At 67.0% G+C, this 230,686-nt stretch carries 184 protein-coding genes, 6 tRNA genes and 4 pseudogenes (2 of these 194 running past the window's edge); 108 read left to right on the top strand and 86 right to left on the bottom strand.

The features are described from left to right. From F0U60_RS34235 to F0U60_RS34220, 4 genes are all read left to right on the top strand, one after another. On the top strand, positions 1–1,035 hold the 3' portion of the coding sequence (locus F0U60_RS34235; protein ID WP_395806258.1) for a DUF6178 family protein. 639 nt of this gene lie to the left of the window's left edge; only the last 1,035 of its 1,674 coding nucleotides appear in the window; its start codon lies beyond the left edge, outside the window; the stop codon is at positions 1,033–1,035. A gap of 184 nt (positions 1,036–1,219) precedes the next feature. After that, positions 1,220–2,506 (top strand): O-antigen ligase family protein, encoded by a 1,287-nt coding sequence (locus tag F0U60_RS34230; protein ID WP_395806257.1) that lies wholly within the window; start codon positions 1,220–1,222, stop codon positions 2,504–2,506. After that, positions 2,496–3,644 (top strand): glycosyltransferase, encoded by a 1,149-nt coding sequence (locus tag F0U60_RS34225; RefSeq protein WP_395806256.1) that lies wholly within the window; start codon positions 2,496–2,498, stop codon positions 3,642–3,644. Before F0U60_RS34230 ends, F0U60_RS34225 begins: the two co-directional genes overlap by 11 nt. Before the next feature lie 63 nt (positions 3,645–3,707). Then, entirely contained in the window at positions 3,708–4,397 is a 690-nt protein-coding gene (locus F0U60_RS34220) for a DUF4097 family beta strand repeat-containing protein (RefSeq protein ID WP_395806255.1), read from the top strand. Positions 4,398–4,468: 71 nt separating this feature from the next. Here F0U60_RS34220 and F0U60_RS34215 read toward each other — a convergent pair whose 3' ends face one another. From F0U60_RS34215 to F0U60_RS34190, 6 genes are all read right to left on the bottom strand, one after another. Further along, entirely contained in the window at positions 4,469–5,599 is a 1,131-nt protein-coding gene (locus tag F0U60_RS34215) for a quinone-dependent dihydroorotate dehydrogenase (protein WP_395806254.1), read from the bottom strand. Positions 5,600–5,604: 5 nt separating this feature from the next. Next, a complete protein-coding gene (locus F0U60_RS34210) occupies positions 5,605–6,600 on the bottom strand; it encodes an adenosine deaminase (protein WP_395806253.1) in 996 nt (331 codons plus the stop codon). Between the two features lie 36 nt (positions 6,601–6,636). Next, on the bottom strand, positions 6,637–7,317 hold the full coding sequence (locus tag F0U60_RS34205) for a Smr/MutS family protein (RefSeq protein ID WP_395806252.1): 681 nt from the start codon (positions 7,315–7,317) through the stop codon (positions 6,637–6,639). 58 nt (positions 7,318–7,375) lie between these two features. Beyond that, positions 7,376–8,203 carry a hypothetical protein gene (locus tag F0U60_RS34200; RefSeq protein WP_395806251.1) on the bottom strand — a complete coding sequence of 276 codons (828 nt, stop codon included), beginning with the start codon at positions 8,201–8,203 and terminating at the stop codon, positions 7,376–7,378. Positions 8,204–8,207: 4 nt separating this feature from the next. After that, positions 8,208–9,749: an ATP-binding protein gene (locus tag F0U60_RS34195; protein WP_395806250.1), complete on the bottom strand. Its 1,542-nt coding sequence runs from the start codon at positions 9,747–9,749 to the stop codon at positions 8,208–8,210. A 65-nt stretch (positions 9,750–9,814) separates the two neighbouring features. Further along, complete coding sequence (locus tag F0U60_RS34190) at positions 9,815–10,591, bottom strand: TerB family tellurite resistance protein (RefSeq protein WP_395806249.1); 777 nt, start codon at positions 10,589–10,591, stop codon at positions 9,815–9,817. 52 nt (positions 10,592–10,643) lie between these two features. On the opposite strand from F0U60_RS34190, the gene folD reads away from it, so the two are divergent. Further along, complete coding sequence (gene folD, locus F0U60_RS34185) at positions 10,644–11,489, top strand: bifunctional methylenetetrahydrofolate dehydrogenase/methenyltetrahydrofolate cyclohydrolase FolD (protein WP_395806248.1); 846 nt, start codon at positions 10,644–10,646, stop codon at positions 11,487–11,489. Positions 11,490–11,528: 39 nt separating this feature from the next. On the opposite strand, the gene F0U60_RS34180 is transcribed toward folD, so the two are convergent. Then, positions 11,529–12,992 carry a VWA domain-containing protein gene (locus F0U60_RS34180; RefSeq protein WP_395806247.1) on the bottom strand — a complete coding sequence of 488 codons (1,464 nt, stop codon included), beginning with the start codon at positions 12,990–12,992 and terminating at the stop codon, positions 11,529–11,531. A gap of 189 nt (positions 12,993–13,181) precedes the next feature. Between F0U60_RS34180 and F0U60_RS34175 the strand changes: the two are divergent. After that, positions 13,182–13,430, top strand: a pseudogene (locus tag F0U60_RS34175) (ADP-ribosylglycohydrolase family protein); the annotation flags it as partial. A gap of 146 nt (positions 13,431–13,576) precedes the next feature. Here F0U60_RS34175 and F0U60_RS34170 read toward each other — a convergent pair. From F0U60_RS34170 to metF, 3 genes are all read right to left on the bottom strand, one after another. Beyond that, on the bottom strand, positions 13,577–14,470 hold the full coding sequence (locus F0U60_RS34170; protein ID WP_395806246.1) for an alpha/beta fold hydrolase: 894 nt from the start codon (positions 14,468–14,470) through the stop codon (positions 13,577–13,579). Between the two features lie 170 nt (positions 14,471–14,640). Continuing rightward, positions 14,641–15,054, bottom strand: a complete 414-nt coding sequence (locus F0U60_RS34165; RefSeq protein ID WP_395806245.1) for a hypothetical protein — start codon at positions 15,052–15,054, stop codon at positions 14,641–14,643. Then, the gene (metF, locus tag F0U60_RS34160) at positions 15,051–15,923 is read right to left on the bottom strand and encodes a methylenetetrahydrofolate reductase [NAD(P)H] (protein ID WP_395806244.1); all 873 of its coding nucleotides are present in this window, start codon (positions 15,921–15,923) and stop codon (positions 15,051–15,053) included. Before metF ends, F0U60_RS34165 begins: the two co-directional genes overlap by 4 nt. A 107-nt stretch (positions 15,924–16,030) precedes the next feature. Here metF and gcvT point away from each other — a divergent pair, with 107 nt between their 5' ends. From gcvT to F0U60_RS34140, 4 genes are all read left to right on the top strand, one after another. Beyond that, positions 16,031–17,116 (top strand): glycine cleavage system aminomethyltransferase GcvT, encoded by a 1,086-nt coding sequence (gene gcvT, locus F0U60_RS34155; RefSeq protein WP_395806243.1) that lies wholly within the window; start codon positions 16,031–16,033, stop codon positions 17,114–17,116. 46 nt (positions 17,117–17,162) lie between these two features. Continuing rightward, positions 17,163–17,552 (top strand): glycine cleavage system protein GcvH, encoded by a 390-nt coding sequence (gene gcvH, locus F0U60_RS34150; RefSeq protein WP_395806242.1) that lies wholly within the window; start codon positions 17,163–17,165, stop codon positions 17,550–17,552. A 78-nt stretch (positions 17,553–17,630) separates the two neighbouring features. Beyond that, a complete protein-coding gene (gene gcvP / locus F0U60_RS34145) occupies positions 17,631–20,528 on the top strand; it encodes an aminomethyl-transferring glycine dehydrogenase (protein ID WP_395806241.1) in 2,898 nt (965 codons plus the stop codon). A gap of 93 nt (positions 20,529–20,621) precedes the next feature. Then, positions 20,622–23,732, top strand: a complete 3,111-nt coding sequence (locus F0U60_RS34140; RefSeq protein ID WP_395806240.1) for a tetratricopeptide repeat protein — start codon at positions 20,622–20,624, stop codon at positions 23,730–23,732. A 65-nt stretch (positions 23,733–23,797) separates the two neighbouring features. Here the strand turns inward: F0U60_RS34140 and F0U60_RS34135 are convergent, their stop codons facing one another. Together F0U60_RS34135 and F0U60_RS34130 are read right to left on the bottom strand one after the other, a co-directional pair. Beyond that, on the bottom strand, positions 23,798–26,035 hold the full coding sequence (locus tag F0U60_RS34135) for an RCC1 domain-containing protein (protein WP_395806239.1): 2,238 nt from the start codon (positions 26,033–26,035) through the stop codon (positions 23,798–23,800). Between the two features lie 274 nt (positions 26,036–26,309). Next, entirely contained in the window at positions 26,310–27,473 is a 1,164-nt protein-coding gene (locus F0U60_RS34130) for an RCC1-like domain-containing protein (protein WP_395825580.1), read from the bottom strand. 106 nt (positions 27,474–27,579) lie between these two features. Here F0U60_RS34130 and tnpC point away from each other — a divergent pair, with 106 nt between their 5' ends. Then, the gene (tnpC, locus tag F0U60_RS34125; protein WP_395806238.1) at positions 27,580–29,040 is read left to right on the top strand and encodes an IS66 family transposase; all 1,461 of its coding nucleotides are present in this window, start codon (positions 27,580–27,582) and stop codon (positions 29,038–29,040) included. A gap of 5 nt (positions 29,041–29,045) precedes the next feature. Here the strand turns inward: tnpC and F0U60_RS34120 are convergent. After that, positions 29,046–30,134 (bottom strand): annotated as a pseudogene (locus tag F0U60_RS34120) (RCC1 domain-containing protein); the annotation flags it as partial. A 152-nt stretch (positions 30,135–30,286) separates the two neighbouring features. Further along, positions 30,287–30,409 carry a hypothetical protein gene (locus tag F0U60_RS34115; RefSeq protein WP_395806237.1) on the bottom strand — a complete coding sequence of 41 codons (123 nt, stop codon included), beginning with the start codon at positions 30,407–30,409 and terminating at the stop codon, positions 30,287–30,289. 1,093 nt (positions 30,410–31,502) lie between these two features. Here F0U60_RS34115 and F0U60_RS34110 point away from each other — a divergent pair. Beyond that, on the top strand, positions 31,503–32,261 hold the full coding sequence (locus F0U60_RS34110; RefSeq protein ID WP_395806236.1) for a hypothetical protein: 759 nt from the start codon (positions 31,503–31,505) through the stop codon (positions 32,259–32,261). 348 nt (positions 32,262–32,609) lie between these two features. On the opposite strand, the gene istB is transcribed toward F0U60_RS34110, so the two are convergent. The 3 genes and pseudogenes from istB to F0U60_RS34095 all read right to left on the bottom strand — a co-directional run bounded on the left by istB (position 32,610) and on the right by F0U60_RS34095 (position 36,644). Further along, the gene (gene istB / locus F0U60_RS34105) at positions 32,610–33,368 is read right to left on the bottom strand and encodes an IS21-like element helper ATPase IstB (protein WP_395806235.1); all 759 of its coding nucleotides are present in this window, start codon (positions 33,366–33,368) and stop codon (positions 32,610–32,612) included. A gap of 145 nt (positions 33,369–33,513) precedes the next feature. After that, the gene (gene istA / locus F0U60_RS34100; RefSeq protein WP_395825442.1) at positions 33,514–35,034 is read right to left on the bottom strand and encodes an IS21 family transposase; all 1,521 of its coding nucleotides are present in this window, start codon (positions 35,032–35,034) and stop codon (positions 33,514–33,516) included. A gap of 236 nt (positions 35,035–35,270) precedes the next feature. Continuing rightward, positions 35,271–36,644, bottom strand: a pseudogene (locus F0U60_RS34095) (cytochrome P450). 148 nt (positions 36,645–36,792) lie between these two features. On the opposite strand from F0U60_RS34095, the gene F0U60_RS34090 reads away from it, so the two are divergent. Next, positions 36,793–40,305: an RICIN domain-containing protein gene (locus F0U60_RS34090; protein WP_395806234.1), complete on the top strand. Its 3,513-nt coding sequence runs from the start codon at positions 36,793–36,795 to the stop codon at positions 40,303–40,305. Between the two features lie 26 nt (positions 40,306–40,331). Continuing rightward, the gene (locus tag F0U60_RS34085; protein ID WP_395806233.1) at positions 40,332–41,240 is read left to right on the top strand and encodes an alpha/beta fold hydrolase; all 909 of its coding nucleotides are present in this window, start codon (positions 40,332–40,334) and stop codon (positions 41,238–41,240) included. A 72-nt stretch (positions 41,241–41,312) separates the two neighbouring features. On the opposite strand, the gene F0U60_RS34080 is transcribed toward F0U60_RS34085, so the two are convergent. Continuing rightward, positions 41,313–41,801 carry a RidA family protein gene (locus tag F0U60_RS34080; RefSeq protein ID WP_395806232.1) on the bottom strand — a complete coding sequence of 163 codons (489 nt, stop codon included), beginning with the start codon at positions 41,799–41,801 and terminating at the stop codon, positions 41,313–41,315. A gap of 303 nt (positions 41,802–42,104) precedes the next feature. Between F0U60_RS34080 and F0U60_RS34075 the strand changes: the two genes are divergently transcribed. Continuing rightward, a complete protein-coding gene (locus F0U60_RS34075; protein ID WP_395806231.1) occupies positions 42,105–42,692 on the top strand; it encodes a TetR/AcrR family transcriptional regulator in 588 nt (195 codons plus the stop codon). Between the two features lie 42 nt (positions 42,693–42,734). Here the strand turns inward: F0U60_RS34075 and F0U60_RS34070 are convergent, their stop codons facing one another. Further along, positions 42,735–42,962 (bottom strand): hypothetical protein, encoded by a 228-nt coding sequence (locus F0U60_RS34070; RefSeq protein ID WP_395806230.1) that lies wholly within the window; start codon positions 42,960–42,962, stop codon positions 42,735–42,737. A 92-nt stretch (positions 42,963–43,054) separates the two neighbouring features. Continuing rightward, the gene (locus tag F0U60_RS34065; protein ID WP_395806229.1) at positions 43,055–43,336 is read right to left on the bottom strand and encodes a DUF417 family protein; all 282 of its coding nucleotides are present in this window, start codon (positions 43,334–43,336) and stop codon (positions 43,055–43,057) included. Positions 43,337–43,510: 174 nt separating this feature from the next. Here F0U60_RS34065 and F0U60_RS34060 point away from each other — a divergent pair, with 174 nt between their 5' ends. Continuing rightward, a complete protein-coding gene (locus tag F0U60_RS34060; RefSeq protein ID WP_395806228.1) occupies positions 43,511–44,923 on the top strand; it encodes a chondroitinase-B domain-containing protein in 1,413 nt (470 codons plus the stop codon). A 151-nt stretch (positions 44,924–45,074) separates the two neighbouring features. Here the strand turns inward: F0U60_RS34060 and F0U60_RS34055 are convergent, their stop codons facing one another. The 4 genes from F0U60_RS34055 to F0U60_RS34040 are packed head-to-tail and all read right to left on the bottom strand — an operon-like array spanning position 45,075 to position 51,042. Further along, positions 45,075–46,436, bottom strand: a complete 1,362-nt coding sequence (locus tag F0U60_RS34055; RefSeq protein ID WP_395806227.1) for a phosphomannomutase/phosphoglucomutase — start codon at positions 46,434–46,436, stop codon at positions 45,075–45,077. Further along, complete coding sequence (locus F0U60_RS34050) at positions 46,433–47,728, bottom strand: glycosyltransferase (RefSeq protein WP_395806226.1); 1,296 nt, start codon at positions 47,726–47,728, stop codon at positions 46,433–46,435. Before F0U60_RS34050 ends, F0U60_RS34055 begins: the two co-directional genes overlap by 4 nt. A gap of 12 nt (positions 47,729–47,740) precedes the next feature. Beyond that, entirely contained in the window at positions 47,741–49,810 is a 2,070-nt protein-coding gene (locus tag F0U60_RS34045; RefSeq protein ID WP_395806225.1) for a heparinase II/III family protein, read from the bottom strand. A 26-nt stretch (positions 49,811–49,836) separates the two neighbouring features. Next, positions 49,837–51,042, bottom strand: coding sequence for a glycosyltransferase (locus F0U60_RS34040; RefSeq protein ID WP_395806224.1), 1,206 nt, complete (start codon positions 51,040–51,042; stop codon positions 49,837–49,839). Between the two features lie 296 nt (positions 51,043–51,338). Between F0U60_RS34040 and F0U60_RS34035 the strand changes: the two genes are divergently transcribed. Further along, positions 51,339–52,526, top strand: coding sequence for a glycosyltransferase family 4 protein (locus F0U60_RS34035; RefSeq protein ID WP_395806223.1), 1,188 nt, complete (start codon positions 51,339–51,341; stop codon positions 52,524–52,526). A 152-nt stretch (positions 52,527–52,678) separates the two neighbouring features. Next, entirely contained in the window at positions 52,679–54,427 is a 1,749-nt protein-coding gene (locus tag F0U60_RS34030) for a CotH kinase family protein (protein WP_395806222.1), read from the top strand. Positions 54,428–54,448: 21 nt separating this feature from the next. Here the strand turns inward: F0U60_RS34030 and F0U60_RS34025 are convergent, their stop codons facing one another. From F0U60_RS34025 to F0U60_RS34005, 5 genes are all read right to left on the bottom strand, one after another. Further along, entirely contained in the window at positions 54,449–56,065 is a 1,617-nt protein-coding gene (locus F0U60_RS34025) for a metallophosphoesterase (RefSeq protein WP_395806221.1), read from the bottom strand. Positions 56,066–56,175: 110 nt separating this feature from the next. After that, complete coding sequence (locus F0U60_RS34020) at positions 56,176–57,318, bottom strand: SGNH/GDSL hydrolase family protein (RefSeq protein WP_395806220.1); 1,143 nt, start codon at positions 57,316–57,318, stop codon at positions 56,176–56,178. A 165-nt stretch (positions 57,319–57,483) separates the two neighbouring features. Further along, positions 57,484–58,698 (bottom strand): glycosyltransferase family 4 protein, encoded by a 1,215-nt coding sequence (locus F0U60_RS34015; protein ID WP_395806219.1) that lies wholly within the window; start codon positions 58,696–58,698, stop codon positions 57,484–57,486. 55 nt (positions 58,699–58,753) lie between these two features. Continuing rightward, the gene (locus tag F0U60_RS34010) at positions 58,754–60,271 is read right to left on the bottom strand and encodes a lipopolysaccharide biosynthesis protein (RefSeq protein ID WP_395806218.1); all 1,518 of its coding nucleotides are present in this window, start codon (positions 60,269–60,271) and stop codon (positions 58,754–58,756) included. Between the two features lies 1 nt (position 60,272). Further along, positions 60,273–61,604, bottom strand: a complete 1,332-nt coding sequence (locus F0U60_RS34005; RefSeq protein ID WP_395806217.1) for an O-antigen ligase family protein — start codon at positions 61,602–61,604, stop codon at positions 60,273–60,275. A gap of 265 nt (positions 61,605–61,869) precedes the next feature. On the opposite strand from F0U60_RS34005, the gene F0U60_RS34000 reads away from it, so the two are divergent. The 8 genes and pseudogenes from F0U60_RS34000 (at position 61,870) to F0U60_RS33965 (ending at position 70,778) form a co-directional block, all read left to right on the top strand. Next, positions 61,870–63,366: a nitrous oxide reductase family maturation protein NosD gene (locus tag F0U60_RS34000; RefSeq protein ID WP_395806216.1), complete on the top strand. Its 1,497-nt coding sequence runs from the start codon at positions 61,870–61,872 to the stop codon at positions 63,364–63,366. Positions 63,367–63,709: 343 nt separating this feature from the next. Next, positions 63,710–65,143 carry a nitrous oxide reductase family maturation protein NosD gene (locus F0U60_RS33995; protein WP_395806215.1) on the top strand — a complete coding sequence of 478 codons (1,434 nt, stop codon included), beginning with the start codon at positions 63,710–63,712 and terminating at the stop codon, positions 65,141–65,143. 184 nt (positions 65,144–65,327) lie between these two features. Next, positions 65,328–67,940 (top strand): N,N-dimethylformamidase beta subunit family domain-containing protein, encoded by a 2,613-nt coding sequence (locus F0U60_RS33990; RefSeq protein WP_395806214.1) that lies wholly within the window; start codon positions 65,328–65,330, stop codon positions 67,938–67,940. 135 nt (positions 67,941–68,075) lie between these two features. After that, on the top strand, positions 68,076–68,867 hold the full coding sequence (locus tag F0U60_RS33985) for a hypothetical protein (RefSeq protein ID WP_395806213.1): 792 nt from the start codon (positions 68,076–68,078) through the stop codon (positions 68,865–68,867). An 85-nt stretch (positions 68,868–68,952) separates the two neighbouring features. Continuing rightward, positions 68,953–69,207, top strand: a pseudogene (locus F0U60_RS33980) (ATP-binding cassette domain-containing protein); the annotation flags it as partial. 30 nt (positions 69,208–69,237) lie between these two features. Further along, a complete protein-coding gene (locus F0U60_RS33975; protein ID WP_395806212.1) occupies positions 69,238–69,396 on the top strand; it encodes a hypothetical protein in 159 nt (52 codons plus the stop codon). After that, the gene (locus F0U60_RS33970) at positions 69,393–70,181 is read left to right on the top strand and encodes a hypothetical protein (RefSeq protein ID WP_395806211.1); all 789 of its coding nucleotides are present in this window, start codon (positions 69,393–69,395) and stop codon (positions 70,179–70,181) included. The genes F0U60_RS33975 and F0U60_RS33970 overlap by 4 nt, the downstream gene beginning before the upstream one ends. Positions 70,182–70,229: 48 nt before the next feature. Beyond that, on the top strand, positions 70,230–70,778 hold the full coding sequence (locus tag F0U60_RS33965) for an SDR family NAD(P)-dependent oxidoreductase (RefSeq protein ID WP_395806210.1): 549 nt from the start codon (positions 70,230–70,232) through the stop codon (positions 70,776–70,778). Between the two features lie 126 nt (positions 70,779–70,904). Here F0U60_RS33965 and F0U60_RS33960 read toward each other — a convergent pair whose 3' ends face one another. Next, entirely contained in the window at positions 70,905–71,960 is a 1,056-nt protein-coding gene (locus F0U60_RS33960) for a zinc-binding dehydrogenase (RefSeq protein ID WP_395806209.1), read from the bottom strand. 168 nt (positions 71,961–72,128) lie between these two features. Between F0U60_RS33960 and F0U60_RS33955 the strand changes: the two genes are divergently transcribed. Both F0U60_RS33955 and F0U60_RS33950 read left to right on the top strand, forming a co-directional pair. Then, complete coding sequence (locus F0U60_RS33955; protein WP_395806208.1) at positions 72,129–72,332, top strand: hypothetical protein; 204 nt, start codon at positions 72,129–72,131, stop codon at positions 72,330–72,332. 548 nt (positions 72,333–72,880) lie between these two features. Further along, positions 72,881–74,095 (top strand): glycosyl hydrolase family 8, encoded by a 1,215-nt coding sequence (locus F0U60_RS33950; RefSeq protein ID WP_395806207.1) that lies wholly within the window; start codon positions 72,881–72,883, stop codon positions 74,093–74,095. Between the two features lie 29 nt (positions 74,096–74,124). On the opposite strand, the gene F0U60_RS33945 is transcribed toward F0U60_RS33950, so the two are convergent. Together F0U60_RS33945 and F0U60_RS33940 are read right to left on the bottom strand one after the other, a co-directional pair. Beyond that, the gene (locus F0U60_RS33945) at positions 74,125–76,317 is read right to left on the bottom strand and encodes an ATP-binding protein (RefSeq protein WP_395806206.1); all 2,193 of its coding nucleotides are present in this window, start codon (positions 76,315–76,317) and stop codon (positions 74,125–74,127) included. 338 nt (positions 76,318–76,655) lie between these two features. Further along, positions 76,656–78,017 (bottom strand): hypothetical protein, encoded by a 1,362-nt coding sequence (locus tag F0U60_RS33940; RefSeq protein WP_395806205.1) that lies wholly within the window; start codon positions 78,015–78,017, stop codon positions 76,656–76,658. Between the two features lie 352 nt (positions 78,018–78,369). Here F0U60_RS33940 and F0U60_RS33935 point away from each other — a divergent pair, with 352 nt between their 5' ends. The 3 genes from F0U60_RS33935 (at position 78,370) to F0U60_RS33925 (ending at position 85,520) form a co-directional block, all read left to right on the top strand. Further along, positions 78,370–81,504: an FG-GAP-like repeat-containing protein gene (locus tag F0U60_RS33935; RefSeq protein ID WP_395806204.1), complete on the top strand. Its 3,135-nt coding sequence runs from the start codon at positions 78,370–78,372 to the stop codon at positions 81,502–81,504. Positions 81,505–81,807: 303 nt separating this feature from the next. Continuing rightward, positions 81,808–85,191, top strand: coding sequence for an FG-GAP-like repeat-containing protein (locus F0U60_RS33930; protein WP_395806203.1), 3,384 nt, complete (start codon positions 81,808–81,810; stop codon positions 85,189–85,191). 38 nt (positions 85,192–85,229) lie between these two features. Further along, on the top strand, positions 85,230–85,520 hold the full coding sequence (locus F0U60_RS33925; protein ID WP_395806202.1) for a hypothetical protein: 291 nt from the start codon (positions 85,230–85,232) through the stop codon (positions 85,518–85,520). 73 nt (positions 85,521–85,593) lie between these two features. Here the strand turns inward: F0U60_RS33925 and F0U60_RS33920 are convergent, their stop codons facing one another. The 6 genes from F0U60_RS33920 to F0U60_RS33895 all read right to left on the bottom strand — a co-directional run bounded on the left by F0U60_RS33920 (position 85,594) and on the right by F0U60_RS33895 (position 93,103). After that, a complete protein-coding gene (locus F0U60_RS33920; RefSeq protein WP_395806201.1) occupies positions 85,594–86,703 on the bottom strand; it encodes an AI-2E family transporter in 1,110 nt (369 codons plus the stop codon). A 99-nt stretch (positions 86,704–86,802) separates the two neighbouring features. Then, positions 86,803–88,551, bottom strand: a complete 1,749-nt coding sequence (locus F0U60_RS33915; protein ID WP_395806200.1) for a DUF885 domain-containing protein — start codon at positions 88,549–88,551, stop codon at positions 86,803–86,805. Positions 88,552–88,618: 67 nt separating this feature from the next. After that, entirely contained in the window at positions 88,619–88,801 is a 183-nt protein-coding gene (locus tag F0U60_RS33910; RefSeq protein WP_395806199.1) for a hypothetical protein, read from the bottom strand. A 119-nt stretch (positions 88,802–88,920) separates the two neighbouring features. Beyond that, positions 88,921–89,838: a cation diffusion facilitator family transporter gene (locus tag F0U60_RS33905; RefSeq protein WP_395806198.1), complete on the bottom strand. Its 918-nt coding sequence runs from the start codon at positions 89,836–89,838 to the stop codon at positions 88,921–88,923. Positions 89,839–89,895: 57 nt separating this feature from the next. Further along, on the bottom strand, positions 89,896–91,134 hold the full coding sequence (locus tag F0U60_RS33900) for a TonB family protein (protein ID WP_395806197.1): 1,239 nt from the start codon (positions 91,132–91,134) through the stop codon (positions 89,896–89,898). 106 nt (positions 91,135–91,240) lie between these two features. Continuing rightward, positions 91,241–93,103: a SpoIID/LytB domain-containing protein gene (locus tag F0U60_RS33895; RefSeq protein ID WP_395806196.1), complete on the bottom strand. Its 1,863-nt coding sequence runs from the start codon at positions 93,101–93,103 to the stop codon at positions 91,241–91,243. A gap of 19 nt (positions 93,104–93,122) precedes the next feature. On the opposite strand from F0U60_RS33895, the gene F0U60_RS33890 reads away from it, so the two are divergent. Next, a complete protein-coding gene (locus F0U60_RS33890) occupies positions 93,123–94,748 on the top strand; it encodes a right-handed parallel beta-helix repeat-containing protein (RefSeq protein WP_395806195.1) in 1,626 nt (541 codons plus the stop codon). A gap of 91 nt (positions 94,749–94,839) precedes the next feature. Here the strand turns inward: F0U60_RS33890 and F0U60_RS33885 are convergent, their stop codons facing one another. The 3 genes from F0U60_RS33885 to F0U60_RS33875 are packed head-to-tail and all read right to left on the bottom strand — an operon-like array spanning position 94,840 to position 101,919. Next, the gene (locus F0U60_RS33885; RefSeq protein ID WP_395806194.1) at positions 94,840–95,568 is read right to left on the bottom strand and encodes a glutathione S-transferase family protein; all 729 of its coding nucleotides are present in this window, start codon (positions 95,566–95,568) and stop codon (positions 94,840–94,842) included. Positions 95,569–95,581: 13 nt separating this feature from the next. Then, complete coding sequence (locus F0U60_RS33880; RefSeq protein WP_395806193.1) at positions 95,582–97,807, bottom strand: molybdopterin oxidoreductase family protein; 2,226 nt, start codon at positions 97,805–97,807, stop codon at positions 95,582–95,584. Next, positions 97,804–101,919, bottom strand: coding sequence for an ELWxxDGT repeat protein (locus F0U60_RS33875; RefSeq protein ID WP_395806192.1), 4,116 nt, complete (start codon positions 101,917–101,919; stop codon positions 97,804–97,806). The genes F0U60_RS33880 and F0U60_RS33875 overlap by 4 nt, the downstream gene beginning before the upstream one ends. 208 nt (positions 101,920–102,127) lie before the next feature. Between F0U60_RS33875 and F0U60_RS33870 the strand changes: the two genes are divergently transcribed. From F0U60_RS33870 to F0U60_RS33855, 4 genes are all read left to right on the top strand, one after another. After that, positions 102,128–102,958, top strand: a complete 831-nt coding sequence (locus F0U60_RS33870) for a GIN domain-containing protein (protein WP_395806191.1) — start codon at positions 102,128–102,130, stop codon at positions 102,956–102,958. A 210-nt stretch (positions 102,959–103,168) separates the two neighbouring features. After that, positions 103,169–107,065 (top strand): phosphoribosylformylglycinamidine synthase, encoded by a 3,897-nt coding sequence (purL, locus tag F0U60_RS33865; protein ID WP_395806190.1) that lies wholly within the window; start codon positions 103,169–103,171, stop codon positions 107,063–107,065. A gap of 510 nt (positions 107,066–107,575) precedes the next feature. Further along, entirely contained in the window at positions 107,576–107,929 is a 354-nt protein-coding gene (locus tag F0U60_RS33860; RefSeq protein WP_395806189.1) for a hypothetical protein, read from the top strand. Between the two features lie 69 nt (positions 107,930–107,998). Beyond that, on the top strand, positions 107,999–108,544 hold the full coding sequence (locus tag F0U60_RS33855) for a hypothetical protein (protein ID WP_395806188.1): 546 nt from the start codon (positions 107,999–108,001) through the stop codon (positions 108,542–108,544). Positions 108,545–108,551: 7 nt separating this feature from the next. Here the strand turns inward: F0U60_RS33855 and F0U60_RS33850 are convergent, their stop codons facing one another. From F0U60_RS33850 to F0U60_RS33840, 3 genes are all read right to left on the bottom strand, one after another. Continuing rightward, positions 108,552–109,157: a Uma2 family endonuclease gene (locus F0U60_RS33850; protein WP_395806187.1), complete on the bottom strand. Its 606-nt coding sequence runs from the start codon at positions 109,155–109,157 to the stop codon at positions 108,552–108,554. An 89-nt stretch (positions 109,158–109,246) separates the two neighbouring features. Continuing rightward, complete coding sequence (locus F0U60_RS33845) at positions 109,247–110,767, bottom strand: M20/M25/M40 family metallo-hydrolase (protein WP_395806186.1); 1,521 nt, start codon at positions 110,765–110,767, stop codon at positions 109,247–109,249. A gap of 165 nt (positions 110,768–110,932) precedes the next feature. Further along, positions 110,933–111,004 (bottom strand) — tRNA-Cys (locus F0U60_RS33840). A 130-nt stretch (positions 111,005–111,134) separates the two neighbouring features. Between F0U60_RS33840 and F0U60_RS33835 the strand changes: the two genes are divergently transcribed. From F0U60_RS33835 to fdxA, 4 genes are all read left to right on the top strand, one after another. Then, positions 111,135–112,289 (top strand): acyl-CoA dehydrogenase family protein, encoded by a 1,155-nt coding sequence (locus F0U60_RS33835; RefSeq protein WP_395825577.1) that lies wholly within the window; start codon positions 111,135–111,137, stop codon positions 112,287–112,289. A 94-nt stretch (positions 112,290–112,383) separates the two neighbouring features. Beyond that, entirely contained in the window at positions 112,384–112,740 is a 357-nt protein-coding gene (locus F0U60_RS33830; RefSeq protein ID WP_395806185.1) for a rhodanese-like domain-containing protein, read from the top strand. A 102-nt stretch (positions 112,741–112,842) separates the two neighbouring features. Continuing rightward, on the top strand, positions 112,843–113,931 hold the full coding sequence (gene asd, locus F0U60_RS33825) for an aspartate-semialdehyde dehydrogenase (protein ID WP_395806184.1): 1,089 nt from the start codon (positions 112,843–112,845) through the stop codon (positions 113,929–113,931). A gap of 93 nt (positions 113,932–114,024) precedes the next feature. Further along, positions 114,025–114,360, top strand: coding sequence for a ferredoxin FdxA (fdxA, locus tag F0U60_RS33820; RefSeq protein WP_395806183.1), 336 nt, complete (start codon positions 114,025–114,027; stop codon positions 114,358–114,360). A gap of 85 nt (positions 114,361–114,445) precedes the next feature. Here fdxA and F0U60_RS33815 read toward each other — a convergent pair whose 3' ends face one another. Continuing rightward, on the bottom strand, positions 114,446–115,219 hold the full coding sequence (locus F0U60_RS33815) for a hypothetical protein (RefSeq protein ID WP_395806182.1): 774 nt from the start codon (positions 115,217–115,219) through the stop codon (positions 114,446–114,448). Positions 115,220–115,388: 169 nt separating this feature from the next. On the opposite strand from F0U60_RS33815, the gene F0U60_RS33810 reads away from it, so the two are divergent. Then, positions 115,389–115,862, top strand: a complete 474-nt coding sequence (locus tag F0U60_RS33810) for a hypothetical protein (RefSeq protein ID WP_395806181.1) — start codon at positions 115,389–115,391, stop codon at positions 115,860–115,862. A gap of 7 nt (positions 115,863–115,869) precedes the next feature. Here F0U60_RS33810 and F0U60_RS33805 read toward each other — a convergent pair whose 3' ends face one another. Next, the gene (locus F0U60_RS33805; protein WP_395806180.1) at positions 115,870–116,937 is read right to left on the bottom strand and encodes a hypothetical protein; all 1,068 of its coding nucleotides are present in this window, start codon (positions 116,935–116,937) and stop codon (positions 115,870–115,872) included. 250 nt (positions 116,938–117,187) lie between these two features. Between F0U60_RS33805 and F0U60_RS33800 the strand changes: the two genes are divergently transcribed. Beyond that, on the top strand, positions 117,188–117,661 hold the full coding sequence (locus tag F0U60_RS33800; protein WP_395825574.1) for a GNAT family N-acetyltransferase: 474 nt from the start codon (positions 117,188–117,190) through the stop codon (positions 117,659–117,661). A gap of 98 nt (positions 117,662–117,759) precedes the next feature. Here F0U60_RS33800 and hrpB read toward each other — a convergent pair whose 3' ends face one another. The 4 genes from hrpB to F0U60_RS33780 form a co-directional block, all read right to left on the bottom strand. Further along, a complete protein-coding gene (hrpB, locus tag F0U60_RS33795) occupies positions 117,760–120,324 on the bottom strand; it encodes an ATP-dependent helicase HrpB (RefSeq protein WP_395806179.1) in 2,565 nt (854 codons plus the stop codon). A 38-nt stretch (positions 120,325–120,362) separates the two neighbouring features. Further along, positions 120,363–121,484 carry a hypothetical protein gene (locus F0U60_RS33790; protein WP_395806178.1) on the bottom strand — a complete coding sequence of 374 codons (1,122 nt, stop codon included), beginning with the start codon at positions 121,482–121,484 and terminating at the stop codon, positions 120,363–120,365. Positions 121,485–121,567: 83 nt separating this feature from the next. Next, on the bottom strand, positions 121,568–122,272 hold the full coding sequence (locus F0U60_RS33785) for an HAD family hydrolase (protein ID WP_395806177.1): 705 nt from the start codon (positions 122,270–122,272) through the stop codon (positions 121,568–121,570). Between the two features lie 37 nt (positions 122,273–122,309). Continuing rightward, positions 122,310–122,954, bottom strand: coding sequence for a HEAT repeat domain-containing protein (locus F0U60_RS33780; protein ID WP_395806176.1), 645 nt, complete (start codon positions 122,952–122,954; stop codon positions 122,310–122,312). 119 nt (positions 122,955–123,073) lie between these two features. Here F0U60_RS33780 and F0U60_RS33775 point away from each other — a divergent pair, with 119 nt between their 5' ends. The 38 genes from F0U60_RS33775 (at position 123,074) to polA (ending at position 164,284) form a co-directional block, all read left to right on the top strand. Next, positions 123,074–123,466, top strand: coding sequence for a hypothetical protein (locus tag F0U60_RS33775; protein WP_395806175.1), 393 nt, complete (start codon positions 123,074–123,076; stop codon positions 123,464–123,466). A gap of 125 nt (positions 123,467–123,591) precedes the next feature. Then, a complete protein-coding gene (gene cglB / locus F0U60_RS33770; protein WP_395806174.1) occupies positions 123,592–124,839 on the top strand; it encodes an adventurous gliding motility lipoprotein CglB in 1,248 nt (415 codons plus the stop codon). A 66-nt stretch (positions 124,840–124,905) separates the two neighbouring features. Then, entirely contained in the window at positions 124,906–125,868 is a 963-nt protein-coding gene (locus F0U60_RS33765) for a RimK family alpha-L-glutamate ligase (RefSeq protein WP_395806173.1), read from the top strand. A 74-nt stretch (positions 125,869–125,942) separates the two neighbouring features. Then, positions 125,943–126,392, top strand: a complete 450-nt coding sequence (locus tag F0U60_RS33760; RefSeq protein WP_395806172.1) for a hypothetical protein — start codon at positions 125,943–125,945, stop codon at positions 126,390–126,392. Between the two features lie 3 nt (positions 126,393–126,395). Further along, a complete protein-coding gene (gene rlmB / locus F0U60_RS33755) occupies positions 126,396–127,238 on the top strand; it encodes a 23S rRNA (guanosine(2251)-2'-O)-methyltransferase RlmB (protein ID WP_395806171.1) in 843 nt (280 codons plus the stop codon). A 129-nt stretch (positions 127,239–127,367) separates the two neighbouring features. Beyond that, positions 127,368–127,440 (top strand) — tRNA-Thr (locus tag F0U60_RS33750). Positions 127,441–127,528: 88 nt separating this feature from the next. Continuing rightward, positions 127,529–127,612: transfer RNA gene (locus F0U60_RS33745), tRNA-Tyr, on the top strand. 8 nt (positions 127,613–127,620) lie between these two features. Continuing rightward, positions 127,621–127,696: transfer RNA gene (locus F0U60_RS33740), tRNA-Gly, on the top strand. A 22-nt stretch (positions 127,697–127,718) separates the two neighbouring features. Next, positions 127,719–127,794 (top strand) — tRNA-Thr (locus tag F0U60_RS33735). A gap of 16 nt (positions 127,795–127,810) precedes the next feature. Further along, on the top strand, positions 127,811–129,001 hold the full coding sequence (tuf, locus tag F0U60_RS33730) for an elongation factor Tu (RefSeq protein ID WP_395806170.1): 1,191 nt from the start codon (positions 127,811–127,813) through the stop codon (positions 128,999–129,001). A 97-nt stretch (positions 129,002–129,098) separates the two neighbouring features. Further along, on the top strand, positions 129,099–129,263 hold the full coding sequence (rpmG, locus tag F0U60_RS33725) for a 50S ribosomal protein L33 (protein WP_108076707.1): 165 nt from the start codon (positions 129,099–129,101) through the stop codon (positions 129,261–129,263). Between the two features lie 27 nt (positions 129,264–129,290). Beyond that, positions 129,291–129,366: transfer RNA gene (locus tag F0U60_RS33720), tRNA-Trp, on the top strand. 82 nt (positions 129,367–129,448) lie between these two features. Next, positions 129,449–129,892 carry a preprotein translocase subunit SecE gene (gene secE, locus F0U60_RS33715; protein ID WP_395806167.1) on the top strand — a complete coding sequence of 148 codons (444 nt, stop codon included), beginning with the start codon at positions 129,449–129,451 and terminating at the stop codon, positions 129,890–129,892. After that, on the top strand, positions 129,892–130,434 hold the full coding sequence (nusG, locus tag F0U60_RS33710) for a transcription termination/antitermination protein NusG (RefSeq protein ID WP_203405993.1): 543 nt from the start codon (positions 129,892–129,894) through the stop codon (positions 130,432–130,434). The genes secE and nusG overlap by 1 nt, the downstream gene beginning before the upstream one ends. Positions 130,435–130,536: 102 nt before the next feature. After that, complete coding sequence (gene rplK / locus F0U60_RS33705) at positions 130,537–130,980, top strand: 50S ribosomal protein L11 (RefSeq protein WP_203405992.1); 444 nt, start codon at positions 130,537–130,539, stop codon at positions 130,978–130,980. Between the two features lie 40 nt (positions 130,981–131,020). Continuing rightward, a complete protein-coding gene (gene rplA, locus F0U60_RS33700; protein WP_395806164.1) occupies positions 131,021–131,734 on the top strand; it encodes a 50S ribosomal protein L1 in 714 nt (237 codons plus the stop codon). 416 nt (positions 131,735–132,150) lie between these two features. Next, complete coding sequence (gene rplJ / locus F0U60_RS33695) at positions 132,151–132,669, top strand: 50S ribosomal protein L10 (protein ID WP_395806162.1); 519 nt, start codon at positions 132,151–132,153, stop codon at positions 132,667–132,669. Positions 132,670–132,759: 90 nt separating this feature from the next. Beyond that, positions 132,760–133,137: a 50S ribosomal protein L7/L12 gene (rplL, locus tag F0U60_RS33690; RefSeq protein WP_395806160.1), complete on the top strand. Its 378-nt coding sequence runs from the start codon at positions 132,760–132,762 to the stop codon at positions 133,135–133,137. Between the two features lie 181 nt (positions 133,138–133,318). Beyond that, a complete protein-coding gene (gene rpoB, locus F0U60_RS33685; RefSeq protein ID WP_395806158.1) occupies positions 133,319–137,545 on the top strand; it encodes a DNA-directed RNA polymerase subunit beta in 4,227 nt (1,408 codons plus the stop codon). A 104-nt stretch (positions 137,546–137,649) separates the two neighbouring features. Next, the gene (rpoC, locus tag F0U60_RS33680; protein ID WP_395806156.1) at positions 137,650–141,870 is read left to right on the top strand and encodes a DNA-directed RNA polymerase subunit beta'; all 4,221 of its coding nucleotides are present in this window, start codon (positions 137,650–137,652) and stop codon (positions 141,868–141,870) included. Positions 141,871–142,164: 294 nt separating this feature from the next. Then, complete coding sequence (locus F0U60_RS33675; RefSeq protein ID WP_395806154.1) at positions 142,165–142,509, top strand: phasin family protein; 345 nt, start codon at positions 142,165–142,167, stop codon at positions 142,507–142,509. Continuing rightward, entirely contained in the window at positions 142,509–143,252 is a 744-nt protein-coding gene (locus tag F0U60_RS33670) for a lytic transglycosylase domain-containing protein (protein WP_395806152.1), read from the top strand. Before F0U60_RS33675 ends, F0U60_RS33670 begins: the two co-directional genes overlap by 1 nt. Before the next feature lie 103 nt (positions 143,253–143,355). Continuing rightward, positions 143,356–144,057: a hypothetical protein gene (locus tag F0U60_RS33665; protein ID WP_395806150.1), complete on the top strand. Its 702-nt coding sequence runs from the start codon at positions 143,356–143,358 to the stop codon at positions 144,055–144,057. A gap of 19 nt (positions 144,058–144,076) precedes the next feature. Continuing rightward, positions 144,077–144,544, top strand: a complete 468-nt coding sequence (locus F0U60_RS33660; RefSeq protein ID WP_395806148.1) for a social motility and stimulation tgl protein — start codon at positions 144,077–144,079, stop codon at positions 144,542–144,544. A gap of 33 nt (positions 144,545–144,577) precedes the next feature. Then, positions 144,578–145,324, top strand: coding sequence for a social motility TPR repeat lipoprotein Tgl (gene tgl / locus F0U60_RS33655; protein ID WP_395806146.1), 747 nt, complete (start codon positions 144,578–144,580; stop codon positions 145,322–145,324). 18 nt (positions 145,325–145,342) lie between these two features. After that, positions 145,343–145,732 carry a helix-turn-helix domain-containing protein gene (locus tag F0U60_RS33650; protein ID WP_395806144.1) on the top strand — a complete coding sequence of 130 codons (390 nt, stop codon included), beginning with the start codon at positions 145,343–145,345 and terminating at the stop codon, positions 145,730–145,732. An 8-nt stretch (positions 145,733–145,740) separates the two neighbouring features. After that, entirely contained in the window at positions 145,741–146,475 is a 735-nt protein-coding gene (gene recO, locus F0U60_RS33645) for a DNA repair protein RecO (protein ID WP_395806142.1), read from the top strand. 2 nt (positions 146,476–146,477) lie between these two features. Continuing rightward, entirely contained in the window at positions 146,478–147,470 is a 993-nt protein-coding gene (locus tag F0U60_RS33640) for a carbohydrate kinase (protein ID WP_395806140.1), read from the top strand. Positions 147,471–147,548: 78 nt separating this feature from the next. Beyond that, the gene (glyQ, locus tag F0U60_RS33635; RefSeq protein WP_395806138.1) at positions 147,549–148,529 is read left to right on the top strand and encodes a glycine--tRNA ligase subunit alpha; all 981 of its coding nucleotides are present in this window, start codon (positions 147,549–147,551) and stop codon (positions 148,527–148,529) included. Then, positions 148,519–150,618, top strand: coding sequence for a glycine--tRNA ligase subunit beta (gene glyS / locus F0U60_RS33630; protein WP_395806136.1), 2,100 nt, complete (start codon positions 148,519–148,521; stop codon positions 150,616–150,618). The genes glyQ and glyS overlap by 11 nt, the downstream gene beginning before the upstream one ends. A gap of 214 nt (positions 150,619–150,832) precedes the next feature. After that, on the top strand, positions 150,833–152,143 hold the full coding sequence (locus F0U60_RS33625) for a YncE family protein (protein WP_395806134.1): 1,311 nt from the start codon (positions 150,833–150,835) through the stop codon (positions 152,141–152,143). Next, positions 152,140–154,224: a hypothetical protein gene (locus tag F0U60_RS33620; protein WP_395806132.1), complete on the top strand. Its 2,085-nt coding sequence runs from the start codon at positions 152,140–152,142 to the stop codon at positions 154,222–154,224. Before F0U60_RS33625 ends, F0U60_RS33620 begins: the two co-directional genes overlap by 4 nt. Before the next feature lie 61 nt (positions 154,225–154,285). Continuing rightward, positions 154,286–155,203, top strand: a complete 918-nt coding sequence (locus F0U60_RS33615) for an FHA domain-containing protein (RefSeq protein ID WP_395825571.1) — start codon at positions 154,286–154,288, stop codon at positions 155,201–155,203. Positions 155,204–155,318: 115 nt separating this feature from the next. Beyond that, positions 155,319–155,855: a prepilin peptidase gene (locus F0U60_RS33610; RefSeq protein WP_395806130.1), complete on the top strand. Its 537-nt coding sequence runs from the start codon at positions 155,319–155,321 to the stop codon at positions 155,853–155,855. 30 nt (positions 155,856–155,885) lie between these two features. Further along, a complete protein-coding gene (locus tag F0U60_RS33605) occupies positions 155,886–157,334 on the top strand; it encodes a pilus assembly protein N-terminal domain-containing protein (protein WP_395806128.1) in 1,449 nt (482 codons plus the stop codon). Positions 157,335–157,463: 129 nt separating this feature from the next. Further along, complete coding sequence (locus F0U60_RS33600) at positions 157,464–159,239, top strand: ATPase, T2SS/T4P/T4SS family (RefSeq protein ID WP_395806126.1); 1,776 nt, start codon at positions 157,464–157,466, stop codon at positions 159,237–159,239. A 6-nt stretch (positions 159,240–159,245) separates the two neighbouring features. Next, positions 159,246–161,507 (top strand): FHA domain-containing protein, encoded by a 2,262-nt coding sequence (locus F0U60_RS33595; protein WP_395806124.1) that lies wholly within the window; start codon positions 159,246–159,248, stop codon positions 161,505–161,507. An 89-nt stretch (positions 161,508–161,596) separates the two neighbouring features. Beyond that, positions 161,597–164,284, top strand: coding sequence for a DNA polymerase I (polA, locus tag F0U60_RS33590; RefSeq protein ID WP_395806122.1), 2,688 nt, complete (start codon positions 161,597–161,599; stop codon positions 164,282–164,284). Positions 164,285–164,537: 253 nt separating this feature from the next. Here polA and F0U60_RS33585 read toward each other — a convergent pair whose 3' ends face one another. The 5 genes from F0U60_RS33585 to proC all read right to left on the bottom strand — a co-directional run bounded on the left by F0U60_RS33585 (position 164,538) and on the right by proC (position 168,172). Further along, entirely contained in the window at positions 164,538–165,020 is a 483-nt protein-coding gene (locus F0U60_RS33585) for a hypothetical protein (protein WP_395806120.1), read from the bottom strand. 268 nt (positions 165,021–165,288) lie between these two features. Then, positions 165,289–166,485, bottom strand: coding sequence for a peptidase MA family metallohydrolase (locus tag F0U60_RS33580; RefSeq protein ID WP_395806118.1), 1,197 nt, complete (start codon positions 166,483–166,485; stop codon positions 165,289–165,291). Positions 166,486–166,492: 7 nt separating this feature from the next. Next, positions 166,493–166,792: a DUF167 domain-containing protein gene (locus F0U60_RS33575; protein ID WP_395806116.1), complete on the bottom strand. Its 300-nt coding sequence runs from the start codon at positions 166,790–166,792 to the stop codon at positions 166,493–166,495. Positions 166,793–166,795: 3 nt separating this feature from the next. Continuing rightward, the gene (locus tag F0U60_RS33570) at positions 166,796–167,323 is read right to left on the bottom strand and encodes a DivIVA domain-containing protein (protein WP_203405966.1); all 528 of its coding nucleotides are present in this window, start codon (positions 167,321–167,323) and stop codon (positions 166,796–166,798) included. Between the two features lie 21 nt (positions 167,324–167,344). Beyond that, on the bottom strand, positions 167,345–168,172 hold the full coding sequence (gene proC / locus F0U60_RS33565; RefSeq protein WP_395806113.1) for a pyrroline-5-carboxylate reductase: 828 nt from the start codon (positions 168,170–168,172) through the stop codon (positions 167,345–167,347). A gap of 162 nt (positions 168,173–168,334) precedes the next feature. On the opposite strand from proC, the gene F0U60_RS33560 reads away from it, so the two are divergent. The 3 genes from F0U60_RS33560 to F0U60_RS33550 all read left to right on the top strand — a co-directional run bounded on the left by F0U60_RS33560 (position 168,335) and on the right by F0U60_RS33550 (position 171,448). Further along, a complete protein-coding gene (locus F0U60_RS33560; protein WP_395806111.1) occupies positions 168,335–168,853 on the top strand; it encodes a J domain-containing protein in 519 nt (172 codons plus the stop codon). A gap of 51 nt (positions 168,854–168,904) precedes the next feature. Further along, a complete protein-coding gene (locus tag F0U60_RS33555; protein WP_395806109.1) occupies positions 168,905–170,341 on the top strand; it encodes a DUF92 domain-containing protein in 1,437 nt (478 codons plus the stop codon). Positions 170,342–170,446: 105 nt separating this feature from the next. Further along, the gene (locus F0U60_RS33550; RefSeq protein WP_395806107.1) at positions 170,447–171,448 is read left to right on the top strand and encodes a carbon-nitrogen hydrolase family protein; all 1,002 of its coding nucleotides are present in this window, start codon (positions 170,447–170,449) and stop codon (positions 171,446–171,448) included. On the opposite strand, the gene F0U60_RS33545 is transcribed toward F0U60_RS33550, so the two are convergent. Next, entirely contained in the window at positions 171,397–172,374 is a 978-nt protein-coding gene (locus tag F0U60_RS33545) for a stage II sporulation protein M (RefSeq protein ID WP_395806105.1), read from the bottom strand. The genes F0U60_RS33550 and F0U60_RS33545 overlap by 52 nt on opposite strands. 1 nt (position 172,375) lies before the next feature. Next, a complete protein-coding gene (locus F0U60_RS33540; protein ID WP_395806103.1) occupies positions 172,376–173,140 on the bottom strand; it encodes an RDD family protein in 765 nt (254 codons plus the stop codon). A gap of 156 nt (positions 173,141–173,296) precedes the next feature. On the opposite strand from F0U60_RS33540, the gene F0U60_RS33535 reads away from it, so the two are divergent. Beyond that, a complete protein-coding gene (locus F0U60_RS33535; RefSeq protein ID WP_395806101.1) occupies positions 173,297–173,770 on the top strand; it encodes a DUF2267 domain-containing protein in 474 nt (157 codons plus the stop codon). Positions 173,771–173,833: 63 nt separating this feature from the next. Here the strand turns inward: F0U60_RS33535 and F0U60_RS33530 are convergent, their stop codons facing one another. Next, entirely contained in the window at positions 173,834–174,349 is a 516-nt protein-coding gene (locus F0U60_RS33530) for an Hsp20/alpha crystallin family protein (protein ID WP_395806099.1), read from the bottom strand. A 496-nt stretch (positions 174,350–174,845) separates the two neighbouring features. On the opposite strand from F0U60_RS33530, the gene fruA reads away from it, so the two are divergent. Together fruA and F0U60_RS33520 are read left to right on the top strand one after the other, a co-directional pair. Continuing rightward, the gene (gene fruA / locus F0U60_RS33525; protein ID WP_395806097.1) at positions 174,846–175,535 is read left to right on the top strand and encodes a response regulator transcription factor FruA; all 690 of its coding nucleotides are present in this window, start codon (positions 174,846–174,848) and stop codon (positions 175,533–175,535) included. A 127-nt stretch (positions 175,536–175,662) separates the two neighbouring features. Further along, a complete protein-coding gene (locus F0U60_RS33520; protein ID WP_395806095.1) occupies positions 175,663–176,445 on the top strand; it encodes a WecB/TagA/CpsF family glycosyltransferase in 783 nt (260 codons plus the stop codon). Position 176,446: 1 nt separating this feature from the next. Here F0U60_RS33520 and F0U60_RS33515 read toward each other — a convergent pair whose 3' ends face one another. From F0U60_RS33515 to F0U60_RS33485, 7 genes are all read right to left on the bottom strand, one after another. After that, positions 176,447–179,674, bottom strand: a complete 3,228-nt coding sequence (locus F0U60_RS33515) for a type 2 lanthipeptide synthetase LanM family protein (protein WP_395806093.1) — start codon at positions 179,672–179,674, stop codon at positions 176,447–176,449. 119 nt (positions 179,675–179,793) lie between these two features. Continuing rightward, on the bottom strand, positions 179,794–180,027 hold the full coding sequence (locus F0U60_RS33510) for a mersacidin/lichenicidin family type 2 lantibiotic (RefSeq protein ID WP_395806091.1): 234 nt from the start codon (positions 180,025–180,027) through the stop codon (positions 179,794–179,796). A 143-nt stretch (positions 180,028–180,170) separates the two neighbouring features. Further along, positions 180,171–180,449 carry a mersacidin/lichenicidin family type 2 lantibiotic gene (locus F0U60_RS33505; protein WP_395806089.1) on the bottom strand — a complete coding sequence of 93 codons (279 nt, stop codon included), beginning with the start codon at positions 180,447–180,449 and terminating at the stop codon, positions 180,171–180,173. Positions 180,450–180,535: 86 nt separating this feature from the next. Further along, a complete protein-coding gene (locus F0U60_RS33500; protein WP_395806087.1) occupies positions 180,536–182,764 on the bottom strand; it encodes a peptidase domain-containing ABC transporter in 2,229 nt (742 codons plus the stop codon). Further along, positions 182,754–183,701: an efflux RND transporter periplasmic adaptor subunit gene (locus tag F0U60_RS33495; RefSeq protein ID WP_395806085.1), complete on the bottom strand. Its 948-nt coding sequence runs from the start codon at positions 183,699–183,701 to the stop codon at positions 182,754–182,756. Before F0U60_RS33495 ends, F0U60_RS33500 begins: the two co-directional genes overlap by 11 nt. Positions 183,702–183,703: 2 nt before the next feature. Further along, complete coding sequence (locus tag F0U60_RS33490) at positions 183,704–184,630, bottom strand: efflux RND transporter periplasmic adaptor subunit (protein ID WP_395806083.1); 927 nt, start codon at positions 184,628–184,630, stop codon at positions 183,704–183,706. Between the two features lie 105 nt (positions 184,631–184,735). Continuing rightward, a complete protein-coding gene (locus F0U60_RS33485; protein WP_395806081.1) occupies positions 184,736–185,359 on the bottom strand; it encodes a hypothetical protein in 624 nt (207 codons plus the stop codon). Between the two features lie 282 nt (positions 185,360–185,641). On the opposite strand from F0U60_RS33485, the gene F0U60_RS33480 reads away from it, so the two are divergent. Continuing rightward, a complete protein-coding gene (locus tag F0U60_RS33480) occupies positions 185,642–186,133 on the top strand; it encodes a response regulator (RefSeq protein WP_395806079.1) in 492 nt (163 codons plus the stop codon). Positions 186,134–186,135: 2 nt separating this feature from the next. On the opposite strand, the gene F0U60_RS33475 is transcribed toward F0U60_RS33480, so the two are convergent. The 3 genes from F0U60_RS33475 to modA are packed head-to-tail and all read right to left on the bottom strand — an operon-like array spanning position 186,136 to position 188,702. Then, positions 186,136–187,224 carry an ABC transporter ATP-binding protein gene (locus F0U60_RS33475; protein ID WP_395806077.1) on the bottom strand — a complete coding sequence of 363 codons (1,089 nt, stop codon included), beginning with the start codon at positions 187,222–187,224 and terminating at the stop codon, positions 186,136–186,138. Further along, positions 187,206–187,883 carry a molybdate ABC transporter permease subunit gene (gene modB, locus F0U60_RS33470; RefSeq protein WP_395806075.1) on the bottom strand — a complete coding sequence of 226 codons (678 nt, stop codon included), beginning with the start codon at positions 187,881–187,883 and terminating at the stop codon, positions 187,206–187,208. The genes F0U60_RS33475 and modB overlap by 19 nt, the downstream gene beginning before the upstream one ends. A gap of 3 nt (positions 187,884–187,886) precedes the next feature. Then, positions 187,887–188,702 (bottom strand): molybdate ABC transporter substrate-binding protein, encoded by an 816-nt coding sequence (gene modA / locus F0U60_RS33465; RefSeq protein WP_395806073.1) that lies wholly within the window; start codon positions 188,700–188,702, stop codon positions 187,887–187,889. Between the two features lie 63 nt (positions 188,703–188,765). On the opposite strand from modA, the gene F0U60_RS33460 reads away from it, so the two are divergent. From F0U60_RS33460 to F0U60_RS33450, 3 genes are all read left to right on the top strand, one after another. Further along, entirely contained in the window at positions 188,766–188,906 is a 141-nt protein-coding gene (locus F0U60_RS33460) for a hypothetical protein (protein WP_395806071.1), read from the top strand. Positions 188,907–188,981: 75 nt separating this feature from the next. After that, positions 188,982–189,215, top strand: coding sequence for a TlpA family protein disulfide reductase (locus tag F0U60_RS33455; RefSeq protein WP_395806069.1), 234 nt, complete (start codon positions 188,982–188,984; stop codon positions 189,213–189,215). A gap of 311 nt (positions 189,216–189,526) precedes the next feature. After that, entirely contained in the window at positions 189,527–190,009 is a 483-nt protein-coding gene (locus F0U60_RS33450; RefSeq protein ID WP_395806067.1) for a hypothetical protein, read from the top strand. 66 nt (positions 190,010–190,075) lie between these two features. On the opposite strand, the gene F0U60_RS33445 is transcribed toward F0U60_RS33450, so the two are convergent. The 3 genes from F0U60_RS33445 to F0U60_RS33435 all read right to left on the bottom strand — a co-directional run bounded on the left by F0U60_RS33445 (position 190,076) and on the right by F0U60_RS33435 (position 193,472). Then, positions 190,076–190,837: an energy transducer TonB gene (locus F0U60_RS33445; RefSeq protein WP_395806065.1), complete on the bottom strand. Its 762-nt coding sequence runs from the start codon at positions 190,835–190,837 to the stop codon at positions 190,076–190,078. Between the two features lie 78 nt (positions 190,838–190,915). Next, a complete protein-coding gene (locus F0U60_RS33440) occupies positions 190,916–191,641 on the bottom strand; it encodes a response regulator transcription factor (RefSeq protein WP_395806063.1) in 726 nt (241 codons plus the stop codon). Next, complete coding sequence (locus F0U60_RS33435; RefSeq protein ID WP_395825568.1) at positions 191,616–193,472, bottom strand: ATP-binding protein; 1,857 nt, start codon at positions 193,470–193,472, stop codon at positions 191,616–191,618. The genes F0U60_RS33440 and F0U60_RS33435 overlap by 26 nt, the downstream gene beginning before the upstream one ends. A 167-nt stretch (positions 193,473–193,639) precedes the next feature. On the opposite strand from F0U60_RS33435, the gene nth reads away from it, so the two are divergent. Further along, positions 193,640–194,395, top strand: a complete 756-nt coding sequence (gene nth / locus F0U60_RS33430) for an endonuclease III domain-containing protein (protein WP_395806061.1) — start codon at positions 193,640–193,642, stop codon at positions 194,393–194,395. On the opposite strand, the gene F0U60_RS33425 is transcribed toward nth, so the two are convergent. After that, the gene (locus tag F0U60_RS33425; RefSeq protein ID WP_395806059.1) at positions 194,361–195,515 is read right to left on the bottom strand and encodes a quercetin 2,3-dioxygenase; all 1,155 of its coding nucleotides are present in this window, start codon (positions 195,513–195,515) and stop codon (positions 194,361–194,363) included. The two genes, nth and F0U60_RS33425, sit on opposite strands and share 35 nt — an antisense overlap. Positions 195,516–195,668: 153 nt before the next feature. Here F0U60_RS33425 and F0U60_RS33420 point away from each other — a divergent pair, with 153 nt between their 5' ends. Then, the gene (locus F0U60_RS33420) at positions 195,669–196,529 is read left to right on the top strand and encodes an IclR family transcriptional regulator (RefSeq protein WP_395806057.1); all 861 of its coding nucleotides are present in this window, start codon (positions 195,669–195,671) and stop codon (positions 196,527–196,529) included. Here the strand turns inward: F0U60_RS33420 and F0U60_RS33415 are convergent, their stop codons facing one another. The 8 genes from F0U60_RS33415 to F0U60_RS33380 all read right to left on the bottom strand — a co-directional run bounded on the left by F0U60_RS33415 (position 196,530) and on the right by F0U60_RS33380 (position 202,747). Next, positions 196,530–197,231 carry a hypothetical protein gene (locus F0U60_RS33415; protein WP_395806055.1) on the bottom strand — a complete coding sequence of 234 codons (702 nt, stop codon included), beginning with the start codon at positions 197,229–197,231 and terminating at the stop codon, positions 196,530–196,532. It lies immediately after the preceding gene. Between the two features lie 245 nt (positions 197,232–197,476). Further along, complete coding sequence (locus F0U60_RS33410; protein WP_395806053.1) at positions 197,477–198,256, bottom strand: dienelactone hydrolase family protein; 780 nt, start codon at positions 198,254–198,256, stop codon at positions 197,477–197,479. Positions 198,257–198,343: 87 nt separating this feature from the next. Then, positions 198,344–198,727, bottom strand: a complete 384-nt coding sequence (locus F0U60_RS33405; RefSeq protein ID WP_395806051.1) for a DUF3703 domain-containing protein — start codon at positions 198,725–198,727, stop codon at positions 198,344–198,346. A 65-nt stretch (positions 198,728–198,792) separates the two neighbouring features. After that, entirely contained in the window at positions 198,793–199,572 is a 780-nt protein-coding gene (locus F0U60_RS33400) for a helix-turn-helix transcriptional regulator (RefSeq protein ID WP_395806049.1), read from the bottom strand. 5 nt (positions 199,573–199,577) lie between these two features. Then, positions 199,578–200,276: a hypothetical protein gene (locus F0U60_RS33395; protein ID WP_395806047.1), complete on the bottom strand. Its 699-nt coding sequence runs from the start codon at positions 200,274–200,276 to the stop codon at positions 199,578–199,580. 285 nt (positions 200,277–200,561) lie between these two features. Continuing rightward, entirely contained in the window at positions 200,562–200,897 is a 336-nt protein-coding gene (locus F0U60_RS33390; protein WP_395806045.1) for a hypothetical protein, read from the bottom strand. A gap of 291 nt (positions 200,898–201,188) precedes the next feature. Then, complete coding sequence (locus F0U60_RS33385) at positions 201,189–202,103, bottom strand: DUF3396 domain-containing protein (RefSeq protein WP_395806043.1); 915 nt, start codon at positions 202,101–202,103, stop codon at positions 201,189–201,191. Further along, positions 202,100–202,747, bottom strand: a complete 648-nt coding sequence (locus tag F0U60_RS33380; RefSeq protein ID WP_395806041.1) for a hypothetical protein — start codon at positions 202,745–202,747, stop codon at positions 202,100–202,102. The genes F0U60_RS33385 and F0U60_RS33380 overlap by 4 nt, the downstream gene beginning before the upstream one ends. A gap of 555 nt (positions 202,748–203,302) precedes the next feature. Between F0U60_RS33380 and F0U60_RS33375 the strand changes: the two genes are divergently transcribed. The 10 genes from F0U60_RS33375 to F0U60_RS33330 all read left to right on the top strand — a co-directional run bounded on the left by F0U60_RS33375 (position 203,303) and on the right by F0U60_RS33330 (position 216,909). Then, the gene (locus F0U60_RS33375; RefSeq protein WP_395806039.1) at positions 203,303–204,499 is read left to right on the top strand and encodes an ROK family protein; all 1,197 of its coding nucleotides are present in this window, start codon (positions 203,303–203,305) and stop codon (positions 204,497–204,499) included. 458 nt (positions 204,500–204,957) lie between these two features. After that, positions 204,958–206,001, top strand: coding sequence for a D-xylose ABC transporter substrate-binding protein (gene xylF / locus F0U60_RS33370; RefSeq protein WP_395806037.1), 1,044 nt, complete (start codon positions 204,958–204,960; stop codon positions 205,999–206,001). A gap of 67 nt (positions 206,002–206,068) precedes the next feature. Next, on the top strand, positions 206,069–207,268 hold the full coding sequence (locus F0U60_RS33365; protein ID WP_395806035.1) for a sugar ABC transporter permease: 1,200 nt from the start codon (positions 206,069–206,071) through the stop codon (positions 207,266–207,268). Further along, complete coding sequence (locus F0U60_RS33360; RefSeq protein ID WP_395806033.1) at positions 207,265–208,086, top strand: ATP-binding cassette domain-containing protein; 822 nt, start codon at positions 207,265–207,267, stop codon at positions 208,084–208,086. The genes F0U60_RS33365 and F0U60_RS33360 overlap by 4 nt, the downstream gene beginning before the upstream one ends. Positions 208,087–208,122: 36 nt before the next feature. Then, positions 208,123–209,592 carry a xylulokinase gene (gene xylB / locus F0U60_RS33355; RefSeq protein WP_395806031.1) on the top strand — a complete coding sequence of 490 codons (1,470 nt, stop codon included), beginning with the start codon at positions 208,123–208,125 and terminating at the stop codon, positions 209,590–209,592. Positions 209,593–209,623: 31 nt separating this feature from the next. Then, complete coding sequence (gene xylA / locus F0U60_RS33350) at positions 209,624–210,940, top strand: xylose isomerase (RefSeq protein ID WP_395806029.1); 1,317 nt, start codon at positions 209,624–209,626, stop codon at positions 210,938–210,940. Between the two features lie 48 nt (positions 210,941–210,988). Further along, a complete protein-coding gene (locus tag F0U60_RS33345; RefSeq protein ID WP_395806027.1) occupies positions 210,989–212,059 on the top strand; it encodes a glycoside hydrolase family 43 protein in 1,071 nt (356 codons plus the stop codon). A 542-nt stretch (positions 212,060–212,601) separates the two neighbouring features. Next, positions 212,602–214,149 carry a PHB depolymerase family esterase gene (locus F0U60_RS33340; RefSeq protein WP_395806025.1) on the top strand — a complete coding sequence of 516 codons (1,548 nt, stop codon included), beginning with the start codon at positions 212,602–212,604 and terminating at the stop codon, positions 214,147–214,149. Between the two features lie 76 nt (positions 214,150–214,225). Continuing rightward, positions 214,226–216,172, top strand: a complete 1,947-nt coding sequence (locus F0U60_RS33335; RefSeq protein WP_395806023.1) for an endo-1,4-beta-xylanase — start codon at positions 214,226–214,228, stop codon at positions 216,170–216,172. 143 nt (positions 216,173–216,315) lie between these two features. Then, positions 216,316–216,909 carry a glycoside hydrolase family 11 protein gene (locus F0U60_RS33330; RefSeq protein ID WP_395806021.1) on the top strand — a complete coding sequence of 198 codons (594 nt, stop codon included), beginning with the start codon at positions 216,316–216,318 and terminating at the stop codon, positions 216,907–216,909. Positions 216,910–217,020: 111 nt separating this feature from the next. On the opposite strand, the gene F0U60_RS33325 is transcribed toward F0U60_RS33330, so the two are convergent. The 5 genes from F0U60_RS33325 to F0U60_RS33305 form a co-directional block, all read right to left on the bottom strand. Beyond that, positions 217,021–217,818 carry an isocitrate lyase/phosphoenolpyruvate mutase family protein gene (locus tag F0U60_RS33325; RefSeq protein ID WP_395806019.1) on the bottom strand — a complete coding sequence of 266 codons (798 nt, stop codon included), beginning with the start codon at positions 217,816–217,818 and terminating at the stop codon, positions 217,021–217,023. A gap of 85 nt (positions 217,819–217,903) precedes the next feature. Continuing rightward, the gene (locus F0U60_RS33320) at positions 217,904–218,713 is read right to left on the bottom strand and encodes an SRPBCC domain-containing protein (protein ID WP_395806017.1); all 810 of its coding nucleotides are present in this window, start codon (positions 218,711–218,713) and stop codon (positions 217,904–217,906) included. Continuing rightward, entirely contained in the window at positions 218,710–219,312 is a 603-nt protein-coding gene (locus F0U60_RS33315; protein ID WP_395806015.1) for a helix-turn-helix domain-containing protein, read from the bottom strand. Before F0U60_RS33315 ends, F0U60_RS33320 begins: the two co-directional genes overlap by 4 nt. Before the next feature lie 84 nt (positions 219,313–219,396). Further along, complete coding sequence (locus tag F0U60_RS33310) at positions 219,397–222,630, bottom strand: lantibiotic dehydratase (protein WP_395806013.1); 3,234 nt, start codon at positions 222,628–222,630, stop codon at positions 219,397–219,399. A gap of 109 nt (positions 222,631–222,739) precedes the next feature. Then, on the bottom strand, positions 222,740–222,874 hold the full coding sequence (locus F0U60_RS33305; protein WP_395806011.1) for a hypothetical protein: 135 nt from the start codon (positions 222,872–222,874) through the stop codon (positions 222,740–222,742). A 361-nt stretch (positions 222,875–223,235) separates the two neighbouring features. Here F0U60_RS33305 and F0U60_RS33300 point away from each other — a divergent pair, with 361 nt between their 5' ends. From F0U60_RS33300 to F0U60_RS33290, 3 genes are all read left to right on the top strand, one after another. Continuing rightward, positions 223,236–223,721, top strand: coding sequence for a GNAT family N-acetyltransferase (locus tag F0U60_RS33300; protein ID WP_395806009.1), 486 nt, complete (start codon positions 223,236–223,238; stop codon positions 223,719–223,721). Between the two features lie 657 nt (positions 223,722–224,378). Further along, a complete protein-coding gene (locus F0U60_RS33295) occupies positions 224,379–225,725 on the top strand; it encodes a hypothetical protein (RefSeq protein WP_395806007.1) in 1,347 nt (448 codons plus the stop codon). Between the two features lie 540 nt (positions 225,726–226,265). Beyond that, on the top strand, positions 226,266–227,552 hold the full coding sequence (locus F0U60_RS33290) for a matrixin family metalloprotease (RefSeq protein ID WP_395806005.1): 1,287 nt from the start codon (positions 226,266–226,268) through the stop codon (positions 227,550–227,552). A 377-nt stretch (positions 227,553–227,929) separates the two neighbouring features. Here the strand turns inward: F0U60_RS33290 and F0U60_RS33285 are convergent, their stop codons facing one another. After that, positions 227,930–228,079 carry a hypothetical protein gene (locus F0U60_RS33285; RefSeq protein ID WP_395806003.1) on the bottom strand — a complete coding sequence of 50 codons (150 nt, stop codon included), beginning with the start codon at positions 228,077–228,079 and terminating at the stop codon, positions 227,930–227,932. A 131-nt stretch (positions 228,080–228,210) separates the two neighbouring features. Between F0U60_RS33285 and F0U60_RS33280 the strand changes: the two genes are divergently transcribed. The 3 genes in view from F0U60_RS33280 to F0U60_RS33270 are tightly spaced (at most 43 nt apart) and all read left to right on the top strand, a layout consistent with a single transcriptional unit that may run on beyond the window. Next, complete coding sequence (locus F0U60_RS33280; protein WP_395806001.1) at positions 228,211–228,588, top strand: hypothetical protein; 378 nt, start codon at positions 228,211–228,213, stop codon at positions 228,586–228,588. A gap of 43 nt (positions 228,589–228,631) precedes the next feature. Further along, a complete protein-coding gene (locus F0U60_RS33275; RefSeq protein ID WP_395805999.1) occupies positions 228,632–230,392 on the top strand; it encodes a hypothetical protein in 1,761 nt (586 codons plus the stop codon). After that, positions 230,389–230,686 carry the beginning of a hypothetical protein gene (locus tag F0U60_RS33270; RefSeq protein WP_395805997.1) on the top strand. 3,437 nt of this gene lie beyond the right edge of the window, so the window shows 298 of its 3,735 coding nt (coding positions 1–298); the start codon lies at positions 230,389–230,391; its stop codon lies beyond the right edge, outside the window. Before F0U60_RS33275 ends, F0U60_RS33270 begins: the two co-directional genes overlap by 4 nt.

Below are 230,686 nucleotides of genomic sequence, written 5' to 3'. Positions count from 1 at the left end.
ACGGCGAGGCTGGAGGACCTGGGCTTCCCCTCCCTGGAGGAGGCGGCGCGGCTCTTCAGTCGGGTGGACACTGGACCCGCGCCCGCTCCGGCCACGGTCGCGGCGCTCGTGGCCGCGAAGGCGCAGCCGGACTACCTGCAGGCCGCCTTTGTGGGCCTGGACGACGTGGAGCGGGAGAACCTCGAGGCCGAGCTGCGCTACCTGGCCAACGCCTCGTTGGTGGCGGAGGTGGAGGACCCCGGGGACCTGGACGCCATCCGCCGTGTGGGTGAGATGGTGCGCGACTACCTGCTGCTGGGGTTGGAGCACCTGACGGGAGGAGACCCCTCGCGCGCCGCGCAGGTGGTACGCGACACGGAGACCCGGCGCGTCTTCCAGGTGGGATTCTCTCTGACTTTGGCGCTCAAGTTCCGTGCGGACCGGCTGATGAAGCAGCCGCTCGCGCAGGTGGAGGGCATGCACCTGCTCTTCCCAGAGGAGGCCGCCGCCGTCGAGGCGCTGCGCCGCAAGCGGCCAAGGCGTGCGTTGAAGGTGCCTGGCGCCGAGGCGGTGCCCTTCCGTTCGCGGCGCGAGCTGGCTGCCAGCGAGGAGGTGCTCGCGCGGGCAGAGGCGCAGGTGGCGTTGTTGGGCGCGCTGCTCGGTGGCTCAAAGGAGCGAGCGCATGAGGTGCTCGCGCGCTTTGGCCTGGAGCCGGGCACACTGGGAGTGGACCGCTTCTTCGCTGCCAGCGTGGCGCTGGCCCTGCTGGAGGGGAAGGTGGAGCCGCGGCCGGTGCCCTCGGCGCGCAGGGACGAGCTGGGGACGATGCTCTTCGAGGGCTCTCCAGAGGCCCCGCGCCTGCGTCCGGAGGTGGCCGGGCGCGTGGTGGCGGTGCTGGAGCCGGTGGTGCCCGAGGCGGCCCGACCCGAGCTGCGCCGCCTGGTGGAGGCGACGCTCGCCCGCCTGCTGGAGGAGCTTGCTCCCTCGTTCCTGCAGGAGGGCACGCTGAGCCCCATTGCTTCCGTTCTGCTGCCCATGGAAGGCGGAAAGCCGTAATCCTTTCAGACCTACCTCCCTCCGGACGTAGGCCCCCGATCGCTAAGGGCTTGGATCCACGAGATCCACGGCGTCACTCCCGGGAAGGCGCGCGGATTGCACCTCGACAGCGCGCCCAGGCGCGCGCTTGGCGCGCAGAGTGTCCTGGACCACGCACCGTGGCCCAGGCGGGAGGAGGGTTTGGATGGGGTTGGGCGACAATTCGGAACGCCGGGATGTGGTGGCGTTCTATGCGCTGACCGCCTTCGCGGCGCTGATCTACATGCTGCCGCAGGCGTGGATACCCGCGCTGGCGCCACTGCGTCTGGCGCTGCTGACGTCGGGCCTGGCCGCGGGGCTGATGGCGTTGCGGCGGATGGGTCGCGCGGAGCCGCTCTTCTTCGATGGCGTGAGAGGGGTGGCGCTGCTGTGCTTCTCGGGGCTGGCGTTGGCCTCGGTGACCTGGTCGGTGAACCCGGAGGTGTCGCGCTTCACGGCCATCGAGCTGCTGAAGCTGACCGCCATCTACCTGACGCTGGTGAACGTGGTTACCACGCCGAGGCGACTGGCGGTGGTGTGCGGGGCCATGGTGTTGGCTTCGATCGTGACGTCCTATGGCGTCATCCAAACGTACTTGACCGGCACGCCCGAGACGCTGGTGGAAGGGTACCGCGCGCACTGGGTGGAGGTGTACGCGGACCCGAACCGCTCGGCCATGAACCTGGCGCTGGTGGTGCCGCTGGCGGTGGCCTTCCTGGCGCGCAAGGAGAGCGGCTGGCTGTGGCGCGCGGCGTGCGCCCTGGCGGTGGTGTTGGCGGTGGTGGCCATCGTCACCACCTACTCGCGCGGTGGCTTCATCGGCCTGTCGGTGGCCATGGCCATCTGGGCGATGCGCGAGCAGCGCAAGCTGCGCTCGGTGCTGCTGGGCGTGGCGCTCGCGCTGGGGCTGGCGGTGTTCGCGCCGAAGAGCTTCTGGGCGCGTAACGAGACGGTGGCCACCTTCCACGAGGACGCCTCGGCCATGGGCCGTGTGTACGCGTGGCAGGTGACGTCGCGCATCAGCCTGGACAAGCCGCTGCTGGGCGTGGGGGCAGGTTCCTTCCGCTACGCCTGGCACCTGTACGCGCCGCCCCAAGCGACGCGCGCGTACGTGGCACACAACATCTTCCTGGACGTCATCGGGGAGCTGGGCTGGGTGGGCCTGCTCTTCTTCCTGGTGTTCGCCGGAGGCGCGACGGGAGGGGCCTTCGAGGCCTCGCGCAACCCACGGTTGGGGTGGCTGGCGCGAGGACTGGCGGCATCCATGGCGGGTTATCTCATCTGTGACTTGTTCTCCGGCTACATCCTGTCCTCGCACCTGTACGTGCTGTTCGGTCTGGCGGCGTGCGCACAACGCATTGCCCGGGCGCAGGAGGCGGAGGAGTCGGCGAACATTCCCGAAGTGAAGGGTCGACTGCTGGCGGGCCTGGAGGGGTCCAACAATGCGGCGTGAGGAGGTACGGATGGCGGAGGAACCCCTCCGCCTGGTGCAGTTCACCAAGTCTTTCCACATCGGCGGCACCGAGGTGCAGGTCGTGGAGTTGCTGAGGGGTTTGCCGTCCAACTACCGCGTGCAGGTGGCGGTGCTGCAGGACGCGGGGCCGCTGATGGACTCGGTGTCGCGGCTCGGGTTCGCGCCGGAGGTGTTTCCGCTGAATGGGTCGCTGGCGCGGCCCAACTCGGCGCGGCAGGTGGTGCGGCTCGCGCAGTGGCTGCGGCGCGAGCGGGTGGAGGTGGTGCACGCGCACGACTTCTACTCGACGATGCTGGTGGTGCCGGCGGCGAAGCTGGCGGGGACCAAGGTGATTGTCGGGCGGCTGGACCTGGCCCATTGGCACGGGAAGGCGCGGCGGGCGCTGCTCCAGGGCCTCACTCGGCTGGCGGACCACGTGGTGGCCAACGCCGAGGCCATCCGCCGGATGTTGGTACGGGAGGAGGGGCTCCCGGCGGAGCGCGTGTCCGTCATCCCCAATGGCTTGGACCTGGCGCGCTTCAACATGCGAATGCGTGAGGGGCTGAAGGCCCCGTTGCCGGACACACGCGGTGCGCCGGTGGTGGTGCACGTGGCGAACATGAACCACCCGGTGAAGCGGCAGGAGGATCTGCTGCGAGCGCTGGCGATGGTGCGCCTCAAGGGGCACGTGCTGCACGCCTTCCTGGTGGGGGATGGCCCGCGCAGGCTGGAGCTGGAGCGGATGGCGGGCTCGCTCGGACTGACGGACACCGTCCACTTCTTGGGGCACCGTTCGGATGTCCCCGCCATCTATGCGCGGGCGGACTTTGGAGTGCTGTGCTCCACCGCGGAGGGCATGTCCAACGCGGTGATGGAGGGCATGGCCGCGGGGTTGCCCATGGTGGTGACGTCGGTGGGCGGCAACCCGGAGCTGGTGGCGGATGGGGAGCGGGGCCTGGTGGTACCGCCCCTGCGGCCCGAGGCCATGTGCGAGGCCTTCCGCAAGCTGCTGGCGGACCGTGAGCTGGGCCGGCGCATGGGGTCGGAGGCGCGCGCCTTCGTGGAGCGCGAGCTGTCCCTGGAGCGGATGGTACGCAGGCACGACGCGCTGTACCGGCGGGTGGCGCGAGGCGGGTGAAATCGTTTTTTCGCAAGCTCGTAGGAGAGGGGGACAGCAACCTTCTCCTACGAGGTCTCCGCCGTGAATTTCGCCCTGCTCCTGGTCCTGGCCGCCGCTCCCGCTCCTCAGTCGTGGCAGTTCGACACGGATGGCACGCCGAAGGTGAGTATCTCCAACGTCAACGGCTCCGTGCGGGTGGAAGCCACGAGCGGGAAGACGGTGTCAGTGGAGGCGACGCAGGAGGGCAGCGAGGCCGAGCGGGCCCGGTACCCCATCGAAGTGGAGAAGGACGGGGACGAGGTGACGGTGCGGATGTGCTGTGGCTCCTGCGGGAAGAAGATGTCCCAGTGCCAGGATCCGGTGCCCACGCACTTCGTGGTGAAGGTGCCGCGCGACTCCTCGCTGGAGGTGTCCACGGTAGCGGCTTCGGTGAACGTGTCGGGCGTGGCGGGGGAGCAGGAGCTGTCGGTGGTGAGCGGCAACGTGTCGGTGAAGGGCTCGCGGGGCGAGCTGGAGGTGGCCGCGGTGAACGGCTCCGTGGAGCTCGCGCCCGAGTTGCTTGAGGACACCGAAGTGAGCACTGTGTCCGGCGACGTGAAGCTGAAGCTGCCGCGCGGAGCAGGAGCCACCGTGGACTTCTCCTCGGTGGGAGGCCGCTTCAACGGGCGTGGCGTGAGCCTGGGCTCCACCAGTCAGAAGTACGGCAATGGCGAGCACGACGTGAACGTGAGCACCGTGAGCGGCGCGCTCGACATCCAGTCCGCCGAGTGATTCGAAGTAACGTGGCGCTCGCCGGTGAAACTCCAAGGCGCCGGCGAGCGTCTTCTTTTTTCCGGGGGGCTTCAGGCCTGGGGGCGCACGGTTTCGTGCGCGGGCACAGCGAGCGGTGTCATGGGGACGCCGCGGTGGTCCGCGCCGATGGCCTCGCGCACCGAGCGGAAGCCATCCCGGGCCAGCAGTGGGCCCAATCCTTCGAGCAGCCGACGCACCATGCCGGGCCCCTCGTAGATGAAGCCTGTGTAGACCTGCACCACCGAGGCTCCAGCTCGCAGCTTCTCGTACACGTCCTCGGCGGTGAAGACGCCACCCACGCCGATGATGGGCAGCTCGCCTCCGCTGCGCGCATAGGCGCGGCGGATGACGGCGTTGGCCGGCTCGCGCACGGGCGCTCCGGACAGGCCACCGGCCTCCTTCGCCACCGGGTGCTCGAAGGGGCGGGCGATGGTCGTGTTGGTGGCGATGAGCCCGGCCAACCCGCAGGCGCGCGCCACGTCCACCACCTCGTCCACGGCCTCGGGCGTGAGATCCGGGGCGATCTTCAGGAAGAGGGGCTTGCCCGGAGCCACCTGCTCCAGGCGCGCCTTCACGGCCCGGAGCAGCGCGGTGAGGGCCTCAGGCTCCTGCAGCTTGCGCAGGCCGGGGGTGTTGGGCGAGCTGGCGTTGACCACCACGTAGTCCCCGAGCGGGGCCAGCGTGTCCACGCACGCCACGTAGTCGTCCACCGCCTTTTCCAGCGGCGTGTCCTTGTTCTTGCCGATGTTCACCCCCACAGGGGCGGGGTGCCAGGTGCGCACCCGGAGGTGCTCGGCGGCGTGGGTGGCGCCGTGGTTGTTGAAGCCCATCCGGTTGATGAGCGCCCGGTGCTCGGGGATGCGGAAGAGGCGCGGAGTCGGGTTGCCCGGCTGGGGCCTGGGGGTGAGCGTCCCTACCTCCACCGCGGCGAAGCCGAGCGCCAGCAGCCCGTCTACGGCCTCGGCCTCCTTGTCGAGTCCCGCGGCCAGCGCCACCGGGTGAGCGAGCTCCAGGCTCGCCACCTTCACCGAGGCGTCATAGGTGACGGCGGAGAGCGTCCGCGCGCGCAGGCTCTGGCACAGCCCAGACAGGTGCCCGAACCACCGCAGCAGCGTCATGCCCAGCCGGTGGGCGCGCTCGGCGGGGAGGAGGAAGAGGAGGGCGCGGGCGAGGCGGTACATGGAGCTCACGTGGGAATGAAGGAGTACTGGCGCGCCCAGGCGAGCGTCTGGTCCACCTGCTCCGGGGAGAGCAGGCCGTTCTTCTCGACGAGCTCCACCTCTCGGAGCATGTCCGTCTCCAGGAGGTACGTCCCGTCGGTGTTGAGCGTGAACTTCACGCCGCGGTCCCAGAAGGTGCGCATGATGTGCTTGAGCTCGTCGAGCCCCTCCACGGCGCGGGTGTGGAGGTTGGAGGTGGGGCACAGCTCGAGCACCACGTCCCGCTCGCGCAGCAGCTTCATGGCGGACTCGTCATAGGCGGCGCGGATGCCGTGGCCGATGCGGTGGGGCTTGAGCTTCTCCACCACGGCCATGACGCCCTCGGCGCCGGTGCCCTTCGTCTCTCCGGTGTGCACGGTGCACTTGAGGCCCGCCTTGCGCGCGCGGGCGAAGAGCTCCTCGTACTGCGACACCACGGCGGGCTCGAGCTCCAGCGCGTGCGTCTCTGTGCCGGCCAGGTCGATGCCGTACACACCGCGGCTGCGGTACTTGATGGCCTTGTCCACGAGGATGCTGTTGAGCCGGTGGTCGAACTCGCGGGCCAGACAGAAGATGAGGCCTGCCCTCACGCCGTACTCGAGCATGGCCCGGTCCATGCCACGCAGCGCCGCGTGGATGATGTGATCCAGATCCAACTCCGAGTTGAGGTTGCGCTTCATGGGGTTGAAGCGCAGCTCGATCTGCGTGACGCGGCTGCCGCGGTACTCCTTGCCGATGATCTCGTACACGGAGCGCTCGACGGCCATGGGCGAGCTTTGAATCTTCTCCGTCCAGGTGTGGAGGATCTTCAGGTAGTCCTCGAGGCTGCCCACCTTGCCGGGACGCGAGGTGATGAGCTCCACGAAGTCGAAATAGCTCTTCACCGGGAGCTTGAAGCCCTGCTGGTGCGCGAGGGACCAGAGGACGTGAGGGGCCACGGAGCTACCCACGTGGATGTGCAGATCAATGAGATCGCGTGCCATGGCGGCATGTATGCACAGTGCCGCCCGGGCGTCCAGCTACCGGCGCAGCAGCACGTAAACGGCGCCCGCGCCCCCGTCTTGAGGACGTGCGGTAGCAAACGCCAGGACCGTCTTGCCGATGCTCTTCTGGCCCAGCCATCCCCGGAGGCTCTCCTTGAGGACGGGGATCTGGTCCTTGGAGTTGAGCCCCCGCCCATGGACGATGAGCACGCAGCGCTTGCCGCCGCGGCGGCTGTCCGAGAGGAAACGATTCACGGCCTCCTTGGCCTCGGCCTGGGTCATTCCGTGGAGGTCCAAGCGGCCCTGGACGGAGAAGTCGCCGCGGCGCAGGGAGCGCAGCAGCCGGGCATCAATCCCGGGGGCGGCGCCCTGGATGTACTCCTCGGTGTCGGAGACGTCGAAGTCACCCTGGCCGGCCACGAGCTCGGCGAGCTCGGCGAGGGCCTCGGCGTTCTCGTCGATGATCTCCGGCAGACGGGGGTTGGGAGGGGGCGGCTCGCCGCGGTGGGTGAGCTGCTCCACGCCGTCCATGGCGGAGAGGAACAGGGACATGTCGTCCTCCTCCTGGCGCTTGGACTTGGAGGGCTTGGGGGGCGGGGGAGGCGCCTGGGGCTTCTTGGGCGGCTCGGCCTGCTTCTTCTTGAGGTCCGCGAGAGCTGCCTTGAAGGGGTTGTTGAAGCTCTCGCTCTTCTTCTTGGGGGAGCCGCGGTCGCTCATATGGACTTGTAATGCGACAGAGCGGGCCGGGGTTCAACCCGGTTTAGCATCCCCCGGCTCAGTCCTGGCCGGACAGCCAGGCCTGGAAGCGTTGGGCGGAGGGGGGGATCAGTCGTACCCGGCACCAATCGACGATGCAGAGCTGATGCTGGGTGGCGAGGGTCGCCAGCAGGGCGGCATCCCCCTGAAGGGCCGCGCCCGTCTGCGTGCGGTGGAGGCCCAGCGCGGTGATGCGACCCTCCCGCTGCGTGCCGTACAACGCAAGGCCCGAGGGCAGCTTCACGGCGAAGCCTCCCGCAACCAGCCCCGCCACCCCCCGGAATGCGAGCCCCTCGAGCCACGTCGCGGCTTCGCCCAGGGTGCTCCGCAGGTTGGCCAGGGTGATCCACGTCCCATGCAGGGGCAGAGGCACCTCCTTGCGGATGTAGATCGCGTCGAAGCCGGGACTCTTGCGATGCTGGGTGTAGATCCGCTCAATCGCCCGCAGGTCCACTTCGATGGAGCCCTGGAGCGTGATCGCCACGAGCTCGATCTGTCGCCAGTCGTCTTCGTGCAGCTCAAGCACCTGCTTGCCCAGCTTCGTCGAGCCCTCCTCAATGGGAGGAATCTCCTCGGCGATGGAGGGCAGCGAGTAGAGCACCTCGCGCGGACTCACCTTGGAGATCCGCACCTCGCGCATCTCGAGCCGCAGCTTTCCGGTCGCGCGGAACTCCCGAGCGGTCATGGGGGAGGCGGAGACGACCGAGTAGGTCTTGTCTCCAACGCGCAGCGTGGTTGCTGCCTCGAAGCTCTGGGGGAGGTTGCCCACGGGCAGCTCCGCCTCGCCAATGTGCTGGCCCGTCGTGGCATCGAAGAGCTGCACCTGGATGGTGGAATGATCTGGCATGGTCTCAGCGTAGCGCGGTGCGGGGCAGGAACACTTCGAACAGAGAGCCTCGCCCCAGCTCGCTCTCTACCCGCACTTGTCCTCCAAGTGCCTCGACGATCTGCCGGGTGATGTAGAGCCCGAGCCCCAGTCCCCCGTAGTGGCGCCGCGAGACGGCACGCTCGAAGCGGCCGAAGATGCGCGCGAGATCCTGCGGCGCGATGCCGATCCCCTCGTCGCGGACGCTCAGCCAGACCCGGTCATTGTCGGCGCGGATGCTCACGCGGATGGGCCGGCCCTGCCCGTACCGAGTCGCGTTGCCGAGCAGGTTGATGAGCACCTGCTCCAGTCGCGCCGCGTCCCATTGTCCCCGGAGGGGTTCGGAGGGCGCATGCAGGGAGACCTCACACCCGCTCTGTTGGATGACGACATGCATCCGATCGAGCACCTCGCGCGCCAGTTGGACGAGGTCCACGTCCGCCAGCTCCAGCTCCAGTTTCCCGGCGGAGATGTGGCTGACCTCGAGCAGGTCGTTCACGAGCGAGGAGAGTCGACCCAGCTGGCGCCGGACAACAGAAAACCGGGTCTCGACCTGCCGGCGTGACTCTGGGCTCAACAACCGGTGGACGAGCTCGAGTTGCAGCGAGATGGAAACCAGGGGCGTGCGCAGCTCGTGTGAGGCGATCGAGAGAAACTCGTCGCGCAGCTGGATCGCCTCTTGGGCCTCTCGAAAGAGCCGGGCGTTCTCCAGCGTAGCCACCGTCCGATGCGCGAGCTCCTGAGCCATGGCCAGATCGTCCGAGGTGTAGTTCCGGCCTGGCTCGCTCGTGCCGAAGAAGAGGATGCCCAACACCCGGCCTCGCGCCTTCAGCGGCACGGCCATGCCCGAGTGATCGAGGTGCGTGTCCAACCGGGCCTCTCCGGTCTGAAGCACCGGGTAGAACGGGGAGTCCGAGGTGGAGGCGTACTTCCTCAACGGATGGAGGAGGGGCTCCTGGGAGGGATCTCGGTGGGCGGCCGCCACACGGCACAGGCTTCCGTCTTGCTGCACGAGCTCCGCCAGGCACAGCGTCGCCACGGAGGCGGAGGCCAGCCGCGCAATGCGCTGGAGGGCCTGCATCGCGTCCTCGGGCCACTCGGAGAGGATTCGACTCGCATCCGAGAGGAAGCGCAGCTGGAACTCGGCGCGCTTTCGCTCGGAGATGTCCTGCGAGATGGCCATGAGGAGGTGGGGTTTGCCCTCCGCGTCCATGAGCGCCGACACGGAGTTGTTCACCCAGACGGTGGAGCCATCGGGCCGCAGGTAGCGCTTCTCGATGATGAACGCAGGACCCCCCTGGGTGATCCGTTGGAACAGCTCGAGGTTCGTCTCGATGTCATCCGGATGGGTGAGGTCCTGCATGCGCAGGTTCAGCAGTTCCTCCCGGGTCCTGCCGACGATCTCGCAGTAGCGCGGGTTCACCAGCAAGAACCGTCCGCTCAGATCCGTGTGGGCGACGCCCACGAGCGGCTGATGGAAGATGGCGCTGAACCGCTGTTCGTCGAAGCTCCTATCTCGCTTCTCCACACCTGGATTCTCCCTCTCCACAACATGTCCACAAGCCGTGAAGTTCTTTTTCGCCGTTGGGTGGCTCACAAGCCACGCAGGCGGCGAATCTCCTCGTAGGACTCTCGAATCTCCTGGAAGCGGCGGGACGCCTGTTCGACTGCTCCCTGCCCGAGGTGGGCAACGCGATCCGGGTGGTGTGCCGCGGCGAGCTGCCGATAGGCGCGCTTCACGTCTGCGTCGCTGGCCTCCGCGGTGAGCCCGAGCCGGGCGTAGTGGACCTCGCCATCCCCGAAGTGGCGCGCGGTGACGGAGCGGAGATCCTCCTCAGAGAGTCCAAGCCCCTGGGCCACGCGGCGCAGGGTGTCTTGCTCCGCGCGCTGGAGGCGGCCGTCGACGAGCGCGAGGCCATAGAGGGCATCGAGCAGCAGCAGTCGCTCGGAGGTGGGGAGCTCGTCGCGACAGGCGGCGGCGGAGTCCTCGAGAGACGGGGGGCGGGCGAGGTGCTCCTTGAGGTAGCGGCGCACCAGCCCGAGCGCCTCGGGGCCGTACTTGAGCTGATCCGCGAAGTACTCGCGCACCACGCGGACCTCGTCACGCACCACGTCCCCGTCGGCGCGGGCCACCTCGATGAAGAGGGCGCACAGGTGGCGTGCGAAGTGGTCCTGGGCGGCGAGCTCCAGGGCGGAGCGGGTGACGGGCTCGCCCTGGCCGGCCGTGTCGGAGGGGAGGACATGGAGCTCGTCTACCTGGTGGCCGACGAGGAGACCGGCGATGACGAGCAGGACAATGGCCAGGGGTCCGCCAATCAGTAGACCAATGGCGAGTCCAAGCATCGCTCCGAGGACTTTTCCAGGTGCCACGCGTGCATCACTCCCTTGCCAAAAGGGAGTTTCGCATAGAGTTCGCCCCGCTATGGCCCAGTTGATTGACGGAAAAGCGGTGGCGGCGCGGGTGCGGGCAGAGGTGAAGGGGGAGGTGGAGAAGCTGAAGGCCGAGCGAGGCCTGGTGCCTGGGCTGGCGGTGGTCCGTGTGGGAGAGGATCCCGCGTCGAAGATTTACGTCACGGGGAAGAAGAAAGCCGCGGAGGAGGTGGGCTTCAACTCCTGGGAAATGCACCCGGACGAGCACATCACCCAGGCGGAGCTGCTGTCGCTGGTGGACAAGCTGAACGCGGATCCCGAGGTGCACGGCATCCTGGTGCAGCTGCCGCTGCCGAAGCACATTGACTCGGAGCGGATCATCTCGGCGGTGAAGCCGGAGAAGGATGTGGACGGCTTTCACCCAGTGAACGCGGGCAGGCTGTCGCAGGGCAGGCCGGGGATGAGGCCGTGCACGCCGCTCGGGGTGATGCGGCTGCTGGACGAGGTGGGCTGCGACCCGTCGGGGAAGAAGGCGGTGGTGGTGGGGCGCAGCAACATCGTGGGCAGGCCGATGGCGCTGATGCTGCTGGCGGCGGACGCAACGGTGACGGTGTGCCACCGCAAGAGCAACCTGGCCGCCGAGGTGGCGACCGCGGACATCCTGGTGGTAGCCGCAGGCGTTCCCGAGCTCATTCAGGGTGAGTGGATCAAGCCCGGGGCGGTGGTGATCGATGTCGGCATGAACCGGATGCCGGACGGAAAGCTGAAGGGGGACGTGGAGTTCGCGGCAGCGAAGGAGCGGGCCTCGTTCATCACGCCGGTGCCAGGCGGGGTGGGCCCGATGACCATCGCCATGCTCATGTGCAACACGCTCGAGGCGGCAAAGGCCAGCCGCTGAGCCAGGACCCGCTCTGGGCGGCCAGAAGTGTCACCCGGCTCAGGGAACCATCAGCGCGGCCAGCTTGAACGCGAGCTCCGCCTCGGTACGCAGCGGTGCGTCGTCCAGCCTGTCCGCTTCCGCTTGGAGCAGGGCCGCCGTCCGGTCCGCCTGCGCGCGGGCCGCCGCTCTCTCTCCCTTCTTCCACTGCTCGCACGCGGAGCGAGCGCCCAGGATGAAGTTCGTCAAGGCCACCGTCTTCCGCACCGAGCGCTGCGAGTACCACGACTCCGTCCCAGAGAGCGGCTCGCTGCCCTCGTAGCTGGCTGTCAGGGTCGTGCGGGAAGTGCCTCCTTCCGTGGCCTGGAAGGACAGGTCTCCCGTCATCACGGACTGGGCGGGGGCGACGTCGGAGCTCCGGGAGAGGCGTGCGAGGATGGCTCCGCGCCGCCGGGAGAGGAACACCGTGGACACATTCATCTCCGCCTGGCTCGCCCCTGGCGCCACGCCCGGCAGGCCATACACCGCCTCCACCTTGAAGCCCTCGGCCGGGGTGAGCGCCATCTTCAAGTCATACGCAATGGGGGTCACCAGGTAGTCGAAGTCCTCGTCGAAGATCGTCCGCGTCCGCTCGGGATTGCTCAGGTAGAAGGAGTTCGCCCCGCGCACAGCGGAGATGGCCGTGACGAGGCTCTGCGAGAACGCGATGTTCACGCCAAAGACGGTCGTGTCCCGGCCCTCGCTGGAGTTGGAGCGAATCAGCGTCATGAACTCGCCTTCGCCCGTCATGCCCACGTTGGGCATCGCATCCGTGAAGAGGAACAGGCGGCGGGCCCGCCCGGCGTCCGTCTGCGCCTTGGCGAGCTGCTGAAAACCCATCCTCAATCCGCATTCGATGCAGGTACCACCGGCGTCGTAGATGGTGTCGATGGCGCGCAGCAGCGCCTCGCGATCTTTCACGGGGGACTGCGTCACCAGGGTCTGGGCGGAGTCATCGAAGATGATCAGGGAGAAGGTGTCGTTCTCGTCCAACTTCGCCACCAGCCTGCGCGCCGCTTCCTTCACCGCCTCGATGGGCTCCCCATGCATGGAGCCGGAGTGATCGATGACCAGCGCCGCATCGAGCGGCTTGCGGCGGAAGGTGGCGGGGTTCACGTTGGAGGAGAGTCCCACCTGCACGAACACCTCCTGGCGGCCCGTGTCGAGGGCCGTCGCGATGCCCGTCGCCGTGCGCAGGCACAGCGTCTGCTCACAGGGGGGGCCGTCCAGGGGAAGGTCGTGCTCCGAGTAGAGCCCCTCGGCGACGAAGTCCTCTGGAGCCGGCACGATGCCCTCGGCGATCTTCCGCCGCGCCAGCCCCATGTCCTGTGCACCTCCTGGCGTTGCTCCCACGTCTCCCGAGGGATCGCCGCCCATCGGAGGAGCTCCTCCCCCGGGTCCGCCCACGGGATCGCTGATGATGGGACCACCACAGCCCGCCAACATCAGCGCAGCCAGCCACGTGACCAGGAACCTGCGTGTCATGTCGTCCTCCGGAGGAATGGGGGTTGGGTTGAAGCAAGACATGTTCCGAGGACAGAACCGCGAGTTTCACCTCCCAAGCCCTTGAGAAGACGTCCCCCTGCACTTGGAGGACTGAGGCTCCCCTGACAACCGTGTCATGCCGGGTCGCCCACGAAGGGCTGCTACCGTCAGGGAGGGGAGGGACCACGCATGCCGACACGCCAGGAACGAATCGAGGGAGGCCTCTACGGGCTGCTCATTGGAGCGGTGCGGCCGGACTCGCCGGATGCGGGGCGGGGGAGCGGGTACGTGGTGGACTGCCTGCGCTCGGCGCGCGATTGCGTCGCGGTGGGGTCCTACGAGCGCGTGGTGAAGGCCGCGGTTGCGCTCGGGCACGACACGGACACGACGGCGGCGGTGGCAGGCGGCATCGCGGGGCTGTGGGACGGCATCCAGGCCATCCCGGAGCGCTGGAGGAACGCGCTGCGCGGCCGGGACCTGGTGGAGCCGATGTTGAAGCAGCTCCTGCGCGAGCCGGAACTTCGTGAGCTGGCCGGACTCGCGTGTGAGGTGAGTCCAGCTCGGCACAAGGGGAGGCGAGGTGTTCAGCCCTGGCCACGCAGGAACTCGCGGACGAACTGGCTGACCTCCCTCGGCTTCTCCAGGGCGACCCAGTGCGTCGCATCGGGGATGCGCCGGATGGTGAGGTTGGGCACCAGCTCCTTCAAACCCCGTTGCCCGTCCGCCAGCAGGTACGTGTCCTGCTCGCCATGGATGAAGAGCACGGGCGTGTGCACGACGTACTGCTCGGGCTTGAGGCCTTCCAGCAGATTGCTGCCGCCCGGGTGCCCCTCACCGTCGGGGGGACCCATCTTCGCCGCGCGGTAGTAGTTGAGTCCGGCGGTGATGGCGCCCGGCTGCCTCCAGGAGGCGACCCACTCAGCAACGTCATCCTCAGACAGGATGGCGCCGTGGGCCCGGGCATCGTTGATGACGGCCTGCTTCGCCCAGGCGAAGTCATCGCCCATGAGCTGCGGCTCGGCCTGCGGTGAGGCGAAGACCAGCATGTACTGGGCCGCGAGCTGCTGGCGGGGGTTCTCGCGCAGTTCTCGGTCGAACAGGGCCGGGTGCGTGATGTTGATGGTGACGAACCGGGTCACCAGGTCCGGATGACGCAGCAGGAAGCTCCAGCCCAACAGCGCGCCCCAGTCCTGGCAGACGATGGAGGACTTCTTCAGCCCCAGGTGCACCATCAACGAGCGCACGTCCTCCACGAGGTGCTTGATGTGGTAGTCCTCGACCTTCTGGGGCCTCGAGGTCAGGTTGTAGCCGCGCAGATCCGGGGCAATGACGAAGTGGTCCTTCCCCAGATCGTTGAGCTCCTTCTTCCAGGCGCCCCAGTACTCGGGGAAGCCATGGAGGAAGATGATGGGCTCGCCTGCACCATGCGTCACGTAGTGCATGCGGATTCCATTGATGTCTGCGTAGTGGTGCTGCAAGGACCACCCCTCGTGCTTGAAGGAACGCGGCGAGAATAGGACCGTAAGCCAGAGAGTGAAAGTGCGCTCTGGGTGGGTCTATCTTGCCTCCATTCCGGGATTCCAAGGGGAGCGGATCTCCCCTCGGCCCTCACTTGTTTTCCCGTGAAACAAGTCCGGTGTTTGGGCGCTCAAGTGAAGTGTTGCCGCACTTCGGGCATGCTGAGCACCCACAGCATCCACACGGCGAAGGGAAAGCCCACGAAGCAGACGGGGGTCGGTGTGATGACGGCAGTGGCCGTGCCCACCACCACGAGCGCCCATTTGCGCAGGTTGAACGCGCTCCACGCGCCGTAGAGCGTCAGCACTCCGGTGGCGATCGCTCCGACCACCTTCAACGGCGCCTCCCAGTCTGTCTGCCCGCGGAGCGAGGCGACGAACTCCGGTGGCGCAGGCAGGTAGCCCGCCAGCACGGCGGCCATGGCCAGGGCGTAGGCGATGTTGATGAGGGCGATGTTGAGCAGCATGAAGGCCGGCGGGCGCAGCCGTCTCAACGCGGGCCAGCGCGGGTCATTCCTCGGGACATTGAGTCCAGGTCCGCTCACGACCGAGCCCTCAGCGCGCTCACGATCATCCGCGTCGCCGGGGACTTGTTGAGCGTGTAGAAGTGGATGCCCGGGACGCCGCGCGACAGCAGCTCCATGCACTGCACGGTGGCGTGCGCCACCCCCAGCTGCACCACGGCCTCGGGCTGGTCCTTCACCCGCTCCATCTGGAGCCCCAGCCGCATGGGCACCGTGGCGCCGCACAGGCGGGTGAAGCGCTGGACCTGCTCGAAGTTGGTGATGGGCATGATGCCCGGGACAATGGGGACGTTGATGCCGATGCGGCGCGCCCGCTCCACGAAGTCGAAGTAGAAGGCGTTGTCGAAGAAGAGCTGGGTGATGACGAAGTCCAGGCCCGCGTCCACCTTCTCCTTCAAGCGGCGCAGGTCCTCATCGCGCGACGCCGTCTCCACGTGGCCTTCCGGGTAGCACGCCCCGCCCACGCAGAAGTTGAAGTCCTCCTCCCGGATGAAGCGCACCAGCTCGGAGGCGTAACGGAACCCTCCCTCCACGGGCTCATAGCTCGTCTGCCCCTGGGGCGGATCCCCGCGCAGCGCCAGCACGTTCTCGAGCTTCGCGTCTGCGAGCCGACTCAGCAGCTCGCGCAGCTCGTCGCGCGTATGGCCCACGCAGGTGATGTGGGCCATGGCCTCGATGCCCGTCTCTCGCTTGATGCGGGCCACCAGCTCCAGCGTCTTATCCCTCGTACTTCCTCCCGCCCCATAGGTGACCGACACGAAGCCCGGCTCCAAGGGCGCCAGGTCCTCCAGCGTCTTCAGCAGGTTGGCGGTCCCCTCCGGAGTCTTGGGTGGGAAGAACTCAAAGGAGAAGCACGGATTAGACGGATTCAATCGATTACGAATCTTCATGACGCGAGCAGTCTAGAACGTCCCAGGCGACTTCCCGAGAACCTTGATTGGGGGAGGTGCGCGGTTATAGTCCGCGCGTTTTTCAACCCCCTACAGGAGAGATGAACATGGCCCGGCGTACGCCCCTTAACGAGGCCCACCGCAGGCTCGGCGGCCGAATGGTGGATTTCGTCGGTTGGGATATGCCGGTGCAGTACAGCTCCGTCATCGCCGAGCACGAGGCCGTGCGCAACGCCGTCGGCCTGTTCGACGTATCGCACATGGGGGAGATCGAGTTCACCGGTCCGGGAGCGCTCGAGACCGCCAATAAGCTGATCACCAACGATCTCTCGAAGTGCGCGGACGGGCAGGCCCTCTATGCCGGGCTGCTCAATGAGCAGGGCGGCTTCGTGGACGACGTGGTGGCCTATCGCTTCTCTCCCGAGCGGATCCTCATCGTCGTCAACGCGTCCAACAAGGACAAGGACTTCGCCTGGATGCAGTCGCGCGCCGAGGGCGTGAAGCCGGTGGATCGCAGCGACGACTTCGCGCAGATCGCCGTGCAGGGCCCCAAGGCCGTGGGCCTGGTGCAGCGGCTCACCTCGGTGGACGTGTCGAAGGTGGGCACCTACCGCTTCACCGAGGGCCAGGTCGCAGGCGTGCAGTGCATCATCTCGCGCACCGGCTACACGGGCGAGGACGGCTTCGAGCTGTACTGCGCGCCCGGTGAGGCGGAGAAGCTGTGGGAGGCGCTGCTGAAGGAGGGCCAGCAGGACGGGGTGAAGCCCTGCGGCCTGGGTGCGCGCGACAGCCTGCGCACGGAGATGAAGTACGCCCTCTACGGCAACGACATTGACGACCAGCACACCGCGCTCGAGGCGGGGCTGGGGTGGATCTGCAAGCTGGACAAGGCGGGCGGCTTCATCGGCCGCGACGTGCTGGCGAAGCAGAAGGCCGAGGGCGTGAAGCGCAAGCTGGTGGGCTTCGAGCTGACCGGCGCGGGCATCCCCCGCCATGGCTACCCCATCCTCAAGGACGGGCAGCGGGTGGGCGAGGTGACCAGCGGCACCATGGGCCCGTCGGTGAAGAAGCCCATCGGCATTGGCTACGTGCCCGCCGAGCTGGCCGCCGAGGGCTCGACCTTCGACGTGGAGATCCGCGGGCGCCCGGTGTCCGCCGTGGTGGTGAAGACCCCCTTCTGGAAGAAGTCCTGACGCATTCGAAAGCCCCTGAGCATCCCCTTTTCCGAGGAGTACGGACATGGCCGGCAGCAACCCCAGCAATCTGAAGTACACGAAGGAGCACGAGTGGGCCCGCGTGGAGGGCAACCGCGTGGTCGTGGGCGTCACCTCCCACGCCCAGGAGGCGCTCGGTGACGTGGTGTTCGTGGAGCTGCCCAAGGTGGGTTCCACTGTCACCGCCGGCGGGCAGTTCGGCGTCATCGAGTCCACCAAGGCCGTGTCGGAGCTCTACTCCCCGCTCTCCGGCAAGGTGGTGAAGGTGAACGAGGCCCTCTCCGACAATCCCCAGACGATCAACACGGACCCCTATGGCGCGGGGTGGATCATTGAGATCGAGCCCTCGGACAGCAAGCAGCTGGACGGGCTCATGGACGCCAGCGCGTACGAGAACCTGCTGAAGAACTCCTGACGTGTCCGGGCCTAAACGAGGACGGTCGCGCTGTTAACTACCGTCATTCGTTTTACCCGCACTGCGAGTGCTCGAACTATGTCCTTGAATTGGAAATACCAGGAGTCGTTCGCTGACCGGCACATCGGGCCGGATGAGAAGGAACTGCAGGGGATGCTGAAGACCCTGGGCGTGGGCTCGGTCGACGAGCTCATTGACCAGACGGTCCCCGCTGCCATCCGCTCGAAGGAGCCGCTGAAGATGGCGGCGGCCTGGTCGGAGCACGACGCGCTCGCGGTGCTGGAGACCATCGCGGCGAAGAACCAGCTGTTCCGGTCCTTCATCGGGATGGGCTACTACGACACCCAGACCCCGAACGTCATCCTTCGCAACATCCTGCAGAACCCGGGCTGGTACACCCAGTACACGCCTTACCAGGCGGAGATCGCCCAGGGTCGTCTGGAGGCGCTGCTCAACTACCAGACCATGGTGATGGACCTCACGGGCATGGAGGTGGCCAACGCCTCCCTGCTCGACGAGGGCACCGCGGCCGCCGAGGCCATGGCCCTGGCGCTGCACACCCAGGGTGAGGGCAGCGGAGGCGCCTTCTTCGTCTCGGACACCTGCCACCCGCAGACGCTCGACGTGGTGCGCACCCGCGCCCTGCCGCTGGGCGTGGAGGTGGTGGTGGGCGACCACCGCACGGTGGACCTGAGCGCCAAGAAGTACTTCGGCGCGCTGGTGCAATACCCGGCCACCGATGGCGTGGTGCACGACTACCGCGCCTTCGGCGAGAAGGTGCACGCGGCCGGTGGCCTCTTCATCGTGGCCACGGACTTGCTCGCGCTGACGATGCTCACCCCGCCGGGTGAGTTCGGCGCGGACGTGGCGGTGGGCAGCGCCCAGCGCTTCGGCGTGCCCATGGGCTACGGCGGTCCGCACGCGGCCTTCTTCGCCACGAAGAACGCCTACACGCGCGTGATGCCGGGCCGCATCATCGGTGTGTCCGAGGACGCCCAGGGCGGCCGTGCCCTGCGCATGGCGCTGCAGACGCGCGAGCAGCACATCCGCCGCGAGAAGGCCACGAGCAACATCTGCACCGCGCAGGTGCTGCTGGCCATCATGGCCGGCATGTACGCGGTGTACCACGGGCCCCGCGGCCTGAAGTCCATCGCCGAGCGCGTGCACGGGCTTACGGTGCTGCTGGCGCGCGGCCTGACGAAGCTGGGCTACGGCGCCAACTACGAGAACGTGTTCGACACGCTCCGGGTCGAGGCTCCGCCGCCGCACATCCGGGGAATCCTCTCGGCCGCCGAGGCCAAGGGGATGAACTTCCGCCGCATCGACGAGCGGGCCATCGGCCTGAGCCTCGACGAGGCCACGCGTCCGTCCGACGTGGAGGCCATCCTCTCCGTGTTCGCCGGCGGCAAGCCCCTGGGCTTCACGCTGGACGAGCTGGGCAAGGAGCTCCAGAGCACCCTGCCCGAGGGCCTGCGGCGCACCACCCCGTTCCTCACGCACCAGGTCTTCAACAGCTACCACTCCGAGACGGAGATGCTGCGGTACATCCGCCGCCTCGAGTCGCGTGATCTGTCGCTCACGCACTCGATGATTCCGCTCGGGTCGTGCACCATGAAGCTCAACGCCACCGCGGAGATGATCCCCGTGACGTGGCCGCAGTTCGGCAAGCTGCACCCCTTCGCGCCGAGCTCGCAGGCCGCGGGCTACCGCGTGCTCTTCGAGCAGCTCGAGCAGATGCTGGCGAGCGTGACGGGCTTCGCGGGCGTGTCGCTGCAGCCCAACGCGGGCAGCCAGGGTGAGCTGGCGGGCCTGCTCGTCATCCGCGCGTACCAGCAGCACCGCGGCCAGGGTCACCGCGACGTGTGCCTCATTCCGTCGTCGGCGCACGGCACCAACCCGGCCTCGGCGGTGATGGCGGGCTACAAGGTCGTCGTCGTCAAGTGCGACGAGAACGGCAACATCGACGTGCCCGACCTGCGCGCCAAGGCCGACGAGCACAAGGCGAACCTGGCCTGCTTGATGGTGACCTACCCGTCCACGCACGGCGTGTTCGAGGAGGAGATCAAGGAGATCTGCACCATCGTCCACGAGCGGGGCGGCCAGGTGTACATGGACGGGGCGAACCTCAACGCCCAGGTGGGGCTGACGAAGCCGGCGGAGATCGGCGCGGACGTCTGCCACATCAACCTGCACAAGACGTTCTGCATCCCGCACGGCGGTGGCGGCCCGGGCATGGGTCCCATCTGCGTGGCGAGCCACCTGACGAAGTTCCTGCCGGGTCACCCGGTGATCACCACCGGTGGCAACGAGGGCATCGGCGCGATCTCCGCGGCGCCGTGGGGCAGCGCCAGCATCCTGGTCATCTCGTGGATGTACATCGCGATGATGGGCGGGGAGGGGCTGACCCGGGCCACGAAGACGGCCATCCTCAACGCCAACTACATCGCCGAGCGGCTGCAGCCGCACTACCCGGTGCTCTACCGCGGAAAGCGGGGCAGGGTGGCGCACGAGTGCATCGTGGACCTGCGCCAGCTGAAGAAGACGTCGGGCATCGAGGTGGAGGACGTGGCCAAGCGGTTGATGGACTACGGCTTCCACGCGCCGACGGTGTCGTTCCCCGTGGCGGGCACGCTGATGATCGAGCCGACGGAGAGCGAGTCCAAGGCGGAGCTGGATCGTCTGTGTGACGCGCTGATCTCCATCCGTGAGGAGATCCGCGAGATCGAGGAGGGCAAGGCGCCCAAGGACAACAACGTCCTGAAGAACGCGCCGCACACGGCTCGGGTGATCACCGCGCCGGAGTGGAACCGTCCGTACTCGCGCGAGAAGGCTGCCTTCCCGGCGGCGTGGGTGGTGGATCACAAGTTCTGGCCGGCGGTGGGCCGGCTGAACAACGTGCTGGGCGATCGCAAGCTGGTGTGCTCGTGCCCGCCGATCGAGGACTACATGTCGCCGGAGCCGTCGAAGGCGGCGTAGCGCCCCGGTATCATCGCATTCAGACAAGGGCCTCGGGTTCTCGGAACCCGGGGCCCTTTGTGTTTGTGCGCCCCTGTTCTGAATCAGAGCCCTATGAGCCAAGACTTCCGCATGACTCGTCCGCGCCAGAACTGGCACGCCCTCGCCACGGCCCTCCTCGTTCTGGGCTGCGTGGCATGTGCAACGGTGAAGAACGCTCCAACAGACCCACGGCTGGAGGAGGCGCAGCAAGCATTTGACGAAGGAAAGCGACTCTTGGACGCGGGGCGGTATGCCGAAGCAGAGCCATCTGCCAGGCGAGCACTGGAATTACGAGAGGCCGTGCTTGGAGGAGCACATCCCGAGGTGGCCAAATGCCTCAGTCTGCTGGGTCTTCTTGAGGATGCAGGGCATCAAGACCTCGTGCGCGCAGAGAAGCTTCACCAGCGCGCCCTTGCGATCTACGAGGCGACGCTTGGCGAGGACCATCCTGACGTTGCCTCATCACTCAACAACCTCGCGAGCCTCTACTTCGACCAGGGACGCTACGAGCAAGCCGAGCCGCTTCTGCAGCGCGCACTCGCGATTCATGAAGCAACTCTCGGCGAGAATCATCCCCGCCTGGCCGATGTGCTCCTCAACCTCGCCGCTGTCTATGTGCAACAGGGGCACTACACGCGAGCCGAGCCGCCTCTGCGACGCGCACTCGCGATTCGGGAAATGGAACCCGGCAAGAGGTATTCCTCGGATCCTGACGCTCTCATCACCCTTGCCTCTCTCTACGAAATTCAGGGGCACTACACGCAAGCCGAACCACTCTATCAGCGAGCACTCGAGATTCGGGAAGCGGCCTTTGGTGAGAATCATCCCGACGTCGCTGATTCACTCACGAATCTTGCCGACCTCAGTTTGAGGCAGGGGGCTTATGCGCGAGCCAGAGCGTGGTACGAACGCGCGTTCGCGATTCGGGAAGCAGTTCTCGGCAAGACTCATCCCAAAGTGGCCAGCTCACTCCACAGCCTCGCAGTTCTCCTCATGGAGCAGAGGCAATTCAAAGAGGCCGAACCGCTTCTTCTACGTGCGCTCGCGATTCAGGAAGCAACTCTCGGTGGCCACCATACCGATGTGGCAATTTCGCTCCACAACCTCGCCACTCTTTACAGTGTGCAGGGGGATTACGCACGTGCCGAGCCGCTGTATGAGCGAGCACTCACGATTAAACAGGCGGCTCTCGGTAGTGCTCATCCCGACGTTGCTGAGCTGCACCATGAACTCGCCACTCTTTACAAAGAAAAGGGGGCCCATGCGAAAGCTGAACAGTTGTACGAGCGTGCACTCACGATCCAAGAAGTAGCCCTTGGTAGGGAGCATCCTCGGGTCGCCCAGGTGCTCTACGATCTCGCGGCTCTCCGACTTGCCCAGGATCACCTTGCCGAGGCCCTGCCACTCCTCGAGCGCGCTTTCTCCATCTCCGAGGCGCATCTACGCCAGGAAGAGTACGGCTTCTCTGAGGCGCGTCTGACAAATGTTCTGCGCCTTCTTCGCTCTGACGAGGATCGCCTCTACGCGCTCGCCCGCGCGCACCCGGACAATGCCCGCGTCCGGCAGCTCGCGCTTTCCGCCGCACTCCTCCGGAAGGGTCGCTCTGTCGAGGAAGTCGCTGAAACGTCTCGTATCGTCTACCGCGGTCTTGGCCAGGCGGATCGTGAAACCTTCGAACGTCTGCGGGCGTTGCGCACCCGGATCGCCGAATTGTCGTTGGCCGGCCCCGGAACGCTCAAGCCCGATGACCATCAGCGAAATATCAAGAAACTCACCGACCAGAGCGACGCTCTCGAGGCCGACCTTGCCCGGCGCTCGGCCCCTTTGCGCGCTCTCTTCTCGCTGCCACTTCCCGAGCAGCTCGTCGCGCGTGTGGTCGCGACCCTCCCCTCGGACGGAGTACTCATCGAGTTCGTCGCATACCAGGACAAGCCCCTCGTCTTCGAACCAGGCGCTCCCCCCTCACGGCGACAGGGCGAGCTGTGCTACCTCGCGCTCCTGCTCTTCGCAGATGGCCGCACGCACGCCGTAGCGCTTGGTCCCGCCGCGACCATCGACCGGGCCGCCCTGCGGCTGCATGACGCGCTCGCGGGCAACTACGTCCACTATCAGTCCTCCGCTCGGGCGCTCCATGCACTCGTCTTCCGTCCTCTGGTGCCGTTGCTTGGCAAGGCACGGCGGATCTTCCTCTCGCCCGACGGTCAGTTGGCTCTGGTTCCCTTCGACGCGCTTCACGACGGCCGTCAATTCCTGATTGATGGCTTCGACATCACCTATCTCACCTCGGGCAAGGAGTTGTTTCCTCACCATGAAGGCATCACTCCGGCACGCTCGGTCGTCGTCCTGGCCGACCCCGACTTTGACTCGGCTCCCGCCACGAGTCTCTTATCCGCGGGGACCGCGCCCGAGCCGGCCGAGCGTTCAGCTTCCCTCGAGCGCCTTTTCTCCACCCTGCGCGCGAATCGTGTCGGCTCCCCGTGGAGCCCCTTGCCCGGTACGCGCCGAGAGGCCGAGGCCATCCACCGCATGCTGCCGCACGCCCAGATGTTGATGGGCCGCGCCGCCACCAAGGATGCATTGCTGAAGCTGACCACGCCGGGGGTATTGCACATCGCGACCCACGGCTTTTTCATGGGGCGTGCCGAGGCCCCAGCGGCCACACGCGCGGTGGTCAACTTTGGTGAAGTCTGTGAACCGGATCCATCGCAGCTCCCAGCCGACCCGCTCTTGCGCTCGGGGCTGGTGCTCGCGGGTGCCCACGCATCGGGCTCAGGGTCCGGCGCATACCGTTGCGAGGACTCGCTGGTGACAGCACTGGAGCTGGCCGGCTTGGACCTGTGGGGCACACAGTTGGTGGTGCTCTCGGCCTGTGAAACCGGGCGAGGTGAAGTCGAGCTCGGCCAGGGTGTCTATGGCCTGCGCCGCGCACTGGTAGTGGCGGGGGCGCAGACGCTGGTGACGAGCCTGTGGAAGGTCGATGACCCGGTAACGGGTCAGCTCATGGAGAACTACTACCGCAACCTGCTGGCAGGTCAGGGCCGCGCCGAGGCGCTACGCTCGGCGATGAGGGTACTGCGCCAGAAGCAACCGCATCCTTACTACTGGGCACCGTTCATCGCCATTGGCCAGGATACGCCCCTTCAGGGACTGGGCCCGCCTTCCGAGCCGCGTCCATCTCCTTGAGTGAGGCCCCAGGTGCCAGTCACTAAGCACCTGGGGCTGAAGGGGACCGCCTCCATGCATTGCGATCAGTACAGTAAAGAGCGAATGGCAGTGGTTGTGTACAAGGGGGATCCATTGCCAAGCTGGCCGTAGGAGTTGAAACCCCAGGTCCACAGGGTTCCGTCGGAGCTTACTGTCAGAGAATGAGACGAACCCGCGACCACGGCCACTACCCCGCTCAACCCTGGCACTGGCACCGGCACCGAGCGGTTGCTCGTGGAGCCATCTCCCAGCTGGCCGTCGGAGTTGTAGCCCCAGGCCCACACGGTGCCATCGGAGCGCACCGCCTGCGAATGGGCGTAGCCCGCGACCACGGCTACCACCCCGCTCAACCCTGGCGCCTGTACCGGCACCGATCGGCTGGTCGTGGATCCATCCCCCAGCTGGCCGTAGTAGTTGTAGCCCCAGGCCCACACGGTACTGTCGGAGCGCACCGCCAGCGAATGGGAGGAGCCCGCGGCCACAGCCACCACCCCGCGCAACCCTTGCACCTGTACCGGCACTGAGCGGTTGGTCGTGGATCCATCCCCCAACTGGCCGTAGGAGTTGTCGCCCCATGCCCACATGGTACCGTCGGAGCGCACCGCCAGCGAGTGGGAGGTGCCCGCGGCCACGGCCACCACTCCGCTCAACCCTGGCACCTGCACCGGAGCCAAGCGGTTGCTCGTGGAGCTATCCCCCAGCTGACCGTAGTAGTTGGAGCCCCAGGCCCACACGGTGCCGTCATAGCGCACCGCCAGCGAGTGGGAGGAGCCCGCGGCCATGGCCACCACTCCGCTCAACCCTGGCACCTGCACCGGAGCCAAGCGGTTGCTCGTGGAGCCATCCCCCAGCTGACCGTAGTAGTTGGAGCCCCAGGCCCATACGGTGCCGTCATAGCGCACCGCCAGCGAGTGGGAGGAGCCCGCGGCCATGGCCACCACTCCGCTCAACCCTGGCACCTGCACCGGCACCGAGTGGTTGCTCGTGGAGCCATCCCCCAGCTGGCCGGAGGAGTTGGAGCCCCAGGCCCATACAGTTCCGTTGGAGCTTACTGCCAGCGAATGGGAGGCGCCTGCGGCCACGGCCACCACTCCGCTTAGCCCTTGCGCTTGCACCGGCATGGAGCGGTTGTTCGTAGTCCCATCGCCACGCTGTCCGGAAGCGTTGGAGCCCCAGGCCCACACGGTGCCGTCAGAGCTCATTGCCAGCGAATGGTCGGTGCCCGCGGTCACGGACACCACCCCGCTCAGCCCTTGCACCTGCACCGGCGCCAAGCGGCTGGTCGTAGTGCCATCTCCCAGGTGGCCGTAGTAGTTGAAGCCCCAGGCCCACACGGTGCCGTCGGAGCGCACCGCCAGCGAATGGTCGGAGCCCGCGGCCACGGCCACCACTTCGCTCAACCCTGGCACCTGCACCGGCACCGAGCTGTCGTTCGCGGAGTCATCCCCCAGCTGACCGTCGAGGTTGAAGCCCCAGGCCCACACGGTGCCGTCGGAGCGTACCGCCAGCGAATGGGAGGCGCCTGCGGCCACAGCCACCACCCCGCTCAATCCTGGCACTTGCACCGGCACCGAGCGGTTGGTCGTGGATCCATCCCCTAGTTGGCCGGAGGAATTGTCGCCCCAGGCCCACACGGTGCCATCGGAGCGCACCGCCAGCGAATGGTAGGAGCCCGCGGCCACGGCCACCACCCCGCTCAGCCCTTGCACCTGCACCGGCGCCAAGCGGCGGGTCGTGGAGCCATCCCCTAACTGACCGAAGGGGTTGTAGCCCCAGGCCCACACGGTGCCGTCGGAGCGCACCGCCAGCGAATGGTAGGAGCCCGCGGCCACGGCCACCACCCCGCTCAGCCCTTGCACCTGCACCGGCGCCAAGCGGCGGGTCGTGGAGCCATCCCCTAACTGGCCGAAGGAGTTGGAGCCCCAGGCCCACACGGTGCCGTCATAACGTACCGCCAGCGAATGGGAGTAGCCCGCAGCCACGGACACCACTCCGCTCAATCCTGGCACTTGCACCGGCGCCAAGCGGCGGGTCGTGGAGCCATCCCCTAACTGGCCCGAGCCGTTGTACCCTGCTGCCCAAACGGTGCCATCTGGGCGCAGTGCCAAAGAATGTAAGCCCCCTGCCGCGAGACGGGCTCGAGACTGCGTGGCTCGAAGCGGAGAGCCCAACATCGACTGCTCGCCTGGATCACCCGTGGGCTGACCACAGCCGACCGCTAATAATACTCCGAGACAGACGCCCAGCAGTCTATTCATCCACCACCATGCACTGCTTTGCATTCCATTACTCCTGGCTACGCATGAGCAAGATGTGATGCTTCGTCACTCCTCGCTGTCCTCCGTCTGAACGAGACGGAGATGATTCCACCCATGTCGAAGTAGGGTGATACGAGGGAGGGGTAAGAGCTGACCGGAGCCTAGAGGCCATGGTTTGCCAGTGCGAAGCGGCGATGACAATCCGCTTCGCCTGCGCAGTGGCCATGGCCGAAGTGCTGCTCGACAGCTGTCCGTCAGGCTCGCGGCTCAAGCACGAGGTGGACCTCGGCTGACGCCTTCAATACAGCAAAGAGCGAATGACGGTGGTTGTGTACAAGGGGGGTCCATTGCCAAGCTGGCCGTAGGAGTTGAAACCCCAGGTCCACGCGGTGCCGTCCGAGGGCACCGCCAGCGAATGGGAGGAGCCCGCGGCTAGGGTTACCACCCCGCTCAACCCTGACACCTGTACCGGCGCCAAGCGGCTGGTCTTGGAGCCATCTCCCAGGTGGCCGTAGTTATTGTAGCCCCAGGCCCACACGGTGCCGTCGGAGCGCACCGCCAGCGAATGAGCGGAGCCCGCGGCCACGGCTACCATCCCGCTCAACCCCGACGCCTGCACCGGCACCGAGCGGTTGGTTGTTGAGCCATCCCCCAGCTGGCCGAAGGAGTTGTCGCCCCAGGCCCACACGGTGCCGTCGGAGCGCGCCGTCTGCGAATGGTAGAAGCCCGCGGCTACGGCCGCTACTCCGCTCAACCCTGGCACTTGCACTGGCACCGAGCGGCTGGTGGTGGAGCCATCCCCCAACTGGCCGAAGGCGTTGTAGCCCCAGGCCCACACGGTGCCGTCGGAGCGTACCGCCAGCGAATGGTAGGTGCCCGCGGCCACGTCCACCACTCCGCTCAACCCTTGCGCTTGCACCGGCGCCAAGCGGCGGGTCGTGGAGCCATCCCCCAGCTGGCCGTCGGAGTTGCCGCCCCAAGCCCATACGGTGCCGTCATAGCGCACCGCCAGCGAATGGTAGGAGCCCGCGGCCACGGCCACCACTCCGCTCAACCCTGGCACCTGTGCCGGCACCAAGCGGCTCGTCGTGGAGCCATCCCCCAGCTGCCCGGAGGCGTTGTTTCCCCAGGCCCACACGGTGCCGTCATAACGCACCGCCAGCGAATGGTAGGTGTTCGCGGACACGGCCACCACCCCGCTCAATCCTGGCACCTGCACCGGTTCCGAGCGGTTGCTCGTGGAGCCATCCCCCAGCTGGCCGTAGGAATTATAGCCCCAGGCCCATACGGTGCCGTCATAGCGCACCGCCAGCGAATGGGAGGAGCCCGCGGCCACGGCCACCACTCCACTCAGCCCTTGCGCTTGCACCGGAAAGGAGCGGTTGTTCGTAGTCCCATCTCCTCGCTGGCCGTCGGAGTTGGAGCCCCAGGCCCACATGTTGCCGTCGGAGCTCACTACCAGCGAAGTAACCGTTCACCGCGCAGGCTCGGTTGAGGAGGAGGCAGAGGGGAGGTGACCGGAGAAGTGGTGCTGGACAAGGGGACGGCATACGTGGTGTAGCAGAAGCATGGCCGAGGTCGACCCCCGAGACGCGCGCATCGCGCAGTTGGAAGCGATGGTGGCAGAGCGAGACGCGCGCATCGCCGAGTTGCTGGCGAAGGTGGAAGCACTCACGGCGCGCGTGGCGGAGTTGGAGGCGCGGCTCAAGCAGAACTCGAGCAACTCCTCGAAGCCGCCCTCCTCGGATGTCCCCGGCACCCCGCGCCAGCGCAAGAAGCCCACGGGCCGGCGTCCCGGTGGACAGCCCGGCCACAAGAAGCACGAGCGCGCGCTGCTGCCGCCCGAGCAGGTTCAGCACGTGGTGGAGTTGGTGCCCGGGGAGTGCAGGGGTTGCAAACGACGGTTGTATGGGCAGGACAGCGCGCCCCGGCGTCACCAGGTGGTGGAGGTGCCGCCCCTATCGGCCGTTGTCACCGAGTACCGCTGCCATGCATTGCAGTGCCCTGACTGCGGAGTGGTGACGCGAGGGGATGTGCCCGCGCACGCGCGCAGCGCCTTCGGCGACCGGCTCGCAGCGCTCGCCTCGTTGTTGGTGGGTAAGTACCGCCTGTCCAAGCGGCTGGTGAAGGACGCTTTGTCCGACGTGCTGGGGGTGGAGTTGTCGGTGGGCAGCGTCAGCAACCTGGAGGGCGAGATGGCGGAGGCGCTCGCACCAGCGACGGCCGAAGCCCTCGACTACGTGCGGGCCTCACAGGCGGCCAACGCCGACGAGACGGGTTTCGCGCAAGGACGTGAGGGCGGCCGGGCCACTCGCGCCTGGCTGTGGGTGGTGGCCACGGCGCTGGTGGTGGTGTTCCACATCGCCACGAGCCGCGGCGGCAAGGTGGCCCGCCAGCTACTGGGCGCGGACTTCGCGGGCTTCCTCACCACCGACAGGTGGAGCGCCTACGAGTGGGTGGACGCGGGGCTGAGGCAGCTGTGCTGGGCACACCTCACACGCGACTTCCAGGGCTTCATCGACAGGGGAGGCCGGGGTGGGCGCATAGGCCGCGAGCTCATGCGCGAGCGCAATCGCTTCTTCAAGTGGTACCACCGCGTGCGCGACGGCACCATGACACGCGGGCATTTTGAAAAGCGCATGCGCGCAGTGGAACGCAGAGTGGGCCAACTGCTGCGCAAGGCAGCACGACGGGCGGAGAAGAAGACGGCCGGCATGGCCCGGGAAATCCTCCAGTGGGAGAAGTGCCTGTGGACGTTTGTCGATGTGCCTGGCCTGGAGCCCACCAACAACTTCGGCGAGCAATGCATTCGCCACGCCGTCATGTACAGGAAGACGTCCTTCGGCACGCAGAGCCAGGAGGGCAGCCGCTTCGTGGAGCGCATCTTCACCGCCACCACCACCCTCAAGCTGCAGGGCCGTGACGTGCTCGCCTTTCTGACTGAGACCCTCGCCGCGCACCGCCGCGGCCTGCGCGGGCCTTCCCTCCTGCCCACCGCGCCCGCACCTCAGCTCGCTCTCGCTGCCTGAGCTGGTGAACGGTTACCCAGCGAATGGTAGGAGCCGGCAGCCACGGTCACCACTCCGCTCAACCCTGGCACCTGCACCGGCACCGGGCGGCTGGTCGTAGTGTCATCTCCCAGCTGGCCGTAGAAGTTGTAGCCCCAGGCCCACACGGTGCCGTCGGAGCGTACCGCCAGCGAATGGGAGGAGCCCGCGGCCACGGCCACCACCCCGCTCAGCCCCTGCACCTGCACTGGCACCGAGCGACGGGTCGTAGTGCCATCTCCCAGCTGGCCGTAGACGTTGTAGCCCCAGGTCCACACGGTGCCGTCGGAGCGCACCGCCAGCGAATGGAAGAAGCCTGCGGCTACGGCCCCCACTCCGCTCAACCCTGGCACCTGCATCGGCACCGAGCGGTTGGTTGTGGAGCCATCCCCCAGCTGGCCGTAGGCGTTGTAGCCCCAGGCCCACACGGTGCCGTCGGAGCGCACCGCCAGCGAATGGGATGTTCCCGCGGCTACGGACACCACCCCGCTCAATCCTGGCACCTGCACCGGCACCGAGCGGTTGGTTGTGGAGCCATCCCCCAGTTGGCCGTAGAAGTTGTAGCCCCAAGTCCACACGGTGCCGTCATAACGTACTGCCAGCGAATGGTAAGAGCCTGCGGCTACGGCCACTACTCCGCTCAGCCCTTGCACCTGCACCGGCACCGAGCGGTTGGTCGTGGAGCCATCCCCCAGCTGGCCGTAGGGGTTGTAGCCCCAGGCCCACACGGTGCCGTCATAACGTACTGCCAGCGAATGGGATGCGCCCGCGGCCACGGACACCGCCCCGCTCAGCCCTTGCACCTGCACTGGCGCCGAGCTGCTGGTCGTGGAGCCATCCCCCAGTTGGCCCGAGCTGTTGTTCCCTGCGGCCCAGACGGTGCCATCTGGACGCAGTGCCAGAGAATGAGAGCTCCCTGCTGCGAGACGGGCTCGTGACTGCGCGGCCCGCAGAGGAGAGCCCATCAGCGCCTGCTCTCCTGCCTCTTCAGTGGGCTGACCACAACCCACTACCAGCAACACTCCAATCCAGACGCCCAGCAGTCTGGTCATCCATCGTCCCGCATTGCTTTGCATTGTCTTACTCCTGGCCAGAGGGGGACATCAGAAGCAGAGGGTCTTCGCAAAGACGCCAGAGGTCTCAGCATTACCGTCGAGGTACCAGGAGCCCGCGGAGGCGTAGGCGTTGATGGAATCGCTCATGCCATCGAACTGTCCCGCCATGTACGTCAGGCACGGACCTGGCCCGACGTGTCGCCCATGTGCGTGTCGTAGCCCTTGCTCAAGTTCCACGAGTACTCGCCGTTGTAGGTGCTCACCTCGAGTGCCGGAGGCCCTGTGCATCCGTGCACTTGTTCAAACCAAGGAGGCGAAGAGCGGGCGAACTATGCATGGAATTTTCGCGTCCCATTCCGCCTGCGCACTGGTGGGTGTGCCGTCTCCCGGGGACTACACGTTCGAGTCGTCCGAGGGGTTCTGGCTGGCGATTTCCCGCTCATGGAGGTGGTGGTTCCGGCGGAGCGATGTTCTCCGGCGCTGGCGGCGGGCGCTCGGCTTTCCGCTGGGAACGACCGAGTTGGCAACCGCGGGAGGTGGCGGAGGCGCCGGGACCTCCGCGAATGGCATCAACGGGAACGGCGGTGCTGCGGGCCGCAATGGCCAGAACGGAGTCAATGGAGTTGATCCGGATGGCTCCTTCGGGACAGGCGGCGGGAGCGGAACCCAGACGGCGGGTGGTGCCGCGGGTATCGGTGGCTGCGGTGGTGGCGTGAGCCCGGGTTCTCAGTTCATGGGTGGAGATGGCTATATCCCGTGGGGATGCGGCAACGGCGGTGGCGGCGGTGGTGGCTACTACGGGGGCGGTGGCGGCGGAGGGGACATGAGCGGTTCCAATGGCGCTGGGGGTGGGGGAGGCTCGAGCTATGCGTCGGGCGGGCTCTTCCTGGATGCTTCCGGCCGCGCGGCCGCGAACCAGACCGATGCCGATTATGAGTCCGGCACCGGTTGGCAACACGGATGGTGGCCACGGCCGTATCGTCATCCGCTACTAAGCGCCCGGACATCAATTCTGTCTACCTGCTCCGCCCCCCGGGGAAGTAGTGCAGCATGAGCCTCACGCCGGAGGTGTACAACATTCATGTCCGGGGGCTTAGTGGGCAACTGCCCGGGCCTACCCGACTCCTCCTGACGCGTTGCCTTCCTTCTCCGCCTGTCGCATCCTTCTCCTCTATGAATCGCTGTACCTCCTGCAACGCCCCCTTTATCTCCCTCGTACCCAACTGCGAGTACTGTGGGGCGCTTGCTCCCGAGGTCATTCTCCGCCGTCTCGATGCTGCGGCTCGTAAACCTGTGCAGCAACACGAGCAGCAAGTGGCGGAGCCGGACAAAGCCGAGCCGGACGAGGCGGAGGCAGACGAGGCGGAGCCGGACGAAGCCGAGCCGGGAGTGGTGCATCTGGGCGTGGTGCAGTTGGGCAATGCCCCTATCGTCGCCAGGGATTGGGCTCCTTACGACCTCAAGCAAGCGCAGGCGGAGCAAGACGGGACGGACGTCGAGGAGCAAAGCAGGGTTGTCGCGACTGAGGTGAGAGGGCGGGCCAATGACACCCTGGTGGTGTCGATCATCACTCTGCTTCTGCTCCTGCTGCCCTTTGTGCCCGCTTTCGGACGGGGCCTGACCTTCTTCATTCTCATGCCCATCATCTCATTCTGGGTCGTCCGCTCCGGCAGGCGTGCGCGACGGCTGACACGTGAGCATGGGATTGAGGTCCCGTGGCGGGTCTCGCTGAGTTCGGGGCTGGGCTGGCTGATGCTCGTCATCAGCCTGGGTGGGTGGGCCCTTTTCGGGGGGTTGGTGATCATGGAGCGCTCGCAGAAGGCGGAGTTGCGTGCGCGTCTGGAGGGGAAATTGACGAAGGCCTCGCTCTCTCCCCGTGTAGCGTGTGCGATGCTCGAACTGATGTTGCTGGAATCCAAGGTAGAAGGCTTCACCATCCTTGGCGATTTCAGCTGTGAGGGCACTCTCGAAACCACCGCCACGGGGGCCCTCCTGCGGGGGGCCAAGATGAAGAACGCCGGCCAAGAGGAATGGCGCAATATCTTCGCCTGCCTCCAGTCGAAGCCGGCGTGGAGCATCCGCTCGCTGCGGTGGGACACACATTGCGATGACTCCCCGCAGGGGACGGCGAAGACCACCGTCCCCTGAGCCACTGTTTGGCAGCAATGACGCTTTGAAGACCGAGTGCGTGCGCAGCATCGCGAGCGGCACTCGCGCGGCCTCTCTGCGGGTTGGCCAGCGACATGAGCCAACGTACGCTTGAGGCGGCTCAGCGGGCCGCCTCATCCACCTGGTCGACGATGAAGCGACGGCACTTCAACGACCAGAAGGATGCCCCCAGTCGACCGTTTCCAATGCCTGGTTGATGGACTGCTGATTCATCGAACTCCCGAGAGGTTGCGTATTCCGGCGAAGTGGAACACCCATTCCGGGCGAAGTGGAACACCCGTTCCGGCCATGTGGAACAGTCGGAGCGTCAGCGACGCTGGCCGGGGTTCACTTCGCCCCCTTCTTGGACCGGGTCAAATTCCTTTCCGGGTCGCGCACCGAGTCGCCGGTGAGCTTGAGGCGATGGGCGTTGTGCACCAGCCGGTCGAGGATGGCATCGGCCACGGTGGCGTCGCCAATCACCGCGTGCCAGTCCTTCGTATCAAGCTGGGAGGTCACCACGGTGGCACCGGAGCCATACCTGTCCTCCAACACTTCCAGCAGTTCCTTGCGCTCGCTGGCGCCCAGGGGCTCCAGGCCGAAGTCGTCGAGAATCAGCACCTGGGCCTTGGCGAGCCTGCGCAGCAGGTGCGGGTAGGTGCCGTCGGCACGAGCCTGCGCCAGCTCGTCGAAGAGACGCGAGGCGCGGCGGTACACCACGCCGTAACCGTCGCGGCACGCCCTCTGTCCCAGCGCGCACGCCAGGAAGCTCTTGCCCACGCCGGTGGGGCCCGTCACCAGCACGTTCTGCGCCTGCGCCACCCAGCGTGAGGTGGACAGCTCCAGCACCTGGGCCTTGGTCAGCCCCCGCGCCAGGCCGTAGTCGATGTCCTCCAGGCACGCCGTCTGGCGCAGCCGCGCGGTGCGCAGGCGCGAGGTGAGCTTCTTGTTCTCCCGGTGCACCCACTCGGCATCCACCAGCAGGCCCACCAGGTCCGTCGGGCCCACCTCCTTGTCGGCTGTCCGCTCCGTCCAGGTGCGTAGGTAGTGGGCCATGCCGTACAACTTCATCGCGTTGAGCTTCTCCAGCGTCTGTTCCACCAGCATCGTCTCTTCTCCTCGTTGGGGTTGTTGGGTGTTGCCGCGCCGGAGCGCGCCCGAAGGGCGCGCGCAGGCGTACTCCGAGGCACCGGGCCGCGAAGGCTGGCACCGCGGAGCTCTGTCCGCGCACCGTGGCCGGGCGCGGGAAGTGTCAGTGGTAGTAGTCGGCGCCGCGCACGTTCTCGTGCGCGGGCAGCGGGCCTTTGTCCTCGGGTGCCGACTCCATCTCCTCGAGGTGGTGCTGGAGGATGGCGGCCACGGACTTGTAACTGTAGGCGCGGTGGCGCACGGCCCTGGCGCACGCCTTCTCCACGCGTTGTGGCCCGTGGCGCTCAGCCAGACGGATGACGCCCAGGGCCGAGCGGAAGCCCTGCTCGGGGTGGGGCCGGCGCTTCATCAGCTCCTCCACCAGCGCCGCCGTGCTGGGGCCCAGCGTGGAGGCCCACGAGAGAATCCGGCTCGGCGTCCACTCCGCATGTGCGCGGTGACTCTTGGGCATGTGTTCGGCCAGCGTGGTGAAGCCTCCGCGCTGCTGGCTGCGCACGTGGCTGGCCACGCGCCGGCCGCCCAGCAACACCTCCACGCACGAGGGCGTGTAGCGCACCTCCACCTGCTGCCCCACCAGCCCGTACGGCACGCTGTAGCAGTGCCCCTCCAGCTCCACGTGGTAGTCCACGTTGACGCGCGCCTTCTTCCAGTGCGCCAGCTCGTAGGGCTTGTCCGGCAGCGGTTTGAGGGCCGCCCTCTCCACCTCCTCGAAGAGTTGCCGGCGGCTCTTGCCCAGCTTACGCATGGGCCTCGTGTTCAACTTCTCCAGCAGCTCCGCCACCGCCTCGCGCACCTCACCCAGCGAGGCGAAGCGCCGGTTGCGCAGCGCCGCCAGAATCCACCTCTCGGCCAGCAGCACCCCGTTCTCCGCCTTCGCCTTGTCCCGCGGCTTGCGCGGCCTCGCCGGCACCACCGCGAAGCCGTAGTGCCGCGCCATGTCCGCGTAGCTGGGGTTGATGTCCGGCTCGTACCGGTTGGCTCGCGTCACTGCCGCCTTCAGGTTGTCGGGCACCGCCATCTCCGGCACCCCTCCGAAGTACGCGAACGCCCTCTGGTTGCACCCCACCCACGTGCCCACGTCCTCGCTGAAGACGGGCTCCACGTACGTGTAGTTGCTCGCCCCCAGCACCGCCACGTACAGCTTCGCCACCCGCACCTCGCCGCTCACCGCGTCGTGGACTTGCAGCCCATCGCCGCTGAAGTCCATGAAGCACTTTTCCCCGGCCCGGTGCTCCTGGCGCATGGTGACGCTCACGCTCTTGGCCCATCGCGCGTAGCGCTCGCAGAACTGGCTGTACTGGTAGCCCTCCGGGTGCTCCTCCCGGTACTCCTGCCACAACAGTAACTTGGTGACGCCCTTGCGCCTGAGTTCCGCGTGCACATGCGCCCAGTCCGGCTCGGGCCGGCTCGCCACCACCTTGCCCTCATCCGCGAACAGCAGCGCCGTGAGGGCGGTGTCGTTGTCCAGTTCCGGCGGCAGCGGCCAGCTCGTCAGCTTCGCCGCCTGCGCCCGGTACAGGTAGCGGTTGACCGTGCCCACGCCGATTCCCAGGCTCCGGGCAATCTCCCGCACCGACAGCTTCAGCTCCAACCTCTGCCTCAACAACTCTCTCAGCTTGCGCATGGACAGCCTCTCTGCCGCCATCAACACCTCCTTGAGGGGAGGTCAGAGGCGGCGGCTCGTCCAGCACCGTCAACGCTCCACTGGGTTTCCCATCCTGCCACCTACTTCCAGAGTGCGTTCCACTTGCCCCGGAATCGGTGTTCCACATGGCCGGAATGGGCGTTCCACATGCTCCGGAATCAGTGTTCCACTTGCCCCGGAATCGGTGTTCCACATGGTCCGGTGCACGCAAGAGGTTACTTCTTCCGACGTGTGACACGCATTCGCAGCTGCTTTGGGATCAACGAGACATGCGCTGGCGCGGGCTCAATCGGCCCCTCCCGCACGCACCGCGCCTCCCAGCGCGAAGCGATCGTCGCCAGGGTCAGCATGACCTCGGTCACCCCGAGCATCTCCCCGATGCAGCGGCGAACCCCTCCGCCGAAGGGGACGAAGCTGTTCATCGACAGGCGGTTGGCGCGCTCGGGGAGCCACCGGTCGGGCTCAAAGCGGTCCGGCTGCTTGAAGGACCTGGGACTGCGGTGGAGCAGATAGGGGCTGTACGCAATCCCAGTTCCCCGCGGGAGCGGGTAGGGGCCGAGGACGGTGTCACGCATTGTCACCCGGGTGAAGAGCCAGCCCGGTGGATAGAGGCGCAGCGCCTCCATGACGATTCGACGTATTTCCTTCAGCTCGGGGAGGTCGTCCCATTGCGCCGCTCACCCACCGAGGACACTGTCCAACTCGGCCTGGAGCCGTTGGGTGACGTCCGGATGGTGGCCCAGCAGGTACAGACACCAGCACAGGGTCGCGGCCGACGTCTCGATTCCCGCCAGCAGGAGCGTCGTGACTTGATTGTGGACCTCCTGGGGGGACAGTCCCGCGCCGCCGCCCTCGTCCTTTTCCCTCAAGAGGATGGACAGCACGTCCTCCCGTTCCACGCCGGATGAGATGTATTCCGAGATGATCTTCCGGATCTCCTCATGCAGGACCTCGAGCGCCCGCTTGTAGCGGAGGTTGCCAGGAGTAGGCAGCCGCTCGAAGAGCGTGCCCGGCCCCACCGTCCGCACGAAAAGGCCGTTGAGGTAGATGGACAAGGCCTCGGCGATTCTCTCGATGGAGGCGTCGGCCATTTCAGCCGAGAACATGGAGCGTGCCGCGATGCGGGAAGCGATGTGATAGGCGGCAGCCTTCATGTCGACCACGGCGCCATCCTCCCAGTCGCGGAGTGCCCCTTCGGCGACCTCGGCCATGACGGACGAGTAGTCTTTGATCGAGCTTTTCTTGAAGGCGGGCTGAACCAATCGCCGCTGGCGCTTGTGCGGCTCCGACTGGCTCGTGAGCAGCCCATTTCCCGTCAGCTCGCTCAGTTTCTCGTAAAGGGAGCCACCCTTATCAAAGGTGGCGCTGTCATGCAGGACCTGACGTGTGAGCTCGGGGTCGGTGATGACAACCATAGGCAGCTGCCCGATGTAGACACGGACGAGACTTCCAACCTTCTCTAACGAGAGAAGGAACTCGCGCGGTCTGGTGAGCAGGGGCCAGGAGTGTCCGAGCAGCGGCCAACGTGCGGGGGCGGTCGGGACATGCGCCGAGGCAGCTGGCGATGTCTCTCCATCCAGGAGGTGCATACCGAGTCATCTCCCATTCTTATTCTTGGATTGCAATGCCAGACTTGATGAATGACGGGCCGGTGAGTGTCTGCTCCCTCTTTCGGGTGATTCCCACCAACGCCTGAAGCTTTACCCTGAGCGCGTGATCAGGACATCAGAGGATTCCTTGAAAAAACCTCTCCACCCCCTGCGCAGGGTGATGGCGCTGACGGTCGTGGCGCTGCTGGCGGCATGTGGAGACCGTGGCGACGAGGGTGCAGCGAAGGCGAACCCCGAAGCTGCGGTGCTCGGAAGCAACCCCCACCTGGCTGCCATGAGCACGGACAATGTCGGCCCCGCGCTGCCCGCCGGCCGCTATGTGCTCGTGAGTGCGCTGAGTGGCAAGTGTGTGGAGGCAATCCCCGGCAATACCGACGGAGGGAGGATTCAGCAGTCCACCTGCGTCGACGGCCCGAGTCAGACCTTCGAGGTGATCCGAGAAGCCGACGGAGGTTACAAGTTCGTCAACGTGGGCACCGGTCGCGTGATCGACCTGACTGGTGGCTCGACCGCGGACGGCGCCGTCATCCAACAGTGGAGCCATAACAGCTCCAGCGCCCAACGCTTCCTGCTGCGACGAGAACAGGGCAATCTCCACAGCCTGGTCAACGTGGGTAGCCACAAATGTGTGGCCATTGAGGGTGGCAGCAGCGCCGAGGGGGCGGGCCTGCGGCAGGCCAGTTGCGACAGCCAGGCGCCGCAGCACTTTCTGCTCTATCCCCGAAGCGGCGACAGCCGGGGCTCACTGGCCGTGGGCCAGTACCGGCTGCGTTCGGTGAGCTCCAACCTGTGCTTGGAGATTGCCGGCGCCAGCACGGCCGATGGAACCCAGGTCCAGCAAGCCCATTGCGACAACGTGGCGCATCAGCACTTCGAGGTGCTGCCCTCGGTGGAGGGCACCTACCAGCTGCGTGGCGTTCACAGTGACAAGCCGCTGGACGTGCGCGGGAACACCCCGATCAATGGCGAGCCATTCCAGCAGTGGAGCGACAACGGTGGGCCCAACCAACGCTTCAGGGTGAGCCCGGAGGGGGAGGCCTACCTGCTCAAGGCTTCGCACAGCGGCAAGTGCATGGACGTGAAGGACATGAGCCAGGCCGCGGGCGGGCAGATCATCCAGTGGGATTGCAGCGGTCAGTCCAACCAGCAGTGGCGGCTGGAGGCCGTGACGCAACCGGCGCCCACCGGCTCCACCCCTCTCCTCAAGCTTCCACTTGAGGTGCTGAGCGATGGTTCCCCTTTGATCCCTGCGATCTCCGAGGCCCGCCTCCACGTTGACGCCAGCAAGCTCGGCAATGTGAGCCAGCTGTGGTGGGTGTGCCACCGCTGCGCCTTCTTTGGCGCCCCCGAGTTCGAAGCGACGAGCCCGCCGCCCACCCAGGTGAAGGCCAGCGTGCGCGTGCTCGGAGGCATCAGCCCGGACCAGGCCGACGGCATTCCCTGGATCGACATCACGGACGCCACCGTGAAACTGGCCGATGTGGAACGTGTCCAGGGCGGTCTGCCCCGAGGCGGGTTCTACACCACACGCATGAGCCTCGTGCTCGATGCCGCCACCAGGGCGAGGCTCGTGGCCGCGCCTGGCGGCAACCTCATCCAGTTCCGCTTCAATGGGACCGATGGCGAGTCCAATGGCTATCGCGTCCTCAACCTCCAGCTGCAAGACGCCCAGGGCGCCAGCCTGGCCAGCAACCCCGTGCGGCTGGCCGACATCCAGGTCGAGAAGGTGGCCGGCCAGACCTGGAGCGCCGATGTCTCGGCGGGCGAAGCGCTCTGGTATGGCCAGGGCACGCTCCTCAAAAGCAGTATCGTCAGACGCAGCATCAAGGCCGCCTGCGCCTCCTGCCACGCAACTGATGGGCGAGATCTGCAGTACTTCAACTACTCCAACAACGCCATCGTGCAGCGCTCGCGCTTCCATGGCCTGAGCGATGCACAAGGCAGACAGATCGCCGCCTATCTTCGCTACAGCCAGCGGAACGTGCCCCATGTGCCCCAGGCCGCGCCGTGGAACCCGCCGTACCAGCCCGGCCCGGGGCTGGACGGAAAACCCATCATCGAATGGGCCGCCGGAGCTGGTCTGAGCGCCGTGCTCGAGACCCCCACCCAGGCCCTTCAGGCTCTCTTCGGCAAGCCGCTGAGCTCTCAGCCACTCGCGCTGAGCCAGGCAGATGTCGATGCCGTGATGAACGCCAACGCCACCCTGAACGCGCGGGAAGTGGCCATGCCGCTGCAGTACCCCGACTGGAACGCCTGGCTGCCTACGATCCATCCGCTCGACGTGTGGCCCGCGGGCGCCAGCAGCGCCGGTTCCTTCGAGAACGGAGCCCAGTGGGCGCAAAGCAGCCGCACCCATCCCAAAGCCAGTGCGGACCAGATCGAGGCATGGCTCGAGGCTCACAAGAATCCCAATGGGCAGTATGGGGACTGGAGCCACCTCACCCCGAGCGAGCGCAACCAGATCCAGGGCTACTTCAGCGCCTTTGGCTGGGAGGCCTACCGCTTCCTGGGTGGAGGCCGCGGCAATCACATCGCCAGCTCCGGCGAGTACGGCGCGCAGGTTGGAGCCCGCCTCCTGGCCGCGCGTGCCGCCAGCTCCACGACGGGCAGTGAGCCGGCGTCCTTCACCACCAACGCCTTCATTGAGCGCGCCGTCATGAGCCTGCTCCACTGGAACGTCATCAAGCAATGGGAGTGGGCCCATACCTATGGGCTCGAAGGCAACCAGCAGTGGTTCATTGGCGACTTCAACGCCGCCACCCAGACCTGGAGAGGCCGGGGTGAAGTGCGAGGCTGGCCCTTCAACACAGTGAGCGTGTTCTTCTTGGCTCCGCACATGCTCTACCAGGCTGACGAGACCTCTTCGGGGAAGGTCACGCGGGAGTGGTACCTGGCCTGGGAGCGCTCCAACATCGTGGGCTCGTACTACCGGACCAATGCCTGGTACCAGCTGCAGGTCTCCATCAACCCGGGGGCTCAAGGCGATTGGGTGAACTTCTCGGTGGATTGGCCCTACCTGACCGGCTTCGACGAGCTCCTGTCGGAGACCGTGGGCACCTCGACACCCGCTCACGCAAACGCGGCCTTCTTGAGCGACCTCCGGCTGCTGCAGGCCCGCATCAAGTCGGCCCAGTACGTCAACAACGACATCCCGCTCTACGTGCCAACCCAGACCGGCAGCCTCATAGACAACCGCGGACGCTTCGGTCGGGCGCAGACCCTGAAACACCTGACCCCTACCAATTTCATGGACCAGGCGACGACCCAAGGCACCCGCAAGACGCCCTTCAGCAAGCTGGATCAACTCCAATCGGGCCTGTACCTGAAGGTGCTCAACGGGGCGATGAACCAATTCAATGCCCTGTACACGGACACCGACCCCGCGAAATGGCGGCGTTGCGATCCGGCCAACACGGAGCTGGGAGAGAGCGAGCCGTATGCCGGGTTCGCCTTCTGTGTGGATCAAACCCGAAAGCCCCTGGCACAGCCTGCACCGGGCAACTTCGTGATGAACGCGGTGAACGGAAGGGTCACGGTTGAGCAGTCGCAACAGTATGGAATCTGGAAGGCCACGCAGCTGGGGGCCGATGCGCAGCGCATCCAGAAGTGGCGCGAGTGGACCTCGCGTCTCTGGCCTTGAACCGGGCTCAGCCCAAGGAGAACACGATGAGCACCTTCACCACCGCCGACGGATGCAACCTGGACTACCACCTCGCGGGCTCGAGCTCGAGCGAGCGCACCTTGGTGCTGCTGCACGGCTGGTCGCAGTCGCGCGCGATGTTCGATCGAGTGATCCCCATGCTCGCCAGGCACTACCGTGTCGTCAGCTACGACCAGCGTGGCCACGGGGAATCCGGCCACCCCACGCACGGCGCCCGCATCGCCCGGCTCGCGCGTGACCTTGACGAGCTCCTGACGCACCTCCACATCGAGCGGGCGGACTTCCTGGGCCACTCCATGGGGGCGTCGGTGCTGTGGAGCTACCTCGACCTGTTCGGCTCCGCGAAGGTGAGCTCGCTCATCATCGTCGACCAGCCCAGCGCCTGCACGGTCCTGCCCTGGCTTGATCAGACTGAAGCGGCCAAGGCAGGTGCCATCTTGGACTTCCCCGGCGCCGAGGTCTTCTGCAAGGGCTTCATCGGTCCCGACGCGGCGAGCGTGCGGCGCAATTTCCTCGTCTCCATGCTCACCAAGCAGATCTCCGGCGAGGACTTGGAGTGGCTCTACCAGGAGAACCTCAAGCTCGATGGCGGCTTTGGCTCACGGCTGCTGCTGGACCACCTCATGCAGGACTGGCGCGACGTGCTGCCACGCATCGACGTGCCGACGCTGGTGCTCGCCGGCGAGGTCAGCCACGTCAATCCGGCATCGCAGAGGTGGAGCGCCGAGCAAATCCCCGGAGCCCAGCTGCGCATCTTCACCGCCGAGGAGGGGGGCGCGCACTTCGCGTTCTTCGAGCGGCCGGAGCCTTTCGCGGTCGCATTGCGCTCCTTCCTCGACGCCCAGCCGGCGCCGCGTCATCGTCTGGCACCCTCCCAGGCGTCACGAACTCCCCCCCGTGGGGCGCTGCGGTAGGGACCAGGAGAACCTCGTTGGTTCGCGGGTACCCTGACTCTAGTGGCAATCGTGCCTGAGCCGTCGGCGCCACTATTTTAGAATGACGACCGCTTCGACCTCGAACAGCATAGGGTCAATTGCAAGCTTGGGGACGGGAATCAGAGTCTGCGCCGGCAGTGCCTTGCCGAACATTTCCTTGACGTTCTTGGTCAACACCTCGAGCTTGGACATGTCGTGATCGACCACGAAGACCGTGAGCTTGGCGACCTGATCCGGCCTGGCACCGAGAGCATCGAGAGCGGTGCGCAAATTTGCGTAGGCCTGCTTGACCTGGACGGCGAAGTCAGCCGACAGGGCTCCCGTGCTGTCTTGGCCGCCTTGTCCGGAGATGTAGGCTATCCGGGCGTCGCGGGGCACGATCACCGCTGTGCTGTAACCATTCGGCGTCGGGTCGTAGAGGTTTTGGGGATTGACGATGGTCAGCTTGAGCTCGTTCTCGTGAGCTGTCGTCGCAGTGGGAACGCCCATGGTCATGATGATTAGCCTTCCGATAAGCACGCGCTTGATTGCGCGTGACATGATTTTCTCTTGGCTCTGAGGACCGCGAGCGACGTACCTCGCGGCCTACAGGATTGAACTTCAACTCGCCCAGGTGATTGACTCGTACGGCGTACGACTGATAGCACCGTACACCGTACGAGTCAATCGATCAGGATCGACATTCAGCGCATTGCCGGCCTAGATCGACCTTCTGACCAGCGAGGAAGACAGATGGCAGCCAAACGGAGCGGGGCTCGGGGCAAACGGTCTGAACGGATAAGTGAGTCACTCCAGCCCACGCAGGAGCCGCGCAGTGAACCGCCTCTCTCTCTGGAACGTATCGTGGCGACTGCGGTAGAACTGCTGGACGCCCAAGGCGTCGAAGGATTGACGATGCGTCGGCTGGCCGAACGCCTCGGCTCGAGCGCGATGAGCCTATATTGGCACGTCGACAACAAAGAGGAGGTCTTTGATTTGGCGCTCGACTCGGTGCTCGAATATCCCGGACCGCCGCAAATCGCTGAGTCTCGAGACTGGCGTGGGGCTGTCGTTCATATGCTCGAAGACTGGCGCGCCAGCATGCTGCGCCATCCATGGTCGGCATCGCTGTTGCCGCGCCGGGCGCTCGGCCCGAACATCCTCAGTCGCCTGGAACTGCTGAGCAAGACTTTGTCCAAGGCCGGTGTGGCGGACGCAGATCTGAACGTCGCGATATGGTCGCTCTGGAACTATGTGATGGGCGCCACCATCACCCGGGGGAGCGTCGACCTCTCGGACGACGACAGGGTCGCCGCGCAGCAGCGCCTTACACGTCTCAGCGAACGCTATCCGACAATCGAACGCTCTCGTCTGCTGTTGGATGACGACTGGGACGGCACTTTCAGGAAAGGCCTTGACTTCCTGCTCGATGGTCTCGCTCGAGACAAATGAACATTCGTCAATTCCTGGACGTTGACCAGAGCGTAACAATCGTCACGACATCACGCAGCGCTGCAGCTCCGCCTTCGCCCGGTGCAGCAGCACGGCCACGTGGCTCGGCGTGAGGGAGAGCTCGCGCGCCACTTCCTGGATGGCATCGAGTGCATCCTCGGCCGAGAGTCCCTCGTGGCGCGCGATGCGCGTCAGGGCCTGTGCGTGCCCCCGTGCGAGGTCGGAGACCCAGCCGAGAAAGGGGAGGGGTTCCGCGGAGGGTTTGCTCATGGGTCCTCTCCGTCAGAGACGGGACTGTCCGGAGAGGAGATGCGCCAGCCCGTGGCGCGTTGCACGGTGAGGCTCCGTCATCCCCTCGGACATTAGAGGGGGGAGCCGGGCCGCGCTCGCTGCTCGAGCGCGACACGCGCGGAGTGCGTCATGGTGACGAGTGCCGCCCCCAGCATGATGGCATCCTTGATGACGAGGCGGCCCCGGGCACTCAGGTAGGGGAAGCCGAAGTGCGCGTCGCCGAGGTTCGGCACCCACGACTCGGGCGTCGTCACCAGGAAGGACAGGGTGACGAGTGACATCCCCACACACCGCCATCCCGAACCGCTCGGCCCCGCCGCCAGCCGCAAGACCCGCTCGAATTCCTTCTTCATGGTGTACTCCTCCCAGGTCGCGGGTGGGCACATAAGTGCCATCGCCCGCGGGTTCGGGGGAATAGGTCGCGACCGGGGCGGACATTACAGGGCCGCCGCCAGGAACTTCGGAGAGAAATCGACGGAATCGAGGCAGACTGGAGCCCCCCCATCTCTTCTTGGAGGAAAACCACCATGCGAATCTCGTTACTGGTGCTGCTCCTGGTGTCCAGCACCAGCCTTGCCGCGGTAAAGAACGTCTCCACCGTCACGGAGTTGCAGTCAGCACTCGCCTCCGCCAAGGCCGGCGACGAGATCGTCCTTGCGGACGGCACGTACGCCATCAACACGAACCTGAACTGCGCGGCGGATGGCACCGCATCCCAGTCCATCATCGTGAGGGCCGCGAACCGACACGCGGCCCTCATCCGGTTCAACGCAACCGAGGGCTTCAAGGTGTCAGGCCGGTACTGGGTCTTCGATGGCCTGACCATCGAGGGGGTTTGCGCCCAGGATGCGAATTGCGAGCACGCGTTCCACGTCACGGGCCACGCGGAGAACTTCGTCCTGCGCAACAGTCGCGTCCGCGATTTCAACGCCCAGCTCAAGGTGAATGCGACGAAGAACTCCAGCGGCGTCTACGAAATCCCTCACCGGGGGCTCATCGAGAACAATGAGGTCTACGACACGCGCACCCGGAACACGACGACGCCTGTCACCAAGCTCAACATCGACACCGGTGACGACTGGGTCGTCCGCGACAACTACATCCACGACTTCTCCAAGGCCAACAACGGCATCTCCTACGGCGCGTTCATGAAGAGCGGTGGCAAGCGCGGCGTCTTCGAGCGCAATCGCGTCATCTGCACCAAGGATGCCCCCGCCGGAAACACGCGCATCGGCCTGTCCTTCGGGGGTGGAGGCACGGGCAACGCCTACTGCGCGCCGGCCTTCGACGCGAGCGTTCCCTGCAACCCCGAGCACTCGGATGGAATCCTGCGCAACAACGTCATCATCAACTGCTCGGACGTGGGCATCTACCTGAACAAGGCCGCCAACACGAAGGTGCTGTTCAACACGCTCATCGCGACCACCGGCGTGGACTTCCGCTACGCTTCCTCCACCGGAGAGGCGCACGGCAACGTGCTGTCATCCGTCATCCGCACCCGAGATGGCGCCGCCTTCACCGCCGGCACGAACCTGATGAACGTGACCTCGGCCAACTGGGATGCCTGGTACGAGGCGCCGATGGCCGGAGACCTGCGCATCCAGGGCAACGTCTCCCATCTCATTGGCGGTGCCGCCGCGCGCCCCACGGTGAAGGACGATCATTGCGCCCGTCCACGGCCGTCGTCGGGGGCCTACACGCTCGGCGCGCTGGAGCATTCGCTGGGCGACTGCGGTACCGGCACCCCCTCGGACGGCGGAACGCCAGCGGATGGAGGCTCCGATGCGGGCACGGGCGGTGGGTCGAACACCGGGGATGAGGAGCCTCAGGGCGACAACGGCGGCTGCAGTACCAGCCCCGGCCTCGCCGCCATCTTCCTCTCCCTGCTCGTGCCGGTGGTGTTGCGCCGCCGTCCGCGCCGGCCCGGTCAGGACGCATAGCCGCCCAGGAGTCTCGAACCACTCGGGCGGAACGTCGCCGGAGGCTCCCGCCGAGGGGCCACCGCACGGCCGGGCGCTGAGCGTCAACCGCTCGCGCCCGGCACGCGCGCGAGCGGTTCCTTCGCGGTGGCAGCACCGGGAGTCGAATTCCTCACCCGGCCTCGGTCTTCACTCTCTCCACCGTGCTCTCGATGAGCCTGCGAATCTCCTCGAGGCGCTCCTTCGTGGATGCCTCGTAGCGGAGCACGAGGATGGGCTGCGTGTTGGAGGCACGGATGAGGCCCCAGCCGTCCGGGAAGGTCACGCGCACGCCGTCCACGTCCACGAGCTTCAGGCCCTGCTTCCTCAAGAGCTCGGTGGCGCGCTTGACCACCTTGAACTTCTTCTCTTCGGGGATGTCCACCCTCAGCTCCGGCGACACGTGCGTCTCCGGCACGTCCGAGAGCAACCCGGACAGTCGCTCTGTCTCGTGTGTGAGGATCTCCAAGAGCCGTGCGGACGAGTACACCGCGTCATCGAACCCGTAGTAGCGGTTCTTGAAGAAGATGTGGCCACTCATCTCCCCGGCCAGCTCCGCGTGCTCCTCCTTCATCTTCGCCTTGATGAGCGAGTGACCCGCCTTCCACATGATGGGCCTGCCACCGTGCTTCGCGATGTCGTCGTACAGCGTGTAGGAGCACTTCACCTCGCCGATGATGGCCGCGCCCGGACTCTCCTTCAGCACGTACCGCGAGAAGAGGATCATCAACTGGTCGCCCCAGAGGATGTTCCCCTGGTCGTTGATGACGCCGATGCGGTCCGCGTCACCATCGTAGGCAATGCCGACCTCGGCCTTCTCCCTCCTCACCGCGGCGATGAGCGCCTCCAGGTTCTCTGGCACCGACGGATCCGGGTGGTGGTTGGGGAAGCGCGCGTCCATCTCGCAGAACAACGGCACCACGTCGAAGCCCATGGACTCGAAGAGCGGTACCGCGACGTGGCCACCGGTGCCGTTGCCCGCGTCCACCACGATGCGCATGCGCTTGCGCCCCACCTTCACCGTCTGCCGGATGAAGTGCGCGTACGGCGTGATGATGTCGAACCCACTGACCTTGCCCCTGCCGGTCTCGAAGTCCTTCTTCTCGATGAGCCGGCGGAGCTCCTGGAGCTCCGGGCCGTGAAAGGTCGCCTTGCCCGCCCCAATCTTGAAGCCGTTGTACTCGGGTGGGTTGTGGCTGCCGGTGATCATCGCGAGCCCCTCCACCGGGAGCGTGTTCGCCGCGAAGTAGGTGAGGGGGGTGGGCACGACACCGAGGTCCATCACGTCGATGCCGGTGGAGGTGAGGCCCCTGACCATCGCCTCGCGGAAGCGCGTGGAGGACTCGCGGCAGTCACGGCCCAGCACCACCGTGCGGCCACCCTTGCGCTTCACCACCGTGCCGAGGCCCCTGCCCAGCAGCTCGACTCCGTCGACGGTGAGGTCCTCGTCGACGAGGCCGCGGATGTCGTACTCGCGGAAGATGTGTGGGTTCATCTGGTTTCACTTCCGAGGCCAAGAAGGGCCTTCGTGGCCGACTTTCCAGCCATGAGCTGGCGGCCCGTGGTGCTTTCGCCGCTCGTTCCCCATCCCGAGGGCTCAAGGGTGGCTTCGGGCTTCTGTCCCGCGTAGAGCGCCTCGAGGCGCGCGACGTGCACCTCCCACCGGAAGCGCTGCTCGACGAGCGCCCGGCCGTTCGCGCCCAGCCATCGCCGCAGGCCAGCGTCCAACAGCAGCCGATCCACGGCGAAGGCGAACTCCTCCGGTGTATTGCCGATGAGGAGCTCCCGTTCCTGGCAGCCCTGGACACCCTGGTTGGCTACCGCCGTCGAGACCACCGGCGTCCCGGTGGCCATGGCTTCCAGGACCTTGTTCTGGATTCCGGAGCCGGACTGCATGGGGCAGATCGCCACCGTGGCCTTCCCGAGGCGCTCCTCCATCTTCGGGACCCGCCCCAGCACCTGGATGTTGCTACCGGGCCCGGCGAGCGCGCGGATGCTCGCCGGGGGATCCGCCCCGACGATCTCAAGCTGGAGCCGTGGCCACCTGGGCCGGAGCAAAGGCCAGACCTGGCGCACGAACCAGCTCACCGCCTCCTGATTGGGCGGATAGGCCATGTTCCCCGTGAAGATGAGCGTCGCCGGGTTCCGGCCCTCGAGGCCGCGGAACTGGAACTTCTCGAGGTCCACGCCATTGGGGTTCACCTGGATGTGCGGGCCTCCGAGGAGCTGCTGATCGATGGGCGAGGAGATGACCAACGAAGGGAACCGCTGGACGACGGCCCGCTCATAGTCGCGCACCCGCCGGTACTCCAGGTCGTACGCGAGGCGCATCGGGCCTCGCGCCTCGTTCCTCCGGGACAGCAGGTTCAGGCTCATCGAGTCGATCAAATCCACCACGATCACCTGCTTCCCCACGAGATTCCAGACATAGGGGAGCATGCGGATGAGAGAGACGTGGAGGGCATCGAACCGCCCCCTGGCCAGCACCGTGGACAAGGTCCTCTCGAAGCGGGAAGAGCGGTGGTACTCCACCTGCAGCGGCCGTGGCGTGAACAGGCCCGTGGCGAGGTTCAACGCTGCTCTCCAGCGCGGCAGCGGGACGACGTGGACTTGTTCGCACAACTTGGAGAGCGGCTCGAGTTGCTCGGGATTCAAAGGCGAATCGTTCAGGCTGACGAGCGTGATCTGGTGCCGCCGGCTCAGTCCCTCGAGCTGGTGGTAGACACGCAGGGAGTCCCCCTTGAGGAGCGGGTACGGAAAGCGTGGAGTGATCAGACAGATTCGCACAGCAATGCTCCCTCAGTGAAACAGCACCCACATGCCGAGCCGGATCGGCACTTCGGTTTCGACGCTTCCCAGGACGACCCGGCAGTTGCGTACCTCGCCGTAGCCGGGCGAGTACCGGGCCGGCGCGGTGTCGGGCCGGAGTGGATGGGAGAAGAGGACGACAGCTCGGAGCGCCCCCTCTGGCCCGAGCTCGGCGGCCACTGGACCGATGGAGTCCGGCGGTACTCCGACGTGGGCCGCGCGTTGCCGTTCCTCCGGTGTGACGGGCCGGAGTCGGACCTGCTCGTCCGGCAGGTGCAGCCGGAGGACCAGGTCGTGGCGTCCCTTGCCCTCGAGCGCGTCCATCACGGACAGCACGCGCTCATCCTTGTGAAGGACGAATGTCCTCTCCACCTGGACCGGGGCGGGGAGCGCCGCGTAGCCGCGGTGCCTCGCCACCAGGCGCTCCGTCCGTGGACCCGGCTCGAACGAGCGGACCTCGCAGCCGCCGTGATCCGGCAGGCTGAACAGCCGGGTGGCCCGCAGGGGTGATTGCTCGTGCCCATCGACTTCGAGCGTGTTGTGCGCCGCCGTCGACCGGAAGGCGTTTCGCAGGGCGGGATCGCGCGTGTAGGTCGCGGTCCCTGGATCCACGATGACCGGATGGCCCGCCAGATGGAGCTCGAAGGACAGCCGGTCGTTGTGACTGTGGCCGCCCAGCCCGCGCTGCCCGACCGGCCCGGCGCTCACCGTGAGCACGGCTCCCGCCCCACGGAGCACGTGCAACCCGCTCCCCGGGGAGCTGAAGCTTCGGGGTTTTGCCCGTCCTCGCAGGCGGGAGAAGCATTGGTGGCCGTGCTCGCCGAGGAGCCAGGCCGCTTCATCCGGAAGCTCGGCGCCCTGTGCCTTGAGCTCGGCGTCCCCGAAGAGCACCGCACCCAGGAGGGGCAGGTAACCGTGCTCCAGGCTGGGCCGATCACACAGGGGGAAGACGCGCCCCGAATCGTTGTCTCCTATCTGCGGCGCCAGCCCCCGCTCCGAGCAGTAGTCGCGGCTCACCTCGAACATCCGCCGCAGGCGGTGCGCGAAACGTGTGCCGAGCGCCAGGCCACAGCCATGTGCCACCACATACGCCAGCGTGAACAGCTCGAGGGACAGCCGGTGGTAGGGTACCGAGCCCTCGAACGACACCCCGTCCGGGTGCACCTGGAGCTCCATCTGCCGCTGGAGCCCGTGCAGCGCACGTGTTACCTGGCTCCGGGCTCCGGGCAGGGCCGGGTAGAGTGCGCCGACCACGAGGAGCCCGACGTAGTCGGAGATCAGGTGGTTGTTGGGGACGAGCCAGTGGTCCTCCAAATGGTGCTCGACGAAGTGGGCATGCTGCTCGAGGGCTCCCAGGGCTCGCCTGAGGAAGGCCGGCTCGCGGACCGCCGAGGCGTCCGCGAACATGTAGAGGGCCTGGGCGAGGTTGGCCGCTCGCAGGGCTACCTCCATCGTGCAGGCCCACTGGATGCCGCGGCCGGCCGGGTTCGAGTCGAGGAAGTCGGACACCTGGGCGACGAATTGCGCGGCGTAGCGCTCCCGCCGGGCCGTCTCCTCTTCCACCCAGTACCCCTGGCCGAGCGCGAGGAGTTGGTCCAGCCGTCCCAGGGCCCATGGGTACTTCGGGTCCATGCCCTCGCGAATGACCTGGAGCCGGGAGATGGGCTGCAGAGGGTAGCGCTCCCCACTCAGTGGATCCCACGACCAGTCAATGGCGCCCGACTCTCCGAACCGCACCTCCGTCCCGAACACGTTGAAGGTGCGCCCCGCAGCGGCCTCGGCGCGCTCGAGCGCTCTGCGGCAGGCTCCGGGAAGGGCCCGCAGGGCCTCGAGCGTGCCTTCGCGCTGACGGATGTTGCACCAGCAGGAAGACACGGCGGACACAGCCGCGTGCACCTGCTCGTCGCTCCAGGCCGCGAGGGTGGGGTGGATGCGCGGCTCGACGCCGCTGTCCTCCGGCCCCAGCACGTTTCGAATGGCCCGGAAGACCCTCCGTCCGGCGATGCGCGTCAACTCGCTCCCCGGCGAGCGCCTCGCGACTTCCATGTAGTGGTTGAACATGAGTCCCCCCTTGCCTGCCCCTCACGTCAGTGGGGGGCCTGCCCCAACCGCAGCATCGTCTCTCCTACGTGCTGGCGGATCTCCTCGACGCGTGCGTGCCAGCTCTCGTGGAAGATCCGCTGGGCGCGCTCACGGCTCGGTCCGGCTCCCTCTTTCAAGCACGCGTCGACCTGGCGGACATACTCCTCGGGTTCCCTGGCCAGCTTGCACAGGCCCACCTTCTCCACCTCCGGCAGCGGGGTGGACACGCACGGCAGGCCCGCGGCGAGGTATTCACGCACCTTGAGCGGATTGGAGTTGAGCGTCAGCACGTTCCACTTGAAAGGCATCAGCGCCACGTCGAACGCCTTGCAGTAGCCAGGCAGCTCGGCGTACGGCTTGCGGCCCAGGAAGTGGATGTTCGGTATCGCCCGGAGCCGTGAGACGTCCACGTCCGGAGCAATCTTGCCGATGATGACGACGGACCCCTCGGGGTAAGCCCTGGCACACGCTTCGAAGACGTCGAGGTCCACCCAGTCCGCCACCAGCCCGAAGAAGCCGAGGATCGGCCTGGGCAGCTTCGCGATGTCCTGGGGGACGAGCGTGTCTGGCGCGCAGGCCTTCACGAAGTGCTCGAAGTCCACGCCATGCTGCACGAGCACGGTGTTCGGGTTCACCTTCGCCTTGCTGTCGCGCAGGAGCTCGGCGGAGGTGATGCACAGGTGCGCCTTGTGCAGCAGCTGCTTCTCCAGCTCGGCGATATGGCGGCCATTCGTGTCCGAGAAGGCCGAGAACTCATCCACGCAGTGGTAGACCACCAGCTCCTCGCCCAGCGTCCCCGAGACCGGAGCCGAGGCGGGCAGATAGGACCAGGAGATGACCCTCCGGAACCCGAGCGTGGCCATCGCCCGCTTGACCTGGAGCGAGAGCAGGGTGCGGTTGGTGGCGCGCGCCAGCCCCGAGCCGTACAGCGGAATCGCGAGCGGGGAGAGGACATGGAAGTTGGGTTCGAGCTGCTGGAGGCCCTGGGTGAACCTCGAGAGCTTCTTCCAGATGCGCCGGGCGTCGTGCGCATTGGCCCGGGGCGCGCGGTTGCCGATGCTGTTGACCCAGAGGATCCGGTTCTCGCGGGCAAGGAGCCGCATGATGTGCATCTTCGACAGCGGGTCCCCGTCCCAATCGGTCGAGAAGACGACGATGTCCCGCCCCCGCAGGGCCTTCTTCGCGAACTCCACCTCTTCGACACGCCTCATCCCCATCCTCCTCAAGCTCGAGGCAGACACTGGCTCTTGCTGGTCCGTTATCAGTGGAACGCAGGGTGCGCATCACCCGGCGGGAGAGAACCCTGACGCCGGGGTCGGTCTGCCGCCACTTGCAAGACAATGACGGCGCTCCGGCAGCCTGGCGCCGCGCTGGAGGTTGTCTGTGAGTGCATGTCGTTCGTCACTGGATGACGGTTCTCACTCCCCGCGGTAGAGGTGCGCTTCGCGGCCAGCCGTGCGCAACTCATCACAACGGGGGGGCCCGATCTCAAGAGGCGGGGGGCCTGATGATGAGACTACGTATCGCACTGCTGATGAACCTGGCTCCGCGGAAGCGTGGCTCGTTGGAGGATTGGATTATCGCTTTCTGCCGGGAGGCCGCGCGGCGCGGCCACCAGACCGATGTCTTTCTGCGCCAGCCCATGCTGGAGTCCTTCGCCGCGGACCTGAAGGCGAGCGGCGCGCGGGTGGAGAACCTGGCGGACTTCGAACAGGCCGGGCTGTGGGCCATGACCCGGCGCCTGGCCGGGTATGACATCATCCACCTCAACTTCATCTGGCCGCGCGGCCGCAGCGCGCTGGCGGCCTACGCGGCATGGCCGGCCCGGGTGCTGTTCACCGCCCACTCGGACTTCATCGAAGAGGACGAGGGCCTTCTCCTGCGCGGCTTCCATTGGGCGCTCAACCATGCCTTGACGCTCCTCCGGGTGCATAGCCTGGCCGGTGTCTCCGAGCACGTCCGTGTCAAGGAGGGCCGGCGCCTGGGGCTCCCTGCCCACCGCTCCCGCACCATCTTCAATGGTGTGGACACCCAGCGCTTTCTTCCTCGCACGCGGCCGGGCGGGCGGGTGGAGCTCATCACCATCGCCAACCTCGTGAAGAGCAAGGGCGTGCACCACCTGTTGCGGGCGCTCGGGCGGCTGCGCTCGCCGAGGGTGCGTCTGCGTGTCGTCGGAGATGGCCCGGAGCTGCAATCCCTGCGCGAGCTTACGGTGGAGCTCGGCATCCAACACCAGACGGAGTTCCTGGGGCTGCGCAACGACGTGCATGAGCTGCTCGGCGCGTCGGACATCTGCATCCAGCCCACGCTGCTGGAGGCGTTTGGCCTGACCATCGCGGAAGCCATGGCCTGCGGCTGCGCCGTGGTGGCCTCGCGGGTCGGCGGTGTCCCCGAGGTCATCCAGCATGACAAGACCGGTCTGCTGGTGGAGCCGGGGGACGAAGCCGGCCTCGCCGCGGCGCTGGACCGCCTGGTGCGTGAACCGGAGTTGCGGCGCCGGCTCGGTGCGTCGGCGCGGCAGCATGCCCGCGAGCACTTCAGGCTGTCCCATTCCGTGCGGCAGCACGTGGACTGGTGCGAGGAGGCGGCCGGGTTAGTCTCCCACACGCCGGGCCACCTCACCGCCGTCCCGGAGCTCGAGGTAGCGGCTCCCGAGCCGGGTGATTCTCCTCAAGCCGGTCCTCTTGTTCCCTGAGGTGGAGCCCGGATGCTTCACGCGAGGAAGCCGTCTGCCCAAGCTCCGCCCGCTGTACAGGGCACCTGTGAGCCTATGAGCGTGTGCGCGTGGCCTTTGTATTGCTCCCAGGCCACACCATGAAGACTCACATTCTCTGGACATGGGGTTTGGTGTTCATCTGTCTTACGGCATGTGGTGGCGGGGAAGGGCCGGGCGGCACTCCACCCGGCGTGGCGGATTCCTCCGGGGAATCACCGCCCTTCGAGGAAGCACCTCCCCTCCATCCGCCGCAGTCCATTCCGGACGGAGAGCCGCCACCCGGCCCGCCGGTGCAATCCGGACCGTTCCAACTGCCGCCGCTCCAGGTGGACCTGCCTTCTTATGACATCACCATTGCCCCGGAGCTCCTGGCGGAGTTCGACCGGCGCCCTGGCTTGGAGGCCCAGGCGGCCACCTTCACCTTCCAGGGCAAGAGCCAGCCAGTGGGGCTGCGCCTGCGCGGCTCGAGCGCCCGCTCCTTCCCGAAGCGCAGCTGGCGCATCGAGTTCCCCGAAGGCGTGAAGTTCGACGGCCGGCGCAAGCACAACCTGATCGCCGAGTACCAGGACAGCACCTTGATGGTGGAGAAGCTCGGCTACGATCTGCTGGAGGCGCTCGGCGTCCCGGCTCCGCGCGCGCGCTATGTCCGCTTGACCATCAACGGCGTGTACCAGGGGGTGTACCTGGACCTTGAGCGCGTCGATAAGGACTTCCTCGACCACCACAACTTCGACGACGACGACGCCAGCATCTACCGGTGTGGTGCCAGGGATTGCGAGCTGAAGCCCTGGCGCATGGACTACCAGACGGAATGGGACAAGAAGACGAACGAGGACGTGGGCCCGGAGGACATTCACGCGCTGGAGGACGCCATCTGCCACACCCCGGAGCCCAGCCTGGTGCGCACGCTGGAAGAGCGCATGGAGCTGGAGCGCTACCTGCGCTACCTCGTCACGGATGCGCTGATCAGCAACTACGTCATCCAGGACTCGCGCAGCTACTTCATCCACGACCGGGTGACGGGGCGCTGGAGCTACGTGCCTTGGGATGTGAACAACTCGGTGGCCACGTGGTGGCCCACGTACGGGCTGGAGATGGAGCCCATTGCCGATCACCCCATCTTCAACTTCAGCCTCGCCGATCCGTGGATCACCCGGCTGTATGAGCTGCGCAAGACCTTCACGCCGGGCCTGTTGCCCACCTTCTCCAACCTCAACACGCGCATCGCCTTCAACCCGGAGCTGCGCGAGCGCACCCTGCGGCTCATGGAGCGCGCGCTCGACGAGGTGTTCAACCCGGAGGTGCTCCACCCCCGGCTCGAGCAGATGCACGCCCTGCTGCTGCCCCACCTGAAGGAAGATCCCTACATCACCCGGCCGGACAAATACCGGCAGGACGGGCTGGCCCAGTTCCAGGCCGGGTTGCCGTACATGAAGCACTACATCACCCGGCGCCACGCCCACATCCGCCAGCAGATCGCCGCGTACCGCGCCCGCTCACTCGGCCTGGCCCTCTCGGCGTTCAATCCGCGCGAGGGCTGGGTGGAGCTGCATAACTACGGTCTGGCTCCCGTCTCCACCCACGGCATGGTCCTCACCAAGGATCTGCGGCGGGCCCTGGCGCCCAACGTCCCGGAGCGCACCCTGGCTCCTGGGGGGACGGTGCGCTTCACCGCGGCCGAGCTGGGCATCACCACGCCGCCTCCCGCGGCCACCGTCACCCCGGGAGGGCCGGTGGGCTTCCCCGCCCGAGGTGAGATCGGCCTCTTCAACGGGAAGTCCATCGTCGGGGTGATCGACCTGCTCTACTACGGAGAGCTGCCAGCGGGCCGCTTCTACGCGCGCAACGCGCAGGAGCCGGCCCGCTGGGAAATCCGCTGAGCGGATGCTCCGTGAGGCTCCCTACTCGTGGCGGCGGCGCCGGCTGAGCACCCAGGCCAGCGGGGCCGCCAACACGAGCCATGCTCCCGCGCCCGTGGCCGAGCAGCCCGCCTGGGGCGAGGGCTCCAACCCCAGGTCCGGCACGGCCTCGGAGGGGGAACCTGGCGTGGCGCCGGACGGTGGAGGCGTCTGCGTCCCGGGCTCCGTCCCAGACGTGGGCTCACCGGCGGTGGCCTCGGCGGTGACCGTCAGGCTGTGGGTGAGCACCTGGTTGCCGTCGGTGGCGGTGAGGGTGACGGTATAGGAGCCGGGCTCGGCGTAGACGTGGGAGACAGTCTCGCCCTCGGCGGTCTGCCCGTCCCCGAAGTCCCACTGGAGGGTGGCCCCCTCCTGGGAGGTCTGGGCGGTCAGCAGCACCTCGAGCGGGCTGGAACCCCGGCTGTGCTCGGCGCTGAGCACTGGCTGCTCCGGGCGCGGAGGGAGCGTCTTGGTGATCTGGAAGGTGTCGAGCACCGCACCTGTCTGGGTCACCATCTGCCCCGTCAGGGTTCCATCCTCGATGATGACATCAAGGTAGCCCGCCGAGCGGTTGCTGCGCATGGCGCTCCAGCTCGGCTGTGCCGGGACAAAGGCCTTGGCGTGGGAGCCCGTGCCCACGACGAGGTAGGTGATGCCGCCGGCGGTCGCGGTGTTGCCCTTCATGGGGTGGGTGCGCTCGTAGGTGTGGTCATGCCCGGTGAGCACCATGTCCACGCCATACTGCTCGAACACGGGCGCGTACATCTCGCGGAGCTTCACCTCGGAGCCGTGCTCCGCCGCGCTGGAGTAGGGCGGGTGGTGGAAGAAGACAATCTTCCAGGGCTGCTGGGTGGAAGCGAGATCCGAGATGAGCCAGGCCCGCTGAGCGGCCTGATCACAGCGGCCCTTGGCGACGCCCAGCGCGAGCAGACAGCTGCTGTCCAGGGAGATGACGTGCGCGGGTCCCCAGTCGAACGAGTAGTAGCGCTCGGTGCCGGCGGGGTTGTTGGTGGGCAGATAGAAGTTGTCCACGTACGGCTGGGCCTTGTCGGTCAGGTACTCGTGGTTGCCGGGCGTGGTGTAGATGGGCACCTCGGCGAGGAGGGGCGCCAGGGGCTGGAACAGCTTCGTCTGGTGCTCAGAGTCGGTGCCGTTGTCGTAGGCCCCGTCCCCCAGCCCGAGGAAGAAATGGGGCTTGCGGCTGAGGATGGTGCGGCCAACGGAGATCTCGGAGGTAGCGCCCGTGCCGAAGTCACCCACGGCTGCGAAGCGCACGCGTCCCGAACCGGGAGGGGTGGCGGTGGTGAAGCGCACGGGCTGCGTCGTCGCGCCGCAGGCCTCGACGGCATAGCTGTGCTCCGCGCCGGCCTGCAGTCCTTCCAGCTTCACCACATGGAGGCGTCCCGTGGCGGGCGCCGTGGCGATCCGGGAGGTGTCGGTGCCCAGGCCAAAGCGGACGCGGGGGGCACAGTCCACGTCCGTCCGGAAGGCGACCAGCGCGCTCGTGGGCGTCACGGATTGCAGGTAGGGAGTCCGGGTCAGCCGCGCGGCCTCACTCACGCCTGCGAATGCCAGCAGGGAAGCCAGGGCCGCCAGCAGGGAAAGGTTTTTATGGGGCATGCAAGCTCCAGGGTTCACGTTCTGATGAGTGAGCAGAACGTCTGAACCCCGTGTGCATTCGCGGCCCCATTCCGGCCCCGCGTTGTTCGAGCCTTTCCCCCCCGGCCATCTCAGGGCTGGGACCCCCGCTCGGTGGCGGCTGACCGCCCAGGTGCCGAGCCCTCCTGTGGCCGCACGCCGTCGGCATGCAGCACCCGCACCACCTCCTCGGCCATGACGCGGTGGCCGGCGGCATTCGGATGGACGCCATCCTCATCCAGGCCGTCGATGAAGCGGTGCACACTGTCTGGCGCGTGCATCACCGCCTCGAAGTCGATGACATCCGGCTGCAGGTGGGTGCGTATCCAGGTGTTCATCGCCACCCGGCTCGCCTTCACCTCCTCGTATTTGCCGCCGGCGGCGAGCTCCTTGGGCAGCAGGGTGCCGACCCAGGTGCGGCAGAAGGGTTTCAGCCGCTCCGTCAGCTCGGCCATCTGCGCCTGGAGCTCGCTGTCCGGAGTGCCCGTCAGGTCATTGGTGCCCAGCAGGATGATGCAGTCGGTGATACCCGACAGGGTGAGCGCCTCCCCGTCGAGCAGCCGAAGCGCATCGTAGAAGCCCTGGCCGGAGACACCGGCATTGACGATGGGCACCCCGAGCTGGGCGCCGGCCCGGAAGGCCCAGGTGTCCCGGAGGTCATCGTGGCCGTCGATGTAGCCCTCGGTGATGCTGTCGCCCAGGGCGACGAAGGCCCGCGAGGGAGGACCCTCGACTTCCACGGTGGCCAGGCCCACGGGCACCGCCCACGCCGAGCCCCCCAGCGGGCCCGGCGTGCTGGCCCAGGAGCCCGGGCGCATGAAGCTGCCGGGGAGCAGCTCGATGGAGCTCGCGGCCAGCTGGCCCTCCACCTCGAAGGACACCGCCAGCTCGTCACCGGAGCGGATGGGGAAGGACACGGGATCGGAGACCACGCGCGTCCTCGCCGCCATGGAAACACCGGGCGAGCCGGAGAACGTCACGGGTACCGGCTCCGAGGCCAGCGAGCCCTCGCTGCCGGCCCGGGCGGCGGTGACCCGTCGCAACACCAGGGAGCCGTCTCCCGAGCGGAAGGCGAGCCGCACCCGCTGCCCCGTCCGGCTCACCGGCACGCGCAGGCGGAACGTGGTGGTGCCGCTCACGGCGTGGGACCAGCGCAGTGCCAGGTGGAAGCCCGGTTGGAACAGGGGAGGCTCTGGCGCGGGGGGCGGGGGCCCTGGCTCCGGCTCGGTGCTCACGGGGGCCTCCTCGAGGCCCTCCGGGGGCAGCGAGGGCCGGCATCCGGTCACGAGGAGTGCCCACAGACACACCAGCAACGCACTGCTTCGCCCTGTTCCCATCCGCCGCGCCTCCCTCCCAGTCATGGAGTCCTTCTTCCGGACCCCGCCCGTTCGCCGGAAAGCTCAATCCCGAGGGCTCACCGTATCGGCCGGTACCCCCTGTGGCCCCACCTGGGCGGGCACGGTGCTGACGCTGAACGCGGGCCGTGCCGCGGCCTCGGGGGCGGGGCGCAGCCGCACCGGGGCGCTCCTGCGCTCGGAGGCCACCTGCTCCATGCAGTCCACGTGCTCGCTGATGCAGCGCGAGAGCGTGAAGGCGCGCTCCACCTTGCGCCGGCCCTCGGCTCCGAGTCGCGCACGCAGCGCCGGATCGAACGCCAGGGTGTCGATGGCGCTCGCGAGCGCGGCCACGTCGCCCTTCGGTACGAGCAGGCCGTTCACCCCATCGTCGATGATCTCCGGGATGCCGCCGCTGCGCGTCGCGATGACGCCGCACCCGCTGACCATTCCCTCGGTGATGGCGAGCCCGAAGGCCTCTTCCAGGATGGGCGTGTGCACGCACGCCTCCGCGTCGCGCAGCAGCAGGTGCACATCGTCCCGCATCCCGAGGAACTCCACCCGCTTCTCCAGCCCCAGTTCACGCACGAGCGCCTTGTAGGGCTCTTCCATCCGGCCATAGCCCACCACGCGCAGCGTGCAGTCCTGGGCGCGCGTGAGCGTCATGGCTCGCAGCAGCACGTCGATGCCCTTCTCGGGGATGAGCTGCGACACGCAAATCATGCGCAGCGCGCCATTCGGATTGGGTGTCTTCTCCGTCGTGAACCGGCCGGGGTCCACGCCGTTGTAGATGACGCGCGTGCACCGGGCGTCCAGGCCGAAACGCTCGACGTCGCGCCCGCGCACGTACTCGGACACGCCTACCAGCTCGTTCACGCGGAGGAGCGTCACCTGGTCGAGCGCCCGGGAGAGATACCTGCGCAGCGGCGCCACGGGCGTGCTGATGTCCCCGCAGTGTTCCACGAAGACGAGCGGGGCGGGCCAGGCGGCGTAGCAACTGAACGCCACCTTCGAGCGCGGTGGCAGCATGTTCGCGTAGAGGAGGTCGTAACTGGCGAGCCGCCTCGCGGCCGCCACGGGTGCCGCCCTGAGCGACTCGATGGAGCCGAAGCCGACGCCCAGCCGGTCCAACTCCTGCTGCACCACGGGGTGCACGGGCAGGAGGGTGAACAGGTCCAGCGTGTGGCCCCGGCGGAGCGCCTCGGCGCAGACTCCGAGGACCCACTGCTCCAATGACCCGAGCTTCTTGGGCGGGGTCCCGACGATGAATGCAATCCGCATGGCTTCTTGTCCTCCAATGGCCGACTGCTTCAGGTTGCGAAAGGTCTCGAGTGCTTCAGCGCCTCAGTGATGCGAGCAGGGCAATGGGCCGCAGCCCGAACACCTGGAGGAGCGGCACCAGGGCTCCGGTAAACAGGACGCCCGCGACGGCGACGTGCAGCAGCGCTCCTTCGCGTCCGCCCAGCATCTCGAGCACGGGGCCCAGCCGGGTGGTGGCGGCAAGCACCGCCCCCGCGCATACCCCCGTGGCGACGCACAGCCGGGCGAGCTCCTTCACGGGCAGCCAGTCGCGCAGCGCTGGCAGCGGCCCGCCAGCGGCGAGCGCGCGCGGCAACTGCCGCAAGAGCAGCGTCTTGCCCACCACCTCCGCCAGGAGCCAGGCCAGGATGCCGCCGAGCATCCCTCGCCAAGGCACGAGCAGCGCGAGCAGTGGCACTGTGGCGGCCGCCTTGCCCAGGTAGGAGAAGAAGATGGCGCGCGTCTGGCCGCGCGCGCGCAGCAGCCCGTCCAGCGGCAGGCACGCGAGCATGATGCCCAGCACGCTCACCCGGAAGATGGGGACCGCGGCGTCGAACCTGGCACCGAACAGCACGCGCACCACCCACGGCGCGCTGAGGACGAGGAAGGCGCTCGTCGGGATGAAGACCAGCGCGAGCTTGCGTGTGGCCTCCCGGAAGAGCCCGGCCGCCTGGACGCCGAGCCCCTGTTTGTCCAACTGGCCCACGCGCACCATCAGGACCTCGCTCGTGGGCGAGTAGAGCAGGTCCACCAGCGGCACCTGGAAGCAGCCCACCGCGTACACGGCGAAGAGCGCGGGCGGCACGCTCAGGGCGACGGCGTACTGGTGCGCGACCTGTTGGGGGATGCTGATCAGCATCGCCGCGCCGAACGGCAACGCGTAGGCGAGCTGCGCGCGCAGGCCGGTCCACGAGGGTCGCCCGCCCTCCGCCGAGAGCACCATCGAGAGCGTCACGCAGAAGCGCGTCAGGGTCAGGGCCGCGAGCGCCGCCATGGCTCCCTTCATCCCGAAGCCCAGGAGGAACGGCATGACGAGCGCCACGCTCTTGAGGATCTCGTAGCCCACGTACACGAGCGCCGACGCCCGGGTGCGGCCCTGGCTGGTCAGGGTCGTCTCCAGCAGCCCGCCTGCCAGCGAGAAGAGGACGAAGAAGGCGAGCTCGCCACGGAACAGCAGCAGCGTCGGGTTGGGGAACCGCTCCGCGGCGAGGGGCAGCGCCGCCCAGAGGAGCACCGCACCCACGAACCCCATGGCCAGGTTGAAGAGCTGCGTCTGCAGGAGGACGGCCCGGGGCCCCTGGGCCCGCGGCACGAAGTAGTAGAGGCTCTGCACCATCCCCAGCGAGAGGATGCTCAGGATCGGGCCGCACAGCAGGAAGATCTGCTTGTAGGTGCCGTACTCCTCGAGCGACAGCTTGCGCGCGAGGTACAGCGGGGTGACCACGGTGATGACGGCCGCGGTCATGCGCGCGAGCACGAGCGGCAGGGCCTGGCGCGTGGCGCTCGTGCCCCGCGGCTGCCCCATGGCTGCCCCCGCCGTCCCGTCCGTCGCCATGTCACAGTCCTCCCCGCGTGTCGCCACGGGCAACACGTCCCGGCTGGGACGCTTCACCTCCCACCAAGGGAGAACAGGGCTCGAGTGGCGCTGGGGAGAGCGAGCCCCTGCCGGGCGTGCCCTCCACCGGCACCGGGGCGGGACGAGCCAGCCGCTCCGCGCAGGAGGCCAGCGCGAAGAGCACGTAGAAGTGGACGGACACCAGGAAGCCCGCGAAGAGGCAGGACACCAGGTGGCCCACCACCGCCGCCGTGAGCGCCCGGGCCTGCCAACCCCGCTCCTTCTCCCGTGCGCTCTGCCACAGGGGTCCGAGCACCGCGCCAATGAAGGCCAGGAAGAGTCCCAGGCCCACGAAGCCCAGGTCCGAGATGACCTGGAGGAAGACGTTGTGCGCGGCGTACACCCGGCCGCTCGCGTTCTGCGGCCCGTAGAGCTGCCACGCGAAGGGGAAGGTGCCCGCCCCCACACCCAGCAGCGGGTGCTCCAGGCTTACCCGCGAGGCCACCGTCCAGGCCTCGACCCGGCTCATCGCCGAGGCATCCTGCTCATAGGTGGACACCGTGCGGGTCCGATCCCAGAAGCTCCGCGGAGAGAGCACCAGCATGGCCACGGCCACTCCCATCACGAGGAGCGTGCGGCCCAGGTGGCGTTCCAACACCAGCCATGTCACCGCGGAGGCCACGAGCCCCAGGAAGCCGCCGCGCGAATAGCTCAACACCATGGCGGTGATGGCCATCGCGGCGGCCACGCCACAGGCCAGGCGCACCATCCATGCCGTCTGCCGCCGGACGAAGAAGGCCACCGCCAGGGGGACCACGATTCCCACGCTCATCGCCATGCGGTTGGGGTCCGCGTACACGCCCAGCCACCGCGCGCGGTAGCCCTCCACCAGGTCCACCCCCGCGTTGTGCCAGGCAATGACCCCGCGGGAGGTGACGAGCGAGGACAGGATGAGGGCGAGCAGGGCCCACCGCAGGCGCCGCTCCGTCGTCACGAGGTTGACGACCGTCAAATAGACGCTCACCCACTTGAGGAGCTCCACCGCCGTGGAGCGCGTGACGTCCGGGTACAGTGACCAGCGCATGGAGACGAAGGCCAGGCCACAGAAACACAGGAGGAGCACACCCTGCTGGCCATCCGCCCACAGCGGCTGCCTGCGCCCCACGCGTCCCACAAGAAGCAGGCCCGTGGCCAGGGCTGACGTCAGCAGCGCCGGGCGCCACCGCTCGACTCCGGGAATCCACTCACCCGGGCTGAGATAGATGCAGGCCAGGAATGTGAGCAGGAAGCCGAATGCCCAGCGGTCCCTGCCCTGTCGCGGCTTGCATCCCATGCACATCCCCCACGCCCATCCATCAAGCCAGGGCCGACTCACACCTGCAGCGAGCCCAGGGTGAGCACCTGGAGTGGGGGATGCCATTGCCTCCCAGCGCACCATCTGGAGGGCGATGAAGCATTGGCTTCTGGATGCGGCTCGGGCCCGCAGGGCATGCCAGCCAGCGGCCACTCCCCGCGCCCCTGGGCCCTCGCCCGCCGGAATCATCCGCGTCCGCGCGGTGTCCCAGACCACTCACTCTTTCCCACAAGGGGTTGTCCCCATGCGCATTGGATTCACCCTGTTCTCTCTGCTCGCAGCGGTGCTGCTGGCCTCCGCGTGTGGAGAAGGTGCCGCCCCGGGAGCGAGCGGCGCGATCGGCTCGGGCGCCACCCAGCCAGACGGGCCCCCGGATGTTCCCTTCTCTTCCTCCAGCGTCGAGCCCACGGTTCCGGTCGTTCCAGCCAACCCCGCACGCGAGTGGGTGGTGAGCACCACGGGCAACGACACGGCCGCCGGTACGGCTGCAGCCCCGCTGCGCACCATCTCCCGAGCCATCTCCCTGGCCGGACCGGGCGAGCTCATCCGCGTGCGCGCCGGCACCTATGCCGAGCGCGTCCTCATCATGGGCTCGGTCCGCAACGGCACCGCCTCAGCTCCCATCACCCTGCTGGGTGAGGGCAAGCCCCGCATCGTCCTGGGCTCTCAGTCCGGAGCGCTCATGGTGGTGGAGCGCAGCCATTGGATCATCCGGGGCTTCAACATCGACGTCGAGAATCGTCCCGCCCTCGGGGTGGCGTTCACCGGCAATCTCGAGGGCACGTTCCTCGCCGACTCGGAGATCCACCATGCCAGGTATGGCGCGGGGGTGAGCTTCCACAATGGAGCCAATGGCGCCACGCTCGAGAACAATGACATCCACCACCACGTCATCTCGGGTCAAGACTCCCACGGGGTGATGATCCAGCCCACGGCGCGTAACATCACCGTGCGCAACAATGTCATCCACGACAACTCGGGAGACTCCATCCAGTGCTACAGCGAGGATGGCTCGATGCCCAGCGCGCCGGCGGACGGCATCCTCATCGAGGGCAACGACCTGTACGGCAACTTCGAGCAAGGGCTGGACATCAAGACGTGCTTCAACGTCACGGTGCGCCGCAACAAGATGCACCACTCCAAGGGCAACGGCGCCATGGTGGTGCACATGTCGGCGAAGAACATCCTCATCGAGGAGAATGACTTCTACGAGTCGGGTCTGGCCATTGGCGTGGGCGGCAACCGCTACGGTCCAATGCCCTCGGGCGTCGTCATCCGCCGCAATCTCATCCGGGACATGAGCACGGCCCGGGGGGCGGGGGGAGGGCTGCAGATAGCCAACTCCCAGGGGACGCAGGTGTACAACAACACCTTCACCCGGTTGCAGACCGCGGCGCTCATCGTGGGGAGTGGGCAGGGCGGCCCAACGCAGGACATGGTGGTGAAGAACAACATCATCGACGCGGCCTCCGCGGTGAGCCTGGGCAGCCAGGCGCCGGGGCTGAAGATGGACTCCAACCTCTACCGGCCGGGCGCCACCTTCCGGAGCGGGGGCTCCGTCTGGAACCTGGCCCAATGGCAGGGCAAGGGCTACGACGGCAGCTCGCGCGAGGGCGAGGCCCAGCTCGACCCCACCACGCTGGCGCCTGGGCCATTGGCCGTGGACGCCGGTGAGCGCTTGGAGCTCGGCGCCACGTGCGGTAACGGGCCAGACATCGGCGCCGTGGAGACGGGCTGTTGATGCGGTCCGTCGAGCAGCAGTCTTCCTGACAACACCTCGAGCCTTTGATGGGGCAGCAGGGCGGGCACCTTCTTCCGCCCGTCCCGCGGGCTTCCTCATTGAGTTTCAAAGGAATACGGGGGGGGCACTCCCTGTCGAGAGCACCGCACGAAATTGAAAGGTGTTCTCAATGAAACGTTTCAACAAGTCCCCCCTATTTGTTGCTGCTCTTGTGTCTTCTCTGGTGACTGCCTGTGGAGCCCCCGCAGAGCAGGATGGATCTCAAGAGTTCATCGATGGTCCGGCCACGGAAGTTCCCACCCCCATCGATTCACCCAGTCCGTCCGCTCCACCGGCGGACGAAGTGCCCTCCGATTCCTCTTCCTCGCAGGACCAGACTCCCGCTGACCAGCAGGAGGAGGGCGCGAGCTCGGGCCCCTTCCCGTTGCCCAGCACCCCTCCTGCTGCCCCTCCCGTCACCACTGCCGCGTACAAGCGGGAGTGGGTGGTGAGCACCACGGGCAACGACACGGCCGCCGGTACGGCTGCAGCCCCGCTGCGCACCATCTCCCGAGCCATCTCCCTGGCCGGACCGGGCGAGCTCATCCGCGTGCGCGCCGGCACCTATGCCGAGCGCGTCCTCATCATGGGCTCGGTCCGCAACGGCACCGCCTCAGCTCCCATCACCCTGCTGGGTGAGGGCAAGCCCCGCATCGTCCTGGGCTCTCAGTCCGGAGCGCTCATGGTGGTGGAGCGCAGCCATTGGATCATCCGGGGCTTCAACATCGACGTCGAGAATCGTCCCGCCCTCGGGGTGGCGTTCACCGGCAATCTCGAGGGCACGTTCCTCGCCGACTCGGAGATCCACCATGCCAGGTATGGCGCGGGGGTGAGCTTCCACAATGGAGCCAATGGCGCCACGCTCGAGAACAATGACATCCACCACCACGTCATCTCGGGTCAAGACTCCCACGGGGTGATGATCCAGCCCACGGCGCGTAACATCACCGTGCGCAACAATGTCATCCACGACAACTCGGGAGACTCCATCCAGTGCTACAGCGAGGATGGCTCGATGCCCAGCGCGCCGGCGGACGGCATCCTCATCGAGGGCAACGACCTGTACGGCAACTTCGAGCAAGGGCTGGACATCAAGACGTGCTTCAACGTCACGGTGCGCCGCAACAAGATGCACCACTCCAAGGGCAACGGCGCCATGGTGGTGCACATGTCGGCGAAGAACATCCTCATCGAGGAGAATGACTTCTACGAGTCGGGTCTGGCCATTGGCGTGGGTGGCAACCGCTATGGTCCGCTGCCCTCGGGCGTCGTCATCCGCCGCAACCTCATCCGGGACATGAGCACGGCCCGGGGGACGGGGGGAGGGCTGCAGATGGCCAACTCCCAGGGGACGCAGGTGTACAACAACACCTTCACCCGGTTGCAGGCCGCGGCGCTCATCGTGGGGAGTGGGCAGGGCGGCCCGACGCAGGACATGGTGGTGAAGAACAACATCATCGATGCGGCTTCCGCGGTGAAGCTGGGCAGCCAGGCTCCGGGGCTGAAGATGGACTCCAACCTCTACCGGCCGGGCGCCACGTTCCTCAAGGGCGGCTCCTCCTTGAAGCTGGCGCAGTGGCGTGGCCAGGGCTTCGACGGTAAATCGCTCGAGGGCGAGGCCCAGCTCAACACCACCACGCTGGCGCCTGGGCCATTGGCCGTGGACCGCGGTGAGAACCTGGGTCTCAAGTTCTGCGGTGCCGGGCTAGACATCGGCGCCGTGGAGACGGGCTGCTAGCTACCGCTGAAACGGCGGTTCCTCGCTGAGCTCGGGCACCCGCTACCCACGGAGGGTGGCGGGTGCTCGTTCATCAAGCGACGTTCTCCTCTTCCTGGCGGCGGTGGTTCCTTTTGGGGCATACGGCCATACCCTCTCCCCCGCCTGCTGGGCTTGAGTCCCAGCTCCCGAACAGGAGAGCGGTATGCGCGCGGAGCGTGGAGGGATCTTCAGGGGAGCGGTCTTGCTGTTGGCGGCGATGCTCTTTGGGGCATGCCAGGACAATTCCACCCGCCCAAAGTTGGAGGAGCCGCGCCCCGATGCCCCCGAGGGTGGGTGTACTTCCAACTGTACTTCGCCCGCGCAGCTTTTCGAGCGCCAGCCACAACCCAACCCCATCCTGGTGGAGAACCAGCTCCCGGGAGATCCACAGTGGCAGAGTGGATTCGCCGCCGGCGAGGGCGAGCTCGAGTTCTACACTTCCACCGAGTCGGTGGAAGCAGGCGAGAGCCTCGGAGTCAAGGTCTCCACCCCCACGGAGCGCACCGTCACGGCCACGCTGTACCGGATGGGGTATTACGGTGGGGCCAAGGCTCGCAAGGTGTGGAGTGGAGGGCCCTGGCAGACGCGGGCGCAGGCGACGTGCCCACGCGACGAGGCGAGCGGGCGCATCGAATGTGATTGGAATGACACCTTCTCCATTCCCATCGATTCCTCGTGGGTCTCCGGCCTCTACGTGCTGAAGCTCACCCGGGAGGATGGGGGCATGCGGTACACGCCCTTCGTCATCCGAGACAGGCGCGCGGCGGAGCTCCTCTACACGCCGAACTTCACCACCTACCAGGCGTACAACACCTGGGGCGGCACGAGCCTCTACTACGATGCCTCCGGGACGACACCGTTCGGCCGTGCACGCGAGGTGTCCTTCAACCGCCCCTACAATGCCGCAAACGGCGTCGGGAAGACGTTCTTCCTGGAGCTCGGCTTCATCCAGCTCCTGGAGCAGCATGGCTATGACGTGACGTATGGGACGCAGCTCGACTTCTTGCGCTTCCCCAACTTCCTGGAAGGGATTGGCGCCTTCGTCGGCGCGGCCCAGGATGAGTACTGGCCGGAGCAGGTGAGGGATCAGCTGGACGCCGCGCTCGCGGGCGGAAAGATGAGCCTGGCCTACTTCGGCGGGAATGGAGGGTACTGGCGCGTCCGCCTCCAGCCGGACTCGAAGGGACGTCCGCTCCGCAACATGGCCTGCTACAAGAACGAGCACCAGCTGGACCCGCTGCCGGGCTCCACGGTGCGCTTCCGGGATCCACCCAACGCGCGCCCGGAGAGTCAGCTCTTCGGGGTGATGTACGAGAGCTGGCAGATCGTCATGTTCCCCCTGGTCGTGACGGACGAGTCGCACTGGCTCTTCGAGGGGACGGGGCTGCGGCGGGGGACGCCGCTGACAGGGCTCGTGGGGTATGAATACGACAGGCATTTCCCCGAGCTGCCGGGCGCTCCCTCGGGGCTCAACGTCAGCATGATGAGCCCGGTGGTGAGCGCGGAGGGCGTCCCGTCCTACAGCACGACGGTGGATCGCACCCTGCCCTCGGGACGGCTGGTGTTCTCGGCGGGCACCATCTACTGGGGACTCGCCATGAGCCCGGATCCAGAGCTGAGGGATGCCCGGGTCGAGCGCATGACGCTCAACGTGCTCGAGCGAGCGCTCTCACACCGCCGCCCCCAGCGCACGCTGCCCGCGGTGACGGGTCCGGGGCCCGTGAGCTACCCGCCGGCCGGCCAGTGGGCCCGAAGTGTGGAGTCCTTCGCCGGACAGGCCGGTGCTCCGGGATTGCAGGATGGCCCCGCGGCGAAGGCCAGGTTCAAGGCGCCCACCGGGCTGGCGGTCACCCCGGCGGGGGAAGTGGTGGTGGCTGACACCGGGAACCATCGCATCCGGCTCATCCAGGCGGATGCGGCGCACACGGTCATCACCATCGCGGGCAACGGGCAGATGGGCTTCCGCGATGGTCCTGGGGAGCAGGCCATGTTCCGTTATCCCACGTCGGTGGCGGTGGGGCCGGCGGGGGAGATCTACGTGGCGGACTCCGACAACCACGTCATCCGCCGGCTCCAGCGTGGCGCCAGCGGCTGGACGGTGAGCACCGTCGCGGGGCGGGCTTCCCAGGGAGGCTTCGCCGACGGCACGGGCTCGCAGGCGAAGTTCTTCCGACCCCTGGCGCTCGCCACGGACGCGGCGGGCAACCTCTATATCGCGGACGAGATGAACAACCGGCTGCGGATGCTCCGCGCCGGCACGCAGGAAGTGGTGACCCTCGCCGGCAGTGGCGCCGCGGGCAGGCAGGACTCGGCGAATGGCACGCAGGCCAGCTTCTTCTATCCCTCGGCGCTGGCGGCCGGGGCAGACGCCTTGTACATGCTGGATGCGGGCAGCCAACTGGTGCGCCGCATCTCCCTGCAGCCGCCCTACGCGGTGGAGACCATTGCTGGCAGGCAGCGCGGAGGGGTGTTGGGCTTCGCGGATGGAGCGGGGAGCGACGCCCGGTTCCGCGCGCAGCTGGGCATGACGGTGGCCGCGGACGGGAGCGTGGTGGTGGCGGACTCGGGGAACTTCCGCATCCGCAAGCTGCTGCCCGGCGCCCAGGCCAACTCCTGGCGGGTCGTCACCCTTGCTGGCTCGGGCCTGGCGGGGACGCGGCTCGGTCCAGGTGACGTGGCGGAGCTCGCCGCCCCCACGGGGCTCGCGACCGGTGCCGGCGGGCAGATCTACGTAAGCGACTCGTACAACCACGCCATCCGGGTCATCCTCCCGTAGCTGCTGCTCGCGAGGGGATGCCTCCATGGGAGGGCCCGGCTGGGAGCGGGGCCGTGAGCCCTCGGGCTTGCGTCGTCTCTCCCGCTCGTGGACACGGGGGCTCGCGCTGGCCAGCCTCTCTGAGAGGGAGGTGCCATGCCATCCTACTCCGAGCTCTCCGTGTACATCTCGGCCCATGAGGACGATTGGCAGCTCTTCATGGGAGTCAATGCCTACAACGACATCCACAGCTCCTCGGGGAAGGTGCTCTTCATCTTCACCACCGCCGGGGATGCGAACAGCGGAAGCACCTACTACCAGACCCGGGAGAACGGCGCCCGGAGCTCCATCAGGTTCGCAGCGGACGCGGCGTTTTCGCCGCCCGCCACGCCGGTATCCGGTACTCGGACCTTCAATGGCCGGAACATCGCCTACTGGCAGTACAAGAACACGGTCAGCTACTTCCTGCGCCTGCCGGATGGCTTCCCGGACGGCAGCCGCGCCGGCAGCCTGCAGCAGCTCTTCGAGAAGAAGGTGCCGAGGACCTCGGCACTTGATGGTTCGGCTACCTACGAGGGCTGGCAATCCCTGGTCACGACGCTGGAGCAGCTCATCCGTTTCGAGCTCGGCAGCATCCCCGTCCTCTGGCTCAACACGGCGGACACGGACAGGACGAAGAATCCGAACGACCACTCGGACCACTACTACTCCAGCACGGCGGCCCAGCAGGCCGTGGCCTCCCTGCGCTGCAACAAGGCCCTGTACGTCGACTACGCCTCCTCGGGGATGACGCCCAACGTCCCCACCGCCGAGCTCATCGACAAGTCCGGGACGCTCGCGGCGTACACCAAGGTGATGGATGATGGGGGCTTCACGGACCGTGACTCGTGGGATGACGGGCACGTCGCGTGGTTGAGCAGGAACTACTTCCGCACCGTCACCGTATGAGCCGCAGCAGGGGTGGTGCTCACGGAGAGGACGCGCGGTTGTCAGGTTGAGGAACCCGATAAGGAGTCTGTTCGCGGGGGTCGACTCCGGTGGTGAACAGCGGCGGGTGGCCATCGCACGGGCGGTGGCCAGGCGGCCGGACGTGCTGCTGTGTGACGAGCCCACCGGGGCGCTCGATGCGAAAACGGGCAGGGTGGTGCTGGAGGTGATTGCCCGTGTCAACCGCGAACTGGGCACCACGACCGCGGTCATCACCCACAACGCCCCCAGCTGGTACGAGGACGAGGCCATGAATAGTGATGACGGTCGTCGGGTGGATGCTGTAGAGCGGAGGGATTGAGCTTGCGGTGGACACCAGGAGTCTCTTCACATGGAAGTAGAGGTTCTCGTGGGCAGTTCCATTGTCATCGCTGGGGTGGTCTTCATCACCGTTTCGGCTGGGGCGGGGGCTCTCGTGCTCGTGCCAGCCGTGCTGATGGCATCGTCGAGTCCCTCGGGCATACCCTCCACCGCGCTGGTGTCGCCATGACGATTCTCGACACCCTTAACGAGGCACAGGGGCTTGTCGGGCGGTATTGGAAGGAGGATCAGTCTCCCGAGCAGGCTCGAATCCTGGGCTGTGCAAGGGATGCCCTGATCTTCATCTGTTCTACCGGTCAGCCCTATCGTTTCGAGGATTATCGCAAGCAACTCCAGGCCGAGAACCCATCTCGAGAGAGTGCGCCCCCCGAGGAGCTCGTACGCAGGGCAGAGGGTTTCTTTGAGCAGCTCCTTGGCGGGCTTCAGTCAGAGGAAGAGCGAGCGCTTGCCCTTGTCATCATCGACACGCTCCGCTTCATCTCCTCGACCGGACAGCTCGACGACTTCAAGAGCTATCTCCAGGACCTCGACGCCAACGAGCCACCTCGAGTGGTCGCCTCTTTTGACACACGTGAGCAGGCGGAGAACTGGCTGAAGAACCACCCGAGTCCTCCCCACTGCGCCAGCATCTTGATCGCGGGTAGGTACCACACCGTCGCGTATGATCGTGAGACGAACGGCCGCTACCTGCCACCCTCTCGCGACCTTGAGTACTACCTCGCCAGTCTCAAGCAAGGCAGCCCTCTCGCCGCCGTTGCATCCTTCGACACTCGCCAGGAGGCTGATGCCTGGCTGAGTGCGCAACCCGCGCCACCCAGGCGAGCCTGGGTGCTGATCTCCGGTGAAGTCTACCTGGCGGTGTATCACCCCAACGTCAATTATCGAGCCCTCTATCCTCTCTCGATGGCGGATGGGTTTGAGATCAATACGGAAGTGGAGCCCGAGCGCGCATAGGCCAGCTCTGAAGAGAGCCATCAGCCCTGGAGTCGGAACGACCGCTGGATGGGCGGCACCCCCTCCTCTCGACAGGCCGCCTTCGTTCCGCGCATGCTGGAGCACGGGATGGAAGGGCACGTGGTGAACACCGCCTCCATCGCCGGCCTGCTGCCATTCAGTCCGTGCGCGCCCTACCAGGTGAGCAAGGCCGCCGTGGTGTCCCTCACGGAGAACCTGGATGAGTCACTGCGCCTGCGCGACGCGAAGGTGCGTGCGAGCGTGCTCTGCCCCGGCTGGGTACGCACGCGCATCCTCGAATCCGAGCGGCTTCGCCCGGGAGGCCCGGTCCAGCCCCAGTCTCCACCCAGCGAGCAGATGCGCGCCATGTTCGAGATGGCGCGCCAGGCCGTGGAGCACGGCCTTGCCCCCGAGCAGGTGGCCCTCCAGGTATTCGACGCCATCCGCGAGCAACGGCTCTACATCTTCACCGAATCCGAGTTCACGGACGTCATGCGCGCGCACTTCGAGGGCATCCTCGCCGCTCGACATGAGCGGACTGCTTCGAGCCAGAGTGCGCCTGGCATTCCTGAAGGAGACGCCCATCCATATCATTGAAATCGTCAACACAGCCTGACGAGGCCACGTCTCGCGGATTCACGCATCACGATCTCCACATGTCTGGGAAGGCTTCACCCCACCACACGCTCAAGGGAAGGCAGCGTGCCCGTGCTTCTGTGGCGCTCAGGGCCGGATGGCGACCTTGATGACGCCCTCGCGCCGCTCGCCGAAGAGCGCATAGGCGTCCCGGATGTCGTCGAGCTGGAAGCGATGCGTGAGCAGGGGCGTGAGGTCCACCCGCTTGCTCCGAACCATCTCCATCAGCCGCCGCATGCGCTCCTTGCCGCCAGGACACAGCGTGGTGACGATGCGGTGCTCGGCCAGGCCCGCCGCGAAGGCCTCGTAGGGCAGCTCCAGCTTCCCCGAGTACACGCCCAGGCTGGACAGGGTCCCCCCGGGACGCAGGCAACGCAGCGCGTTCTCGAAGGTGCCCTGGGTTCCGAGTGCCTCGATGGCCACGTCCGCACCGCCTCCGGTGAGCTGCTTCACCTCTCGCACCACATCCACCTGGCGGTAGTCGAGCACCACGTCTACCCCCATGCGGCGCGCCATCTTCAGGCGGTTCTCGTCTCCATCCACGCCGATGACCAGGGCCGCGCCCATGAGCCGTGCGCCGATGGCGGCGCACAACCCGATGGGCCCCTGGGCGAACACCACCACTGCGTCGCCGATGCGCACCCTGCCGGACTCCGCGCCGCTGAAGCCCGTGGAGGCGATGTCCGCCAGGAGCACCACCTGCTCATCGGTCAGCTCGTCCGGAATGAGGGCGAGGTTGGCCTGGGCAGAGGGCACACGCACGTACTCTGCCTGGACTCCGTTCAGGGTGTGGCCCAGGCGCCAGCCGCCAATCGCGTCGATGCCACCACCATGTCCACACTGCGAGAGCAGTCCGGAGAGACAGGCGCGGCACTGTCCGCACGGAGTGACGGCGCCCACCAGCACCCGCTGCCCCGCCTGATAGCCCTCCACTCCGGGGCCCAGCTCCTCGATGACTCCCACGAACTCATGGCCGATGACGAGCCCTGGCTTCACCGGATACTCGCCCCGAACAATGTGCAGATCCGTGCCACAGATGGTGGTGAGCGTCATCCGCACCACGGCCTCACCCGGGCCCGCCTTGGGACGCTCGACCTCCTCGATTCCGAACTGATTCACGCCACGAAAGACATTGGCTCGCATGGTCCAAAAGGTGGGCACCCTGCCTCACCGCCTCCACCTGTCCGGAGGGAGGGGCCGCGATCTTTCGCACAGAGCCGGCTGACACCGCGTGGTGGACCCTCCAGGGACGTACTCGTTCACCGCTGGTGCCGGGAGGCACGTGGACGTCGGCTGGTCGACAGCCTCGGTGTGGGATTGGTCACCAGTCGCAGCGATGTCGCCAACGTGCCTGGACGCTACGGATGGGACGGCGCCTTCGGCACTTCCTGGTACGTCGACCCGAAGGAACAGTTGGTGGGGGTTCTGATGATCCAACGCCGGCCGGACTTCCTGCGTATTCCCAACGTCACTCTCGATTTTTGGACCTCGGCCTACCAATTGATCGACGACTGAAACCGTCGCATGGGACCCGGGGTTCGTGGGGAACTCCGCACCACCAGGAGACGCAACCCCTTTGGAGGGCCAGGATTCATGTCTCGGAGACTCGGGCGCACGCCAATCCAAGTAGCGCCACGAAGGCAAATCGAATCTCAAATACAGACATGTCATTCCTTTTGGAGTGTTGATGACGCACCGGCTTATGACTATCCGATAATGTCAGCAGCATCCCTCTTTCGAGTGAGCCGTGGACTCCCCTTCGTGTCAGGGAATGCGCCAGGCCCGGGTGGTGCGAGCCACGAACAGCAAGGCCGTCCTCTGCAACGGAGGATACGAGGTGGAGGGCTCCGTCATCATGTTCAGGCGCGTGCGAGGCCCGGGACCGCGCACGCATCCCTATTTCTCAAAAAGCAAATTGGGCATATGAGAATTTGGTGTGAATCATTTCCCTCTGGCTTTCGCGTTGGCTCCTGTTACCCTCTCTCTGCTCTCGTTGCTGCTTGGAGACCACATCCATGTCCATGCATTGCTCACTGTCTTCGTCGTCAAGACGAGCCGGGTCCTTGAAGTCCATCATGCAAGGGGTTGCGTTGGTCTTTCTTGGCATTGCTGGCGCCGCACATGCCCAGAATCATCCGTTTGGCAGCCACCATCAGCCTTATCACTCGTCGACCTTGAGTGTTTCGGCCGGTACGGCCGCGGCCGATAGCGCGACGTCTGATTTTTATTGGAAGTGGAAGATCCGCTACGTAGAGGCCGGTTGTCAGCCGGATGAGTATCGCATCCGGGCCAGCACGGGAGACGGCGCCTACGTCGTGTCCGAAGGTCAGGGCTACGGCATGCTGATCGCCGTGATGATGGCCGGGCAGGACCCGCAGGCTCGAGAGATCTTCGACGGCCTGCACCGCTACAACCGCCGTCATCCCAGCCAGAACAATCCCGACCTGGTGGCCTGGGCGCAGGATGTCAACTGTCGCGACATCCTCGATCACGACTCGGCCACCGATGGCGATCTCGACATCGCCTACGCGTTGCTGCTCGCGCACAAGCAGTGGGGCTCCAGCGGTTCGATCAACTACGCGTCCGAAGCCACCCGCGTGCTCAATGCGATCGCGAAGAGCAATGTCAATCCGACCACCCGACTGGTCAATCTCGGCGATTGGGCCATGTTGCAGGACGATCCTGCCTATTACTACGCCACGCGCAGTTCGGACTGGATGCTCGGCCACTTCCGCGGCTTCATCGGCCACACCAGTACCGACTGGTCTCGGGTGTTGAGCGCGCACCAGACGTTGATTGAAACAATGCAGACAAAGTACGCCAGCTCGACTGGCCTGGTGCCCGACTTCATCGTCAACACGCACACCACGCCTAAACCCGCTTCCGCCAACTTCCTCGAGGCTCCGCACGACGGCAGGTATTCCTGGAATGCGAGCCGCGTGCCGTGGCGCCTCGGCATCGACGCGGCCATCAGTGGTGACACTCGCTCGCGCAACGCGGCCAGCATGATCAGTCGTTGGATTCGCGGCAAGACCGGAGGCAAGCCGAACAACATCCGCGCCGGCTACTACCTCGACGGCCGCCAGATCGAGTCCTACAACGACATGGTCTTCATGGCGCCGTTCGCCGTCGCGGCCACCACGGACGCCGGTGGTCAGGCGTGGCTGGACAGCCTGTGGAATCAGATCGTCTCCACTGGCCCCACCGAGGACTACTACGGCGACACGCTCAAGCTGCTGGTCATGCTGAGCGTCTCGCGTAACTGGATGACCCCGTAATCGCGCTCCTTATCGGAGGCCTTGCCTGCTCAGGTCCCCTCCTGAGCAGGCTGATAAGGGATTTCCAACGTGAAGGTGGCGCCCTGGCCGGGGCCGTCGCTGTGACCCATCAGGGTGCCCCCCAGCTCCTGGGCCGCCAGGGCACTGGAGTGCAACCCGAAGCCGTGTCCCTCCGCACGGGTGGTGAAGCCGAACTGGAAGATGCGGGTGAGCATCTCCGGGGCGATGCCCTTTCCATTGTCTCGCAGCTCGATGCGGACGCGGTCGTTGGTGGCACGTTCCAGCTTGATGCGGAGCAGCCGCTCACTCGCGGGCACGTGGTCCAGGGCATGCTTGGCGTTGCTGACCAGGTTGACCAGGATCATCAGCAGTTTGTGCTTGTCGGTGAGCACCTGCGGCAGTGACTCCAGCTGCCGCTCGATCTTCACCTGATGCCGCGATAGCTCCGCCGAGTTGATGCGCAGCGAGTCCTCCACCAGCTGAGCCAGGAGGACGGGCTCCTGCATCCTGGGCAGCCGGGCATAGTCCTGCTGCACTTTGACAATCTCTCCGATGTGCTCGGAGTACCGGCCCACCTCGTCGAGCAGGGCGACCACCTCTCGGCGCTCGTCCACGAGGTTCTCGCCGAGCTTGTTCAGGAAGGGCAGCAGGTGGCGTCCTCTCTCCTCCTGGAGGAAAGCGGCCAGGTCGGACTGGCGGTCCTGGAGCAGGGTGGCGACCCGGGTCACATGCTCCAGGCGCATCGTCATCACCCGCTCCTTGGCGACCTGGGACGCGGTGTAGACGCTGTTGAGCACGTTACCCACGTTGTGCAAGACGTTGGTGGCGATATCCGCCATGCCCGTGCGCCGTGCCGTCTGGACGAGCTGCTGGTGGACGTCCTTCAGCTCCCGGGTGCGCTCTTCCACCCGCTGCTCCAGCCCTTCATTGGCCACGCGCAACTCCTCCTCCCGCTGCTGGAGCCGATCGGCCATGAGGCGGAAGGCCTGGGCCAGATGTCCCAGCTCATCCTGGCGCTGGATGTCCAGCTCGACCTTGAAGTCGCCGGAAGCAATGCGTGCCGTGGCCTGGGTGAAGCCAAGCAGGGGACGGGTGATCTGCTCGCGGAGGACCCAGAACGCGATGGCCAGCTCGATCACCAGCGACAGCACACCGAGCAACAGCACGATGCGCGCCGCGCTCAGGGCGGCCTGCGTCACCACGTTCTCGGGCTGGATCGTGGCGAAGAACCACCCGGTGCCACGCATGCGTGCCACGGCGACATACTCGCCATACTCTGGCAGCGCGAATGCTTCCTGCCCGGGCCCCTGGGTCTTCATGCGCTCGAGGATGCTGCGCAGGTGGGCCTGCTGCGCCTCGGTGTTGCTCTGTCCGGGGGAGCGTTCCAGGTCCAGCTGGGGATGGGCGATGATCTGGCCGTCCTCACGGAAGAGGACGTTGTACGCGGAGGGCAGGTGGTCGCTGAGGGTGCGGGCCATCAGCTCCTCGAGCAGGATGTCGTGGCTGACGGACGCGACATACCGGCCATCCATGTCCAGGGGTGTCGTGACCACGGTCAGCCATTTGTCGCTGATCTCCTCTTGGTAGACGCTGGTCCAGCGCGTCTCCCGTCGCGGGTTGTTCTCAGGCATGCTGCTGAGGAAGTACTCCGCGGAGGCCACCGAGGCATTCGCCGGAGCATCCTGGCTGTAGGTGGGGCGCGCGGGCCAGTAGATGAGGCCTGGTTGCTCGGGCAGGGTGATGAAGGTGCTCTTGAAGCGCACGAGGAAGGCAGGCCCGTACTGGCTGAGCACCTCATACCCGGCCACGAGCCGGCGGCGCATCCAGTCGTCCATGGGAACGCCTCGGGGAACGAACAGCCCCACTTGACGCGTGCCATCGAAGCTCTCGGGGCGGTTGCGGATGCTTCCGTCGGGAAGGCGAGCGAACAGGCGCTCGAAGCTCGCGTCCACCTCCTCCTGGGTGAGGGAGCGGATGCGCTCCTCCAAGGCCCGATTGAAGGCGGCGTGGTTGTCCTGGGCGAGCAGGAAGATGGCTTCCTCCCGAGCGGTGCGCTCCACCACGTGCCGCTCCAACCTTTCCAGCGCCTCGGTGCGCAGGACGTGGAACATGTGCAGGTAGCTGAAGACCGTGGAGAGGACGATGACCACCGCGATGCGCGCGCCCATCTTGATGAGCGTCGATCGGGCGAGGGGAGCGCGGGGGAGAGACGTGTGAGGCATGAAAGAATTCGACCTGCGGTACCTGGGGCGAGACCGTGCGCTCAACGCGATGGAGCCCCTGCTAGGAATTGTCCGGCGAAACGCCCCCTGGCGTGGTTGAGGTTAGCACCGGTGAATTTCCGATGCCGGGTTCGGCAAGGATGCTGCCCTGCTGGGCGCGTGCGATCCCTCGCTCGTCCCTCAGTGAGGCTGCCCCAGTCTTGTGGCTCTCTTGCACCCCACAAAAGAGAGGGAGCGCCACTGATGCTCAACCGTGTCCTCCCGGATCGGGCATGGGACCGGATGGTGACGGGACGGCTCGGCTGAGCGTGGACCCGTAGGAGCAAGTCGGGGGCTCGTCACCGCCAGTCGGGACCTGGTCTGTGTTGTAGCGGGAGGAGGGTGATGAACCCGTGGGTCGAGCCCGTGCCGGCATTGGTCTCCATGACCTCGGTGCTCATCCCTCCCGCGACTACGCCCTCCGCGATGGATGTCACGGCGTAACCAAAATCCTGTCCTGGGCCTCCCAGGTGGTGGGCCCACCGGACCTCTCCATCGGCACCGAAGAGCGCCACGACGACGTCGTTCTTGCCCGCGCTCCGCAGTTTCCTGCCCTCTCCCAGGTCCAGGGTCGAGGTGAAGTGACCCACCATCGCCAGGGCTCCGAAGGGCATGGGGGCAAGCGCATGTCCGGAGGTCATCGTCGGGTAGTGGCGCCGCCAGAGCTCTTCGCCTCGTGAGGAGTAACGCGCCACGAAGCCCTCGAAGCCGCCCAGGGTGAAGAAGAGCTGCCCTGGTTGATGCGGGACGTCGCGCTGGAAGAGGCCCGTGAGGTAGAGACTTCCGTCCTGCGCGGGCACGACCGACTTCGAGAGGTCGAAGTTCGGTCCCCCGATGGCACGGGCCCAGAGGCCGCGCCCTTCGCCCGAGAAGGCGGCCAGGAACGCATCCGCGTCTCCGGAACTGGTGAGCCTGCCCGTCCCGAAGTCCACGGTCCCCACCGAGGGTTCCACGCCTTGGGAGAAGTCTCCGGTGATGAAGACCGTGCCAGCGGTGTCCACCGCGACGTCTCGACCCGTGTCCTCGCCCGGGCCTCCGAAAACACGCGCCCATCGCAGGGTGCCGTCCTGTCCCGAGAGCTTCAGCAGGAAGAGGTCATTCAACCCGGCGCTGTTCCAGGTTTTGCTTCCCAGCTCCACCTGGCCCGTGAATCGCCCGGTGACGAGCACGTCTCCCGAGCCATCGAAGGCCGCCGAGCGGCAGACCGAGTCCCCCGTTCCTCCAAACCTGCGGACCCACTGCGGGTGTCCATCCTCCAGCGCCAGCTTCGCGATGAAGCAGTCCTGACCTCCACCTCCGGGAAGGAGGGCGCCACCGATGTCGACCGTTTCCGACAGGCCGCCTGTCACGAGGAACGAGCCCTGAGCGCCTGCCACGACGGCATCTCCCAGGTCATCGCCCGGTCCTCCCCAGTGCCGCACCCAGCGCACAAGCCCCGCCGGATCAATCCGGGCCACGAATACGTCCTGCTGGCCCGATGACACCAGGCGCTGGCCTCCGAGGGTCGTCTCGCCCTCAAAGGAGCCGACGGCGAGGATGTCCCTGGACTGTGTGGCCAGCCCGGTGACCTGAGAGTGCCCCGGTCCCCGGAGCTCGAGTCTCCAGGCTGCCCGGGTAAGGGGCAGCGGCCCTTCTGGCGAGGGCACCGCGGAGGGGGGCATTCGCGCGCCGGGCATCGAGCAACCGCACAGCACCCCCAGGAAACCGAGCCGAAAGAGAGGTGGGAGAGAGAAGATCATCTCTGGTTTTTGTTTTGGATTCTTATATTTTGAGATACGCGTGGGACAGAGAATGTCTGTATCTCCGTGGTTTTGTCACACATGCGGTGCCATCACAGTGCGATTTCTACGTTCAATTTGAAGAAGTTCACGGACACGAATCCGCGTATTCGTTGAAAACGGCACGTCTTCTCATTGTCTGCTTTTCCAGAATCCACGGATATATACAATGTCACCGTCATTGAGACGTCGGAATTTGAACGGGTCATGCCCGGATGTGGAGGCGAGAGGCGATATGAAACTCAAACGCAACAGTCGGTGGCTGGGGGGGCGGCACGGCCAGGGGAGGGGGCAACTGTTCGTTGCGCTGGTGGCGCTGACCACCGGGAGCGCTTGCAACACCACGGACTCGAAGGAGCTCATCAACGCTCGAGGCACGGGAAACCTCGCCGAGCGCTGTGAGGTGAAGCCGCCCATCACGGGCAGCTTCGCGCCGAAGCTGCAGTGGGAGTGGACGGGCAGCCCGATCCTCCCTGCGCACAAGCAGGTGATGATGCAGCCGGTGGTGGTGGACGTGAACCGGGATGGGACTCCGGACATCGTCTTCAGCTCCTTCGACGGCGACTACTACAACACGCTCTACGCGAGCGGGTACGACGGCAACACCAACGGCGTGCTCCGGGCCATCAGCGGCAATGACGGGCGCGAGCTGTGGACCGTGGAGGACGCGGCCTACCGGGTGAAGCCCGCCGCGAGCATCGCCGCTGGTGACATCGACGGTGATGGCGCCGTGGAGATCTGCGGCCTTCCCGAGAGCGGGCGCGGCATCATCTGCTTCGAGAACGACGGCACCTTCAAGTTCCGCTCGGCTCCGGATGCGTACGACTTCAACGCGTGGGGTGGCCCCTCGCTGGCGGACCTGGATGGCGATGGGTCCGTGGAGATCCTCGACGGCAACCGCGTCTACAGCAACACCGGCGCTCTGAAGTGGGTGGGCTCCGACGGTATGGGCGGTGCCCTGTATACCGGCCCCGTGTCCTTCGCGGCGGACATCGACCAGGACGGCAAGCAGGAGGTCATCAACGGCCGCTCTGTCTACCGGCACGATGGCAGCCTGAAGTGTGCCAACACGACGATTCCCCATGGCTTTGCCGCCGTGGGTAACTTCGATGGTGACGCGGCTGGGGAAATCGTCGTCGTGGGTCAGGACCTGAATGCCATCAACGGCAAGGTAAGCCTGCTCGACGACAACTGCGAGCTGCTGTGGTCGCATGACGTCCACTACACCGACCCGGGGCAGTCCTTCCCCACCAAGGGCGGCCACGGTGGCGCTCCGAACCTCGCGGACTTCGATGGGGACGGGCAGCTGGACATCGGCCTGGCGGCCGAGTGGAACTACACCGTCTATGGCGCCGACGGCTCCGTGAAGTGGACCTTCCCCATCCAGGAGTACAGCTCCGGGAAGACGACCTCCACGACCTTTGACTTCGAGGACGATGGCAAGCTTGAGGTCATCTACGCCGATGAGAGCCGGCTGCGCGTCTTCGACGCCACCACGGGTGCGCTGCGCTGGGAGACGGTGCACAGCTCGGGCACCACGCACGAGTTCCCCATCGTCGCGGATGTGGACGGTGACGGCGCGGCGGAGATCGTCACGGTGGAGAACAACCACGCGGGCGGCGTTGGCTTCAACGGCGTGCGCGTGTGGCACGACGAGCAGGAGGACTGGGCGGGCACGCGGAAGATCTGGAACCAGCACGCGTATGCCATCACGAACGTGAACAACGACGGGACCATCCCGGCGCACCCGGCGACCAACTGGCTCAACCCGAAGCTCAACAACTTCCGCTCCAACGTGGCCAACTACTTCGGCGAGGGCCCCAGCCCATACGCCGCCGCGGACCTCGTCGCCTCGGACGTGACCGTGTCGTGTGATGGCTATGGCTCGCTTGTGCTCGGCGCGAGCGTGTACAACCAGGGCGAGGTGGCGGTGCCCGCTGGCGTGAAGGTGGCCTTCTACCAGGGCAACCCGGCTTCGGGCGGCACGTTGCTCGGCGTGGCCACCCTGTCGGACGCGCTGCCAGCGGGTGGGATGGCCTTCGCCACGGCCGTCGTGGCCTCGACCTCCGCCGGCACCTCCGAGGTCTTCGCCGTGGTGGATGATGACGGCACGGGCGCGGGCGGCATCACCGAGTGCCGCGAGGACAACAACGCCTCCTCCGCGACGGGAAACCTCACGTGCACGGTGACGCCGTCCAACCAGCCGCCCGTGGCGCTCTGCCGCGATGTCACCGTCATCGCTGACGCCTACTGCCAGGGCCGCGCCAGTGTGAACAACGGCAGCTACGACCCGGACAACGGGCCGTCGCCGCTCTCCATCTCCGAGGTCCCTTATTCGTCCCTCGGTCTGGGCAGCCACCCCATCACGCTGACGGCCTCGGACGGTGAGGCGAGCGATCAGTGCGTGGGCACTGTCACCGTCGTGGACGCCACGACTCCGGCTGTCAGCTGCCCGGACTCGCAGGTGCTCGAGACGTGCTCGCCCTCCGGTGCCACGGCCTCCTTCGCGGTGACGGCCTCGGATGCCTGCGGCCCGGCGTCCGTCTCCTGCTCGAGCGCCTCTGGCTCCACCTTCCCGGTGGGTGAGACGCCCGTCTCCTGCACCGCCACGGACGGCTCCGGTAACACGAGCTCCTGCGGCTTCAACGTCACCGTGCGCGGCGACACCACGAAGCCGGTGCTGAGCTGCCCGACCGCGCCCGTGGTGGTCAACGCGTGCGCGGGTAGCTCCACGGCCACCTTCAATGCCTCCGCTACAGACAACTGCGGCCCGGTGCCCGTCTCCTGCTCGCATGCCTCCGGCTCTACGTTCCCGGCGGGCAACACGACCGTGACCTGCTCGGCCACGGACGCCTCGGGCAACACGGACTCGTGCAGCTTCACCGTCCAGGTGGGCGGCGCCGATGCCTCCACGCCCCCCACTCCGGGCGCGGATCTCGGGATCGAGCTGTGGGCTCCCAACCACAAGTACGAGTACCTGCCTTACGTGCTCTCCCAGTGCGCGGCTCCCGCGAAGGACGCGTGCGGCAAGTCGCTGCCCCTGGAGAAGTACGGCCGCATCCTCCGCGTCACCTCGGACGAGGTGGAGGATGCCAACGGCAACGGTGACGGCCGCACCTGCAATGACATGGTCATCGAGAGCCCCACGGCCGTGAAGCTGCGCGCCGAGCGCGAGGGCACGGGCAATGGCCGCGTCTACACCATCCACTACGTCGTCACGAATGACGCCGGTGCCTCCGCTCAGAGCAGCTGCCGCATCTACGTGCCGCACGATCAGTCCGGCCGTGGTGCGGTGGACAGTGGCGTGAAGTTCTGCGTCGGCGAGGGCTGCCCCGCTGGCACCGCGGAGCACAGCCCGCTGTGCAAGTGAGCCAGGCGTAGGTTGAGACCGAAGAAGGGAAGGGGCCCGGGACCGGCAACGGTCTCGGGCCTTTTTTCATTCATACACACACGTCGCTCTATCTGGAGTCTCCTCTCACATAAGGAGCCATCACGGCGCAATCGCTACATCTGGGACGAAGAAGTCCATGGACACGAATCGCCGTGATGCGTCATGTGCATGTCTACTGACATTCACCACTTTTGCCGGATCCACCGCTCAGTACACTGCCAATGTCTCAAAAGGTGACAGCAGTGAACCGGGTCATGCCCGATAGCGGAGGCGAGAGTTGAGATGACAATCAAACGCAGCACCCAGGGGCTCGCGGATCGACGCGGCCATGGGCGTGGGCGGCTCTTCGTTGCGCTGGTGGTGCTGGCTACGGGGGGAGCTTGCAACAGCAAAGACGCGAAGACGCAGTCCAATGCACGAAGCACGGGAAACCTCGCGGATCAGTGTGAGGTGAAGCCGCCCTTCACGGGCAACTTCGAGCCCGCGCTGCAATGGGAGTGGAAGGGCAGCCCCATCCTTCCCACGTACAAGCAGGTGATGATGCAGCCGGTGGTGGTGGACGTGAACCGGGATGGGACTCCGGACATCGTCTTCAGCACCTTCGACGGTGACTTCTACAACTCGGCGGGTCAGAACGGGGAGAACGGCAACACCAACGGCGTACTCCGCGCCATCAGTGGCAATGATGGGCGCGAGCTGTGGACCGTGGAGGACGAGGCCTACCGGGTGAAGCCCGCCGCGAGCATCGCCGCCGGCGACATCGACGGTGATGGCGCCGTGGAGATCTGCGGCCTTCCCGAGAGCGGGCGCGGCATCATCTGCTTCGAGAACGACGGCACCTTCAAGTTCCGCTCGGCTCCGGATGCCTATGACTTCAACGACTGGGGTGGTCCCACCCTGGCCGATTTGGATGGCGACGGCGCCGTGGAGATCCTCGACGGCAATCGCGTCTACAGCAACACCGGCGAGCTGAAGTGGGTGGGCTCCGACGGCATGGGCGGTGCCCTGTTCACCGGCCCTGTGTCCTTCGCGGCGGACATCGACCAGGACGGCAAGCAGGAGGTCATCAACGGCCGCTCTGTCTACCGGCACGATGGCAGCCTGAAGTGCGCCAACACGGAGATTCCTCATGGCTTCGCTGCCGTGGGCAACTTCGATGAAGACCCGTTCGGTGAGATCGTCGTCGTGGGCCAGGACCTGAATGCCGAGGCGGGCAAGGTGAGCCTGCTGGACGACAACTGCGAGCTGCTGTGGTCGCACGACGTCCACTACACCGATCCGGGACAGTCCTTCCCCACGAGGCCTGGCCATGGTGGCGCTCCGAACCTCGCGGACTTCGATGGGGACGGGCAGTTGGAGATCGGCCTGGCGGGCGACTGGAACTACACCGTCTATGGCGCCGACGGCTCCGTGAAGTGGACCTTCCCCATCCAGGAGTACAGCTCCGGGAAGACGACCTCCACGACCTTTGACTTCGAGGACGATGGCAAGCTCGAGGTCATCTATACCGACGAGCTCCGGCTGCGCATCTTCGATGCCACCACGGGCGCGGTGCGCTGGGAGACGCCGCACAGCTCGGGCACCACGCACGAGTTCCCCATCGTCGCGGACGTGGATGGTGATGGCGCCGCGGAGATCATCACGGTGGAGAACAACCACGTGGGCGGCGCTGGCTTCAACGGCGTGCGTGTGTGGCACGACAAGAAGGAAGGCTGGGCGGGCACGCGGAAGATCTGGAACCAGCACGCGTATGCCATCACGAACGTGAACAACGACGGGACCATCCCGGCGCACCCGGCGACCAACTGGCTCAACCCGAAGCTCAACAACTTCCGCTCCAACGTGGCCAACTACTTCGGCGAGGGCCCCAGCCCATACGCCGCCGCGGACCTCGTCGCCTCGGACGTGACCGTGTCGTGTGATGGCTATGGCTCGCTTGTGCTCGGTGCTCGTGTGCGCAACCAGGGCCAGGCCCCCGTGCCTGCTGGCGTGAAGGTGGCCTTCTACAAGGGCAACCCGGCTTCAGGCGGCACGCTGCTTGGCGTGGCCACTGTTCCGGACGCACTGCCCGCGGGTGGGAGCTCCATTGCTACGGCTGTCGTGTCCTCGACCTCCGCGGGCACTGCCGAGGTCTTCGCCGTGGTGGACGATGATGGCTCGGGCTCGGGCGGCACCACCGAGTGCCGTGAGGACAACAACGCCTCCTCTGCGACGGGCAACCTCACGTGCACGGTGACGCCGACGAACCAGCCGCCGGTGGCCCTCTGCCGCGACGTCACTGTCAATGCCGACGCCTACTGCCAGGGTCGCTCCAGTGTGGACAATGGAAGCTACGACCCGGACAACGGGCCGTCGCCGCTCACCCTCTCTGAGAACCCTTCCTCGGCCCTTGGTCTGGGGACGCACCCCGTGACGCTGACGGCCTCGGACGGTGCGGCGAGTGACCAGTGCGTGGGCAACGTCACCGTCGTGGACAACACGAAGCCCTCCGTGACCTGCCCGGGCTCGCGGGTGCTCGAGACGTGCTCGCCTTCCGGTGCCAGGACGACCTTCGCGGCCTCGTCCTCGGATTACTGCGGTCCGGCACCCCTCACCTGTTCGCACTCTTCCGGCTCCATCTTCCCGGTGGGTGAGACGTCCGTCTCCTGCTCCGCCAAGGACGACTCTGGCAACACGGCCTCCTGCCGCTTCAACGTGGAGGTGCGCGGCGATACCACGCCTCCCGTGCTGAGCTGCCCGACCGCGCCGGTGGTGGTCAACGTGTGCACCACGGGGAATTCCACGGCCACCTTCGAGGTCTCGGCCACCGACAACTGCGGCCCGGCACCCGTCACCTGCTCGCATGCCTCCGGCTCCGAGTTCCCGACGGGCGACACGGTCGTGACCTGCTCGGCGGCGGATGCGTTCGGCAACACGTCCCTGTGCGAGTTCCTCGTCACCGTGAAGAATGGTCGGGGTGATGGTGGTGGTGGCGGCGGCGGTGGTGGCGGCGGCGTGGTGGCGGCGGCGGTGGTGGTGGACATGGCGGCGGCCACGGTGGCTGCGGTCACGACCACGACCACGGCGGTGGCTGCGACCATGACCACGGTCACGGCGGTGGCCATGGTGGCGGGCATGGCGGCGGCCACGGTGGCTGCGGTCACGACCACAACCATGGCGGTGACTGCGACCATGATCACGGTCACGGCGGTGGCCACGGTGGCGGACATGGCGGCGGCCACGGTGGTTGCGGTCACGACCACAACCATGGCGGCAGCTGCAACCATGACCACAACCACGGCCGCGGCTTCGGTGTCTATGGCGGTGGCGGACATGGCGGTGGCCACGGTGGTGGACATGGCGGTGGCCACGGTGGCTGCGGTCACGACCACGACCACGGCGGTGGCTGCGACCATGACCACGATCATGGCCATGGCCATCATGACGGCGACTGCGGTGGCGATGATGACGACGACCACGGCGGTGGTGGCGGCGGCGGTGGTGGTGGCGATGATGACTGCGGCGACGAGCCTGGCGGTGGTGATGACACGTGCCAGGGTGCTCCTCCCGTTCCCGGTGCGGACAAGGGACTGGAGCTGTGGCCGCCCAACCACAAGTACGTCACTGTCTCTCTGTCCGAGTGCGCCCAGCCCGCGCACGACGCGTGTGGCAACCCGCTGCCGCTGAATGTCTACGGTCACGTCCTCCGTGTCACCTCGGACGAGGTGGAGGATGACAACGGCAACGGTGATGGCCGCACCTGCGAGGACATGTCCATCATCGTGGGCAAGTCGTTCGTGCAGGTCCGCGCCGAGCGTGAGGGCAAGGGCGACGGCCGCGTCTACACCGTCTACTACTCGGTCACGAACGATGCCGGTGCTTCCACCGAGAGCACCTGCCGCATCTACGTGCCGCACGACCAGTCCGGCCGTGACGTGGTGAACAGCGGCGTGAAGTACTGCGTTGGCCAGGGGTGCCCGGCTGGCACCACCGAGGGCAGCCGCATCTGCAAGTAAGCCAGTGACACCGGAGTAGGGCAGGGGCCCGGAGCCGCCAGACGGTTCCGGGCCCTTCGCTTGTCTGGGCTCCTCAGAGGGGTGGCGGGGGCGGAGGCACGCGGGCTCCGAGTTTCTCCTGGCGCACGAGTAGCAGCTCTCGCACGATGATCTGCCCGGTCGCCATCAGCGGAACCGCGAGGACCGCGCCGATGATGCCGGCCAGCTCCGCGAAGAAGACCACCGCGAAGAGCGTGAGCAGCGGGTTGACGTGCACCGTGCGCCGGAAGATCAGGGGCGCCAGCACGTTGCCCTCGAGCTGCCCGTACAAGAGGAAGTAGATGAGCACCGCCATCGCCTTCCACGTGCCGGCCGTGGCGAGCGTCAGCAGCGTAATGAGGCCGCCGGCCACGATGGGCCCCGCGTACGGCACCATGCTGGAGAAGCCGCTCGCGATCCCCAGGGGGAGGAAGAAGGGCATCCCGATGATGGCCAGGAAGGTCGTGGTGAGGGTGGCGTTGATGGTGCAGATGAAGGTGAGCCCGGCCAGGTAGCCACCTGTCGCGGTGTACACCTTGTCCAGCACTCGCTCGTACCGTGCGCGGCGCTCGGGCAGGGCCTGGGAGAGCAGCCGCTGTACCAGCCCCGGGCCAAAGACCAGCATGAACACCACCAGGAAGGCGACTGTGACTCCTGCGCCAACCAGGCTGAACACCCCGGTGACGGCCCACAGCAGCGGGGGTAGTGCTCCCGTGGCCAGCTCGGTCGAGTCCCGGCCCTTTCGCTCCAACTGCTCCACGATGTGGAATCGCGACTCGAGGCGCTGGAAGAAGCTCGAGGCACGGAACTCATCGATGAGGCTCGGAACCTGAGTGGTCAGCTCCTGACCCTGGGCGATGGCGGACGGAATCACGAGCAGGGCCATCGTCGTCAGGGCAATCAACAGCGCGGAGAGCACCAGCGTGATGGCCAGGCCTCGCTTGAGCCGGGCTCGCTCCAGCATGGCCACCAGATGATCTAGAGCGACCGCGAGCAGGGCGGCGATGCCCGTGAGGATGAGCGCCACCTCCGCCTTGATGATCAACACCGCCAGTGCCACCACCGCCAACACGGCGAAGCACACGGTGAAGGCAGTCTTGAGCGTCACCTGGGACGGGTGACCCATGGACGAGTTGATGCCCGCCAAAAACGCTCCCTCTCGCACGAGCCGTTGTCTCCTCCCACGGTGCTTCGTGCTCGGCGCAGCGACAACCAACCCGAGCCCGGCCGCCTGGTCTCCCGGCGACAGGGCTCACGTGTGTGGCTACTCCTCGCCGAACATCAGCCGGCGCACCACCGGCACGGGCGGATAGCCGTAGGAGACGACGGCGTCGTGGAAGCGCCGCAGGCTGAAGTCCTTGCCCCAGCGCGCCTTCGCCTCCTCACGCAGTTCCAGGAGCATCTTCTTACCCAGCGCGTACACCAGGTAGGTGGGATCGCTCGTGCCCCTGCGCGCCTCGCGCTCGGCGTTGATGCGCGTCATGTACGCCTGCTCCTCGAAGAAGCTCACCGCCTGCTCGTACGTCATGCCCCGTGTGTGCAGCGACAGGCCCACCATGTAGCGCGCCAGCCGTTGCAGGTAGAGCGCCAGTTGGTTCAGCTTCAGCTTGTCCGCCTCCACCCCCGAGCCGCCGTAGCCGACCTCTAGCATCATCTGCTCGGTGTACAGGCCCCAGCCCTCGCTGAACGAGCCACTGCCCATCAGCCGCCGCACCTTCGAGTCCACCCGGTTCGTCCACAGGAACTGCACGTAGTGGCCCGGGTACGCCTCGTGGATGGAGACGAGCTCCAGCGCGTGGCGGTTGTAGAAGCTCATGTGCTGCTCGGTCTGCTCGGCGTTCCACGTCGGGTCCGGCGGCGTCACGTAGTAGTAGGCCTCCGTGGCGCGCGTCTCGTAAGGGCCCGGCGTGCTCATGCTCGCGAAGGAGAGCGCCCGGTTGAAGATCGGCGTCTCCGCCACCTGAGCCCGGACCTCGCTCGGAATGGTGATGATGTGGTGGTCCACCAGGAACTGGCGGATGCTCTCCAGCGTCGCCCGCGTGGTGGGCACCAGCTCCGCCGGCGTGGGGTGCTCCTTGCCGAGCTCACGGTACACATCCATCGGCGCCTTCGTGGCGTCGATCCGGCGCGCTACCGCCTGGAACTCGTCCTGCGTGCGCTTCAGCTCCGTGCGCCCCCACGACAGCAGGCTGTCGATGTCCTCGGTGACGCCCTCCTCGTACTGGAGCTTGCGGCGGTAGATGGACTCGCCGATGGCGAAGTTCCCGTTCGAGCGCGGCAGCAGGTCCTCGCGCAGGAAGCGCACGTAGTCCTCCAGTGCCGCCAGCACCTTCGCCTGCTCCTTCTTGAAGGACTCGTTCAGGGCGGCGTCCTTCACCGGCGCGAAGGCCTGGGGCAGGGTGTCCGAGAACATCGCACGCGTGCCGGACGCCTGCTGCAGCGCGATCTCCGTCCACAGACGGGGCGGGTTCTTCAGCGTCGCCTTGCCCGCGGCGAACACCTCGGGCAGCCGCGTCATGCGCGCCACCGCCGAGCGCATCCGCTGCTCGAGCGGAGCGAAGTCCCGGTTGATCAGCTGGTAGACGGAGCTGGAGGCGAGGTTCAGGTAGGTGTTGGGGTTGGTCTCCCAGCTTCGCACCTCCTCGATGTCCAGGATGCGGGCCTTCAGGTTGGACTCGAAGATGTCGTAGTCGGCCCGGTCCTGCGGGGGCAGGTCCGCGCGGTCCACCTGCCGGGGCAACTCCTCGAGCTCCTTCTTCAGGAAGGCGGCCCAGGCCAGCTGCTCCTCGCCCGTGAAGCCGGCGAGCTGGTCATCGTAGGTGTGCAGGCCCCGGGACGTGGCGGCCAGGGGGAAGCGGCGGAACTGCTCCTCGAAGTGCGTGTCGACGATGCGGCGCAGGGACTTCTGGGCGGGAGACAGTGTGGCGGTGTCCGCCTGTGGGGCGGAGCGCGAGGTGGCACAGGCGGACAGCAGGACGAGCAGCGCGGCGACGAGCGCGCGGGTGGGCGACACGTGCAATCAGCACCTCCAGTAGAGCCTGGAGACTCGCCCACCCGCGCCCTCGCTACAACTGTGCTTCTCAGCAGTGCGCGACGGGTGCCGTGGCGCTAAAGAGCAGCATGGGGCGGAGCAGTGCGTCGAGCTCGGCGGCGTTCTTGCGCTCCCGGACCGCGTTGCTTCGCAGCTCCCTCCTGCCCGAGAACAGGATGCTCGCGCTGACGAGCGCGAAAGTCGTGACGTAAATGGCGAGTTCGATTCGCATGTCCCTTCTTTCCATTCCTGGCATTCATCTGGACAGGGTGCGGAGCGGGACTTTGTGACTTGCCGGAGAGGGAGAGGGGGGCCGGTGGAGCGAGCGAGCGGGCAGGGGAGCCCGAGCGCTCACCGGTGGGTGGAGATGCCGGGAAGAGAGGCGGGGCGCCGCGCTGGCTCGACGTGCACCACCACGTCCACCACCTCGGGGAACTCCGCCTGCAGCCGGGTCTCCACGGCGTCGGCCAGCTCGTGGGCCCGGGCCGTGGTGAGTTGTGGATCCACCTCGATCTTCAGGTCCACGTACACCGTGCCTTCCATGCCCCGGCTGCGCACGTCTCGGCACGAGCGCACGCCCGGCACCTGGAGGGTGATGGTCTCCACCTTCTGCGGATCCAATCGCGCCGTGTCCGAGAGGATGCCCACCGCCTGCTTGACGATGCCCCAGCCCACCCGCGCCACCACGATCATCACCCCCAGCGTGATGATGCCATCCGCCTTCGGGTAGCCCAGCCACACCAGCCCGATCGACAGCAGCACCGCCAGCGTGACGCCCACGTCCGACAGCGTGTGCCGCGCGTCCGCCATCAGCAGGGGGCTCTTGAGCTTCTCACCCTGGTGGCGCTCGATGCTCGTGACGGCCAGGTTGATGAGCAACGTGGCCACCATTACCCCGGCCATCAGCGGAGTCACCGTGGGGTGGCGGTCGTGCAGCAGCGAGTCGAACGCCATTCGCCCCAACTCCAGCATGCTGATGCCAATCATCGCCCCAATGCCCAGCGAGGCCAGCGCCTCGAACTTGCCGTGGCCGTAGGGGTGGTCCTCATCCGCGGGCTGGGCGGCCACCGACATGGACACCAATCCGAGGACGTTGGAGCCGCCGTCGATGAAGGAGTGCATGCCATCCGCGGTCACCGCGGCCGAGTCGCTCAGCAACCCGAAGACGAGCTTGGCCACGGCCACGGCCCAGTTGGCCATGAGGATGGCGGCGAGAACGTTGCGCACCTTGCGGTTGCGCTCGAGCAGGGAGGCGTCCACGCGGCGCACCCTAATGCCTACGCGGTCCGTTCGCGAGCCTCCCTCCCGTGAGGGCCCTCGGTTGCGTTAGTTGGGTTGACGGAAGAGGCGCATCCGGGGGCCGCCGCCCATGTCCATGAAGAAGCCGAAGCTGAAGCGCACCTTCGAGTCGTCCTCCAACAAGCCCGGCGGCGGGTTGGGGAAGGGCTGGGCCCGTCTGAAGGACTCGACGGCCTCCATGTCCAGGAAGTCCAGCCCGCAGCTCTTCTCGATGGTGATGTCCGCGACCTTCCCGGTCTCGTCCAGGGTGACATTGAGCAGGGTGTAGCGGTCCCTTCCGGAGTAGGTGCTGCCCGTCGGGTCACGCCGCATCAGCGCCGAGTTCGGGTTCCACTTCGTGCCGACGCTCTGCTTCACCCGGTTGAAGAAGCTGGCGTACTTCCACTCGCGGGTGTTGAGGTAGGTGCCGTCGCCCTCCTCCACGTCCTTGAGGTGATCATTGGGCGCCCCGCCGATGATCTGATCCATCACCGCTTGCGAGGGCATCAGCTTCGCCATCCCCGGCGAGCCCATGCGGCCCTGGGAGCCCTCGTCGCCCTCGCCGGAGCCCGACTGGATGCGCAGCCGCTTCGAGTTGCCGATGACCTCGTCGCTCTCGTTGCGGTTGTTCACGTCCACGCCCGGACCCGTCGCGTTGGGGTCCTGCTTCATGGCGATTTCCTGCTTGCGCTTCGCGTCGGGCAGCTCGAAGGCGGGCTTCTGGCCGCCTTCCTTCATGGGCCGCTCATCCGCGCCCTGGCCATTGTTGCCCGACAGCTGCGCGGCCTGCTCCTCGCTCTGACCCGAGCCCTCGCGAGACTCGCGCGCCGTCGTCTTCGGCATGGCGTTCTTATAGAAGGGCGTCTGGTCCTTCGCGCGCGTCTCCTTCTCCGCCTTGTTGTTGTGCTCGGCGAGGTACTTCGCGTCCGGAGACTCCTGCTTGTTGCCCGGAGCCACGTCCACCACCTGGCCGTCCGGCTTCTTCTCTGGCTTCTTCTCCGGCTTCTTCAGCGGCTGGTTGAGCCGAGGGGCGTTGAGGTTGGGCTGTCCCCGGTTCTGGGCCCACTCCTGGGCGGTCAGGGGCCGGAGGGCCACGGCGCTTGCCGGCTTGGCGGGCTTGGGCTCAGGCGGCAGGTTGAGCTGAATGTGGGCCATCAGGGCCAGAAGGCCCACGAATACCCCATGCGCCAAGAGGGCTAGCACGAGGGCAATGAGGTAGCGCGCGGGGCGTTCCCGCCTGCGTCGGCGCTTGTACGTCTGCTCTGGAACCGATGGACCCGTCGACACGCGTGCTGAAGATAACCGCCGAGCTCGTCTGGTACTCCCGAGAGGTTTCGGGAGTGACAACCCGGAGGAAGAGCGGAGTGTACTCCTCTAGGAGTCTAGTCACCCATCAATAGATGGGCGCGACCTCTGCTCCGTTGAAGTAGAAACGGAGGATGTCCTGGTAGCGGTGACCGGCCTCGGCTCGGCCGATGGCGCCCGTCTGGCACATGCCCACCCCATGCCCCCAGCCGCCGCCTCGGAAGCGCCAGCCGATGAGGCGGTCCTCGGCGTCCCGCTCTTCGTCCACCAGGGCCATGGAGCTGTTGAGCATCCCGAAGAGGCGACGGATGTTCAGCTCGCCCCGGACCTGGGTGACGCCTCGCTCGCCCGCGACGGTGAGGGTGCGCGCCCGGCCCGACACGCCCCGCTCCCCGAGGCTCAGCGCGTGCACCCGGCCGACCCCCAGGTGCGCCGTGAGCGCGTTCACCTGCTCCACGCTGAAGCGCTTCTCCCAGCGGTACTTGCTCGGCTGCGCGAAGCTGGAGAGCCGGCAGGCCGTGGGCAGCTCGGCGCGCAGGTACTCGGCCAGGGAGTCGGGCCCGGGCAGTCCTTCCGTGGGGCCCAGGACGTCCGGTCTGCCGCGCAGGCTTGGGTTCGGGGGGCCGCCCCAGACGATGTCGTTGTCCTCCGTGTGGCCCCCGCACACCGCGCTGTACACCGAGTCCACCAGCCTTCCGTCCGCCGAGAAGAGCCCCTCTCCCCGTGTGGCCTCCACCGCCGCGGTGGTGCTGGCCGCCTCGCCCGTGCGGCCTCGGTACACCGCGCAGTGTTGTTCGGAGCACAGGAGGAAGGGGTCCGCCAGGTGTTTGATACCCACCTTCGCCAGCACCTCGCCGCGTGCCGTCACCGCCTGGGCCTTGAGCGCCTCCGGGTGCGCCCGGGCGTAGATCTCCGAGGGCACCAGCCCCTTGAGCAGATCCTCCAGCTTCACCACGTTCACCACCGCCAGCGTTCCGTGGCGATCCACTGAGAGCTGAAGCGTGCCGCGGAAGCTCCGGTCCTCGAAGCCATGGTTGTCGTAGCCGACGTCGTGCTCCACCTGCCTCACGTCGAAGCCGGCGTCATCCAGCGTCTCGGCGTACACGGAGTCCTGCGCCAGCCCCACCACGTTGCCCGCGTCGTCCCGCACCTCGAGGATGCCGCGTGAGGGCGTGCGGACCTCCTCGAAGAGGGTGGTGCGCACGCCGAAGTCGCGCAGCAGCTCCGCCTGACGCCCGGTGGCCTGCTTCGGGGAGAGCTCCTCGTCTAGCAGCAGCAGGTAGCGCCGGTTGTCGATGACCTTCCCGGCGATGCCGTAGAGCACCCCCAGCACGTGCACGCGCACCGCCACGCCCCGGGCCTGCCACTGCGCCTGTGTCTCCGTCAGCCCCGCCTTGTCCGCGAAGGGGAGCTCCGCCAGTTGGATGCGCGCGGACAGCTCCGCGGGGGTGCCGTCCGTTACTCGCACCGTCCACACCGAGCCCGCGGGGGCCTCCAGCATCTTCTCCGCCTCCCCGCCGAAGCGCAGCCGCATCCGCCCCTTGGGGGAGAAGCGGGCTTCGCGGCGGCCCTGCATCAACCCGATGGGGATGTGCGGCTCTCCGCCCCGGAAGTCCAAGCGCTTGAGGTTGCCCGGCGCGGGCAGCTCCTCGGGGCGGAGCGCGAGCTCGGGAGACGGTGCCGGACGGGCCTCAGTCGGAGCCGGACTCGCAGGGGGGGCGCTCGCGGTGGAATCAGAGCGGACGGGTTCCGTGCTCGAGGTGGACGCGGACCGATGCGGGGCAGCGCAGGTGACGAGGAGGAACGCGAGGAGTGGAAGAACGGCCTTGAGCAAAGCCCCCCGACCGTACCCGTGGACGGCCTCGCCCGCCACCTCCTGGTTGGAGTCCAGGCAAGCAGAGCACGGAGGGGGCGAATACAGGGGACGGTGACAGGGGTTCCCCCTGCTCATGAGAAAACAAAGAGGCAAGATGAGGAAGACTCCAGGGGCTTTCCTGGCCGCCTGCTCGCTGGGCCTCGGCCTGTGGGCCTGTGGTGGGGGAGTTGGCTCCGATGGACAGCCGGGTGGGGCGGACAATGCTCCGCGTCTCAATCCCCCCGCCTCTGCCTCGAAGCCGGGCGAGCCGGCCCCCATTGGGGCGCAGCCTGTGGCGAATACGCCCGTGGCCGACCTGCCCTCGCACGAGGGGCACTCGCCCATCGCCGAGCCCTCTCCTCAGCCAGGGCTGAACACGCCCGAGTCCGCGCCCGCTCCAAAGCCCTTCACCCGAGAGTGGGTCGTGAGCGCGTCCGGGAGCGACACCGGAGACGGGAGCGCGGCCCAGCCGTTCCGCTCCATCGCCAAGGGCATCTCCATGGCGGGTCCGGGCGAGGTTGTTCGCGTCCTCGCGGGCACCTACGCCGAGCGCATCGTCATTGGCGACAACGCCAAGGCCGGCGCTGAGGGCGCGCCCATCACGATTCAGGGCGAGGGCAAGCCGCGCATCATTCCGAGCTCTGGCTCGGGGGCGCTCATCCAGGTGCGCAAGCCGCACTGGATTGTGGATGGCTTCGAGGTGGATGTGCAGAAGCAGCCGTCCTACGCGGTGACCTTCCAGGGCAACGTGCAGGGCTCGACGCTGGCCAACTCGGAGCTGCACCACGGCACGCTCGGTGCGGCCATCACCACGTATGACAACGCCACGGGCGCGGTCATCGAGAACAACCACATCTACGGCTTCGTGAAGAGCTCGGGCAACCAGGACTCGCACGGCGTCGTGGTGCAGCCGACGTCGCACGACATCACCGTGCGCAACAACGACATCCACGACAACTCGGGTGACTCGGTGCAGTGCCTGGGGCCCGAGGGCTTCAGCTCGCTGCCACCCGCGGACGGGCTGCTCGTGGAGAACAACCACTTCTACGCCAACCGCGAGAACGCGGTGGACATCAAGACGTGCCACAACGTCACCATCCGCAACAACAAGATGCACGGCTTCAAGCCGAGCTCCACGGCGAAGGGTGACGCGGTGGTGGTCCACTACTCGGCTCGGAACGTGATCATCGAGGACAACGAGGTCTACGACTCGGGCAAGGGCATCTCGGTGGGTGGCAACCACGAGGGCCCCGTCCCCACTGGGGTGGTGGTGCGGCGCAACCGCGTCCATGACATCTCCAAGGACGGCGGGGGCGAGGGCACGGGCATCCGCTTCGAGAACTCCGAGGGCGCGGTGCTGGTGAACAACACCGTGACGCGCGTGGCGGGTTCCGCGCTCATCATCGGCCATGGCACCGGCGGCGCGACGAGCAACCTCCAGGTGGAGAACAACCTCATCTCGGAGGCCCCGGTGGCGGTGGACCTCGGCAGCCAGCGCCCGGGCCTGAAGATGGGACACAACCTCTTCCCGGCGGGCGCGCAGTTCAAGCGCAGTGGCGCGGTGGTGGACCTGGTGGGCTTCCAGCAGGCCTCGGGGGACTCCACCTCCACCACGGGTGACGCGGGCGCGGCGCCTCCAACCTTCGGACCGGCCTCGGCCGCTGTGGATCAGGGCTCCGACGTGGGCCTGCCCTTCTGCGGTGGGGCTCCGGACATCGGCGCCGTGGAGACCGGCTGCTGAGCGCGGCTCGCTGACGCCCTGAACAGGAAAAGGCCCGGTGTGGAGTTCGCTCCGCACCGGGCCTTTTTCATGGGCTATGAAGGCCCGTACTTCAGGCAGCCTGGCTCTCGGGCGGCTTCCAGTTGGCGAAGAAGCGCGCCTTGAACCGGGCGCAGTAGCGGACGAGGTTCTCCTGGGACAGCGTGTACTGTTTGAGCTCCGTGTCCACAGGATTGGCGATGATGCTCACCAGGAACGAGTAGACCACCGCGTCGAAGGAGGAGGGCTCATCGCCGAGCAGGAAGGACTTGTTGCCCATCAGCGTCGCGATCGCGGAGATGTCCGCCTTCGCCAGTACCTGGACTTCCTCCATCGTGTGGCGGCCCGTGCCCTGGTCATGGAGGATCTGCAGCATCTTCTGGCGGAGCGCCGTCAGCGGCACAGGGCCACCCACTACGCCCGGGACCATCGACTCCACGACGGGCGTGTAGGCCCGCCAGCCCTCCTCGTCCACCCAACGCATGTACACGATGTACCAGTAGGTGCACTCCTCCAGCATGCGCCGGATGGTGTGGCCGATCGCCAGCTGCTCCGGCGTCAGCTTCGCATCGAGCGAGTCCCCGTGCTTGTTCTTGAGATAGTCGATGATGAACTGGGAGTCGCCCATGAGCTTCCCGTCGATCTCGACGTAGGGCACCTTGCCCTTGGGCGCGGTGGCCAGACTGGCCAGCTTCACCGAGTACGGGATGCCGGCCATGCGCAGGTAGGACTCCAGTTTGAAGCAGAACGGGCTGAGGTTGGGCGTGCCCCAGGCAACGGGGGTTTGGTAGAGGGTGATCATGGCTGTTGTTGTCTCATGCAGTCGCCGACTGCACTGGTTGTCCTTCCGTACGAACCGATTCTAGCGGTTTGACGTGCACCTGGACTCCGCTGAATGCGGCATTGCCACTGAGGGCGTCCAGGAAGCGGTCGTCCGTGAGATCATTGATGCTCACGCCCGCATGCTCTCCTGCCACCCGGAGCCGGACGCCTTCGCGCCCATGGCCGTAGCCATGCGGCAGGCTCACCACTCCGGGCATCACTTCATCCGTCACGGTCACGGGGGCTCGCACCTCCCCGACGCGTGAGGTGATCAATGCCTCTCCGCCCTCTTGAAGGCCGAGGCGGCGAGCATCCTCCGGGTGCACCATCAGCGTACACCGGGGCTTCCCACTCACGAGCCGGGGCACGTTGTGCAGCCAGGAGTTGTTGTCCCGCAGGTGGCGCCGGCCGATGAGCAGCATCGAGCCCTGCTCCGACGCCCCCGTGCCCTCTGGGAACGTTTGGCGCAGCCGCTGGACGTCGGCCACCATCAGCTCGGGGGCGAGCTGGATGCGGCGGTCGCGCGTGGCCAGCCGCCCGGGAAGGCTCGGCTGGAGCGGTCCCAGGTCCACGCCGTGCGGCTTCTGCTTGAGGCTCGCCAGGTTCAGGCCCTTGCGGAACGGGCGGAGCCTCATTCCATAAGGGCCCGCGCGCAGCCCCAGATCGAGGATGCCGTCAGGGCCGAGCTTCTTCAGCGCGCGGTACGTCAGCTCGCCGCGCACGCGCGGCTCTCCGCGCAAGGTCTCCAGTCGGTGCTTCAACTCCAGGAAGATCTCCCAGTCGTGCTTCGAGCCCGGGCGCGGCTCAAAGAGCGGCGGCGAGTACTTCGCGGTGTTGCGCACCGCCAGCACGTGGAAGGCGAGGTCGTAGTGGCTCCGCTCGAGCTGGGTGCTGGGCGGCAGGATGATGTGCGCGTGGCGGGTCGTCTCGTTGATGTACGGGTCGATGCACACCATGAAGTCGAGGGACGCGAACGCCTTGTCGAGCTGCTGTCCGTTGGGCGTGGACACCACCGGGTTGCCCGCGGAGGTGATCATCGCGCGGATGCGGCCAGGGCCCTCGGTGAGGATCTCCTCGCCGAGCACGGCTACGGGCAGCTCGCCAGAGGTCTCAGGCAGCCCGCGCACCCGGCTCTTCCAGCGCCCGAAGCTCCCGCGGCTCATGGAGATCGCCTTCGGCCCGTGCACCAGATCGAAGGCCGGCTTCGTGAACAGGGCGCCGCCCGGACGGTCGAAGTTCCCCGTCACCAGGTTGATGACGTTGATGAGCCACTGGCACATCGCGCCGAAGGCGTGCGTGGAGACGCCCACGCGGCCGTAGCACACGGCGGACTCGGAGGCAGACAGCTCGCGGGCGATCCGCCGGGTGGTGGCCGCCGGCACGCCGGTGTGGGGCTCGGCACGCTCGGGGGTAAAGTCGCGTGCCAGCTCCCGGAGGGTGGCCAGGCCATCGGAGAACTCCGCGAGCCGCCCCATCTTCGCGCCCGCTCCCTCCAGCAGCAGGTGCAGGAGCGAGAACAGCCACAGCGCGTCGGTGCCGGGGCGGATGAAGACGTGCTCGTCCGCGACGCGGGCGGTCTCCGTCTTCCGGGGGTCCACTACCACCACCTTGCCTCCGCGCTCCTGGATGGCCTTGAGCCGGCCTCGCACGCCCGGCGCGCTCATCAGGCTGCCGTTGGAGGCGAGCGGGTTGGCCCCGAGGATGAGCATGTAGCGCGTGTGGTCGATGTCCGGGATGGGGATGAGGAACTGGTGCCCGAACATCGAGTACGCGGCGATGTGATGGGGGAGCTGATCCACCGACGTCGCTGAGAACTTGTTCTTCGTGCGCAGGGTCCTCAGGAGCAGCGGCAGGAAGAGCATCGCGCCGTGGTCATGCACGGTGGGGTTGCCCACGTACACGCCCAGCGAGTCCTTGCCGTGCTCCCGTTGGATGGCGTTGAGCCGCCGCGCGGTCTCGTCAAGCGCCTCCTCCCACGAGATGGGCTGCCAACCGGTGGCGGTACGCCGGACGGGTTGACGGAGCCGGTCTGGATCCTCGTGCAGGTCCTGGAGCGCGACGGCCTTGGGGCAGATGTGACCCTTGCTGAATGGATCCGCCTCGTCACCCCGGATGGAGGTGACGCGGCCTCCAGAGGTTTCGATGCGCAGGCCACACATGGCCTCGCAGAGGTTGCAGGTGCGGAAGTGCAGCTCGGACGGCGCGGAGGACTGACTCATCGAGTACCTCGTGGCGACGACGGGGAAGACGCACGGAAACGGCGGGCGGCGAAAGCTACCAGGGACAGCAGACACAACCAGGAGGTTGCGCTCGTGTTACCCGGAGTGTTGGAACAGCCACAACCACTGGCTTCCCGTTCGACGTGCACGTTGAACGTGCACCGGGTCGTATTGCCCGAGGCGTCCTCCGCCGTCACCTCCACGGTGGTGTCACCCGGTGGGAAGATGCTGCCGCTGGCGGGGGACATCGTGACGGCCGGCGAGGTCGTCACGCGGTCCGTGGCGGAGGCCCGGGGCAGCTCCACGGCCACCGGTCCCTCTGGGACGGTCACGTCCTGCGGACACGTGAGCAGGGGCGGCAGGGTGTCACTCACCGTGACGGGGAAGCTGCACTCGGCCACGTTGCCCGAGGCATCCTCCGCCCGCACCTTCACGGACGTCTCGCCCACCGGGAAGGTGTCCCCGGAGGCGGGCTGGGTGCTCACCGTGACCGCGGAGACGGTGTCCACGTAGTTGATCACCGAGAACGTCGTCGGAGTCCCCGAGGGTCCCTCCGCCTCGACCTCGATGGGTGCCGGGCACTTGAGCGTGGGGGCCTTCGTGTCGCGGACGATGACGTGGAAGGTGCAGCTCGAGACGTTCCCGGCCCCATCCTTGGCCGTCACCGTGACGGGCGTGCTCCCGACCGGGAAGCGCTCCCCGCTGGTGTGATCGACGGTGACGGTCGGCTGGGAGACCGCGTCCGAGGCCTCGACAGGCGGCCAGGTGGCGATCGCGCCGGTGGGGTTCTCGGCCTCGACAATCGGATCCGCCGGGCACGTCAGCACCGAGGCCGTGGTGTCCTGGACGTTCAGGGTGAAGGTGCACTGACTCTCGTTGCCCCACTCGTCGGCGGCCGTCACCGTCACGGTGGTGTTGCCGTGGGGGAAGAGGCTGCCGGAGGCGTGGCTCACGGTGAGGCGCGGCTCGCGAGTCACCGCGTCGGTGGCCAGGGGCTCGGGGTAGGTGACCACCGTGCCCGCCGCGCTCGTGGCCTCCACGTCGGCGCTCGCGGGGCAGACCGGCACGGGCGGCGTGGTGTCCTGCACCTTCACGTTGAAGGCGCACGTGGCCACGAGGCCCGCGGCGTCTCGCGCGGTGGCGGTCACCCGGGTGGTTCCGAAGGGGAAGAAGCTTCCCGGCACCCGGCTGTAGGAGAGGGCGGGAGGGAGCGAGGTGTCGTCGTTGGCCTCCGCCTCCGGGAAATGAACCTGCGCGCCCAGCGCCTGCTGGGCCTCGACGACCTGGTCCGCCGGGCAGACGAGGGTTGGGGCCGTGCTGTTGGTGAGCAGCTCCCGAGGCATCAACCACGGCTCGCGCCCGTGCCGCCCGTCGCTCGCGCTGAAGGCGATGGAGTCTCCGAAGAAGGTGAACCCCGCGGGGTCCGAGCCGAGCTGCCAGGGGGCGATGTCGTGCAGCATGAAGGTGCCCGCCGAAGTGCCGTCCGAGCGCCACAGCTCGGTGCCACTCACGCCATCATTGGCGGCGAGGAGGATCAGCTTCTCGGCGGGGAGCGCGAGAAGTGAGCTGGCGAGGACTCCACCGCCCGTGCCCGAGAGGATGTCCTTGACGCGGACGGTGCCGGCTTCGGTGCCGTTGGTCTTCCACAGCTCGCGGCCGGACGTATCGTCCTCGGCGGTGAAGTAGAGGGTGTCGCCGAGCGCCGTGAGTGCCTGCGGTGTGGAGCTCCCGTTGCCCGAGCGGATGTCCTTGACGCGGATGGTGCCCGGCTCGGAGCCATCGGTCTTCCACAGCTCGGCACCGGAACTGCCATCGTTGGCCTTGAAGTAGAGGACGCCGCCGAGCACCGCGAAGGAGGAGGGCCCAGAGTCCGCCGCACCCGGGGCGATGTCCTTCACCCGGGTGGTGGTCGTTCCATCCGTCTTCCACAGCTCGATGCCGGTGCCGGCCTCGTTGGCGACGAAGTAGAGGGTGCTGCCCACGACTCCGGCGATGTTCAGCACGGAGGCATAGCCCAGGCTGTCGCGGATGTTGGCGACGCGGACCGTCCCGGCGCCGGTGCCATCCGTCTTCCACAGCTCGCGGCCGCCGGAGGCGTCACGGGCCAGGAAGTACAGGGCTCCTCCCACGGACGTGAATTGGGAGGGCTGCGAGGACCCGCTCTTCTCCACGATGTCCTTCACCAGGGTGGTGCCCGAGTCGGTTCCGTCGCTCTTCCAGAGCTCGAAGCCCGTGATGGAGTCACTGCCGGCGAAGAAGAGGAATCCCCCATGCGCGGCGAGCTCGATGGGAGCGCCCGCCACGGGGGTGAGCTTGAGCCTGGAGGTCACCCGCGTGGTGCCAGTGGGGGCAGGGGTCCCATCTGTCTTCCAGAGCTGATAGCCCTCCACGGACGAGGGCAGGGCCGCGAAGTAGAGGGCGCCGTTCAGGGGTGTCAGGTCGCTCACTCCCGACTCCAAGATGGAGCTGTCGACCTCGGAGGGAAGGATGTCCACGAGCGACTGCGTGCCCGCGACCGTCCCATCGGTCCGCCACAGCTTCGCCGCCGCCTCCTGCTCGAAGGTGGTGAAGTACAGCGAGCCATTCCAGGTGGCGAAGGGGGCGGGCTTGGAGCCCCGGGTGGCCTTCAGATCGGCTCCGACGGGGGCGGTGGTGGCCACGTCGCCCTGCGTCTTCCACAGCGTGGGGAGGGGAGGGTTCTCGAGGGAGAGGCCCGTTCCGGGCGCAGTCGCCACGAAGTAGACGGTGTCGCCCAGCACCGTGAACGAGCGGGGGGCCGGATCCGTGGGCTTGTCGCCCGAGAAGATGTTGGTGCCGATGCGCGCCGCCCGGGTGCCATCGCTCGTCCACAGCTCGGCGCCGACGCTCGGCTCGTACGCGGTGAAGTAGAGCGTGCTCCCGTGGGCCGTCATCAGCAGGGGGCCCTTGCCGCCTCGGGCCTTGAAGTCCTCGAGCTTCGAGGTGCCCGCCGCCGTGCCGTCCGTCGCGTAGAGTGCGCTCTCATTGCCGCTGCTGTCGCGCGTCAGGAAGAAGAGGCGGCTGCTGGTGGCGACGAGGGAGTCGGGCTTCTCCGTGGTGTTGTTTCCGGAGAAGAGCTCCAGGACGCGCGAGGTGCCCGCCCCGGTGCCATCGGTCTTCCACAGCTCGTTCCCCGTCACGCCGTCCGTGGCGACGAAGTACACCGCGCCCCCGAAGGCGGTGAGCTGCGCGGGGCCAGAGCCCGATGCGCCCGGGGAGAGGTCCTTCACGCGGACGGTGCCCGTCTCGGTGCCATCGGTCTTCCACAGCTCGGTGCCTGTCGTGCCGTCATCGGCGGCGAAGAAGAGCGACCGGCCCGACCGGACGAGCCCGCGCGTGGCGGGGGAGGCCGTGACGGTCAGGTTCGCGCCGACACGCACCGTGCCCTCCGGTGTTCCATTCGTCCGCCAGAGCTGCCGCGTCCCCCCTGGCCCGGTGGCGATGAAGAAGAGCTTGCCGCCGAGCTCGGTGAACGAATCGGGGTTGCTGTTGCCCTTGCCCAGGAAGATGTCCCGGACGAGCTCCGTGCCGCCTGGGGTTCCGTCCGTGCGCCACAGCTCGGCGCCGTGCTCGCCGTTGTCAGCGCTGAAGTAGACCCTCCCGTTGAGCTCGGCGAACGTCGTGGGCTGGGAGCTCGCGGTGCCCGGTCGGATGTCCGCGAGCAAGAAGGTGCCCGCGGAGGTGCCATCCGTCCGCCACAGCTCCACGCCATTCTTTCCATCCGTGGCGGAGAAGTACGTAAGTCCCCGCATGTGGAAGAGGTGGGAGGGCGAGGAGCCTGGAGTCCCCGGGGCGATGTCGGACACCAGGACGGGGCCGGAGGACGTGAGCCTCCACAGCTCGGGTCCGGTGCTGTCGTCGTTGGCCGAGAAGAGGAGGGCCGTGCCGGCTGGCGTGAGGAACTCGGGGTAGCGCACCAGCGCGCTCTCGGACTTCGCGGCCACATCCATGACGAGGGAGGCGGGACCCTCACCCAGCGCCCGGCGGGTGGCCTTCGGCGTCTTCCGCGCAGGCTCCTCCCCTGTAGGCGCCGTGCAGGCCATGCCCAGCACGAGGACGCACAGAGACGTCAGGGTCGTGTTCACTCTCACCATGCTGTTCCTCGAGACTCCCCCGCCGGTGCTGGGCCTGCAGCGCCCGGCCATGCCGAAACCTGCGGCATTCAATCACATCCGGGCCCAGTGGGAGCGCGACAGAAAACGCACTGGCAGGGTGACAGTTTCGCGGGGAGGCGGTGTTTCAGGCGGCGTGACCTTCGATGCCGCCTGGTGGGCTGGCGTCCTTTCATGAGGGAGTCAGAACATGTGGAAGAGCCTATGTGTGGGTGTTGCGGCGCTGCTGCTCCTGCCGGCCTGCGGTCTGATTGGAGAGCAGGGTGATGGCCATAAGGTCACGGTGTCGCGTGAGCTCTTCGGCTTCACCCAGGTGGAAAATCGCAGTCAGCTGGAGGTGGTGGTGCGCGAAGCCGCCACCGAGTCCGTCAACGTCACGCTCGACGAGAACCTGCAGCAGTACATCACCACCCACGTCTCCAGAGAGACGCTCGTCATCGATGACACCACCCTGCTTTCGTACTCGGGTGAGGGCCAGATCGTGGTGACGCTGCCGCGCTTCCTGGGCGCGAAGGGTGAGGGGTCCGGATCGCTCCTCGTCGAAGGAGTGACCCAGTCGAACGCGCTCACCTTCAAGCTCGAGGGTTCTGGCGACATGCGCTACTGTGGGCCAGCGTCCAGCCTCGCCGCGCACCTGTCGGGCTCCGGCAACATGACGCTCTGCACCCCGCTGGAGCAGGTGATCGACAAGGTGGACCTGAAGCTCGATGGCTCCGGCGATCTCTCCTATGACGGCTCCGTGAAGAGCCTGGATGCCTCCTCCGATGGCTCGGGGGACATCAGCCTCTCCGGCTCGGCGCCGCGGTTCGTGGCCCGGGTGGAGGCCAGCGGGGACATCGATGCCAAGGCGCTCACCAGCTCGGAGGCGGAGTTGAGCTTGTCCGGCTCCGGCAACCTGAGCGCGACCATCACCGATGTCGTGTCGGTGAAGCTCTCGGGCTCCGGCAATGTGGATCTGTGGGGCGGCGCCGCGATTCGTGACGTGCACCTCGACGGCAGCGGTAACCTCCGGCGCCACTGAACCCGAAGGGCACCTGGCCCTGTCGCAGAGGAGGCCCTTCCCCGCCCGGTTGGAGCACCGAGGAGCGGGGGAGGGCCTTCCTCTTTTTCTCGGAAGTCACGTCCCGTGCAGCCATGGGAGGGCCATCCATCACGATCTCTTCGGATGCGGGAGGGAGGCTGTGGTTATAAGACGGCCGCACATTTCCGGACCCCCTCTCCCAGAGATTCCATGCTCACCCTGCGTGGCGCCCCCGCCCTCTCCGAGTTCCGTCTGGCCAAGCTGCTCGCTCGCTGTCGCGAGCTGGAGCCTGCTGTGGCCTCCGTCTACGCGGAGTTCGTGCACTTCGTTGATGTCGCAACCACCCTCTCGGAGTCCGAGCGGGCCCTGATGGACAAGCTGCTGGAGTACGGCCCTCGGCTGGCCCGGAAGGAGCCCCGCGGAAGCCTGCAGCTCGTCATCCCGCGCCCCGGCACCATTTCTCCGTGGTCGTCGAAGGCCACGGACATCTTCCAGAACTGCGGCCTGCGCGGCATCCGGCGGGCCGAGCGTGGCATCGCCTATTGGGTCGCCGATGAGGTCGGTAAGGCGCTGGGTGCCGCGCAGCTCGCCCGAGTGCAGCCGGTGCTGCACGACCGGATGACGCAGGCGGTGGTGGGCCGCGAGGAAGACGCCGCCATCCTCTTCGCCGGGCACACGCCTCGGCCGCTCACCACGGTGGACGTGCTGGGTGGAGGCCGGGCCGCGCTCGTCTCCGCCAACCGGGAGCTGGGCCTGGCGCTGGCCGAGGATGAGATCGACTACCTGGTGGCGCGCTTCACCGAGCTGAAGCGCAACCCCACGGACGTCGAGCTGATGATGTTCGCGCAGGCCAACAGCGAGCACTGCCGGCACAAGATCTTCAACGCGTCGTGGACGATCGACGGCGAGAAGCAGGAGCGCTCGCTCTTCCAGTCCATCAAGAACACCTACGCGGCGAACAAGGAAGGCGTGCTGTCGGCGTACAAGGACAACGCGGCGGTGATGGAGGGCTTCGAGGTCGATCGCCTCTTCCCGGACGCGGCCAACGGCGAGTACCGCTTCCACCGCGAGCCGGCGCACATCCTGATGAAGGTGGAGACGCACAACCATCCCACGGCCATCTCGCCGCACCCGGGAGCCTCCACGGGCGCGGGCGGTGAGATTCGCGACGAGGGCGCCACGGGCCGGGGTGCGAAGCCCAAGGCGGGCCTGACGGGGTTCTCCGTCTCGAACCTGCGCATCCCCGGCTACGAGCAGCCCTGGGAGCAGCCCTACGGCAAGCCGGAGCGCATCGTGTCCGCGCTCGACATCATGATCGACGGCCCGCTGGGCGGCGCCGCCTTCAACAACGAGTTCGGCCGGCCCAACCTGTGCGGCTACTTCCGCAGCTTCGAGATGCAGGTGCCCACGTCCGAGGGCCCCGAGGTTCGCGGCTACCACAAGCCGATCATGATCGCCGGAGGCCTCGGCAACATCCGGGCGCCGCACGTGCAGAAGGGCACGCTGAAGCCGGGAGATAAGATCGTCGTGCTGGGCGGCCCGGCGATGCTGATCGGCCTGGGCGGCGGCGCGGCGTCCTCAATGACGCAGGGCACGAGCGCGGCGGATCTCGACTTCGCCTCGGTGCAGCGGGACAACCCGGAGATGGAGCGGCGCTGCCAGGAGGTCATCGACCGGTGCTGGGAGCAGGGCGAGGCCAACCCCATTCGCTCCATCCACGACGTGGGCGCGGGCGGTCTGTCCAACGCGGTGCCGGAGCTCATCCACGACAACAACCTGGGTGGACGCTTCGAGCTGCGCGAGGTGCCCAACGCAGAGCCGGGCATGGCGCCGGTGGAGATCTGGTGCAACGAGGCGCAGGAGCGCTACGTGCTGGCCATCGCGCCGGAGGACCTGCCGCGCTTCAAGGCCCTGTGCGAGCGCGAGCGGGCGCCGTTCGCGGTGCTCGGCGAGGCCACTGAGGAGCAGGTGTTGAAGCTGACGGACCGGCAGTTCAGCAACGCGCCCATCGACATCCCGATGGACGTGCTGTTCGGCAAGCCGCCGAGGATGCACCGGGACGTGAAGTCCCGCCGGCTGGAGCACGCCGAGCTGAAGCTGGACGCACCGGTGAAGGAGCTGCTGGGACGGGTGCTCGAACACCCGACGGTGGCGGACAAGGGGTTCCTCATCACGATCGGTGACCGGACGGTGTCGGGCCTGACGGCGAGGGATCAGATGGTGGGCCCCTGGCAGGTGCCAGTGGCGGACTGCGCGGTGACGCTGTCGGCGCACGCGGGCTACACGGGCGAGGCCATGTCCATGGGCGAGCGCACGCCGGTGGCGCTGATCGACGCGGCGGCCTCGGCGCGCATGGCGGTGGCCGAGGCCATCACGAACATCGCCTCGGCGCGGATCGGAAAGCTGGGCGACGTGAAGCTGTCGGCCAACTGGATGGCCGCCGCCGGGAGCCCGGGCGAGGACGCCAACCTGTACGCCGCGGTGAAGGCGGTGGGCATGGAGCTGTGCCCGGCGCTGGGCCTCACCATTCCGGTGGGCAAGGACTCCATGTCCATGCGCACGGTGTGGGAAGAGAAGGGGGCTCGCAAGGCGGTGACGGCGCCGCTGTCGCTCATCGTGTCGGCCTTCGCGCCGGTGCTGGACGTGCGCAGGTCCCTCACGCCGCAGATTCGCGAGCCGGATTCGGACACGCGGCTGGTGTTCGTGGACCTCGCGGACGGCCGGCAGCGGCTGGGTGGCTCGGTGTTGGCGCAGACCTGGTCGCAGGTGGGCCCGCGGTGCCCGGACGTGGAGAGCCCCGAGACGCTGAAGGGCTTCTTCGCCGCGATGCAGGCGCTCAACGAGGAGGGCCTGGTGCTGGCCTACCATGACCGCTCGGACGGTGGCCTGCTGACCTCTCTGGTGGAGATGGCCTTCGCGGGCCACTGCGGCTTCGAGGTGGACGTGGCGGCGCTGGGCTCGGATGCGGTCGCGGCGCTCTTCAACGAGGAGCTGGGCGCGGTGCTGCAGGTGCGGGCGGAGAACCTCCAGCGCGTGCGCGCGGTGCTGACGAGGCACGGCTTGAGCTCGGCGTACCACGAGCTCGGCCGGCCGCAGGCGGCCCTGACGGTGCAGGTGCGCCACGGCGCGAAGGTCCTCCTGGAGGAGGACACGTTGGCGCTGCGCAAGCAGTGGTCGCGCGTCAGCTACGAGATGCAGAAGCTGCGCGACAACCCGCGCTGTGCCGAGGAGGAGTACACCGCGAAGTGCGACCCGAGCGACCCTGGCCTGTCGCCCCGGCTCACGTTCGATCCGAAGGAGGACGTGGCGGCGCCGTACATCGCGAAGGGCGAGAAGCCTCGGGTGGCCATCCTGCGAGAGCAGGGGGTGAACAGCCAGCTCGAGATGGCGCGGGCGTTCATCCGCGCGGGCTTCAACGCGGTGGACGTGCACATGAGCGACATCCTGTCGGGACGGGTGTTGCTGAAGGACTTCACGGGCGTCGCGGCCTGCGGAGGCTTCTCGTACGGCGACGTGCTGGGCGCGGGTGGAGGCTGGGCGCGCTCCATCCTGTTCAACACGAGGGCGCGTGACGAGTTCGCCGCCTTCTTCGCGCGCTCGGGCACGTTCGCCCTGGGCATCTGCAACGGCTGCCAGATGATGTCGCAGCTGCGCGACCTCATCCCAGGGGCTGAGCACTTCCCGCACTTCGTGCGCAACGCCTCGGAGCAGTTCGAGGCGCGGCTGGTGCAGGTGGAGGTGGCGGAGAGCCCGTCGCTGTTCTTCAAGGGCATGGAGGGCAGCCGGATCCTCATCGCGTCCTCGCACGGAGAAGGACGGGCGGAGTTCACGAGCCCCGAGGAGGGGGCTCGGGTGAACGGGCTGGGCCTGGTGCCGGTGCGGTTCGTGGACAACCACGGGCGGGTGACGGAGACGTACCCGGCGAACCCGAACGGCTCGCCGCACGGAATCGCGGGCCTCACGTCGAGGGACGGGCGCGTCACCATCATGATGCCGCACCCGGAGCGCGTGAGCCGGAGCGTGCAGTACTCGTGGTGCCCACCGGAGTGGGGCGAGGACGGTCCCTGGATGCGGATGTTCCGCAACGCACGCGCCGCACTGGGCTGACGCCTTTCGGGTCATGCCATAAGGGTGGAGTTGTTCCGCCTTCTTGGAGGCATTCATGAAGAAGCAGGTTGTACGGGGCTTGTTTCTGTGGTGCCTCTTTGTTCTCGGTGCCTGGGGGTCCATCTCAAGGGCTGAGGAGCCGAACTCCTCAGTCACTTCCTCCAAGGCAGGGAACGAGCTGGACTCACCCAAGGAGGGCTCGAATAGCGCGCAAGCGCCAGCGCCATACAAGAGGCCCTCTGGAGCGACGACGCCCTCACAAAGAGCCGCGGTTCAAGGCAAGCCCTGTGTGGACTGCGGCAAGACGACTTCCCAACAGGTCGCTGATCACAAGACTCCTCTAGTCAAGGAGTATTACGAGACGGGCAAGGTCGATAAGACGCGGATGCGTGAGGTCGATGCTGTGCAACCTCAGTGTCCAAAATGCTCCGCGAAGCAAGGAGCTGACCTGAGTCGCTATTCAAGAGAGAAGAAAAAGACCATCAGGTCCAAGTAGCTTGAGAGAACAAAATGCGTGACGACGTTCGCGCCTCACAGCTCAGGATTTGTAAAGAACACGGAGCGCCATTCGTCGAGTCTCCCTCGGATATGAAGGTGGGGATCTCACTCAACGTGAGGAGTGGGCTCATGCCCATCAACGGACTGAGACATCCCATCCAGGGTGACACCACGGGTTGGTATATCTGGGCAGGTGGCGAGCCATCAGCGGAGCCTGATTTCTTCCAGCCCGTGCATGTGGCCCACCTGGCCGAATGGTGTCCGCTTGCATTGAAGTTCCTGGGGCTCCCTCCAGGATGGAGATTTCTGGTCGCGGAGGGCTATGAGGACGTGTGGGAGGACCCAACCCTGCTTGATACTGCGTGAGGCAGGGGGTCATGACCTTGCCCTTCCGGGCGTGGTGTAGCCTGTTGCTACATCCGCCCGAGGGCCCTCATGTCCCGTCACGTGCTGATTGCCGTGCTGTGCCTGTCGCTCACCGCCTCCGCCGACACGCCGAACCTCTTCGAACCGAAAGAGCTGTCGAGCGAGGAGGTGCTGACCTTCGTCCTCTCCTGCTCCGAGAAGGTCAAGAAGTCCAACCCCAGCCTCCAGGACGACAATCGCCTGCGGTATTGCACGTGCGCGGCGGACGCCTTGCGCCTGCGACACAAGCAGAAGGGGAAGGACGAAGCGCCGACACCTGAGGATCTTCGGCGCTGCGCGAACGAGATCGCCAAGCTGTCCCCGTCCCAGGAAGCCCAGCTTCAGACTCAACCCGAGCAGTCCGCAGCGGATCCGTCGGTGTTACCAGCCTCCACGCAAGCTCCGCGGGGCACGGACTGGAGCGTGGATGAAGCGGATGAGGCCCCTTCGTCGGAGTCCCCCAGCTCCGCCCCTGCACGGACCTGCTGCAAGGTCTGCAAGAAAGGCTGTCCCTGCGGGGACTCGTGCATCTCGTGCAGCAAGGTCTGCCACAAGGGACCCGGCTGCGCCTGTTGAGTCCGGGCTACTCGGACCAGACGAGCGCCAGTTCGAGCTCGACGGCCTCGAAGGGCTCGGCGTGGACGCGTTCGTCTCCGGCGAAGGAATCGACGAGCAACCAGTGCCGTCCCTCGCCCCGGAAGATGTCGAGCGTGCGGGCGACCGGGTCCACGTGCCACACGTTCCGCACGCCTTCCCGGGCGTAGATGCGCATCTTCTGGACCTTGTCGATGCGACGCGTGCGCTCTGAGAGGACCTCGCACACCCAATCCGGCGCGAGGTCGTAGTACGCCGGGGCATTGGTCCCTCCGATGGCGCGCGGTAGGCGCACACGTCGCCACCCAGCGATGTCCGGCACGAGCTTGTCCGGGCGGGGACCGAGGTGGAGTTCAGGCTGATTGAGGATCACCCATCCGCCTGGTCCCTCCTTGGCGAGCGTGAATGCCGTTACGAGGAGTGCACTGAGGTTCGTCCGCGCGTTGACCGTTGGGCGAGCAGGGTGAGGACTGAGGTGCAGCTCGCCGTTGAGAATCTCCGCCACCATCTCGGGGGGAACTGCTTGGAAGGCCGCCTCGACGGACGGGTCGTTCGGTTTGGTGGACTCGGAATCGGAGGGGCGGCGAGGGACCATGCGTAGAGATTTCAGCATGCCCCTCACACTGTGCAATGCCGAAGCCGTCGGAGCCGGGGCGCCTCTGTCCGATCGGTCGCGGTCTCGCCTCAGCGGGTTGCGGGACCCGAGCTGGTGTTCCCCTTCCGTCCGCGCTTCCCGGACATCCAGTCGTCGTATTGGCCGGAGCTCTTCATCTGCTGGCCCAGGTCCGTGGTGCGGACGAGCTCCTCCACCTGGGCACGTGATTGGCGCGGCAGCTTCGCGTCCATCTGCGCGAAGCCGTACGCGATCGCCGCCGCAATGGCGGTGTTGAGCCGCAGTTGCTGTGGGTCGCACTTGTCCAGCTCGTCCGAGCGCGCGTGGTAGTTCGGGCCGTAGAGCGCGGGCTCCTGGTTGGCCACCAGGTTGGGCACGCCGTGCAGCATGAAGTCGAAGTTGTCCGTGCCCACGAGCGGCACGTCCACCTGCGTGAAGGGGCCGAGTCCCTTCACCGGCTCGAGCGCGCGGTCCACCAGGGGCGGCAGCTCGGGGCGTCCGCCCGTGAAGAAGCCGGTGATGCGCCCGCAGCCGATGTCGAACGAGGCCGCCATCACGTGCTTGTCCAGCTCGGCCTCGTGCGATTGTGTGTAGCCTGCGGAGCCGTACATGCCCTGCTCCTCGCCGTTCCACAGGGCGAAGCGCACGGTGCGCGCTGGTTTGATGCCCAGCCGCTTCATCTGCCGGGCCACGTCGATGAGCGCCACCACGTTGGCCCCGTTGTCCAGCGCGCCCGTGCCCAGGTCCCACGAGTCCAGGTGCGCACCGAGCACCACCACCTCGTCCGGGCGCGTGCTGCCCCGAATCTCCCCAATGACGTTGTAGCTCTCGTAGGCGGGCCCGGATTGGACGTCGATGTCGGCCGTGAGCGTCAGCGCTTTACCCACGCGCAGCAGCCGCTGTGCGCGCAGGGCGCCATCTCGCTCCATCACCATCATGGGCCGCGTGTTGCGCAGGCCCACCGATACGTTGTGCCGGTACAGCAGGTTGTTGGGCCGAGAGCCCACATACACCACGCCCGCCACGCCGGCCGCGAAGGCGCGCTGCTCGATTTCAGCGGCCTCGGCGTACTCGCGGAACAGGCCGTCCACGTCCTTCAGCTCCGCCGTGTCCACGAGCAGAAATGCGCCCTTCGCCTTCTGCCCGAGCGCCTGGAAGTCCTTCTCCGTCCCCTTGCCGACATCGAGCAGCGGGGCCGTCATTCCGCCCTTAGGGGTTGCGGTGGAGAAGGGCATGGCCGCGATGCGCGGGGAGTAGTCCACCCCTGCGCCGCGCACGCTGGCGGACGCCGAGCGCTCCAGCCACAGGCCCGGCATCTGGAAGGCTTCCTTGCGCGCCTCGACGCCCGCCTCACGGAAGCGCGCGAGTGCCCAGTCCACCGAGCGCAGGTTGGCCGGAGAGCCCGTCGCCCTACCTCCCACCTCGTCGACGAGGGACTGCAGATCGCGCAGCAGCGGCGTATCGCCGAGGAAGGCGGAGGTCAGCCGAGCTGCCTCAGCCCGAGCCGCCTCCGAGGACTTTGCCGCGGCCTTGGGCGACTCCGCCGCCAGGGCTGGCGAGCCGAGGAGAGACAGGGACAGGAGGGACGACACCAGTCGACGGGAGGCGGAGGTGTTCAGGAGCGGACTCCAGGGAGGGTGGGGCGGCGAGCATCCCCCCAGCTTTCCGAGGACGGCAAGGCACTCCCCGTCGCGCTCCCAGAGCCCAGAAACACGAAGACCCGATGTGAACCGGAGTCCACATCGGGCCCTACTGTGAGGCGCCACCCGGATTCGAACCGGGGAATGAAGGTTTTGCAGACCTTTGCCTTACCACTTGGCTATGGCGCCGCGAGAAGCGTGTACGGCCTTATATGAACCCGAAACAGCCGGGTCAAGACAGTTAAGCGGGGGAGGAGCCTGCTCGTCCGTGTCCGGTAGCATCGGGGGCGAGCAGTCCAGCCACCGGAGGGACGTCACGATGCTGCACGGTTATGGGCTGTACCTGGAGGAGCACGAGGCCTTCCGCCGCACGGTCCGGGCGGTAGTGGACAAGGAGCTGAAGCCCTTCGCCAGTGAGTGGGAAGAGAAGGAGGAGTTCCCCCGGGAGCTCTTCACCCGCTTTGGCGAGCTGGGCTTCCTCGGCCTCAAGTACCCGGAGGAGTATGGGGGCTCCAACGCGGGGGAGCTCTACGAGGCGGTGCTGCTCGAGGAGATGGGGCGCTGCGGCTCGGGAGGGGTCGCCGCGGGTCTGGGGGCCCAGCACACCATCGCCACCGGCCCGTTGCACAAGTTCGGCACCGAGGACCAGAAGCGACGCTTCCTCGCTCCAGCCATCCGGGGGGAGAAGATCGGCGCGCTCGGCATCACGGAGCCCAATGGGGGCTCGGACGTGGCCGGTCTGCTCACCACTGCCCGTCGTGACGGCGACTCCTACATCGTCAACGGCTCAAAAACCTACATCACCAATGGAGTCCGGGCGGACTTCGTGGTGTTGGCGGTGAAGACAAACCCGGAGGCGGGGCACAAGGGCCTGTCCCTGCTGGTGGTGGAGAAGGGCACGCCCGGCTTCTCCGTGGGGCGCAAGCTGAAGAAGCTCGGGTGGCGGGCCTCGGACACCGGGGAGCTCTTCTTCGAGGACTGTCGGGTGCCCGCGGCCAACCTGCTGGGTGAGGTGGAGGGGCAGGGCTTCTATCAGATCATGGGCAACTTCCAGTGGGAGCGCCTGTCGCTCGCGCTGGGGGCGCTGGGGGCCATGGAGGAGATGCTGGAGGTCGTCATGGCCCACGTGAGGGATCGGCGGGCGTTCGGCCAGGCGCTTCACGAGTTCCAGGTGGTGCGGCACAAGATCGCTGAGCTGGCCACCGAGTTTGAAGCAGCGCGTCAGCTCACCTACCACGCGCTGCGCCTGCATGTGGGGGGCGAGTACGCCATTGCCCAGACGTCCATGGCCAAGAAGGTGGCCACCGAGACGGCCTGCCGGGTGGCCGACGCGTGTCTCCAGCTTCATGGCGGCGCCGGGTACATGATGGAGTACGACATCCAGCGACACTGGCGGGACGCGCGCCTGGGCCCCATTGGCGGGGGGACCAGCGAGATCATGAACGAGATCATCGCCCGGCAGCTGGGTCTCTAAGACGGCCCTGTCCAAGCGGGCAGGCGGGCTGTCGGGAAGGGCCTGGGGGGGGCTCCTCGTTCTGCGGGACAGACACCGCAGCAGGAGGTCCCGAGTGGTGGATCCCCGGATACCTTGTACCGAGCTTTACGTACGGCTCGGAGACGAGGAAGTGCTCGTGCTCGACTGCCGTGATCCTGCGGATTGGGATCGCTTCGGCCTGCACATCCCTGGAGCCCTGTGGATGCCCTTTGAGGAACTCCTACGGGACGCGGCGGCACTCCCCGACGACGAGCTCATCGTGGTGTGTGGGTGTTCTCCGGACGGCTCGGACTCGCGCCGGGCCTGCCGCCTGCTCCAACAGCGAGGATTCAACGCCATCTGCCTGGACGGTGGCCTCCAGGGATGGATTACCCACGGGTTGCCGACCGAGAGCCACCTTTCGAGCTCCTCGGCGAGCGGGATGTGCTGAGTCCTGGAGTGTCTACTTGCGCCGCGGTGCGTAGAAGTCCGGCGCCAAAGGGTGTAAAGGACGCGCCATCCCTACGACCCCCACGAAAGGGAGTCACACGTCATGGCCAAGCTTCGCGCCGTCCTCATTGGTGCTACTGGACTCGCCGGACAGCAGTTCATCGCCGCGCTGAAAGATCACCCCTACATCGAGCTCACCGGACTGGCGGCCTCGCCGCGCTCGGCGGGCAAAGCCTACGTGGAGGCGCTGCGCACGGCGAATGGGATGACCGCCTGGTTCGTCCCTGAGTCGCTGCCTGAGTCGATCGCGAAGATGAAGGTGGTGAGCGGCGAGGAGGTCCAGGCCAAGGACTACGACATCGCCTTCTCGGCGGTGGAGTCGGACGTGGCCAAGGACATGGAGCCTCGGCTGGCGCGGGACATCCCCGTGTTCTCCGCGGCCAGCGCCTTCCGCTACGAGGCGGACGTGCCGCTGCTCATTCCCCCGGTGAATGCCGCCCACTCCCCGTTGGTGCGCGAGCAGCAGAAGCGCCGTGGCTGGAAGGGCTTCATCGTCCCCATCCCCAACTGCACCACCACCGGTCTGGCCATCACCCTGGCCCCGCTGGCCGAGCACTTTGGCGTCAAGGCGGTGATGATGACCTCGATGCAGGCCATGTCGGGCGCGGGCCGCTCGCCTGGCGTGATCGGCCTGGACATCCTGGACAACGTCATCCCCTACATCCCCAAGGAGGAGGAGAAGGTCCAGATCGAGACGAAGAAGATCCTCGGCTCGTTGCAGGCCGGGGGCTCGGCCATTGCTCCGCATGACGTCCGGGTGTCCTGCACCTGCACCCGCGTGGCGGTGATGGAGGGTCACACCGAGTCCGTCTTCGTGTCGCTCGAGCGCAAGGCCTCCGTGCAGGAGGTGGTGGCGGCGATGCGCGAGTGGCGGGGCGCCGACGTGTCGCGCGACCTGCCGTCGGCTCCGCCCCGGTGGATTGAGGTCCTGGATGATCCGTTCCGCCCGCAGCCGCGCCTGGATCGCGACACCCACGCGGGCATGGCCACCACGGTGGGCCGGGTGCGCGAGGACGGCGTCCTGGAGAACGGCTTCAAGTACCTGCTCGTCTCCCACAACACCAAGATGGGAGCGGCCAAGGGAGCGATCCTGGTAGCCGAACTGATGCGAGCCCAGGGCATTCTGGGGTGAGACGCTGGGGGGGGTACTTAAATTAGAGAGTGCCACCCCCGCGACAACCCATTAGTGTGCGCGGGCACGGACTCAGTCCAAGAGGAGATTTCAATGGCTTACGTGGTCACCGAGCCTTGCATCAAGTGCAAGTACACCGACTGTGTCGAGGTCTGCCCGGTCAACTGCTTCTACGAGGGCGCCAACTTCCTGGTCATCCACCCGGACGAGTGTATCGACTGCGGTGCGTGTGAGCCGGTTTGCCCGACCAAGGCGATCTTCCCCGAGTCGGACCTGCCGCCCGAGTATAGCGAGTACAGGACGCTGAACGCGCAGTTCGCCACGCAGTGGCCGAACATCGCGGAGAAGAAGGCCGCCCTGCCCGACGCTGACAGCTTCAAGGACAAGAAGGGCAAGCGGAGCATGCTCGAGGCGAAGCCCGGGAAGTAGGCCGCTCGTCCCCGCTTCTCAAGGTTGTTTCAAGGCCCTCCGTCGAAAGACGGCAGGGCCTTTTTTCTGTCCCGCGTTCCCCTGCTCAAGAGGAGTGGAAGGCACTGAGCTTGAGGCCCCGTTCGGCCAGGGCGTCTCGGATGCGAGCCAGCTCCTTCTGAGGGAGGGGACCTCGGCGCCCCTGGATGCGCAGGGCCACCTCGCGCTCACCCGTGCGCTCCACCTCCACGGTGGCGTCCAAGGCTCCCCCCAGCCGCATCGCCAGCGCGGGCCGCTGCGACTTCACGAACACCTCGATCTTCTCAATGAGCTCCAGGGTGGCTTGGACGCGGACCTCGGGGTTCTGCGGCTCCACGGCTCTGGCGCTGGCCCCTCCTGGGCTCGCCCCTCCCGTGGCGGAGGTTGCCTCCACAGGAGGCATGGGCGGGAGAGGCTCCTGAGTCAGTGACGGTGGAGGGGGGCGCGGGGCCACTGGCTCGGAGCGTGGTTCTCGGACGAGCTCTCGGGCGATGAGGTCGGTCACGCGCTGCCGCACCTGCTCCTGGTTCGTCTGGTGGGCCTCACCCCGCACATCCCGGAGCCGGTGGGCCTCGACATTCAGGCCCTGGCGCACCTGTCCGAGGTGCTCGGCGCTGGCGAAGGCGCCCTGTCGGGGTGTCCGCACAAGGGCGTGGGTGGCCACGGTTCCGGTGGCGCCGCGTGTGGGGGTTATGGCGGCACGGACGGTGGGTCCTGCTCGGGCCGGGGCGACCGGGGCCTTTGTGTCCTCCGGGTGGGCCTTCTTCAGCGCTTCCTGGAAGCGTTCCTTGTCCGATGCCGGCTGGGCCGGCGCTGCCTCGTTACGACCGTCGACCTTCATGGTCCCTCTCGGCGCTGGGTGGAACCCGAGGGGGAGCACGGCTCATGCCAGGGGGTGCTCGTCAGCGGGCGCTCGGGACGGGTTCTCCATCCGTGGACGAGCGGCTCACGCGTGGGACGCCTGGGGCCGATGACTCGGAAGCGGGCCTGCGAGTACTGTTTTCCACCTCATGACCACCGACTCCAGCCCCCAGTCCTCCCGGACGCTCTCGCGCCGCACCGAGATCATCTTTCTTGTCATCTACTGCATCTGCTTCAGCTTCGGCGGGTTCGCTCACCTCATGGATCTGGTGGTGAACCAGCCGCTGGCGCGCACGACGGGGCCGGCGCCCGGCACCACGCTTCCGTTCGTGTGGAACGTCATCTCGACGTCGTTCGCGCTTTTCAATCCGCTGACGGTGGTGTTGCTGCTGGTGCGGCGCCAGGCGGGCATTGCGCTCATGGTGGCGGTCACCACGCTGGTGTTCGTGATGAACCTCGAGCTGATGGTGCAGTGGTGGATCCAGGCGCGCTACGTGCACTACAAATGGCTCTACCTGAACGGCACGCTGGGCCTCTTCCAGCTGGTGACGGCTCCCTGGATGTGGCGGACCGCCGCGGCCCGGTCGGCGGCCCAGAGCGCGTCCCCGGCCATGGCCGGATAGCGCGTGACTAGCGGCTCGGTTGGCCGAAGGCTCCCGACTGCGCGGGGGCCATGCCCATCAAGTCGTTGACGGCGAGCGGGCAGCGGGCCACGGCGTTGGGGTCCACCAGGACGTTGCCCTGGGACCAGTTGCGGTCCTGGAAGATGAGCGCGTCGCGCAGCTCAATGTCCTCCACCGCCTTCTTGAAGCCCCAGAAGCGTCCGCGCACCATCAGTTGGGTGCCCTTGGGGATGCGGCTCAGGTCCAGGTACTGCTGGGGCGCGAGCCGCGCGGTGATGTTGACCACGGGCCGCTTCTTGGGCGTGCCGAAGACGTTGAGCTCTCCGGCGTTGGGATCGGGCGGGTACCACACCATCCGAGCCACGGCCGTGGGGACCTCGGGCTCCTCCTCGAGGGGCTCGCTCCCGCGCTTCTTGGACTTCTTCTTCTTCTTCGGCTGCTCCACGTTCAGGTCGAGCAGCTCCAGGCCGCCGAAGGCCACCTGCCGGTCGAGGTAGTTCTCGCGGAACACCTTCTCGGCGGAGCGGGCGGCGGTGGCGTTGGCGCGGCGGACCTCAATCTCATAGCGGTCGCGCAGGGCGGGGAGGGTGAGGAAGAAGCTGTCAATGGGCTGCAGCCCCTCGGAGATGAAGCGCAGCTTGCCCACGTCGATGGTGAGCACCAGGGGTCCGAGCGCGGCCGCGGTCTGGAACCAGGGGGCGGGGAGTTTGCGGTCGATCAACACGCGCCGCACCATGGCCACCAGGTACGCGTTGGCCTGAAAGCGCGGGTTGCTGAGCTGCGTGTTGAGCGCCTCGACGAGCAGGGGGTCCAGGTAGAAGTTCTCGTCGCGCTTGTGGAGCAGGGGCGCCGTCTCACCGAGCAGCGTGAACAGCCCACCGAGGAGCAGGGCACAGTTGGGATCCCTCGTCCCCTGGACGAGGGCCTGGTGGATGCCGGTCTTGAGGAAGCGGCGGTCGAAGTCTTCCTCCTTGATATTGGGCACGTCGTTGCCGGAGCCGAAGAAGAGCTCGGGCTGGGCCGCGGCGGGGAGGGAGACGAGGCAGAGGGCGAGTGCGAGGAGAGCGGATCGCATCGCGCCAGAATCTATCACGCCAGGAAGCCCGGTTCTGTGGGGGAGATGCGAAGAACGAGCGCGGCGGCGAAAACGGGGAGGACGTGGCCGGTATGATGGCGAAGGGGTCGGAGGTAGACGTCCCGGGGCGGGTGGGAGGAGGACGCCCGGCGGCCTGCAAGGCGGGCACCGCGACATGGGCGCTCTTGGTGCGTCGGCGTGCCTTTTCGTCTGTTTGAGCCGCCGGGATTTGTGTACCTTGCCCGGCGTCATGTCGAACGCGGAGAATCCCCAACCGGTCACCATTGCTCAGATCAAGACCGAGGCTGAGTTGTGGCAGGCGCTCGCCATCCGCGAGGTGGTGTTCATCGAAGAGCAGCACGTGCCCGAAGGCATCGAGCGGGACGCCGAGGATGCGAAGGCGTACCACGTGCTGGCGTTCCAAGGTGGGCACGCCATCGGGACGGGGCGTCTGGTGATGTTGCCAGAGCCGCCGCCCGGAGAGTCCGGGGTGTGGGCGCAGATTGGGCGCATGGCGGTGCTGCAAGCGCACCGGAAGGCTCGAGTGGGCGCGATGCTCCTGACGACGCTGGAGGACGAGGCGCGGCGTCGGGGAGTGAACGGCATCATGCTGCACTCGCAGCTGTACGCACTCGAGTTCTACAAGAAGCAGGGCTACGAGGTGCTGGGCGAGGTCTTCAAGGAAGCAGGCATCGACCACCTGGAGATGCGCAAGAAGCTGTAGCCCCACTTCCACCCTCTCCCTCTGGGAGAGGGACGGGGTGAGGGTATGGAAGCCCTCGGGTTGGATCCGGGGTAGACCCACCACCCCCTGTCCCCCCGTCAAATCCGTCGGCCGCGCTCGGCCGGGGTCTGCGCGTGGCGAGGATCCTCGGGCCAGCTGTGCTTGGGGTATTTCCGGCACAGCTCCTTACGGATGGAGGGGTAGTGGCGCTCCCAGAAGCCGGCGAGGTCCGTGGTCACCTGGACCGCCCGCATGTTGGGGGCGAGCAGGTGGAGCACAAGGGGAACCCGCCCGGCGCACACACTGGGTCCCTGGGCCATACCAAAGAAGTCCTGGAGCCGGGACTCAACCCAAGGGGGTTTCCCGGGCTCGTAGTGGACCTTGGCGGTGCGGCCGCCGGGCAGGGAGACCTTCTCGGGGGCGTGGTTGGAGAGGAGGCGGGCCTGCTCGGAGGTGAGCCGGGAGTAGAGCGCGTCGAGGAGTGAAACGCCTTCGAGGTCCGCGAAGCTCCGGGCGCCGGCGCACAGGGATGCGAGCGAGTCGCGCATGAACGCGTCATCCACGGTGGGGAACCCGGCCTCGGGGAAGGCCTGGGCGAGCAGGGCGACACGGGTGCGCCACTGCTGGAGGGCCTCGGGGTCGGCGAAGCGGGAGGGGCCGGCGGCGAGGGCCTGCTCGACGAGGACGCGTGCGGCCTCCTCGGAGGGGGGCGCGGGGGTACGGGTCTCCTCGAGGACGAGGTTGCCGTAGGACAGGCGGGTGATGCGCTCAACGCGTTTGGAGGCGGGGTTCCACTGGAGGGCGTCCACCTCCTCCAGGGCGTCGGGGTACAGGTCGAGGAGCCACTCGGGCTCGACGGAGCTGGCGAGGCGGATGATGACGCCACGACCGGGGCGCTCCTCGGCGTCCACGGCGATCATGAGCTCGGGCTCCTGGACGACACTGACCTCGGAGAGCTGTGCGGTACCGCCGCCGAAGAGCAGGAGGTCGGGGGCACGGGGCTTGCGACGGCGGGCCACGCGGTCCGGGTAGCCGGCGAGCGCGCTGAGCATCAGCGCTTGTTCCACGTCCTCGGGACGGGAGGGCCGAGGCCCCTGCTCGCGCACGGCCCGCCGGAGCTGGCGCTGAACGCGATCCACGGCCTGCACGGCACCTTGCTCCAGAGAGAGCGACTGAACGCGGCCGGAGGAGAAGTTGGAGCGCTCGGCCTCGCGGAAGCGCTCAAGTAGCTCCAGCAGATCCGAGGGTCCGGCGACGACGTTGGCAGCCCGACCGGGCCCGGAGAGGTTGGTGCGAGCCTCGCGGCGGATGTCGCGCTCACCGACGAGGGCGGCAAGCAGGGCCGCGTCCGCGCCGACCCCGCGCCGCTCGCCCTCGACGATGATGCGGGCCTGGCGCGGGTGGAGGGGGAAGCGCAGGAGCCGCTGGCCGATGTCCGTCACGGAACCATCAGAGGCGACGGCGCCCAGACGGCGCAGGAGCGTCTCCGCGGCTTCGAGCGAGGCGGCCGGAGGGGGCTCGAAGAAGGGGAAGGAGGCCAGGTCCTTGATGCCCGAGGCGCGCAGGGCGAGCACGGTCTCAGCCAGGTCCATGCGGCGGATTTCGGGGGCATCCTGCTCGGGGCGGCCGTCGAAGTCGTGCTGGGTGTAGAGGCGGAGGCAGTGGCCGGAGCGGGTACGACCGGCGCGGCCGGCGCGCTGGGTGGCGGAGGCGCGGCTCACCTTGGCGAGCTTGAGGATGGGCAGCCCGGACCAGGGCGAGTGCGAGGCCACGCGGGCCAGGCCAGAGTCGATGACGGCGGCGACTCCGTCGATGGTGACGGAGGTCTCCGCGACGTTGGTGGAGAGGATGATCTTCCGGCGCGAGCTGCGGCGCACAGCGCGGTCCTGCTCGGCGGGGGGCAGGTCGCCGTGGAGGGGGAGCAGGTCGATGCCGTGACGTTCGGCGAACTCGGAGCAGGTCTCCTTGGCGCGGCGGATCTCCCCTGCGCCGGGGAGGAACACGAGCACGTCGCCATCGAGCCCGTTGGCGTGGAGCCGCTTGATGCCGGAGAGCACCTGGGCATCGAGGTAGCGGTCATCGGCGGTGGGGAGGTACTCGAGGCTGACGTCGAAGCGGCGGCCCTCGGAGCGGAGGGTGGGGCAGTTGTCGAGGTATGCGCTGATGGGGGCGGCCTCCAGCGTGGCGGACATGACGACGAGCTTCAGGTCGCGCCGGGGGCCCTGCTGGAGACGTCGGAGGAGGGCGAGCGAGATGTCGGCGGAGAGGTGGCGCTCGTGGAACTCATCGAGCACGACGACGCCCACGTCGCGCAGGGTGGGGTCGGAGAGGAGGCGGCGTCCGAGCACGCCCTCGGTGACGAAGGAGAGGCGCGTCTTGGGGCCGCGGACGTCCTCGAAGCGGACCTGGTAGCCGACGGTCTCGCCCACGCGCTCGCCGATCTCCTCGGAGACGCGCTGGGCGGCGAGCCGAGTGGGGAGGCGGCGGGGCTGGAGGACGACGATCTCCTTGCCCTGGCCGAGGCCCGCTTCGAGCAGGGCGCGGGGCACGCGGGTCGTCTTACCGGCGCCGGGAGGGGCTTCCAGCACGAGCGAGCTCGCGCCACGCAGGGTGGAGACGATCTCAGGCAGGAGCGGATCAATAGGAAGGGCGACGTCGGCCATGGCCGATTCCTCTTAACGGTGGCCCGAGGCCCCGGCTTTCAGGTCGACTCCGAGGTGGTGGACTTGGGCTCGCTCTTCTTGCGTCCACGCTTGCCGGCCGGCTTGGGAGCGGACTTCGCCTCGGGAGCGGACTTCGCCTCGGGAGCGGGCTCGGACTGAGGAGCGGAGGCCTCAGTGGCAGGCGGCTCGGCAGCCGGGGGAGCGGGCGGGGCCTCTGGAGCTGGCAGAGCCTCCGGAGCCGGAGCCGCGGCGACAACCTCGGGGGCAGGAGGCGCCTCGGGTGAGATCTCGGTGGAACTCGGCTCTGGGGGAGCGGACCCGGAGAGGGCGGCGAGCTCGGCCAGCTCCGCGGCACTGGGCTCGACGGAGTTGGACTCGAGAGGCACCGAGTCTGCGACTTCGGCCTCGGAGGCACCGGCCTCGGGAGGGGCCACCTCGGTCGAGTCCGGGAACGGCAGCCCGCGCCCGGCGCGCTTGCGAGGCTTGGCGGCGAGACCGGAGTTTTCAAAGGCCTCCGGGAGGGGCGCGAGGGCCGCCTCGGCGAGGCACCGGGCCTGGCGCAGGGCGATGTCCAGCCGCTTGCCCAGGGCGATGAGCTCGGCGCGGAGGGGAGCGGCCTGCTCGTGGGGGAGCTGCACGGGGGCGAAGCAGGACTGCCAGTGCGCGTAGGCGGAGGCCACCTGGTTCAGCACGGGGCGGACGAAGGAGAAGTCGTCGCGAGCGAGGATGCGGGAGACGTAGGAGGACTTGAGGCGGCGCTCGTAGCTGGCGACGAACTCCTGGAGGGCCTCGCGGGAGGCGCGGCGCAGCTGGGGGAACTTGAGGTGGGGGAAGAGGGCCTCGATGACGGGGGAGCGGCTGCTGGCGCAGAAGGTGATGCCAGCGTGGAGCTTCTCCAGGCTGTCGACCCAGACGTTCTGGAGGTTGAAGGCGAACTCCTCGCGGACCTCTTCGAGCTCGGGCAGGTCGCGCACCTTCTCCAGGATGGAGGCGGCGGGGGCGCGCTCGGTGCGGACGATCTGGACGGCGGTGGCCAGCCACTCCTTCTCACGCTCCAGACCCGGGCGGCCCGCGAGCAGCTCATCGGCGGCGGCGAGGCGCGAGTCAAAGGCCTCGGCGAAACGGACGAGATCGTAGGCTTCGAGGGTGGACAGCGACATGGGGTGGGGCCTCCTCGGGTCCTGAGCGGGACGGCCGAGATAGCACACCCGGGGCAGCGCGTTACCGGAAGAGCGAACCCGGCTCAGCGCCCGTCGAGCAAGGCGGCGAGCGCTTCGCGGGCGGTGAAGTCGGGGAAGGCGTAGGTTGCACCGGAGGCGAGCAGGGCCTCGGGGGTGAAGTTGCCGGTCCCCACCCCGATACTGGTGGCGCCAATGCCCTGGGCGGCGGCGACGTCCTTAGGCGTATCGCCGATGACGACGACGCGGCATTCCTCGACGGGGACGCCGAGCAGGGCGGCGCCGCTGCGAGCGCCATGGCGGATGAGCTCGACGCGGTCCTCGTGGTCGCAGCCGAAGCCACCGAAGGAGAAGCGGTCATGGATGCGGACGCGCTCGAGCTTGATACGAGCACCTGCGCGCACGTTGCCGGTGCCGAGCCCCACGGCGAAGCCCTTGCGGGACAGGGCGGCGTCGACGGCTTCGCGCATGCCGGGATGGAGGCGGTAGTCGCGCTCATCGACGAGGGGAACCTCCTGGGCAAGGTACTGGAGGTAGGTATCGATGACGGCGGTAATGGCCTCGGGGGTGGGTTGGACGCCAATGATCTCGAGCGCCTTGCGGACGATGGCGCGGTCGGTCATGCCGGACAGGCTGAAGGAGTCACAGGCATCGCGGCGGCCGTGGAGGCGCTCGAAGGCGAGTCCCATGGAGCGGCGACCGGCCCCTCCGGTGGTGACGAGGGTGCCATCAATATCGAAGAGGAGCACGGTGGGGCGCATGGCCCCCATCTAACGGAAGCGCCGCTCCGATGCGAGCCCCTACGGCCTACGGCTCGATATAGCTGAGCCCCTGCTGGATCGCCTCGCGAACGACGAGGGTCTCCTCGAAGGGTAGCCGCTCCTCCAGGACCTTGCGGGCCTCGGCGCCGCCCATTCGCCCGAGAGTCTGGGCGGCGGTAGCGCGCACCTGTTCGCTGCGATCGGCAAGGAGAGGGGTCAGCAGGGGGAAGGCCTCGAGCCCCGCGCGGCGGCTGAGGGCGAGCGTGGCGGCGGCGCGCACGGAGTCGGGGGTGGCCTGGCTGATCAGGAGTCCCTGGAGGCGCTGGGTGGCCTCGGGGTTCTCCACCACGGCGATGGCAGCGACAGCGCGGGTGCGCTGGGGCTCGGGGGAGGAGGGGTTGCTGGCGAGCTCGAGCAGCTCGGTGAGTGCGTCGGGACCGAGAGGGGCCCAATCCGCGGCGCGGGGAAGGGCCTCGGGACGCTCGAGCAGGCGGAGGATCTTCTCACGAACCGTTGCGCGGGGCTGGGGCGCGGGGGAGGCGGGGGGCATCCTGACCGCAGAGGCCTCGCCGAAGGGGGAGGGACCCGTCAGGAGCAACGTGGCGAGCGCACACGTGGAGACGAGGGCAGCGCGCCACCTGCGGGAGTGCGCGGCGGCGCGAGCGGGAACGGCTGGGGGGGAGAAAGACATGGGGTGCTCCCTCGTACGGACCTTTGACGGAGCCCCGTTATAGGCCGGAGACGTGGGTGGATTCGACGCCCCCCTGAGTACCTTTTGCTGAAAGTGGATTCTTGTATTGTCGCGCTCCCATGGCCGGACGAGTCTTCTTCTTCCTGCAGCACGCCACCTACGAGCCTGCGTTTCAGGCCGCCTCGATGGGGATGACCGCGGCGGCCATGGGGGACGAGGTGTACTTCGTCTTCGCCTTTGACGCGCTGCGGGCGCTGGTGCGAGGCCGCTTCGGTCTGCCGCACAGCGAGAGGGAGTTGTCGGAGAGTGCACGTGCGGAAGGACTCGGAGTGTCCACGCCGGTACGGATGCTGGAGGAGGCTCGGGCACTGGGCGCGAAGCTGGTGGCGTGCGACACCACGGTAAGAATCTGTGGATACGCGCCGGAAGAGCTTCAGGGGACGCTGGACGAGGTGATGGGATTGGCGTCGCTGTGGAGATTGACAGCAACTGCACGCACCCTTGCCCTCTAGGTAGGCCTGGAGTTGGCGCTGGCCGTGAGCGCGCCGGAGAGGGTATCCTCGGCACACTTTCGGGGCCGGACCCTGGTAAGCGCGGGGGATGTCCCGCGCCTGTTTCCGCGGAGCGAAATCAATCTATGCGCGCCAAGCTGACCTTCCTGAGCGCCCTTGTCGTGGGCACCTTCGGTGGTGTTCTCGCCACCGGTTGCCAGACGTATGACTTCGAGCCGGTGGATCCGCTCGCCATCTCGCAGACGACGGAGACGCGACATATCGAGGCACGGGCGGCCAAGCCGAACCTGATGCTTCTGGTGGACAAGTCCGGCTCGATGACGGAGCCGGTGAAACCGTCGGATCCGAACTGTCTCGTGGGCGGTAAGGTCTGTGGCGATTCGTCCCGTCCGTGCAATACGGCCATCTGTCCCACGCGCTGGAGCGAGCTGCAGGGCGCGATGCAGGACTTCCTCAACAGCAGCGGCAAGCTCGCGCGCTTCGGGCTCGCCACCTATCCGGCGGATGCGTCGTGTGGCTCCACGTCCTCGATCAGCGTCAATCTGCCCGCCGAGGGCGTCGAGGACGAGGCCTCGCTCGCAACCAAGGCCGAGGAGGTGAAGACGGAGATCTTCAAGATCAAGAACGCCTCGTCCACGGGAGAGCCGACGCCCCGGGGTGGTACGCCCACCAGCGCGAGCCTCAAGTTCATGGGCGGGCTCAGCGAGCTGCAGTCGGCGGAGCGAGCCGACTTCGTGCTGCTGCTCACGGACGGTCTTCCCAACTGCAACGCGGCCTTCCCGAAGCCCTATCCGGATCCCGCTTGCTTCTGCACCCTGTTGGATTGCACCGCCGGCAAGCAGATCGGCTGCCTCGACAACGATGAGTCGGTGGCGGCGGTGAATGAGCTGCGCCGCAAGGATATCAAGACCATCGTCATCGGCTTTGGCGCGGACTTCGACTCCTCCAGCGATACGGGGAAGCGGGGCGCTGCGACGCTCAACGCCATGGCCGAGGCGGGTGGTTTCGAGCGCAAGTGTTCGCAGGACTCGGACTGCGGCTCGGGTGACACGTGCGATAAGAGCAAGAGCCTCTGCAACCGCCAGTTCTTCCAGGCGGCCAACAGGAATGATCTGGTCTCGGCCCTGAAGGATATCAGCGGGAAGATCTTGGTGGATAACCCCTGCCTGCTGACCTTCGATGCAACCGAGCGTCCGACCTCGCAGGAGCTGGTGGTGGTCTACATCAACGGGGAGCGCCTCTCCTCGGGCGCGGACACCTGGAGCCTGACGGATGATGGCATCCTCTTTTCGGGCACCACGTGCGAGCGCATCAAGACTTCCACGACGAGCGCGCCCGTGGACATCGAGGTACGCGCCGTTCAGCGGCGATAGTCCCCTGGGGCGGCTTTACGCGGTGAAGGGGTGGGGCTATGTCTCCGGCGCCCGCCCTGGCCGCCCATGAAGATCACCATCCTCTCGCGCTCCGCCTCCATTTCGTCCACCAAGCGACTCGTCGAGGCCGGGCGCGCGAGAGGGCATCAGGTGCGTGTGCTCAACCCGGTCCGGGTGGAAATGCACCTGGATGGACAGCGCGCCAACCTTTACTACCGGCGCCGCAAGCTGTCCCCATGCGACGTGGTCATCCCGCGCATCGCGCAGTCCATCAACAACTACGGCTTGGCGGTGGTGAATCAGTTCGCCATGTGCGGGGTTCCGCTGGTGAACACGGCGCGGGCGATCGCCGAGTCACGCAACAAGCTGCGCTCGCTGCAGCTGTTGTCGGCGCACGGTATCGACATTCCAGCGACAGTCATGGCGCGTGACGCGGCGGACCTGAAGGCCATGGTGGGCCTGGTGGGCGGCGTGCCGGTGCTGGTGAAGCTGCTGCAGGGTCAGGAGAAACACGGGGTGATGGTGTGCGAGAGCCTCCAGTCGCTGGAGGCGGCGCTCGAGGCCATTCTTGGGCTGGGGCACAACCTGGTCGTCCAGCAGTATGTGCAGAACTCCGGGCAGGACGTGCGGGTGTTGGTGGTGGGAGGCCACGCGGTGGCGGCCGTGCGGCGCCGGCCCAGGTTTGGACGGCTCTCCTACACGTTGAACCGGGGCGCGCGGCTGGAAGGCATCGAGCTGACGGAGCCCCAGCGACTGGCGGCGGAGAAGACGGCCTCGTTGGTGGGGCTGGAAGTGGCGGCGGTGGATTTGCTGGCCGTGCCGGAGGGGAAGGCGAAGGTGTTCGAGGTCAACAGCTCGCCGGCCCTCCCGGAGATGGAGGCAGCCACGGGGTTGGATCTGGCCAGCATCATCATCCAGCGTGCTGAGGAACTGGCGGCCGGGGGACCGAGAGTCGGCCTGCCCGAGCCCGAGCCGATGATTCCCTCTCGGCGTAAGAAGGCTTCCAAGGCCTCCGCGGGCGAGGGATGAGAAGAAAGAGGACCCCGGTGGTCGGAGGGGCGGTGATATAGGGGGCCCGCTGACTCTCCAGAGGAGAACGAACCATGCTGCACGTCCGACGCATCACCTCCCTGGCCGCCGCGGTGGTGGCTCTCGCTTGCACCCATGCCTATGCCGAGGGCCAGGTGGACCCTGCGACCCTCTACGAGGTGAGCACGGAGGGGACTTCCACGAAGGTGAAGGCGGGAGAGCAGGGCGTGTTCGTGCTGTCCATCAAGAGCAAGCAGGGGGCGCATGTGTCCGACGAGGCGCCGCTGAAGCTGGAACTCAAGGGAACGCAACTGACGCCCACCCAGGAGAAGCTGGCGCTGAAGGACTCGGTGGCGAAGAAGGCCGTGGGGCAGCAGTTCGTGGATCCGCGCTTCGAGGTGCCTTTCAAGGCCACGGCGGCTGGCAAGGGGACGCTGGAGGCGAAGCTCACCTTCTTCATCTGCTCGGAGCAGCTCTGCGCTCGGCAGCAGAAGACGTTCTCCCTGCCTGTCGAGGTCCTCTAGCCCGTGGTTCGCCAGCGTTCATCCAGGGGCAGTGAGCGTGGGGATCGTGGAGGGCGCGAGCGCGGGGGAGACCGTGAGCGCGCCGAGCAGCGCTACGTCTACGGGGTGAACCCGGTCCTCGAGTCGCTCCGGGCGCATGCGGAGCGGGTAGAGCGCCTCTTCATCACCGAGGGGCAGCTTGCCGCAAAGGCGGCGGCGGAGATCTTCAGCCGCGCGAGGGACTCGGGCATTCGGGTGGAGCGCGTGCCGCGGGAGCGGCTGGCCGTGATGGCCGATGGCGGAGTGCACCAGGGGGTAGTCGCCGAGCTACGGGGCTTCGAGTACGCGGAGCTGCCGGACCTGTTGGAGGCGGCCGAGGCAAGCGGACGTCCTCCCCTGTTCGTGGTGCTGGATGGCATTCAGGATCCCCATAACTTCGGGGCCATCATCCGCTCGGCGCACGCGCTGGGGGCCCACGGGGTGATCATCGCCAAGGATCGAGCGGTGCCGGTGACGGGGGTGGTGGCCAAGGCCTCGGCAGGGGCAGTGGAGCACTGTCTCATCGCGCGGGTGACCAACCTGTCCCGAACGCTGGAGGAGTTGAAGGAGGCCGGGGTGTGGATCGCCGCGGCGGACCCTCACTCGAACGAGCCCATGTGGAGCGCTCGGCTGGACGGGCCATTGGCGTTGGTCGTGGGGGCCGAGGGAGCGGGCGTGCGACAGGGCGTCCTGGAACACTGTGATTTCCGCCTCAGGATTCCGATGCTGGGTCAGGTCGGTTCCCTGAATGCGTCCGTTTCTGCGGCGATTCTGCTATACGAGGCCGCCCGGCAGCGGGGGATGTCACGTCCCGGTGCCGGAAGTTGAACCCGGCGGATCAAACCGCTTGACTTGAACGGCGGGGACTTCTAAAAGGGCGCGCCTCGACGGGACGGGTGGTTGACGGTGCCGGCGAGGAGGTGGACGGGGTAGGGGACGTAGTCGAAGTTGCTGGACGCCGGTGTAGCTCAGTCGGTAGAGCAACTGATTTGTAATCAGTAGGTCGCGGGTTCAAGTCCCGCCGCCGGCCAAGAAGAACGGGGCCGCGGATGAGGGCCCGGGGCAAAAAAGCAGTAGGAAGAAACAACGGTTTTACGGTAGTTGAGGATAGCGGTTGCGGAGGGGTACCCAAGCGGCCAAAGGGAGCAGACTGTAAATCTGCCGGCTCTACGCCTTCGTTGGTTCGAATCCAACCCCCTCCATCGGAATCGCGGGAATAGCTCAGTTGGTAGAGCGTCAGCCTTCCAAGCTGAATGTCGTGGGTTCGAGTCCCATTTCCCGCTCCAGTTGTTGTAGTCGCAGATACAAGCCCTGATAGCTCAGTTGGCAGAGCGCATCCTTGGTAAGGATGAGGTCACCAGTTCAATCCTGGTTCAGGGCTCCATTTTTCGAGGAGCGTTATGTCCAAGGAAAAGTTCGAAAGAACTAAGCCGCACGTCAACATCGGCACCATCGGCCACGTTGACCACGGCAAGACGTCCCTGACGGCGGCCATCACGAAGGTGCTGGCGAAGACCGGCGGCGCGACTTTCCTCGCGTACGACCAGATCGACAAGGCCCCTGAGGAGCGCGAGCGCGGCATCACCATCTCCACCGCCCACGTGGAGTACCAGACGACCAACCGGCACTATGCCCACGTCGACTGCCCGGGCCACGCCGACTACGTCAAGAACATGATCACGGGCGCGGCGCAGATGGACGGCGCCATCCTCGTGGTGTCCGCCGCAGACGGCCCGATGCCTCAGACGCGTGAGCACATCCTGCTCGCCCGTCAGGTCGGCGTGCCCTACATTGTGGTCTTCCTGAACAAGGTCGACATGCTGGACGACCCCGAGCTGCGTGAGCTCGTGGAGATGGAAGTCCGCGACCTGCTCAAGAAGTACGACTTCCCCGGCGACGAGATTCCCATCGTCCCCGGCAGCGCCCTCAAGGCGCTCGAGGGTGACACCTCGGACATCGGCGAGCCGGCCATCCTCAAGCTGATGGAGGCGGTGGACAAGTACATCCCCACCCCGCAGCGTGCGACGGACAAGCCTTTCCTGATGCCGGTGGAGGACGTGTTCTCCATCGCCGGCCGCGGTACGGTGGCCACCGGTCGCGTGGAGCGCGGCAAGGTGAAGGTGGGCGAGGAAATCGAGATTGTCGGTATCCGCCCCACGCAGAAGACGGTGGTTACGGGCGTAGAGATGTTCCGCAAGCTGCTGGACGAGGGCATGGCGGGCGACAACATCGGCGCGCTGCTGCGCGGCCTGAAGCGTGAGGACCTGGAGCGTGGTCAGGTGCTGGCCAAGCCGGGCTCCATCACCCCGCACACCAAGTTCAAGGCGCAGATTTACGTGCTCACGAAGGAAGAGGGTGGCCGTCACACCCCGTTCTTCAAGGGCTACCGGCCGCAGTTCTACTTCCGCACCACGGACGTGACGGGCACGGTGAAGCTGCCTGAGAACGTCGAGATGGTGATGCCGGGCGACAACATTGCCATCGAGGTGGAGCTGATCACCCCTGTGGCCATGGAGAAGGAGCTCCGCTTCGCCGTCCGCGAGGGTGGCCGTACCGTGGGCGCCGGCGTCGTGGCCGAGATCATCGCCTAGTGAGCGGGCGGGCTTCTAGCCCGTCCCTCTTGGCGCTCAACCCCGAGGGGGGAGCTGTGATAAGCAGCTTTCCCCTCGTGTCTATCGAGTTCAAGTCATGCCCAAGGGTAACCGCAGCATCATTTCGCTCGAGTGCACGGTGTGCAAGGAGCGGAACTACTACACCACCAAGAACAAGCGGAAGAGTCAGGACAAGCTCGAGCTGAGCAAGTTCTGCCCCCGCGACCGGAAGCATACCGTCCATAAGGAAGGTAAGGTCTAGTTCGGTTGTTGTGGTCGGGTGTTCTTTAGGCCAGTAGCTCCAACGGTAGAGCAGCGGTCTCCAAATCCGCGTGTTGGGGGTTCGAATCCCTCCTGGCCTGCCAATTGTTCAGTTGCAGGGACCCTCGGTACTCAGGTACCGGGGGTCCCTGTGTTTTCCGGCATCAAGCAAGTCAGCGAGGAATCATGGCAGCGGCATCTGAGGCCAGCCAGCAAGCGAACCGTTCCGGTATGGACCCGAAGCGGCTCGTGGTCATCTTCTTCCTCATCGCGGGTCTCATCTTCGCGCTCTTCCTGGAGCACGTCTGTGGCCTCATCTGGGCCCGAGCCGGCTGGGGCGATCCCGTCATCATCGATGGCGTCGACTGGCAGGTCTCCACGTTGGTGGGCTTCCTGGTTGCCGCGGGCATTGTGGTGGGGGCCTATGTGCACCCCAAGACCCACGCGCTCTCGCTGGAAGTCGCCTCCGAGTTGATGAAGGTCACCTGGCCGTCTTGGGCGGAGACCAAGGCGTCGACCATGGCGGTCATTGTCGCCTCCGTCGTGGCGGCCGTCCTCCTCTTCTGCATCGACACTCTCGCCTACAACCTTATGGTTGAGTGGATACCCGCCATCTGGGGGAAGCTGTAATGGCGATGAAATGGTACGTGGTCCACACCTACTCGAACTTTGAGAACCAGGCGAAGAAGAGCTTGGAGGAGCGGATCCGTCTCGAGGGGTTGCAGGACCTGTTCGGCGAAATCCTGATTCCCATGGAACAGGTCGTCGAGATGGTGAAGGGCGAGAAGAAGACGTCCCGGCGCAAGTTCTTCCCGGGCTACATCTTCGTGCAGATGGAGCTGAATGACCGCTCCTGGCACCTGGTGAAGAACACGCCGAAGATCACCGGTTTCCCCGGTGCGGCGCAGAACCAGCAGCCCACGCCCATCTCGGATGCGGAGGTGGCCCGGCTCACCTCCCAGATCTCCGAGGGCACGCTCAAGCCCAAGCCCAAGGTGCAGTTCTCCGACGGCGACACCGTCCGGGTCATCGATGGCCCCTTCGCCAACTTCAATGGCACGGTGGAAGAGGTCAACGCGGAGAAGGGTCGCGTGAAGGTGCTCGTGAGCATCTTCGGTCGTGCGACCCCGGTAGAGCTCGATTTCATGCAGGTGGAGAAGACCACCGGCTAGCAGTCTTCCCTGGCGCACGAGCGCTCGGGGATACCCAGGGTGGGAGGGCCGCCCGTCAAGCGGCCCGTAGGAACCACCATCTCGAAAGGCAGTTGTCAGCCGATGAAGAAGGTCACAGGACAGGTCAAGCTGCAGATCCCCGCCGGCAAGGCGAACCCCGCTCCGCCGATCGGCCCCGCGCTCGGTCAGCAGGGCGTGAACATCATGGAGTTCTGCAAGCAGTTCAACGCCAAGACCCAGGCGGAGGCCAAGGAAGGTCTGATCATCCCGGTGATCATCACCGTGTATCAGGACCGCTCCTTCACCTTCATCCTGAAGACCCCGCCGGCCGCGGTCCTCATCAAGAAGGCGGCAGGCCTGCACACCGAGAAGAAGAAGGGCTCGGGCGCCAAGAAGCCGGGCAAGGAGAAGGTGGGGCAGATCACCCAGAAGCAGCTCGAGGAGATCGCCCGGAAGAAGATCGAGGATACGACCGCCGGCTCCCTGGACGCCGCCATGCGCACCATCGCTGGCACCGCGCGTTCCATGGGCATCGATGTCGTCTGACCTTCTCCACCTTCACCCTTTCTAAAAGAGGATTTTCCACATGCCTCAGACCGGTAAGAAGTTCCGCGCCGCCGCCACGAAGGTGGACCGCAACAAGCGCTACAGCATCGCCGATGGCTTCCAGCTCCTGAAGGAGACCTCGGGCCTGCGCGGCACCAAGTTCGATCAGACCGTCGAGGTGGCGCTCAACCTCGGCGTGGACCCGAAGCACGCGGACCAGATGGTCCGTGGCGCCGTGGTCCTCCCGCACGGCACCGGTGCCACGGTGCGCGTGGCCGTGTTCGCCAAGGGCGAGCGCGCCACCGAGGCTGAGGGCGCCGGCGCCGACGTGGTCGGCGGCGACGACCTGGCCAAGCGGATCGAGGGCGGTTTCCTCGAGTTCGACACCGTCATCGCCACCCCGGACATGATGGGTGTGGTCGGTCGGCTCGGTAAGGTGCTGGGTCCCCGTGGCCTCATGCCCAACCCGAAGGTGGGCACGGTGACCATGGACGTGGCCAAGGCCGTCCGGGATGCCAAGGGCGGTAAGGTGGAGTTCCGCGCTGAGAAGGCGGGCATCGTTCACGCCAAACTCGGCAAGGCCTCCTTCACCCCGGAGAAGCTCCAGGAGAACTTCAACACCCTGGTGGACCTGGTGATGAAGCTCAAGCCGGCCACCGCCAAGGGCGTCTACCTCAAGGGCGTGGCCATCTCCGCCACCATGAGCCCGGGCATCAAGATCGACACCACTGAGATCCTCGCCCGTCATCGGTAGTCAGGAGTAGGGCAGGGGAGTCGTCGGTTATGGCCGGGGAGGGTCACCTCGCATTTGGAGGCCCTCCCCGTCGTCTGCTTGACGCCCGCTGTCAAAATTTGCTGGACCTTTTGCGAAGCCGCGGGTATAGCGCCCCGGCTTTTGCAATTGAGGCGCCATGTTGATGAGACACGGCGCCTCGAACATCCCTGGTCCCAGACAGCAGGGACCCTAGCGGGTGCTCGTGCCCTCCGTTGGCAACCGGACAACCGGTCGGAGACACGGGAACCTCCTCGGGTTCAAACGACTCTTAGAGTCGCCCTGCCGAGACTGGAGGTGCGGTGTGGTGCCTCTCGAGGCTCCTCTCGCTCTGCCACTTGCGTGGCCCAGGTAATCCAGCCCGCCTTCGGGTGGGTGTCGTGAGGAGGTGAAACCAAGTGATCAAGAGCGAGAAGGAAGAACTCATCAAGGAACTCAACGAGAAGTTTTCGCGGGCCCAGACCGCGATCGTCGCTGAGTTTTCCAAGCTGAACGTTGAGACGGTCACCAAGCTGCGCAAGAAGTTCCGCGACGGCAAGGTGGACTACAAGGTCCTGAAGAACACGCTGGCCAAGCGCGCTGCGAAGGGTACCCCGGTGGAGGTCATCGCCGAGGACTTCGTGGGGCCCGTGGCTATCGCCATCAGCTACGACGATGTCGTGGCTCCGGCGAAGATCCTCGTGGACTTCATCAAGGATCTCGAGACCATCAAGGTCCGTAGCGCGTCCGTGCAGGGCCGCCGCGTCGACACCGAGGGCGTCAAGGCCCTGGCGAAGATGCCCGGTCTGCCCGAGCTCCGCGCCCAGCTGCTCGGCATGCTCAACCAGCCTGCCGGCAAGCTCGTCCGGACCATCGCGGCCCCCGGCTCCCAGCTGGCCCGCGTGCTCCAGGCCAACGTGGACAAGCAGCCCAAGTAACCGTTTCGAGAAGCAGACCCACACCCAACCTCTGGCCTTTTCCTTCCTGAGGGAAGCAAGGCCGCTAGAAGTCGAAAGAAGGACATTGAAATGGCTGACCTGAATTCGCTCGTTGACCAGCTCTCCTCCCTGACCGTCATGGAGGCCGCCGAGCTCGTGAAGCAGCTTGAGAACAAGTGGGGCGTGTCCGCCGCCGCCGTCGCCGTGGCCGCTGGCCCGGCCGCTGGTGGCGCCGCCGCTGCCCCCGTCGAGGAGAAGACGGAGTTCACCGTCGTTCTCGCCGACGCCGGCGCGAACAAGATCAACGTCATCAAGGAGATCCGCGCCATCACCGGCCTGGGCCTGAAGGAGGCCAAGGACCTGGTCGAGGGCGCCCCCAAGACCGTCAAGGAGGGCGTCAACAAGGACGACGCCAAGAAGATCAAGGACCAGCTCACCGCGGCTGGCGCCAAGGTCGACATCAAGTAATTGCTGGTTTCAGGTAGGCGTCGCGTTTCGGGAAATTCCCGACGCCTCCTGACCGGATGAGCAGGCCGGCGTGCCCGGAAAGGGTGCGCCGGCTTTGCCCTTTCCGTATCTCTAAATTTCCCGCTGCCGCTGCGCGTTACTCAATCTCGCCCCGCCAGAGATTGCTCGCCCCGGAGTTCGAATGCCGACGCAGATCCAGAACAACTTCCGAGTGCGGAAGACCTTCGCGAAGATCGCGAAGACCATCGACATTCCCAACCTCATCAACATCCAGAAGCAGTCCTACGAGAAGTTCCTCCAGGCTGACATCCCGCCGGAGAAGCGTGAGGACATCGGGCTTCAGGGGGTCTTCAAGTCGGTCTTTCCGATCCGTGACTTCAACGAGACGTCTTCGCTGGAGTTCGTCAGCTACCATCTAGAGAAGCCGAAGTACGACGTCGATGAGTGCCACCAGCGTGGCATGACCTATTCGGCGCCCATCAAGGTCGTCGTCCGCCTGGTCGTTTGGGACAAGGACGAGGAGACCGGCGCCCAGTCCATCCGTGACGTGAAGGAGCAGGAGGTCTACTTCGGGGAAATCCCGCTGATGACCCAGAACGGCACCTTCATCATCAACGGGACCGAGCGCGTGGTGGTCAGCCAGTTGCACCGCAGCCCGGGTGCCTTCTTCGACCACGACAAGGGCAAGAGCCACTCGTCTGGCAAGCTGCTCTACAACGCTCGCATCATCCCGTACCGCGGCTCGTGGATCGACTTCGAGTTCGACCACAAGGACATCCTGTACGTGCGCATCGACCGGCGCCGCAAGCTGCCGGCCACGGTGCTCATCCGCGCCCTGGGCGCGGTGTCCGACACCGCCAAGAAGAACCCGCTGGAGTTCCGTGGCTCCACCGAGGAGATCCTCAACTACTACTACGCCACGGAGACCATCTACCTCCAGAGCAACACCGACTTCGAGAAGTCCGTGGAGCTGGAGCTGTTGCCCGGTCAGCGCGCCACGCGCGATATCAAGACCAAGTCGGGCGACATCATCGTCAAGAAGAACCGCAAGTTCACCCGCGCCGCCATCAAGAAGCTCGAGGCGGCCAAGATGAAGACGCTCCCCATCGACGCGGACGAGCTCTTCACCAAGGTGTCCGCCTACGACGTGGTGGACGAGAACACCGGTGAGGTCATCCTCGAGTGCAACGAGGAGGTCTCTCAGGACAAGGTCGACGAGCTCCTCAAGCGCGACATCAAGGAGTTCAAGGTCCTCTTCATCGACAACCTCAACGTGGGTCCCTACCTGCGTGAGACGTTGATGCTGGACAAGATCGAGACCCCCGAGCAGGCGATCATGGAGATCTACCGCCGCCTGCGCCCGGGTGATCCTCCCACGCCGGAGACGGCCACCAACCTCTTCAGCAACCTGTTCTTCAACCCCGAGCGCTACGACCTGTCCAAGGTCGGCCGCCTCAAGCTGAACTTCAAGTTCGGTCTCGAGGAGCCGCTCGACGGGCAGATCCTCACCAAGCGCGACATCCTCGAGGTCATCCGCTACCTGGTGGACCTCAAGAACGGCAAGGGTGTGATCGACGACATCGATCACCTCGGTAACCGTCGTGTGCGCGCGGTGGGCGAGCTGCTGGAGAACCAGTACCGCATCGGTCTGGTGCGCATGGAGCGGGCGATCAAGGAGCGCATGAGCCTCCAGGAGATCGAGACGCTCATGCCGCACGACCTGATCAACGCCAAGCCCGTGACGGCCGTCATCAAGGAGTTCTTCGGGTCCAGCCAGCTGTCGCAGTTCATGGACCAGACGAACCCGCTGTCCGAGGTGACGCACAAGCGTCGTCTGTCCGCCCTCGGGCCCGGCGGCCTCACCCGCGAGCGCGCGGGCTTCGAGGTGCGCGACGTGCACCCGACGCACTACGGCCGCATCTGCCCCATCGAGACGCCGGAAGGTCCGAACATCGGCCTCATCGCGTCGCTGTCCACCTTCGCTCGCGTCAACGAGTTCGGCTTCGTTGAGACGCCGTACAAGAAGGTGGAGGCTGGCGTGGTGACGGGCGACGTGGCCTTCTACTCCGCGCTCGAGGAGGAGAAGCACACCATCGCCCAGGCCAACGCGGAGACGGACAAGAAGGGCAAGTTCCTCAACGCCCTCGTGTCGGCTCGCCGCAGCGGTGACTTCATCCAAGCGAAGGCCGAGGAAGTCGACCTGATGGACGTGTCCCCGAACCAGCTGGTGTCGGTGGCCGCCTCCCTCATTCCCTTCCTGGAGAACGACGACGCCAACCGCGCGCTCATGGGCTCCAACATGCAGCGCCAGGCCGTGCCGTTGCTGCGCACCGCCGCTCCGCTCGTGGGCACCGGTATCGAGGCCATCGTGGCCCGCGACTCCGGCGTCACCTGCGTGGCCCGGCGCGACGGTATCGTGGAGAGCGTGGACGCCAGCCGCATCGTCGTGAAGGCCGACGCCGCCGCGGGCGCGTTCGACATCTCCAGCGAGGTCGACATCTACAACCTCCTGAAGTACCAGCGCTCCAACCAGAACACGTGCCTCAACCAGAAGCCCATCGTCCGCAAGGGCGACCGGGTGCGGAAGGGTGACGTGATCGCCGACGGTCCCGCGACCGAGACCGGCGAGCTGGCGCTGGGCCAGAACGTGGTCGTCGCGTTCATGCCGTGGCAGGGCTACAACTTCGAGGACTCCATCCTCATCTCCGAGCGCATCCTCAAGGAGGACGTCTTCACGTCCATCCACATCGAGGAGTTCGAGTGCATCGCGCGCGACACCAAGCTCGGCAAGGAGGAGATCACCCGCGACATCCCGAACGTGGGTGAGGAGGCCCTCAAGGACCTCGACGAGAGCGGCATCATCCGCATCGGCGCCGAGGTGAAGCCCGGCGACGTGCTGGTGGGCAAGATCACTCCGAAGGGCGAGACCCAGCTCTCCCCCGAAGAGAAGCTGCTGCGTGCCATCTTCGGTGAGAAGGCCGGCGACGTGCGCGACAGCTCGCTGCGCGTGCCCCCCGGCGTGGTGGGTACCGTCATCAACGCCAAGGTGTTCAGCCGCAAGGGCGTCGAGAAGGACGAGCGCGCCAAGCAGATCGAGTCCATGGAGGAGGCCAAGCTCCTCAAGGACCAGAACGACGAGATCAAGGTCCTGCGCGACAGCGCCTACGGCCGCCTGCGTGCCATGCTCCGGGGTAAGGAGATCCAGGGCAAGCTCGTGGACGACAAGGGCAAGATCCTCCTGAAGAAGGGGGACATCGTCTCCGACGAGCTGCTGGCCACCGTCCCCTACAAGTACTGGACGGAGATCTCCGTCGGCGATCCGCTTGACGGCAAGCTGCGCGACATCCTCCGCAACCTGGAGGAGACCACCGAGGCCGTGAAGCTGGCCTTCGGCGAGAAGATCGCTCGCATCAAGAAGGGCGATGAGCTCCCGCCGGGCGTCATCAAGATGGTGAAGGTGTACGTCGCCATCAAGCGCAAGCTGGCCGTGGGCGACAAGATGGCCGGCCGCCACGGTAACAAGGGCGTCGTCTCCCGCGTCCTCCCCGAGGAGGATCTGCCGTACCTGCAGGACGGCCGTCCGGTGGACATCGTCCTCAACCCGCTGGGCGTGCCCTCGCGCATGAACATCGGGCAGATCCTCGAGACGCACCTGGGCTGGGCCGCCAAGGGCGTGGGCGAGCAGCTCCAGCGCTACATCGAGGAGAACTACAGCGGCGAGAACCTCAAGAAGCAGCTGAAGGTCGTCTACGACGACAAGGCCTTCGGCGACTTCGTGGACGGGCTGTCCGATGACGAGGTCAAGAGCCTGTGCTACCGCCTGAAGAAGGGCATCCATGTCGCCACGCCGGTGTTCGACGGCGCTCGCGAGACGGAGATCCACTCGCTCTTCGACGAGGCTCGGCTGCCGCGCACCGGTCAGATGGTGCTCTTCGACGGCCGCACCGGTGAGCCGTTCGACCAGAACGTCACCGTGGGCGTCATGTACATGCTCAAGCTGCACCACCTCGTGGACGAGAAGATCCACGCCCGTTCCATCGGGCCCTACTCGCTCGTCACGCAGCAGCCGCTGGGCGGCAAGGCCCAGTTCGGCGGCCAGCGTCTGGGAGAGATGGAAGTGTGGGCGATGGAGGCCTACGGCGCCGCGTACACGCTGCAGGAGTTCCTCACCGTCAAGTCCGACGACGTGGTGGGCCGCACGCGCATGTACGAGGCGATCGTCAAGGGCGACAACGTCCTCGAGTCCGGTCTGCCCGAGTCGTTCAACGTGCTCCTCAAGGAGCTCCAGTCGCTCGCGCTCGACGTCGAGCTGCTGGAGAGCGCTCCGCCCGAGCGCCAGCGCTCCTTCTCGGGAGACTTCGGTGGCGGCGACGGCGAGGACCGCGTGAAGACGGGTACCGAGGCCTAGTCCAGCGTGCCTGACCCCCGGCGCCCGCTCCCTGAGCGGGCGGGCGCTGGCGGCCAGGTGAAACGAATTCGCGCTCAGGCGCTCAGAAGAAATTCGGAGGCAACGTGAAGGACATTTTCAACTTCTTCGAGAAGCCGAAGGATCCGCTCTCGTTCAACGCCATCCGCATCGCGCTGGCGTCGCCGGACAAGATCCGCCAGTGGTCGCACGGCGAGGTGAAGAAGCCCGAGACGATCAACTACCGCACCTTCAAGCCGGAGCGGGACGGCCTGTTCTGCGCCCGCATCTTCGGCCCGGTGAAGGACTACGAGTGCAACTGCGGCAAGTACAAGCGCATGAAGCACCGTGGTGTCGTGTGCGAGAAGTGCGGCGTGGAGGTCATTCAGTCCAAGGTGCGTCGTGAGCGCCTGGGCCACATCACGCTCGCCACGCCCGTGGCGCACATCTGGTTCCTCAAGTCGCTGCCCTCGCGCATCGGCAACCTGCTCGACATCACGCTCAAGGAGCTCGAGAAGGTCCTCTACTGCGAGAGCTACATCATCATCGACCCGAAGGCGACGCCGCTGCAGAGGGGCGAGCTCGTCAGCGAGGAGAAGCTCCACCGGCTCTACGAGGAGCACGGTGAGGACTCCTTCTCCGCGGGCATGGGCGGTGAGGCCGTCCGTGAGATGCTGAAGTCCATCGATGTCGGGCGCCTGTCCGAGGACCTGCGCCGCGACATGCGCGAGACCAACTCGGAGGCCAAGAAGAAGAAGTACGCCAAGCGCCTCAAGGTGGCCGAGGCCTTCCGCATGTCCGGCAACAAGCCGGAGTGGATGATGCTGGACGTCATCCCCGTCATCCCGCCCGACCTCCGTCCCCTGGTTCCCCTGGACGGCGGCCGCTTCGCGACGTCCGACCTCAACGACCTGTACCGCCGCGTCATCAACCGCAACAACCGCCTCAAGCGGCTGCAGGAGCTGAACGCGCCGGACATCATCATCCGCAACGAGAAGCGGATGCTCCAGGAGGCCGTCGACGCGCTGTTCGACAACGGCCGCCGCGGCAAGACGATCACCGGCCCCAACAAGCGGCCGCTGAAGTCCCTCTCCGACATGCTCAAGGGCAAGCAGGGCCGGTTCCGTCAGAACCTGCTCGGCAAGCGCGTGGACTACTCCGGTCGCTCCGTGATCGTGGTGGGCCCCGAGCTGCGCCTGCACCAGTGCGGCCTGCCGAAGATCATGGCGCTCGAGCTCTTCAAGCCGTTCATCTACAACAAGCTCGAGGAGAAGGGCTACGTCACCACCATCAAGAGCGCCAAGAAGATGGTGGAGAAGGAGCGTCCCGAGGTCTGGGACATCCTCGAGGACGTCATCCGCGAGCACCCGGTCCTCCTGAACCGTGCGCCGACCCTGCACCGCCTCGGCATGCAGGCCTTCGAGCCCGTGCTCATCGAGGGCAAGGCCATCCAGCTCCACCCGCTGGTGTGCGCCGCCTTCAACGCCGACTTCGACGGCGACCAGATGGCCGTGCACGTGCCGCTCTCCATCGAGGCTCAGATGGAGGCCCGCGTGCTGATGATGTCCACCAACAACATCCTCAGCCCCGCCAACGGCAAGCCCATCATCGTCCCCACGCAGGACATGGTGCTCGGCATCTACTACATGACGCGCGCCCGTGAGTTCGCCCACGGCGAGGGCCGCGTGTTCGCGTCCCCGGACGAGGTGCGCGCCGCGTACGACCACGGCGAGGTGCACCTGCAGGCGAAGATCGTCTGCCGCATCCAGGGCAAGCGCAAGGAGACCACCGTCGGCCGCGTCCTCCTGTGGGACATCGTGCCGCGCAAGGTGGGCTTCGACGCCATCAACAAGGTGCTCGACAAGAAGTCGCTCGGCGCCCTCATCGACCTCTGCTACCGCCTCACCGGCGAGAAGGAGACGGTGCTGCTGGCCGACCGCATCCGGTCGCTCGGCTACACCAACGCCACTCGCGCCGGTATCTCCATCGCGCTCAAGGACATGATCATCCCTGCGAAGAAGCAGGAGTTCCTGGACTTCGCGCGCAAGGAGGTCGCGGAGATCGAGAACCAGTACCTCGAGGGTCTCATCACCGACGGCGAGCGCTACAACAAGGTCATCGATATCTGGGCGGAGATCACCGAGAAGGTGGCCGCCGAGATGATGCAGCAGATCTCGCAGGACGAGGCCGTGGGCGAGAAGGACGGCAAGCGCGAGGTGCGCAAGCAGCCGTCGTTCAACCCCATCTACATCATGGCCGACTCCGGCGCCCGCGGCAGCGCCCAGCAGATTCGTCAGCTGGCCGGTATGCGTGGCCTCATGGCCAAGCCCTCGGGTGAAATCATCGAGACGCCCATCACGGCCAACTTCCGTGAAGGCCTCTCCGTGCTGCAGTACTTCATCTCCACCCACGGCGCTCGTAAGGGTCTGGCGGACACGGCCCTCAAGACGGCCAACTCCGGTTACCTCACCCGCCGTCTCGTGGACGTGGCGCAGGACGCCATCATCAACGAGTACGACTGCGGCACCATGGACGGCCTGTTCATCGGCGCCCTGGTCGAGGGCGGCGAGATCATCGAGGCGCTCGGTGAGCGCATCCTCGGCCGCGTGGCCCTGGACGACATCCTCGATCCGGTGACGAACGACGTGCTCGTGCGCGCCAACGAGGAGATCGACGAGGATCGCGTCAAGCGCATCGAGAACAGCGGTCTCGACAAGGTGAAGATCCGCTCGGTGCTCACCTGCCAGGCCAAGCGCGGCATCTGCGTGGAGTGCTACGGCCGTGATCTGGCCCGTGGTCGCAAGGTGTCCGTCGGCGAGGCCGTGGGCGTCATCGCGGCGCAGTCCATCGGTGAGCCGGGTACCCAGCTCACGATGCGCACCTTCCACATCGGTGGTGCGGCGACGCGGCGCGCCGAGCAGTCCAGCCTCGAGAACCGCAACGCGGGTCTGGTGAAGTTCGCCGGCCTCAACACGGTTCAGAAGAAGGACGGCAGCCTGGTGGCCATGAACCGCAACGGCGAGATCGTCATCGTCGACGAGAGCGGCCGTGAGCGCGAGCGCTACCAGGTCATCTACGGCGCCCGCATCCTCGTGAAGGAGGGCCAGAAGCTCGACGCTGGCACCCTGCTGGCCGAGTGGGATCCGTTCGCCATCCCGCTGCTCACCGAGGTGGGCGGTATCGTGCGCTTCGAGGACATCATCGAAGGCGTCACGATGAACGAGTCGCTAGACGAGGTGACCGGCCTCAGCCGTAAGACGGTCGTCGAGTCCAAGGACCCCGAGGCCCGTCCGCGCATCACCATCCGCGACGAGCAGGGCAACACCAAGGACCTGATCTCCTCCAAGGCTCCGGCGAGCTACTTCCTGCCGCAGGGCTCCATCATCACCGTCAACGACGGCGATGAGATCCACGCCGGTGAGGTCATCGCCAAGGTGCCGCGCGAGACCACGAAGACCAAGGACATCACGGGCGGTCTGCCCCGCGTGGCCGAGCTCTTCGAGGCGCGCAAGCCCAAGGACGCCGCGGCCATCGCGGAGATCGACGGTGTGGTCTCCTTCGGCAAGGACACCAAGGGCAAGCGCAAGCTCATCCTCACCCCCGAGGTGGGCGGCGAGTTGCGCACCGACCTGGCCAAGGAGTACCTGATCTCCAAGGGCAAGAACATCAGCGTGCACGCCGGCGACCGCGTCAAGGCCGGCGAGGCGCTGATGGACGGCTCGGCCAACCCGCACGATATCCTCAAGGTGCTCGGCGAGAAGGCTCTCGCGGGCTACCTGGTGGATGAGGTGCAGGAGGTCTACCGACTCCAGGGCGTGAAGATCAACGACAAGCACATCGAGGTGATCGTCCGGCAGATGCTCCGCCGCGTGCGCGTCACCGACGTGGGCGACACCAGCTTCCTCGTCGACGAGCAGGTCGAGAAGTATGTGTTCGAGGAGGAGAACGAGAAGGTCATGGCGCAGGGCCAGCGTCCCGCCGTCGGCGAGCCGCTGCTGCTCGGCATCACCAAGGCCTCGCTCTCCACCGAGTCGTTCATCTCGGCGTCCTCCTTCCAGGAGACCACCAAGGTGCTCACCGAGGCCGCCATCAACGGCAAGGTGGACTACCTGCGCGGCCTCAAGGAGAACGTCATCATGGGCCGCCTCATCCCCGCCGGTACGGGTCTGCCCAACTACAAGTACCTCGACATCGAGGTGGAGAGCCCCGCCGACGAGATCTCCGAGATGGAGGCCGCCCTGGCCGCCACCCACGGCGACGACGTCGCTCCGACCCTGCCGCCCGCCGGCGGTCGCTCCGAGGGCTCCCAGACCAGCGGTGCTGCCTAGTCCGCACCCGCTGTCTTGAAGTCTCCAACCGCCACTCTGGTTTTCCAGGGTGGCGGTTTTCTTTTCGGCTCTTTACGGTTTCACAGCTTGACGGGTGACGTACCGGTGCACTAATTCGGGAGGAACCGCGGAGGTCGACCCGGAGTCCCGGGCGAACATCCAGCAGTGGACGCAGGGAGCAGGCGGGCGAGTGTGAGTGGCGTTTCCTTCAATCGAGGTGTGTGATTACCTCGATTGCCCTTACCCCCGCTGTCCCGGGCCTCGGGTCCGGACAGCCGTGCTGGAGAGCGTTGCATGGACAAGCAGGAGACCCCGCAGAAGCATCCGCTCGCGGAGACGTTTGAGCGGGTGTGGAGCCAGGCACTGCTGGCGGTGTCCACCGCCGAGGACGAGGCCGCGCGTACGGTGCAGCGCGTCGCCGAGCTGGCGGGGTGGAGCCAGGAAGAGATGATCCGCCAGGGCCGACTGCTGACGGATCGATTGACGGGTCACCGCAAGGATCTGGAGCACAATGTGGAGGAGGGTGTCCGACGCGCCCTCGTGCACTTCAAGATTCCGCGCCGGGATGAAATCCAGGACATCGAGGCGCGGCTGAGTCGACTCGCCGAGCGCATCGACGCGCTGGGGCAGCGCAAGTGATGCCGACCCCCACCGCTCCAGGAGGGCGGCGCGGGGAGGGGCTGTTCCGCTGGTTGTACGTGCTCGGTTCCGGGTGTGGAAAGCTGCCCCTGGTCGCGGGGGTGGCGCTGGTGCTGTCGGCCCGGGCGGTTCCCTTGTTTGCTCCGACCGACGTGCTGCCTGTTGTCGAGTCCTCGCGTTTCGAGGCGACTCCGCCTGACGCCGCGCTCATTGACGCGGTGCTGGCCAAGCGAGCCCCGGAACTGGGTCTCACCCTGCGCCGGCAGATCGTCCATGCCATCGCCGAGGAGGCTGGTCGGGCTGGGTATGATCCGCTGCTGATCCTGGCCATCATCGACGTGGAGTCGGACTTCACGGAGGAGGCCGTTTCCGAGAAGGGCGCTCGAGGGCTGATGCAGATCAAGCCCAGCACCCTGCACTTCCTCGCGGAGAAGGAGGGGCTGCGCCTGTCTCGCGAGGAGGTGGCTTCGGATCCGGCGCTGGGTGTGCGCCTGGGCATCCGCTACCTGCGGACCCTGAACGACCGCTTCGGCGACTTGGACCTGGCGCTCATGGCCTACAACGCCGGCCCCACCCGCATCTGGCAGGCCAAGAAGGCAGGCGAGCTGGACACCTTCCGCCGCTACCCCCGACTGGTGCGCCGCGATTTCAGGCGCTTCCGGGAAGGGGAGGGGCTTGGGGGCGACTGGGCGCTCGCTCAGCGAGAGGCCCTGGAGAAGTCCCCCGAAGAGAAGGCTCCCTAGCAGGCGGCTGAATTTCCTGGCGGCCGCCCAGGTCTCCCGGTGACGCGCGCTTGTCCACCCCGGTCGGGTGCGCTATCGCTCTGACACCTGAGGAGTCCTTATCATGCGCCGCGTCATCTCTGCTCTCGCCCTCACGGCCTTGCTGCCGGTCTCGGCCCTCGCCGGCTCGGTGTACCTCAACGGTGTCCGTATCGATGGGGTGACCAATCAGAAGTTCGAGAAGGTCACCAACGTCCGCATCGACGAGCAAGGCAACGTTCACATCGAGGCGCCTAGTTACGCCGTGAAGGTGGTGAACGCTCCCCCTGCCATGGCCGTCCCCGCGAAGCACGTGCCTGTGACGCCCGCCCCTGTGACCAGTCCGGCTCCGGCCCCGGCTCCCACCACCCCGGTAGCGACTCCGGCTCCGGCCCCCGCGCCCGCCCCGGTGGCCACCGCCCCAGCGCGCATCACCCGGCGCTACTGGCTCGCGACAGAGCAGTCCGCGCCGGGAATGACGGAGTACGACATCGACCTGTTCATCAACTCCAAGTGGGTGCGCAAGCTGCGCAACGGTGAGGAGCAGGTCATCACGGAGCTCACCCGCTACCTGCTGCCGGGGAAGAACACCGTGACGATGATGGCGCACAAAGTGGCGGCCGACTCGCGACGGAGCGAATCTCCCCAGCACGTGTTCAAGGTCATCATCGGCGAGGGCAATGAGGGCGGCGGCAACGTGATGATCGACAACCCGCTCATCCGTTTCCAGCGCACCGCGGCGGAGACGGAAGACCTGTCCGAGGAGTTCACCCTCACCACGCGGTAGCGCGGGGGTAGCGCCGAACGTGTTCTCCATTGATGAGCGGTTCCGAGGCCTGCCGGCCAGCCGCGAGCAGGTCCTGGCGCTGTACCAGTCCATCAACTCGCCCCACCTGGCCATTCCCGGCAAGCCGGCAGGGCCAGCGCAGGCCTTCGTGCTGGGCCTGCGCGGCTCGGGCGGCTTCGCCGTCTTCATCTACCTCTACCTGTCTGAGTCCCAGGACTGCGCGGTGTACGTCCCCGGCCGGCGCACCGCGAGCCAGGAGGAGTACCAGCAGGATGAGGCCGAGGCGCTCGCCTTCGTGGAGTCCATGGGCTTCATGATGGACAACGCGAACTTTCGCGCCCAACCCGTCACGCGCCAGGACGAGATGCTCAAGACCTTGCCCGTGTTCTACAAGGACCCGAAGCTGGTGCCGGGCGCCGCCAAGAGCCGCGCCGACGAGAAGCGCACGGCTTCGACGAACCTGGGCCGCCTGTTGTCCTCCTTTTGACTGAACCCTCACGCTGTCACGAGATCCACCACCATGCTTCGCCTTCACCCCGCCTGGCTCCTCGCGCTCGCCCTGATGGGCTGTAAGCACGTCCCCTCCGAGAAGGAGCGCCAAGGCGCCGAGATTCATTACGAGCTCGGCCTGCAAGCCCAGCAGGCGGGCAACGTGCAGGAGGCCTACAAGGAGCTGCAGAAGTCGTTGGAGCTGGATCCAGAGTACCCGGAGGCGCACAACGCGATCGCCATCCTCCTGCACATGGCCTTCAACCGGCCGGAGCAGGCCATTTCGCACTACAAGAAGGCCCTGGAGCTGCGCCCGAACTTCTCCGAGGTCAAGACGAACCTGGCCAACGTCTACTTGTCTCAGTCGCGTTACGACGAGGCCATCAAGCTGTACGAAGAGGCCCTCAACGACATGCTGTACTCCACGCCCTTCATCGCCCAGGGCAACATGGGGTGGGCGCTCTACAAGAAGGGGGAGCTGGAGCGTGGCCTGAAGAGCATCAAGGCCGCGGTGACGACCAACCCCGGCTTCTGCCTGGGCTACAAGAACCTGGGAATCATCTATGACGAGACGGGGGATGTTTCCGAGGCGTGTCGCTACTTTGGCCGTTATCGTGAGGCCTGCCCGGACGTGGCGGATGCCTACCTGCGGGAGGGCGCCTGCCAGGTGAAGCAAGGTAAGATGGAGGAGGCGCGGCAGAGCTTTACCGCCTGCGAGGCCAAGGCGAAGAGCCAGGATCTCAAGGACGACTGCCGCAGGCTGCTCGAGGCCTTGTAACCAGAGAGTCCCATCGCCGTGGACCACGTCGAATTCGGCAAATACCTGTCCCAGCAGCGCGAGTTGCGCGGCCTGTCCCGCGACGAGGTGTCGCGCGTGACGAAGATTTCTCCGAGCCTCATCGCCGCCCTGGAGGAAGGGCAGGTGGAGCGGCTGCCCTCGCGCGTCTTCGTCGTCAACTACATCCGCGCCTACGCCACCGTCATCGGACTGGCGCCCGAGGAGGCTGTCCTCCGCTTTGAGGAGGTGGATAAGGCGACGCCAGAGCCAAGCCCCGTGGTGTTGGAGCGGGAGCGGCGGCGGCGGGCCTGGCTGGTGCTCGGGGTGCTGCTGCTGGTGGCGCTCGGCGTGGGGGCGTACGTGGCCTTGGTGATGAGCGGGAAGGTTCCCAACCCTCTCCCGCGTTGAGTGAGACCATGGAGCGTTTCGTCGACGAGGCGCTGGTCCTCTCCACGGTGGACTACGGGGAAGCTGACCGGCTGGTCACGCTCCTCACGCGCGAACACGGCAAGCTGACGGCCTTCGCGGCTGGGGCTCGCAAGAGCAAGCGGCGCTTCGCCGGCGCGCTGGAGCCCTACATGCGGCTGCGCGTGCAGCTGGTGGAGACTCGCGGCTCCACGGTGCGCCTGGACTCCGCCGACATCATGGCCGGCTACTACGAGGCGCGCTCGGACCTGCCCCTCATCGCCCGTGCCCTCTACGCGGTGGAGCTGTGCCGCGAGCTGACGCGCGACCATGAGCCGCACCCGGAGCTCTTCGAGCTGCTGGAGGACTATCTCCAAAAGCTGGACGCGAAGGAGGCCGGGCCCACCTCGCTGCTGGCCTTCGAGCTGTCGGCACTGGCCCAGGCTGGGTTGATGCCGCGCTTCGACTCGTGCGCATTGTGCGGCGGCCGGCCAGGCGAGCGGCCGCGCTTTGATCAAGCCCACGGCGGTGCGGTGTGCGAGCCCTGCTCGGGCCGAGCCCGCGATGCGGTGGCCGTGCCCGTGGAGCTGCTGTCCGGGCTCCGAGCGCTACAGGAGGGACAGCGCACCCCGCTTCCTCCGGAGCTCCGGGCTCGGGCGCGGGGGGTGCTCAACGTCTTCATTGCTCACCACCTCGGCCGCCGCCTGAAGAGCGTGGATTTCATGGCCCAGGTGGGCTTGGACTGACCATGGACTTGGATGTGGTGTGCGTGGGGGAGTGTCTGGTGGACTTCCTCCCGGCGGAGTCCGGCCGGCGGGTGCGCGCGGTGTCGGCGTGGCGGCCCTCCATTGGCGGCTCTCTGGCCAATGTCTCCGTGGGAGTGGCGCGGCTGGGCGGCCGCTCGGCCTATGTGGGCGTGGTGGGCGAGGACGAGTTCGGCCACTTCCTGCGCGAGCGCCTCGCGGCCGAAGGCGTGGACGTCAGCCACGTGCGCCAGACGGCCGAGGCCAAGACGGGGCTGGTCTTCATCTCGCTCGATGCGCAGGGCGAGCGCAGCTTCACCTACTTCCGTACGCGCTCGGCTGAGTTCCTGCTGGGCGAGCGCGACGTGGACCCGGCCTTCCTCGCTCGCGCGCGGGTGGTGCACTTCGGGACGAACTCGCTCGCGCTGCCCGAGGCCCGCTCGGCGATTCTTCGCGCCGTGGACACTGCTCGCGCGGCGGGGCGAATCGTGAGCTGCGATCCCAACATCCGCATCCACGCCTGGGAGGATCCGCAGGTGCTGCGTGGGATCCTCGAGCACCTGTTGCCGCGGTGTTCCGTGGTGAAGCTCTCCGAGGAAGAGGTGGCCTTCGCCACCGGCCAGTCGGCACCCGAGGAGGCCCTGCGGTACCTGGCGGGGCGGGGGGTGACGCTGCCCGTGGTGACGCTGGGCGAGGCGGGCGCCGTCTTCCTCTGGCGGGGGGAGGTGGTCCAAGTGCCTTCGCCTCGGGCTCAGGTCGTGGACACCACCGGGGCAGGGGATGGCTTCACCTCGGCGTTCCTTCGAGGGCTCTCCCGGCGGTACGCGGATGCCGCGCAGCTGGCGGAGGCCTCGCGCGAGGACCTGGAGTCCTTGGCCACGTTCGGCTGCGCCGTAGGCTCCCGAGTGGTGGAGCACCTCGGTGCCGTGACGGGCCTGCCTCACCGGGACGAGGTGGCCCATGTGTTGCCCCGATGGCTCCTGGGCCCGGACTCCTGAGCGACTCTGTTGGCTGGACACGGAGCCTGACTGCTGTCCTTGACGCTCCCAGACCCCATCACTAGGGTCCGCGGCGTCATGTACTTCCAGGATCTGATCCTCACCCTCCAGAACCACTGGGCCAAGCAGGGATGCATCATCTCCCAGCCCTATGATCTCGAGGTGGGCGCGGGCACCATGCACCCGTCCACCTTCCTGCGTGCCCTGGGCCCTGAGCCCTGGAACGTGGCCTACGTGCAGCCTTCGCGGCGCCCCGCCGACGGCCGCTTCGGCGAGAACCCCAACCGCCTGTTCCAGCACCACCAGTTCCAGGTCATCCTCAAGCCCGCGCCCAAGAACGTCCAGCAGCTCTACCTGGACTCCATCCGTGCGTTCGGAATCGATCCGCTCGAGCACGACATCCGCTTCGTCGAGGACGACTGGGAGTCGCCCACCCTGGGCGCTTGGGGTCTCGGCTGGGAGGTGTGGTGCGACGGGATGGAGATCACCCAGTTCACCTACTTCCAGCAGTGCGGCGGTTTCGAGTGCCGGCCCGTCTCGGCGGAGCTGACGTACGGCCTCGAGCGCATCGCCATGTACCTGCAGAACGTCGAGAACATCTACGACATCGAGTGGGTCAAGGGCGTCAAGTACCGCGAGGTCTTCCACGCCAACGAAGTGGAGATGAGCCGGTACGCCTTCCAGGAGTCGGACCCGCAGATGCTCTTCAGCCTGTTCGACGCCTACGAGAAGGAGTGCAAGCGCCTCATCGAGCGCGAGGTGCCGCTGCCCGCGTATGACTACGCACTCAAGTGCTCGCACGCCTTCAACCTGCTGGATGCGCGCGGCGCCATCTCGGTGACGGAGCGCGCCAACTTCATCAAGCGCGTGCGCGACAACGCGCGCCTGTGCGCCGAGGGCTACCTGAAGATGCGCGAGAAGCTGGGCTTCCCGCTGCTCAAGACGCCCTGGACGGTGGGCGAGCAGCCGCCGGTGCTCGAGGGCAAGCCGGCCAGCGACTACTGGAAGACCGTGACGCTCAACAAGCCCGCCGAGGCGGAGGTGGCCCGTGGCAAGTGATCTGCTCCTGGAGATCGGCGCCGAGGAGATCCCCGCGTCGTTCATCGTCCCGGCGCTCGAGGACCTCAAGCGCGTCATCACCGAGCGCGCGGCCGAGGCGCGGCTGAAGCACGGAGAGGTGCGCACCTACGGCACGCCGCGGCGGCTGGCGGTGTGGGTGAAGGACGTGGCGGACCGGGGTGAGGACATCACCCGCGAGGTGCTCGGCCCGAGCGCGAAGGCGGCCTTCGATAAGGACGGCAAGCCCACCAAGGCGGCGGAGAAGTTCGCCGAGAGCCAGAAGGTGTCCGTGGACGCGCTGCTGCGCGTGCAGACGCCGAAGGGCGAGTACCTGGGTGCCAAGGTGGAGGAGAAGGGCCGCCCGGCGGCGGACATCTTCAAGGACATCCTCCACACGGCGGTGCACGGCATCAACTTCCGCAAGACGATGCGCTGGGGTGACGTGGACCAGGCCTTCGCGCGCCCCGTGCAGTGGGTGGTGGCGCTGCTGGGAAGTGAAGTGCTGCCGGTGGTGCTCGGTGACGTGAAGAGCGGCCGCACCACGTACGGCCACCGCTTCCTGTCGCCTGCGGCCATCGAGCTCTCCAAGCCCTCGGACTACGAGCCGGCGCTGGAGAAGGCGAACGTGGTGCCGGACATCACCAAGCGGCGCGCCCAGCTCGTGGAGAAGGTGCGCGCGGCGGCCCAGCAGGCGGGTGGCAAGCTCATGGAGGACGAGTCCCTGGTGGATCAGGTGACCAACCTCGTGGAGCTGCCCAGCCCGGTGGTGGGCTCCTTCGAGGAGCGGCACCTGGAGCTGCCTCCCGAGGTGCTGGTGCAGGAGATGAAGAGCCACCAGCGCTACTTCTCCGTGGTGGACGGCAACGGCAAGCTGCTGCCGCGCTTCATCGCCGTGTCCAATACGCCGGTGCGCGACGTGAACCTCTCCCTGCGTGGCTATCAGCGCGTGCTGCGCGCGCGTCTCGCGGATGGGCGCTTCTTCTTCGACGAGGACCGCAAGACGCCGCTCGAGGCCCGCACGGAGAAGCTGGCGCGCGTGGTGTGGCAGGGTCAGCTCGGCAGCTACGCCGAGAAGGTGGAGCGTTTCCGTTCTCTGGCGGTGAAGCTGGCCGGGTGGACGGGCCACAGCGGCCTCCAGTCCACCCTCGAGCGCGCCTCCACCCTGGCCAAGGCGGACCTCATCACCGGCATGGTGGGCGAGTTCCCCGAGCTCCAGGGCGTCATGGGCCGCGAGTACGCCCGCGCCAGCGGTGAGCCGGAGGCGGTGGCCCTGGCCATCTTCGAGCACTACCTGCCGCGCACCGCCGAGGACTCGCTGCCCACGCAGGACGCCGGAGCCCTCATTGGCCTGGCGGACCGCCTGGACACGTTGTGTGGCATCTTCGCCATCGGCAAGGGCCCCAGCGGCGCAGCGGACCCGTTCGCCCTGCGGCGCGCGTGCTTGTCCGTCATCCGCATCGTCCTGGGTCGCGGCTACCGCTTCTCCCTCTCTCAGGCGGTGGACGCGGCGCTGGAGCAGCTCGGGCCGAAGATCGCCAACATCAAGCGCAAGGCCGGTGAGCCCGCGCCTCGCGAGCAGGTGCTCGAGTTCTTCCGCGGCCGTCTCAAGGCGCTGTGGACGGAGCAGTACCGCACGGACGTGGTGGAGGCGGTGCTGTCCGCCGGCTACGACGATCTCGTGGCTGCGCAGAAGCGGTTGCAGGCGCTCGCCAGCATCGTGGGCCAGGCGGACTTCGCGCCCCTCGCGGCGGCCTTCAAGCGCGTGGTCAACATCGTCGAGAAGCAGGGTAAGGACGTGTCTCGCGGCGGGGTCGACTCCCAGCGCCTCACGGACGATGCCGAACGCCAGCTCCACTCGGCCTATGTCCAGGCACGCAACCGCGTGGCCGACCAGGTCAAGGCCGATGACTTCTCCGGCGCCCTCAAGGAGATCACCGGCCTCAAGCCCACCGTGGACATCTTCTTCGACAAGGTCATGGTGATGGCCGAGGACAAGGCGCTGCGCGAGAACCGTATCCGGCTCCTCACGGAGATCGGCACGCTGTTCAACCAGGTGGCCGACTTCTCGAAGATCCAGTCGGAAGCCTGAGCAGGCTGGAGAGCAGTCAGCCTCGACGGGGGGCGTGTGGTGGGTAGGGAATAGCCGGGGTCCTTTGTAGTTGCCCGGCGGTAGAGTGGTTTCTACACTCCGCCCCCCTTCCATGCGCCCCCTTCTGCCCAGTCTCGCGCTCCTTTTCGTCGCCTGCTCCGAAACCGATCCGCGGCCGCCGCCGTCAGACCGTTTCGTTTATCCGAGCGGCCTCGTGTATCGCTCGGCCCCCGGTTCGACCAACGGCGTGCTCTACGTGTCGAGCGCCAACTTCGACCGGTGCTACGACCACGGTACCGTGATGGCGGTGAACCTGGACCAGTTGGGTCCCGACGCTCAAGGCAGGGGACTGCTGCCCCTTGGCTCGTACTCGGACGCCACGGCCGAGCCGGCCACGCTCGAGCAGCTCAACCTCGCGCCGGGAGCGCGCGTCTACATCCAGAGCTACGCGGGAGAGATGGCACTCCGGGAGGGTGACAGCCCCCGGCTCTTCGTGCCTGCCCGAGCGGACGGCGACCAGGTCCACTACATCGACATCAAGGAGCCCACGCGGCTGGCCTGCGCGGGCACCGAGAACAGCGACAACTGCCTGACGCAGGGCGCAGTGTCGCTCACCCAGAACCTCTCGGGGCAGACCGAAGATCTGCCTCGTGCGCCTGCTCCCTTCGGCATCTCCGTGGATACCGCGGGGTCCGTCTGGGTGACGCACCTGAACCCCGCGGACTCGCCCGAGCGGTCGCTGGGCAACTACGCGTCGTACGTGGTGCGCCTGCCTGGTGATACGCCGAGCGTCTCGAGCTCGGATTTCTTCTCCCTGGACATCCCCGGGCTGCCCCTGGGGGGCAGCAACTCGGTGGTTGCCAGTGAGCGGTATGTGTTCGTCTCCGGGAGGCCTGCGGCGGGCGTGACGAGCTCCGCGGACGCCCGGCGGTTCCTGGTGCGCGTGCTGGACAAGAAGACGAACCGGATCGTGGATCCTGGGGTGGATTTGGGCTTCGCCGCCCAGGAGGCACGAGGCATCGCGCTCGTCACCAATGAGCCGGGCGCGGCGGCCAGTACCGGGCGGCTGTATGTGACCGTGCGCTCCCCGGACTCCCTGGTGACTGTGAACGTGGCGGGCCTCAACTCGGACGTTCCCAGCCTCAACGCGGTGGGCTCGGTGCCTCTGCCGACCGGTCCCACCGAGATTGCGTTGGTGTCTCGTGGCGGGACTCACGGTGAGCTGGTGCTGGTGTCCTGCAGCACCGCCGGCGTGTTGGCCATCTATGACCCGGACGTGGGCCAGGTCGTCGCGCAGGTGTCAGTGGGCGAGCCGGAGGGGACTCAATCGCCGCCCCAGCCGTTCGGGCTCGCCGTGCAGAAGCTGGACAACGCGGCACGTGTCTTCGTCAGCAACTTTGGGGATGGGCGCATCTCGGTGATCGACATCCCGGATCTCGACAGCCCACAGCTGGCTCGGTTGGTGGCCCATATCGGTGCCCGGCAGGATCTGGACGCCTCGTCGTGCCAGGAGGTTCAGCAGTGAAGCGCTTTATCGTGTCGTTGATGGTCGTGGCCGGGGCGCTGCTGTCCGCCTGCACCGAGACGCAGGAGTACTACCAGTCGGTGGGGTTGGCGGGGACGTATGATCTGGCCCTGGTGGGGCGGATGCTGTTCGTCACGTCGGCGGATAACGACGAACTGCGCGTGCTCTCGCTCGCCGATGACGCGGATGAGCGGCGGTTCGTCCGCGCCCCCAACCCGCTCGAGGCGCTTTCCATACCGGTGCTGCAGCGGCCCCAGGCGCTCACGCGGGATGTGCGCTACGTCGATGGGACGGAGGATACCGATACCGAGCCGGATGATGAGGTGACCGGCTCCTACGTGTACGCGCGCAGCAGCGGCTCGACGGAGATCTCCGTCGTGGGCGCGGCCCCCACACGCTTGAGCGAGCTGCGGCGGCTGGACACGAGGCAGCTCACCGCACACCTGCCGGACCCGGCGGCCCGCTCCACGGGTCCTGTGACGGCCTTTGCGGCACTCGCGCTCCCGGCTGCCGAGGGGCAGGCGGAGGGCGGCAGCACGCTCTACTACGCCACCCAAGAGGTCTCCGGGGCTCGCCTGTGGCAGGTGCAACTGCCGAATCCGGATGCGCTCAACGCGGAGACCCCGCTGGTCGCGGAGCGGCTGGACGTGGCGCTGCCCTCCAACGTGGCCGTGAGCTCCATCCTCGTGATGCCCCGGCCCGGAGAGCTCGCGGTGTCCACGCGTACCGCGGCTGGGAGTACGATCCAGGGGAAGAGCTACGTGGTGAACTTGGTGACCAAGGAGCTGCGTGACCTGAACTTCGGCGCCCAGGTGCTCCAGTTGGCCACCCATGGGCGGGTGGTCTACAAGAACGCGCAGAACAACGACGTGACGCTGCAGGCCGGTCAGCGCATCTTTGGTGTGCTCGATGCATCCAGCTGCAGCGGCCCGTCCCAGTGCACGGGCGTACTGGCGGTGGATGTCGCATCGGGCACGGTGGCCCAGGATGTCACCGGGTACCCCATGCTGACCCTCAGCGCCGGGTCCGGCCTGCCCATGGGCCTGTCGCTCTCCACCAGAACGAAGCTGGGTCTCCAGGGGGGCGAGCCCTCCGACCGCGTGAATCCGGCGGACCCGAGCAAGACCACCCAGCGAGACGTCACTGTCGAGCTGCTGGGGATCGTGCCGCTCTCCAACGGGCAGGTGCTCTTCTTCGACGCGGCGAGGCTGACGCCCTTCAACGTGGCCGCGAGCTGGGACACGGCCAACGGGCAGACGGTGAACACGGCCACGGCCACGGCCGAGCGCTTCAACGTCCAGGGCGCCAACCAGGGCGTGACGGGTGACATCTACTTCGAGGGAACGTACGGCGTCACCCGGAACCAGACGTTCTTCCTGACGTACGAAGGCATTCTGCCCGTGGTGCCTCAGGCTCGCGAAGCGGAGAGCTCTCCCTTCGTGGTGTCCTCTGCGCGCGGGCCCGCGCCTGATGAAGAGGTGTTCGTGCAGCCTGGGGACATCATTGTCCTGTTGCCGGGTGGCGAGGGGCAGCAGCCGTGCGCCGATCCGCTGCAGGTGACCGCGGTACAGGAGACGACCGAGCGTGGGACTTTTGTCCTGGTGCCCTCGGGTCCCGTTCCGACCGCCTGCGCCAACTACACGGCGTTCGAGGTTCGGGCGGGAGGAAACCAGCGGTTGGTCCTCACGAATAGCAGCGGGGCCTACCTCGATCGCCTGGGGCTGCGTGACGAGTACTCCAGCAGGGGCTCGTACTTCTTCCACCCGCCGGGCTACCAGGGGCAGACCGAGGCCACCCAGGTGTACCTCCGCGTGGATCGCGTGGCCGATGGCATGGCCCGAGGGGACTTCTACCGGGTCATCACCGACCCCCACTTCTTCCCGTACGTCATCACGGTGGACACTGTGAATGCCAGTGACTTCTATAACTACCGGCTGCCGGGCCCCGTGGTGCACGCGAAGGTGGGAGAAGAGGACTACGCGTACATCGTTTATCCCTCGGCCGATGGCATCCTGCAGGTGGACCTGACCGACATCGACGCGGGCGTGGCCAACAGCCGGGGATTGTTCTCCTATCAGTGATTTCGCGTCCCTGGACGGCTCTGATATCGTCCGGGACACCTGGATGAGCGAGTCAAGACAGATGATCGACCAGAACTCCCGCCCCGCCCGCAAGGTAGGCATCGCCGACCACCTGTGGGAGACCTACGAAGACATGGCCCAGCAGATGGGCTCGGATCGCGACGCGCTCATCAATCAGGCGCTGTTCATGTTCGCCCGCCTCAACGGCTTCATTGAGGTGGCGCGGCCGGGTCGCACCGAGGCTCCGGCTCCGGCCCCGAGCGCGGGGGTGGCCTCGCGTGCCGCCGCTCCGGCCGTGGCGCCCGCCGTCGCCAGAGCTGCCCCGCCCGTGTTGCAGCCCGTCAGTGGGGGGGCGTCCGCCAAGTCGCCGCCCCCGGCGCTCCGGGACGACACGCCGCTGCCTGCCCCGGCTCCGCAGCGGCCCTCCGCGCGCGCCGAGGAGCGTCCTCCCGCCAATGCCCTGGACAATGATCCCGCCCGCCGAGAGGTGGCCGAGCGTGTCCTGGAGACGGCCGCCGAGCTCGAGCGCCTCATCAAGGGCAAGAACAGCGAGCCTCGCGAGGAGATCGACGAGGAGCCGCTACCCGAGGACTCCGACGACTCCGGCATGGACATGGCCGCGCAGGACGAGTCCCTCGAGGACGAGCCGCTGCCCGAGGACGAGCCCCTGGACGACGAGCCCATGGACGAGCCCGGCGCGGGTGCGCTCATCCTCACCATGGACAACGCCGAGCCCCAGACCATCACCAAGGAGCGGTTTGTGATCGGTCGCGGCAAGCACTGCGACCTGATGATCAACTCCGGCAAGGTGTCGCGCGAGCACGCCGTCATCGTCCGCGAGGGCGACGACTTCTTCATCGAGGACCTGGGCTCGTCCAACGGCACCTGGTTCAACAAGCAGCGCATCAAGCGCCGCAAGATTGAAGACGGCGACGAGTACTTCATCTGCAGCGAGCGGGTGCGGCTCTCCTACGCCTGAGAGCGGCTCCTTCACGCAAAGAGCAGGGGAACGGGCTGTTCGCCAATTGACGGAGAGCGGCCCTCCCTGATTTATTTCCAAAACCCGCTTCCTCTTCCAGGGGGGTGGGTTTTCGATGACTCCCTCACACATCGCGCTCTGGAGCCTCCTGGGAGTGGCGCTGGTGATCTCGGTGGCCACGGACGTGCTGCGCCGCCAGATCCTGGACGTCGTCACGTACCCGCTGATGGCGGTGGCGCTGGGCGTGCGCGTGTGGACGGAGGGTGTGGGTGACCTGGAGACAGGGCTGGTGAGTGGCGTGGTGTCCGGGGTGGGTCTGGCGCTGCTGCTGCTCCCGGCGGCGCTGCGCGGGACGATGGGGTGGGGCGACGTGAAGTTGATGGGGGGCGTGGGGGCGGTGCTGGGTTTTCCCGCGGTGATGGCGGCGGCGGCTTTCATCTCCCTGGTGGGGGCGCTCCAGGCGGTGGTGACACTGCTGTGGCAGGGCGCCATCTGGGAGACGCTCGGTCACATGCTGAGGCGCTGGGCCGTACGTGTCCGGCTGATGCAAGAGGGCGCGGTGAGCGGGCCGCGACGCCACATCCCGTATGGGGTGGCGATCGCGCTGGGTACTTTCTGGGCCATGTGGTGGCAGCACGACAGATTGGGGTAGTTTCGGATGAGACTCGAAGGGACTCTCTCGATGCTTGGACGCTTCACGCAGGTGGCCGCACTCGGCGCCTTGTTGGCCCTGTTCGCGGCGAGCACCGCACGGGCCCAGGACAGCAGCATCATCAATCTCGGCGTGGGCACCCAGAAGGTGATCACCGTGCCCGGCACCACCCGGATCGCCATTGGAGATCCCAGCGTTGCCGAGGTGAAGGCCATTGCCAGCAACCAGATCCTCATCAGCGGCACGGCTGAGGGGAAGACGACGCTCCTGGTCTGGAAGAGCTCCGGCCAGCGCGTCAGCTACCTCATCACGGTGCGCAAGCAGGACCTGGGTGAGGTCTCCTCCGAGCTCAAGAAGCTGCTCGGAGAGATTGAAGGCGTCACCGTGCGCACGGTGGGTGACCGCATCTACCTGGAGGGTCAGGCCTATACCGCGGCGGATGCGGAGCGCATCGAGCAGGTGGTGGCGCTCTATCCGAACGTGAAGAGCTTCGTGAAGGTGGCGCCCAACGCCAAGAAGCTGGTGGCGCAGAACCTCTCCGCGGCCTTCCAGAAGGCGGGCCTGCGCAACGTGCAGGTGAACGTGGTGGGCTCCACCATCTTCCTGGAGGGCTCGGTGGAGAGCCAGCAGGACCTGCAGAAGTCCGAGCTCATCGTCAAGGCGGTGGGCGAGAAGGTGGAGAACCTGCTCGTCGTCGGCATCAAGCGGATGATCCTCTCCGAGGTGCAGTTCGTGGAGATCCGCCGCAACTCGAGGGACCGCTACGGGATCAAATACCCCACGGACATCACCGGCACCGTGGCGGCCTCGGCCACCATCGCGCAGGATCTGTTCCCCGGCACCTTCGGCTCGGGCCAGGGAGGCCTCACGCTCAGCGGTGGCTCGGAGTTCTCCGTGGGCTTCCAGGGCAACGATGGTTATGGCCGGCTGCTCGCCCAGCCCAAGCTGGTGTGCGCCAGCGGTGAGAAGGCCGAGTTCCTCGCGGGTGGCGAGGTGCCCATCCCCCTCATTACCCAGAACCAGTTCTCGGTGGAGTACAAGCCCTACGGTGTCATCCTCAACCTGCGCCCCACCGCGGACCGCAACGGCAACATCCAGACGGAGATTGAGGCAGAGGCCAGCGAGATCGACACCTCGGTGGCCGTGTCCTTCGGCGGCTCGGCGGCCATCCCCGGCTTCCGCTCCCGCAAGGTGAAGACGAACGTCACCGTGCGTCACGGTGAGACGATCGTCCTGTCGGGTGTCTTCAGCCACGACGAGCAGAAGGCTGTCTCCAAGCTGCCGGGCCTGGGCCACATCCCCATCGTCGGCGAGCTCTTCAAGAGCCGCGCCTTCGACTCCACCAAGCGCGAGCTGGTCATCTTCGTGACGCCCCGCATCGTCAACCCGGACTCGGACAAGATCCGGACGATCATCGAGGACGTGAAGAGCCGCTACAAGCAGGCCCGCTCCGAGGTCAACTTCAACATCTTCGACTGAGCGCCGCCCCCGCGCGGTTGCCTGGCTGCTTTGAGGCCGGCCTCGTCCCCCACCCGGGGATGGGTGCCGGCCTCAGTGCTGTGAGCCTCCTCTTTGAGGGGACGTGCGTGCTTGGTAGCATCCCGCGTCATGTTTCTCGTCACGCTCGAGGAGAAGGGCGGAGGTACCGAGCAGATTGAGTTCGAACAGAACGAGATCACCATCGGACGCCTCGCTGGGAATGACATCGTCCTCGCCAAGGGCAACGTCTCCAAGTACCACTCGAAGATCATCGCGAAGGACGGCAAGTTCATCGTCGTGGACATGAAGTCCACGAACGGCACCTTCGTGAATGGCAAGAAGATCGCCGGGCCGCAGGTGGTGAAGCCGAGCGATCAGATCTTCATCGGCGACTACATCATCAACGTGGAGCCCCTGGAGGAGTCCGGGGCCATGACGCGCACGGCGCCTCCCGAGGAGGAGTACTACGAGGAGGAGCAGGGCTACGACGAGGGTGGAGGCGCGCAGGCCGGCGCCTACGAGGAGGAGCCGTACGACGAGCCTCCGCCTCAGCCCGCGGCCAATGCGCGCATGCCGGCCTCCATGGCCTCGGCGCTGGCGAAGAACAAGAAGCGCGTGGATCCTCGGCTGGAGGCCTATACCCGGCTCCAGAAGGAGATCCACGACCGCCTCATCGAGTATCTCGATCTGCGCCGCATGGACATGGATCGGCTCGGCGACGACGAGCTGTGGCGGCGCACCGAGAAGGCCATCCGCGACATCATCGACCAGATGGAGGCGGATGGAGAGCTCCCGTCCGAGGTGGACCGGGAGGAGCTGCTCACCGACGTCATCAACGAGGCGCTGGGCCTGGGGCCTCTCGAGGCGTTCCTCGCGTCGGATGAGATCAGCGAGATCATGGTGAACCACGCCAACCAGATCTACATCGAGCGCAAGGGCAAGCTCGTCCTGTCCGAGAAGACGTTCAGCTCGAACCAGGCGGTGCTCGGCGTCATCGAGCGAATCGTGGCGCCCATCGGCCGGCGCATCGACGAGTCCAGCCCGCTGGTGGACGCGCGCCTCAAGGACGGCAGCCGCGTCAACGCCATCATCCCGCCGCTGGCGCTCAAGGGCCCCTGCATCACCATCCGCAAGTTCAAGAAGGACTCGCTGAAGATCCAGGATCTCATCAAGTACAAGACCGTCACCGCGCAGATGGCCGAGTTCCTGGAGATGTGCGTCAAGGCGCGCAAGAACATCGTCATCTCGGGCGGTACGGGCTCGGGCAAGACGACGACGCTCAACATCATCAGCTCCTTCATCCCCGAGGACGAGCGCATCGTCACCGTGGAGGACGCGGCCGAGCTGCAGCTGCCGCAGGAGCACTGGGTGCAGCTGGAGAGCCGCCCGCCCAACCTGGAAGGCAAGGGCGCCATCACCATTCGCGATCTGGTGAAGAACTGCCTGCGTATGCGGCCGGACCGGATCGTCGTGGGCGAGTGCCGTGCCGGTGAGACGCTGGACATGCTCCAGGCGATGAACACGGGCCACGACGGCTCGCTCACCACGCTGCACGCCAACACGCCGCGCGACGCCATCGCCCGGCTGGAGACGATGGTGCTGATGAGCGGCATGGAGCTGCCGGTGAAGGCCATCCGCGAGCAGATCGCCAGCGCCGTTCACATCATCGTGCAGCAGACGCGCTTCTCGGACGGGACGCGGAAGATCTGCTTCATCACCGAGATCGCCGGCATGGAGGTGGACATCGTCACCCTCCAGGACATTTTCTATTACAAGCAGGAAGGCTTCACGGACGACGGGAAGGTGCGCGGGCGCTTCGTGGCGAGTGGCTTCGTGCCCAAGTTCTACGATGACCTGCAGCGCAAGGGCATTCCCGTCAACATGAGCATCTTCCGCGAGGACTGACGCCCCATGCCCATCCTGGTCGTCCGTCACCCCGACGGCAGCGAGAGCGAGCACGAGTTTTCTGGTGAGCTGAAGGTGGGCCGCCAGGAAGGCACCAATGATCTGATCCTTGCCGAGGGCGGTGTGTCGCGCCGCCACTCCCGCTTCTACGAGGAGGGCGGCAAGGTGATGGTGGAGGACGTGGGCAGCGCCAACGGCACCTTCGTGGACGGCGAGCGCATCACCGACGTGGTGGTGCTCTCGCCCAGGTCCCAGGTGCTGCTGGGTGAGTACGAGCTGCGGCTCAAGGCGCCAGCGGCCCGTTCCTCCACCGCACAGCGCAGGCCGGCGAGGCCCGCGGGCGAGACGCCGGAGCCGCTGGGGAGTGAGAACCCGCGTGCCACTCGGGCCATGCCTGCCGTCAAGCGGCCGGCGGGCGCGGGAGGACCCTCCGCACTGGCCAAGCGTCCTCGGCCAGCGCCCTCTGCAGGAGAGGAGGAGGGCGAGCAGGGCCTGGTGCTCAAGGGCCTCACCGGGCCCTGGGCCAACCAGAAGTTCCCCGTGAAGGGCAAGCTCCTCGTGGGCCGACAGGCTCCCGCCACGGTGCTCCTCGAGGACGACTCGGTGAGCCGCAAGCACGCCGAGGTGGAGGCGACGCCCGAGGGCGCGGTGCTGCGCGATCTGGGCAGCGCCAATGGCACGCTGGTGAATGGCGAGCCGATGGGCACGCAGCCGGTGGAGCTGCAGCCGGGAGACGTCATCACCTTCGGCATGGTGGAGGTGGTGGTGGAGAGTCTGGGTGGGGCCTCCCACCTGCCGGTGCGCCGTGGGCGGGCCGAGGTGGCCTCGCGGCGTGGCTCCAGCGCTGAGGCCGCCGAGGACGCGGAGGCTCCCGCGGCAGGGGGGATCCCCGCCTCGCGCAAGCGGTTGCTGGTGGTGGCCGCCAGCATGGTCGGCCTGCTGCTCGCGGCGGGCATCGTCAAGAATGTGAGTGGTGGGAGCGCCGGCGAGGGCGAGGACACGCTTCAGGTGAAGAAGGGTCCTCCACCTCCAAGCCCGGCGGAGCAGGTGCAGGAGGCGCTCAGCAAATGCCGCTCCTACTCCTCCACGGAGCTGGGCAACGAGCCGGACTGGGTGAAGGCCGAGGCGGCCTGTACGAAGGCGTTGGACATTGATCCCATCAATGCCGAGGCCAACAGCCTCATGCGCCGCATCAAGCTGGAGAAGGTGGCCGCCGACGACTTCATGCTGGGCCAGAAGGCGCTCGGAAGGCTCAAGGAAGAGGAGGCGCTGGAGGCCTTCAAGCGGATTCCCAAGGACAGCTCCTACTTCCGCCGCGCCAAGCCCAAGGTGCAGGATGCGGTGGCCAAGGTGATGAAGCGCTCCGAGGACGACTGCAAGCGCTACCTGCGCGACCAGCAGTGGAGCGCCGCGGTGCCCCGGTGCGAGCTCTACATGGGCTTTGCCTGCCAGAAGATGAGCCGGGAGGATCTGGAGCCGCCCATCGGCTTCACCCTGGTGCTCGACCGGAACAAACGGCTGGGGCGCACCGAGTGGCGGCCCAAGGACAAGCTCTACCTGGACTTCCTCATCGCCCGGAAGCGGTTGGACCCCAACGTCGTGCCCTGGCGCTGCCCGGTGTCGGACATCTTCTTCGAGGACGAGGCGGCGCCGGATCCAAAGAAGCTGGTGGAGGACGTCTTCAAGCAGCGCTTCCCCAACAAGTTCATGGTCGCGGCGATGGTGGACTACTGGGCCGGGCGCGGAACCGAGGCGTACGTCACCCTGCAGAAGCTGCGCTCCAATTATGAGCTGGCCCAGTACCACGGCCAGACGGACGAGCTGCTGCGCGACGTGGGCAACGTGGATCAGCTCTACAAGACCGGCCAGGGCTACCTGCAAAACGAGGACGTGGAGAAGGCTTCCGAGCCGCTGCTGGAGGCGCTGGACGTGGACAAGCGGCTGATGGCCGACCAGGCTGAGTCCCGACCGTCCTTCTTCCGGCGCAATATTCAGCAGGACATGGCCTCCAAGGCCATTACCCGGGGCAAGTACTGGCAGGAGCGCGGGGACGCGCGCCGGGCCTGCCGCATCTGGAAGCTGGGCTTCCGCTTCTACGCGGGGAACACGGATCTCAACTCGCAGGTGGGTCGGTGCTCGACGCTCGGTCTGAGGACCTTCAAGACGGCCGAGACCTGTGAGGATCTGAATGCCGTGTTGGACTTCGCTGTGAAGGGTGACGGGCTCGAAGAGAAGGTGGAGGCGAAGAAGAAGGACAACGGCTGCTGAGCCCGGGCGCCCCGGAGCGTTGACGGGTTGCTTCCGGGGCGCGGCATGGCATGGACAGGGGGCGGGGGCTCGGTTAAGGCCGGAGACCTATGGTCCCGAGCCCTTCGAGCGGCGCGCCCCGCCTCGTCCTGATCGACGCCTCCAGCTTCATCTTCCGCGCCTATCACGCGATTCCTCCCCTGACGACCCGCCAGGGTGTGCCCACCAACGCCACCCTGGGCTTCACCCGGCAGGTGCTCAAGGCGCTCAAGGAGCTGAATCCCACCCACGTCGCGCTCGCCTTCGACAAGGAGAGCCGCGCCGAGCGCCAGAAGATCGACCCCAACTACAAGGCCAACCGGAAGGAGACGCCGGAGGACCTGGCCCAGCAGTTCCCCTACATCCGCAAGGTCGTGGAGGGCCTCAACCTCCCCGTGCTGGAGGTCGCCGGGTGGGAGGCGGATGACGTCATCGGCACCCTGTCCAAGCGAGCCAAGGCCGAGGGCTTCTGCGTCCTGGTGGTCACCGGCGACAAGGACTTCGTGCAGATCGTGGACGAGGACGTGCACCTCTACGATCCGCAGAACGAGCGCTACACCACTCCCGCGGAGGTGAAGGAGCGGCTGGGCATCGAGCCCAAGCAGATGCGCGACTACCTGGCGCTGATCGGCGACGCGGTGGACAACGTCCCCAAGGTGCCGGGCATCGGCCCCAAGACGGCGGTGGAGCTGCTGAACCAGTTTGGCGGCGTGGACACGCTGCTCGAGCGGCTCTCCGAGGTGAAGAAGCCCAAGATGCGCGAGGCCATTGGGGCCCACCGCGAGAGCCTGCTGCGCGCGCGCGACCTGGTGACGTTCCGCACGGACCTCGAGCTGGGTGTCTCCATTGAGGACCTGAAGCGCCAGCCCCCGCATGAGGAGCAGCTCCGGCAGCTCTTCACCGAGCTGGAGTTCTCCGCGCTCCTGCGCGAGCTGCCGGCCAAGGAGCCCACCCGAGAGACCGCGAAGCTGACGACGGAGACGGAGCTCGTCACCACGAAGGAGTCACTCCAGGCGCTGGCCACCGCGGTGCGCGAGGCCGGAGAGGTGACGCTCATCCCCGCGTACGAGGGCCTGCCCTTCGCCGCGGCGTTGGTGGGACTCGGGGTGGCGCTGAAGGATGGCTCCACGCGCTACGTGCCATTGGCCCACGAGGGGCTCGGTGTGGAGCAGGTGCGGCCCGCGGACTTCAAGAAGGCCCTCCAGGGGGTGCTCGAGGACGCGAAGGTGAAGAAGGGCGGACATGACCTCAAGGCCCTCTGGCTGCTGCTCAACCGCGAGGGCATCCAGCTCAGGGGAGGGGAGGACGATGTCGAGCTGCTCAGCTACCTGCTGGACGCCTCGCGGCGCGACCACAGCCTGGAGTTCCTCGCCCGTGAGCGGCTCCAGGTGGACCTGCCCGAGCTGCCGACCACCACCGGCCGCAAGGCGCGCCCGCTGAAGGATCTCTCGCCCCAGGAAATCTCCGTGGCGTACGCGGCCCGGGCGGATGTGGCGCGGCGGCTGGCTCCGGGGCTGTGGCGAGAGCTGGAGCCGTTGGGCCTGACGAAGCTCGCGCGCGAGCTGGAGTTGCCGCTGGTGCCGCTGCTGGCGTGCATGGAGTCGCGCGGTGTGAAGGTGGACGTGAAGGTGCTCCGGGAGATTTCGGAGAAGGTGGGCGCCGACTGCGAGGCGAAGGTGAAGGAGATCCATCAGCTCGCGGGCACCGAGTTCAACGTGGGCTCCAACCCGCAGCTCGCGGAGGTGCTCTACAAGAAGCTGGAGCTGCCCGTGCTCAAGCGCGGCAAGACGGGCCCCTCCACGGACCAGGAGGTGCTCGAGAAGCTCGCCGAGGTGCACCCGCTACCGCGCGCCATCATCGAGTACCGCTCGCTCTCCAAGCTCAAGAGCACCTACCTGGACACGCTGCCGGAGCTGGTGGCCAAGGACGGACGCCTCCACACCACCTTCCACCAGGCGGCCACCGCCACCGGCCGGCTGTCCTCGTCCGATCCCAACCTGCAGAACATTCCCATCCGCACGGAGCTGGGCATGGAGATCCGCCGTGCCTTCATCGCCGAGGAGGGCCACCAGCTCGTCTCCGCCGACTACAGCCAGATCGAGCTGCGGCTGCTGGCGCACATCGCCGAGGATCCGGTCCTCATCGACGCCTTTGCTCGGGACGAGGACATCCACAGCCGCACCGCGGCGGAGATCTTCGGCGTGGCGCAGGAGCAGGTGACGCGGGATCAGCGCCGGGTGGCCAAGACGGTCAACTTCGGCATCGCCTACGGCCTGAGCTCCTACGGCCTGTCCACGCGCCTCAACATCCCCGAGGAGGAGGCGCGCGACATCATCGAGCGCTACTTCACCCGCTACGCCGGCATCAAGCGCTACCTCGACGAGACGGTGCGGGTGGCGAAGGAGAAGGGCTACGTGGAGACGCTCTTCGGGCGGCGCCGGCCCATGGGCGACCTGAACGCGAAGAACCGCCAGGTGGTGCAGGCCGCCGAGCGCGCCGCCATCAACATGCCCATCCAGGGCACGGCGGCGGACCTCATCAAGAAGGCGATGCTGGCGGTGGACGCGGAGCTGGAGAAGCAGGGCCTGCGCACGCGGATGCTGCTGCAGGTGCACGACGAACTGCTCTTCGAGGCGCCGGAGGCCGAGGTGGAGGCCGTGAAGGAGCTGTCGCGGCGGTGCATGAACGCCGTGATGCAGCTCAAGGTGCCCCTCAAGGTGGAAGTGGGGGCTGGAAAGACATGGGCGGACGCGCACTGACGTACGCGCCCGCCCGGAAAACAACGCCGACCCGTCCGGCCGTCAAGGCGGCTCGCGTGAACCCCCGTACACGCGGCCTCCACAAGCGGCCACTCCTTGCGCGCTCACCGCACCCCCGTACGGGATCGCGCCCCCGTTTCGCGCCTCGGGCCCCCCATGAGCCCGCCAGCGCGCCCCCTTCAACCGCCCGGCCCTCGGACGCCTCCCAGTGACTGGGCGGCGTCAAGCCGGACGGGTCGGCACCCCCCTCAACTCAATGAACCGCCACCCGAGTGCTCCCCGTAGCGGGTTTCTCGCGCGCCGCGATTCGGGACTTGTCGAAGAACTGCACCACCAGGCCCGCGAACGGCACCCGAGGCCGGGGCGCGATGGGATTGCCTAAGCGCTCCATCATCGCCACCGCCGAGTCCGCGGCCTCGTCCACCGCCTGGTTCACCACCGCCCGCTCCGCGTCCCCTCCGCCGAGCGTCTCCACGGCATCCACCAGGCAGCGGCGCAGCGCGGCGAACTCCTCGTGGAGAGCGCGCGCCCCCCGCCTCGGCGCCAGCCGCAGCACCGCGCGCGTCCGGCTCCACGGGCTGCCGTCCTTGCCTTCCAGGTTCCGGCCAATCTCCCGGACAAAGGGCTCCACCACGCTGTCCAACTGGTTGCACGGAGGCGTCCCGTCCTTGCGGGCCTCGGCGAAGCGCACCCGGCGCCATGCCGCAGCGAGGCGCTCGGGCTGCCCCGCGAACACCCTCGCTACTCCTGCTCCACGTCGCGCACGTTCCGTCATTGCCTCTGCCCTCCGCTCTCGTGGCGCCGTCTTGAGCAAGTGCCTTGCCAACGCTCACGCGAAATGGACGGACAGTGAATTCAGCCGTTTGGCTCAGCACCCCGAAACGAGGTTCTCAGAAGTGCTGTAGATTTTTCGAGCAGCTCGATGAATTGAGCGCGGAGTGGGTGACACGTTCGCCTCAGTGGGCAGGTCTTTTCCCACCTACGGGTAGCGCGTGACCCTTGGCTCAATGCACCGTCGGCTTGGGCGGACGTGGCAGCGTTTGCTCTTCGTCCTCGAATTCCGGACCGTGCGGAGAAGGCGGCTCGTGCCACTCGGAGGCGACCGAGTCCGAGGGCTCGGATCGGTCCGAAGGCTCGGCGAGCTTCGCCGCTTCGGGAGAAGGAGGCACCGGAGGCGGCACCAGCAGGTGTTGCTGGGCGAGCTCCGCTTCGAGCGTCGCGCGCATCGCCTCCTCCTCCAAGGCCTCCTGCGCTTCCATTTCCGCGAACCGCGCTTCCTTCTGCTTGCGCCGCCGCAGGTACGCCGCGACCACCAGCCCGGTGGCACCCAGCCACACCAGCGAGGAGCTTGTCGTCAGTGGCAGCCAGCCATAGCGCGCGGCCAGGCCGTCACGCCACGCCAGCTCCTCCACCCACAGCGACGAGCGGAAGGCCTTGCCGAAGGCCTGCTCGAAGGGCTGACCCGTGGCCACCTCGTCCACCAGCCGGCCCATGCCCTCCGGCCCGTGCCGCGCCGACAGCCACGCCACGAAGGCCGCGCTCTGCGCGTAGGCGATCTCCACGTCCGAGGGAATGTCCGGCCACGCGTCGTGCAGGTGCTCGAAGCGGAACACCTTCTCCTGCGTCACCGCGCGGAAGAGCGCCGCGTAGTGCGTCATGGAGTAATTCTCTCCGGTGAGGTTCTGCGCCAGGCCCTCCTGGAACCAGCGCGGCCAGTTGCTGGCGAGCTGTCCCAGCGCCACGTGCGCCAGCTCATGGCGCAGCGTCACCATGCCCTCGGGCCCCGCCAGTGTCAGCGCGTTGAGCAGGACAATGCGATGCGTGGGGTAGGCCAGCGCCACCGCCCAGCCCGGAGGCGCGCCCCCGGGCAGCGCCAGCGCCTCGAACTCCTCGCGACCCACGCCCACGCGCAACTCCGTCACGCCGGGCCAGTCCCGCCCCAGCACGCCCACGAAGGCGTCGCGGATGGACTCAATGTTGGTGGAGAGCTGGCGCGCGGAGCCCTCGGCCCTCGCGGTGTAGAGGATGCGGAAGCGCGGCGTGGAGAGCTCGCCCACCACCACCGACGGCCGGGGCGTGGGCACCATGGCGGGCTCCACGCCCCCGTTGGCATGGCCCGCTTCCGGACGAGGGCCAATGACCTCCTGCGCCTCTGAGATGGGTGCCAGCAACAGCGTCAGGAGCAGCAGCAGGTGGCGCATGGGGGCCTCACGTGCCCAGAGACATAACAGCCTCGACCGCCGCGGCGCCAAGTCCCTCGACACGTACCCGTTTTCGACGCGAGGCGTCACCCGCGACCAGTGTCACCTGCCGCTTCGGTACTCCGAGCTGTTTCGCCAGGAACTCGAGCAGGGCCGCGTTGGCCTCCCCGTCCACGGGTGGGGCGGCGAGCTGGAGCTTCAGCATTCCATCGTGCTCGCCCACCACGCGGGTGCGCGAGGCTCGGGGTTGCACCAGCACGGCCAGCTCCACCGCGCCGGGGACTTCCTTGAACCAGGAGGCGGCCACGGGCTACTCGGCGTTCTGGGCCTTCTTCTGCGTGAGGTAGGCCACGTTGTCCTCAACGCGCGCGTAGTCCTTGTCGGCGAAGGTGCGGCCGCTGAACGTCTCCAGCAGCTTCTGGTGCGCCTCCACCACGGACTTCACCTGGGACTCGAACTGGGCGCGCTGACGCTTGAGCTCGTTGATGTCCTCGACCACTTGCACCAGCCGCTGGTGCGCGCCGTGGACGATCTTCTCTGCCTGATGCTCGGCGTCCGCGAGGATGATCTCCGCCTCCTTCTTGGCGGCGGCCTTCATGTCCTCGCTGATGCGCTGGGCGGTGACCATCGTCTCCTGCAGGGTGCGCTCGCGCTCCAGGTGCTGCTCCAGCTTGAGCTGGGTGCGCTTGAGCTCCTCCTTCAGGGAGATGTTCTCCTTCACCACCTCCTCGAACTCACCGGCGATGAGCTCCAGGAAGGCTTCCACCTCGCGCTTCGAGAAGCCGCGCAGGGCCGTCTCGAAGCGCTTCTGCCGGATGTCGAGCGGGGTGATTTTCATGCACCCCAGTATAGGACAGAGCTAGGACTTCTCCAGGAACTGGTCCCCCAGCTCCCGGGCTCGGCGGGTGGCGGCCTCCACGGCGTTGATGAGGGTGGTGCGCAGCCCGCCTGCCTCCAGGGTGTGCAAGCCAGCGATCGCCGTGCCGCCTGGACTCGTCACCTGGTCCTTGAGTTGGCCGGGGTGGGAGCCCGTTTCAATGAGCAGTTGTGCACTGCCCAACACCGTCTGGGCGGCCAGCTTGAGCGCGGTGTAGCGGGGGAGTCCCACCTTCACGCCCGCGTCCGAGAGCGCCTCGATGATGAGGAAGATGTAGGCGGGGCCGCTACCGGACAGGCCGGTGACGGCGTCCAGCAGGTTCTCGTCCACCACGGTGGTGGTGCCCACGGACTGGAAGATGCGAGTGGCGACGGCCAGGTCCTCCTCGCTGGCGTGCTCGCCCCGGGACAGGGCGCAGGCGCCCGCGCCCACCAGGGAGGGGGTGTTGGGCATGGTGCGGATGATGCGGGCCCCGGCGCCCAGCCGCCGCTCCATGGCCGCGATGGGCACACCCGCCGCCACGGAGATGATCAGCTTGTGCGGATCCACCTCGGGGGCCACCTGGACGAGGACCTTGTCCAGCGCCTGCGGCTTGACGGAGAGCACCACCACGTCCGCCTCGCGCACGGCGGCCAGGTTGTCCAGGGTGGTGCGCACCCCGTACGTCCGCTGCAGGGTCTCCAGCCGCTCCGAGCGGCGTCCGGTGGCGATGAGGGATTCGGGCCGCGCGGTGCCGGCGCGCAGCAGCCCCTTGATGAGCGCCTCGGCCATGTTGCCGGCGCCGAGGAATGCGATGGTCCGTTCGAGCATCCTCTTGATTTACCGTGAAATGGAGCCGCCCGGACGGTCCGTGTGAGGGGGATTTGCTCCGAACGTCGGGTCGACAATTTCTTGACGGGAGATCGGATCGTGGGACCTTGACACCCGCTACGGGCCTGTAGCGCCTGAGCGGAGAGAGGTCGGGAGCAACCCATGAGCGCGGCGGCTGCGACGAACTGGAACTGGCGGACCCTCGAGAACGTGGAGGTCGAGTGCACCCACTGTGGTGTGCGGATGACCGGCCACGCGGGGCCACGGGTCAAGTACTTCCGGTGCGGCTCGTGTCACCGTTGGGTGTCGAGCACCTATACCGAGGTCTTCAAGGCGGACGCGAAGATGCGGACGCACCCGGTGAAGGAGAAGTCCGAGTCGGACGAGCGCTTCATCGCGGTGAAGGACCGGCTGGAGGCCTGGCTGGCGGCGATCGACGAGCAGGATCCATATCGGGTGCTGGGAGTATCGCCGTTGGATTCGCCCGAGGTGGTGCGGGCGCGCTTCCGTGAGCTGGCGCTGGAGCGGCACCCGGACCGGGGAGGCTCGGAGGCGAAGATGCGCGAGCTGAACGTGGCGTACGAGAAGATCCTCCGCCACCGCCAGCGCAAGCGGATCGAGGCGCTGGAGGCGGGCTCGGCGACGCGCGAGACCTCGGTGCTGCCGGCGCGAAGCCGGTAGTCCGGCGGGTGCTTCGCCCGTGGGCTCGGAGGCCGACTACAATCGGCCGCCATGAGTCAGGACATCCAGGCGCTCCTCTGGGCCTACGGGTATATCGGCGTCTGCGTCGTCGCGGGTGAGGGCGCCCTGCGGCTGGGCCTGTCGCGCGAGCTCGCGCGCAAGGTCATCCACGTGAGCGTGGGCTTTTGGATCTTCGGCGCGCTGTGGCTCTTCGAGAGCCGGACGCTGGCCGTGGTGCCCTCGCTGACGGCGGTGGTGGCCAACTGGCTCATCCATCGCAAGCGCCTGCTGAAGTCGGTGGAGACCGAGCCCGATAACCTGGGCACGGTCTGGTTCCCGGTGGCCTTCTCGGCACTGGTGTGGCTGGCGTGGGACAGGCCCGCGGTTGCGGCGGGCGGTGTCATGGCCATGACCGTGGGAGATGCCCTGGCCTCGCTGGTGGGCCGGCGTTTCGGACGTCACCGGTATGAGACACTCGGTGGGGAGCACAAGAGCCTGGAGGGCTCGCTGGCCATGTGCGCTGGCACCTTCGTGGCCGTGCTGGCCACGCTGACGTGGATGCCGGGCGTCGCGCCGGACATGCCGAAGGTGCCGCTGGCCGCGTTGTGCGCCGTGGTGGCGACTTGCGTCGAGGCGCTCGGTACCAAGGGCCGGGACAACCTCTGGGTGCCGCTGGCCGCGGGGGCTGTTCTCGCTCTGGTCCCACCCGAGCATGCCTGGGGGCTCGGCGTGGGTTCGGTGGTGGCGCTTGTCATTGGTGTGGCGTCTTGGGCCCGGGGCTCACTCAGCCCGAGCGGGGTGCTGGGCGCCATCCTCGTGGGCACACCTGTCTTCGGGCTGGCGGGGGCGGTGGGGACCGCGGCGCTGCTGGGCTTCTTCATCTCCTCCAGCGCGCTCTCCAAGACCTTCCGTGCCCGGAAGGCCGGCGTGGAGGCGGAGTACGCCAAGACGGGGACGCGAGACCTGGGACAGGCCCTGGCCAATGGAGGCGTCGCGGCGCTGGCGGCGGTGTTGCTGGGCACCACGGGAGATCAGCGCTACGGCCTGGCCATGCTGGGGGCGCTGGTCGCCGCGAATGCGGACACGTGGGCGACCGAGCTGGGGGTGCTCTCGCGCTCGCCACCGAGGCTGGTCACCACGCTGCGGACGGTTCCGCCTGGGACGTCCGGTGCCGTATCGGGAGCCGGGATGCTGGCCGCCACGGCGGGTGCCGCCTTCGTCGGCCTGGTGGCCGCGATCGCCGGGGCACGGTGGTCGCTCGTCCCCTGGCTTGTGGTCGCCGGGGTGGTGGGCTCGCTGGTGGACAGCTTCCTGGGCGCCACGGTGCAGGACGTGCGCTGGTGTGACGCCTGCTCACGCGAGACTGAGCGCAGGGTGCACCGCTGCGGCCGGCCTGCGCGGCCTCTTCGAGGCTTCTCCTGGTTGGGCAATGACACGGTCAACGTGGTGGCCACCGCCGCGGGGGCATTGTTGGCCTTCTGGGCGTAGAGCGGCGCTCCCTCTCCCTCTGGGAGAGGGCGGGGGGTGAGGGTAGTCGTCACCCGCGTGTGACTCAGCGCCCCAGGTCCCCGACGTTGGCCTATCTTCCGCCGCATGTCTCAGACCCAGCAGGTTCGCGTTGCAGTCGTCCAGGCTGCTCCCGTGCTCTTCAACCGAGAGGGAACGCTCGATCGTGTCGCCTCGTGGACCGCGCGTGCAGCCAGCGCCGGCGCGCGCCTCGTGCTCTTTCCCGAGGCCTTCATCCCCGCCTATCCCCGGGGACTCAGCTTCGGCTTCATCGTGGGCAGCCGGAGCGAGGCCGGCAGACGCTTGTGGCAGCTCTACAACGAGCAGTCCGTCGAGATCCCCGGTCCCTCGATTGAGCGCCTCGGCGGAATCGCTCGCGAGCACGGCGTCTACCTCTCCATCGGCGTCATCGAGCGGGATCGCCTCACGCGCGGAACGCTCTACTGCACGCAGCTCTACTTCGGGCCCGACGGTGTGCTGCTCGCGAAGCACCGCAAGCTCAAGCCCACCGGCTCCGAGCGGCTCATCTGGGGTGAGGGCGATGGCAGCACACTCTCCACGGTGGACACGCCCTTTGGCCGGCTCGGCGGGCTCATCTGCTGGGAGAACTACATGCCGCTGGCCCGGGCGGCGATGTACGCCAAGGGCGTCGACATCTATCTCGCCCCGACGGCCGACAGCCGCGACACGTGGCAGGCCACCATGCGTCACATTGGCAGCGAGGGCAGGTGCTTCGTGCTCGGGTGCAACCAGTTCGTCACCCGCGACATGTACCCGGCGGAGGTCCTGCGCGAGGAGGCCCTGCCCGAAGACGCTCCCCACGTCCTGTCCCGGGGTGGCAGCGTCATCATCTCTCCCTTCGGTGAGGTGCTCGCGGGTCCCCTGTGGAACGAGGAGGGCGTGCTAACGGCCGACCTTGACCTGGGCCTGCTGACCCGTGCGCGGCTCGATTTCGATCCCTGTGGCCACTACGCGCGGCCTGACATCTTCCGCTTGGAGGTGGACGAGCGCGAGCGGCCCGTGACGACGTTCCTCCGTCAGGAGGCTCCGCGAGACGTGGCCTCGCCCCTGCCGGCGCGCAGCAGGTAGAGCCAGAAGAAGGCCCCGAGCGTCAGGCCCAGCACGCCTTTCACCCACGAGGGGAAGAAGTCACCAGGGGACACAAAGCCCTCCACCACGGCGATGAGGGCGAGGAAGGGCGCACAGCCGAGCACCAGCTTCACGGCCTCGCGCCCCCGCTGGGCCAGGGCTTGACCTCGGGGCAGCTCGCCGGGGTCGATGAGGGCCTGGCCCACCATGAGCCCCGCGCCGCCGGCGATGATGATGATGGACAGCTCCACGGGCCCGTGGGCGGCGATGAAGTCGAACAGCTTGGGGCCCATGCCCTCGTGCACGCACAGCGCGGCCACCGAGCCCAGGTGCACGCCGTTGTTGAGCAGCGCGAAGACCGTGCCGAGCCCCAGCAACAGGCCCGAGGCGAAGGTGACGATGAGCACCGTGAGGTTGTTGGTGGCGATGCCCGAGGCCACCGCGTTGGGCGGCGCCACCGAGAGGATGCCGTCCGTCCACATCTCCTTCCGGGCGATGTAGTCGCGCAGGTTCTCGGGGACGAGCAGCTCCGCCCCCCGTGGCTCCAACAGCACCACCACCGCCCCCAGGAGGATGCCCAGCAGGAAGAGGCCCGCGCTGGCGGCCACGAAGGCACCGTTGGCGCGCAGGGCTCGTGGGAAGTCGTGGCGGAAGAAGGCCAGGGTGGACGCCAGCCGCTCGCGCGGCGGCTGGTAGATGGCGGCGTAGGCCTGGCCGCACAGCTGGTTGAGGAAGCGGTGCACGTCCGTGCCCGCGTAGAACGTCTGCGCGTGCGCCAGATCCGAAGCCGCCCGGCGGTACAGGACATCGAGCGTGCGCAGCTCCTCCAGGCGCAGGGCGCCCGCGCGCTGCCGGGCGAGCAGCTCCTTCAGTGCGTCCCAGTCGGGGCGGCGGCGGGAGACGAAGGCGGGCAGCGGGGTGGCCATGTCAGCGCTCCGTCTGGACGCGGGCCCGCAGGAAGGCCTCGATCGCCGCGGGCGAGGCGAGCACGGCAGCGCGCTCCGCCTCGTCGAGCCCTCCATACCGTTCCACCAGCTTCGTCCCCAGTCGCATCCGGGCCGCGGGCTCAAGCCCCGGCGCTCGGGTGAGGAAGGAGAGGATGAGCTCCTGGTCCTCCGTGGCGAGCCGCACCGAGCGGACAGGAGCGGGCATGGCCGACAGTTCGGCCGCGGGAGCCGTGTACTTATCCAGATCGATGCGCTCCTCGCGCACGAGCAGGGTGCCGGCGAGGAGATCCCCCAGCCGCTGGTGTCGGCGTGTCAGCAGCACGCTGAGAATCCCAACGGCGTAGAAGACGGGGATGGCGTCCACCACCCGCACCAGGTTGCGCACCGCGCTCTCCAGCACGCCCACGGGCGAGCCATCCACGCGCACCACCCGGATGCCAACGAGGCGCTTGCCCGGCGTCTGCCCGCCCATGAGCACCTCGGCCAGCGTCCAGTACACCCACTGGGTGGCGAACACCCCCACCACCATCAGGGTCTGCGTGAAGCCGGACAGCCCCTCGAAGAAGCCGAGCACGTCGCTCACCAGCAGGGTGAAGGTGAAGTAGGCGACGACCCAGAAGAGGAAGAGCAGGCAGAGGTCGACCAGATAGGCGAGACACCGGTAGCCAATGCCGGCCACGGGAAGCGAGAGCGACACCCGCTCGGGCGTGGCGACATCGAGGCTCGGAGAAGCGGCGGAATCCATTCTCCCAGGAGCTTACCCGGAACATGCCCGCAGGGCCGCCCCTCGTCGTGCCGGGAGGGGACCCCCCCCTTCTCGCCCCCCGCTGCACGCCATGTGGGGGCGTTGCCAAGGTCATGGGGACAACGGTGGAAACACCCACCTCCGAGGGAGGCTCATATGGCGGATACGGATCGGACCGGAATGGACATCAACAAGGACCTCCAAGCGCGGCGCGAGCAACGGAGCGAGACTCGGCGCAACCAGACGTACAAGGCCTTCTTGGGCAACCTCGCGGTCATCGGCTCGATGAACGAGGAAGAGGCAGAGCGTGCCGCGGTCTCGGTGCTCTGCGTGCTGGAGCAGCGGCTCTTCGGCGAGGAGGCGGCGCACCTGGAAGCCCAGCTTCCCGGCAAGCTGCAAGATCTGCTGGTGCGGTGCGAGCGGCACGTGGGCAAGCCGGCCAGCAAGTTCGGCAGGGACGGCTTCATCCAGATGGTGTCGGAGGACCTGGGCGTGGACGCCACCGAGGCCGAGCGGCAGATCCGCGCCGTCTTCTCCGCGGTGAGGGATCAGGTCTCGGAAGGGGAGATCGAAGACGTCATCGGCCAGCTGCCCATGGATCTGCGCGAGCTGTGGCATCGCGCCATCTGACCTGGTGAGAAAAGAGGGGGCCGGCGCCTCGTGCCCAGGCCCCCTCGTGGTGCTTCAACGGGCTCAGGCCTTCGCCTTGCCCTGCTTGTTGGCGTCGCTGGTGCCCACCTGGATGCGCTTGGGCTGCACCTCGGGCAGCTTGGGCAGCCGCAGGTTGAGCACTCCGTCCTTCAGCTCGGCGTTGCAGTGCTCCACATCCACGCCCTCGGGCAACGTGAACGAGCGGCTGAAGGAGCCATAACTCCGCTCGTAGGCGTAGAAGCGATCCGACTCCTCTCGTTGCTCCGTCTCCCGCTTCCCGCTGATGGTGAGGCGGTCCCCCGTGAGGGTGATGTCCAGGTCGTCGTCCTTCACGCCTGGCAGGTCCGCCTTGAAGATGTAGGAGTCCTTCGTCTCCTTCACCTCGAACGCCGGGATGAAGTTCCACGACGGCTCGCCTCCTCCACCAATGATTCGACCCATCTGCTCGATGGGATCGAACCCCATCAATTCCCTCATCTGCTCAAACGGATCGAACCCGCGTGTCCACCGACTCACCGGAGAGGATCCGCTTCCACGACGCACTGGAAGATCAGCCATGACATTTCCCTCCTTGTGCTCGGGTCGCACCTGACTGGAGTGCGACCCCCACATTCAGGGTAGAGCGGGGATGAAGTCACACAAGCAGCAGCACTGTGAGGCCGCTCCCTGTTCGCCAGCCCTTCCGTCGGCAGCGCACGCAATCGCCCAACAGCCAACAGCTTCCGGAATTTTGGGTATTGCCGTGCACACTCAACGGCAAATTGGCGTGGCTCGGGACTGGACGTAAGCCATTTAGATGAACATTCGTGGGGAGCCTCGGTCGCACGGTGGGTGCGCCGGTGGTATGGATGGGTCGAATCTTTCCAGCAGACGTCGGAGGTGCGACTCTCGGAGAGCAAGAACAGCAACAGGTGATGGAAGGTGTTGGCCGGTAGAACGACCACCCTGGCGGAGAGGCACAGTCCAATCCACATCAGGAGCCAGGGTGAACTCGGGACCGGCCACGATTTATCTCAGATGAGGCAGTACGCCATGACGGCTGGGGGGCCTTCGCATGGCAACGAATCAAGCGGATGTACGTGTTGGAGTGTTGGAAGGACCATGGGCGGCCTGGCAGGGATTGGCCGATGGACTCCGGGGAGAAGGGCTGAACGTCCTGTGGGTGACTCGGGACGTCAGGACGCTCCTCGATGGCATCGGGACGGATCCGCCGCAAGTGGCCATCCTGGACGTGGAGCCTGAGGGCAACGCGGACATGGGGTGCTCGGCCACGGAGGGGTTGAATCTCTTGCGTGAGGCGCGCAAGCGCCGCCTGGAGGTGCGGATGCTGGTGCTGTCTTCCGCGAACGCCCAGGACTTCGTCTCGCAATGCTTCGAGGAGGGGGCCTCGGGCTACCTCTTCCGACAGAGCCTGACGACGAACGCGGTGTGCACAGCGGTGAATGCCCTGGTACGCGGAGAGAAGCTCTTCCCGGTGCAGCTGCTGCGCAACGACTTCGAGCATCCACCGGTGGCCTCGTCCACGGCGAGCGTGCTGCTCACCCTCACGCAGCGGGAGCGTGAGGTGTTGGCGTACGTGGCAGGAGGCGCGGACAACTTGAAGATCGCCGCGCACCTGCAGATCGCCGAGAGAACGGTGAAATCCCACGTGACGCAGCTGTACCGGAAGCTGGGGGCAGAGAACCGGACCCAGCTGGCGTTGCGCGCGTGTCACCTGGGAGTCCGACCGCCACCGGATCTCTAGCGTCGGCGAATTCCCGGGGATGTCACCCTGTCAGCCCCGGGAATCGAATACGTCAGACCCCACTGGCAGATCGTGGTGCGTGCCACCACTGTCTCGGCCCATTGAGGGCGCCAGGAGGAGGAGGGTGATGAACGGGGTTGTCGGGCTGGAAACGCCACGAAGCGGGTTGGCGCTTCCGGCGCCGAGGATGCTGGAGCGGGAGCCAGGACGGGCTTTCCCGCGTGTGCGCATCGGTCACGTCCCGTTGGATATGGGACGCCTGAGCGAGGTGCTCCAGTCCATTGAGGGGCTCGTGGCGGGCGGGCAGGGGGGCCGCATCGTCACGCCAGACGTGGAGCAGGTGGCTTTGGCGCAGGAGCATGTCGCCCTGCGCGAGTCGCTCTCCACGGCGGATTTGTCGCTGGCCGGGGGTGAGGCGCTGGTGCGGGCGGCCCGGGTGATCGGCTCGCCCCTGCCGGAGGAGCGAGCAGGCGAGGAGTGGTTGCCCGCGATGGCCGGGCTGGCGAGCGCTCGGGGCTGGCGGGTTCTGGTGGTGGCGGAGCGGCCGGGTGTCGCGGAGTGGACGGCGTGCGTGCTGCGAGAGCGGTACCGGCTGGTCGCCGTGGGCGTGGCCGTGCCGGGAGTGCCCGCAGACGGGCGGGGCCCGTGGGTGGACAGGTTGCTCGAGCGCATGGCCTTGACGCGGCCGGACCTGGTGCTGGTGTCCATGGCGACACCCAAGCAGGAGTTGTTCTGCCAGTACGCCGCCGGGCGGCTGAATTCGGCGGTGCTGGTCGGGACGGGTGAGGCGCTGGAGTCGCTGGTGAATGGGCGTCGGGTGTCACGCCCCCGTCAGGTGCTGGCGTCGCTGGTGAGGTGGGTGCGCCGGAGCGTGGCGTTCCTGCGCGTCCTCTTGATGGCTCGGCGCTGAGTCAGGGCCTTGCGAGCGTGAGCACGGAGGGCACTCGCTCCGGGGCTGCGAGCCGCAGCAGGCCGTAGCCGATGCCAGCCAGGCCCATCATCAACCCCGGGGTCTCGGCGCCCCGGGGTAGCCCGCAGAGCCAGCCGCGCTTGCGCCCCTGGTGGATGACGTGGGCGGCGCGCTCCAGGGCGGCGCGGATCCACCGCGGCTCTCCGAGCACCGCTCCGGCCAGGTACAGCGGCTCCACGTTGCCCAAGTCCCCGTGGCAGAGGCAGTGGTTGCCGCCAAAGCCTTCACGCAGGGTGGTGGTGAGGGCTGTCTCGAGCTCCGCGCGGACCTCTACCCCCTCTAGGTGCCTCAGCGAGCAGAGCCTCCCGAGGGCGATGCCCGGGGCACCATGGCACCACGCCACCATGAAGCCGGGGCTGGCGCTTTCCTGGCCTTCCTCCGGCTCACGCAAATCCTTCCAGTTGCCACGCTCGGGTGCGAAGAGCGCGCGCTCATAGGCAAGTGCCTGGTGAGCGAGCTCCCGGTAGCGCGAGTCGTTCGTGGCGGAGGCCAGCTCCAGCAGCGCATAGGCGATGCCAGCCGCCCCATGGGAAAAACCCGCCAGGGGCCGCGCTCCGGCCGGGCCCTTCCAGCCCACGCCTCCCTCGGGGCAGGGCAAGGCGGTGACGAGGAGCCGCTCCCCGCATCGTCTCGCGGCGTCTAGCAGCCGTGCGTCCCCGGCCCGGGCGTGCAGCCCGAGCAGGACGAGCGCGCACCCCGCGGAGCCGCTGAGTAGATCCAACCGGGTGTCGGTGTCGATGAGGGGCTCCAGGGCTGGAATCCCCGTGAGCACCTCGTCCAGCAGGCTGGGTTGATTCCAGAGGGCGGCCAGGTGGCCGAGCACGTAGGCAGCGGAGGATCGGCCGACAAAGGCGCCCACGCCGGCCTCGGTCGGGTCGGGGTTGCGCCAGACATTGCGCACCGTTTCACCGGCGGAGCGGGCGAGCTCCTCGAAGTCCGCGCGTCCGGTCTCCCGGGCGAGGAATGCGAGGAACAGGGCGAGCCCGCCGACGCCCTCGTACACGTCGCTTCCGATCGGCGCGAGGCTCCAGCGCCACCGCCCCAGGTCCTCCAAGCTCATGCCAATCCAGGAGACGTCCTTCCCGCCGTGGATGGCTTTGGCCACAAGGTCCTCTCCGATGGCGGTCGCAGCGGCGAGACAGTCCTCGCGCGTGGCGGGAGGAAGGGAGGTGCGCTGCGCAGGGCGGGTGAGCGGACGCGGAGCGCCCCGGCTCTTGTCGAGGGAGACCATCGATTTGCGGATGAGGGACACCTGCCAGGCGCAATCCCTCTCATCCATGTGTGCGAGCCGCTCCAGCACCTCGGACAGGCTGTCGCGCGGGAAGTAGTCGTGGATGCACTCGCCGGAGCTGCTCCACAGGTGGCGCTGGCCGGGACGCGTGGTGAACAGGGGGATGTCTCCGAGCCGCAGGTCCGCATGCTCATAGGGGACGAGCCGCCGCAGCGCGGGCATGAAAGAGGCCTCGGCCCAGAGGTTGTCCAAGACCTTGTCTCGCTCCAGGCCCTCTCGGAGGAAGTCAGGGTGGACGCTCTCCTGGAGCAGGAGTGCGTAGCGCTGGGTGGCGCGCACGATGTGGCGAACCTCCACGTCGGCGAAAGCCCGGAGGCGGGGCGCGAGCGCTTCGCGGTGGCGCAGGAGGAGCCGGTACGTCTCCTCGAAGCCCTGGACGATGTCCTCGGTGAAGTCGGAGGCATCCACCGGCTGGCCGTGGAGCAGGGGGCGGTTGTGGGAGCCAGACGTGCGACCTTGGCGGCGGACCATGCGCATGGTGTCACGGTGGGCGTCCTCCACCATGGGCACGGCCGTGGGTGACAACTGGCCGGCCTCTCCGCCCAATCCGCTCATGTCGATGCCCGCGCGTCCGGCCTGGCCGAAGATGAGCATGGGCAGCATACCGACGGAGATGATGGAGCGGTCCAGCAGCGCCCAGGCGCGTTCCCGGGCCGAGCCCCCCGCGTCGAGGGGACGCCGTTGGTGGAAGAGCGCCTCCAGGTCCACGAGCACGGGCGTCTCCCCGGCGGCGATGAGGTTCTCCAGGTGGAAGTCCACCGCGTTCAGCATGTGGAGCAGGGCGAGCGAGCTGCCCTGACGCCAGTAGAAGCGCTGGAGGGCCTCGCGCGAGTCGCAACCCGAGGCCTCCACGCACTCGACCCAGCCATAGGGGCCGCGGTCCAGCACGGTAAGCACGCGGTGCGGGTGTCGCGCGCCCCACGCATTCAGTGCCTGGAGGAGTTGCTGGAAGTGGACATCCACGGCGAGTGACTTCGGCTTGTAGACGAGCCGCAGGCCGGAGCTGAACCGGAGCAGGACGACGCTGCGTCCTTCGCGGTGGAGGTCGGAGATGCCGGTGTGGACGTTGACCAGAAACCCGAGGTCCTGGCCTCCGAGGAACGTGTGGCTGAGCTGTTCGCGATCCGTGGCGATGCGTTCGAGGAGCTCCAGGGTCACAGCGAGCCACCGCTCGGTGCTGGTGGCCAAGAGCCGGGCGAGGACGGGGTACTCCTCCAGCAGGGCGAAGAGGACCCGTGGCTCCTGGACGTGGACGGTGGAGAAGTAATGGAAGCGCTCTTGAGGCGTGTTGCCGGGGAGCTGCTCCATCATTCGTGCCACGTTGAGCTCGAGGATGAGGGTCCGGGTGGACAGGAATTGAAGCCGTCGCGCGAGGCCGTCGAGCAGGGCGGCCTCAGCTTCGGGCGCCAGCAGCGCATGCTCCAACCCATAACGGGCCTGCAGTGCGGCCAGGACCGTCCTCAACCTCGCGGCGGCGAGCCGGAGGAAGGGGTGGAGGACGCCGGAGAAGGACAATCCGGGCTGACCCGGAGCGGAGGGGGCCTGAAGCGAGGGGGGCAGTGGCTCTCCGGCATACCGCTGCGCGATGACCTCTTCGACGAGGGAAACCCAGGAACCACTGTCTTCGACTCCTTCCTCCTGCCTCTCCGATTGCAGGAGGATTTGGAGGAAGTCCTCCCGGTCGAGTCCCACGCTCCTCAATCGCTCCTCGAGGGTCGCGTCATCCCCGGACATGAGCTGCCGCCAGGCGCGCACCTGGCGCTCAGCATCCTGCTGAGCCGAGTCATGACCAGAAAGAGGGGAGCCGCCCTTCACAGTCGCCCGCTCATGGAGAAACGTGGCCTTCTTCCAAGGAAAGACGGGAGCAATGACTTGCATGGGAATCACCAGGGCCAGGGGAGGTCTGGATCGGCTCCGTGTATGTCCCCTCTCCCTCTGGGAGAGGGCTAGGGTGAGGGTATTTTGCTCCTGCAAGGAGCCATCCGTGACCGTGAGCCTCACGCATCGGGCGAACAGAGGACGATTCCGCACGTCGGCGTAGCGGGGCCAACACATCCCGTGGAGGGCTCCAACTCGCCCCTTCCGCCGATGATGGCGTTCAGCTCACGCTCGTCGAGCTCGGTCAATGCCTTACCAGAGGGGCTCTCGGGGAGGGAGGAACGCTCCTCCGAGGAGAGGTTGGCGCGGAAGCCAGGATCCTTCCAGGCCCTGATGATCATTTCCTTTTTCATGGTGTCTGCTCCGAGGTGGGGAGGTGCCCAAGGGCGCGGTTCCTCTGGGTGGAGCTGTCGAGAGAGGCTTTGTGATAAAAAACCCAACGCCACCGGCGGTTGTGGCTCACCGGTGGCGCTGGGGGCGATTCAGGCGGGAGCCCTCACGGCGAGGGACACTCGTTTCCCGTCTGGCAGCGCACGATTCCACAGGAGTTGAGCGTCTCCCCGCAGTTGCGGAAGGTGGGGTAGGCGCAGCGGAGGGTATCGACTGAGTATTCCGGGCACTCCATCCCACCGTTGACCTCGAGCAACTCGGACTCGTCGAGATCGATTATCGAACTGCCAGCGGGGGACTCAGGGAGGGCCGTGCGCTCCTCGGCGGAAAGACTGGCGCGAAATGCCGGGTCTTTCCAGGCTCGGATGATCAATTCCTTCTTCATGGTGCTTCCTCCAGGGGGTGCCAGTCATGGGGTGCTGACATCTGGAGGGAGTGCCCTAGAACGCCGCGTGATGGCCTCACGCCGTGTTATTCCACCCGTCCCGTTTTTTGTACCTGGGCGCGCACCAACTCCGCGTAGACGCTGCCGCGCAGAAGCAACTCCTGGTGCCTCCCGGACTCCACCAGCCGGCCCCCGTCCATGACCAGGATGAGGTCCGCATCCACCACGGTGCTCAGCCGGTGGGCGATGATGACGCGGGTGCACTGGAGCGATGCAAGAGCCTGTTGCACGCGGCTCTCGGTAATGGCGTCGAGGGCGCTGGTGGCCTCGTCCAGCAGCAGCACTGCGGGCTTTTGCATCAGCGCCCGGGCCAAGGCCAGTCGCTGCCGCTGACCACCCGAGAGGGACGCGCCCCGGTCCACCAGCGGCGTGTCATAACCCATGGGCATGGCCATGACGTCGTCGTGAAGCTGGGCCAGGCGAGACGCCTGGATGACGGGCTCCAGCGGGGCGGCCGGGTCGGTGATGGCGATGTTGCCGCGCAGGGTGGAGCTGAAGAAGGTTGGCTCCTGGGGCACCACGCCCATCTGGCTCCGCACCGAGTGCAGATCCAACTCCATCAGGTCCTCACCGTCGAAGAGGACGCGCCCGGAGGTGGGCAGGTACAGACCGAGCAGCAGGTTGGCGAGGGTTGTCTTCCCCGCGCCCGAGCGGCCGACGATCGCCACGGACTGACCGGGCTCGATGCGCACGGACACGTCCTGCACCACCAGCGGTGACGTTTCCGAGTAACGGAAGGACACCTGCTCCAGCTCGATGCCTCCCTTGAGCTTCACGGGGCGGCCCGGGCGGGAGGGGTCCCTCTCGGGCGCGGTGTCCAGCACGTCGTCGATGCGCTCGATGTAGCTGCGCAGCAGCTGAAGCTGGGAGCCGGTGGTGACCAGGTTGCCCAGCGGCAGGAGCAGCGCCCCGGCCAGCGCGTTGAGCCCCATCATGGTGCCCAGCGTCATGTGTCCGCCCAGCACCTGGAGGGCCCCGAAGGTGAGCAGCACCAGCGGAGCCACCAGCCGCAGCGTTCCGGTGAGCGACTCCACCCACGCCGACAATCGGCCCCGCTTCAGCGACACATTCAGCACGCTGACGAAGTTCTCCGAGAAGCGCTGCACCGCCTGGTGCTCGATGCCGAACGCCTTGAGCGTCTGGATGCCGGTGAGCATTTCAATCTGGTAGCTCTGGCTCTTCGCCTCCACTTCCAGGTTCTCCGACATCAGCGCGCGCTGGCGGTGCGTGGAGAGCAGGAGGATGAGGATCTGCAGGCCGCCGAGCCCCAGGACGATGAGCGCCATGGGCGGGCTCACCACGAACAGCAGCACGAGGTAGAGGACCACCAGGGTGCCATCGAGCAGGGCGGAGAGCGTGCTGGAGGAGAGGATCTCCCGCACGGTGGCGTTGCTGTTGAGCCGTTGCAGGAGATCGCCCGCTGCGCGCACCTGGAAGAAGGCGTAGGACAACCCGACCAGGTGCTCAAGGAAGCCGAGCGTCATGTTCGAGTCCATGCGCGTGCGCAGCTCGAGCAGCAGGTGGCTGCGGATGAGCGAGGTCAGGAGCTGGAACAAGGCCAGCGACATGAAGCCCAGGCCCACGACGAGCAACAGGTGCGTGTCCCCCCGGGGCACCACCCGGTCGATGATGAGCCCCGTCAGCGCCGGTACTGCCAGCGCGAAGAGCTGGAGGATGAGCGAGACGACGATGATGCGCTGGAGGACGTGCGACTGCTGGAGCACCTGCAGCGCGTACCTCGCGGCAGAGCGGGGACGGGGCTTCTTGCCCGTCTCGAAGTTCTCACCCGGCTCCAGCAGCAAGGCCACGCCGGTGAAGGACTGGCGGAAGCGCTCCAGGGATACCTTGCGCCGACCATGGCCGGGATCGAGCAGGTGAACGCCGTCCCGTCCCAGCTTCTCGAAGACGACGAAGTGCGAGAACTGCCAGTGGAGGATGGTGCCGGCGGGCAAGTAGGTGAGGGCCTCGTCGTCCACGGAGACGCCGCGCCCACGCAGCCCGAAGGCGCGGGCCGTGCGCAGGATGTCGAGTGCCGACACCCCATCTCGCGCCGCGCCCATGGCCTGGCGGAGCTCCTCCAGCCGCACCGGTTTCCCATGATAGCCGAGCACCATGGACAGACAGGCGGCACCACACTCGAGCTCCGAGAGCTGACGAACGAGCGGGATGCGGCGCTCACGGCCCTTCACGCGCAGGTTGCGGAAAGCGGGGAAGCGCTCCGTGAGCCCCGGATGCCGGACGGGCTCAGTCCTCATGTCCCAGTGCTCCCTTCAGGCCCGGAATGAGCGTGACGAGGATGCGCTCCGTGCGCACGCGCGCATCAGCTTGGGCCAGCATCCCGTCGAAGTAGTTGAACGTCTTTCCCTTGAGGGTGAAGGTTGGCGAGTCGATGCGCGCCTTCACCAGCACCATGGGGCCCGAGAGCTGAAGGGCATCTCCACTGTCCGCTCCCAGGTAGCGGCGGACCTCCGCGGGGCCGATGACCTGATCTCCCACGGACTCGATGGTGAGCGTCTGGTACTCGTGGCTGAAGCCATGGAGCTCCACGCGCAAGGGCTTGCCCGGCTCGAGCCTCGGCCGGTAGCCACCGGGCAGCAGGGCCACCAGCGTCACGCGCACGTCGTCGCCGACCACGGAGACCACGTTCTCTCCCGGGTTGACGTACTGGCCCTTGCGCACGCGCAGGGCGTTCACGACCCCGGCGTGGGGTGCCCTCAACGTGCGGGCTTGCTGCCGGGCCTGAGCCAGCTCGCGCTCGGCTCGCAGGGACGTGAGGGACTGGCGCGCGGCCTCGTCCGTTGGGTCCTGCAGTACCCGGACGAGCTGCAGCTCGAACTCGCGCTCAATCCGCTCCAACGTGACGGTCTCCTCCTGCGAGAGGAAGCTCACCAGGGGTTGCCCGGCCTCCACCCGCTGCCCAGACTTCACGTCCACGGAGGCGACGATGCCCGGCTGCTGCGGGGTGAGATCGCTGCGGCCCTCGACCTTCACCACAGCGGGGCCGGAGGCGTACTCGGGAATAGTGCCGAACACGGAGTAGAGGCCCGCCGAGAGAACCAAGGCGAGCAGCACCCAGTACGTCCACCGGGTCCACCGGGGGGAGATGCGCAGGAGATCTCCCTCTTCCTGCGCACCCGCGTGGTGGCGGAGGGCCTCCTCGCGGAAGATTCGGGTCCGTTGTGAGGCTTCCATGATTACGGTGTGGCCCCCGTGGGAGCGGAGCCGTCCACGCCCCGCCCACCGAGCTGCCGCGAGGGCCCCGGACGGACATGGACCACCATGCCGGAGGAGGCCTCGGGGGGCGGCTGCTGCTGGAAGACGGCGGTGGCGAAGACCAGGCGGGCCGCGGCATCCACTTCAGGCGCGACGCTCTCGACCTCGCAAGGGAGTGAGACGTCTTGCTGGAGGACTTTCACCTCCAGGGGCTCGCCTGGCTGGAGCACCCGCGCCGCGTCCTCGGGCACAGCGAAGCGCACCTTCCAGCCCCCGGTGCCGAGCAGCTTGAGCACAGGCTGTCCCGCAGCCAGGCGGGCCCCCGGGCTGACGTGCTTCGCGGCCACCACGCCCTCGAAGGGGGCCACGAGCGTGGCCTCGCCGAGGTTCTGCTTCAGCTCGGCCACCTGGGCCCGTCGCTGGAGCGTCTGCGCCCGAGCCGCCTGCAGGCGGGCATTGGCGGTGCTCTCCGCGTAGCGGACCGTGTCCAACTCCTCCCGGGAATAGACCCCCAGCTTCAGGGCGCGCGGGGTGAAGTAGCGCGCCTTCTTCGCACGGGCTTCCGAGAGGGCGAGGGCCGCGGCTTGCTCCTCGGCGCGTGAACCCTGAAGGGAGGCCTCGGCCGCGGCCAACTCCTGCTGCAGCGAGCGCATGTCGAGCCGTGCGAGCACCTGGCCCGCACGCACAGCCTCGCCCACCTCGACCTCGAGCTTGTCCAACCGCGAGTCAAAGCGGGAGCTCACCTCCACGGAGTCCTGGGGAATGATGACTCCGAGGAAGGGCTCTCCAGTGCCCGAGCGGGAAACGGCACCTCCGTCCACCACCAGGGCGGGCGAAGGGCCGTCCCCACTCGAGTCGGGAAGAGCGAGGGCGGGCGCCGACGCCCCCACACTCCCCAGCAAAATCAATCCCCCTCCAACTGCCATTCTCCGCACGCAACGACGCATTCCGTGTCTCCCATGGCAGCTCCCACATGGGATGACTCGGCAGGGCGGTGTTGTGACATTTCAGGTTCAGGAGCTGTACCGCTTGCTGGGGATGCTGGGGTCGGGGGTACTGTCCTGGAAGAGATCCTCAAGCCGCCCAAAGCCCGTGGCGGTTTGGATTAGGGGCGGGTAGGGGTTGCCCGGCCAGTCGGAGCGGCTGAAGTCGATGAGGAGCGGCTGCCCGTTCGGACGCACGAGGATGTTGTCCGTCTGGATGGAGCCATGGTTGAGCCGCACGCGGCGCATGGCTCCGATGACCTGCGCGAGCTTCGAGAACATGGCGACGGTCTGCTTCGGGTTCATGCCCCGTCGCTTCGCGTCCTTGAGGGTCGTGTTCTCCGCATAGTCCAGGAGCAGGTAGCGGAAGCCGTGGACCGGATCCGGCCAGCGCCCCTCCGCGTGGAGCCGGATGATGCAGGGATGCCGCACGAGGCGCAGGGCTCCCGCCTCACGTTCCAGGTACTCCTCCAGGTGCTGCGCCTCGGCTGATCCGCGGGGCAGCAAGGCGATGCGCAGCAAACGGCGCACGCCCGCACGCTCAACCGCCCAGGTGATGCTGAAGGCGTCCTGACGCCAGCGACTGAGGACGCGCCAACCCGCGACTTCATCCGAGGGCTTGAGGGAAACAGGGTCGAAGGATGGGGTAGACATGACCTGTGCAGTAGCATGCGGGAGCCGACTTGTGTAGTAGGCACCTCACCTGGGTCCTGTACGAGTGTTCGACAGTCCCTTTGAGCCCCACGGAAAGTGGGACAGGGCCTTGTGCGAACTGTGGAAAAAAGCCACATGGGTCATTTTTCCGGCCCCACGCCCTGGTCAGACTGATCGGGGATGGTTAGTCCTTGCGGGCCTCTTCCGAGGCATGACGCAGCGCGGGAGATCGGCACGGCTCCTGCTACTGGTACGGCCTGTCGAAGGGGAGGCGTGGCCGCCATGGGAGTCAACGCTGTGGTGAATCAGCACGGAGAGTCATCGCGGAGGGGCCGGGCCTCCTTCTGGGGCGAGCCCCGGAGGCGCTCGGTGGTGTTCCAGGGCCAGGTGTTGTTGCTCGAAAACTTGAAGGAGCGGCGCCAGCTCATGTTCGACATGCTGGTGCGGGAGCGCTTCGAGGTCGGCGTGGTCGAGGACGCGCGGGATGCCGTCCAACTGCTCTCCGACGGGCTCTTCTCCGAGTCCGCGAAGGCGCCGGAGCTCATCATCGGCAACGCGCGGATGCTGGGCGACGCTGGACTGACGGCGCTCGAGCGGCTGTGCGCTCATCATCCCGAGGTGCCCGTTATTCTCTACAGCGCCTTCACCAGCCCGAAGCTGCGCGAGCGGATGGCGCGGATCCACGGCGCCTGCATCCTTGATGAGTCCGCGGCGCTCGAGGATCTGCGGGACGCGGCCCTGACGTTGGCCACCTCGCGCCAGACGAGCCTGTAGGCTCAGGGTCGCGGCACGAGCCGGACCGAGGGCGCCTTGAAGGAGGCGGTGACGGACCGCCCCTCGGCGAGCCCCAGCTCCTCACTGGAGAAGCGCGTCACCCGCGCCACCAGCGGAAAGCCCGCGTCGAGCACCACGCGAACAAGCGCTCCCTCAGGGGCGAGGGACACCACGGTACAGGGCAGCCGGTTGCGCGCGCTGGTGGGCGCCGCCTCGGGAGGGCCCAACGTGACGTCCTCCGCCCGGAGGCAGACGAAGACCGCGCGCCCCTCGTGCGGGGGCTCCAGGGAGATGAGGTGATGGGGGCCCACCTCCACCGTGGCCAGCCCCTGCTCGCGCCGCAGCACCGTGCCCGGCAGCACCGTCTCGATGCCCGTCATCCGCGCCACCGCGAGCTCCGCCGGGTGGTTGAACACGTCGGCCACGGGCCCCACCTGACACACCCGGCCGCCCTCCATGGCGACGAGGTCATCCCCCAGCGCGAGCGCCTCCAGCCTGTCGTGCGTCACCACCACGGTGGGCACGCCCAACTCACGGAGTAACCGCCGCAGCTCGCCCCTGAGGTGCTCGCGCGAGGGCGCATCCAGCGCGGACAGGGGCTCGTCGAGCAGGAGCAGGCGAGGGCGGATGGCCAGCGCCCGAGCCAGCGCCACCCGCTGCTGCTGCCCGCCGGAGAGCTCGCGTGGCCTGCGCTCTTCGAGTCCCTCCAGGCGCAGCAGGGCGAAGAGGGGGCGCGAGCGCTCACGGCGCTCGGCGGCAGGCAGGTGGGAGAGGCCGTACTGGACGTTCTGCTCGGCGGTGAAGTGGGGGAAGAGGGCGTAGTCCTGGAAGAGGAGGCCCACGCGCCGCTGCTGGGGCGGCAGGAACACGCGGGCCCCGGTGTCGCACCAGGGCTCGCCGTGGAAGAGGATGCGGCCCCGATCGGGCCGGTCGAGCCCTGCCAGGCACCGCAGCACCGTCGTCTTGCCCGCGCCCGAGGGGCCGAACAGCACGGAGACCCGACCGGGGGTGGCGGGCAGCTCCAGCGTGGCCTGGACGGTGGGCCCGCCGCGGAAGCGCTTCTCGAGGTCGATTACGAGCGTGTCGGCCATGATGCCCACACCCTTCGCTGGAGCCCGTAGGTGAGGGCCAGCACGACGAACGAGAAGACGAGCAACACCAGCGCTGTCCTGCTTGCCGACGCGTAGTCCAACGCCTGCACCGCGTCGTAGATGGCGATGGAGGCCGTGCGCGTGCGGCCCTCCAGGTTGCCTCCCACCATCAGCACCACGCCGAACTCACCCAGCGTGTGCGCGAACGTGAGCACCATGCCGGAGAGAATTCCGGTGACGGACAGGGGCAGCACGACGCGCACGAACGTCTGGAAGCGGGAGACGCCGAGGCACCACGAGGCCTCGATGAGGCGGCGATCCACGCCCGCCAGCGCCGCGGTGAAGGGCTGTACGGCGAAGGGGAGGCTGTAGAGCACCGAGGCCAGCAGCAGGCCCTCGAAGCTGAAGGGAAGGGTGTGCCCGACGAGCGATTCGAAGGCCTGACCCAGCGGGCTGCGCGGGCCGAGTACGATCAGGAGGTAGAAGCCAAGCACAGTGGGGGGCAGGACCAGGGGAAGCGCGACCACGGCCTCCACGAGGAACTTCCACCGCCAGCGCGAGGTGGCCAGCCACCAGGAGATGGGGAGGCCCACGACCAGGAGGATGAGCGTCGTCCACGCGGCAAGGCGGAGGCTGAGCAGGAAGGCGGCGGAGTCCATCGGTCACTCCCCCGGGAGGGAGAAGCCGTAGCGCTGGAGGAGCGCCCGGCCTTGAGCGCCGAGCAGCTCGTCGCGGAACTGCCTCGCCAGCTCCGGAGCCGCTGCCCGCTTCAGGAGGGCTCCGCCCTGCTCCATACGGGGGTAGGCCTCAAGGGGCACCTCCCAATAACGGCCCTGGCCTTTCATGGCGGGGGCCAGCGCGAGCGCCAGGGCGATGATGCCGGCATCCGCGGAGCCGCTCTGCACGAACTGGGCGGTCTGCGCGATGTTCTCCCCGAGCACCAGCCTGTCCTTGACGGCGTCGTAGACACCCAAGCTCTTCAGGGCAGCCTCGGCCGCGCGGCCATAGGGGGCGTGCTGAGGGTTGGCGATGGCGATGCGCTTGGCGGCGGGCTCGCGCAGCGCCTCCATTCCGAGTGACTCCACGGCCAGCGGTGAACCCTTGGGCACCCACACCACGATGCGGCCCACGGCGTAGAGGAAGACAGGATCCTTCTCGTCCACGAGACCCTGCTCGGCCAGCTTGCGCGGGTAGGCCACGTCCGCGGAGAGGAAGACGTCGAAGGGCGCACCGTTGCTGATTTGAGCGAGGAAGTTGCCCGAAGAGCCGTAGGTCACCTGGATGGCCGCGTCGGGGTGCCTCGCGCGGAACTCCACGAGGAACTCATCCAGCGCGAACTTCAGGTCCGACGCCGCGGCGATGGTCAGCGTCTGCTTGCGCTCGGGGGTGGGAGAGGGGGAGCGCAGGCCGGCCATGAAACCCGCTGCGACAATGAGCAGGACGCCCGCCGCGAGTGCTCCCTTCACGATTGCCTTCATCCGGTCCCTTCCCTCGGGTGTGGTGCCACGGTTCGCACAAGAGGGCCGGTAGGGGCAACACTCATGAGCCCCTTGCTCGCGGCGGACAAGCCGCGCCGGCCCCTGCCCGCGGACTTCGTGGTCCAACTACTCGACGGTCCACGCCTCGGCCCCGAGCAGCTTCTCGGCAAGCCCTGGGTCATCCACTTATGGGTCCCCAGGTGACACGCCTGTGCTCGGGAGTTTCCCGAGCTGGAAGCCGTCCGGAAGGAGTTCGAGCCCAAGGGGGTAGGTTTCCTCTTGCTCACGCTCGAACCGGACGAGACGCGTGTGCGCCGAGCCATCTCCGAGTGGAAGCTCCAGGGCCAGGTGGCCCTCGTCACCGGAGAGGTGCTCGGCCCACTCTCCGTGCGTGAGGTGCCCTCCACCGTCTTCGTCGATGCCCAGGGCCAGCTCGTCGCCGCTGCCAGTGGGCCCCGCTCCCAGCGCTTCCTCTCCAAGCGCACCCAAGAGCTGCTCGACTCCTCCCGCTGAGGACCTTCGCTCCCGCCTCCGGCGAGGTGTCACCCGGGAAACACGCTGGCTGGAGTTTTTTCTCTCTGTTCTCTGGGTGCTCTGAAAGAACTCCCGTTCCGCGGCCTGAAGCCGAAGAGGAGGGCGGCCCTGGCGGAAGACCCCTCGAACCCGGACAGGTCCGCCAACCCGCTGTTTTCCCGAAAGAAAGGGATGGAGGGTTCGCGTAGCCCCGGGGCCAGCGCGGAGCCTCCACGGTCCGGCACGGTTCTGGCTTTGGGCAGGGCCCGATGGCACGGACGACATATCGCGGGCTGAGGCCGGAAGTTGGGATGACGTGGCTTCCTTCGCTGGGCATCGCGTCCCTGGTGGGCGCGCACCTCTTGGCGGCGGTGCTCGGCCTGTACTCGTCTTCCCCGCGCGTGGCGGTGGTCCAGCCCCTCACGGGCGCGTCCCTCAACGGACGGGTGGAGATCGCAGTCCGGGCGGACGATGGGCCCACGGGCTCGGGGGTGCGGAGCGTGGAGTACCAGTTCGGCTCCACCACGGGCGCCTGGACGCCGCTGTGCCTGGACCGGGACTCCATGATCTACAAGGGCACGAAGGAGCTTGCGGCCGTGGTGGAGGGCAGCCACCCGCTCTACATCCGTGCCACGGATTACTCCGGCAACCTGCGCACCGTGTCCGTCACGGTGCAGGTGGCGCATCATCCTTCCGAGTCCACCGAGAACGCGCCCTCGGCGGACAAGCATCTCTCCTGGAAGGATGCCGGTACGTCGGACCCGATCGCGTCGAAGTTCCATCCCAGGAAGTGAGAGTCGCCCCCGTCTTCTCCTGCCTGGATTCTCGCTGGCTGCGCCGCGATGGAGTCCGGGTAGCGCTCAGGGCAGCTTGAGGTTCACGGTGAAGGTGTAGGTCACGCTGACAGGGCGGCCCTGGTAGGTCACCGGGCGGTAGTGGCGGCTCGTCAGCGACTCCAGCACCGCCTCGTCCATGAAGGGCTGCCCCTTGATGATGCGGCAGTTCTCGACGTCGCCTTCACGGGTGATGGTGCACTTGGCGATGACGACGCCGCTGACGCGGGCATGGAGCGCCTCCGACGTGTACTGGAGCGTCACGCCGGTGGACATCAGCTGCGGCGGAGTCATCCCGGCACCGAACGGGAGCACATCCTCGCCCGTCCCTCCAACGACGTTACTGGGGATGATGCTTCCGATGACGTCCTTGACGCCCGGCACACAGTTCTCGGTGCAGCGGCTGTCAGGGTGGCTGCCAGGGATATAAGGCAGGTCACTGGCCTCGTCGGGTTCCGTGTCCTCGGGAGGCGGAGTCGTCTCGACCTTCTGCTGCGACTCCGCGATCGGCGGCGGGATCTTCTTGGGCTGGACCAGCTCGGCCTTGGGCTTCTTGGGCTTGGGCGCGGAGGGCGCCGTCACGGCCTTGGGCGGATTCGGGTTGCCCCGGGGCGGCTGGGGGACGTTGAACACGAGCTCCGGTTCCGTCCGCTGGAGCTGCTCCACCGCCTTGCCGGAAAGGCCCAGCACGCCCGCGAACACGCCTGCGTGCACCATCAAGGACACCCACATCCCCGTCCCGAACCGACCCGCGCTCAACCCCGGCTGATTGATGACCGACTGGAACACTTGGACTCCCTCCTGGCTGACACCGTTCAAGCTACGGATCCGCGGAGGGTCGGTGGCCTTGGGTCGGCCATTTCTTCGTCATGGTTTTGTCATGGACTCGAGCTCCAGCCGGTAGCCGACCCCTCGGATGGTGTGGATGGTGAAGGAGGAGGCGCTCGTCCAGCCGAGCTTCTTCTTCAGGTTGGAGACGAAGTTGTCCACGGTGCGCGGGTCCACGACGACGTCCCGGCCCCACACGGCATCCAGGATTTCGCCCCGAGTCAGGGCGCGGTCGCGGTGCTTGAGGAGGAAGACGAGCAGCTCAAACTCGGTGCGGGTGAGATCGATGAGCCCGCCGTCGGTGCGGGAGAGGGCGCGCTTGCCGAGATCCAAGGTGTAGCCGGCGAAGGACATGACCTGGGGAGGGGCGCCGCCCGCCCGGCGCACCAGGGCGCCCACGCGGGCGAGCAGCTCGCGCAGCCGGTAGGGCTTGGTGAGGTAGTCCTGGGCGCCGGCCTCGAAGCCGCGGACGATGTCGTCCTCGAGCGAGCGCGCGGTGAGCATCAGCACCATGGCCTGGACGCCGCTGGCGCGCAGCCGCCGGCAGAAGGAGTAGCCGTCCTCGCCCGGGAGCATGACGTCGAGGATGAGCAGATCAAAGGCGCGCTCGCGAATGAGCGGCTCGGCCTCGCGGGCGTGGGTGGCCACGGCGACCTCGTAGCCCTCGTCCTGCAGGTTGTCGCGCAGGCCAATCCGCAGGTTCGCATCGTCCTCGACGACGAGGATGGAGGGGTGGGGACTAGGAGGGCTGCTCGGGGCGTTCATGGCGGGTTTCGGGGAAGAAGAGGGAGAAGGTGGTGCCCTGGGGGCTGGAATTCTCGATGGCGATGGAGCCCCCGTGGAGGGCCATGATTCTTCGGCACAGCGCGAGCCCGAGGCCACTGCCATGGACCTCGGAGCCCTGCGAGTCCAGCCGGTAGAAGTCGCGGAAGACGTTCTCCCACTCGTGCTTGGGGATGCCGATGCCGTTGTCGCTGAAGAGCACCACGCACCCATAGCCTGGGCGGGGGTGGGGGTAGGCGCGGATGGAGAGCTCCACGGGGCTGCGGCGGTTGTAGGCGCAGGCGTTTCGCGCGAGGTTGATGAGCAGCAGGCGCAGCAGGGACGGGTCGAACTTGAACTCTGCGTCGCCCACGTCGGCGGTGAGCCGGACGGGGACGGAGGTGTTGTCCACGAGATCCGAGCGGAGCATGGCGATGGACTCGTCGAACTTGATGCGGGTGGGCTTGATGTTCCAGCGGCCCTTGTCGATGCGGTTGAAGGACAGGATGTTCTCGACGAGGAAGTGCAGCCCGTCGGCGGCCTGGATGATGCGCTCGGGATATTCGCGCATCTCGGGGGCCTTGGAGAGCTTGCGCTCGAGCGTCTCCGCGAGCAGGCGGATGGAGGCCAGCGGGGTGCGCAGCTCGTGGGAGACGGTGGCCACGAAGTCGCTCTTGAGCTCGATGTAGCGGTAGCGGCCGCGCTGGGCCACCACCGCCATCACCCCAATGGCCACCGCGAGCGCGCCGCAGACGGCGACCAAGATCGTCTTCAGCCCGTAGCGCTGCTCGATGGCCGCCTCAGCGGCGGTCCATTCAGGGACGGAGACCTCCAGCCGCAGGGTCTCGAGCGGCTGAACGGCGTCGGGATGCTTCAGCCGCAACGAGCCGCCCTTACCGAAATGACCGCGCTCGCTCATATCCCGGGCCAGGTCGCGCAGGAGCGCGTCGAGGTCTACGGCGAGGCCACGTACCACCTCCCCCTTTCGCTCTACGTACCAGCGCTCGCCGATGAGGGTGGGGCCGTTGAGGCCCTCGGGCAGCATGAGCATGCCGGTGCCGGGCTCCTGGGCACGCGCCAGGAAGTCAGCAGAGGGCTCGCCGAGCGCGGTGCTCACCCGCACGACGTGGGCGAGCAGGAAGTTGAAGTCGGGCTGGGTGAAGCGCCAGCGCTCGCGGAGGAGATCGCGCTGCAGGCCCGCGGAGCGCTCGATGCCGCCGAGGTCCTCCGGGAGCCCATCGCGCAGGAGCGCGCGGACGAGGGGCGGGGTGGACGGGCCGCGCTGGAGCCGCTCCAACAGGAGGAGGACGAAGGGCAGCTCCTGCTCTGGGGGGAGGGGGTGCTCGGCGTGGTAGCGCAGCAGGTCATCAGAGAGCCTGTTGGCCAGGGTGAGCTTCTTCGCAGTGAGCGCCGCCTCCACGGCGCGCAGCCGGCTCAGCCGCTCCACCCAGGGCTCCGCCGGGGTGCCCTCGGTGAGGGCGCGGCTGAGCTCCCGGTATTGGCGCCGGGCGGGGGTACGCGCACCGGGAGTGGAGAGGGTGAGGCGGGGCAGGAACTGGTGTCCGCGGAACTGGAGGAAGAAGCCCTCGCTGGGGGCGAGCGGGTCGCCCATGGCGGCATGGAGGGCGGTGAGGTTTCCCTCCAACTGCTTACTGAACGTGTGCCGCAGGGCCTGGGTGGCGTACTCCTCGAGCGCATCCCGGCGAGAGCGGAGCTGGGCGCGAGAGTCCTCACGCTCCTGGGCGAAGATGCGCTGGAGGGCCACCAGCCCGAAGGAGAGGGCGAGGAGGCCGCAGCCGATGGCGATGAGCGTAGGAAGGAGCCGGCGCAGCATGAGGGCCCGAGGGCCACGGGCATCATACGTGTGCATGGCGGGTCCGTCATCGTACGAGCCAAGGTGTGCTCGTCCGGTTGGCCGCCGCACCAAGGGACGGAAGGGACTCGCCAGGAGGGGAGGGGATGCGAAGGATGAAGGGGTGACTTCAAAAGTCGGACCCCTCCATGCCATCTCTCCCGTTGTTTCCCGAGACGTCCCCGGCACCGAGCGAGAAGGCGCTGCGGGTGCACGAGCGCCTGTGCGCCGTCTATGGCTGTCCCATCCCTTTCTTCCGCACGCAGGAGCCGCTCGGTGAGCTCGTCTCGGCACTGCTGAGCCACCGCACGCGCAACGCCTCCAGCGGCGCGGCCTTCCGCCAGCTCCGCGCGCGCTTCCCCACCTGGGAGGAGGTACGGGATGCTCCCTGTGTCCAGGTCCAGGAGGCCATTGCCGCGGTGACGTGGCCGGAGCAGAAGGCGCCCCGCATCCAGCAGGTGCTGAGGCGCATCACGGAGCTCCGCAACGGCGACCTGTCGCTGGACTTCCTGGGGGAGCTGCCCGTGCGCGAGGCGCGGGACTGGCTGGAGCGCCTGCCTGGGGTGGGGCCGAAGTCGAGCGCCGCGACGCTGCTGTTCAGCCGCCTGCGGATGCCGGCGCTGCCGGTGGACAGCCACCACCACCGGGTCGCGGTAAGGCTGGGGCTGATTCCCGAGACCACGCTGGTGGGTCCGGCCCACCGGCTGCTCGAGGCCCAGCTCCCGTCGGACTGGGACGCGCAGCGCCTCTATGACAACCACGAGGCGCTGATGCTGCACGGGCAGCGGTGTTGCTTCTTCCGGGAGCCCGCGTGCCAGCGGTGCGCTGTGCTGGACCTGTGCCCCACGGGTCAGGCCCGTCTCGCCCGAGTCACTTCTGGGCGGCTGGTGCTTCCAGGACCTTGAGGTCCAGCTCATTCAACTTCGAGAGGACCCGATCGAACCGGAACGGGTAGGGCTTCTGCGGATACACATAGCCGTCGTACTTGTCCCCCAGGGTTCTGAAGAACGGCTCGAAGAGCCCCGGCGTCAGGAAGCCGATGAACCGAGTGTAGTGATTGTTGAGCTGGTAGGCGTGAATCGTGCGCGCGGGAACGTGGGCGAAATCACCCGGATACATCGTCAGCGTCTCGTTATTGACCCGCATGGTCATGCTTCCATCGAGACAGAAGAAGTTCTCCGTGTGCTTCTCATGGTAGTGCGCGGGGATCATCGGCCCGGCAGGACCTTCGGTCATGACGGCGATGAACTTGCCATCACTGACCTGCTGGTCCCCGAGGAAGGAGAAGAGTTGATCTCCCGCGACCAGCCGCTGTCCTTCACCCGAGGCGAGAACGTAGGGGACCTTCTTGTCGGGGACCACGCCATTGCGAACGCGCTGGGGCGTGCTCTTGCTCGGCGCCTTGCTCTCGAAACGAACGTCCGCGCTGGCTTCGGCCTTCTTCAACAGCTCCTTGGAGATGTCGGGATTGACCTTCTCCGGCTGGACATAGCCCGCGAAGGGTTGGCCGAGGGTCTTGTAGATGGGGCCAATCTCTTTACCCGTGTTCCATGAGAGGATCTGGGTCCGGTGACCCAGCATCTTGAACGCATGCGGCGTTCCCTGGGGGATGCTGGCGTAGTCACCGCGGATCATCAGGTAGTGCTGACCCCCGAGCCAGAGCTCGACTTCACCGTCGAGGATGTAGAGGGCCTCGTGTGAGCGCGCGTGCGTGTGCAGCGGAAAGCTCGCATTCTTTCCGCCTGTCAGGATGGCGGCCTCGAAATGCTCTCCCGTGTCCTCGCCTCTCGCGATCAAGGCCGCGACCATTCCACCCACCAGGTAGCGCTCGCCCTCGCCGTTCCTGATGTAATAGGGAAGTTGTTGGCCTGGCAGTTTGCCTTCAGGCACGACCTTCTGGATGTCGATGCCCTTGCCAGCCTTTTCCGTGTCCTGGGCGTAGGCGCCCTGAAGCGGCCCGAAAACCATCGTCAACGCCATGGCTGCGCCCAGGAGGCCCGGCCTCTTCTTCGACTCGTAGCTCATACCGATCTCCTTCGAGCAGGAGAGGGCCCAGGGCCGGCACGGAACCGCGTGCGCCCCTGGATGCCCCTTCTCTCGAGAGTGAGGACTTGACCTGTACCGTATCGTGGTACAGAGTATCGTTCTGCGATACGAAAGTAGAGTCCGGAGGGTGGAATGTCAAACCAAAGGAGCGGGAAGGGGCGAACGGACCAGGAGTCCGCGGAGGCCGATGCGGCCGAGGAGAGCCGCGATGGACGCAGCGGGCAGATCCAGGTGATTGCGCGGGCGGCGGCCATCCTTCGGGCGCTCGCGGGGCAACCGAAGGGGCTGAGCCTGGGACAGATCGCGAAGCGGGTGGGACTGCCGCGCTCGACGGTGCAACGAATCGTGGGAGCGCTCGAGGCCGAGCAACTCGTGACCGCGGGAGGTGAGAGCGAGGGCGTGAGACTGGGCCCGATGCTGGGGTTGCTGGCCGCTTCCTCCCAGACGGACCTGGTCTCGATTGCTCAGCCGCACCTCGAGGCGCTCAGCCGTCGCGTCCATGAGACGGTGGACCTGTCGGTCATGAAGGGCCACCAGGTCGTCTCCGTGGCGCAGAGTCGAGGCGACCGGGAGCTGAACGTCGTCTATCCGGTGGGCGGGGTCCTTCCGATGTACTGCACCGCCCACGGCAAGGCGCTACTGGCCGAGCTGTCGGACGAGGAGGTCGAGCAGCTCGTCGGCTCCAGACTCGAGCCGTTCACTCCAAAGACCCATCGGACGATGCCCGCGCTGTTGGCGGATCTGCGCGAGGTCCGTCGGAGTGGTTTCGCCTATGGGCTCGAGGAGCATGCGGAGGGGATCTGCGCGATCGGCGTCGCCCTCCGGACCGCGGCGGGGGCGCGATATGCCATCGGGATTCCGGTCCCAGCGCATCGGTTCCATGCGCAGCTCGACGTGTTGCGCAAGGAGCTCGCGCGCTGCCGGGATGAGATCGAAGCGGCGGCCGGTGCCAGCCTCGGTCCTGCGCCGGACAGGGGCGCGGGCCGCCGCTGATCAGCGGCCGCTGCCACCCACCGCGGCGGAATCCAGACGCTGGTGCCCGGACACCTTCACCTGCGTGCGGAAGCGCACCTTGTAGACGAGCACGCCGCCCGAGCCCGCGAACTGGAGCTGCGTGGGAGCCCGCTCGCAGGGGGTGTCTCCGTAGACGAAGTCGATCTGGAAGCTGTCGAGCATGGGGGCCAGCTCGGACGGGGACAGGTGCATGGAGATGAGCTGGGCCGTCTGGGGCTCCACCACCGCCGTGCCCTTCATCCGCTTCTTGTCCTTCTTGCGCGGGGTGATCTTCACCGTGACCAGCCCCTCGCGAGGACCCGGGGCCTGCTCGAACTGGTACTCGTCGCGGACCTGGGGGTGGAAGGGCGAGAGCTGCCCGCGCGGATCCTCGTTCTGCTTCTGATCCTGGGGCTCGGCCTTGAGCTGGCTGAGCAGGTCTCCCTCCTCCTTCTCGGAGAGCTTCTTGCGTGAGACGACCTGCGTCCCCGCGCGGATCACCTCGTAGGTGCGGGTGAGCCGTCCCTTGCTCTTCCCCTCCTTGTCCAACTGCTCCGTGACCGAGTTCTCGATGACGCGGCAGCCGGGAACGGCCAGCTTCTTCTCCTCGGCTTCACCGAGCCGGTTGAGGAGATCCTGCAGGGGCATTTCCGCTCGAGCGGAGGCGGCGGAGATCAACACCAGAAGAATGAAGGTGCGCATGGCGCAGCCAACCTAGCCACTTCCGGGCAACTCCAGAGCCAGCCCGGGAGTCCCCGGACCAGCAACTGCGTTGCATTGAACAAGAAGGGGCGCTTCCTGGTGAGCCCGCGTGTTCGAATTCCGTCGGGGTCAACCTGGGAAGCCCAGTACGCCGTCATCAATGACATCGCCGTGGACGCTGCTCATCAAAGCAAAACGGCCGCGGAGGTCGCCCCCGCGGCCGTTGTCTCAAACGCTGGTTTCGATCAGAGCAGGGCGCGCTTGTAGAGCGCCAGCAACTCGGCCCAGGCCTTCTCGGCCGCGGCCTCGTTGTAGATGCTGCTGGCCATGTCCTTCACGCACCAGCCGTGCTGGGCGCCGTTGTAGACCTCGATCTTGTTTTTCACCTTGGCGGCGTCGAACGCCTCCTTGAGCTTGACCTTGGCCTGCGGGTCGCGCTCGTCGTCGTTGGCGGCGACGGCGATCAGCATCTCGGCCTTGAGCTTCGGGGCCAGCAGGTGGGGGCTGTCAGGCGCCTGGGTGACCAGGCCGCCGCCGTGGAACGAGGCGCCCGCGCCCACCCGCTCCGACAGCGAGGCGGTGCGGATGGTCAGCGGCCCGCCCATGCAGTAGCCCTGCACCCCGATCTTGGCGCGCTTGTTCACCTGCGGCTGCTGGTCCAGCCAGGCCAGGAAGGCGCCGCCGTCGGTGAAGGCGGTGTCCTGGTTCAGCGTGCCCACGAGCTTCATGATCTCCTCGCGGTCGGCGGGGACGGTGAAGTCCATCGGCCGCGAGAACACCGGCGCCTTGCGGGTGCGGTAGAAGGGGTTGGGCACAAGAACGGCATAGCCCTCGGCCGCCAGCCGCCGGCCCATGTCGCGCATGGCGGGGCGCAGGCCAAAGGCGTCCGGCCACAGCAGCACGCCCGGCCACGGGCCGTTGCCCGACGGGTGGAAGAAGGCGGCGTCGGCCGTGCCAGTAGGGGTCTTGAGCTCGACGTCGTGCTCGGCCACGGCCCCGGCGGCCCGATTGGAATAGTCGTCCATGGTTCTCCTCCCCAGGTGCTTCGTTGAGTCCGCCACTATTTCCGAGACCCGGCCGCTGGCCAATCCTTCTTGCTGACGTCCCTTCGCTTACGGCTGCCCTCGCGAGTGGATCGGCAGGCTCCCGCTCGCTTCGAGAATGGCTCGCAGGTCCTCGGGGATCGGCATGGGGGTGCGGATGCCCACGTTGGCACCCCCCGTGTTGCCGAGCGGTGCCCGGCCGAGCCACGAGCCGGGCCCGGCCAACAGGATTCTCGCGAGCTGTCCGAGCAGCTCGCGCACGTTCCGGCGCCGCCACCCGAAGCCGAACATGAGGCAGTGCACCCGGATGTGGGGCCCGGCATGGGCCTGACTCAGGATGTGGGCCCGCTCCAGGTGACGCCAGGCACGTGGCAACCCGCCGTCCCGCTCCGCCTCGACCGCCTGGCGCAACTCGGCCTCGAAAGCGGCGCGCAGTTTCGACTCCATCGGCATGACTTCCCTCCTTCGTGACCGCACCACCTTCTCGCGAGCGAGATGCGCGCGCTTGTAGGAACTCGCTATTCCGTGGGGGGGAGGACCCACTCGACCACGCCGACGATCTCCGAGGGGGACAGCCCGAACATGCGGCGAAAGGTGTGGCTCAGATGCGCACTGTCGGTGAAGCCCGCCGCGTGCGCCGCGGTGGTGAGGGGCGCTCCCCTGCGCAGGGACTCGGCGGCGCGGTGGAGCCTCAGCCACAGGATGTAGGGCCGGAGAGGGAGGCCCACCTCGGCGCTGAAGAGGTGGGAGAGCCGGCTGGCGGAGAGCCCCACCCGTGCGGCGAGCGCCTCCAGGCTCACGTCGTCCTCGAGCATCTCTGGCAGGAGGCGCAGCAGTCGCTTCACCGCCGGGTGGGCGGGTCGAGGGACCGCCGTGTTCACCTGGAGGACGCGGATCATCTCCTGCGCGAGCGCCTCGGCCTCGTGCCAGTGCCGCGGTAGCGCCCGTGGGACAAGCGACAGGAGTCGCTCCCCGGCTCGCTGCCAGTCGGTCACGGAGTCCCTGGCCAGGCCGAGCGTCCGGAGGTTGCGCCCGACGAGGTCGTCAGGGGAGACGTGCAGTAGCACCGCGGCGCTGGCCGCGCCGACCACCGCATGCCCGACGTCCGGCGGGATGACGGCCGCCCCACACGCCCTGACCTGCTGGCGGGAGTCACTCAGCGGGACCGGCTCACCGAGCGAGAGCACCAACTGGAAGCTGTGATGGGCATGCAGCCGCGTCTCGCCCAGGGGCCCCGCGTAGAGCAGGCGCCCGGGCCCGAAGAAGAGATGCCCTCTCCACGGGGGGGTCGTGGCCACGTACGTCAGCCTGTTTCCCCGCCGAATATCTGGCGGTACGCCACGACGATCGCGGCGAAGCCAATGGGCATCACGAAGAAGGCGCCGACGTAACACAGGAGCCCGCCCACGAGGCCCAGCACCGCGTTGAGGAGGATCAGGCCCAGGATGCCGCCCACGTTGCCGAGCACGGCCCGTGCGCTCGTGCGGCAGGCCTCCCAACCGGACAACCGGCGGTCCACGATGAGCGGATAGGAGAAGAGCAGCAGGGCCATGAGGGCCATCAAGAGCGGCATGAGGATCAGGATTGTCAGGACGAAGCCCGGCACGAGCTCCGCGACATCGGGCCGCGGTCTACCCCCGTCTCTGCCAATGGCCATGGCGACGCGGATGAAGAAGAACAGGGTGGTGGGGATGATCACGAGCATCATCGGCACAAACTGGACCAGGGTCGCGATGAGGCCTGGCGTGAAATGGTCCATGCCCTTGAAGAGCGTGCCGAATTCGATGCGCTCACCCCGTGCCAGGGCCAACAGGCAGATGTAGATGCCGCACATCATCGGGCCCTGAAGAAGCCCGAAGGGGACGGCGCTGGCGATGATGATCCCCACGAGCGAGATGCCAACCATCAGGAGGTACTGGTCGCGGATGAGCCGCCAGCCCTCCGAGATGCATTCGAGCGGCCGGACCGCGCCTGTCCTGATGTATGTGGGCTGCGTGTTCAAGATCCCCTCCGCATGCCGCGGGCGAACCCGGGCAATTCGAAGGCGAGTCTGCCGGAGCCTTCGCCTGCTGGCGAGGGGTGATGACGAGACACCGAACGGCCATCGGCGTCATCGCGTCTTGTTCGAGCTCAACAGTTTCCGCGTGCGAGCGAGCTTGTATTCGTTGCCGGAGCGTTCTGCCTGATCCAGGTCGAGAATGCCGTCGCCCGTCCAGCAGGGCCCGGTGAAGGTGCCAACCGACTCGTAGGGAGGGAGTTGACACCTTCTACCTATGGGCAGGGGCGTCTAGCAGGCACTGCAGCCGTCGTACTGCCAGCTCCCGCACGAATAGCTGCCGCTCGAGGTGATGCAGCAGTTCCGCTTGCGGACGGTGTTGCCAGGGTAGGCGAGGGCGGAGACCTCCCCCGGGGTGGCGCTGGCGGGGATCGAGCATGAGCCACAGCTGCCATAGCTGTACTCGTAATCACAGAAGGCCTGGCTGGTCGGCCCTCCGGTGTCCGACGTCTCCTGCCCGGCCTCGGTGCCAGGAGCAGGTGGCTCGGTGGACCCCTCCTCGATGGGCCCGCCACAGGCTCCCGTCAGCAGGAACAATCCGACCAGGCAATGACGCAGGTTCTTCATTTTCAACCTCCGGGTGGGTGATGAGGGTGGGAACAAAGGATGCAGGTACAGAGTGCCACGGCGAAAATGAAAATCGCTCATGGTTCCTGTTGGAGCATGCGGGGAGGGGCTGGTGGGGTTCGTCGCGGACCTTGTGGACCGCGTCGAACTCCTCGTCGATGGAGGCGGCTACTCGTCCCCGCTGCCGGCGGACGGCTTCGCCCGTCGTTGCCGCTTACTGGATGCGTTCGCTTGAAGCGCTGGGTACCTGCCGTGGAGCTTGCTCGGCTCGCGTCGCATCGCGCCGCAGCCTCAGTCGAGGAAGCGGCGCTCCCAGCGGCGTAAGTCCTCGGGAGGGAAGTCGAGCCCCCAGCTGAGCTTCTCATGATAGAGCCAAGGTTCCAGGACGCGCGCCAGTTCCCGGTAGGCGGGGAGCGTGCGGCCCTGCTCGGTGTCTCCCGCGTCCGGCCACGGGCCGAGGGTGACGACGGCGCGCTCCCCTTCCATCTCCTGGACGGTGGTTCCCGGTGAGGACAGGCGCGAGCGCAGACCTGCGGCGCCGCCCAGTTCGCCCAGCACGGGCTGGCCCAGGAAGGTAAGCCAGGAGGGGCCACGTACCCGCGTACCGAGTTTCCAGGAGTGCCAACTCGGCTCGGGGATGTCCATGCCGGGATGGCGGAAGCACAGCTCTCGGATTCTGTCCTTGATGCCTATCAGGCTCTTCTGGCCGTTGAAGGCGAAGCCCACCTGTCCGAAGCAGAAGGGCAGAGGGGCGGCCAGTTCCAGCGCCAGCTCACGCAGCCGGTCCGGACCGTGCTCCTCCAGGTATTCGGTGGGAAGCCAGAAGCTCACCGCGCACGATGCATTCGGTTCGTCGTCCAAGGCGGGTGTGCCGAGCGGCTTGCCTAGATACTCGAAACCGTACCGGTCCTCGCGGCTGGAGTAGTCATCGTACAACCGGATGCCGGGCCATTCCTCCTCGAGCAACTCACGCCGGATGCGCTTCCATCCGGTGTCATCGAGTTCTTGGATTTCTCCTTCGTGATCCGCGTATGTGCCGAGCGCCCCTGGCCCTACCTCGTTCAGGTAGATGTCCAACGAGTGGAGAACTCCCCGCACTATCTCCGGGTGAGGGTGGCGGATGTAGAAACTGAGGTTCAGGCTGTCGCGGAGGATGCTGTATCCGGCAGGCCCATAGACGCGAATGCGTGGACAGTACTCGCTCATGGTGTGACTCCCACCCAGGAGAGGATTGCCTCCGGTTCAACCCCCAATGCTTCCAGATAGACGGCGTTCTGCCAGCGACCTTGATGAGGCCCCTTGGTGTAGAAGCACCAAGAGGCTCTACTGCTGTTCACACAGGGACATTTAAAATCATACACAGCTAGAGGTAGGCGCGGATTTCCTGAGTGGATAACGACGTCTGGCTTGATGGTGCCTCGCAGTTCGCTGTAGCAGCCCTCTTCCAGAAGGGCCTCTTCTTTCTCGGGCGTGATGAGCTCGCGCTGCCCCGTCTGTTTGTTGTAGCGGTAGCGCGGCTCCAGGCTGAAGCCACCCGGACTCAGTGCGCTCAATTTCAACCCGGCACATTCCAATGCGGCCTTGTGCATCTCCTCGCCGAAGTATTTGGCTCGCGTCCTGACCTTGCCCCCGAACTTCCCTTCTTCGAGGCATTCAGCCGGAGTGGGGCTCCTGCCGTCCATGTGCTCGAGGAGCACCTTCTCGCGGGCCTGGTTGGCACACTCCGTCAGGGCCTGCTCGATGCGGGTCCTCTGCCATGCATCCAGTGCCCTCCCAGCCGCTGCGGCCGAGGCGCCGATCTCGGCCATGCGTTGCGCGGCCTGCGGTATGACGGTTTCCTCTCCGGCCATGCGAGCGCACAGCGCTGGTTGGGTCCTGCAGGAACTCGATGCCGAGTCGAGGGACTGTGCGTACTGGCTCGGTGTTCCGTAGCCCACCACTCCAGCATGGCAGGCCATGAGAAACAGGCTGGTGGCGAGCGTTCCAGGGACTGGCCAGAACGCAGGTGCGTCGTCCTGGAGAGCTCTATTTTTCGGTGGGAGCTGGTTCGTGCAGCGGGGCTCTGGGTGAGCGATTCGCTCTCGGTTTTCTTGGGGAGCATGGCTGACCGTAGTGGAGGCTACGATGCGAGCAGCCGCGGCTCAACGCACCTGGCCGTCCTTGACTGCTTGCCCATAGGAGGGGGGGCGCAATTTCGGCCCCTCAGGCCGGGGGCGCGGCGGGGGGAAAGTGATGGGCGCGCTGTTCAGAGGAGAACCGCCCATCTCGCCGGGGTCTCGAACCACCCCTCCTGGCCTCCTCTTTACCCACCTCGCCACCCGCCAATGCGCCCCCATTTTTCACTAGGCCTCTTCCCGAGGCATTTGGTCTAATGTTCGAACAAACTCCTTCTCGCCCTTTTTCACGTGCCGCCTTCCGAACATGCAGAAGCCCTGACGGGCAATCAGAGCCTCATCAAGCGAATCAACAGTGCGGCGATACTCCGGTTGGTGAGGCAGGAGGCGGGCCTGTCGCGGGCGGACCTCGCCAAGCGCAGCGGGCTGACGAAGTCCACCGTCAGCCTGCTGGTGCAGGAATTGATCGACGAGGGCTGGTTGTGCGAGTCCGAGGCGCCCGTATCCAACGCCGTGGGCCGGCGCCCAACGCCCCTGCAGCTCGACCCCTCTCGCCTGGCGCTCCTAGGTGCCGAGATCGGCGTGGACTACCTGAACGTGGTCGCGTGCAACCTCCAGGGGAAACTGCTCGGCTCTTGTCAGCAACCGTATTCGCCCTCGGACCTGGGCTCCACGCTCACGGCGCTTGCCGGGCTTATCGCTCAACAGGACGCTTCGCTGTGCGCCCAGGGCTGGCGTGTCCTGGGGATCAGCGTCGGAGTTCCAGGAACCGTCGATGTGCACGGTCATCGGGTGGGCATGGTGCCAAACCTCGGCTGGCACCACCAGGACATCGAGCAGCCGCTGTGTAAGGCGTTGAAGAGAGCCGGCGTACGCCAATCGCCGGTGAAGGTGCTGAACGAAGCCAACGCCGCGGCGTTGTCCGAGTACGTCTTTGGCACTGGCGCCCAGACGAACTCACTCGTCTACCTGAGCATGGGCATTGGTGTAGGCGGAGGGATCGTTCTCGGTGATCGGCTCCACCTCGGTCATGACGGCACGGCTGGGGAAGTCGGCCATACGGTGCTGCAACTCGACGGACCGCCGTGCCGGTGCGGTAGCCGCGGCTGCGCCGAAACCTTCATCTCACAGCGGGCAGTCAGTCTTGATATTACGGGCACCCCAGACCCCGTGCTGCCAATCGACGAACTGGCGCGTCGGGTGGCCGGGGGCGATGCGACGGCAGTGGCGGCCGCGCGTCGTGCAGGGCGCTATCTGGGCATGCTGATGCAGAACATCTGCAACATGCTCGACCCGGCAGTCCTCGTGCTTGGCGGCCCCATGGTACAGCTCGGCCCGGTCTTTCTCGATGCGGCCCGCGAGTGCTTTGCAGGGCTGCAGGCGCGGTACGCCTTCCACACCACCGAAGTACGGCACTGCCGCTTCGGCATCAATGCTTGCGCTGTGGGCGCCGCAGGTGCGGTGCTGCATGAAGCCCTGATGGCCTGACGTCATCCCCCTGCGGGTCGTCTGGGCCTCGGGTGAGCGCCGATGTGCTTTCACCATTGGCAGTGCATCAAAGAAATACAACGCAGGTTGAAAAGCGATTGGGTACGCTTTTCTTCGGCGCGCTGCGTCAGCTCCATCGGCACTCCTGAGGCGAACAGTTGTGAGACGTCCCCCCGCATGGGAGAGCAGCCAGCCCATCTGTTTAATGGTTTACTTTAGCTCCCCGGCCCGTGCGCGCTCACGGCCGATGGTTGCCACGGCCCCGCAGGCAATGAATGACGCGCTATGTCGAATTCGTTAGCGACAGCACTCATGCTGCGATGAGGGGGCCCTCTGATGATTTCCATTATTCTCCTGATTGACGGGCCTGGCGTTCGGCTTTATGGTTTGTTCATCGAACAAACCAATTCGTCGATATCAACGCCAAGGCGCCAGGGGGCGCGCCAGAGGAGACGCACATGAGCTTGAACCGCAGGGTCACCCTGTTGTGGCTCGCCGTCATGGCAGCCGTGCCGAGAGTCGCAAACGCAGAGAGCCTGGTGGTAGGCGTCTCCTGGTCCAACTTCCAGGAAGAGCGCTGGAAGCGCGACGAGTCCGCGCTCAAGGCGGCCTTGCAGAAGCTTGGTGCGAAGTACATCAGCGCCGACGCGCAGGGTTCCAACGAAAAGCAGCTGTCGGACGTGGAGGGCCTGATCTCGCGCGGCGCCAACGCGCTGATCGTGCTGGCTTATGACTCCGACGCCATTCTGCCCGCTGTGCAGAGGGCTCGTCAGGAGAACATTCCGGTGGTGGCGTACGACCGCCTCATTCAGGACCCGGGGGTGCTGTATGTCACGTTCGACAACGTCGAAGTGGGCCGCATCCAGGCCCGCGAGGTGCTGAAGGTCAAGCCACAGGGGAACTACGTATTCATCAAGGGCTCGCCGACCGATCCCAACTCGGACTTCCTGCATCGCGGCCAGCTCGAGGTCCTGCAAAGCGCCATCCAGGCCGGAAAAATCAAGGTGGTGGGCGAGCAGTACACCGAAGGCTGGTCGCCGGAAGTCGCTCAGCGCAACATGGAGCAGATCCTCACGCGCAATTCCAACAAGGTCGACGCGGTGGTGGCCTCGAATGACGGTGCTGCTGGAGGCGCGGTCGCGGCCCTGAAGGCGCAGAACTTGACCGGAGTCCCGGTGTCCGGCCAGGACGCCGACATTGCAGCGCTGAACCGGATTGCCCGCGGCGAGCAGACGGTCACCGTGTTCAAGGACACCCGCGTGCTGGGCGAGGCGGCGGCCAATTTCGCGGTCGCGATGGCCAAGGGCACGAAGCCGTCGGCAATCCAGGGCGCGACCATCTGGAACGGCGGTACCAAGAAGTTGCCTATCTCAGCGGTCTTCCTGAAGCCGGTACCTATCACGGCGGATAACCTCGACCACGTCCTCACCTCGGGTTGGGCCACCAGGCAGCAGGTGTGCGCAGGCGCGAGCGGCGCGAAGGCGCCGAAAGCCTGTAGGTAGGAAACCGCTCGGCCTCGCAGCGGCGACGAGCGCTGCGAGGCCGTCTCTTCCAGAACACGCCCTCGCGATGCAAATCCTTCTCCGCAAGACGGGCTTTGACCCGCGCTTCAGTTCAATGGTCCTGGTGCTGCTCATGGTCTGGGCTGTCCTGGCGGCTCTGACCGAAGGCACCTTCCTCACGCCGCGCAACCTCTACAACCTGTCAATCCAAACATGCGTGACCGGCATCATGGCCTGCGGCATGGTGTTCCTGATCGTGGCCCGGCAGATCGACCTGTCCGTGGGTTCGCTGCTCGCCTTTACCGGCATGCTGATCGCTTACAGCCAGGTGCGGTGGTTTCATCCGGAAGCCAACTGGGGCTGGCTGCTGAGCATCGCGCTCGGCGTGGCGGCGGGCGTCGCCGTCGGGGCCTTTCAGGGGTGGTGGGTCGCCTACCGACAGGTGCCTGCCTTCGTCGTCACGTTGGCCGGCTACCTGATGTATCGCGGTGCGGCCTTCCTCGTCGCTGACGGGCAGACCATCGCGCCGCTGCATACCAACTACCAGGTCCTCGGTGGCGGCTTGTCCGGTTCGATCGGCGTGGGTTGGAGTTCGGCATTGGGCGTGCTCACCTGCATCGCCGTTGCCTGGCATCGCTGGCACGTGCGCCGCACGAGCGCCCGCTACGGCGCCGAACAGCCCCCGCTGTGGGCCGACGTGCTGCGGGTGGTGTTGCAATGCGGCGCGATTGGGGCGTTCGTCGCGGTGATGAACAGCTATGTCGGCTTCGATGCACAGCAGAACCGGGTAGGAAAAGGGATCGCGGTGCCGGTCCTCATCTTCATCGCCGTCATGTTCGTGATGAGCTTCATCGCTGAGCGCACCCGTTTCGGACGCTACCTGTTTGCACTGGGCGGCAATCCGGAAGCTGCGTTGCTCTCGGGCATACCGACGCTCCGCGTGATGCTCTACCTCTTCATGCTCATGGGTGCGCTCGCCGCACTGGCCGCGATGATCACGACGGCGCGCCTGAATTCGGGGGCGAATTCGATGGGGCAGATGGCGGAGTTGTACGTGATTGCCGCGGCGGTGATCGGCGGCACCTCGCTCGCGGGCGGCGTGGGCTCGATCGCGGGTTGCGTGGTGGGGGCGCTGCTGATCCAGAGCCTGGACAACGGCATGGTGCTCATGGATGTCTCCAGCGCGAAGCGGCAGATCTTCATCGGCCTGGTGCTCATTGCCGCCGTGTGGTTCGACGTGGTCTACAACCGACGGAGCAATCGATGATTGGCCATGAGGGTCGCCGGCCCCTGGTCGAAGTTCGCCAGGTCACGAAGCACTTCGGCGGCGTCATGGCCGTCGATAGAGTGAGTTGCGACCTCTACGCGGGAGAGGTGGTGGGCCTGCTCGGCCACAACGGGGCCGGCAAGTCGACGCTCATCAAGATGCTGTCCGGCGTGTACCCCCCGGACAGTGGCGAAATCCTCGTCAATGGCCGGCCGATGCGTTTCGGGAGTCCTCGAGAGGCGCGTGCCGCGGGCATCGAAACCATCCACCAGACCCTGGCGCTTGCCGACAACCTCGATGCCGCGGCCAACCTCTTCCTCGGCCGCGAGCTGATGACACCGTGGAGGACCCTGGACACGCCCCGGATGCAGCACGAGGCGCGACAAATCATTCAGCGGCTGAATCCCCATTTCACCGAACTGCACAAGCCGGTGCGCGCGATGTCCGGTGGGCAGCGGCAAACGGTGGCGATCGCGCGAGCGCTCTACTTCAATGCGCGGATTCTGATCATGGACGAACCGTGCGCGGCCCTCGGCCCGGCGGAGACACGCATGGTGATGGATACGATTCGTCGCCTGAAAGCCGATGGTATCGGCATCTTCCTCATCAGCCACGACATGCCGGACGTCTTCGAGGTTTGCGACCGCGTGACCGTGATGAAGAACGGCAAGGTGGTGAGCACCGAGCGTGTGGCGGACCTGACGCAAGACGACGTTCTGAGCATGATCATTCTCGGTCGCCCGCCGCAGCGGCAGCACGCCACCACGCCCCCCCAGGTGACGCCCACTTCCTCCGCGGCCTCCATTGGGCCCGCATAGGCCGACCGTGCTCGTTGACCGAGCAGAGGGCAAAGCATGTTCATCGGCATAGACCTCGGTACCTCTGAAGTGAAGGTGCTGCTGCTGGACCGTGACCAACGGATCGTGGCCACCGCTCGCGAGCCTCTCGCTGTCTCGCGACCGCATCCGCTGTGGTCGGAGCAGGCCCCCCAGGAATGGTGGGACGCGACGTGCCGCGCCCTGGATGGGCTGGCCGCTGCCCAACCGGCGGCCCTGCGCGCTGTCGAAGCCATTGGGCTGTCGGGCCAGATGCACGGCGCGGTGGTGGTTGATTCGCACGACCGGGTGCTAAGGCCGGCCATTCTGTGGAACGACGGACGCAGCGGCGCAGAATGCGAGGAGTTGATGCGCAAAGCGCCACGCCTTACCGAGCTCGCGGGCAACCTGGCCATGCCAGGGTTCACGGCGCCGAAGTTGCTGTGGCTGAGGCGCCATGAACCCGAGGCATTCGCGCAAATCACCGCCGTCTTGCTGCCAAAGGACTGGCTGCGCCTACAACTGACAGGCGAGAAGGTGAGCGAGATGTCGGACGCCGCGGGGACACTGTGGCTCGACGTTGCCCGTCGAGACTGGTCCGATGAGCTCCTCGAGGCCTGCGACCTGCACCGGCATCAGATGCCCACGCTGGTCGAGGGGAGCGAGCCGAGCGGGCGGCTCCTTCCGCAATGGTCCCGTCGTTGGGGCATCCCGCAGACAGCGGTGGTGGCGGGAGGCGCCGGAGACAACGCGGCGAGCGCGGTGGGCATTGGCGCCGTGGAGCCGGGCCAGGGCTTCTTGTCGCTCGGCACTTCAGGCGTCCTCTTCGTCTGCAATGACCGCTTCCGGCCCAACCCGCAGTCGGCCGTCCACGCATTCTGCCATGCGCTCCCGCGGCGCTGGCACCAGATGAGCGTGATGTTGTCGGCCGCCAGTTGCCTCACCTGGGCGGCGAGGCTCACCGGACACGCCGACGTGTCGGCATTCCTCGCACGCATCGATTCGCTCACCCCCGACGCGATGCACCATGCGCCGCTCTTCCTTCCGTACCTGTCCGGCGAGCGCACGCCTCACAACGACCCGAATGCCAGTGGCGTGCTGTTTGGTCTGTTGAACGAACACGCAGCGGCGTCGGTGGCGTATGCGGTGATGGAGGGCGTGAGCTTTGGCCTGCGCGATGGCCTGCTCGCCTTGCAGCAGGGTGGCACCGCGGTGGAGCGCTTGTCCTTGGTGGGCGGCGGTGCACGCAGCGAACGCTGGGCGCAACTGCTGGCAGACGTGCTCGACCTCGAGCTTGTAACCCATGAAGGCAGCGAGGCAGGTGCGGCCCTCGGTGCAGCCCGTCTGGCCTGGCTCTCTGTGGGGGGCGACGAGGCAGCGGTGTGCCGTCCTCCCCCCGTGGCGCAACGATGGCGGCCTCGCGCGCCCGAGCATCGGCAGTACCTGATGCAACGCTACGAGCGCTTCCGCGCGCTGTACCCCGCGCTCAAGCGCCTGAACCCCCGATGATTTCACCCCTCTGAAACCAGGAGACCTACTGATGAGCAGTGGCTATTTCGCCGATATCAAGCCAATCCGTTATGAGGGGCCCGAAAGCGACAACCCGCTGGCCTTCCGCTGGTACGACAAGGACCGCATCGTGCTTGGCAAGCGCATGGAAGACCATTTGCGGTTCGCCGTGTGTTACTGGCACAGCTTCGTGTGGACAGGGCTGGACCCTTTCGGGGGGGAAACCTTCTTGCGGCCCTGGTTCACCGGCGGGAACCCCATGGAGCTCGCGGTGCGCAAGGCCGAGGCCGCGTTCGACTTTCTCAGTCGGCTCGGCGTCCCGTACTACTGCTTCCATGACCGCGATGTCGCGCCAGAGGGCGCCACGCCACGTGAAAGCTTGTCCAACTTCCGTCACATGGTGGAACACCTTGCCGCACACCAGCAACGCACCGGTGTCAAGTTGCTGTGGGGCACGGCGAACCTCTTCAGCCATCGTCGCTACATGGCGGGGGCCGCCACCAATCCCGACCCGGAGGTGTTCGCCATGGCCGCCACGCAGGTCAAGGCGGCGATCGATGCAACCCTGCAACTGGGCGGCGAGAACTACGTCCTGTGGGGTGGGCGCGAGGGCTACGAAACGCTGCTCAACACGGATCTGCGGCAGGAGCTCGACCAGCTCGGGCGTTTCTTGAACCTGGTCGTGGACTACAAGCACCGTATCGGCTTCACGGGCACGATCCTTCTCGAGCCCAAGCCGCGCGAGCCAACCAAGCACCAGTACGACTTCGATGTGGCAACGGTCTACGGCTTTCTGAAGCGCTACGGACTGGAGAAGGAGGTGAAGGTCAACATCGAGGCCAACCATGCGACCTTGTCCGGCCACAGCTTCGAGCACGAGATCGCTCTGGCACAGGCGCTCGGCATCTTCGGCAGTCTGGACATGAACCGGGGCGATCCACAGCTGGGCTGGGACACCGACCAGTTCCCGAACAACCTGCCCGAAACCGCCATTGCACTCTACTCGGTGCTGCAGGGGGGCGGCTTTACGACCGGCGGGTTGAACTTCGACGCCAAGGTACGGCGCCAGTCGATCGATCCGACCGACCTGTTCCACGGCCACGTCGGAGCAATGGATCTCTGCGCCCGGGCACTCCTGGTCGCAGCGCGCATGATCGAGGATGACCGGCTCGCCAAAGCCGTTCGTGAGCGCTACGCCGGCTGGCGGACATCTTTCGGGCGAGACGCGCTCGAGGGTCGCCTCTCACTGGAAGCGCTCTCCGAGCGCGTGTTGAGCCGTAATGAAGACGTGACTCCGGTTTCCGGAAGGCAGGAGGCGCTGGAAAACCTGGTCAACCGTTACATCTGATTGCACCGATCCGACCGAACCTCATCAGTCACATAGGAGAGAGACGACATGCTGACCAAACTGCGTGCCGCTGCGGCGACAGGGCTGCTGGGCGCCGCCGCAGGCGGTTGTGCCACGGCCCAACGGGCGACGCCCGCTGACCCCCAATTCCTGAATCAGCCGCTGATTTCGAGCATCTACACCGCCGATCCCTCGGCCCACGTCTTCAACGGCCGCATCTATCTCTACCCGTCCCATGACATCGAGGCGGGCGTGCCCGAGGATGACCTCGGCAGCCATTTCGCCATGCGCGACTACCATGTCTTCTCGATGGAGCGCGTCGGGACGGAAGTCTCCGACCATGGCGTGGTGTTGCGGCTCGAGGACATCCCCTGGGCCGGCCGCCAGCTCTGGGCTCCCGATGCCGCATACAAGGACGGCAAATACTTCCTGTACTTCCCGGCCAAGGACAAACAGGACATCTTCCGCATCGGCGTAGCGGTCTCTGACCGGGCAGAGGGGCCGTTCAAGGCCGAGCCGGAGCCGATCAATGGCAGCTTCAGCATCGACCCGGCGGTGTTCACCGATACCGACGGGCAGTCCTACATGATTTTCGGCGGCATCTGGGGCGGCCAACTGCAGCGTTGGGCGACCGGAACCTACGAGCAGAACGGCTCGGTGACCGACCTGAAGCAGCCGGACAAGCCTGCGCTGATGCCCAAGATCGCGCGCATGAACGCCGACATGCTGACGTTCGCCGAGGCCCCACGTGACCTCTCCATCGTCGACGAAGCCGGCAAGCCACTGCTCGGCGGTGATTCCGACCGGCGCTTTTTCGAGGGCTCCTGGATGCACAAGTACCAGGGCCGCTACTACCTGAGCTACTCCACGGGCGACACCCACCGGCTGGTGTATGCGGTCGCCGACAACCCGTACGGACCCTTCACCTATCAGGGGGTGCTCCTGGAGCCGGTGCAGGGCTGGACCAACCACCACTCGATTGTCGAGCACGATGGCAAGTGGTGGCTGTTCTACCACGACACCCAGCTCTCGGGTAAGACGCACCTGCGGAACGTCAAGGTGACTGAGCTGAACTACAATCCTGACGGTTCGATTCGAACGATCAAGCCGATGCGCTGACGGCGCAGGAACGGGGAGCCGCCTGGCTCCCCGTTCTGCTTTCAGAATCAATAGCTCAGAGGCGCGATGCGAGCTGGCGGGTCGAGGTTCACGGACCTCCCTCAGGTTTCGCGCGCGACGCGCTAGCAATTCCCCCACACTCGCAGCGACGGTATGGCCGGCTTCGACTCCGCCCTCACTTGGGGGAGCGACACAATACCGGTAACTTCATGAACTCGAAGAAATCATGGAATCTGCGTTGACAGCACAGCAATCCGAGACTATAAAGCCAAACCAGAAGAGCTGGCACTCCCGCGTCCGAGAGCTTTGTACAATCCGTTGGCGTGCACCCCACAAGTGGCTTCTTCTGAAATCGGCCAGGGTATGCCGTGCGCTGTAATGAGGAAGTCAGTCTGCTCGGGGAGGTAGGTTTTAGCATCCAGCTTGCTATTGGTTGCTGTCGTATCATCTGTCATTTGCCTGCGCCACCAGTGAGGCGTTGAGAGACGATCCGACCGCAATGAATGGCGGTCGTGAGTAACATGAGCACAAGGAAGTGGAACATGATGAATTGGCTCGCATCTGTTCGACTGGCTGCCACGCTACTCACTTGCGGAGTAGCCATTGGTTCAACTCCCGTTCTCGCGGCATCGCTCACCGAGGTTACAAACTTTGGTGAAAATCCCACCAACCTGAGAATGCATGTCTACGCGCCGGACATACTGGCCTCGCCGCCGCCCATCCTGGTGGCTGTCCATTATTGTACCGGGTCAGGTCCTGCGTTCTTCTCCGGAACCGAATTCCGTACGCTGGCCGACCGCTATGGATTCATCGTCATCTACCCATCGGCAACGCGGAGCGGTAACTGCTTCGATGTTTCCTCTCCGCAAGCACTACGGCGCGGTGGAGGGAGCGATCCGGTTGGCATCATGTCCATGGTCACCTATGTGATTGACACCTATGGTGCGGACGAAAACCGGGTGTACGTCGCTGGCGCATCCTCCGGCGCGATGATGACGAACGTGCTTCTTGGGAATTATCCGGACGTATTCAAAGCCGGAGCGGCGTTCATGGGAGTTCCCTTCGGTTGCTTCGCTACCACCGATGGCTCGTCGTGGAACAGTACCTGCGCCAACGGCAACCTGATCAAAACCGCGCAGGAGTGGGGCGCTCTCGTGCGCGCAGCCTATCCCGGCTACATCGGAGAGCGTCCCAGGATGCAGCTGTGGCACGGCACGGACGATACGACGCTGCGCTACCCGAATTTCGGCGAGGAAATAAAGCAGTGGACGAACGTTCTGGGGCTGAGCCAGACGCCGACCTTCACGGACCGCCCGCAGGCGAACTGGACACGCACTCGCTACGGCGGCTCTGGTGTTGATGCCCCGGTCGAGGCCATCAGCCTCGAAGGTGTCGGGCACACTCTGCCCTTGAGCGGTATGGCCGCCATGGTCATCCAGTTTTTCGGGCTGGATGGCGCAGCAGCTCCTGATGACCAGCCACCCAGCACACCGGCGAATCTCACGGCCCCCGCCTGGACCAGCAATTCGGTTTCTCTCAACTGGAGTCCGTCGACCGACAACGTAGGGGTGAGCGGCTACGACATTCTGCGAGCCCCTGGTGCAGCCGGCGGTAGCTTCGTGCAGGTCGCAACGTCCCCGACGACGTCATTTGTGAACAGCGGCTTGAGTCCGAACACAACCTACCGCTACCAGGTCCGTGCCCGAGATGCTGCGGGTAATGTATCTCTTGTTTCGAACACGGTGACCGCGACCACTCTCGGCGGTGGAACAGGCGATGGAGTCTGCGCGGCAACGGCAGTGGTCCAGAACCAATGGCAGGATGGCTACGTCATCCAACCGGTTACCGTAACGAATCGCGGCACCGCGGCCATCAACGGCTGGACTGTCAATTTCAGTCTTCCCTCCGGCCATACGATTGCCAGCTCCTGGAACGCGACGATCACGACGAGCGGTCAAACCGCTACGGCTCGAAACGGCAGCTATAACGGAACACTGGCGCCGGGCGGCAGCACGACCTTCGGGGTCCAGGTCCGTCGTCCGTCGGGTGACACGCAGGTCGCTTCGGCGTACACGTGTACGTCGCCGTGAGTCGCCCGTGTCGCGAGTGCCTGAAAGAGCATGTTGGATTCAGTGTCTTCTAACAGCACAACCCAGGAGCATATCCATGAATGATCACCACATATGGAGGCGATTCGTCTCCTTTGTAGCCTCACTCGTCGCGCTGCTGCTCTCGACCCAGGCCTGGGCGCAGCTCGCAGAGGGTCAGCCCAAGTTCCTCGGCAACGTCATCAGTCAAAGTGTGCCGTCGAACTTCGCGCAGTACTGGAATCAAGTCACCCCGGAAAATGCAGGTAAGTGGGGCTCCGTTGAAGGTACCCGGAATCAGATGAACTGGGCGCAGCTCGATGCGGCCTACAACTTTGCTCAACAAAATGGATTCAAGTTCAAGGGACACACGCTCGTCTGGGGCTCACAATACCCCTCGTGGATAACTTCGCTGTCCGCCGCCGAGCAACGGGCTGAGATCGAGCAATGGATTCAGCTGTACGCGCAGCGTTATCCAAACACCTGGGCCATAGACGTCGTCAACGAGCCGATCAAGACACCGCTTCCGTTCAAGGCGGCGTTGGGCGGCGACGGCGTGACTGGGTGGGATTGGGTCATCACTTCGTTTCAGTTGGCGCGGAAGTACCTGCCGAACACCAAGCTGCTCATCAATGAGTACGGCACCGAGAATGATCCGCCGGTCCGTGCGCAGTACATCAATATCATCAACCTGCTGAAGGCTCGCGGTCTGATCGACGGCATCGGTGTCCAGGCCCACTATTTCAATCTGGACTACATGAGCGCGAATCAGATGACCGCCACGCTGAACGACTATGCCTCAACCGGCCTGGATGTCTATATCTCCGAGCTCGACATCACTGGCGGTGGGACAGAGGCCGGGCAGGCGGCGAAATACCAAGAGCTGTTCCCGGTGATGTGGAATCACAGCAGTGTCAAAGGCATCACTCTCTGGGGTTACATCGTCGGACAGGTCTGGCGCGACGGTACCGGACTCATCAACAGCAATGGCTCCAAGCGTCAGGCGATGGTCTGGCTGGAGAACTTCTTCAAGACGCGCCCGAGTTTTTCCATCTCTGCAGCGCCAGGCAGCGCTTCAGTCAACCGCGGCGCGACCGCCACTGCGTCTATCGCGGTCACGCGCACGGGTGGATTCACGGGCAGCGTGTCGTTCGCGGTCAGCGGCCTGCCTACAGGCGTTACGGCCACGTTCACTCCGCCGTCTACGACCGGCGACAGCGCCACGTTGACCTTCAGTGCAGCGAGCACGGCGACTTTGGGAACGAGCAACGTGACGGTAACTGCCACCTCTGGCACGTTGTCGAGCACGGCGACGCTCGCGCTCACCGTTGGCGCGGGAACGCAGCCGGACTTCTCGATCTCCGCACAACCCTCGAGTCTCACGATCAAACCCGGCGCAAGTGGATCCGCAGCCCTCGAGATCGCACGCTTCGGTGGATTCACTGGCAGCGTGTCGCTTAGTGCGAGTGGATTGCCGAGCGGAGTGACGGCCACGTTCAGTCCAGCCTCGACCACCGGGAACAGCAGCTCGTTGACACTCACCGCCTCGAGCTCGGCGACCGTGGGGAGCGCAACGGTCACGATCACCGCGTCCTCCGGTACGTTGTCTCGAACTGCGACGTTGAGGTTGATCGTCAATACGGACGATGGCTCTGGGAATGTCACCATCACTCCTGTCGTGGCGAGTTCAAATGCCTGGTACAACGAACAGCATATTCGTATCAGCCACACGGTCCCGCTGACCGCACTGACAGTCACGGTGGTGATTCAGCGTACGACAGGTTTGAGTGTCGCAGGGCAGCACAACTCGGTTGGCGGCCAGATCAACCAGACCATTACAAGCTCGGCTTCGGCGTTCACGTATCAGTTCACGTTGGCGCCTGGGCAGACGCTGAATCCCGGAGTCGATCGCTTGTTCGCGGCCCAGACTCGCGGTTCGGGTACGGAGCATCCGACCAGCGGTGATACGTACACGATCACGTATACAGCGGGCGGACAGACATTCACCCGGAGCGGCACGTTCTGACGTAGTTCCTGATGGTGGCTTTTCTCAATTGACGTTATAGGGAGACAAAAATGACGCTCACTCGGTTGAAGAGGTTTGCGCTGTCATACGCTCTGTTTGTTGTATTCGCCCTGGCTTCTGCTGGAAGCGCGCAGGCGCAGACCGTGTGCAACAATCAAACGGGCACCCACAACGGGTACTTCTATACGATGTGGAAGGACTCCGGGTCGGGCTGCCTGAACCTGGGCAGTGGGGGCAACTACAGTATCACCTGGAGCCTTGGCTCGAGCGGCAACATGGTGGTTGGGAAGGGCTGGGCCACGGGCTCGACCAACCGGGTGATCGGCTACAACGCCGGAATCTTCAACCCCGGCTCGAACGGCTATCTGACGCTCTATGGCTGGTCGACGAACCCGCTGATCGAGTACTACGTCGTCGATAACTGGGGCAGCTTCACTCCGCCCGGCAGCGGCGCCGCGATCCTAGGCACCATCACCACCGATGGCGGCACCTACAACATCTACCGGACCCTGCGGGTCAACGCCCCCTCTATCGAGGGCACCCGAACCTTCTACCAGTACTGGAGCGTGCGGACCTCCAAGCGCCCCACCGGCACCAACAACACCATCACCTTCGCCAATCACGTCAACGCCTGGCGGCACCTGGGCATGAACCTCGGTACCATGAACTATCAGGTCCTGGCGACCGAGGGCTTCGGCAGCAACGGCAGCGCCAACGTCACTGTCTGGCAGCAGTAGAGCCGTGACGTATAGGAAGGACAGACGGATGTGACGCGCGGAGGTCCTGGAGCTGGGCGCGTGGCAGGGCGGCGTGTGCCGCCCTGCTTCTCTTGGCCCTGGCGCTTGCTCTCAGGCCTTCATCAGCCCGTTCACCTGCGGATAGGGCATCGACTCGGCCGTGACCGGGGCCGACAGCCCATCCTTCAGGAAACCGCCCGCCAGCCGCGCCGCATGGGCGTACATGGCCTCGGAGATTGCGCTGCCCGCCGTGATGCGCCGCACGCCCAGCTTCTCCAACTCGGCGGCGGGGGCGAGGGTGGGGCGGGCCATGATGTTCACCGGCAGGCTGGTGCCCTTCACCATGGCGGCGATATCCCCCAGGTCGGTCATGCCCGCGGGAAAGATGCCGTCGGCGCCCGCCTCCTGATAGAGCCCGGCGCGGCGGATGCATTCGGCGGCGCGCTGGCCCTCGGGGACAAGCCCGCGCAGATAGACGTCGGTGCGGGCATTGATGAAGATGTCGAGGCCTTCGCGCTTCAGGGCGGCGCGGATGGCTTTGATGCGGGCGACGAGGTTTTCGGGCGGCAGGTCGGCATCCTCGATGTTGAGGCCCGCGACGCCCAGGCGCGCGACGGAGGTCACGGCGGCGGCCACTTCCTCCGGCGTGTTGCCGAAGCCGCGCTCCATGTCGAGGGTCAGGGGCACATCGATGGCGCGGGTGATGGCGCTGGCGGTCTGCAGCAGGCGCTCGAGCGGCAGGGCGTGGCCGTCCTTGTAGCCCCAGGCCCAGGCGACCCCGGCGCTGGTGGTGGCGACGGCCTTGCCGCCCAGGCTCTCGATGAGGCGCGCGCTCCCGGCGTCCCAGGCGTTGGCCAGGATCAGGATGCCGGACTGATGCAGGCGGCGGAAGTCGGCGGTCTTGGTCATTGTTTCCTCCCCAGGTGTTCGAAGGGCCGCTTCTATCGCACGGGCTGCGGCGCGGTGCTGGCGCTTTTTGGACCTGAGCGGCCCCTCAGGCCGGGGGCGCGGCGGGGGGAAAGAGCCGGGCCATCCACGCGCGCCACGACGCCTCCGCGTGCACCTTGGCCGCGGGCGCCTGCTCCCCGAAGAGGAAGTAGCGGACGGTCACGAAGACCTGACCGCCCATCTCGAGCGGGAAGAGGTGGGCCAGGCCAGGGGCCGGCGTGTCGAGCCGGAGGAGCAGCTCGGGCCATTCGGACGGGCCGGAGGACTCCACGACGCCACCCAGGGCGGGCATGCCCTCGGGAGCGTGCACCCGGGTGCCGGCGGTGGCGCCTGTGAGGCCGAGCGGACGGGTGAGGGCCTCCCACGCCGCGGCCTTGGGCCCGGAGGTGATGCCCATGAGCTGGAACGACGCGGCGCGCTGGCCCGGGAAGTGGGCGAGGTAGGCGCGCAGGAGCCGGAAGAAGGAGCGCCAGCCGTGCGCGTGGCCCTCGAACTGGCCATCCCAGTCATCCGTGCTCGCGAACCAGCGGTGCACCACGCGCACGACACAGGTGTCCCCCGAGCGCGTCTCCACGGTCCACTCGGTGGCCACCGGGCCGGGACCTTCCTGGGCTTCGGCGACGAAGCGGTGGGGCGGCTCCCACGTGGTGATCTTCGCCACCGCGTCCATGCTGTTGTCCTCGGCGAAGTGGGAGACGGTCGCGCCGCCCGCGCGCTCCTCGAGTTCGGTGGGCACGAACCAGGCGGAGATGCCAGGGCCCGTGGCGATGGCCCGCCAGACGGCCTCGGGGGTGCCGGGGACCTCGACCTCGGCCTGGACGGAGCGGTGTCCGGATGCTTCCTTCTTCACGGTCATGGGGTTTCCTTCGTGGGGGACGGGGTGGGGAGCGGGTGGGCGGCGAGCACCACGCGGTGGGAACGGCCCCCGGGCGCCGAGGCGTCGTGGTAGCGCGCGACCAGCGCCGTGAGGGTCTGGGTGAGCTCGTGGGTGAAGGCGGCGCGCTCGGCGGGCGAGCGGAAGCGGATCTCCGTGTCGATGGCCAGGGTGGCCAGGGCCTTGTTCGCCTCGCGGGCCCCGTGCCAGAGCGAGCCGACCTCGCGCACGAGGCGGGCCCCCAGCGCGATGAGGTAGCTCGCGGACAGGCGGTCCGCGGTGCGCTCTGGATCCGCGGCGACCGGCCCGAGCGCGCCCGGGGAGACGACGTAGGTGGACGCGGTCGCCACGAGCAGGCGCTCCGTCAGCCCGCCCCACTGCCGCTCCTCGGCGAGGCGCACCAGCTTGTGCGCCTCGAGCGCCCGCAGGTGGTAGTTCACCTTCTGCCGGGCCATCCCCATGCGCGCTGCGAGCGTCGCGGCGGAGGCGGGGGTGGCCAGGTGCGCCAGCAACTGGCTCTTCACGGAATCGAGCGCCACCGCCGCGGCCGCTGGATCCTCGATGACTTCCACGTCGAGCATGGGCCTATGAAGCCTTTGACAACTTTTTTTGTCAATACCTTTGCGGTGCCAAATGAATGGTCGGGCGAGCCCATGCCGGCTGGGTCACCTGCCAGCAGACAGAACGGCGCGGCGCTGGCGCGCGGCCCGGGACTCGTAGAGCCGGTGGAGGAGATCGTAAAGGACGAGCTCCTGGGCCCGAGCGGCCGTGCGCAGCATCCGGTTGACGTGCATGTGCACGTAGCTGTCGGCGAGTTGCTCCACGGGCTGGGTCAGGCTTCCCGCCGACTCCCGGGCCCGCAGCTCGCGGACCCACGGGGCAGACCGCTCCGAGCGTCTTCGCAGCACCTCCCGTGCCGCTGCGAGCGGGCCCTCTACCTCCGGAGTGGGAGCGAGCAGGGCCTCCAGTTCCTGACGATGCTTGCGGAACTTCTCGCCGAGTTGCCGCTCGAACGTGACGTCCACGCGGAACTCCTGGCCATAGCCCTCGCGCATCCGGCCCATCATCCGGCGCCTGGCCTCCAGGTCCATCCCGAGGTCCCCGAGGAGCATGTCGATACCGAGCAGGGTGATGCGCCAGCGTGCGTCCGCGCCCGTGTCGCCGGAGAGCTGTTCCAACAGCTCCATCACGGCCTCGCTGTCCACGTGGAAGAGGCGCTCGGCGAGGGGGATGCCCTCGGTTCCCCCGTAGCGCTCCACCTCGCGCTCGTACGTATCGAGCTGCACGCGCCACACGAGCCCCTCCCGTTGCAGGGGCGCCAGTACCTCATGGAGGCTGCCGAGCACCTCCGCGCGCAGCCGGGCGGGCGGCCCATGGCAGCGCAGGCGCAGATGCCAATCCGGGTCCCCGTAGCGAATGAAGAACCAGTGGTCCACCGCGCCCGAGGCCAGCGCCTCCTTCACCAGCGGCGCCACCGCCTCGCGAACGACACGATCGGCGGTGGCTGTCCCCGTGTAGAGCTTCGCGTAGAGCCACTCGGAGCCGGGGGCGAACGAGCGGGGCAGGGACGCGGATCGCGGGAGGGACGCGGGGGGAGAGGGGAGCTCCGTGCGCACGAAGGGCACCACCAACTCGTGGACGAAGCGGCCCTCGGGGCCGTGCGCGCAGAGGGACTCGGAGAGCAGCTCGACGAGCTCCGCGTGCTCGCGTCCCTTCACCAGGTGGACGAAGGTCTCGATGCTCAACACGTTGTCGAGGTCCACCGGGAGCACGTTGTCCCAGTCCATCAACCCCACGAAGCGGGGCAACCGCAGCTCGTCACGCAGCCGCTGCACCGCCTGGAAACGCGCGCCGCCGTGCACCTCGCCGAGTGCATGGAGCTCCGCCGCCAGCAGCCTCCAACGTGCGCGCTGGAGGATGAGCCGTCCGGAGACGACCCGGGGCAGGAAGGGGCTGGTCTCCAAGGCGCCCCAGCTCCACCTCATGCTCGCCGCCGTGCCCTGCTGCTGGAGGGTGGCGAGGAAGCGGTAGAGCCGCAGGTGGGCGTGGGCGAAGTTGTGGGCGTTCGTCAGCCGCGGCAGCACCTCCCGCTTCAGGCTCGCGGAGCGCAGGACGATGCGGCGCCCCTGGACGGAGACGCGCAGGTCGGTGATGGGAAGTTGCCGCTCCGGCTCCGCGCCCGAACGTCCGAGGAAGACGAGCTCGTGCTCGCGCAGGACGGGCCGGCTCAGGATGTTGCCCACCCGCCCCTCTGGCAGGTGGACCAACTCCGCGTGAATGGCCTCCGGGCGGAGCGCCTCCTCGGCGCGCAGGTGGGCCTCCACGTGCCGGTGGAGCTCTGGATCCGCGTGACAGAAGCGGCCCAGCAGTGTCGCTCCGGACGGCCCCACCACCGACTCGATGAGCACCTGGAACTTCTCGGCGCCAATGGCCTCCTCCGAGGGGGCCACCAGGGTCGCCATGACCGAGAAGGCATCCGGCAGGGGCGGGGCCTCCCGCCATTCCAGGACCTCCAGGTCGTGCTCGTCCAGCACCAGTTCGTGCGCACCCGTGCGCAACGTCTCCGCCAGCCGGCACAGCAGGTGTTGCTGCCGGGCTCCCCAGTCGACGCGCTCCTCCGAGGCCAGGGCGGGGAACGCAAGCCCCTCCAGCAGGGGCGAGGCCTCCGCGGTGGGCGGGTCCACCATGTCGAAGCCGATTCCCGCCTCCTCGTCGAGCACCTCAACGAGGGGAACTTCGCGATCGCCGTACCGCTCCTGGAAGGCCTCCCGGAATTTGCGCAGGGGGAGTGGCTCCAGGGCCGGGTGGAGGCGGTGCAGCAGCCGGACGGCGCGGTGGAGCTCCTCCAGGGGCTGTGGGCCCAGCGTCAGCTCCGCGGCGGGCTTGACCATGTCCACCTGGAACATGCGGGACAGCTCCACGGGCGCCGGTAGCGCCTCCAGCCCCCTGGCGAGACCTCGGTAGCGCTCGGGGTCCACTCCAGGCGGCAGCTGGTTCAACTCCTCGAGCGCCTGCCGTACCTGCTCCAGCCGCTGGTGGCTCTCCGCCACCGCTGTGAGAGGACGCAGCCGCGCGAGCAGGTCGTGGATGGGCTCGGGGCCCGTCACCGAGGGTGACAGCTCCGGGACGAGGAGCTGTCTGTCGATCAGCTCCCCGACAAAGGCCTCGGCCTCCTCGAGCGGCACGTCGGGATCCGCCTCCACGAGCGCCTGGGCCAGCGCGCACAGGCTCGCCCCGGAGCGGGCCCGTGTCAGCGTGGCCTCCAGGTAGTCCGTGGGCTCCACTGCCATGAGGTGGTACGTGCGGGTCTGGCCAAGGAGGCGGGACTCGGCATACCGGAGCCGTCTTCCCGCCCGGTAGAGGCTGGAGTTGGGGCGGTAGAGGATCTCCTTGCGGAACTCGGGGAGGGTGGCCAGCCGCTCCGCCAGCGTGCAGATGTAATCCATGTCCAGCCGAGCGTGCCGCTGGTACCTCTGGCGCTCCGGCAACGCGAGCCACGTGGCCGCACCCATGTGGCCCACGGAACAGCCCGCGAACATGCCGAACGGGGTGGCGCGCCCCGCCATGCGGGACCAGTAGCGCACGAGGGCGCGCTCGACCTTCTGTCCACGCGCGCTCTCGGGGGCCTCCCTCCAGCAGCCGAGACTCTCATCGAGCGATGGCGAGGCGAGGAAGAGGGCCTCGCGGATCTCGGGACGGGTGAGCGCAGCCTGGAGCCGCTCGCGGAGCAGGGCCCGGTCCGAGGCCAGCGCCGCTTCCAGCCGGGCCGGGTTTCCTTCCGCGGCGGCGCGGGCCGTGAGCCCTTCGCTCCAGGCGAGCAGCTCGTCGAAAGGCAGCAGGGACGTGCGGAGGGCGAAGAAACCCGAATGGATGAAGCCAGAGGGCGCGTGCGCAGTCATGGTGCGATGGAGGCAGAGGGCGGAAGGGACATGACCTCCGCCAGCCGGGCGCACGGGATGACGCGCGCCCGGCCCGAAGCCGGGTTACAGCGGACGGCGATGTCTGTGATTACCAGGTCGGCGGGCGGGTAAAGGATGCGGCGGCTTTCTCTCCGGCCTGGGCGGGCGGCTGCTGCGAGGTCAGGATCCGGAGGGTCTCCACCTTCAGGACCAGCTTCTTCTGCGTGTTCATCTGCGGGTTCATCTGCGTTCCTCCTGAGTGATGCGAAGTGTACTGAGAGGGATGCGGCCACCATGGTTTGGAAAAATTCCAGCCTGAATGGGAATCGCTGGAATCCATGGTAGGAGCAGAGATGCCACGAAAGGTCCGGCCGCCGCCTCCCTCAAGAGAGGGATTCACAACCCGTATCTCCAACCCGCAGGAGCACTCGCTCCTCAACTACGGCTTCGAGCCATGGGGGGCGCGGTAGGGAACCAGTCCTGTTGGCTCTGTGGTGGCGTAAGCCTTAATGCTGACCGCTGCCTGGGGCGCCACGCTCGCCTCCTCCTCACCTGCTTGGGGAAGCACGGGACGGGGGGCGTCGCTTGGGCTATGTCACTGAAAGATGCTCATTCGGACTGCTGACGACCAGGACTGGCCCCGCATCCACCCCTTCTTCTCCGCCATCGTCGCGGCGGGGGAGACGTATGCCTATCCAGAAGGGCTCTCCCTGGAGGCCGCTCGTCCCTGGTGGATGGAGCCCCCGCCAGGCCAGACGGTGGTGGCCGTGGAGGGCGACACGCTCCTGGGCTCCGCGAAGATGGGGCCGAACCGTCCGGGCCGGGGCTCGCACGTGGCCACGGGGAGCTTCATGGTCGACCCGGCCTACCAGGGGCGCGGAGTGGGCCGGAAGCTGGGCGAGTACGTCATCACCTGGGCGCGCGAGGCGGGCTACCACGGTATCCAGTTCAACGCGGTGGTGGAGACGAACACGGCGGCGGTGCGGCTGTGGCAGTCGCTCGGCTTCCGCATCATTGGCACCGTGCCCGGGGCCTTCAACCACCCGAGGCACGGTCTGGTCGGGATGCACGTGATGTTCCATCGCCTCTGAGCCCGAGAGGCGATGGGTCACCCGTGGAGCTGCGGCCGAAGTGCGCATCCTGTCGCAGGCCGAGGCCGCGCTGCTCCTGCGCGGCGATGAGGTGGTGCCGGGGAAGCGGGCGGCGAAGGCCGGAGAAGGAGGGCCGAGCACCGGCCGGTCTGATGGGCGTGCGGCACTCATCGGCTGGGGGCTATGTTCAGGTACGCCAGCACCCGGCGCCTGCCTCCACAGCGGGCGCAGGCGAACACGTCCAGCGTTTTCCGTCCTGCGTAGCTGTTCGGCTCAACCCAAGCGGGGCGTGCGCTGCTTCCTCGGCTCCTCCACCGTCGCGGCAAAGGCCGGGCTCTCCTCCTCCAGCCCCGGCTCCGCCCCCGCTTGAGCGTCAACCTCCCGGGCATGCTCAACCGCATCCGCTTCCAACTGGTGCTCGACGTCCTGCCTCCCTCGGAGGAGCCCGGCGCGGACGTGTAAGGAGGAGCTGCGGGTGCTGGAGTCCCTGTGGCTGGAGCGGCTCAAGCCTTATGGCGAGGCCGGTTACAACACCCCGCCGGCGTGAAGCCGGAGCCTTGAGGCGCGTCGTTCGCGGTCCCATGGACGCAGTGTGTGGCCGGGGGGACTCAGGGAAGGCCGTGCCTCCGCGGCATCGCGATTGCTTTGACCCCGCGCATGCGACTCCTCCTCCTGTCCGGCCTTCTGCTCTCCCTGCCCGCGCTCGCCGAGGACGCGGGTACTCCCGCTCCCAGCTCCTCCATCGTCATTCCCTGGGGTTTGGAAGAGGAGCAACGTCTGCCCTTGCGGTGTGGCGCCTCGTCCGGCGCGGAGGTGCGGGTGGCCGCCAGCTACGCCTGGAGCGGCTCCTGTGACGTGAACCAGGTGAGCCAGGGCGTGGAGGTGCGTGGCCCCGAAGGCCAGGTGTGGCTGAGCTTCGATTATTCGAGCGAGGACTATCAGCCCCCCGTGCACCCGGGCCTGGAGTTGGAGTGCCGGGAGCGGACCCTCCGGCTGCGGGTCGGCCGTGCGCCCGCGCTCGAGTTGCTGCCGAGGCCCGAGGGGGGTGTGTCCGTGGGTCCTTCGCTGGAGCGCGAGCTGACGCGGCGGCTGTCGGCTCCGGCACGTGGGCAGGTGGGGGAGGCATCGATCATGGAATATCTGGTGGAGTTGGTGCCGCCCTCGGACGCGTCCGCCTCCCGGCTTCACGCCCTGGCTCACGTCCATGCGGTGCGCGAGCAGGTGGCGGCGGGGAATTGGCGGCGCGTGGAGGAATTGCGGAGGGACTCCCTGGCGGCCTGGCCCGACGTGGCCGCCGCGGTCCGGGAGGTGGCGCACACGGTGGAGGAGGGCCGCAGGAAGAGCCAACCCCTGCGCGCACAGGCGCCCCGCCGCATCGGCAAGGTGCTGGATGTTCCCAGGTTGGCCCCGCACGGCCCTCCGGGGCTCTTCTGGCGCGGACGCGAGCTGTGCATGAGCCAGCAGGATGCCGCGGGCCAGCTGCGCTGCTACGACACCACGAGCCACCGCTGGGGCGAACTCGAGCCCGTACCGCAATCGCTGTCCGAACGCTTCCTGAGTTTCGAACCCGGAAGCTGTGGTGGCTTCACCTGTCTCGGGGAGGTGTGCGCCGGAGGAACGGCCAGCACGGTCTCCTTCCTGGGGCGCGTCGTCGACGGGCAACTCGTGTATTTCAGTGATGGCCATGGCCATTGGCGCGCCGGTGAGCGCGCGCTCTCCCCGAAGGAGGTGAGCGCCGAGTTCGCTCGTGGGGTCGGCGGCCCGGTGCTGGGCGGTGGCCGCTATCTCACCACGAAGGGGGACTTCTTCATCCCCACGAACCCCAAGGACGCGCGGAGCTGGCACCTCTTCTCCGCGCCTCCCCCGGAGCCCGAGGGAGGGACCTGGGAGGCCGTGCTCGTCTCGCCGGATCAGCGCCAGGTGGCCGCCCTCTCCCGCGGGGGCACCTCGAAGCCGGAGTACGTCCTCTGGGTGGCGTCCATCGCCCCGGGCAAGGCGCCCTGAAGGGGGCTACCCGTACGACTTCATGCAGCGCGTCCAGGGCCGCTGGTAGCCGTTACCAGGTCTTGGTGCGGGTACTGGTCCAGAGGCGGCGGCTTCCTCTCCGGCCTGGGCGGGCGGCTGCTACGGGGTCAGGATCCGGAGGGTCTCCACCTTCACTCAAGAGAGGGATTCGAGGCCCTGGCCACGCGTGGGGCCCAGGGCGAGGGGAGCGTGGCCGCGGCGACGAGGGGCCGAAGCAAAGTATTTGGGTAGGGATGTCTGTTGTTGAAAGTGAAGAGATGGGCAAGGACGGCATGATGTGCCAGAGCCGGCGAGAGCCTCACGGGCCCGCCGGCTCTTCGTGTTTCCAGGGACCGCGCCCAACACAAGGTCGTGCAAGTCAGGAAATATGCCACACCGCCCGCAGTGCCATGCGCCGCGCCGGTGGGCCTCGACCTCCGCACTTTTTTTCGCGCCGCGTGGGACGCGTGCCGGGCTTTCTCGTCCTTTAAGAGAACCCACGCTGGCGCTGAATTCCGGCGTTCACCTGCGGAGATGATCGTGACGAAGAAACTGACGCGTTCCTGGGTCGTTCCATTCGCTCTCCTCGGCCTGGCTGGATGCGCCAAGCCCGGGGCCAACGAGGCGCCTCCTCCCGCTGCCGAGGACACTCACGCGACGGCGTGGGTGCCCGGGACGCCGGTGCCCGCCCAGGCGCACCCCGAGGGGACGGCGCACACGATGGAGATGGATTGGATCCGCCGCGACGGTTCGGTCGATGACCTGACCGACCACTCGGCGCTGATCATCAACGGCCGGGTGGAGTCCACGCGCTACGACGTCGTCCGCGCCTGGGCGCAGTCCAAGGTGGAGGGGCAGCCCACCGGACCGGAGAGCGGCATCTACTCCGACCTTCCGGTGACCATCGCGACCGTGCGGATCGGCGACATCGCGCGCTCCTCGCAGGAGCTCAAGACCGCCTCGGGCGGCACGGTGGCGCAGGGCACCACCGTGGAGATCATGTTCCCCGGCGGTCTGCTCGCCGACGGCTGCACGATCGCCCCGGAGGACAGCGCGCTGCCGACGGTGGGCGAGCAGGCGATCTTCTTCCTCTCGCCGCAGGGGGGCTCGGCGCCCCTGGCCATGCGCTCCACGACGGGCGTCTACTCCGTGACCGGCGGTCCGCTGGGCCGCATCCCGGTGCAGGACGGCCTCATCCAGGACGCGGGCTCGCTGCGTCAGGCCGCCTCCGTCGACAGCTACGCTGGCAAGCCTGTCAGCGCGCTGCTCGAGCGGATCGCCTCCCGCGCGAAGTCCGTCCAGTACGTGGGCCCCGACGCGCCCAATCTCTCCATGATGGAGGCGCGCCCCACCGGGCCGAGCGCCCAGAGCTGGTGCGGGATTCCGCGCTTTGCCCACAAGTGGTGCCGCAATCCCACGAACATCACCTTCACGGACTACTCCAGCTCGAAGTGGCCGGTCGGCGACGGCATGAACGAGTGGATGTACAACAACTACAACAACAGCCTGTATCTCTACTGGCGAGCCAGCGGCACGTCTGACGTCATGGTGTACGAGAACAACTACGGCGCCACTGGCTGGTACGGGTACGCGACCTACAACGCCGCCAGCGCTAGCTGCATGGCGAACGCCACCATCAAGTTGAACACTTACTACTACTCGGGTTGGCACTATGGGAAGACGGTCTCGACCCACGAAATCGGGCACGTCCTCGGCCTCAACCACCACAAGGACTGCAACTCGATCATGTATTACAACCCCACCGTGTGTGCGGCCAACATCACGACCTGCGACATGCAGGCGGTGTCGGAGATCTATCCGTACTGAGCGCGGTCCGATGACAAGCTGAACCCAGCGCGCCTCCCGGCCCCTCGCCGCGGGGGCGCGTGTACGTTTGAGGGACTCCCAACAAGGAAAGACGCTCGTCCTATTGAAATGACGTCCAGGTACGGCCCTCTGCGCGCTTGGATCGCTCAGCGCGGGGGCCGACTCATTCCCCGCCGTCTGGCAGTCCCCAGAACGAGCCGCGCAGCCCGACCGAGGCGAAGTACTCCGCCGCCTTCGTGGGCTCGCGACGGAGGTATGGACTGTCGAGCCGACCTTCGTACCAGTGCACCGATTTCCGAGCGTGTGATTGCCTTACCGGTCACCGCGAAGTCACCTGCTGGCGCCGGACCAACTCCGACGTCGCGGGGGTGGCGGGGTCAGTGAAGGAACTCAACGACGATGACGTCGTCCTTGGAGAGGGAGGCCGTCGTCTCGGCGGTGACGGTGCGGCCCGGGATGTTGATCGCCCCGGGGATGGTGAAGTGGTCCCATCGAAAGAGCCATACCCGTCCGGCAGCAGGTACCATTTGTAAGGCTCGGGGCTTCAACGGTGCGCCAGCGGCGACCTTCTCCTCGCTGGCGCTTCACCCCCCGAGGGGATGAGATGTCTCGTTGCCTGGGTTCATCGCATTGAACGCATGCCAGGGGGACTGGCCGCATGGAGCCGCCGATCGTCATTGAAGGTGCGTTGATTCCCAGTGCGGAGCTTCGAGCACTGCTCCTGGCTGAACTGCCAGGAGACGACGTCAAGCTGGAGTTGCTCCCCAAGCGACCGACCCGGGACATCCTTCTGGATCCCACCGTCCTCACCGCCATTATCAGCGGAACGAGCGCGGCCATATCGGCGCTCGTGACGGGGCTGATGCACGTCCTGGGACGGCGCCAGGAGCGTGGGAAGATCGTCATTCGGCTCGATGACGGAAGCACCCTCGAAATTCCCTCCGGGACTTCGCCCGAGGAGATTTCGAAATACATCGAAGCGGCCAAGGGACTGCGACGCGTCGAGGAGTTGCGGCTGATCACATCTCCGCGCTGACCTCTCCATCCCAAGAGGGTTCTCTTACAACCTGGGGGATGTGATGGAGGAACCTCCTACCTCGGGGTGTGTCTTCTTCTCGCGGCATTGGGCCCTGGAGGACGCGCCTGGCTCCGAGCTGTTTCCGGGAAGTGCGCTCGCGCGGGCCGTCCTGCGCCTGGGCGAGGGCCCTCCCCTCGCGGCCCGGCTTCGAGGCACTCGCCGCAATGGACACAGGCGGGTCGAGCGGGCCTCGCTACTTCTGCGTGAAGCCCTGCGAAGGGAGCGGCAGGGGCTTGGGACGCATCACGACGAGCTCTGGCAATTGATCCACGAGGAGTGGACCGCCCTAGGCGGGAGTGCTCCCGCGAGGGACTTCCTCCGGGACCTCGCGGTGTCCATCGGCATTCCGCGGGAGGAGGTGGACGCGGAGGTGGACGCGGTCCTGGGGGCCATCCCGAACGAGCTCCTTCCGGGCGTCCATGCCCTGATCCACTCGGGGCTGCCAGCGGGATCTCCAGCGCGTGAGCGCCTCCACTTCGTCGAGTGGCGGAGCGCGATACGCCACAACCCCCAGGCCTCTCCCATGTTGAGGTCCGCGCTGGTGGCGCACGCCGTCACCTCCGCGAGGGAGGCCGTCCAAGAGGCGTCGTACCGGAGCGCGCTGGTCCATTTCCAGGCGGCCTTGGAGCTCATGCCGCCTTCCTGGCCCCAAACCCTGCTAGCACACGAAGCCTGCCTTGCCGCCGAGCACTGGGTGGGTTCCCTGACGAGTGCCTCGCGCGATTCCCTGGAGGCGGTGTTGGCGACGCTCGCGCGGTGGAGCGCCCTCCTTCCGCACCACTTCAGTCTCTGCCGGCTCCGCGCGGCTCTGCATCGGCGCCTCGCCGACGGGCTCCTTGCGAAGCGCCACTTCTCCGAGGCGGCGTTGCACCTCTTGAAGGCCCGGCTCCTGGATCCTCTGGGCTCCTCGCTGGCTCCTTCGCGCGAGGATGAGGCGAGCCTGGTGCCAGAGTCCTTCCTCGTCTTCACCCGGATGCCCGAGGGAATGGCCTTGGCCGATGAGTCTCGGACCGCGGCACTGGGCGAGACCGCATTGCGGCTCGGGCTCCTGCCCTCCGAGCCCGCTGTCCTGTCGGCCGTATCGGCGCTGTGCCTGGCGCTCGGTCAGGAGGAGGGGGGCGGGTGGAACGTGCTTCGCAGGCAGCTCCTCCAAGAGCACCCCGTGCTCGCCCAGGTGCCCTGTGAGTTGCTGGAGACGCTCCGCGGAAGCGGGCTCTCGATGCGTGCCGAGGCGCTGGCGGTGCACCTCCCCGCGCCGCCTCCCTTCTCTCTGGATAACTCCAGCGCCGCGCTGCTGGTGGCGGGATGGAGGAGGACCTGCGAGCAGGGGATCGCCGCGGGCTCTTCCTCCGGGCGCAAGGGCCTCGACCGTTGGGTCTTCTATCCCTGGCTGTTTTCGGTCCGGGAGCCGTTGGCCAAGGCCGCCGCGCTGGTGGGGGTGCTCTTGCTGGCGGTGGGAGGTACCGGGCTGACCCAACAGGCCTGGGAGGCGTCACGCCGGGATGCGGCCTTTCAACGCTTCGTGGCGGCACGCCAGGCCGAGGAGCCATCGCGGGTGTCCGAATCGGCGCGGAGCTTCCTGCGCCATGACGACAGGGGCCGCGACCCGCGCTTCGATCAGGTCGTGCGGGGCTATGAAGAGGCGGTGCTCCGCGAAGCCATCGACGCAGCCCGGGCCGGGGACACCGAGCGGGCCCAGCGGTTGTCGCGCGAGAGCGCCGCGTTGAAAGCGCGGCTGGAACGCTCCGGAGGTGCGTCTTGAAGCGTCATCCCAGACGGCTCATGTGTTTCGGGCTCCTGGTGCTGGGAGTCCTGCTCTGCCTCGTCTCCCTCCGGGGGGACTCCGCGCAAGTCTCTTCTCCGAAGAGCGTACCGTCCCAGGGCGCGTTGCCCGGGACGCGCTTCACCCTCGACATCCACGAGCTCATCGGGGTGCTGCGCGACCTGCCGGAGCGCGATGGCCGCGACCAGCTCCAGGATTGGGCCCTTTACGGCGTGCTGAACCACCAGGGCCTCCAGGGGGAGGCGCTCGTCAAGGCGACCTACGAGACCTACC

This window comes from Archangium minus (assembly GCF_044360475.1).
Lineage (GTDB): Bacteria > Myxococcota > Myxococcia > Myxococcales > Myxococcaceae > Archangium > Archangium minus.
The sequence above is the reverse complement of the archived record's forward strand: the minus strand, read 5'-3'. Positions and strand labels throughout refer to the sequence as shown.

What these genes read in the sequence shown, in the direction of transcription:
- F0U60_RS33790 (WP_395806178.1), bottom strand. Translation starts at nt 121,484, where the DNA reads ATGTCGCTGTCCACCCTCGAAGCCTACGATCTCGTCCGTTTCGCCGAG.
- F0U60_RS33855 (WP_395806188.1), top strand. Translation starts at nt 107,999, where the DNA reads ATGTCCCGTCACGTGCTGATTGCCGTGCTGTGCCTGTCGCTCACCGCC.
- F0U60_RS34135 (WP_395806239.1), bottom strand. Translation starts at nt 26,035, where the DNA reads ATGCAAAGCAGTGCATGGTGGTGGATGAATAGACTGCTGGGCGTCTGT.
- F0U60_RS33985 (WP_395806213.1), top strand. Translation starts at nt 68,076, where the DNA reads ATGCCATCCTACTCCGAGCTCTCCGTGTACATCTCGGCCCATGAGGAC.
- F0U60_RS34080 (WP_395806232.1), bottom strand. Translation starts at nt 41,801, where the DNA reads ATGTCACGCGCAATCAAGCGCGTGCTTATCGGAAGGCTAATCATCATG.
- F0U60_RS34005 (WP_395806217.1), bottom strand. Translation starts at nt 61,604, where the DNA reads ATGGGATGCAAGCCGCGACAGGGCAGGGACCGCTGGGCATTCGGCTTC.
- asd (WP_395806184.1), top strand. Translation starts at nt 112,843, where the DNA reads ATGGCCAAGCTTCGCGCCGTCCTCATTGGTGCTACTGGACTCGCCGGA.
- F0U60_RS33510 (WP_395806091.1), bottom strand. Translation starts at nt 180,027, where the DNA reads ATGAAAAAGGAAATGATCATCAGGGCCTGGAAGGATCCTGGCTTCCGC.
- secE (WP_395806167.1), top strand. Translation starts at nt 129,449, where the DNA reads ATGGCAGCGGCATCTGAGGCCAGCCAGCAAGCGAACCGTTCCGGTATG.
- F0U60_RS33560 (WP_395806111.1), top strand. Translation starts at nt 168,335, where the DNA reads ATGAGCGCGGCGGCTGCGACGAACTGGAACTGGCGGACCCTCGAGAAC.
- F0U60_RS33405 (WP_395806051.1), bottom strand. Translation starts at nt 198,727, where the DNA reads ATGCCGATGGAGTCGAAACTGCGCGCCGCTTTCGAGGCCGAGTTGCGC.
- glyQ (WP_395806138.1), top strand. Translation starts at nt 147,549, where the DNA reads ATGTACTTCCAGGATCTGATCCTCACCCTCCAGAACCACTGGGCCAAG.
- F0U60_RS33890 (WP_395806195.1), top strand. Translation starts at nt 93,123, where the DNA reads ATGAGGAAGACTCCAGGGGCTTTCCTGGCCGCCTGCTCGCTGGGCCTC.
- F0U60_RS33940 (WP_395806205.1), bottom strand. Translation starts at nt 78,017, where the DNA reads ATGCCCCCCTCCGCGGTGCCCTCGCCAGAAGGGCCGCTGCCCCTTACC.
- F0U60_RS33545 (WP_395806105.1), bottom strand. Translation starts at nt 172,374, where the DNA reads ATGGCCACCCCGCTGCCCGCCTTCGTCTCCCGCCGCCGCCCCGACTGG.
- F0U60_RS33600 (WP_395806126.1), top strand. Translation starts at nt 157,464, where the DNA reads ATGTTTCTCGTCACGCTCGAGGAGAAGGGCGGAGGTACCGAGCAGATT.
- rpoB (WP_395806158.1), top strand. Translation starts at nt 133,319, where the DNA reads ATGCCGACGCAGATCCAGAACAACTTCCGAGTGCGGAAGACCTTCGCG.
- istA (WP_395825442.1), bottom strand. Translation starts at nt 35,034, where the DNA reads ATGCGCAAGCTGAGAGAGTTGTTGAGGCAGAGGTTGGAGCTGAAGCTG.
- F0U60_RS33340 (WP_395806025.1), top strand. Translation starts at nt 212,602, where the DNA reads ATGATGAATTGGCTCGCATCTGTTCGACTGGCTGCCACGCTACTCACT.
- F0U60_RS33605 (WP_395806128.1), top strand. Translation starts at nt 155,886, where the DNA reads ATGCTTGGACGCTTCACGCAGGTGGCCGCACTCGGCGCCTTGTTGGCC.
- F0U60_RS33870 (WP_395806191.1), top strand. Translation starts at nt 102,128, where the DNA reads ATGTGGAAGAGCCTATGTGTGGGTGTTGCGGCGCTGCTGCTCCTGCCG.
- rplK (WP_203405992.1), top strand. Translation starts at nt 130,537, where the DNA reads ATGAAGAAGGTCACAGGACAGGTCAAGCTGCAGATCCCCGCCGGCAAG.
- F0U60_RS33385 (WP_395806043.1), bottom strand. Translation starts at nt 202,103, where the DNA reads ATGAGCGAGTACTGTCCACGCATTCGCGTCTATGGGCCTGCCGGATAC.
- F0U60_RS33580 (WP_395806118.1), bottom strand. Translation starts at nt 166,485, where the DNA reads ATGCGCCACCTGCTGCTGCTCCTGACGCTGTTGCTGGCACCCATCTCA.
- F0U60_RS33300 (WP_395806009.1), top strand. Translation starts at nt 223,236, where the DNA reads ATGCTCATTCGGACTGCTGACGACCAGGACTGGCCCCGCATCCACCCC.
- F0U60_RS33285 (WP_395806003.1), bottom strand. Translation starts at nt 228,079, where the DNA reads ATGGTACCTGCTGCCGGACGGGTATGGCTCTTTCGATGGGACCACTTC.
- F0U60_RS34040 (WP_395806224.1), bottom strand. Translation starts at nt 51,042, where the DNA reads ATGAGGCGTGTCGAAGAGGTGGAGTTCGCGAAGAAGGCCCTGCGGGGG.
- F0U60_RS34140 (WP_395806240.1), top strand. Translation starts at nt 20,622, where the DNA reads ATGAGCCAAGACTTCCGCATGACTCGTCCGCGCCAGAACTGGCACGCC.
- F0U60_RS33535 (WP_395806101.1), top strand. Translation starts at nt 173,297, where the DNA reads ATGGCGGATACGGATCGGACCGGAATGGACATCAACAAGGACCTCCAA.
- F0U60_RS33665 (WP_395806150.1), top strand. Translation starts at nt 143,356, where the DNA reads ATGCGCCGCGTCATCTCTGCTCTCGCCCTCACGGCCTTGCTGCCGGTC.
- F0U60_RS33810 (WP_395806181.1), top strand. Translation starts at nt 115,389, where the DNA reads ATGACCACCGACTCCAGCCCCCAGTCCTCCCGGACGCTCTCGCGCCGC.
- F0U60_RS33960 (WP_395806209.1), bottom strand. Translation starts at nt 71,960, where the DNA reads ATGCGAGCCAATGTCTTTCGTGGCGTGAATCAGTTCGGAATCGAGGAG.
- rplL (WP_395806160.1), top strand. Translation starts at nt 132,760, where the DNA reads ATGGCTGACCTGAATTCGCTCGTTGACCAGCTCTCCTCCCTGACCGTC.
- F0U60_RS33805 (WP_395806180.1), bottom strand. Translation starts at nt 116,937, where the DNA reads ATGCGATCCGCTCTCCTCGCACTCGCCCTCTGCCTCGTCTCCCTCCCC.
- proC (WP_395806113.1), bottom strand. Translation starts at nt 168,172, where the DNA reads ATGCTCGAACGGACCATCGCATTCCTCGGCGCCGGCAACATGGCCGAG.
- F0U60_RS33570 (WP_203405966.1), bottom strand. Translation starts at nt 167,323, where the DNA reads ATGAAAATCACCCCGCTCGACATCCGGCAGAAGCGCTTCGAGACGGCC.
- rpmG (WP_108076707.1), top strand. Translation starts at nt 129,099, where the DNA reads ATGCCCAAGGGTAACCGCAGCATCATTTCGCTCGAGTGCACGGTGTGC.
- F0U60_RS33320 (WP_395806017.1), bottom strand. Translation starts at nt 218,713, where the DNA reads ATGACCGTGAAGAAGGAAGCATCCGGACACCGCTCCGTCCAGGCCGAG.
- metF (WP_395806244.1), bottom strand. Translation starts at nt 15,923, where the DNA reads ATGAAGATTCGTAATCGATTGAATCCGTCTAATCCGTGCTTCTCCTTT.
- cglB (WP_395806174.1), top strand. Translation starts at nt 123,592, where the DNA reads ATGCGCGCCAAGCTGACCTTCCTGAGCGCCCTTGTCGTGGGCACCTTC.
- F0U60_RS33425 (WP_395806059.1), bottom strand. Translation starts at nt 195,515, where the DNA reads ATGAGCTACGAGTCGAAGAAGAGGCCGGGCCTCCTGGGCGCAGCCATG.
- F0U60_RS33965 (WP_395806210.1), top strand. Translation starts at nt 70,230, where the DNA reads ATGGGCGGCACCCCCTCCTCTCGACAGGCCGCCTTCGTTCCGCGCATG.
- F0U60_RS33815 (WP_395806182.1), bottom strand. Translation starts at nt 115,219, where the DNA reads ATGAAGGTCGACGGTCGTAACGAGGCAGCGCCGGCCCAGCCGGCATCG.
- F0U60_RS34035 (WP_395806223.1), top strand. Translation starts at nt 51,339, where the DNA reads ATGATGAGACTACGTATCGCACTGCTGATGAACCTGGCTCCGCGGAAG.
- F0U60_RS33505 (WP_395806089.1), bottom strand. Translation starts at nt 180,449, where the DNA reads ATGAAGAAGGAATTGATCATCCGAGCCTGGAAAGACCCGGCATTTCGC.
- F0U60_RS33485 (WP_395806081.1), bottom strand. Translation starts at nt 185,359, where the DNA reads ATGTCTACCCCATCCTTCGACCCTGTTTCCCTCAAGCCCTCGGATGAA.
- F0U60_RS33595 (WP_395806124.1), top strand. Translation starts at nt 159,246, where the DNA reads ATGCCCATCCTGGTCGTCCGTCACCCCGACGGCAGCGAGAGCGAGCAC.
- F0U60_RS33415 (WP_395806055.1), bottom strand. Translation starts at nt 197,231, where the DNA reads ATGCGCACCTTCATTCTTCTGGTGTTGATCTCCGCCGCCTCCGCTCGA.
- F0U60_RS34085 (WP_395806233.1), top strand. Translation starts at nt 40,332, where the DNA reads ATGAGCACCTTCACCACCGCCGACGGATGCAACCTGGACTACCACCTC.
- F0U60_RS33550 (WP_395806107.1), top strand. Translation starts at nt 170,447, where the DNA reads ATGTCTCAGACCCAGCAGGTTCGCGTTGCAGTCGTCCAGGCTGCTCCC.
- F0U60_RS33930 (WP_395806203.1), top strand. Translation starts at nt 81,808, where the DNA reads ATGACAATCAAACGCAGCACCCAGGGGCTCGCGGATCGACGCGGCCAT.
- F0U60_RS33785 (WP_395806177.1), bottom strand. Translation starts at nt 122,272, where the DNA reads ATGGGGGCCATGCGCCCCACCGTGCTCCTCTTCGATATTGATGGCACC.
- F0U60_RS33335 (WP_395806023.1), top strand. Translation starts at nt 214,226, where the DNA reads ATGAATGATCACCACATATGGAGGCGATTCGTCTCCTTTGTAGCCTCA.
- fdxA (WP_395806183.1), top strand. Translation starts at nt 114,025, where the DNA reads ATGGCTTACGTGGTCACCGAGCCTTGCATCAAGTGCAAGTACACCGAC.
- F0U60_RS33555 (WP_395806109.1), top strand. Translation starts at nt 168,905, where the DNA reads ATGAGTCAGGACATCCAGGCGCTCCTCTGGGCCTACGGGTATATCGGC.
- F0U60_RS33390 (WP_395806045.1), bottom strand. Translation starts at nt 200,897, where the DNA reads ATGAAGAACCTGCGTCATTGCCTGGTCGGATTGTTCCTGCTGACGGGA.
- F0U60_RS34205 (WP_395806252.1), bottom strand. Translation starts at nt 7,317, where the DNA reads ATGAGCGACCGCGGCTCCCCCAAGAAGAAGAGCGAGAGCTTCAACAAC.
- F0U60_RS33875 (WP_395806192.1), bottom strand. Translation starts at nt 101,919, where the DNA reads ATGGTGAGAGTGAACACGACCCTGACGTCTCTGTGCGTCCTCGTGCTG.
- nusG (WP_203405993.1), top strand. Translation starts at nt 129,892, where the DNA reads ATGGCGATGAAATGGTACGTGGTCCACACCTACTCGAACTTTGAGAAC.
- F0U60_RS33765 (WP_395806173.1), top strand. Translation starts at nt 124,906, where the DNA reads ATGAAGATCACCATCCTCTCGCGCTCCGCCTCCATTTCGTCCACCAAG.
- F0U60_RS33360 (WP_395806033.1), top strand. Translation starts at nt 207,265, where the DNA reads ATGATTGGCCATGAGGGTCGCCGGCCCCTGGTCGAAGTTCGCCAGGTC.
- F0U60_RS33885 (WP_395806194.1), bottom strand. Translation starts at nt 95,568, where the DNA reads ATGATCACCCTCTACCAAACCCCCGTTGCCTGGGGCACGCCCAACCTC.
- F0U60_RS33500 (WP_395806087.1), bottom strand. Translation starts at nt 182,764, where the DNA reads ATGAGGACTGAGCCCGTCCGGCATCCGGGGCTCACGGAGCGCTTCCCC.
- F0U60_RS34230 (WP_395806257.1), top strand. Translation starts at nt 1,220, where the DNA reads ATGGGGTTGGGCGACAATTCGGAACGCCGGGATGTGGTGGCGTTCTAT.
- F0U60_RS33310 (WP_395806013.1), bottom strand. Translation starts at nt 222,630, where the DNA reads ATGACTGCGCACGCGCCCTCTGGCTTCATCCATTCGGGTTTCTTCGCC.
- recO (WP_395806142.1), top strand. Translation starts at nt 145,741, where the DNA reads ATGGAGCGTTTCGTCGACGAGGCGCTGGTCCTCTCCACGGTGGACTAC.
- F0U60_RS33780 (WP_395806176.1), bottom strand. Translation starts at nt 122,954, where the DNA reads ATGTCTTTCTCCCCCCCAGCCGTTCCCGCTCGCGCCGCCGCGCACTCC.
- modA (WP_395806073.1), bottom strand. Translation starts at nt 188,702, where the DNA reads ATGAAGGCAATCGTGAAGGGAGCACTCGCGGCGGGCGTCCTGCTCATT.
- F0U60_RS33675 (WP_395806154.1), top strand. Translation starts at nt 142,165, where the DNA reads ATGGACAAGCAGGAGACCCCGCAGAAGCATCCGCTCGCGGAGACGTTT.
- istB (WP_395806235.1), bottom strand. Translation starts at nt 33,368, where the DNA reads ATGCTGGTGGAACAGACGCTGGAGAAGCTCAACGCGATGAAGTTGTAC.
- F0U60_RS33420 (WP_395806057.1), top strand. Translation starts at nt 195,669, where the DNA reads ATGTCAAACCAAAGGAGCGGGAAGGGGCGAACGGACCAGGAGTCCGCG.
- tuf (WP_395806170.1), top strand. Translation starts at nt 127,811, where the DNA reads ATGTCCAAGGAAAAGTTCGAAAGAACTAAGCCGCACGTCAACATCGGC.
- fruA (WP_395806097.1), top strand. Translation starts at nt 174,846, where the DNA reads ATGGCAACGAATCAAGCGGATGTACGTGTTGGAGTGTTGGAAGGACCA.
- F0U60_RS34025 (WP_395806221.1), bottom strand. Translation starts at nt 56,065, where the DNA reads ATGCCCCATAAAAACCTTTCCCTGCTGGCGGCCCTGGCTTCCCTGCTG.
- F0U60_RS33365 (WP_395806035.1), top strand. Translation starts at nt 206,069, where the DNA reads ATGCAAATCCTTCTCCGCAAGACGGGCTTTGACCCGCGCTTCAGTTCA.
- F0U60_RS33880 (WP_395806193.1), bottom strand. Translation starts at nt 97,807, where the DNA reads ATGAGTCAGTCCTCCGCGCCGTCCGAGCTGCACTTCCGCACCTGCAAC.
- F0U60_RS34045 (WP_395806225.1), bottom strand. Translation starts at nt 49,810, where the DNA reads ATGTTCAACCACTACATGGAAGTCGCGAGGCGCTCGCCGGGGAGCGAG.
- F0U60_RS33760 (WP_395806172.1), top strand. Translation starts at nt 125,943, where the DNA reads ATGCTGCACGTCCGACGCATCACCTCCCTGGCCGCCGCGGTGGTGGCT.
- gcvH (WP_395806242.1), top strand. Translation starts at nt 17,163, where the DNA reads ATGGCCGGCAGCAACCCCAGCAATCTGAAGTACACGAAGGAGCACGAG.
- F0U60_RS33495 (WP_395806085.1), bottom strand. Translation starts at nt 183,701, where the DNA reads ATGGAAGCCTCACAACGGACCCGAATCTTCCGCGAGGAGGCCCTCCGC.
- F0U60_RS33480 (WP_395806079.1), top strand. Translation starts at nt 185,642, where the DNA reads ATGGGAGTCAACGCTGTGGTGAATCAGCACGGAGAGTCATCGCGGAGG.
- F0U60_RS34200 (WP_395806251.1), bottom strand. Translation starts at nt 8,203, where the DNA reads ATGCCAGATCATTCCACCATCCAGGTGCAGCTCTTCGATGCCACGACG.
- F0U60_RS33970 (WP_395806211.1), top strand. Translation starts at nt 69,393, where the DNA reads ATGACGATTCTCGACACCCTTAACGAGGCACAGGGGCTTGTCGGGCGG.
- xylF (WP_395806037.1), top strand. Translation starts at nt 204,958, where the DNA reads ATGAGCTTGAACCGCAGGGTCACCCTGTTGTGGCTCGCCGTCATGGCA.
- F0U60_RS33280 (WP_395806001.1), top strand. Translation starts at nt 228,211, where the DNA reads ATGGAGCCGCCGATCGTCATTGAAGGTGCGTTGATTCCCAGTGCGGAG.
- F0U60_RS33640 (WP_395806140.1), top strand. Translation starts at nt 146,478, where the DNA reads ATGGACTTGGATGTGGTGTGCGTGGGGGAGTGTCTGGTGGACTTCCTC.
- F0U60_RS33850 (WP_395806187.1), bottom strand. Translation starts at nt 109,157, where the DNA reads ATGGTCCCTCGCCGCCCCTCCGATTCCGAGTCCACCAAACCGAACGAC.
- F0U60_RS33835 (WP_395825577.1), top strand. Translation starts at nt 111,135, where the DNA reads ATGCTGCACGGTTATGGGCTGTACCTGGAGGAGCACGAGGCCTTCCGC.
- F0U60_RS33990 (WP_395806214.1), top strand. Translation starts at nt 65,328, where the DNA reads ATGCGCGCGGAGCGTGGAGGGATCTTCAGGGGAGCGGTCTTGCTGTTG.
- F0U60_RS34015 (WP_395806219.1), bottom strand. Translation starts at nt 58,698, where the DNA reads ATGCGGATTGCATTCATCGTCGGGACCCCGCCCAAGAAGCTCGGGTCA.
- purL (WP_395806190.1), top strand. Translation starts at nt 103,169, where the DNA reads ATGCTCACCCTGCGTGGCGCCCCCGCCCTCTCCGAGTTCCGTCTGGCC.
- F0U60_RS33910 (WP_395806199.1), bottom strand. Translation starts at nt 88,801, where the DNA reads ATGCGAATCGAACTCGCCATTTACGTCACGACTTTCGCGCTCGTCAGC.
- F0U60_RS33860 (WP_395806189.1), top strand. Translation starts at nt 107,576, where the DNA reads ATGCGTGACGACGTTCGCGCCTCACAGCTCAGGATTTGTAAAGAACAC.
- F0U60_RS33435 (WP_395825568.1), bottom strand. Translation starts at nt 193,472, where the DNA reads ATGCTGCGCCGGCTCCTTCCTACGCTCATCGCCATCGGCTGCGGCCTC.
- F0U60_RS33345 (WP_395806027.1), top strand. Translation starts at nt 210,989, where the DNA reads ATGCTGACCAAACTGCGTGCCGCTGCGGCGACAGGGCTGCTGGGCGCC.
- F0U60_RS33325 (WP_395806019.1), bottom strand. Translation starts at nt 217,818, where the DNA reads ATGACCAAGACCGCCGACTTCCGCCGCCTGCATCAGTCCGGCATCCTG.
- F0U60_RS34060 (WP_395806228.1), top strand. Translation starts at nt 43,511, where the DNA reads ATGCGAATCTCGTTACTGGTGCTGCTCCTGGTGTCCAGCACCAGCCTT.
- F0U60_RS33295 (WP_395806007.1), top strand. Translation starts at nt 224,379, where the DNA reads ATGCGACTCCTCCTCCTGTCCGGCCTTCTGCTCTCCCTGCCCGCGCTC.
- F0U60_RS34225 (WP_395806256.1), top strand. Translation starts at nt 2,496, where the DNA reads ATGCGGCGTGAGGAGGTACGGATGGCGGAGGAACCCCTCCGCCTGGTG.
- F0U60_RS33540 (WP_395806103.1), bottom strand. Translation starts at nt 173,140, where the DNA reads ATGGATTCCGCCGCTTCTCCGAGCCTCGATGTCGCCACGCCCGAGCGG.
- gcvT (WP_395806243.1), top strand. Translation starts at nt 16,031, where the DNA reads ATGGCCCGGCGTACGCCCCTTAACGAGGCCCACCGCAGGCTCGGCGGC.
- xylA (WP_395806029.1), top strand. Translation starts at nt 209,624, where the DNA reads ATGAGCAGTGGCTATTTCGCCGATATCAAGCCAATCCGTTATGAGGGG.
- F0U60_RS33440 (WP_395806063.1), bottom strand. Translation starts at nt 191,641, where the DNA reads ATGAACGCCCCGAGCAGCCCTCCTAGTCCCCACCCCTCCATCCTCGTC.
- F0U60_RS33315 (WP_395806015.1), bottom strand. Translation starts at nt 219,312, where the DNA reads ATGCTCGACGTGGAAGTCATCGAGGATCCAGCGGCCGCGGCGGTGGCG.
- F0U60_RS33305 (WP_395806011.1), bottom strand. Translation starts at nt 222,874, where the DNA reads ATGAACCCGCAGATGAACACGCAGAAGAAGCTGGTCCTGAAGGTGGAG.
- tgl (WP_395806146.1), top strand. Translation starts at nt 144,578, where the DNA reads ATGCTTCGCCTTCACCCCGCCTGGCTCCTCGCGCTCGCCCTGATGGGC.
- F0U60_RS33530 (WP_395806099.1), bottom strand. Translation starts at nt 174,349, where the DNA reads ATGGCTGATCTTCCAGTGCGTCGTGGAAGCGGATCCTCTCCGGTGAGT.
- F0U60_RS33410 (WP_395806053.1), bottom strand. Translation starts at nt 198,256, where the DNA reads ATGGACGACTATTCCAATCGGGCCGCCGGGGCCGTGGCCGAGCACGAC.
- folD (WP_395806248.1), top strand. Translation starts at nt 10,644, where the DNA reads ATGGCCCAGTTGATTGACGGAAAAGCGGTGGCGGCGCGGGTGCGGGCA.
- F0U60_RS33775 (WP_395806175.1), top strand. Translation starts at nt 123,074, where the DNA reads ATGGCCGGACGAGTCTTCTTCTTCCTGCAGCACGCCACCTACGAGCCT.
- hrpB (WP_395806179.1), bottom strand. Translation starts at nt 120,324, where the DNA reads ATGGCCGACGTCGCCCTTCCTATTGATCCGCTCCTGCCTGAGATCGTC.
- polA (WP_395806122.1), top strand. Translation starts at nt 161,597, where the DNA reads ATGGTCCCGAGCCCTTCGAGCGGCGCGCCCCGCCTCGTCCTGATCGAC.
- modB (WP_395806075.1), bottom strand. Translation starts at nt 187,883, where the DNA reads ATGGACTCCGCCGCCTTCCTGCTCAGCCTCCGCCTTGCCGCGTGGACG.
- nth (WP_395806061.1), top strand. Translation starts at nt 193,640, where the DNA reads ATGCCATCTCTCCCGTTGTTTCCCGAGACGTCCCCGGCACCGAGCGAG.
- F0U60_RS33380 (WP_395806041.1), bottom strand. Translation starts at nt 202,747, where the DNA reads ATGGCCGGAGAGGAAACCGTCATACCGCAGGCCGCGCAACGCATGGCC.
- gcvP (WP_395806241.1), top strand. Translation starts at nt 17,631, where the DNA reads ATGTCCTTGAATTGGAAATACCAGGAGTCGTTCGCTGACCGGCACATC.
- F0U60_RS33800 (WP_395825574.1), top strand. Translation starts at nt 117,188, where the DNA reads ATGTCGAACGCGGAGAATCCCCAACCGGTCACCATTGCTCAGATCAAG.
- F0U60_RS33475 (WP_395806077.1), bottom strand. Translation starts at nt 187,224, where the DNA reads ATGGCCGACACGCTCGTAATCGACCTCGAGAAGCGCTTCCGCGGCGGG.
- tnpC (WP_395806238.1), top strand. Translation starts at nt 27,580, where the DNA reads ATGGCCGAGGTCGACCCCCGAGACGCGCGCATCGCGCAGTTGGAAGCG.
- F0U60_RS34065 (WP_395806229.1), bottom strand. Translation starts at nt 43,336, where the DNA reads ATGAAGAAGGAATTCGAGCGGGTCTTGCGGCTGGCGGCGGGGCCGAGC.
- F0U60_RS34055 (WP_395806227.1), bottom strand. Translation starts at nt 46,436, where the DNA reads ATGAACCCACACATCTTCCGCGAGTACGACATCCGCGGCCTCGTCGAC.
- F0U60_RS33945 (WP_395806206.1), bottom strand. Translation starts at nt 76,317, where the DNA reads ATGCCTCACACGTCTCTCCCCCGCGCTCCCCTCGCCCGATCGACGCTC.
- F0U60_RS34215 (WP_395806254.1), bottom strand. Translation starts at nt 5,599, where the DNA reads ATGTACCGCCTCGCCCGCGCCCTCCTCTTCCTCCTCCCCGCCGAGCGC.
- F0U60_RS33895 (WP_395806196.1), bottom strand. Translation starts at nt 93,103, where the DNA reads ATGAGCAGGGGGAACCCCTGTCACCGTCCCCTGTATTCGCCCCCTCCG.
- xylB (WP_395806031.1), top strand. Translation starts at nt 208,123, where the DNA reads ATGTTCATCGGCATAGACCTCGGTACCTCTGAAGTGAAGGTGCTGCTG.
- F0U60_RS33670 (WP_395806152.1), top strand. Translation starts at nt 142,509, where the DNA reads ATGCCGACCCCCACCGCTCCAGGAGGGCGGCGCGGGGAGGGGCTGTTC.
- F0U60_RS33975 (WP_395806212.1), top strand. Translation starts at nt 69,238, where the DNA reads ATGGAAGTAGAGGTTCTCGTGGGCAGTTCCATTGTCATCGCTGGGGTG.
- F0U60_RS34010 (WP_395806218.1), bottom strand. Translation starts at nt 60,271, where the DNA reads ATGGCGACGGACGGGACGGCGGGGGCAGCCATGGGGCAGCCGCGGGGC.
- F0U60_RS33450 (WP_395806067.1), top strand. Translation starts at nt 189,527, where the DNA reads ATGACGTGGCTTCCTTCGCTGGGCATCGCGTCCCTGGTGGGCGCGCAC.
- F0U60_RS33615 (WP_395825571.1), top strand. Translation starts at nt 154,286, where the DNA reads ATGATCGACCAGAACTCCCGCCCCGCCCGCAAGGTAGGCATCGCCGAC.
- F0U60_RS33515 (WP_395806093.1), bottom strand. Translation starts at nt 179,674, where the DNA reads ATGCAAGTCATTGCTCCCGTCTTTCCTTGGAAGAAGGCCACGTTTCTC.
- F0U60_RS34210 (WP_395806253.1), bottom strand. Translation starts at nt 6,600, where the DNA reads ATGGCACGCGATCTCATTGATCTGCACATCCACGTGGGTAGCTCCGTG.
- F0U60_RS33610 (WP_395806130.1), top strand. Translation starts at nt 155,319, where the DNA reads ATGACTCCCTCACACATCGCGCTCTGGAGCCTCCTGGGAGTGGCGCTG.
- F0U60_RS33275 (WP_395805999.1), top strand. Translation starts at nt 228,632, where the DNA reads ATGGAGGAACCTCCTACCTCGGGGTGTGTCTTCTTCTCGCGGCATTGG.
- rplA (WP_395806164.1), top strand. Translation starts at nt 131,021, where the DNA reads ATGCCTCAGACCGGTAAGAAGTTCCGCGCCGCCGCCACGAAGGTGGAC.
- F0U60_RS33460 (WP_395806071.1), top strand. Translation starts at nt 188,766, where the DNA reads ATGAGCCCCTTGCTCGCGGCGGACAAGCCGCGCCGGCCCCTGCCCGCG.
- F0U60_RS34180 (WP_395806247.1), bottom strand. Translation starts at nt 12,992, where the DNA reads ATGACACGCAGGTTCCTGGTCACGTGGCTGGCTGCGCTGATGTTGGCG.
- F0U60_RS33935 (WP_395806204.1), top strand. Translation starts at nt 78,370, where the DNA reads ATGAAACTCAAACGCAACAGTCGGTGGCTGGGGGGGCGGCACGGCCAG.
- F0U60_RS34070 (WP_395806230.1), bottom strand. Translation starts at nt 42,962, where the DNA reads ATGAGCAAACCCTCCGCGGAACCCCTCCCCTTTCTCGGCTGGGTCTCC.
- F0U60_RS34000 (WP_395806216.1), top strand. Translation starts at nt 61,870, where the DNA reads ATGCGCATTGGATTCACCCTGTTCTCTCTGCTCGCAGCGGTGCTGCTG.
- F0U60_RS33520 (WP_395806095.1), top strand. Translation starts at nt 175,663, where the DNA reads ATGAACGGGGTTGTCGGGCTGGAAACGCCACGAAGCGGGTTGGCGCTT.